This window comes from Sphingobacterium rhinopitheci (genome assembly GCF_022627575.1).
GTDB classification, from domain to species: Bacteria; Bacteroidota; Bacteroidia; order Sphingobacteriales; family Sphingobacteriaceae; genus Sphingobacterium; species Sphingobacterium rhinopitheci.
This window is the reverse complement of record NZ_JADEYQ010000002.1, coordinates 173,015-403,700: the sequence shown is the minus strand read 5'-3', so window position 1 is coordinate 403,700 and position 230,686 is coordinate 173,015. Positions and strand designations below refer to the sequence as shown.

Here is a 230,686-nt window from a genome sequence, read left to right as displayed (position 1 = left end):
TCGAATCTTTTGTCTCTTTATTATCCTTTTTATAATACTTTCTACTGATATTATGGCTTTGCGCATTGGCTAATGTTAAAGTATATATAAATAATAAAATTGTAATAGCGTATTTCATGATGGTGGTATATTAATGTTATCAGCAATTAATGGTTTCTCAATCCTTTGGTTGGTTTAGCCTTTTTTTGACTTTGGGTTAATTACTTCTATACTTGGATTTATAATGCTAAGGGCTGCCGCAAACTCTTCATTGTCCTCGGGGCTGATGTAAATCTCATCATATTTATTATAATAGATGATAATTCCATTTTTACTCGTAGCTGGTCTCATACCCACATATAAGGTTTTATAAAGTTCTATTTTATGAATTTTTGCTATTTCTACCTTTCCAAAAATAAAACCTGATCTATAGTGTAGATACGAGTCATCAACTGTATATCGAGTCGTGAAATAGAAGATAGATATCAATCCTAAGCAAAGCCCTATTGTACATAAGCTGGCATATAAGGCCTCTAACATGGGTTGCTGCCGCACATAGGATACCACAAAGATAATGAGGATAGCAGGGGATAGGTATAGACAGATGTCCAAAAAGGTTTTGTAATCTCTTTTAGCTTTAAAGATTTGCATAGCCTAAAATACAAAAAGCTTCTCGTTTAGAGAAGCTTTTTATAAGAGCGAAAGACGAGATTCGAACTCGCGACCCCAACCTTGGCAAGGTTGTGCTCTACCAACTGAGCTACTTTCGCTTGTCTTGTGTTACAAAAGTAAGACTTTTGTTGACTTATGTCAAGACTTAATTTAAAAAATTATGCTTTTATAATTGCATCAACACAATTGATACCATCGATGGCAGCAGAAACAATACCTCCAGCATAGCCCGCACCTTCAGCACAAGGGTATAAGCCCTTGATTTGTGGATGTTGAAGGCTCTCTTTGTCTCTCGGTATACGAACAGGTGAAGATGTACGTGATTCTACACCAACTAATATTGCTTCGTTGGTATAATATCCACGCATTTTCTTCCCAAATAATGGTAATGCTCCACGAAGGGATTGATGCACAAAATCTGGTAATACTTCCCTCAAATCTACCGAGCGTGTTCCCGGTTTGTAGGAGTTCAAGGGTAGATCTCTAGAAACTCTATTCTCTACGAAGTCAACCATGCGTTGTCCTGGCGCTACTAGGCTCCCTCCGCCTAAAATGAAGGCCTGTTGTTCGATCTGGCGTTGAAATTCTAATAAAGCAAAAGGATCTGTTGCTGCATTAGGGACATCTTCAACATTGATTTGTATAACCGTTCCCGAATTGGCATGCGGATTATTGCGCTTCGATGGTGACCATCCATTTACGACGATTTCATTGTGGTCTGTAGCACATGGCGCGATTATTCCGCCAGGACACATGCAGAACGAGAATACGCCACGACCATTTACCTGTTCTACTAAGGAATAGTATGCAGGAGGAAGGTTTTCATGTCTTGTACTGCAGTGGTATTGTGCATTATCGATGATTTCTTGAGGATGCTCGATACGTACACCTAGTGCAAATGATTTTGCTTCTAGTAACCATCCTTTTCTCTGGAATAGCTCGAATATATCACGTGCAGAGTGCCCTGTAGCTAATATAATATGATCGGCATTAAAAGATTTGCCATCGGCCGTTTTGACACCTTTTGCTTGGCCAAACTCCGCTATGATGTCTGTTACCTTGCTGTCAAAGTGTACTTCGCCACCGACTTCTAATATTCGGTTACGCATATCTGCAATGATATGTGGTAGTTTGTTGGTGCCTATATGTGGGCGTGCATCCACTAGGATATCTTCATCAGCACCATGTTCTACAAATATAGAAAGTACTTTATGTACGTCACCGCGCTTGTTGGAGCGGGTGTATAATTTACCATCAGAATAGGTTCCTGCACCTCCCTCACCATAGCAGTAATTGGATTCTGGATTAACAATACCCTCCCGGTTTATTTTTGCTAAGTCACGACGTCTATCTTGTACTGCTTTACCACGTTCTAAGACGATGGGTTTTAGCCCTAGTTCTATACAGCGATATGCTGCAAATAGTCCTGCTGGACCAGCACCTATGATAATAACAGGTTTTGCATCTTGTACAGGCTTGAGGTTAGAGACAAAAGTGTCTATGATGGGTTCTTCGTCGATAAAGAATACGACGCGTACTTTGTAGAGTACTTGTCTACTACGAGCATCTATGGAGCGCTTACGAATATGGATGCCTTTGATTCTTTTACGCTCTACTTTGAGCTTTTGTACGCCTTGAGTGATGATATATTCTTCATCATGGATGAAATCCGGGCTTATGCCCAATTCTATTTCTTTTTGCATAGTATTTTTATACTTGGGTTTTTATCCCAAAAGATGTAACAAAGTTACGGAATTACCGTCTAATGTTTAAAAAGGATATTACGCTGTTTACACGTCTATGACGTTATTATTAGAAAATATTTCTTATTTTTAAAAAAATTAGTTTGAAAAAATTACATATGAAAAGATTATTATTTGCAATCTTAGGTTTATTTACAGCCTTATCTTTTAGTTCTTGTGGTTATAATACAATGGTATCTCAAGATGAAAATGTAAAAGCTAAATGGGCACAGGTAGAGAATGTGTATCAACGTCGTGCAGATTTAATTCCAAATTTGGTGTCTACTGTAAAAGGAGCTGCTCAACATGAGCAAGGGACATTGACAGCTGTAGTAGAAGCACGTGCTAAGGCGACTTCTGTGAATGTAAATGCGGATGATCTATCGGAAGAATCAATTGCTGAATTTCAAAAAACGCAAGATGCTCTTTCTAAATCTATAGGTCGTCTATTGGTAAGTGTTGAAGCTTATCCAGATTTGAAAGCAAACTCTAATTTTCAAGAATTGCAAGCACAATTGGAAGGAACAGAGAATCGTATCTCTGTAGAAAGAAGATCTTATAATGATGCCGTGCAACAGTATAATACAACGGTTCGTAGTTTTCCGAACAATATCATGGCCGGTATTTTTGGGTTTAAAGCTAAGGGTACTTTCACTGCAGCAGAGGGTTCTGATAAAGCGCCTGCAGTTGCTTTTTAGCAGAATATTTTACTTATAATATTACTAAAAGGTGAATGATGGTGCGTTGAATGCCCCAATTGTTCACCTTTTTTAGCATAAATTTGATATGGGAATACTTAGTTCAGAAGAGCAAGAAAGAATAACACATGCTGTTAGTTTAGCGGAAAATCGTACATCTGGCGAAATACGTGTTGTCGTAGAAAATATCGTAGGAAAATGTACAGCCTTGGATAAAGCAGCAAAATATTTTGAGAAATTAGAAATGCATAAAACGGGATTGCGAAATGGGGTACTAATCTATCTTGCTGTTGCAGATCATCAATTTGCAATCATTGGTGACAAAGGTATTAATGCGAAAGTGGAAGCTGATTTCTGGGAATGTACAAAAGAAAAAATGTTACTTCATTTTCGTGAGGGAAATTATGCCAAGGGGTTAATAGAAGGAATACATCAAGCAGGAGAGAGACTACATGTTTTTTTTCCCCGACAAGAGGATGATGTAAACGAATTACCTAATGAAGTTCATTTTGGCAGTAACTAATTATTTAATATGATATTCGCTAAATACAATTTATTTGATCAATTAGGTGTAAAACATGGTGTTATTACTCTATGTTTTTTGCTGCTTTCCTTTATTGGTTCAGCGCAGGATCTCCCTGCACAACCAAAAGGGTTAGTTAGTGATTTTACCAATACATTGACTTCTACAGAAGTCAATGCCTTAGAGCGAAAGCTTCTTTCATTTGAAGATAGTACATCTATTCAGTTGGCTGTTGTTTTGGTAAATTCTACCGATGGATATGATATTGCTGATTATGCTGTACGTCTAGCTAAGAAATGGGGTGTAGGGCAACAGAAATATAACAATGGTATTATTGTCGTTGCGGCTATTGGAGATCGTGCAGTAACTATTCAGACCGGATATGGTATTGAGGGGGCACTGCCTGATGCTATTGTATATCGAATTATTGATAATGAAATAAAACCAGCCTTCAGAGATGCCAATTATTATGAAGGATTAAATGATGCTACAAATGCCATTATATCTTATACTAAAGGAGAATATAAGGCCGATTCCAAGGCTAAAAAATCTGATGCTGAAGGAGGTGGTCTTGGTGGAGTTATTGTCATTGTAATCATTTTTGTTGTTATTGCATTTATATCCAAAGGTGGGGGTGATAACCGTGGCGGTCGTGTTATCAATGGTAAAGGTGGTAACGATTTATTTTGGTGGATGCTTTTGAATGGTTTAGGCCGTGGTGGCGGCGGAAGCTCCGGTGGTGGATTTGGTGGTGGCGACAGTGGAGGCGGCTTCGGTGGCTTCGGCGGTGGTGATTTTGGTGGTGGCGGTGCCAGTGGACGTTGGTAGATTAAACGTTTTATATTTTAAATAGTCATATTAGAAACTTTGAATAATGAAAAAGAAAATATTATTAGCGGCAGCATTATTGCCGTCATTGTTATTTGCTCAAGAGGAATTTACGATAAAAGGGAAGATCGGTCAATTGAATACACCGGCAAAAGTATACCTACAATATGCAGAAGGAGGCCAGCGTAAGTTGGATTCTGCAGCTATCAATAATGGCTCTTTTGTGTTCAATGGTGTGGTTGCTGAACCATCTCAGGCATTTGTAATATTGTCTGCTGAAGGCAAGCCTTTGCGTCAATTGTCGAAACCCGATTTCCGTACTATTTACTTGAGTAAAGGTGTGGTCAATATTACTGGAGAGAACTTCAAAAATGCTAAAATTTCGGGTACGAAGGTTAACGATGATTTAGTAAATTACGAAATAGCGCGTGCTGAAGTTAAGGCTGCGATTGATGTTTTGATGCAAGAGTATCAAGGTGCTACCGATGAACAAAAAGCAGATGAAGCTTTCAATGCTCGAATAGAATCTAATTATGAGGCATTGATGGCGAAGCAAGGTCTTGTGGATATCGCTTTTATTAAAGCAAACCCTTCCAGTTTGATCTCTTTGAATATATTGTCAGACAAATTGGATGCTTCCAATGTTGGGGAGCTTCAAGGACTGTATGCTAGCTTGGACGCAAACCTAAAAAGCTCTAAAAAAGGAGTTGAGTTACAAGAAAAAGTAAATAATTTAAGCAAATTAGCAGTCGGACAAGTAGCGCCGGATATCAGCATGCCAGATGCAAATGGTAAAGAAATTGCTCTCTCGTCATTACGAGGTAAGTATGTATTGGTAGATTTTTGGGCTTCATGGTGTGGTCCTTGTCGCCAAGAGAATCCTAATGTAGTAGCTGCCTATGATAAATTTAAAGATAAAGGCTTTACTATTTATGGCGTATCATTAGACCGACCAGGAAAAAAGGATGATTGGGTTGCAGCTATTGAGCACGATAAATTGGGACAATGGACAAATGTTTCTGATCTGCAATTTTGGAATTCGCCTGTAGTAAAATTGTATTCTATTAGAGGCATTCCTCAAAATTTTCTCTTAGATAAAGAAGGACGTATCGTAGCTTCTAATCTTCGTGGTGAGGCTTTGGAAGAGAAATTGTCCGAACTATTAGATTAATAGCAATAGATATAAAAAGGGTCGTGTAAGTTTATTATGCGACCCTTTTTTGAAACTGTTCTTTATGCAGTTTTGTAATGATAAAATAATAAATTAGGGTCTTCAATGATTGGGAGGTAAAGTTTCCTTTTAGAACACACACAAAATTAGCCTCTTCTTAGGTGGTTATTTAATGTGTAACACTAATGATTTTTATTTTCCTGCTAATTTTATTACATCAACATCATCTATGGTCTAAGGCTTTATATTATTTCCTTCATTAATGTACGACACTATAAATAACAATTTTATCGAACATTAATGATCCTATAACTTAAATTCGTTATTTCACCAAACCCTTTAAATATTTTAATTTCTTGGGATGAATCTTTATCTCCAAACTGCGTTAAAGGAATATAGTGCACTTCCCCATTATCACCTTTATTAATAGCTACAGTTAATTGTAGGCCCGAGTTATCCCCATGTTTCAACACTTTTATATCTGCTATACGATTGCCTGCGCCCAAATCTTGAAATAATGAAACGTCTCCATTTGTACAATCTATTTTGTAGATGCTGTTTTCTGTAGCATAGTACGCATAGTCCCAGATATTAGAAGCCGCAAATGCAGACAAATTATTGAGCCCAATATTAGAGGATAATTCAAAGAATCTACCGCTGCTTACTGCAGATCGTGTGCTGAAAGGGAAATAATAGATATAATATGTATTGCTATTTCTATCCTTCATGATGGCATAGCTATTATTTGATTTGCCTTTGTCGGCAGCTATCATTTCTTTAGCAACATTATTTAATTCAAATTGCCCATTTATCATCGCTGTCGTTGGAAAGTCAAATGATCTAGACAAATATTCCACGGTTAGAAATTTTTCATATTTATTGTCATAGAAATATGTCGGTGATCCTGAGCTGGTGAATACAAAGGGAAACAAGTCGTGATCTCCTTCAAATTCAGTACTAAACGGTCCGTAATCTACCCCGTCGTCGCCCATAAATACCTGTCCTATAGCGGCATACAATTTACCTTCGTCGATGAGGTATTGATCGAGCAGAAATCCACTTATATCGTACGCTGGTTTATTGAAAAAATTCATTTCATCAAAGAAATAATTATTATTCTCTCCTGTTTGAATCATGCTATCCGAATGAAATATCATTAAGCCCTGTTGCGTAAAGTATAAAATTTGTTTGAATTGTCCAGAAAATTCCGAGCCTACAGCGCCAGAATAGGCCGCAATTAATTTGGACGGATAGCTCCGCTCATTGACATCCTCTAGTGTGTTATAAGACACCACGTCGTCTATCGTGCGGATGAATGATAATCTACCTCTGCCATCTACATTATTACCAACAATCCAGCCTTGTGAAAAGCCTCCCATAACTCTAATAGAGAATAATATACTAATAGCTTTAATTTTTGTGTCTTGGTCGATCACAGAATATTGTACACTATGTGTACCAATATTTAAAAAAATCTGTTCTTCGAGGTTACGATTTTCTGATAGTATACTAAATTTATCTTTAGCATACAATCGCCATTCATACGTGTATGTTTTATTGGGGTTTAGATTATTTAATTCTGGATAGATTTTCAACGAATCCAACTGCGTGACTTCGTATTTGGGTTGTATTGAGTTCGATGCTATTCGAAAATCATCAATTTCCTTTTGTGTTTCAATAAAGGTGTCTTTATTACAGCTGGATAGTAACAAAAGCATCATTAGAAGGCGAGCTATATTTTTTATAATCATCATTTTTTTATTTAGAATGTAATCCTGTTCCCAAATTCATCAATCAATGGTCCATTTGCCAATTCGTATTTCATCAACGCCGTACGGAGCCTCAACGGTAGATTACCGACCTCAGGTGTTGGCGACATATAGGTGATGCCTTCATATACAATAGGGAAAAATAAACCTTCAAAATTGTAGTCTTCACCGTACACACTGATAATAAATTGTAGCTTTGTTACACTAAAACTACCGATTTCAAATGCCAAATATCCCCACCAAATGGGTTCAGATAGATTGTCGTTAAAAATTATTTTGAAATAGGGGATACTCAAGGTATTGCCAATTTCTAGCCCTAGTGCACCTTCCATAAAGAAATTGTTAGGATCAATTTTTACATAGAGTCTCTTTGACTCTTCTCTAATGTTCGGACTTCTTAACAGCACAACGGGGTAAAGGATCTCTGTAGCCCCCGCAGGAAAGGTAATTTCCGACAAAATATAATCTCTATTTTCTACTGCTGTTGTTCCGTCTGTTGCAACAAGATTTATACGTCTGTCAACTGCTGTGGCTGCGCCTTGTATACGAACTCTCAATTTGACGGTGTCTTGAACTACTTCTGGTAACTTGGTCAAAAAGGAATAAATAACACTATCGGAGTCATACCTACCAATATATATGCTAATGGCATCAGGTCCTTCATAATACATGATTTTTTCCTTAGCACAACTTGACAGGAGGCATAGGATGGATATTGTATAAATAATTATTTTCATGGCGATTGATAATTAAGGTTAAATTCTTTTTCTAATTCTGGTGTTGGTAAAACATAAGCTGATTTGGAAAAGTTAGCTGGACTAAATTGAAATTGATTCATATCTTTTCGTTTATAGTACAAGAAGAGTTGTCCTTCGGCATAGAATTCCTTTTGATATTCCTTCGTAATTTCATCTTGAATAAAAATTCTATTCAGGGTGTTCGAATTTTTGGGTAAATCCACTAAGTGCCTTGCATTTCTTATTCTATTGAGATGATCTAAAGCTTCATCCTCCGTTGGTGCTGTCTCGGCGAGAATATAACACATTTCACTCATACGAATCACTGGAACCATCCTGTCTAACCTTAAACTATCAATTTCCGAAGTAGAAGTTTGCCAGAATTTGGAAGAAATAAGTACATTGCTACTGTTTTCAAATAAATTTGCGTACCGTAAATCATTAGTATTCCCTTCATATATAGCGGACAAATCAGCAAGTGGTCTTGTTAATGAAAACCTAGAATTGATCAGGATTGTAAAATATGAATTCACTGCCCAGGCTCCGATATTTCTATTGCGTAATGCGAAAACCAGTTCAGACATAAATAATCTATCCTTGGTGCCAGCAATAGTAGTATTGACAGATGAAGTTGCTACAAAAGGAAATTGTTGTGAATCGACTATTACTTTTGCAGCGTCATATGCTTGCTTTTCCTCTCCTTTATAGTGATATACCCTAGCTTGCAATCCTTTTATAGCGTAATAATTCATTTTGAATCGACGCTGCATGGTGTTGTCGAAAATAGGGTCTAGCTCTTTTAATAAAGTCTCTGCTATATCTAAATCTTCTAAGACATTATCTATGATTTCAGTAATGGATAGAGCTGCGGTCGGATTTTGATCAATAGTTTTCCTATAAGGGATGCCGATGCCATTTGTATTGCTTGCAAAAGATGGCGCAAATAAGCGTAATAAATCAAAATGCAATAATGCTCGAATAGCATAGGCTTCTCCAGTAATCTGCTGATAGGCACTCGTTGATAGCACATTGCGGTTTGACTCTGCAAATTTCAAGATATTATTTACTGAGGCTATTGTGTTGTAAGCAGAGGTCCAAATAGAAGATGCGTATCGCGTAAATTCTGTTGAGCTATAATTATACGCACGCGTATCAACAAATAAGCTGCCTAGTCCTGATGTTGCATAATTTTGTGCCAAAGCAGCAGTGAAGCCCATGGTCATATTGTCACCGTATAAACTCCGTGCGGCTAATGTTGCATAGACGCCAGATAAAGCTTGATCAAAGCCAAGCTCAGAGGCGAACATTTCATTCTCCGATAAACTAGATTTGGGCTCGACATCTAAATATTTGGTACAACTAACAGCTGTTATAGCAACAACTGCGTGTATTATTATTTGATAAATTTTCTTTTTCATAATTAAATTCGAAAAATGTTAAATGCCTAAACGAATGGAAAATGAATATGTCCTTGCGAATGGATTGGAGGTACCACGTTCAATTTCAATAGAACTCCACTGGTACAAGTCATTCGTTATGCCGGATATAGCCAAACTTTGTAATCCTACTCTTTTTAACCACTCGCTTCTGTAAAAATTATAACTAATGGACAAGGAGCTAATTGTAAGTAGGTTATTGTCTTGTACAAATCGAGAGGTAACTCGAGTAGGAATAGTATTTACGCCTATACGCGTAAATTGAGATATATCTCCAGGTGCAGTCCAGCCCAAGTCATATGCTCTACGATCCACATTGAAGTTTGGGTTGACAGATTCAACTTTATCAATCAATGTTTGATTGTATAGTTGGCCTCCGAACTGAAAATTCAACAGCAAGCCTAGCTCAAAACCTTTATACAAGAAATTACTTCCAAAATTTCCATTCCATTTAGGTATGCTTACTCCATATGCCACCTTATCTGCTGCATTCCATACAAAAGTTCGTAGCCCCTCCTTTGTTAGATAAATTTCTGAACCTGTAGCAGGATCAACGCCTAAAGATCTTACAACATAAATAGCATCCATTGATTCGCCCTCTTGAAATAAAATATTAGGATTTCTTTGTTCCTCATTATTCTCATTTAATAAATCATTGGAAGCTTTTAATTTATTGGATAATTCTTTTAGGGTATTTCTATTTGTAAAACCGTTTAGGTTTATCCCCCACATGATTCCATTTGCTTTGTTATCAATGATTTTATAACGTGTAGAAAATTCAAGCCCTCTGTTTTGAACTACGCCCAAATTTTCGGAGAAATTTGAGAATCCCGTTGAGGGCGCTAAAGTAATCCTCGTTAAAGAATTTTTTGTTATTTCCTGATAGACATCGAAGCGTAGGTCTAGCCGTTCTTTAAATAGGGTTAAATCCAGTCCGATATTTAATTTGTACACATTTTGCCAACTCAATGTAGGATTACCAAGATTTGTAATTATAGCGCCTAATTCTCCATAATAACTACTTGTCGATGAATAGCCATATCTCGTTTGGGAAGAATAAGCAGGAATATTTAAGGATCCTGTAGTACCATAACTGCTTCTTATTTTGAAGCGATTAACCATGTCATTCTTTAGAAAAAAATGTTCATTGTGTATGTTCCAACCTAGGCCAGTGGACCAAAATGTTCCAAATCGTTTCGCTGTTCCATACTGTGAAGAGCCATCGTTTCTAAGCGACAGATCAGCAAGAAATCTGTTGTCGTAAGAATAGTTTGAGCTGTATAAAAAACCAACTCTTCGCATTGTACTTTCATCACCCGCAGGCCTGCCATTCGTTTGATATTGGTAAGCAAACAGTAAATTGTCTAATCTATCATAAGGGAATCCTTCTGCTATGATTTGAGAAAACTTATTCGTACTATTTGCAAGATCAAAGGCTGCTGTCGTAAATAGCTGATGCTTGTTAGCAGAAAGATTATAGTTCAAAGTAGTGATGCTTTCATAAGAAGAACTCGCGGTGTTAAGATAGGTATATGTTCCTTTTTGGTTTGGATCAGTAATCGTTTCAAAACGACTATCAGAGGCGGAAAAAAATTGATCCGTGCCGCCTTCCTGGCGTGAGAGACTTAGGTTAGATTCAATATAAAGATTCTTCAAGATATTATATCGAATCTGAAAACTATTCGTGAAGCCTAAATATTTTGTTTGATTTAAAGAATTTAACTTGGCATCAAACAAAGGGTTGGTTCTTCTAAAACGAACATTGTTAATCAGGTATTCTTCTAAATACCGCTGTACAAGGCCCTCATTATCATAGGGAGACAAATACGGGTTTAACTGTAGGTAATCACTAAAGTTGCCATAGGGGGACTCATTGGATAAATTTTGAAAAACGCGAATTGAATTTTTGAATTGCAACTTATTCACCAGATAAGTTAAGTCAAATTGTCCGGAATAATTCTTACGATCTTGGCCCCGCATCACCCCTTGTTGCATGTCTGAAGCTGCCAATAGCCCATAACGTAAATGATTGTCTCCGCCCTGTAGATTTAATGAAGTCCTGTTGTTGTAGCCTACTTGCGTAGGGATTTCTTTCCAATTGGTGTTAATCCCTCTATGAATATTTTTAAGCCTTTCATTATAAAGCACATCATTGCGGTAATATTCTTCATCAGTTTTAGCATCATATACACCTGACCTTAGCTCAAAATCTAATTTTTCGACTGCATTTAAGTAATTATATACAGAAAGGTTTGGTCTAGACCATCTAAAATCATTGGTCAGAATAACTTGCACTTTACCAGGTTTAGGACTAATTGTGTTTATTACCATAATCCCGTTCGCTCCGCGGGAACCATAGATTGCTGTAGCTGAAGCATCTTTTAATAACGTAATACTTGCTATCATATTCATATCCAAGTCGATCACACGTTCTATTGTAACCTCAAATCCATCCAATACGAATAAAGGTTGATTAGGATTTGAAGACAATTCACTATTTATATTTGGAAATGAGTTTTGTCCTCTCAGTTGAATTTCGGGAATCTGATTAATGTTGCCTCCCAGTTGATTGTTTGGCAAAACCCTAAACGCGGGGTCGTATGCGGAAATAGCAGTAAATATGTTATTGCTGGTAATTTTTTTTAAATCACTTCCTGAAATCGTCATTGCGGCACCTGTAAAGCTCGATATATCACGATTGAAAATACCCGTAACCAAGACATCTTCTATGGCCTCAGGTTTTTCATGTAGTTCTATTCGATAATTAATTGACGGTGTAAGGGGCACAATTTTCTTGGTAAAGCCTACATTTGTAATGATGATGTGCTTTACATATTCAGGAATGTTAAACACAAATTTACCCTGGTTATCAGTTTGTGTGTGAATATTTCTTTCGGTAATGGCTATTGTAGCTCCCTGTATAGGCTGCTTCGTGTCTTCACTAACTAATTGGCCTTGTATTGTTCTATAATCAGCCTTGTCCTCATCTATAAACACAATAGTTTGGTGTTTTATGATGAATATTATTCCCGTTTTAATATTGAAGTATTCGTCTAATACCTGAATTAGGTCTACATCTTTAAAATTAGGGCTAATTTTTTTATTAAAATCTAGCTTCGAAGAGGTAAATACAAAATCATAACCCGTCTGTTTACGAATCTCTGATAAGAATTCATTCAATGTAATATTTTTCTTATCTATTGTAACCGTTTGCAATTGTGCAATAGCAGGCCCAATATATACAGATGCTAGGATTAACAGCATTGCAAGCGTGCGGCTAGTTTTTCTATGTGTCAAAGTAGTAGCGTTCATAATTTTGTTTAGTCCTTTATCAAATGATTTTATCTTTAGAGTAGGTTTTTATTAGTACATGTTGGGTACCATATATGTGTAGTGCTTATTCCATTACAATAATCTCTTTTCCTTTTACCTCAAAGCGTAAGTCATTTGTTTTAGTTAGAATTTTTAATATTTCTGATAAGTTTTTTTTTCTTGATATTTGTCCCCATATTTTTACAGGAGGGATTCCATCGTTGTAAACGATATCCACATCATAGCATCGACCAATTTCATGCATCACACTTTCTATTGGTTCATCAATAAAGTAGAACAGCTCATTTCTCCAAGCTAAATTCAAATCTAAATTGGCCGCCGATAATATGAGTTTACCATCTTTTAATAAGGTTTGTTGTAAAGGTTTTAGCTCCTGCAGTAGACTAGAAGTTCTAACTTTCACGGCGCCTTCTACTAAGGTTGTTATTATTCCATCTGTTGTGGAATACGCGTTAATGTTAAACTTCGTGCCATAGACCAGAATATCTTGTTGTTGTGTAGCTGTGATGACCTGAACTACAAATCTTCGTGCCGTATCAATAGCGATATCAAAATACCCTTCTCCTTCTAGACTGACCTGGCGTTCGGATTCGATAAAAAATGTTGGGAAGATCAGTTTGGATTCCGCATTAAGATCAACAATTGATCCATCAGATAGTGTCACGGCATAGCTACTACCCCGAGGAGTAACGAGCGTATTAATGGTATTAGTGCTTGTACTGTATTTTTTGTTGTGCTGAAAGGAAATAGTAGCCATTCCCGTTTTTTCTAATTGTGCATCACCAATATTTATACTTTTTCCTATAGCTAATTCATCAAGTTTATAAACTTCCCCACCGGAAGTTGTCAATAGCGCAATATCTATGGCAGTCGGTTCTTTTTCAATATTTACAGACCTCTGAATAGCCTCATTCTTTGCGCTACTGGGTTCTACTTTTCCAATTTCTTTCTTTAATTCCTGGATAGGCATCAGAATGACTAAAGGGGAGGCTAATAGTATAAATAACGCCGCTACGGAGGCCCATTGATGGTAAGGGGATTTTTTCTTTTTTATTTGATTATTTACAGGAAATGTATTGATAATACTGTCTATAATAGCTTTGCTACTTTTTTTAGGTAAATCTGTTAAAGGATTCTTTGTGTAAAAAGACTGTTCGACAATCTCTTCAAGAAGCGGATTACACTCTTCTAGAAGAAAATAGGTGCTTAGCTCTTCTCGCTCATCTACAGTTTCTGTCCCACTCAAGCACTGTTCAACTAAATATATAATACGTGATTTATTATTCATTTATATAATTTTTAACAGGTATGTTTAATAATCAAGAAATAAGCTTCTCTAGTATTGCATACATATTAAGGACAATCAACAGCTTGGCTTGGGGGTCTTGGCTTAAAAATATTTAGAGATACTGACCTATTATTATTCAAAATGAAAGACATTATATTTTGCTAATCGACCTTATATCATATCTGCTATGACGGATGGGCATTCCGTTTTTTTTTCGCAAAATGAAGCTAAACTCATCGCCTTAGCGTATTGGCAGTACGGAAGTACATCCTCCTCCTATTGCCAATCCGCTAAGGCGACATTTGAAGAGGATGTTCGGAAAGTATCTAATTGTAATTTATAGGTAGTTAAATGAATAGCTCTAAAAATATTTTGAAAAAAAATATAGTATAAAAATTACCGGCAACTCTTTAAGATGGCGTAAACAGAAGGCGCGAATACTTTTTATTGCTTTTTCAAGGTTTGATTTTATAGTTTCAGGCGATACATTTAATTCTTTTGCGGCTTCATTTCTTGTCAAATATTTTTCTTTCGATAAGATATATGCTTGTCTTTGTTTTTCAGGCAAACGTTTAATGGCTTGTTGAAGAATATCTTCAAATTCCTTTTCTTGTACGTTGAAATCTGTGTCAGAAAATACACGTAAAATAGCGTCTTTAGCGACTTCTTGTGCATATCGTTTATAGTGTTCATTCTTTTTGATAAGATTCAAGACTGAATTTTTGGCAATCACAAATACGTATTTTTCAATATTATCAATATGCATTATCTCATCACGGATGATCCAAATTTTCAAAAAAGTATCTTGCACGACATCTTCAGCAATAGCTACATCGTTGGATAATCTTAATGCCACAGTATATATCCTAGAACGGTAATAATCGTAAAAATCACGAAATATACGCTCGTCCTGTAAGGATATTCCTGAAAATAAATTATAGCACTTTTCTTCCACTCGTAATTGTACATTTAGGTTGCCTCTAAAAACATTCTATTTTTTAGTAAGCGATTTCTACTTTTTTTCTCTGTTGTTTGCTTTATACTGGTTATTAAGCGTCTTTTTAGTATATATTTTATTATGTGAGAATTTATCATCTTGCTTTTTGAAATGATTTTTTCCTTCACCCGTTTTGGTGCTTCCAGTTTAGAAGAGCTATTTCTATATGCTTGGTTTTAATGGTACTAGCGTTTATTGTGCATCATATAGAAATGCGTCAATGCGGTTTAAATTGCTGTCCAGTTTACGTTTTGGATCTTATTTGATTCCATTAACGAAAATATCTGCTGTTATTTTTTGTTCAGTGCTTATCGTTATCTTTCTGTGCCTTTAGTGGGGGCTATCCTCAAAATTTTTAGTTATACGATCCGCTTCATTCACTTTTGTTGTTCTCTCGTTAAATTCGCTGTTTAAAGTTTTATCAAAACGAATAGCTAGTCAGTTTTCTGCATCGACACCTAAATGTTTAGGGCTTTTATTGAATTTCCAAACCATTCTTACGGGCTAGAATACGGACGTTCGTGCTCGAGACCGCAAAAGCTATGAAGTGCATTCTATTATATATCAGGTTTTTGACCTGACCCTATGAAATGGATATTAGTGAAGATGCATCAATGTGTTAAGCATTAATGCATAATAACAAGATAGAGATTCCTTTCTACCTTATCATTAGCTGTGTAATTCTGGCTTCAGATGGTTACGAAATAGGGGAATAGCAGTATTGAGTTGCTATAAGTTGGGCTGCCAGACTACTGGGTTTACTCCGCTTGATATCTTAATTAAAATTTATATTATTCGATAATGGTTAATAAATCGTATTAATAAATATACTTAAAATTAAGTAAATAGTGCTGTTTTTTTTTGATAATATTTTTTCCTAAGAATTACTTTTGTGTTTATTTGAGATAATAATGACATAATTGATTCCACTAGAAAACGGCATCTCAGTTATAATTAATAATCATAGAAATTAGCAAAAGTTAAATAATTATTTACTTTTACTAATTCTATAAGCCATTTAAAGGTGTTGTCTTTTTTAATTTTTGTGTAGATATATTCTCCAGCATAAGCAGTTAAATGATCTGCATCATAGTATAAACGCATGTTATCTTCTTGAAACTTAGAATAGATCCCATTATGGGATAATAAATGATTGATATCCAGTATTTTTACATTCGGAATGTTTTCAAATATCTGCTGCAATAACCTCTGCTCCTAAGGGTCTATACGAAATAGGAAAGAGAAGAAAGTATCCTGTAAGCAAAGTAAATAGAATGATGGCAGTAAATAGTAGAAGTAAACGTTTGATTCTTTTGGTATAAAAATCGATATAAAAAATTGCTTATTTTCCATTTGGTCATATACAATTTTAGAAATGAGATTACCTGAAATTACAAAAAATATATCTACACCGATAAAACCTCTTGGGAATTAGGAGGTATTGATAGGGTAGATCAGCAGTTAATTACTATAAGGAAAAAGGAGCTCATTTATTTATGGTTTCAAATTTAAAAATCTGAAAGTAACGAATTTTTATCGCTTTATATGAGCTAGAGAAAAAATGACATATTTTTATCTAGCTCAAGTAAAGTTGCTTTATCGTAGATTATAATTTGGAAATTGCCTGTTCCCAATCGGCGATGATATCATCTATATGTTCGATACCTACAGAGATGCGTAGCATGCCACGGGTGATGCCTGAAGTTTCCTTCTGTTCTTTACTATGGTGTGATCCCCACATACTTGCTGGATGTACAACGAGCGATTCTACACCACCTAAGCTTGCAGCATTTACAAAAATGCGCAAGTTGCCTAATATCGTTTGCGCATTTTTAAATTCTTCCTCTTCATTATTACCTGCCACTTCTATACAAAGCATTCCTGTGAATCCTTTCATTTGCGACTTCGCTAATTCGTATTGCGCATGATTAGGTAATCCAACATAAATGACCTTTTTTATAGCTTTATGGCTATTCAAATATTGCGCTAAGGCGAGGGCATTTTTATTTATTTGATCTACGCGTAAGGCTAGGGTTTTTAAGCCTCTTAATAATAGCCATGAGTCAAAGGGGCTTAATGATGCGCCTAATACTAATGAACGACGCCATACCTTGTTGATATACTCTTTTGTGCCACATACTGCGCCTGCAGTAAGATCAGAGTGCCCTCCCAAATATTTTGTAGCGGAGTGTATCACTATATCTATACCAAAATCTTTAGGCGTTTGATTTATGGGGGACGCAAATGTGTTGTCTACCATGGTAGTGATTCCTTTGTCTTTTCCCAATTGACCAATAAAAGCCAAATCTGTAATATTAAGATTTGGATTGGACGGTGTTTCTATATATAGCAATTTGGTATTCTCCTGTATAGCGTTTAAGAATGCTTGATTGTTGCATTGATCTACACGGGTAATCGTAATACCATAGTCTGCTAAGAAATCGTTGAAGAATAATGTAGATCCGGAGTAATGTGCATTTTGAACAACAATGTGATCGCCTGATTTTACGATAGCCAATATAGCGGTGCTAATGGCAGCCATGCCTGTTGCTAAAACTAAAGCATCTTCTGTTTTTTCTAATTTGGCGAGTATTGCTGCTACCTGACTATTGGTAGGGTTGCCGTGGCGGTGATAAAATTCGGGATGCTTTGGCTCTGTTGCAGCATGTATATATGCTGCTAGGTCACCATCAGCAAGATAGGTTGATGTTTGATATATTGGTGTAACAACGGATTTTGTCGTGTTGAATTCTTTTCCAGTATGTATTAAATTAGTCTCTAATCTGCTCATTTCATGATAAGTTTAATCAAAGCTAAAAAATATCTATTAATATTGTAGAGTATGTGAAGAAGAAAAAAATATCTATATTGCATAGACCTAATTAATCGCATGAAAAAAATTATACTGTTAGCCAATTTTTTGGTTTTAATTGTAAGTGCTTTTGCACAAATAAAATCACCTGAAGAATATCTGGGTTATAAAATAGGAACCAAGATAACACCACATTGGAAGATGTTAGATTATTATCGCTACATAGCCACCCAGGCGCCCAATATGGTAAAATATGAGCAATATGGCGAATCTGTTGAAGGACGACCTTTATATGTATTTTACGTTTCTTCAGTCGCTAATATCGCACGGTTAGAAGATATTCGTTCCAACAATCTAAAGATAGCAGGTGAAATGGATGGGGCTGCTATATTAAGTAATATGCCTGCGATTTTATGGATGAGTAATAATGCTCATGGTAATGAAACTTCTTCTGGAGAGGCTGCTATGATGACTTTGTACCAATTGATAGATCCCAAAAATAACAAGACAAAAAAGGAATTAGAGAATACCTTGGTTGTAATTGATCCATGTCTAAATCCTGATGGTACGGAACGCTATAACAATTGGCAGAATGGTATACTTGGCACCAAATATAACCCTGAATTATATGCGCGCGAGCACAATGAACCTTGGCCATCTGGCAGATTGAATCATTATTATTTTGACCTAAATAGGGACTGGGCTTGGCAGACACAACAAGAGTCCGAACTTAGGGCTAAATTGTATAACAGTTGGTTGCCACATATTCATGTTGATTTTCATGAACAAGGAATCAATGCACCTTATTATTTCCCTCCCGCGGCAGAGCCTTTGCATGAGGTAATAACGCCTTGGCAGCAAGAGTTTCAAGGAACTATTGGTAAGCACAATGCCAATTATTTCGATAAGAAAGGTTGGCTTTATTTTACCAAAGAAAGATTTGATTTGTTTTATCCTTCATACGGGGATACATACCCTGTCTATTCAGGGGCTATAGGTATGACCTATGAAAAGGCGGGGAATGGTTCTGCTGGCCTTGGTGTTTATACAGCAGATAGAGATACATTGACATTGGAAGGCCGAGCTATTGAGCACCATGCCTCCGGGATGAATATGCTTGAAATAGTATCCCAAAATGCGGATCGTGTAGTTTCCGAATTTCAAAAATTCTATAAGCAAGCTAATGCAGGAGGTCTGTCTACATATCAAAGCTATGTGATCAAGTATGATCCAGCACGTGAATCAAGTATGCGTGCTTTAGCAGGTCTTTTAGATAAGAATAAGATACGTTATTATTCTTCCTCAGGTACATTTAAAGGGGTTGATTATAGTACCAAGAAGAATGAAACTTATACGGTAAAAGAAAAAGATTTAATTATTCCAGGCAATCAACCTAAAGGTGCTTTGGTACGTGTTTTATTTGAGCCAGAGGCTAAATTGAGGGATTCTGTAACTTATGATATTACAGCTTGGTCACTACCATATGTATATGGGCTGCAGGGAATGGCTAGTGCTACAAAAGTAACGCATACTAATCCTTATAGTTTTGCTAAAATAAATAATGCTATAGAAGCAGGATTTGGATATGCGTTCAAATGGGATGGCTTTGGTTCAGCACAGTTGTTGTCGGCATTATTGCAAAACAAAATTACAGTCAAATCTTCTGCATTTGCCTTTAAGATGAACGGTGTTGATTTTCCGCGTGGTTCTATTTTGGTGATGACAAATAACGCTAAGGCTGCTTCTAAGATTGCTGCGGTCAAAGCTTATGCAGATAAATACAATGTGCAGCTATATTCTGTTCTTTCGGGGATTTTAGAAGGTGGTAAAGATTTGGGGAGTGCTGATGTACAGACAATCAAAGCACCACACGTGATGATGTTGGCAGGACCACAGTTACGTGCTCTTAGTGTAGGAGAGATATGGCATTATTTTGATCGTCAATTGCAATATCCAATTACCATGGTCAATTCTGAGGATATTGGGCGCGTAAAATGGTCCGATGTAGACGTATTTATTATGGCTAAAGGTAATTATTCATTCTTGAAAGATAAAGTGCAGGCAGATGCTTTTGCTACTTGGTTGAAAGAAGGGGGGAAAGTTATCGCTTTAGAAAGTGCGGTAGAACAATTGTCAGCACAGCCTTGGAGTAATATAAAGGCTATAAAGCAAGATACAATAGCACAAGAGAAGCGTAGTCCATTGAGAAAGTATGCCGATAGAGAGCGTGAGTCTATGAAAGAGTACACTGGAGGTGCCATTTATAAAGTTAATTTTGACTCTACTCATCCCTTGATGTATGGTCAGAATGAATATTATACGCTCAAACAAAATGCTACGCTCTATCAGTATTTCAAAGATAATAAAGGATGGAATATTGGTTATATCAAAGATAATGCGTTGATGAGTGGTTTTGTAGGCCAACATTTGAAGGGTCAACTAAAGAATGGGCTGATTTTTGGAGCTCAAGATGTAGATAAAGGATCCGTTATTTATATCGCTGATGCGGTCTTATTTCGTAACTTTTGGGATAGTGGGAAGCTGATTATGGCAAATGCACTATTTCAAGTACAATAAAAGGAGGCGGATCATACGATTCGCCTTTTTCGTTATATGTTTTTGTTTGAGTTGCTTTTAGTGTAAATTTATATTTTAATTATAACTTCTTTATTATGAGATGTTTAGCATTGTTTTTTATGCTATTTAGTGCTGTTAAGATTAATTATTTTTCTTTTATATGAAAAAATAATTAAATTTTTTCTTTAAACTTAAAATATTATCATTATTTTTATGTTATTAAACTTAATTTATAATGAATAGTGTGTTAGTTTTTAGAATATTGCAAAACAAATATGTTAAAATAGGTCTTGTTCTATTGATACTAATAGCTATGTATAAATTTGGTGAGTTACTAGGTGGGTATGCGTTTTTTTTACTAACCTAATTTGTTCGTAATAATGCGAGTTGGATCGGCGTTGGTGCGTGCCAATTCAACTCGTATTTATTTATAGCATCTTTTTTAACAGATATAAAGCATAATCTATATTATTAACGTTGCTCAGCGCTAGTCGTAGTTGCCCTTTTACTTCTTTTAGATTACTGTTGCTCGGGTTAGCACCGACAAAAGCTAATACTTTACCAAATTGATCAGATTCAAAGTATGAAGATTTAGGGTTGTTAAGGAAAAATCCTTTCAACGTATCTTTCTTGTAAGATATTTTCTCAAAACCAATCTCTTTTCCTAACCATTGTAAGCGTAATGTATTGAATAGCTCAAATACAGGAGCAGGAATAGGCCCAAATCGGTCCTCTAGTTCTTTCTCAAAAGCTAAAAGTTGATTCTCATCTTCGAGCTTAGCAATTTCATTGTATAAATTGTAGCGTTCGCCAATATTAGTGACATACTCATCAGGAATCATTACTTCCAAGTCGGTATCTATTTGTGTAAAAGATATATATTTTCTATTCTGATCGTCCGCAAATAATTCGCCAAATTCATCATCTTTTAACTCTTGTACGGCTTCATCTAATATCTTGTTATACATTTCAAAGCCAATCTCAGCAATGAATCCGGATTGTTCACCTCCCAAAAGATTGCCCGATCCTCGAATATCCAAATCACGCATAGCGACATTAAAACCCGATCCTAGCTCAGAGAATTCCTCAATAGCAGATAAACGCTTGTATGCTTCAGGAGTAAGCGTTGACAGTGGCGGACTCAAAAGATAACAAAAAGCTTTTTTGTTCGAACGCCCAACGCGTCCGCGCATCTGATGTAGATCACTCAAACCAAACATATGAGCATGATTGATGATAATGGTATTTGCATTAGGGATATCAAGACCTGCTTCGATGATTGTAGTAGCTACTAAGACATCGAAATCATGGTTGATAAATTTTAACATTACATCTTCCAAATCATCGCCCTCTAATTGACCATGTGCGACACCGACACGGGCGCCTGGAACAAGCTTCTGTATCATAGCGCCAAGCTGCTTAAGATCGGCTACACGGTTGTGAATAAAGAACACCTGTCCACCGCGATCTATCTCATAGGCTATAGCCTCCTGAATTAGCGTTTCTCCAAATACATGAAGTTCGGTCTGCACGGGTTGCCTGTTTGGTGGTGGGGTAGAGATAATACTCAAGTCACGAGCACCCATCAATGAGAAATGAAGCGTACGTGGAATAGGTGTTGCGGTCAATGTAAGTGAATCTACATTGGCACGCATTACTTTGAGTTTTTCTTTTACGGTAACCCCAAATTTTTGCTCCTCATCAATAATCATCAGGCCTAAATCTTTAAACTTCACGTCTTTACTTACTAAGCGATGGGTGCCGATGATAATATCAACTTTCCCTTCTTCCAATCTTTTTAAAGTATCTTTAATCTGTTTGGGTGTCTTAAAGCGGTTGATATAATCAATGTTTGCAGGAAGTCCTTTTAGGCGTTCTGTGAAAGTACGATGATGTTGTGACGCTAATATTGTGGTAGGGACTAATATTGCGACTTGTTTGCTATCTGCTACTGCTTTGAATGCCGCACGAATAGCAACTTCCGTCTTCCCAAAACCAACATCTCCACATACCAAACGATCCATCGGGTGTGGGGATTCCATATCGCGCTTTACATCGGCAGTTGCTTTCTCTTGATCAGGTGTATCTTCGTATATAAAGGAAGCTTCAAGCTCATTTTGTAAATATGTATCCGGACTAAAAGCATTACCTGTTTGTGCTTTACGAACAGCATATAGCTTGATCAAGTCACGTGCAATATCTTTAACCTTTTTCTTTGTTGTTTTCTTTAATTTATCCCAGGTATCTGTTCCTAATTTATTCATTTTTGGAACTGTCCCCTCCTTACCAGAATATTTCGATATACGGTTTAAAGAATTTATATTGACATATAACAGGTCATTGTCAGCATAGATCAAGCGAATCATCTCTTGCGTTTTGCCGTTAACATCGACTTTTTCTAAGCCGGCGTATTTTCCTACACCATGATCAATATGTGTGATGTAATCACCTGGTTTTAGGTCGCGTAGCTCTTTTAGCGTGATGGCCTGAGAGCGTTCATATGCTTTGATACGTTTATATTTATAATATCTATCGAATATCTGATGATCGGTATAACAGGCTAGTTTTGTACTGTCATCACGAAATCCTTCGCGTAAAGCTTTATAAATAGGTGTAAAGGTAACCGATTTATCTAAATCGGTTAGGATAGCATAAATGCGTTCTACTTGTTTCGTAGAATCTGAAAATATAAGGTTCTCAATTTTCTTACTTTCATTTTCTTTGAAATTATGTATTAGTAAATTGAAATCTTTATTGAATGAAGGTTGTGGATGCGTATCAAATTGAATCGTTGCATCCGCTTTGAAAAAGAACTGCTTTCCAAATTCTACATTTGGAAAATCAAATAGCATAGCACCAAAATTCTTGTCATCCGTAAACGTAAATCGAGGATCGACCCATTCAGGGTTATTTTTGAGATCTGTTGCTGATAGCGCTTTCCATAGTTGGGATGATTTTTTATATCCTTCTAATATTACATCAAGTGTGAATTGAACATCTTTAATCCAGATGACAGAATCCCTATCAATATATTCTAATAAGGAAATATGATTGCTAGCAAGAAATTTCGCTTGTACATTGGGAACAATACTGACGGTATGAATCTTACTTACAGATAGCTGTGATTCAATATCAAAAGTACGGATACTTTCAATTTCGTCACCAAAAAATTCTATCCGATACGGTAGATCATTCGAGAAAGAAAAGATATCCACGATTCCACCACGAATAGCGAATTGTCCTGGTTCATAAACGAAGTCGACACGATCGAAATCATATTCATATAGAAATTCATTGATGAAATCAATACTCAATTTTGTGTTTTGAGTGATAGCTAATGTATTCTTCTCAAGATCTGTACGATTAATTACTTTTTCACTGATTGCCTCAGGATAAGTAACCACAATCTTTGGTAATTCTGAGGTATGATTTAAGGAACTTAAAGTTTCTGCACGTTGCAATACATTGGCGCTGTCCAGTTGAGTAAAATCAAAGGCTTTACGGTATGAAGCAGGGAAAAATAAAATCTGTTTGTCAAAAAGACTTTCCAAATCACTAAGGAAGTAAGAAGCGTCTTCGTGTGTAGGTAGGATAAATACATACGGGCGCTCTTGTAGCGAATAGGCGGCTGCTGCAACTAACGCATCAGAAGAGCCTATAAGACCTTTGAGGTGTACTTTAGGGGTTTTCCCTTGGATAGCTTTTACAAAAGATGTAACCTGTTCTGTTTGTCCGTATTGTAATAAGATCTCTTTTATATTCACGTAAAGTCAGTATTTATACAAAAATACAAAAAATCAATGAATGCTGTTTTATGCGATTATGTAAATCGTAATTGTACCGTTAATAAACAAGTGTATACACATATATTTCTGAGCAGAATACTATGAAAGCAAAGAATATATTAAGTTATAGGGAGGGATCTGTCAGCAAAGACAAATCATTTAATATAAATCATTTTCTGCCGCAAAGCCTGTGATGTAGTTATAGCTTTCTTGAAGATCAAATTGAAGGTCTTCGTGTAGCTTATCATATTTAGTAAGGGTAGCTTTTAAGCGGGCGATTACATATCTATGTAGCTTATCTGATATTGCGATATATGATTTCTCAAAAAGTATTGGATAGGTTTTGAAGGCATTTTCAAGAATCAACAATCGGAATTCTACCTCCGAAAATTTGTCTTTAGTTATTTTTTCATGCTCGTTTATTAATCCGCTTTGTTGGCGGATTAAAGAAGTAAGCCCTTTGTAGTTGCTGTATACAGCGCTATTTTTAATGTCAGAGCGATTTGGGTTACTCATTTCATTCAATTTTTCACGTAGTGATTCAATTCTTCGTGACAAGTCATCTTCATCTTCTAATAGTTGAAAATGAAGTTGTTTCATTAGCATTTTATCTTTACTAATAAGGCGAATCAATAATTTATCTTTTTCCCGGGGAGAAAGATTTAGGACAGCTTCTTTTAGTTCAGGATCTTTATGCAATGACATGGTGTAAAGATAATATTAAAGGAGATATTGGTCAAGATTATATTTGTTTGAAGTGATGGTTGTTTTTACTTATCTATAAAAAGTACCATTAAAAGATGGATTTGTACCATATATAGTGGTCAGTTAGCTTTATCTTTGTGTATGATTTCAAAAGTTCCTATTATCGAACAATGTACAGTTTCTAATAGTTTCCATAAGGAGATTATGGTAGAGGACTTAGCAGGTTATTTGGTTCGAAATAAGAATTTAGTATTTCCGCATAGGCATAATTTTTACCATTTCGTGCTGTTTACAAAAGGGAGTGGCTTTCATGTTATAGATTTTCAGCGGTTTGATGTGTGTCCAGGGCAGATTTATTTTATGATTCCAGGACAAATTCATAGCTGGGAATTTGAAGGCGAAATGGATGGGTATATCGTAAATTTTGATAAGGATTTATTTAAAAATCTCCTACTAAGACCGGATTATTTATCTAATTTTTCTTTCTTCTCGGGGCTAGTTCGTGATGAAGTTGTGCAAGTGGATTCTTCTAAACTTGAAGCTGTAATAGCAGTATTGGAAAGAATGCGACAACAGGTCGATGATCGCGATTTTAGTAGTATTTCTTTGTTGTATTTGTTCCATTTACTGGAGGGGAAAAGGGAAGGTAGTATTGCCAATGAGGCGAATGTATATAATCATACTTTGTTGCGTAATTTCTTAGCTCTTATTGAGTTGAATTACAAAAAGTTGCGTTTGCCAAAAGAGTATGCTTCTTTGCTTTATATTACTCCTAATCATCTCAATGCACTATGTAAAGAGCTTTTAGGAGAATCAGCAGGAGAGATTATAAGAAATAGGATTGTATTGGAAGCAAAAAGATTATTGGTAATAAGAGATTTTTCGATTGCCGAGATTGCTTATGAGTTGAACTTTAGTGATAATTCGTATTTCACGAAGTTCTTTAAAAAAATAGAGGGTGTTACGCCTGAGGAGTTTAGAAAATTATAGCATTTAAAATTATACCATTATATGGCTACTGAATATACTTTACCGAGTGAATGGAAAAGTGCGTTAGCGGGCAAATGTCCGCGTTGTCGCAAAGGAAATATGTTTAAAGCACCTTTATTGAGCTTACGGTCCAAGAAAATGTTGGACCACTGTCCGCATTGTGGTTTGAAGTTTGAAAAGGAACCCGGATACTTTTATGTAGCCATGTATGTTAGTTATGCTTTTGTGGTAGCCGAGCTGGTATCATCATGCGTCGCTACTTATGTATTGACGGGCAATTTGGAGTCTCCGTGGTTATATCTTTCTGTTGCATTAGGGATGTCGATACTTTTGTCACCATTCAATTATAGGTATTCTAGAATAGTATTGTTGTATTATTTGACACCACAATTTCAATTTAAGGAAGAGTACTACTTGGGCAAGTATAGAGATAATTAGCCATTAGCTATGGCGCAAAAAGCCCCCAATAGTATTTACTATTGGGGGCTTTTTAGTGTTTATGGCTTGAAAAATTAGCCAATTGGGTTTTCTTTCAAATATTTCTCCCATTTCCAGGAAGAGGCCATCATTTCATCAATGCCCAGTTCTGCTTTCCAGTTTAATTCTTTAGCTGATTTAGTAACATCGCCATATACTTTGATAACATCACCATCACGGCGTGGACCAAATTCATAATTTAATTTTTGTCCGGAAGCTTTTTCAAATGCTGTAATAGCTTCAATCACAGAGTTACCTTGGCCAGTTCCTATATTGAAAACATCATAATTGCCATTCGGATTTCCTTTTTCTAATAATTTAATCGCTGCAACGTGTGCCTTCGCTAAATCTACCACGTGGATATAATCACGAATACATGATCCATCAGGCGTATCATAATCATTTCCAAATACGGTTAATTTCTCACGCTTCCCAATTGCCGTTTGTGTAATAAATGGTAAAAGGTTTTGCGGAACACCATTAGGTAGCTCGCCCAATAAAGCTGTAGCATGTGCACCAACTGGATTGAAGTAACGTAAAGCGATGATATTATAATTGCCATAAGCAGAAGCTGTCTCTTGAAGGATTTCTTCCGCTATTTGTTTGGTATTACCATAAGGTGAAGTTGCTTTCTTTACAGGAGCAAATTCTGTTACAGGTAATGTATCAGGCTCTCCATATACTGTACAGCTAGAAGAGAACACAAAGTTTATAGGTGTTTCTCTATAGCCATTCAATAAGTTTATTAGGGAGAAGAAGTTGTTGTAATAATATTTTAATGGATCAGCAACAGATTCTCCAACTGCTTTGGATGCCGCAAAGTGAATAATACCACTGATGTCTGGATTGTTTAATATGAAGGCTTTGGTTTTTGATTCATCACAAAGGTCGAATTCATGAAACTCAGGCTTTATACCGATTATTTTTTCTATTTGATCCAATATTTGGATATTGGAATTCGATAGGTTATCAACGATTACTGGAGTATATCCAGCATTGAATAATTCTACTACGGTATGTGAACCTATATATCCTGTTCCTCCGGTTACTAATATTTTACTCATATATTTTTTGTTTCGTGATTTGAGCGTTTTCCTTGAATTAGAAAAGGTTTAATATCTTTGACGAATATAAGTAATATTTCACAATATGCGTTTCATTTACGATTTAGGAATATGGTTTTATGGTGCTATTTTGCACCTCATTTCACCGTTTCATACCAAAGCGAAGCTGTGGGTAGAAGGGCGAAAAAATATTTTGAGTCACATAGAGCAAACGGTTGAAAAAGGACATAAATACATATGGTTTCATTTTGCCTCTCTAGGAGAATTCGAGCAGGGAAGGTCCGTTTTGGAGGCACTAAAAAAAAGTTTTCCACATGAAAAAATTGTAATAACTTTTTTCTCCCCTTCGGGCTTTGAAATACGTAAGAATACCACTTTAGCTGATTATGTATTTTATCTTCCTCAAGATACCGCTTCCAATGCTAGACGTTTCATAGATATTATACAACCCAAGTTTGTTGTATTTACAAAATACGAATATTGGTATCATTACTTTAAAGAGTTACCCAAAAGAGATGTTCGTCTTTTGATGATCTCGGCTATATTTAGAGAAGATCAAATATTCTTTAGGCCTTATGGCGGTTTTTTTAAGGGTATTTTGAGGAATGTTTCTTATTTTTTTACACAGAATTCTGATTCTGTACATATGTTGAAGTGGATAGGTATTACAAATGCCGGCTTAGCAGGAGATACGCGCTTTGATAGAGTTGTGGAGCTTCCGATACAGCATCAAGCTATGCCAATGGTAGAGGTATTTGTAGAGCGACACAATGTATTAGTAGCTGGTAGTACATGGACACCGGACGAAGAATTGTTGTCTCCTTTGATGTCCGCTGACACTTCGTGGAAGCTTATTCTTGCCCCGCACGAAATTCATGCCTCTCATCTTTCGGATATAAAGAGATTATTTCCCAATGCTTTGTTGTATTCTCAATTGGCAACCTATGAACAGCAGCAGATTAGAGATGCGCAAATTTTGGTTATAGATAATATAGGCATGCTCTCAGCTTTGTATTATTATGCTGATGTCGCTTATATTGGTGGTGGATTTGGTGTCGGTATCCATAATACATTGGAAGCGGCTACATATGGTATCCCTGTTGTCTTTGGTCCCAAGTATGAAAAGTTTAAAGAAGCAGAAGATTTAGTGACTATTATGGCAGGATTTTCAATTAGCAATCAATATGAATTGAAGACTATTTTTGAAGAACTCAAAGATGAAGGTAAGAGAAAAGAATTTGGCCTCGCTGCCAAAAAGTATGTGCAACAAAATGCAGGTGCTACACAGATTATTATGAAGTATATTAAAACAGAAAAATTGTTGGGTTCTTAGTTTTTGATTTCTGTAGTTCCCTTAGTAAAAAGCCATCCCGAAGGATGGCTTTTTGTATTTAAAAAATGAAAACTTGGATTCTTTATTAATAGTAAACGTAACGGCGGACACCTGCGATATGGCGCGCTAAACGCATTACTTGGTGTGTATAACCGTATTCATTGTCATACCAAACGTATATATTTATGCTTTTTCCATCTGCTGATACTATTGTTGCAGGGGCATCCACAACTGCTGCTGCTGTCGTGCCGATGATATCCGAGGAAACAAGTTCATCATTGTTGGAATAGTGTATTTGTTCTATTAAATGTCCTTTTAAAGCTGATTCCTTCAATATGGTATTCACTTCTTCGACAGATGTAGCTGTATTCAGTTGAAGATTAAGTATCGCTAAGGAACCATTGGATACCGGTACACGAATAGCGTTAGATGTCAATTTGCCGGCCAATGCGGGTAGTACCTTTGCTACAGCGGATCCAGCACCTGTCTCTGTTATTACCATATTTAACCCTGCTGCACGCCCACGTCTAGATTTGCTATGCATATTGTCTACTAGATTTTGGTCATTTGTATAGGAGTGTATTGTTTCTATATGCCCCTGGTTGATACTGAATTTTTTATCTATTATTTCCAGTATTGGAGATATCGCGTTTGTAGTGCATGAGGCGGCCGAAAAAATAGATGTATATTCTAAATCTATCATATCATTGTTGACACCATATACAATATTTGGAATTCCTTTGGCTGGTGCTGTTAGTAGTACTTGGCTCGCTCCATTGGCTGTTAGATGTCTAGATAGTTCACGCTCATCTCTAAATGCTCCTGTATTATCAATGATCAATGCATTGTGGATGCCATATTCCGTATAATCGATGTCTTCCGGATTCTCGGTAGAAATTATTTTTACAGTGGTACCATTTATGATCAATGCTTGATGTTCTAGGTCGTAGTCTACTTCTCCCTTAAAATCTCCATGAATAGAATCGTTGCGTAGTAAAGTAGCTCTTTTGTATAATGTCTTTTCATCTACGGTATCGCGTGTTACAATAGCGCGAAGGCGCAATTGCTTGCCTGCTCCTGACTTACTAATCAACTCACGCGCTAATAGGCGTCCTATACGTCCAAATCCATATAAAACAACATCACGAGGTTCAAAATTCTTGTGATCTTGTGCAGACATCAATTCTTTCTTTATAAAATAAAGCAATTGGTCGTCCTCAATATTTTGATTACGTACTTCTAATGCTAATGTACCAATATCAATACGTGATGGTGACAACTGTAGGTGATGCATTGCTTGGGCTACGCGCAACGTTTCAAAGATGCTGACTGCAGGATCTGCCAATTCGTGCGATTGTTGGTGCAGATGTAATACTGTGTTTACAGGCCTGTCAAAAAGTTGCTTACGAAAAAATATTAATTCTATCGAACTGCCAAACCATAAGCTGTTTACGATTTGTATCAGCTTTACTGCAGCACTTTGCTTGTGTTGGTAACTTTTGATTTCGGTTTCAAAAGTTTGATTGTGTATCATAATGTTTTAGAAATGATTATGATGCAAAATTACTGTTAAGTTTCATCATGTAACAAATGGAATTTCATAATTGTTAAAAAACCAATAAATTCACTATTATTAATTTCATTAATTGAAATAAATGTTGTTTTTATTGATTAATTATTAAAATTGTTACCCCGTTTTTTGTTCAATCTAGTCATATTTTTTTAGTAGATATTCTATTTGTTAAGTGTTACAATGAAAAATCTATTATTTTTTGAATAATTTGAGGATGTTTTTTTTAGCATATTTTTGGGATATTTTATTTTGATACAATGCATTGTTGTAGCTATGGGAGAACTGTATAGTAGGTGCAGTTAAGAGCTCTTTTGTGTAGCGAATCAGTAATCTGCTATCGCCTAAATCTATCGTGATTATCTGATTTTTATTTTCTTGAATACCTTTCATAATGATTTGATACAAAAGCTCAAATTCCTCCGATGACTTTAAATAGATCTGTCCCCTATCAATTGCGTTAGATGTATCTGCACGAAAAGAAATTTTTATCCTGTTGTCTTTTACTGATCGGCTTTGATTTCGCCAATGGTATTATTATTTTGGGTGCTTATATTTTTGACAACTTCGTCGACAACTCTTATCTGTGCCGACAAGTAATTAGATAATAAAAGCAATGAAATGGAAATTATAATTATCTTCATGAAGATGTGTTTTTTTTGTAAGATAATTTATTTCTTTTTATTTTGCACTTTTTAATCTACTATAAATAATTCAGAGGCGATATGATCTGCCATTAGTTTACCTTTAGCTGTTAGTCGATATATATGGTCGTTGTGGTTTTCGATTTCTGCTGTATCTATATAGGTAACTACTTCTTTCTTGATATGCTGTATATAATCATATCCAAATGCCTGCTCTATTTTTTGTAGATCTATACCCCACATGGTACGCAGTGAAGTCATTACATACTCATTGAATTGGTCGTTTTTGCTTAATAGCTCCTCCTCTATAGTAGGTATGTTTTCTTGAATGCCTGTTATATATTTGGCATTGTTGGCGATGTTCCATGCTCTGGAATTGCCATTGAATGAATGCGCCGAGGGGCCAATACCTAAGTAATGCTTTCCTTTCCAGTAGTTGGTATTATGTTTGGCATAGAAGCCATCTTTGGCAAAATTAGATATCTCGTAATGCTCAAAACCATTGCCACGAAGGGTGTCAATAAGAAGAAGCATCTGCTCAGCTCCCTGTGCATCAGACATAGGCTTCGTGATTCCTTGTTTTACAAAATGTGCCAATGCGGTCTTGCTCTCTACTGTCATATTGTAAGACGAGATATGGGGGATTCCCATTTCTATCAGCTTGTTGATATTGGATTTCCATTTTTCATCCGTCAGCAATGGGTAGCCATAGATAAGGTCACAGGTGATATTCTCAAAACCAGCATCTTGCACGCGCTTAATAGAGCTGTCCGCTTCTTGTTGATTATGTGCTCTATTCATCCATATCAGGTCTTCTTCGAAGAAGGATTGGATACCTATCGAAAAACGATTGACATCGGTTCGGCGTAGCTCTTTTACTTTGGCAATGCTAAGGTCATCGGGATTGGCCTCTAACGTTATCTCTGCATCGGTATTGATATGGTAGAGCTTTCCTACTTTGTCAATGAGCTTCTGTATCTCGTCAGCCTCCAATATAGAGGGGGTGCCGCCACCAAAATATATCGATGTTATATTTTTGTCCTCCAAGTAATGGCTCCTTATTTCCAATTCTTTCAACATCGCCTGTAGCATTTCTTCTTTATATTTCAGTGAAGTACTAAAGTGAAAGTCACAATAGTGACATGCTTGCTTACAGAATGGAATGTGGAAATATATCATGGGTGCAAATATAAGTATAGATAAATTATGATAGAAATTAATAGGTTTTAAGATTAAAACTCTTATTTTCAGGAGTTTAATTTTGTTTTGCCTATGTTTTTCTATAACTTTATGTGAGGATTTATCGAAGTTTTGTTACTCACCTTGTTACTTCTATATTGCGAAAAATAACAAAAGTAACATATGATTAAAGTACGTTTTAAACCATTGAAATCAGGTATGTTCAGTACGTATCTTGATATTTACTACAAGACTTCAGATAATAAATCTAAGCGAAGTTATGAATTTTTAGGCATCCATGTTCATAAAGATTATTCAAGTCCAAGGGTACGGATAATGGAAAAAGATTCTGAAAACATGAAATTAGTACAAGCGATTAGAAATACGCGTGAAACTGATTTGAATTTTGCAAAGCATGGGTATGAGAAGCCAAATAAACCAGTTCTTGATTTATTGGATTATTTGGAAGAATGTATAAAAAAGAAGTTTAATTATAAATTGGAATGCTTAATCATTCACTTGCATAAATATTTAGGGAAGAAAAGCGTTCTAATTTCTGAATTAAATGAAGACTTTCTTGATGCTTTTCAAGATTATTTATTATTAGTTGTTTCTCAAAATACAACATTTGCATATATGTCAGTATTAAGGCAGTATTATAATAAGCTTTTAACTAGGGGAGTAATAGATTACAGTCCTTTTGAAACGTGGCAATCTGTTAAGGAAATTTATTTAGAAAGAGAAAGACTAACAATCGAGGAAGTTCGAATGTTAGCAAATACAAGTCCCGATTCAGGTAATAAGCAAATACGACAAGCATTCTTGTTTAGTTGTTTTACAGGATTGAGAATTTCTGATGTTAGAAGAATATCATATGAACAATTAGTAGATAGGTTTATCAAATTTCGTCCTTATAAAACTCCTGCAAAAATTATCACTGTTCCTATTGTAGCAGATGCTCAGGAAATTTTAAATGACATACCCAAACATCCAATTAGTAATAAGATATTTTGGGGTTTGCCATCAACATCAAGTGCTTTGAATCAACACTTAAAACTTTGGGCAAGACAGGCGGGAATTGATAAGAATATTCATTTCCATGTTTCTAGGCACACATTTGCGACGATAGGATTAACATTTGGAGTTGACTTATATACGATGAAAGAGTTATTAGGTCATTCTAAAATTGAGATGACACAAATTTATGCAAAGATTGTAGATACAAAGAAAGAAGAAGAAATATTAAAATTTCCTAGATTATGAAAGTGAAAAAATATATGAAGTGGGTGTTTCCCTTTTTTATCCCTATTATTATTTTACTAATAGGTAAGTATAATACAGATATACTAATAGGTATTTCAAGTTGTTTTTTATTTCTTGGTTTTATTCTGATGTTTAATCCAACCTGGATTATAAAGCCTAGTGCATCTGAATTACAGCTATTCAAGAAAAATCTAAAACAGAAATTTGAAGGTTATGAGAATGATATTGATGAAATACAACGACAATTACTTAGAGATTTTAGAATTTCTTATGTAAGCCATGCGGTTCTGGGATGTATCTTTTTAGGATTTATATATTATTGCATCTTATTATCAATAGACTCTAAGTTCTCTTATGGTTCGATAATAGGTTTAACAATTTTATTTCTTCTATTTTTTCTTTTTGAAAGTAATAGTTTGTTGAGATCGCTATTTTCAAGAAAAGAAAGATTTATTACTTCTTACTATTGTAATTTATTGAAAAATAAAAATTTTGTTGATAGCCTTACTCTTACAAACTCTGATAGGAAGAATGGCTCTACTAATTTCGATGAATATTGGCTAAACAAGAATATTAACATTCATGATCTTATTATGAGTATAAATCAAATTAGCAAGAGTTTTGAAAAAGAGAATGAGAAGTGGGTTTTATGTGATGGTCATAAAAGCTCTAGTAATCAATTAAATTTAGCAGGTTTTATTTCAGCATTAATCAACAAAGGATACATCAGTAAAACAATAACCATTAGTAAAGAAACGGCTATTGTGCTAAAAGAGATATTCTACATACCAGAGCAAAAATCAGGAAAGGAACTTCAAAAACTTTATGGAAAAGGATTCAAAGAATTTGATGTTGAGTACACTAAATATTTCGAAGAAATTTTACTAGAATTATAACTCTTATAACTCCAGCCCTAGAAGAGTCGATTTGATGATAGGTTTTAGTAAATATTTGTGTTCATCAAAGTTTTATATAGCATGAATACAATATCAAAAACTACAAGAATCATTGATCTTACCCTTGATCAATTAGATGTATTACTAGAGGAGAAGTTCTCTAAGTTTCAAAATTCTATTAATCCTAAAAACGACAGAGTTGGAGATTATGAATTAGCTTGTGAGATTACAGGCTATAGTAAGCAGCGACTATATCAATTAGTATCGGAAGAAATAATTCCCTTCGTCAAATTACCTAGTGGAGGTGTTCGATTTTTTGAAAAAGACTTGCTGGATTGGTTTAAGAAATATAAAAACAAATCTGAAAGTGAGGTCTCTGAAATAGCTGAAACTCTGCTGATGAAAAGAAAAATGAGAAGAAAAAACTAAAAGCAACCATTTCTGATTGCTTTCAAATTTCTTTTAAGAATTTCTTCTTTTTCCTGATAGAGCAAAGTTAAGGAATTCTTAATGAAATATTTCCATTCACATTAAGAATTTAATAATGACAAAACGAGATGATGCATCAAATATTCAAAAGGTCGTTGAGCACCTTGTTGAGCAATATGATTTTAGGCGGAATGCGCTAACCAATACTATTGAATACAAACTAAAGAATGACCGAACTTTTAGAGAGGTAAATGAAAATAATCTTTATTTGACATTACGAATAGATGTCGGATTACGTGCTTCTATTTCAGATATATTAGTATTCTTAGGATCTAATTATGTTGAAGATTATGATCCTTTACAAGAATATTTTAAGTCGATTAAAGAAAAGTACAGTCAAGAAATTCATGGAGATTATATTGAGAGATTCGCAAATCATATAATAACATCAGATCAAAAGCGATTTAATATACAATTCAAGAAATGGTTGTGTAGGACAGTTTTATGCGCGCTGAGAGAAGATTACTTCAATAAGCAGACAATAGTTCTTCAATCTGAAAAACAAAATATTGGTAAAACAAGTCTTTGTAGGTTTTTAGTACCGAAAGATTTAAACTCTTATTGTATTGAAAATATCGGATTAGATAAGGACTCGACGATAGCTTTATCGTCTAATTTTATTTGTATCCTGGATGAATTGGCATCCTTAACAAAATTTGAAATTAATGCCTTAAAAGCGATAATGTCTAAGCTTTATATCAATGTTCGTCACCCATATGAACGGAAAGCAAAGACGTCGCCAAGAAGAATAAGTTTTATAGGTTCGACAAACCAAACAGAGTTTTTAACTGATGACTCAAATGTTAGATGGCTTTGTTTTAGGATTGAAAACATTAATTGGGATTACAAAAAAGATATTGACATCGATTTAGTTTGGTCTCATGCTTATCATCTACTTCATTCTGGCTATAAATATGAAATGACTCGAGAAGAGATACAAGAAAATGAGCTTGCCAATGATTCATTCAAAGTAAACTCCATCGAGTTCGAAATTTTACAGAAATATTTATTACCAGGAACAGCAGAAAATTATCACAGGGAGCTATTGTCTTCTGAAATTATGCATGAATTGCAGATGAAGACTTATCCGAAATTTAATGCTAAAGAACTTCATAAAGCCTTGAAACGTCTAGGTTTTCAAAGTCATCAGAGACGTGGCTATATTGATGTTGCTGGTGAAAAGAAAGAACATCCAGTTAAAGTTTATTATGTTTTGGATAATCTTCCGACTACATAACTACAAATGGGTTAATAGGTAAATAATCAAATATTTATACTGTAGTCAGATGATTTTTTTATCTGACTACATCTAACTACATGACTACAACATGAACGCAAAGCAAATTAATAGTACACCAATAATAAATTATTTACGAAGTCTAAATATAGAACCATACAAACAGTTTTCAAGTTATGCTATGTACCTGTCTCCGTTACGAAATGAGATTTATCCATCATTTAAAGTGTCATTTAAGGAGAATTTATGGATAGACTATGGTATTTCTGAAAAAAATGGGGGTACGTTAATAGATCTAATACTTTGTATGAACCCTAATTTCTCAGTTTCAGATGCGATAAAAAGTGTATCTGATAATAAGAGTTTAAATTTTTCTTTTCAACAGCAAAAAATAGAGTACTATAATAATACAAGCCCTAATTTGGATATCATAGCAATACATCCTCTTACATATAATCTAAAATTATGCGAATATGTTCGTAGTAGAGGAATAGACTTTCATTTGGCTAACCAATATGTTAAATCAGTACAATATAGGAGGACTCCATGGACTTTTTGGGCTGTAGGGAATCGAAATGAGAAAGGATGGTCATTAAGGAGTGAAAAGTTTAAAGGTTGTACCAATCAATCTTATTCATTGTTTACTAATAATTCGAAGAAATTATGTGTTATGGAAGGAGTTTTTGATTTCCTTAGCTATATAACCCTTATTAATAGAGAGTATATACAAAACTCTGATTACCTCATATTAAATAGTACAACGAATTTAAAATCATCAATTTCAGCAATTGAAAAATATGATTATATAGAGCTATATCTTGATAGGGATTATAGTGGGGTTAGCTCATCAAAATATATCAAAGAATGCATTAGAGGTAGAGGTGAAGATAAGAGTTTTCTATATGATGGTTATAAAGATTTAAATGAATATTTAATCTCTAAAACCATTAAAAAGCCAAATTTCAAACATGCATTACGAAACCTATGATGGGTTTCTACAGCAAGTTTTCATTTGGCTTTGTGGTTTAGAATTAATGCCTTTTTATAGAGGCATTAATCCTAACCACGTCTAGATAGCGCCGATAATTCAAGAGGTGTGTTTGTGGGCACATTTTTTTTCAAAAATGCTTCTCAAACACCTCTTGGTTTGCTCCCGAAGGGTCGCAAACGTATCTCCATCCAAAAGGATGGAGATAATTTAAAACAAGTTTTAAATTATGAGTAAAACCCAAATTATAAAAATTCGTGTTTCACTTCTTGATAAAGAACTTATCAAGATAAACGCAAAAAAAGCTGAGCTTTCAGTTAGTCAATTTATGATTGACTGCGCTTTACGTAGAGTAATCCTTCCTCCACCAAGTGAGGAAAGGATTTCAGCTTATACTGAACTTTCAAAATTCCATAGAAACTTTACTTATATATCGAATCTAATCAAAAATAGAAATATGCATGAAGTTGAATTGGAGGTCTCAAAAGTTAGTCAACAATTGTTTGAACACTTAGAATTTATAAAAAATGGTAAGTAAAGCATCTTCAAGGCAAGGGAGTCGTCAGGCTATTGATTATATCTTGTCTGATAAAGTATTAGGTAAAGCAGTAGAATTAGATAGAAATGGGGTTATTGGTAGAAATGGTACGGAGATATTAAATGAAATGCGGTTTGTTCAATCCACTAATAAAAGATGTCTGAATAATACAATTTCTTTAATAATTAGTCCAAATCCTGATGTTGGCAAGAATTTGACAAACGGGCAGTTGAGAGAAATTTTACATAAACAATTAGAGTACTTAGGACTGAAAGAGCATCAGTATATTTCAACATCTCATAATTCGACTGGGAAGGTTCATATTCACGCTATAATTAACCGCATATGTAAAAAGAAGGCTTATAATGATAGCTGGATATCGAAAAGAGCACAAATTGGAGCAGAGAGTATAGCTCTAGCCTTGGGATGGAAAACAGCTTCTGCCATACAAAATGAAGTAAAACAAGAACGAGAAATAATAAAAAAATCTATTGGTGATCTATTGAAGGAGAATAAAGTTACTTCTTTCGATCAATTTTTAGAATTGCTTGATAAAAATGGTCTAGCCCCAAAGAAAGTATTTAGTAAGGTTACAGGAAAGTTAAGCGGTTATACGATTAAAGGTCATAAAGCATCGGAAATCGACCGAAAATTGACTGTCGGTAGAATAGAATCATTATTGCAGAATTCAGGACCGAACTTGAAAGAAGAAAAGCAAAATATTAACAGAAGTTATAAGTTTAAAAGATAGCAATATGTCAAATCAAAAGTCACTTACAAATCATCAATTAGGTGTTGCACTAGCATCGTTGATGGAAAACTTTGAAAAAAATCAAAAACAAACTTTACAAGAGCAAAAGAAAATTCTTCAGAGTATATACGAGCTTGAAAAACGTATCAATCATTCGATAGCTACTTCAAAACTAACTGTAGATTGTACAGAATTGAAAGGGTATAATGCTGTTATTAGTAAAACATCAGCTGATGCATCAGATCAATTAAATAAGGCTCTTAAAGGATTTTATTTGAATAAGTATTTGTTGATTTTCTTTGGGATGCTGTTTTTGACATCCTTTTTAATGCTATATTTAAGCATAAAATTACTACAATAATATATTTATTGTAATTGTTTAACGAAAAACAATGTTTAAGTATTATAAAATACCATCTGGTGATATTTTGGAAAAAATATTAGGAGAAAAAGCTACTATAAAATTTTCTTCAGCTTTTAATCTTAATGACACTTTTGAATTAAAATTTAATTTGGATATTGAGCCTGAATATGATGGTCATGAAAAAGCTTTCTATGATAGAAATCCTGATAGTACTAAGGAAGATTTTGAAAGGTGGAAAAGCCATGCTTTAAATCATCATGGATATACTTGGTATGCTGAACAGGCTATTCGAGATTCTTTAGCTCAAAATATTTCTCTATGCTCTTTTTCAAAAAATAATACGAGTAATCTTATGTGGTCTCATTACACGGACAATTATAAAGGTATTTGTATTGAATATAATGAAGAGCTTTTTGATTATTTACACTCATTAAAAAATCACATAGCAAGTGATATAATAACTTATTCAGAAACTCCCCCAATTCTAAAGGGGAGTGATCCGGTAGATATAATTGCTAAAAAACTAATGTTTAATAAGCAGATTGAGTGGCAATACGAAGAAGAATATAGGATAATTATTAGAAGTGATGAAAATACGGAATTTATACCAATTGACAGAAGTCTAATTAAAAGCTGTTTCTATAGGTTCTAGAGTTGGTAGAGAGATTGAACAAAGAATTTTATCCTTAGCTAATCAAGCAAATATTGAAGTCTTTATTGGAATTACTTTGGGAGATTCATATAAGGTTCAATTTAAGAAACCTAGGAATAATACTATTTATTCAAGATCATTCTGGCGATAATTTTCATTGATATTTTATAAAAGTATAAAAATTTTTAGATTACCATTCCTTTTAACCAAATGAAAAGGAATGGTAATCTAAAAATGTTAAATCTTACCTAGATAAATCTTTAAATGTTCTGCCCAAGCATTTGCTAATAAAGGAGGAACTGCATTGCCAACTTGTACATAATAATTCCTTTGAGTTTTAGAAATCAAATGGAAATCATCGGGAAAAGACTGAAATCTCAGACCTTCCCGAATTGTAATCATTCTATTTTCTTTGAAATGTATATTACATCCAATATTAGGACGATTAAAATGGGTGTTTAATGTATAATTAGGTTTATCTGGATCAAGTCTACCATATGTAGTAGTCCTTCCTCCAGTACTTTTAAAATACATAATTCTCTTTGTTGAAACCGAGTCTGGAATATCCATGTAATTACCTCCTGGTTTAACGTGACAAATAATTTCTTTATCAGTTGGGCTAGAATAAGGAATTATATGCAAAGTAGTTTTTTTAGCATTTTTACGCATTAAAGCCTGATATGTATTATTTGGATTGTGGTGATAACCTGTTTCTCCATTTTCTGTTGGAGAAGCTAAATCCGATATTGCTTCAAACGATGTAATCCACTTAGGTTTTCCTTCTTCATTTTCAAAATGGCTTTGAGAAGGAGCTGAAATATCAACACCTATTCTGTTGCCTATAATAAAAACTCTCTTCCTTTTTTGTGGAACACCGTAGTCAGCAGCATTAAGTGTATATATGTTTATATAATAACCGATATCCTCAAAAGCTTTTATTAAATTATCAATAACCTTTGAACCATCAGAGGCTTTGGATGATTTAATGCCCGTTACGTTCTCAAATAGGAATATTTTAGGTCGAACTTTGTTTACAACATTCAAATAAGAATAAACTAATGTCGATCTATTGTCATTAGGGTCTCGTTTGCCAATCCCAGAAAATCCTTGACAAGGGGGGCCTCCAATTATAATATCCGCATTAGGAATTAAATCTAAATCAATTTTTGTAATATCTTCATTTACTATATGGTCACCTATGTTCAATTTGTATGTATCACAAGCATCTTTTAAAATATCGTTTGCCCAAATTATTTCGTATCCCGCTTGCTTGAATCCTAAATCTAATCCCCCACATCCTGAAAATAATCCTACTACTTTAAACTTATTTTTTGTCATATTCTTCTATCTTCCACTAAATCGGCTAAAAACAACTCAAAATAGTCTGTCATTTCTGCAAAAGTACTAAATCCTAAATTATTTCTATTGAATATAATTTTACAAATAGCTTCATCTAGCAATCTTCTTGGAGTTCCTAAACCTTCGGCTCCACTTATAGATATATTAAGATTATTCAAATTTTCAAATTCTATAACTGCTGAATCAATTTCTGTCTTTGTTAATTGTCGCAAATCAGGTATTTTAAATTCGTTAATATGGAAACCTTCTAATTTTCTTAAGCCCTCTTGATTATTAGAATGAATTTCAAATTGAATTTGACCAAAACAAGAATTTAAGAAGGCTGTGATAAACTTAATCTGGCTTTCGTCTGAGATAAATGTATCCGAATTCCCATTTTGAAATCCAGAGAGATAAAAGAAATTAGTAGAAAGTACTACTGGTATCGAAAATGGATTGTAATAACAAGAGTGTTTCGTTCTTTCGGCTCTAGGAATAAGAATATCAAATGAAACCTTATTTCTGAATGCTGCATTTACAATTTGTTTCCACTTAGTAGAATTTGCTGTATTATTAGTTGAAAATATTGCATTGAGCGAAGCGTCTACTTGATGAGTAGCGGCTAATCCATTAGGAGAACTATCATCGTATTGAGTTGGAAAATGTATTGCAGGCTCTTCTTGCAAATCCGATTGCTCTAAGATTAAATTTCTAGCACTCCTACTGTTTTTAATGCCATACCCTTTATTTGAATTTATAATTCCTGAGTAAGGCGATTGGCTAAAATCAGGAAAGATTATTGCAGAACCACCACTATTTTCTGCTCCTCCACGTCTTTTGTTTACAAAAAAAGTATCTAATGGCTCTAAAAATAAAAGTGAATCCAATGTTTGAAATTTATCAGTAGGGTCATTGAAAAACATCTTCCAATTTGCTGATGGGTCAATATTCCTATCTGTAACTTTTAAAGTATAATTTGCATTTACAATGGTGTTATTTGTAGTGGTAAGTATTTCTTTTATTTCATAAGGACGAGACAGTAAATCAGAATTGATAATTCTAAAAAATTTTATCTGATTAGTTGGCTGTTTGCTTAAAACAGTAATTACAGTAGTTACTTTGAAGTCCTCAAAGTAATTTCTTGGGTACAAAATGATAGTCTCAACTTTATCTAAAATGAATTGCTTTAAATATACACCTTCCTCATTGTTTAGAAATTTAGCCATTAAAATCAAACCAGCTCTACCTTGATAGTTTAAGTAGTGCCAAGAATAATTTACGAAGTAAAAATATAAATTAGGCTGGGATGCAAGAGTAACGTAATTCGTTTGTCCATTATTGATTATTGCATTATTCATCAACGTCTTATCAGCAATAGTTATTGGTGCATCAGGATTGTCATTTCTTAAAAAGGGAGGATTCATCAATAGTACATCGTAGCCACCACGATTTGGAGTAGTAAAAGCATTTCCTGTTATAATATTCGCATTAGTTGAACTATTTACGCTAGAAAGATTTTTGGAAACCAGTCTGAACGTAGCTAATTGAGCTAAAAATGGATCAATTTCAATTCCAGTAATTTGATTTAGTAATTGATTGTGAGATTTGGTTATTCTATTGGAAAGACTTAAAATATTTAAATAGTCGTAAGCAGCATCTAATAAAGCTCCATCACCTGAACAAGGATCAATTACAGTTGAGTTTTCATTTTCAATTGTAACTGTTGCCAACAAAATGGATAACTCTGTATCAGACATTATTTTACCTTTCTTGTGAAGTGTATTTTTGTCATAAACTTTTGAAGTCAATAAGTCGAAAATATATTCAGGCAATGGGTTGTCAGAAACGGCTTGTGAACTATAGCTATTTAAAGTTTGAATGGTATTTTTAAAGTATTGTATGATGGATGAACTGAAATTCTCAGGAAATATTCTGTCTGTTGAATTTGGGTGATTTGAAAAAACTTGATTGAAATCTAACTGCAATACACGGTTGTAATTGTTGGTTAGTTTTGTAATGAATGTTTGAAGATTATCATTAGCTAGTGGAAAAGTTCGGAAATAACTTTGATTTGGGTTACTCGTTTGATTATAATAATCTTTTAAGTAAGCAAAAGCCAACAATCTGAAAAACTCATAAAGTGTAATTTCATCTGCCAATTCTTTATTTAGTTGTAAACTATTACTTACACTCTGATAATTTTGCACGAACGTGTCAATTATCGGCTGCCAATTATTATCCCAGTCAGGCTGAGTACGATTATAAATAATTGGTAAAATTTGTTCAAAAGTTTCCTGAAACTCAATGCTTGTTTGCGTTGCGTCTCGATTTTGAGGGTTAAAGGCAGTATGTGATTTTGGGTTTCCCTTTAGTATGCAAGTTGAAATAGGACCTTGCCTGTCTGCAAACAAGATCAATTCCTCAATATTTGTTAAACAAAAATACTTGGGATAATTTGGTTCCCAGTAAGGTGAAAAATCAGATACATATGACCTTGATTGATTTTGAAATCTTTGAGATGTAACGTCACGGGCAGTTTTTTTAACTTCAATAACAAAAATATATCTATTTGAAGATTTTAATTTAATAGCAAAGTCAGGTATGATTGTACTATTTGGAATAGCAGGATGATGCACTAATTCCATTACAGAGTCATAACCACAATTTATTATTGCGTTATTAATAGCACTTTCAACGACAGGATGAAATCCAGTTACTTCATCAGAGTTATACCAAAGGTTTATCATTTTAATTTAAGTATTCTTTTATTTCATTATTTAAATCATCAATTGTTAATGATGAAGCGTTATTTTTATTGTATTCTTCAATTAATACCAAATCGATTTGTTCTATTATCTGTTTTTGCCCATTTTCGTATCTTTTAACATTCATCAATTCTTTCCCTAGCAGTTCTAATTTTTTTATGCACTCTTCTGAAAGTTTATTTATGTCGATTACTTTTACAACTTTAAATTCATAAAGTTGTATTTTTCTCAAACCATTTCCCTGACTCCTCGAATTACATAATGTATTTAATCTCGTAAAAGATGAGTTTAAAATTGCAAAATTAGCTAACTCATTATCCTTGATATTAAGAATATAAAAGTTATCAGAAGATAAAAACTTGTTTGGATTATATATGAAATCAATATTGCTTCTTAAATAATAGTTGAAAATAAAATTACCTGTTGCTTTCAAATTGATTTTATACCAATCTCTTTTAGTTTCAATATCTCTTTTTACTGCTATAAACTTTTGCGCAGGCGTTTTTAATATTTCATTTTTCACTGATTCTAAATATTGTTTAGTTTCATTAGAAATTGATCCATTAACAGCAAGAATATAAGAGTTCTCTTGGTTTACAGAATAAGTTTTAATCTGTGATACATCTTTGATTATCGGTTTTAGCTCAGGGAGTACATTTTTTGAGAAAATAAAATGGCTATTTATTACTGCAGATGTTCCTCTTTGGATTGGTTGTGAAACAATTGTTTTAAGCTCTTTAAAGAGATTGGACTTGTAATTGATTTTACTTTGGTTGTTGAAGCTATAAGTCAATAACTCCTGTTGCTTTAATTTTGTACAATTTGCATTTAATCCATTGTAAGTTCTTAAATCGTTCAAATCATTCAATGGGTAATATGATATAGACTTGTTATGATTATTATCCTTTGCAAATTTTATTACGGTAGCACCTATTTCTACGTTATCGAAAGCACTTTTCCTGAAGTGATAAATACTTTCTAAACGTCCTAATTTAAGGAATAACTCTTTTAAAAATTTCCCAAAACTGCTGTAAAGCCAACTATCATATATCACAGCAACCATTATACCGCCTACTTTTAAATGCAGAATGGACTTTAATAAAAAGTAGATATATAAATTTGATTGTGATGGAACTGTTGATAAAAGAGAAGATACATTGTGTCTAATACGGTCTTTCGAATTTGCACCTTCAATTAATAGTTCTTGTCTTACATAGGGTGGGTTTTGGACAATTAGGTCAAACTTTTTTGTTATTGGTAAATCAAAGAAACTTCCTTTGATTAAAGTTCTTTTTGGACTTTCGTAAAACTTTTTAATTTCTTCTGTGATGAGATTAATATCAATTTCAATTCCTTTCAAATTACAATTTGAAAAGTCCTCATTCATAGCTTTAAAAAATGTGTTTGGTCCAATACACGGATCAAGTATAGAGGAGTTAGGTTTTAGGTGTTCTTTCAATAAACCAATCATAAACTTTGCTAGAATTGAGGACGTAAAAACTTGCCCTAAATTTTCATTATTATCAGGAATATTAGTTTCGATTTTGTTTAAAAAAGACAATTCCAATTGCTCTTCAAAAACATCCACATCCAAATCTTCTAAATTGTAATTTTTAAAAATCTTATTAACCATTTTTTCTACAACTCTACAACGAAATATAAAATTTCTTCTTCACTGAAAAGTGAAGAAAAGCTAATTTATTATACTTTTCAAAAATACTTATTTTCCATGAGTCTAACTTCATTTTTAAATTTAAGTCGTAGTCGTGTAGTCACGTAGTCGGATAGTTTCCAAACTTTAATATAAAATTTATAATCGAATTGTCAAAAAACATAGAAAATTCTATGTTTCCTATTTGTTACTTTAATATTGTATGTTTATGAAAATCAACACATTTAAACATTATGGGTGCCCGTTTTTGATAAGGCAAAGGTAAGGTTATTTAGCAAACCTATTTGTTATAATTTATACACATCAAACCCTCTAGACAATCAAATATCATATCCAATGATTAACCCAAATCTTTTACAGTAGAGACATTGTAGTTAAAAAATCATTCCTTTAAATCTGTGTTAAGTAAGTCTTAGCGTAAAAGCTCTAATACATAGGACTAATTAGCATCACTGTATTGCGTAAATCTTACTAATATACTCTCCTTGTTTATTACATTTTTTAAATGCATTTTCCTTATATATTTATTATCCTAATGCTACATCCAAAATCATCATAATCATAAAACCTCCAATAAATCCCATGGTTGAAAAATCTGTATTTCCTTTTTTTTGCGATTCGGGAATTACCTCATTGATAACTACATAAATCATTGCTCCAGCAGCAAAAGCTAGTGCATAAGGTAATATTGGAGTGAATGTTGTTACAGCGATCACGCCAAGAACGCCAGCAATTGGCTCAACTATAGCAGACAATTGTCCATAGAAAAAGCTTTTTCTTCTGCTCATTCCGATTCTGCGTAAAGGTATTGCAACTGCAATTCCTTCCGGGAAATTTTGCAATCCTATACCTATAGCGAGTGTTACAGCAGCGGCAATACTCGCTTCAGGAAGACCAATAGCTACACCACCAAAAAGAACACCTATTGCCAGTCCCTCAGGTATATTATGTAGTGTGATAGCTATAATCATTAAAGCAGTTTTTTGTTTTTGCGTTTTAATGCCATTTTTCTGCCTAAAACTCCCATGTAGCGTAGGTAGTAATTTGTCAATTAGAAATAAGCAACCTACCCCAATAATAAAACCAATAACGGTAGGAATAGTTTGAGTAAATCCATCTCCTTCACTCATGTTTATAGCAGGAATCAACAAACTCCAGACGCTTGCAGCAATCATCACTCCGCCCGTAAAACCCAATAAAGCATTGAAAATATTTGGATTACCTTTTTTTATAAAGAAAACAAAAGCTGCTCCTAATGCGGTAACAAACCAAGTAAAGCAGGTCGCATATAAAGCCCCTTGCATAGGGTTAATACTTTCAAAATATTTTATTATTTCACTATACATTATTTTAACAAATTTTTATTTCAATATTCTTTTTATACTTATCTACTCGTTAACCGTACCTATTGATACGGTAATAATATTAATTTATAATCTATAATACGTCAAATTGAATTGCCTTAAATTGAGATTATACTATATAATAGCTTTTATTATTATTGTTAGATAGTGTGTTTGAAAAATTACACTAATGCAAAACAATAAGTTAGACTAATCTAACAAATATTTTTGTAAATCTTTTACTTTTAGTTATACAAATGTTATTTTTGATAGATGATATCACCAACAGAAGAAAATTATTTAAAGGCTTTATTTGCTCTCAGTCAGAATAAAGATGGTGTTACAGCCAATGAATTGAGTAAGCATTTGGATATCAAGATGCCTACAGTAAATAGTATGATGAAGCGTTTGGCTGATAAGGGGCTGGTGAACTATGAAAGCTATAAGCCTTTTAGTCTTAGTGTGGAAGGTAAGAGGCGAGCGGCTCTTATTATTCGTAAGCATCGCTTAACAGAAATGTTCTTAGTACAGAAGATGGGCTTTGAGTGGGATGAGGTACATCCTATAGCGGAGCAGATTGAACACATTCAGTCTGATATATTTTTCGAAAAAATGGATTTTCTTTTGGGATATCCTCATACAGATCCACATGGCTCTCCTATTCCTAGCTTGGAAGGTGAGTTGCCTATTATTATTAATAAAAAATTGAGTGATTGTATAGTGGGGCAAGAAGTCACATTTAACGCTGTAAGTAATTCTTCTCCGGAATTTTTAAAATTTCTAAAAGATAAAAAGATGGCTCTGGGTTTATCATTTACCATCGTGAATATTGAAGATTATGATGGTTCTGTGGATATCAAGATACAAGATCTTCCTAAAGTAACGCTAAGCAAAATAGTATCTGACAAAATCCTAGTGGTTTAAAATCTCAATTTGTAGCAGCTATATCCGCGGATCAAAATTTTTTATAGTAAGGGGGAGGAGTATGGCTAGTTAAGGAATGTAAATGATTAGGTATTGCAAATAGATTAAAAATTTATGATTTATCATTGACTATTGTATTTGAAGATTGATGTTATGCTTTTCTGTTTACAAATGAGTATTTTTTTGAGATCGTATTCGAGTAACGTCATCAATTTCTGTTTGTTGAAATCTTTTCTCCTTGTGTATTTTAAATCATGCTTATTTTTAAAATATTGATATTTCTTTGCCGTAATTTTTGTTTATATCCTGTTCATTATTTGAGATAACTAGGTTTCGATTCGTTTTCTTTTATTGTATACCATACGCTCTATGATAGTATATAGGCAAGAGGAGAGCTTTCGGAAAAGATCATCCTCGCTGAAATACTTCTATATTTAGCTGTTAAACTATGCCTGATAATCTCAAGGTAGCTCAATAGCAGGATGTCTGTGCTGAACGGGTAATTGCTTACCTGTTGGTATTTTTTTAACCTTCCAATATTCTTTCGTTATTTGCTCTTAAGTTGATCAATCTAAATTGTTTTTTTGTAAAAATAGATTACTGATTATCAGTGGACTGAGTGGTTTGTTTCTCCTTTTATTTTCCTAAATCATAAGGAACAACGGGTTATATAAGATTTTATTTGTGTTTGTATTTTTAGTTTCTAAGTTGTAGACGGATTTTCTTTTAATTAATATATCGCATCGTTAGGAAATGTGTTTTTACTATATGGTATATTATTGTTCTATTAGCACTTTTTTACTGCTTTGTAATAAAATTTGTACTTTTAGATTGTGTGTTAAGTTATACATTATAGCCTTTATGGACTTTAAAATACTTCTTATGTATAAATAAATATAGAATAACTGATATGTTTGCGTTTGGTATACTATTCCTAATAGTATTATACTTTAATTTATAGTTAGGGTGGTGGGTTTGGTTTTAATTTGTAGCTTTTGTTCTACAAATTAAATTTTACATGACTATTAACCTCTTTTTCAGTATTGTCAATACAATTAATTTCGTTTTTTTGCAGGACATTCATAAAGAGTATATGGGGTACAGATGCGCTTTATGATAATTAATCTATCTAATATGAAAGTCTTAATTTTTAAAAAAATTAATTTATTTCTTTGTCTTTCCGTTGGGCTTTTGATCTTTATCTCAAGTTGTACAAAGAAAACCGAGTTATTGCCATCTGATGAAGATTTTTTGGGAGAATTACTAACGGCATCCTCTAGTTTTAACTGGAATACTTCTAAAACTATTGATGTTCGCATCGGTGTGGATGACTCATATGATGGTAAATATTTCTATAAACTAGAAATATTTGACCGCGAACCGCATTTGTCTGGGGCTGTGCTTTTAGGAGCTGGTGTGGCTAAAAAAGGACAAGATTTAATAACTAAGGTTACTATACCTACTAATTTGGCTCAATTATTTGTTCAAAAAACAACGCCTACTGGAGAAGTTTCTTATTCTATTTTAGAAGTTAAGGACCTAAATGGTATTGGTGCTTCTAAAATCGCGAGTGCCTCTAAATTAGCGTCATTAAATACAAGTGGATTGAAAAAAATGGCATCTACTTCTTTAGTAGTTCCATCTGTACCTAATGATGCATTAGAAATAACAGGTAGTGCTGATATTACGACTGTTCCTGCCTCTAAAGTTTATTTGATTAAATCTGGCGAATGGTTTTCAGGAAATATTCCTGCATTGGATCAGTCTGGAGTGAACGGTGTAGTGGTATATGTACAGGGTAAATGGCATCATACTAAACCAATTGAAATTGGTGAAAATAGTAAAATTGTTGTTTTGCCAGGCGGGGAGCTGAATGTTAGTGCACTTAATATGAATGATGGTACTGCCTCTTTTGAAAGCCATGGTGACGTATTATTAAATTCATTAAAGATTAATGCTAATAATAGCTTCGTTAATATAGGTACTTTAAAAATTGTCGGTGCTGTTTCAATGGTTGGTGCAGCAGAGTTTATAAACTATCAAAAAGAAGTTAAAGTAAAGGTTGGATCTTTGACTATGCGTGACAAGGATTGTGTCGTAACGAATGACGGTGAAATAGAGATCCTTACAGGAACTTTTAATAATGGTACTTTAAATGCGAATTGTTATACAACAGTTGGTAATATGTCTGAAAATAATGCAACCATTAATATTAGACAAGATGCTATGCTTGATGTTACCAATTTAATGGCATTGGGTGGGGTATTTAATCTTGACCTAGGTGCTGTGTTAGATGTTACGAGAGTTGCTAATTTTCAAAATGAAGCTAATAAGCCTGTAGTCATAAATAGTTTTTCTCCAGATGTTTTCAAAAAAGCATATGTAAGAATTAAATATGTACGTGTACCATCATCTGATGTTAATCATTTAACATATGCGGGTAATCTAATCGTCGTTACTGATGAGCATCCATTTAGATCAGAAAATAAGTTTACTATAGAAGCAAATTCTGCTGTCGAAATATTCTGGGACAGATATAATCATCCTCCTTATGTAGCACGTACGAATTGTAACAATGGAGGAATCGGGACCATCCCTACAACGCCTCCTGTTGATCAGACGCCTACAGCAATTAAATTAGGTGCTTATTCTTACTTTTTTGAGGATAATTGGCCAAATATTGGTGATTTTGATATGAATGATATAGTTCTTGATGTAGAGGTGGTAAGGTTTCAAAATCAAGAAAACAAAGTGGTAAAGGTTGTCTTGAAAAACAAAATCAGATCCGTTGGAGCATCTAAACGTTTAGCAGCAGCTATCCAATTGGATAATGTTTTGGCAAGTAATGTGAAATCTGTTGTTTATTCTAACACTAATGTGGTAGGAGTTACGCTCCCATTGAAATCTACAGGAGTTGAAGATGGACAGACTAATGCTGTTGTGACAGTTGTAGATGATGCGCATAAAGCATTTGGCTTGACTAATACATCTTATGTTTCTACGCAAAATACTAATGTACTTCCGTTTGAAACAGATATTACAATAGAGTTTAATACGCCTTTAGCTAGCTTTACACAAGATGATTTAAACCCTTTTATTGTAAGTATTTCTCAGATTTCGACTTCGACAAACCCTAATTTTATTTCAACTAGACCTGAGGTTCATTTAGTAGGGCGTAAGGGGACTGATAAGATAAATAGGAATATGATTATTAATGGTCAAACGGCTAACGGTCTTTTGTCTTCAATAGATCCATTTAAAACAAAAGAGAATTTACCTTTTGCCATCAGTGTTCCTACTTCTATCAAGTATTCTCGTGAAACAAGAAAGATAACAGTGTCTTATCCTAATTTTATCAACTGGGTAAATAGTGGTGGAACATCTTATCTAGATTGGTACACAAACTATGTTGAATAATCAATAACACACATAATAATTTTAGAACTCTCTTTTTAGCAATAGAAAGAGAGTTTTTTTATAGGATATTGATTGTATTATACTATAAATTCCATGGTAATTAGTGTAATCGATTAATCCTTAAGAGCAATAATCTATATTAGGTCAATGGTAGATATAAAGATTTAAGCAAATAGGTTTGTTTTATACTTCTTTAGAATTAAATGTAATTGATCCATTTTTGTCAAGATAAAAAGGCTTTTACTAAGATTGCTGTTCAAAAACAATCTGATATGTAATTTTTTTTGGCTGAATTCTAGGCCTGTCTGGATAAGAAAGATAGTAGGACAGGGTTATGTACTATCAGCTCCTCTGTATGCCCTAAAATAGATTGTTAATTTAGTGCTTCATAGGAAATAATATTTTTAAATATAAGTTTCATTCACAATGATTCAATATCTCAATTTGTTTGTGTTTGAAAAAAGTATAAACATGTTAAAAATAACTCAGGCCAAAGGATAACAGTTAAGGCTTATTTGCTTTAAAATCGTAAATGTATTCTATAAGGGTGTTATCATAAAATATTCAAAAGGTAGTAAATTCTCCAATAATTATCATGGCTGATTTTATAAAATTGCAATTATAGCTCTTTATTTATAGAGAAATAGTATGCTGTAGTTTTAAGCCCAAAATAAATGTTTGTGTTTGTAATAAATTGATATTTTAATTAGGTTATTATTTACAATAATATTTGTTTTTAACCAGATTATACTGTTTTTAATCAATGGTAGAGCATTGTCGCTATCTATTGTAGTTGAAGCTCTACAAAATATTATATTCTTATAGGTTTCAGTCTCTAGTGATTGAGAAGTAATGCCTAAACTGATATATTTGCAATACTGAATTGTAGCTTATATGGGGATTATACTATGTTACAATAATAAGTTTACATCTATCTATTAAATTATGAAATTAATGTTATTTAAACATCTTAACCCGTTGCTTTTAATTGCCTGTGGTTTTGTGTTTGCTACCTCAAGTTGTTCTAAAGTAGAAGACTTGTATGCTCCGACTCCGAGTGATGAGTCGTCAAAATTATTACCTAATGGTGTTATTTCTGATAGTTTTAATTGGTCTACAGCAAAAGCTGTTGATATCCATATTGCTGTCGATGATGACTTTGAAGGTAAATACTCTTATAAATTGGAAGTGTATGATAGTGAGCCTGATACAGAAGGTTCTATGTTGTTGGCTGCCGGTTTAGCAAAAAAAGGTAAAGATCTAGTGACTAAAGCGACTATCCCTAGTGTTTTAGAAAACGTGTTTGTAAAACAAACGTCGCCAACTGGGTTAGTATCTTATTTTATGGTAGGTGTCAATGGTAATACAGTTAGTACTGTAGGAGCTATTGAAAAAGCTGCCTCTGTAGGTTTTAAAGACTTGAACTTATTAGCTTCTACATCTAGCAGACCTACTAATGTTGTATCTGTTGTTGCTCCTGCTGCTATACCTGAAACTTCTATAGTGTATGACGGTAATGTTAATGCTTCTAATATAGTGCCTAATGGTGTTTATGTTATATTAGAGAATGCAACAGTGACTAATGCTAGTGGATTAACAGCAGGTAATAAGTTGTATGTGAAAGGAACTTGGGATCTTTCTGCAGGTAATGTTGTTATTCCAGCTGGAGTAGAAATTGTTATCATGCCAGGTGGTCAACTTAAAAATGCTGCAGGAAATAAAATTACGCTTTCTGCAGGTGCTAAACTTACTAATTTCGGTGGTGTAACTACTCAAAGTGTAAATACTTATGGATTAAAAATCGATGGTACTTTAGAGATTGTAGGTGGTACATTTACTAATAATGAAAAAGCAAAAATCAATAGTTTAGATGTTAAGAGTAATGGTATCGTTATCAATAACGATAGAATGACTATTGGTACTGCTTCGTTTGTAGATTCTAGACTTGATGTTTTCTGTAATATGACTGTTACGACTAAGCTGTTTGTCGATGGATCTGTTATATATGTAGCTAGAGGAGTTAATTTGACGGTACTAAATGCAAATGCAAAAGGTGCAACATTTGAATTAGACGAAGCTGCTGTTTTCCGTGCTGATGGTCATGTTGAATTTGAGCACTCTTCAAAAAGAGTTAATAGTGTAGTAGGTAAAGGTTCTTCAAAGAAAAAAGCATTAGCTTCCATGAAGAAAGTTACAGCGAAAAGTAAAAATGGAAAACGTGGTGTTGATTACCGTGGTAACTTAAATGTTGCTTGTGATGAACACGATACAAATGGTAGATATAATACAAATTACTATTGTGGACCACAAGTTAAAAAGCATGATCGTTGTGATGATTTCAAAATTATTGTTGAAGAGGGATGTAATGGTGGTGGTTCTGTGCCAAATGTTCCAAATCCTCCAGTTGAACCTCCTCCATTGACAATAGTGGAATTAAGTCCGTATACTTATTCTTTTGAGGATAACTGGCCTACGACCAAGCGTGATTATGATATGAATGACTTCGTAGTTGTAGTGCAGATCGTAAAATATCAAAATGCAGAAAACAAAGTTGAAAAAGTAGTTATCAAAAATAAAGTAATCTCTGTAGGAGCTTCGAAAAATTTAGCAGCTGCTATTCAATTAGAGAAAGTAGCGGTCAGCGATATTAAAGATGTAGATTATACTGATGGAAGCGTTGTAGGTGCTGTACTACCTTTGGGTTCTAGTGGTCTTGAACAAGGACAATCTAAACCAGTATTGACTATTGTTGATGATGCACATGCAGCGTTTGGTGTGTTAGCTCCTACTTTTGTAAGTACTAAAAACAATGCTTATCAACCATTTGAAACAGAGGTTGTAGTGGAATTTAATAGCCCAATATCAAACTTTTGTTATGATGATATAAATCCTTTCATCACTTATTATGATAATGTGAAACAAGGTAATAGATACGAAGTACACATGGTGGGATCTGCTGGTACGGATAAGATCAAATCACGTAGTAATCTTGAGCATCAAGGATTAGCAAGTGAATTGGATGCTACGGATATGTTTAAAACATTATTTAACGAGCCATTTGCAGTTCGTACACCAGGTGAATTTGTTTATCCTAATGAAACACAAAATATAAAGGTGGCTTATCCTAATTTTATTAATTGGGTAATTAGCGGTGGAACTACTCACCAAGATTGGTTTTTAAACTAAAGAAACTTTAATAACAATTTAAAATTTAATACTCCTATTTCTATTATTATGGATTAGGAGTATTATTTTTGCTCAAATAAATGTTTCTCGGCATAGCTTTTAGCCGAAAAACTCATTAGTATTCCTATGAAAAAAAAAGTTGTAATTATTGATGATAAACCTGCTATAGGTCAGCTATTATCCCTATATTTAAATTCTGAATACGATTTTCAGTGTTTTGATAATGCATTGACTGCCTATAATTGGTTAGGTGAGGGGAAACATGCGGATCTCCTTATATCAGATTATACTATGCCAGAGATCAATGGATATGATTTTTTATTAATGCTCAAACAAAATGAGCTCTTAAAAGATATACCAGTTATGTTTCTCTCTGGAGAAGATAAGTCGTCATTACGAATTCAACTTCTAGAAGCTGGAGCTGAAGATTTTGTCCTAAAACCTTTTAACCCATTAGAACTTAAACTTCGAATTAAGAAAATATTGAAATGACCTACGGATATTGTAACTACATTTATTTTGGTGACTGCCTAGTAACATTTGATTATTTTAGCCATCAATTACAAAATGTATTTAATAGATCTTTGCATCTTTGTATAGATTTTCAGGGACTAAGTAATCAACTAAATACAAATAGTGGTCAAAAAATGACTGTTGTATTTTATCAAAAAAGTGATGATACAGCAAAAGATTTAAAAACATTAAGTCTTTTGAATAAGTACACTAGCGATAAATTATACGTTTGTTTGGTTCATGATGGGCTAACAACACAAGAAAAATATGATTATCTTAAAGTAGGTGTTACAAATGCTATGTTGAAGCAACCTTCAGAAGAGGATTTTCGAATATTTAAAAGCAATTTAATTTTGTATTTGGAAGCCATAAGTCAAACCGTACCATTGAGTCAATCTAAACCTGAACGTAAATCAAGAGTTAAAATTCCAATTGCCAAACGTATTTTCGATATATTAGTATCTTCTTTTTTAATATTATGCTTTTCTCCTATTTTTATTTTAGTTTATATTTTTATAAAACTGGAGAGTAAAGGTGCCGCAATCTATAAATCAAAGCGTGTAGGTTCTCATTATAATATATTTGATTTCTATAAGTTTAGATCTATGTTCAGCGATGCTGATAAACGATTAAAAGATTATATGGCCCTGAATCAATATGCTAATAAGACAATAATTAAACCTGAAGTTAAAACATCTATAGTATCTAATTATGAAGTTGATTTACACGATCTCAATGATGATAACCTAAGAGATGTTTTAATCGATGATGATTTAATTACTCGCGAGACGGAATTTGAAAGAGAAAAGAGTGCTACTTTTTTTAAATTAGAAAAGGATCCTCGAGTTACCAAGGTAGGTCGATTTATTCGTAAATATAGTCTAGATGAATTACCACAACTGTTCAATGTATTAAAGGGAGACATGTCTATTGTAGGTAATAGGCCTTTACCATTATATGAAGCCGAAATGCTAACTACAGATGCTGGTATAGAGCGTTTTATAGCTCCTGCTGGTATAACAGGGTTATGGCAAGTAGAAAAACGAGGAGATAATGGTAGTATGTCGGACGAAGAACGTATTAGGTTGGATGTTACTTATGCTAAAAATTATAGTTTAAAAATGGATTTCAAAATCATGTTAAAGACTTTTACTGCATTTATTCAAAAAGCTGATGTATAATTTCACTAAATCATTAATTAAGCATTTTTTACTCGTTTACCTTATCCTAATCCCTGCTGTTTTATTGGCACAAGAAGATAGGAATGGAATTCCAGATTTAGGTGAAGTCCAGTTACCTCCCCTAGAAACACTATTTGAGAATGCTAAGAATAATCCTGGTGTAGAAATGTTGAAATCTAGGCTTGAATCTCAAGAGCTATTATTAACTACTGAACAGAGAAGTTGGTTGAAATATTTTAAAGTAGGAGGTTCTTATCAATATGGAAATATATCTTTAAATTCTGCTTTTACCAATGAATATACACCTTTGTTTTTTCAATCAACGGGTCAGGTTCAAAATACATGGTATGGTACAGCGGGTGTAAATATTCCACTTGACGATATTTTTGATCGAAAGAACAAGATTAAGCGAGTTAAATTGGAGGGTAAAATATCCGAACTTGAAATGAAAAATTTTCATGATCAGTTATGTATTAGTATTTCTGAATCTTATATGAAGGTTAAATTATTTACATCAACACTACATAAAAGAGTAGAAGAATATTCTATCGCTAATGGGAATTTTCAAATGGTAGAGGGACATTTTAAAATTGGTAGTAGTACTGTTTCGGAGCTTAATATAGCAAAGAAACAAGAGACAGAAGCCTTTGAACGTCTACGTGCAAATGAATTTGATATGTTGAATGAGTTATTCAAATTAGAAATCCTAAGTAGTACAAAAATTATCTCTAAATAAATATAATGAATATACTTCAGTTAATTATTCGTTGGTTTTTACGTCTTAAATGGTGGTTTATATTTCTTCCAGCTGGGATAGCTTTAATAGCTGTATTAATGACCCAAAATCTTAATCAGCGGTATAATTCTGATATAACCATATATACTGGGGTTATTTCTAATTATGATCCAGGGCAGTCTGCTGGAAAGCAAGATTGGAATATGCTTAATAATTCTATCCAAAATATTATTAATACTATTCAGTCTAAGGAGACATTGCGTAAGCTTGCTATCCGTCTGTATGCTCGCTTAATGATCCACGGTAGTCTCGATGAAAATAATACATATATTGAATCCAAACATTACAAAGAATTATTAGATATAACGCCAATTGAAGTACGTAAATTAATTGATAAGAAATCTGAGGATATTACTGTTGAGAATTTATTGAATTATGAAAAGCCAACTCGGGATAATTTTGTCTATGGACTGATGAACTGGAATCATCCCTATTTTAGTTATAGTTCGTTGAAAGATAATTTAAAGATTAAAAGATTAGACAATACCGATATTCTTGTAGTAAATTATGAAACTAATGATCCTGGTATAACATATCAAACTCTGGTGGTACTTAGCGAGATTTTTAGTGATGAATATCGTGATCTGCAATTCAGTAATACACATAATGTAATTAAATATTTTGAAAATGAGTTAGATAGGATTGGTAAAGAATTGCGATTGCAAGAAGATTCATTGACCCTTTATAACTTAGACAATAGAGTTATTAATTACGATAAACAAACAGAGGCTATTGCACTCTTAGATAAAGAGTTCTCTCTTCGTGCTCAAGAGGTGTTTTTTACCTATTATAATACACAGGCTGCTTTAACAGAACTGGAAGGACGATTGGATGGTAATTTGAAATCATTAAAAAATAATACTGATTTTCTTAATCGACTTAATCGTATTTCTGATGTAAATTATGATATATCAAAGGCCAAAACAAAAGGTGTAGATTCTGTAGGTATTAACAAAGAAAAATATTTGTCAAACCTAAATAAGGATCTTAAAAATTTTGAAGAAGATCTTAAAGGCTTTACAGATCAGTATATTGCAGAGAAGTATACAGCTCAGGGATATCCCAATAGTAGTTTTGTGATTCAATGGATTGATGAACTAGTAAAATTAAAAAGGGCTGAAGCTGACGTAAAAGTAATTCGAGATTTTGAAGCCGAATTGGATCAAAAATATATTAAATACTCCCCGATTGGCTCTGTTTTGAAGCGTAAAGAAAGGAGTATTAACTTTACAGAACAATCTTACCTATCTATTTTGTCGAGCTTAAATCAAGCACGATTAAGGTTGAAAAGTTTGGAGATGAATTCTGCGGTTTTAAAAGTGATAAATCCACCAAATTTTCCTTTAAATTCATTACCATCACATCGTAAGGTAATAGTATTAGGCTCTTATTTTGGTACAATATTATTGTTGTTTGGATTTTTCCTTTTGGTCGAACTTTTGGATCGTACATTAAGAGATAAACTGAGAACCGAGAGACTTACTAAATTGAGGGTTATTGGAGCTTTTCCAAATGCTAATGTTATTAAAAATAGAGATTTAGTTGAGCAGAAAATAATCCATGTTGTTGCCAACAATCTTTATAGTTTGATGCATATTAATCAATCTTGGAATCTTATAAATATAATTCCTTTAGTACCCATTAGAAGTGAAAATAATATCGTTAAATTATTGAGTAACTACTGGGCCAATCAGGGAATTAAAGTTAAGTCTATGTATGAAGGTACAGATTTTATATCTGGGTCGCGTGAATATCTAATTGGCCAAGAATGGAAGACACAATTGTTAGGAAATGATATAGCAATTGTACAACATGCTCCTTTATCAGAAACTCTAATTCCAACTTCATATTTGAATGAATCTATAGCAACCTTAGTACTATTGGATACGGACACACTATTTAATACAGAGGACGAAATATTATTGAATAGTTTGGTAGAAAGATTAGCTGAAAAACAAGTGTTTGTATGTCTTGTTGGTGCTAAAAAAGATGTTATTGAAGAGTTTACAGGATTATTGCCACCATATACATTTTTGCGTAAAATGGGCTATCGTTTATCTAATTTTGGATTGACATCTAGAAATTAATTATAGATAGGGCAGTGGATAATAAGGAATTATTAAAAAAAACAGGTTTAGTAGTTTTATTGGCTGGCTTAGCTTTGCTAAGCCTAATACTTTCAATTAGTAAGGGGGTTGGTATCGGCTTCTTATTATATTCAGTACCATTATTGATTGTTTTTTTTATAATTTGTCTTCAATCTCCTTTTATCACCTTTTTGGTATTGTATCTTGCATCGTTTGTAGTGTTAGGCGCTGTTCGTTATTCAGACCTTTTGGTCCCTCCGGGCCTTATCATAGATATTTTGCTGCTTTTTAATTTTGTAGTGATATTATTGCAACATTTATGGGGAAATACCAAAATCGGTCCTCTGTATTTTACACCAGTACTTTTATTATCTTTTGGCTGGATGGGGTATTGCCTAATACAGGTGATAAATCCGATGGCGACGTTTTCAAATTGGACAACTAGTGTTCGTAACATTGGCGTACATATAGTCGCATTTCAAATTCTTGTTTTTTTTGTTTTAAATGATTTAAAAAGAATAAATAAGTTTTTTATTTTTTGGGGTGTACTTGTAATTTTAGCAACTATAAAAGCATTTGGTCAAAAGTTATTTGGTTTTGATGCTGCAGAAATGGCCTGGTTAGATGCAGGAAGTGGGAGAACACATATTATCCATTCCGGAATTCGGTATTTTTCTTTTTATACAGACGCAGCGAATTACGGATGTAATATGGGGCTGTCGATGGTTATGTTCACTATTTTAGCCGTCAATGAGAAAAGTCTTGCTAAGCGAATATTTTTTGTTTTTGTTATTTTGTTTTCTATTTATGGATTTTTAATATCAGGAACTAGAGCAGCAATGGCGGTGCCTTTTATAGGTTTCGCTGTGTGGGTAGTATTAGTAAAGGAATGGAGGTTGATTATTTCAGGTTTCGTCATCTTAGCATTTGCGTTCACCTTTTTTAACTTTACAACTATTGGAAATAGTAATTCTGATATAAGACGTATGCGAACTGCTTTTAACTTAACCGAAGATGCTTCTTTTAATGTACGTCTTATTAATCAGCAGAAAATGCGCTCATTTATGCAATATTATCCCTTTGGAATCGGAATGGGATCAGCAAAAAATGCACAGGATGGGAACTTGATTTATGGGATAGCGACAGATTCTTCATTAGTATTTGTCTGGGTAGAAACGGGTATCGTAGGCCTGATATTTTATTTACTTATATTTTTTGTCGTGCTAGGCTATGGGGTTTATTATATTTGGTTTGTGTTGAAAAGCCCCGAGGTTCTTAGTATTACGGCATCTTGTACCGCAGGACTAGCAGGTATACTCGTGGCAGGCTATGCTAATGAAGTACTTCATCAAATGCCAACAGGACAAACGGTATATATATTAATTGGATTGATTATGATTAGTCCTCATCTTGACAAAAAAGTTTTAAATGCCTAAAGAACCCTATAAATTAGCCTTTGTAACTGTAAATTATAATGGTATAGCGGATACAAAAGATTTCCTTGCGAGTGTAGAGCGAGCACAGTTGAGTATGGAGTATGTTGTTGTCGTCATTGATAATGGCTCTAAACAAAACGAATGGGAAATTTTAAAGGCGGAATTTCCAACTATTGTTGGTTTACGCAGTGCTGATAATTTAGGTTTTGCAGGTGGTAATAATTTGGCTCTGCCACTTGTTGATGCTGAATATTTTTATTTTATTAATAATGATACGCTTTTACCTATTGATGCAGATCAACAATTAAAAGATATGTTATCTTTTTTGGATAATAATCCAACTGTTGGCGGATTGAGTCCTAAGTTGATGTATGTAGATGAGCCTAATTTAATACAATTTGCAGGATGTACTGACCTCAGTCCTATAACGATAAGAAATCGCCAGATTGGGTATCAAGAAGTTGATCAAGGTCAATACCAGGAGATCACTTCTGTTCCTTATTTACATGGAGCAGCTATGCTTATACCAAATCATGTAATCAAAGAAATAGGTCCTATGCCGGAGCTCTATTTTTTATATTATGAAGAATTAGATTGGTGCTATAGTATTACTCAAAAATATCATTTGTACTATTACCCCAATGCCTATATTCGACATAAAGAAAGTGCCTCAACAGGGATGAATTCGCCCTTTAAGACTTATTATTTGTCTCGTAACCGTTTGATTTATGCTTTTAGAAATCGACAAGGTTTTACGCGTATAGCATCTATAATTTACCTCATTTTTGTGACATTTATTCATTCCCTTTTACTGATGGTTAAAGGTTTGTGGCGCAATAGTAAAGCTATGTGTAAAGGTATGATAGATGCAACTTGTTGGATGTTTGCTCAAAGAAATGTATAGTATGATAGATTTGTTAGTATTTATTATTGAATTGATAATTTATATCCCCTTTGTTATATGGGTTATTTATTATTTTATTTATGCAGTTGGATATCGATTGCCTAATAAAAAAATAAAAGTAACTAATGAAAAGAACTATCGTTATTTAGTGATTTTTCCAGCATATCGAGAAGATGCTGTTATAGCGGGGAGTGTTAGAGGATTTTTAAAACAGGGATATCCAAATACACATTATAAAGTAGTCGTAGTGGCGGATACCTTAAAAGATAATACCTTATTGTCACTACATAATTTGCAAGCCGAAGTTTTGATCCCAAATTATACTAAGCGTTCTAAAGCTGCTGCCATCAAATTAGTAATGTCTCAAAGTTTTATCAATGATTACGATGCTGTAGTTGTTTTAGATGCTGATAATCATGTGGATGTTGACTTCTTGAGTCGTATCAATGAAGTTTATGCGGGTGGCAATAAAGTAATCCAAGTACGACGCGTAGCCAAAAATCAAAATTCTGATACGGCTTATTTAGATGGATTAAGTGAAGATATAAATAATTCAATATTTCGCCAAGGACATAATAATTTAGGCTTTCCAGCAGCTTTATCTGGTTCAGGGATGGCCTTCGAAAGAGAATGGTTTCAAAAGACAATCGCTAAGATTGACTCTGTAGGAGAAGATAAAGAATTAGAGTATTATCTGTTAAAAGATAAGGTATATACGACTTACCTAGATGATGTCTATGTATATGATGAAAAAGTTAATAAGAGTTCTGATTTATCCAATCAACGTAAACGTTGGATAGCAGCTCAAGTTGATATTTTTCTGAAATTAAGTAAAGAGTTTTTTCAATTAATGAAGGACCATAATTGGCCAATGCTTGGAAAGTTGATCCAGTGGTCTATGCCACCGCGCATATTACTACTAGCTTGGGGGCCTCTCTGTATTTTAATTTTTTGTATTGTTTTATCATGTAGCTTTGGCAAGTGGATTATTGTTTACAGCCTATTTTTGATAGCTCTTTTGCTAGCGCTACCTAATAAATATTATAGTAAACGAACTTTTGTTGTGTTATTTAAATTACCATCAATACTAATCGCTATTTTACGTAGTTTTATAGGTCTGAAATCTGCTAGAACTACCTTTATACATACAACACATGGAAATGAAGAAGACCATAGTAATTGAAGCACAACGGATATTCCGACGTAAGAAACATGGGATGGATTTTGTGGCTTTAGAGCTAATACGTGAGCTTCAAAAAATAGATACTCATAATAGCTATATAATAGCTGTTGGTCCTGGTGAGGACATTTGCCTGACGGAAACGGATAATTTTAAAATTGAAGTTTTAAGAAGTACAAATTATATGGTTTGGGAGCAGATTCTATTGCCAAGATTGTTGACCAAATACAAAGCAGATTTATTGCATTGTACTTCTAATACGGCTCCTATATTGATAAAAACTCCCCTCGTATTAACTCTTCATGATATTATATTTATGGAGGATAAAATGGGGAATAATGCCTCAACTTATCAAAAGTTAGGACGAATATATAGAAGGTTTGTTGTGCCATTTATCCTTAAGAAAGTACGTCAAATTATTACCGTTTCTAATTTTGAAAAAGTTAATATTTTAGCACGTTACCCTAATTTGGAGCATATTACACACGCCATATATAATGGTGTAGGAAAAGAATTTGTACCACCTTTGCCAGGAGCTAATGAAACATTTCAAGATTTATTAAAAGGCAGTTATTGGCTATTTTTAGGTAATACTGATCCAAAGAAAAATATGCGTAATACTTTGCTTGGTTTTGCGCAATATCTAGAGGTAAGTATGGTGAAAAGAAATTTACTCCTCTTAGATACTGATTTAAACGCTTTAGATAAGCTTTTGGAAGAATTAAATATTTCTTCTATCCGTCCTTATCTTACTATTACCGGCTATATAAGTCATGATCAACTACCACAATGCTACGCTAATGCTTTTGCTTTTTTATATACTTCGCTTCGTGAAAGTTTTGGCTTGCCATTAATCGAAGCAATGGCATGTGGGACACCTGTAATTGGGTCAAATACTTCTGCCATTCCTGAAGTAGCAGGTAAAAGTGTAATTTATGTCGACCCAAATAGTCCTCATAGTATAGCAGAGGCAATGATATTGTTAGAAAATGATTCTTTATTGTATAATGATTTGATCCAACAGGGATTAGTACATAGCAAAAATTATGCATGGAGAAATACAGCGACTCAAACATTGTTGATTTACAAATCAGTATTACTATAACCTTAGAATATCCTAACAAATTTAATTTTTACGATTAAAACTGTTTTTATCCGATGATATAATTGAAAATTGTTTGCTAGTTTAAATATGAATGTCCCTAAAGTAAGTGTGATAATGCCTGTTTATAATACGGAAAAGTATGTAGCAGAGGCGATCGAAAGTGTCCTTGTCCAAACATTAGTAGATTGGGAGTTAATCATAGTAAATGATGGCTCGACTGATAATAGTTTGCAGATTGTTGAAGTGTTTGCGAAGTTAGATAAGCGCATAACTATCGTAAGCCAAGAAAATGGGGGACTTTCTGAGGCTAGAAATACAGGCCTTAATTTAGCTAAAGGGGAGTATATTTATTTTTTGGATAGTGATGATGAAATTATTCCTAATGCATTAGCGCAATGCGTGGATCAATGTGACCATTTATTATTAGATTTTTTGTTTTTTGATGCCAAGACAAAATATGAAATGGGTGCAAATATCGCTAATTCTAATTTTGAGTATTTGCGTACAATTACTATACCTGATACGGTGAGTAATGGTTTATCTTCTATTTGTGATTTGCTAGCTAATAATGAATATTTTTCCTCAGCTTGTTTAATCTTTATTAGACATAGTTATATCAAAGAAAATAATTTTTCCTTCTTAAAAGGAATATTACATGAAGACGAATTGTTTACAACATCGCTTTTCTTATATGCCAATAAAGTTATGTATCTGCCCATGCAATTATTTATTCGTCGATTGAGAAGTAATTCTATTATGACATCATCAATAAGTAGGCGTAATGTAGATAGTTATTTTGTCGTAGCATCAAAACTAAAAAATCTTGTTCAGTATACTCCTACATTTAAACAGGCTGTAGATTTATACTTAACAAAAACACTCAATGCGGTGTTGTGGAAAGCGCATAGATTGTCACTAAAAGATCGTCTTTCAATATTCGGTATAGTACGTAAGGAGTGGTCTTCTTATATTGATTTAAAAACCTATATTATTCTTCTTGTAAAAAAATATCTACCTGCTTAATGAGTCTACGTAAACAATTAATTTCGGGTGTTTTTTTTACAGCAATATCCAAATATGCTAATGTTGTAGTAGGCTTAATAGTAACAGCAGTATTAGCTAGGTTGATGCCTCCGGCACAATTTGGTGTTGTGGCTATTGCATCAGTAGTTATATCTTTCTTTTCTATATTCGCAGATATTGGATTGACTACTACGATTATACAATATAAAGAGTTGAAGAAAAGTGAATTGAGTATATTGTTCTCTATGTCATTATATCTAGCAATTGGTTTGGCCTGTTTAATATTTTTTGGTGGCGGATATTTAGCAGCTTATTACAAAGAGCCTATATTAAAGCAAGTATGTCAGGCAATGTCAATTAATCTTTTTTTTACGACAGCAGCAGTTGTTCCCAATGCCATCTTTTATCGCGAAAAGATGTTTAAGCAAATAGCGATTAGGAGTTTCGCAGCTCAATTTTTAGGGGGTGTTGTAGCTGTTGTTTGGGCTTTTTATTATGGCGGGATCTATGCATTAATCGTAGGACCTATACTTTCTAGTATTTTGATTTTTGCAATCTCTTACAGCCGTTTTCCGTTGCCTTTTCAATATTTTTTTTCCTTGGATTCTATTGCGCATACATTCAAATATTCTCTTTTTCAATTCCTATTTAATATAATTAATTTTTTTAGTCGTAATATGGACACCTTAGTAATAGGTAAAGTATTAGGACCTTCGATGCTAGGTTATTATGATAAGGCTTATCGACTAATGTCGCTTCCCTTACAAAATATTACGCAGGTGATTACACCTGTACTTCATCCTTTGTTGAGTGCACATAAACAAGATTCAACTTATTTAATGAGGACGAATGAATCTATCACTAAGTTATTAGCTTTGATTGGTTTTCCAATGTCTATATGGTTATACTTTGTCGCTGATGAGCTTATATTTTTATTCTTTGGAAGTCAATGGAGTGCTGCAGTACCTGTATTTGAATTTCTGAGTCTTTCGGTTGGCCTTCAATTGGTATTGTCTTCTTCGGGTTCTTTTTTTCAAACTTCGGGTGATACGCGTAGTCTTTTTATATGTGGTGTGTTTTCTGCTATATTAAATGTATCTGCTATATTGATCGGAGTATATTATTTTGGAAGTATGAATGCCGTAGCTTTGGGTTTATTGGTGTCATTCTCTATTAATTTTATTCAAGCTTATTGGCTTCTCTATTATAAGGTTTTTAAATCTAGTTCGTTACGATTTTTTAAATTGATGATTAAACCGATACTTTTTAGTGCTTTTCTTGCTGTATTATATTATTTACTATTGGTATATATTCATGTAGATGATTATTTTATATCGCTAATATGGAAGTCTAGTATATATCTTATAGCGATGCTAATATTCATATTTTTGGGAGGTTATAAAAATGAAGTGTTACAGTTCTTAAAGAAAAAATAAACACCAACAAGATAGATATGAAGGTTCTTTTTTTAATGTTTCATGGCTTTAGTGATCATAGTGGTATAAGTAAAAAGATAAAAGGCCAAGTAAAAGGGTTAGTAGAGAATGGTGTTCAAGTAGATTTGGCTTATTACGATATTGATAAAAATGGAATGCGTAGCTGGGTTGTAGCAGATAGATCGGTAGCAATATTAGGGAATGGCCTAGTAGGTAAAATTCGTAAAAGATTTGACTTTGCTGCACTTTTAGACTTTATTGTCAGTCAGCAGTATGGTTTGGTATATATACGAAACTATCATAATGCTAATCCTTTTACAATAAAACTAGTGAATGGCATAAAAAATGGAGGTGCTAAAGTATTAATAGAAATACCGACCTTTCCATATGATCAAGAGTATCAAAGTTGGCGGATGAAGCCTAAATTATTTGTTGATAAGATTTTTAGAAAAAAGCTAATGCAATCTGTTGATGCAGTAGTTACTTTCTCTGCGGATAGTACCATTTTTGGTCAGCAAACTATTCAGATATCCAATGGTATTGATTTTGAAACTATTCCAATCCGTAAAGAGCATCCAATTTCATCACATGGAATACATATAGTGGGCGTCGCAGAAATTCATTTTTGGCATGGTTTCGATCGGTTTTTGAAAGGCTTGGGTGAATATTATAGGAGTAATCCATCAACGCAAGTGTATTTTCATTTGGTCGGAGAGTATAGTGGTACACGAGAGAAAAATGAAATAGAAAGTGCTATTAAAGACTATAATCTGAATGATTATGTTACTATCTATGGCGCTCTTTCTGGCAATAAGCTCAATGATGTATTTGATAAATGTGACTTTGCTATAGGAAGTTTAGGGCGTCATAGATCAGGAGTCGAAACGATGCGTAGTTTGAAAAATAGAGAGTATGCAGCTCGGGGTATTCCCTTTGCTTATGCAGAATCTGATCCTGATTTTGATAATCAACCCTATGTTGTAAAGTATTCACCGGATGAATCTACGATTGATATTAATTGTATTCTGAATTATTTGAATACTAAGCATATCTCTGCTACAGAAATAAGAGATAGTATTACTAAGTTGTCTTGGAAAAACCAAATGGGAATTGTATTGTCACAAATTATTAATTAATATATTAATTAATTCGTAAATACTCTATTCTAACTGCTTGATTTGTTTTATATTTGTAAAATTTTTAGGAGAAAGCCTGTGTTGGAGCATTCCCCTATTTTTCATATTTGACCTATTCACTACTTATGAATTATTTCGCCTTTTGGGCATGTTTTTTATTGGTGTTCTATACATACGTTGGCTACGCTTTGGTTATATATATACTTTCAAAGTATTGGCCCTATAAAAATCAATTAATAAATTCAAGTTCTGGCAATTTGCCAGTATTGACTTTGTGTATTGCTGCCTATAATGAAGAAGATATTATCCCAATAAAAATGGATAATTGCTTGAGTTTGAATTATCCTTCAGATAAATTACGAATATTATGGGTAATAGATGGAAGTAATGACAATAGCCATACTATACTTAAAGAATATTCTAATATTGATATTTTGTTTAAGCCGGAGCGATTAGGTAAAACTGCAGCTTTGAATCGTGCTATGGTACATATTGATACCGAATACGTGGTATTTACTGATGCCAATTGTTTACTTTCACAAGATGCTTTATTACTCATTGCTAATCAATTTGAAGCTAAATCTGTAGGCTGTGTATCTGGAGAAAAAAGAGTTGCCTTCTACGACGAAGACACAACATCTTCCAAGGGTGAAGGCTTCTATTGGAAGTATGAATCCTACCTAAAGAAATTAGATAATCAATATTATACTACAGTAGGTGCAGCAGGTGAGCTTTTTGCAATTCGTACAGCGCTATTTGAACCTGTGGAAGAAAATATCTTGTTGGATGATTTTGTAATATCTATGCGTATTGCCAGATCTGGATATCGTATTGCATATACCCCAGAAGCGTATGCGGTAGAGCGTGGATCTTTAAACATTGAAGAAGAAAAAAAACGTAAAGTTCGTATAGCAGCAGGAGGCTGGCAATCAGTGATACTGTTTAGTAATTTGTTAAATATTTTTAAGTTTGGAAAATTAAGCTTTCAATATATATCTCATCGCGTATTAAGGTGGACAATCACACCGTTTGCTTTATTTTTACTTTTACCAATAAATATAGTCTTGGTGGTTGAAAATCATGATGTTTCTATATTTTACATCTTCACATTGATAGCACAAATTTTGTTTTATTTGCTCGCTTTCATAGGGTATCTTAAAAGAGATGAAGAGAATATCAAAAAAGTATTCTTCATACCATTTTATTTTATGTTTATGAATGTTAATGTTATTGAGGGTCTTATTTATTTAAAAAATAAATCTACATCTGCCGTATGGGAAAAGTCGAAGAGGAAATTTTAGATAATGTCACTAAGGGGGCAGGTCTTCTTAGTGATAAAAATATTATTCAAAAAGTCTTACAAATTACCTCTGATACATTGATTGTATTAGATAATAATTATCGTTGTGTAGATCTGCTACTCAAGACTGATAATCCTATATTGAATGAAAGAAAGGATATTGTCGGGGAGGATTTTTTAAAAATTCTACCCTTGGAGACTGCGAAATTATTGAAGAGGGAATTGCAGTATACACGGGAGACTGGAGTGACTTCAAATGTCAATTATGACCTCCCTCTTGAAGATAAAATGTATTATTTCAAGATGATCATTCATAAATTTGATGATGATCATTTGTTATGTCAATATAGAGATATAACAAAGAGAAGTAACATGAAAGGACGACTTAAATCTTCTGCAAAAGCATTGTTAGAAGTTGGCAAAGTAGCCCAAATTGTACAGTGGTCTTATAATCTCGATGATCGTGAGTTGTTATATCCAGCATACTCTTCTTTGGAAGATTCTATCTCTTTAAACCCCGAAATATTCCCTTTGGCATTATACCTTGAAGCTATCTATGAAGAAGATCGCGTATTGGTTGAAAATTTCCTAAATACTAGAAGTAAGAATAGCGTAACGATAGAATATCGCGTAGGCCAAGTAGGAGCTCCTTTTCAGTATATGAGAAGTACAAAGTATGCGCAAGTAGATGATCATCTTATTAATGGGTTTACACAGAATGTTACTGATTTCATGAAACATAGACATGAATTAGAAATGTTAGTTTCTGTAATACGTAAAGCTCCATATAGTGTGATGGCAGCAAAAAATGATGGAGAGATAATATTTATCAATCAATCGGGGCTTCGCATGAGTGGGGTTCTAGCGCATCAAGAAATGGAATCACTTAATGTGATGAATTTGATAGAAGAGCTATCTACACCTGATAAATGGCTCACTTTTAAAGAAAACTTAAAATCATCAAATGGTGGATTTCATTTTCGTACAAAAAATTCTTTTGCAGGATTAGATAGTATCGAGATGGATTGTAGCTCAACACTTGAAAATTGGGGTGGGGAGGAAATTATATGGTTTTTTCAACATGATATTTCTGACCAAGTAAGATATCAAGAACAACTTCTAAAATCAAAGGAAGCTGCTGAAGAATCTGAAAAATTGAAAATAGCTTTTATATGTAATATGAATCATGAGATTCGTACACCATTAAGTGCTATTATAGGGTTGTCAATGTTGATAGCAGAGACTGAAGAGGCTGATTTAAGACATGAATATTCTAAGTTAATCACATCTAATAGTGATCAATTATTACGATTAATAACGGATTTATTAGAAATGTCAAAGTTGGATGCCGGCAGTATGAGTTTGGTTCCCGTGCGTGAATCTTTAAATAATATCTTGCAAGAGATAAATGTATGTTTTGCACATGTAGAACATGAAGCTAAGCTCCACGTTATTATCCCAGACAATGATACATATGCATGGATAGATAAAGGGCGAATGATGCAGTTGTTGACTAATATGATTAATAACAGTCGCAAATTTACACCACCATCAGGATTTATCGAGGTTGGTTATTTGATTGATGGGGATTCTATCGTGTGGACGGTTAAAGATAATGGAATAGGTATTCCTATTGAAAAGCAAAATGAAGTATTTAATAGATTCTTCAAAGTCAATTGTAATGATGTAGGCTCAGGTTTAGGATTGTCAATATGTAAAAGTATTGTTGATCAGATGGAAGGGCGTATAGAAGTGGATTCTGAAGAAGGGAAAGGAACAGAGTTTAGAATCTATACACCTTTAATTGTTGATGGAAGTCATTAATGAAGTCAAATGAATAGAAGACCGAAATATTGTTTTCTTCAACTCATACTGATTGTTATCGGTATTTTATCACTGGCATCTAGTTTAGCGTATGTCGTAGCGCCGTCGATAACTGTTATCTTTCAATGGATCGGTCTTATTATGCCGATATTAATGGTTTTGAATATCGGAGTTTTAATTATATGGTTTTTTAACAGAGAGCTTAATAAAATAATTCCAATATTGAGTGGTGTTAATATGATTTGTTTTCTTCCTTTGGTATTTCAATGGAATTTTAAGGAGTTAGTAGGAAGCCCAGATCTCAGAGTCGCCTCTTATAATGTTAGAAATATGCGATCTGAATATGGATTTTCCACTCTTCCAAATATTGCAGATTTTACTGAAAGTAATAATTTAGATGTATTATTCCTACAAGAAGTACCTAGTGAATATACAGAAACAGATTTTTTAAATGCTTTTGTAGAAATGAAATCTGTAGTTTTTAGCAATAGTATTAACCTTAGTGGTAAAAGACTTGCTATTTTAAGTAAATATCAATTATTAGATACGCTAGTGTTATCCACTGCTGAGCAATCGCAATATGCTTTATTTGCAACATTGGACTATCAAAATGAAAAAATAATACTCGCTAATTGTCATCTACACACAACGAATTGGAATCAATTAAAAGGATCAAAACAATCTTTTTTAATGGGTAATTATGAAGTAATTTCCGAAAATTTTAAAAGACGTGAAGTCCAGGTATCTGAAATTCGAGAATATATGGATCAACAGAAATTTCCTTTAATAGTAGCTGGAGATTTTAATGAACCTCCAGTATCTTATTCATATCGAACAATAGGAGCTAATTTGAAGGATTCCTTTAGGGAAGCAGGTAAAGGGTATAGCTATACATATAGATATTTAAATAAAATGTTTAGAATAGATTATATATTCTTTAATAGTGATAAATTTGAAGCTTATAATTATAGGACGGCAGATTTGCATTATAGCGATCATTTACCTGTATTGGTGGATTTGGTTTTGAGAAAATAATGAAATTAATGCTTTTATAATCTATTTTTACGATAAAAATCAATAAGTTAAAAAATATCAACATACCATAATGAATATTGAGTTGTCAAAATATAATGTACTAGTAGTAGAGGATTCGGAGATTAACCTTTACCTATTACAGCGAATTTTAGAAGAGGAATATGAAACTGTTTTTTTAGCGCCAGATGCTCGTATAGCATTAGAGATTCTAGAAAATAATAAAGTTGATTTGATCCTAATGGACGTAATGATGGGAGAGATGAACGGTTTTGAATTAACTCAGAAATTGAAATCTATGGAGCGGTATAGTGAGATTCCTATTCTATTTCTTACCAGTTTAGATTCTCCGGAAGATATTGTTAAAGGGTTTGATTTAGGGGGTGTTGATTATATTACGAAACCTTTCAATAGATTAGAACTATTGCGTCGTGTAAAGCATCAAATTCAGCTTGTTGATTCTTATAACACAATATTACGCCAAAAGGAAGAATTACAAGTAGCGATAGATAATAGAGACCGCTTGTATGCTATTATGGCGCATGATTTGAGAACACCAATATCTTCTCTCAAGATGATATTTAATATACTGTCGATGAAGGTAGACGATCCGACTAGTCGTCAGCAATATCTGGATGTCTTATATACAGGTAATGATGTAGCAGAGCAATTATTTTGTATGCTAGATAATTTCTTGAAATGGACAAAATCTAATTTGGGTTTACTGACAATGGCACCACAGGAGCTTAAACTAAATCAGACTATTGAGGGTATTGTGGAGACGGTAGCGCCTACCGCAAAATTAAGAAATATAACATTTGATCTTCAATTGGATCAGGATGTGGACATATTCTTTGATTTAGATGTTATGAATAGTATTCTCCGTAATTTATTAATAAATGCAGAAAAATTTAGTCGTCCTAACTCGAGTATTGTTGTCAAATTAAAAGATTCTTCAAATGAGATTACAGTCGAAGTGATTGATAGTGGTATAGGTATGACAAAAGATGTTCAAGAAAAATTAAGAAATCGTTTTACAGCTAAAGAAGATTTTGCATCAACGAGTATTGCAGGTAAAGGGCTTGGGCTTTGGATTGTATACTATTTTGTAAATCTAAATCATGGCTTATTCTTCTTTGAGTCTGAAGAGAATATCGGCTCTAAATTTGGATTCACAATACCAAAGAAATCACCATTAGGAAATTAAATTATAAAAGAATGAGCGTGCAACGCAAACGTATACTTGTAACCGGCGGTGCCGGTTTTATTGGATCACATTTATGTGAAAGACTATTAGTAGATGGTCATGAGGTTATTTGTATGGACAATTATTTCACAGGCTCAAAATCCAATGTGATACATTTATTAGATAACCCATATTTTGAATTAGTAAGGCATGATGTTACTGAACCCTATTATGCAGAGGTAGATCAGATATATAATTTGGCATGTCCAGCGAGTCCTATTCATTATCAATATAATGCTATAAAAACAATAAAAACCTCTGTGATGGGGGCTATTAATATGTTGGGCCTTGCCAAACGTGTAAAAGCGCGTATTCTTCAAGCATCTACTAGTGAGGTTTATGGTGATCCTATGGTACATCCACAATTTGAATCTTATTGGGGAAATGTAAATCCGATTGGCATACGATCGTGTTATGATGAAGGTAAACGTTGTGCAGAAACGTTATTTATGGATTATCATCGTCAGAATAATTTAGACGTTAAGATCATACGTATTTTTAATACCTATGGTCCTCGAATGAATAAACATGATGGGCGTGTGGTTTCTAATTTTATTGTGCAAGCATTAGAAGGAAAAGATATTACGATATATGGTGATGGTTCGCAGACACGTAGTTTTCAATATGTAGATGATCTTGTCGAAGGTATGATTCGTATGATGAATTCTGAAGAAGGTTTTGTAGGCCCTATCAATATCGGTAACCCTGGTGAATTCACCATGTTGCAGTTAGCACAGCAAATTTTAGAGATGACAGGTTCTTCTTCTAAAATTCAATACTTACCTCTTCCTACAGATGATCCAAAACAACGACAACCAAATATTGAGCTAGCTGAGAAAATGTTAGATTGGAGGCCTACCGTAGAACTTACGCAAGGTTTGTCAAATACAATTGAGTACTTTAAGAAAATAATATCTTAGTATACTATAAAAAAAGGGGTTGAAATATTTCAACCCCCTTTTTTTATGTCCCGTATGTATTATTTTACTTCATAATAATTGTTGCTGGATTCTATATCCGCGAGACGTTCTGTAGGATCAATCCATACTTTTACAGGTTTTTTACTTGTCGTAATTGTATAATTAGGATTTGTCCAGAACCAATCTTCTAAGACTGTTCTTTTGGCTCCTTCATATACTTTATAGTCTTCAGCTGGTTTTGTACCGCGCATTTCGCGCAATGGGATGTAGAATAATTCCTTGCTACCATCAGTATATTCTACCAATACGTCAATTGGCATTGGCAAGTTAGATTTGTTGACGATTAAAATCGAAGAATCATTTACATTTTCTATAGCATAATCAATTTGGCGTGTTGTATTGACAAATAAGTTGAAATACCATTTTAGATTGATGCCAGATACTTCTTCTGCTATTCTTTTGAAATCATTTGGCGTAGGATGTTTGAATTTCCAAACATCATAGAATGTCAAAAATGTTTTGGTTAGATTCTCTTTGCCGATAATATACCCCAATTGTTCGGCCATGACAGCTCCTTTATTATATGCTTGGTTCGAATAGCCATAATTTGTATTATAGTAGTCTGCCAATAAACTCATCGGTTCTTCTTTGCCCGAAAGAGCTAGTTTATAATAAGCACGGTAGGCATCAATCATTGGGTTTGAAGCATGTGCTCCTTTTTTGTGAAATATTTCTTGCATCCCTAGCTCTTCTACATAACTAGTAAATCCTTCGTCAAACCATTCGTCTACAGTTTCGTTAATACCAAATAGGTGTTGGTACCAAGAGTGTGCCGCTTCATGGAATATGACACCCACTAAGCTTTTAATATTTCGGCCTCCTGTAACCAGTGTGAAAGTGCCATATTCCATTCCACCATCTCCGCCTTGTGCAATCGTATATGTAGGCCAAGGGTAAGGGCCAAATTTAGTAGAACAGAAATCGAAAAATTCACCGGCATAATTTAATGATTGTTTCCAATTCGAGATAATTTCTTTATTAGTAGGTAGGTAAACCGCATAAATACTAACCCCTCCTTTGGTCTTTGTAGAATCTACGACAAATTTTGGATCTGCAGCCCAAGCAAAATCATGGATGTTATGCGCTTTGAAATGCCAAGTTGCTTTATTGTCTTTTCTCTTAATCTTTGGTTTAGCGGTATATCCTTTTACTTCATTAGGGTTTTGAAGTACGCCAGATGCACCTAATACATAATCTTTATTGATATGAATAGTTACATCGAAATCGCCAAATGGCGCTATAAATTCTCGTGCTACATATTCATCCAAATGCCATCCGAATTCATCAAAATGAGCCATTTTTGGATACCATTGTGCCATAGAAAGTGCTACTCCTTCTTTTGAGTTACGTCCATTGCGGCGTATTTGTTCGGGTACTTGCGCATCCCATGTTAGCGATATCGTTGCGGTGGTTCCGGGACTGATATTTTGTGGAAGGGATACTTCCAATAAAGTGCCATCTGTTTTAAAAGACGCATTTTGTCCATTTAATTTTACCGTTTCAATTTTTTGATAACCGATTTGATCTGCTGTTAATGTAGCAATACGACTTTGCCATTGTGGCTTTTCTTTTGTCCCCAGGTTAGTTGCCATACGTGCATCAGGATCTGATATATTACTCAGGCGGTAGTCCATCATACTACCTGGTTGAAAAGCATTGAAATATAAGTGAAAATAAACTTTGGATAGTGATTGGCCTGAATTGTTTGTGTATTTCAGGGTCATTTTTCCTTTGTATTGATAAGCTGTCTCGTTGACATCAATATCTATTTTATAATCAACCGCCTGTTGCCAATATCCTTTGCGCTGTGCCGAAGCGTAGTTTAAGCAGAATACAAGTGCTAAACTAAAAACCAAAACTTTTAATTTCATATTTCAAACTTACAAAATTTGAAGATATGTAGCTTATTTGTAACTTAAAACTTATAATATTCAATTGCACTCGCTGTAAATTCTTGTTGAAGTGCGATTTGGTCATCCTGCGATTGGAATAATTTATTCCTCCAATATCTAGCTGTAGATTTCTTTTTTCGGTATATCACATATAGTGTTCCTCCCGAGCGTGTTAAGGTGCGTATGTGGTCTATTTCTGCGATAGGATATACAATTGTTTTGTCCCCAAATTGGATAACTAATTCTTGATCATCCACAGACCAGTTAGAAGGCCTTTGGCTAGCTTTTACACTTATGTATAATATTAATGGAATCGTAAATAATACAAAAACTATTTTAACAATCTCTTCCGCTGGAATTAAGGAACTCAATCCTCCCATGGCAAAGAGTAATACAAAAAAACTGAGCATATATTTACCGCGGTGCAGTGTATTGATTGTGTAGCTTTTTTTCATAGCGCAAAGTTACTAAAAATGAAAGCATATTAGCTGTGCATAATAGCGTATCTATTTTATTTAATTCTGCTTATGTATAACATAAATGTTGCATTTTAATCGATATATCGCCCGTAACTTTAATTTTATTTATTCTATTTTTGGTTACCTAAACAAAATGTAAATCAAATGATTAAACGTCTAATAGTAGCTGTAGCCTTAATATTTTTTCAAACTATTACTTTTGCACAGCAAAAACCTAATATTGTTATTATTATTTCTGATGATCATGCCTACCAAACCATAGGTGCATATGGATCATCAATAGCACGTACACCGCATATTGATCGAATAGCCAAAGAAGGAGCAATATTTAATAAAGGATATGTCACCAACTCCATTTGTGGCCCTGCACGTGCTGTATTATTAACAGGTAAATATTCTCATAAGAATGGGTTCAAGGATAATGAAACCTCTAATTTTGACCATAGCCAGCAAACTTTTATTAAGGAATTGGTCAAAAATGGCTATAAAGCTACTTGGATAGGCAAAATTCATCTAGGTCATAAATTAGAAGGTTTTACGGATTATGATATTTTAGAAGGGCAGGGACATTATTATAATCCTGATTTTATATCCCTAGAAGGAAAGCATAGAGAAGAAGGCTATGTTTCCAATATCGTTACTGACAAAGCATTAACATGGATGGATCAGCACAAAAATGATCCTTTCTGTGTGATCATAGGACATAAAGCTACACATCGCACATGGATGCCTGATATTCAAGATTTTGGAAAATATGATACGGTAGATTTTGAAATTCCGGCTACGTTTTATGATGATTATGCTACACGTGAAGCGGCTAATCAACAAGAAATGTCCATCAGTAAAGATATGCATATGGGCTATGACTTGAAGATGTATCCTACTGTTGCAGATATGCGTAAAGAAGGGAACTATGCACGTATGAATGACCAACAATTTGATGCTTATGAAAAGTATTATCGACCGATATATGAAGATCTTAAAAATAAGCATCTTTCAGGTTCTGCTTTAGCAGAATGGAAGTATCGCCGCTATATGATAGATTATTTGAATACGGCAGAATCTATGGATAGAAATATTGGTCGGGTTCTAGAATATTTAGAGAAAAATGGTTTAGCAGAAAATACATTAGTGGTTTATTTGTCTGATCAAGGTTTTTATATGGGTGAGCACGGATGGTTTGATAAACGTTGGATGTATGAAGAGTCTTTCCGTACTCCTTTAGTAGCTAAATTTCCGGGGGTAATAAAACCGAATATTGAAATTAATAATCTGGTGAGTAATGTAGATTTAGCACCTACATTTTTAGAGATTGCAGGCGTAAAAATCCCTGCTGATTACCAAGGAACATCTCTATTGCCGTTATTGGAAGGGAATAAAAAGGATATTAGAAATAATGTTTATTACCATTATTATGAGAATGGTGAGCATGCCGTATCCCCGCATTTTGGAATTTCTGATGGTAACTATAAATTGATCCGCTATTATAAGCGTGTTGATGGGTGGGAATTTTTTGATCTTAATAACGATAATGCGGAATTACAAAATAAGTACAATGATCCTAAATATCAAAAGAGAATTCAGAAGATGAAAAAACTGTTGCTGAAAGAAGCAACAAAGATAGATGATAAAGATGCTTTAGCAATTTTAGCTAAATAGTTCATAAAATAAGAGTGGCATATATTCTAATATATGCCACTCTTATTTTGATGTTATAATGAAAAATATTTTTCAGGATTAATTTTTTTATCGTTTTTAAGGATCTCGTAATGTAGGTGTGGGCCTGTACTTCTTCCCGTGCTTCCTAATAATCCAACGGTGCCACCTGCTTCGATTTTTTCCCCTCTTTTGACTAGCGTACGTTTAAGGTGTGCATAACGTGTTTCGTAGCCATTGGAATGTTTGATTTTTACCACATTACCATATTGTCCATCATAGCCAGAAAAAATGACTATTCCGGAAGCGGTAGATTTGATCAAATCCCCAGTTCTGCCCTTCAGGTCTATTCCTGAATGCATCTCTCTACCACGATTCGTAAATGGATTGGAACGATAGCCAAACTTCGATGATATTGATCCTGGATGCGGTACCCCAAGTGGTATACTCGATAGTTTTTTATCTAATTCTTTGAGTGCATCTTCATAATAATCCGTTAGCAGTTCAATTTTTGATAAATCGTTTTCTTCGGGCCCACCTACATTAGGTAGCTTAATTGTTTTCAGCCCTCTTTTTTTCATTTTATTATTAATGCTCTCTAAAGTAGAGTCAATTTTTGTAAAAGACTTCTTTGCTTCTTCTACAGTTTTTTCGGTCTCACTATTAGAAATACTCAAACGGCGTTTTTCTTCATTCACTTTGTCCAAAGTAGCTTCATATTGTGAGCTTATGTCTTGTGCTTTTTTTTGCGTTGTTACGTACAACAAACTTCCAACCAAAACTACTACTAAGGATAATATAGCTACTAGGATATTCTTCCAATGCCTAAGAAAAAATGTAGGAATTTCTAACTTTTTGTCAGACTGTCCCTCTATACTTATTCGTACAGCAGATTTTTTGTTTAGCATATTTTTATTATAAATTTATTATATACAACGTGCAAAAATACGATTTATTTGATTGGTAGTCAACTTTCTATTCCTGTTTGTCAATAAGTTGCCGTTAAATATTGTTAAATATTCCGCATCTTTGTGCTATGTCTTTAGCACAAAAACTTATTGATTGGTATAGTGAGCATGGTCGTGATTTGCCCTGGCGCAATACCAATAATCCGTATATTATATGGCTATCAGAGATTATATTGCAACAGACGCGTGTAGAGCAAGGATTGCCCTATTTCTATCGTTTTGTAGATGCTTTTCCTACAGTCTCTTCTTTTGCTGCGGCACAAGAAGAAGAAATTTTAAGGCTATGGCAAGGCTTAGGGTACTACTCCAGAGCACGTAATATGCATAAAGCTGCCAAATTAGTGATGCAATTGTTCGATGGGGTTTTTCCTACTGCCTATGAGGATGTGATTAAGTTGCCTGGTGTAGGTGATTATACAGCTGCTGCGGTTTCTTCTTTTAGTGTGAATGAAAATAGAGCGGTCTTGGATGGTAATGTTTTTCGGGTGCTTTCACGGTATTATGGTATTGATGTGCCGATAAATACCGGACAAGGGAAGAAGATATTTCATGCTGTAGCACAAGATATTCTTCCCAAAGATCAAGCGGCAATATACAATCAAGCAATTATGGATTTTGGTGCTACCGTTTGCAAACCAAAAGCTGCTTTTTGTGAAGCATGTGTATTACGACTAGAATGCGTTGCCTCACGTGAGAATAGCGTATCGCTATTGCCTGTAAAAATCAAAGGTAAAGGAAGTAGAAATAGGTACTTCCATTATTTTGTGATTCAAGAAGGTGATTCTATAGTAATGAATAAAAGAGGAGAATCGGATGTATGGGCTAATCTGTATGAGTTTCCACTCATAGAAACGTCTACAGATAGTTCGCTTGAGGAATTAGTGATGTCTCCAGAATACCAACAATATTTCGGTTCTGTGCTATTAGAGCCTGTTGGTGAACAGGTCAAACATATACTTAGCCATCAAAATATACACGCTAAATTTTATCGAATTACTGAGCCTCACTTGATTATACAAAAAAAAGAGGGCTGGAATTATCATTTGTTAGAAAAATTGGATAAATTAGCTAAACATAAACTTATTTTTTCTTTTATCAACAAGTATATGTTAACTAATTAAATTCCTAAATTATATGTCGAGTATTAACAAAGTTATTTTAGTAGGTCACTTGGGTAAAGATCCTGAGTTGCGCTATTTAGAGGGAAACGTCAGCGTTGCAAGTTTTCCATTGGCAACTTCAGAAACATTTAATAAAGATGGTAGAAAGGTCGAACAAACAGAATGGCACAATATTGTCATGTGGAGAGGTTTGGCAGATGTTGCTGCAAAATACCTAACCAAGGGGAGGTTAGTGTATATAGAGGGAAAGCTTCGCACGAGATCCTATGAAGATAAAGAAGGGATAAGAAGGTATACAACGGAAATCGTAGCCGAAAGTTTCAATATATTAGGTAGACGATCCGATTTTGAAAACCCTAATGCCAATCAAGCATCTACAACATCTACAGCATCTGCAGCCAACCCAGTACAAGAACAATCAGTAGATTTTACAGAGAATAATGACGATTCGGATGGATTACCTTTTTAAGCACTAAAATTATTTTAGTAATCCTGTTCTATAAGTTTTATTTTTTTGCTGTATCTTTGAAATTATGTTGCAAGATAAGATAAAGCAGTATACAGAAGAAATTGAGCAATTTAGCCCAGCTTCAGCTGCTGATGTAGAAAATTTTAGGTTAAAATTCTTAGTTTCTAAGGGTATTATAAAAAGCTTATTCGAAGAGTTTAAAACTGTTCCTAACGAAGAGAAAAAAGGAATGGGTAAAGCGCTTAATGAATTCAAGCAATTAGCAGAATCAAAATTTGAAAATGCTCAATTGGAATTCACACAAGCTTCGGATGCGCCTAAACGTCAAGAAGGTGATTTGACATTGCCAGGTGAAGGTTTTCAATTAGGCTCTCGTCATCCCTTGTCATTGGTAAGAAAAGAAATTGTAGAGATATTCAAAAAACTTGGTTTTATCGTTTCTGAGGGGCCTGAGATTGAAGATGATTGGCACAATTTCTCTGCTTTAAATTTTCCGCCAGAGCATCCTGCACGCGATATGCAAGATACATTTTTCATTAAGAAACAAGATGGTAATGATATAGCGCTTCGTACGCATACATCATCTGTTCAGGTTAGAATGATGGAAGCTGGAAGACCTCCTTTTCGTGCAATCATGCCAGGGCGTGTATATAGAAATGAAGCTATCTCTGCGCGTGCGCACTGTTTCTTTCATCAAGTGGAAGGTTTGTATGTTGATGAAAACGTGTCTTTCGCTGACTTGAAGCAAACATTGTTTCATTTCGTACAAGAGTTATATGGTGAAGGAACAAGAGTTCGTTTCCGTCCGTCCTATTTTCCTTTTACAGAGCCTTCGGCAGAAATGGACATCTCTTGTACAATTTGTAAAGGTAATGGGTGTAACTTGTGTAAGGGCTCAGGTTGGGTTGAGATTTTAGGTTGCGGTATGGTAGATCCCAATGTGTTAGAAAACTGTAATATTGACAGTAAGAAATATTCCGGTTTTGCATTTGGTATGGGGATTGAACGAATCACCAATCTGAAATATGAAATTAAAGATTTACGCCTATTCTCTGAAAACGATAGCCGATTCTTGTCGCAGTTCGAAACAGAGATGATATAATGAAATTATTTGCTGGATATGTTGCATCTTTCTTTTTGCTTTTAGCATTGCTAGGTTGTGGAAAAGAGGGATGCAATATAATTCCGGATGCTAAGGTTAATATTTCAATTAGTCAAGGCTCAACTCTAAATTTAAGTGCTCACGGCAATTATGATTATTTCTTCGATCAAGGGTACGCCGGGGTAGTCTTAATAAATAATAATGGAAGGGTATATGCATTTGATCTTTGTAGTACTATCAATCCAACTAACAGAAATCCTGTTACGGTCGTGGACAATGCTTATTTCTTTGATCGTGAAAGTGGTGCCAAATGGTTGCTCGATGGTAGCCCTGCAGCAGTAGCTGAGTGTCCCCTGAAAGGATATGCAGTGACCACATCCAACAATGGATTCACTTATAATGTGCGATATTAATTAATATAGATGCAGCAAGATAAAATAGCACTATCGATAAAAAAAAATGCTCGAGATTTATTTCGTAAGTACGGCTACAACAAAACCAGTGTAAATGAATTAGCTAAGTCCTCGAGTATATCGAAAGCAACATTTTATAAGCATTTCGAATCCAAAGAGATTATCTTGCACGAAGTGTTAATGGATTATATTCGTGAAAATGTGGACGATATCTTGAAGAAAAATGTCCAAGAAGAAGATTTACCCACTTTTTTAGCTAATATTATTCTTAAAGTAAGTAGGGTGACCTATATCGTGTGCAATGAGTTTATAGGCTGGGAATTTATTCGGGAATCTACAAATGCTCAAGAATACCTAAAGATATTGTCCGAAGATTTGGAGTTTTTATTGTTAAGTTCTTTTATCAAGAATAATACTATAGGTAATACTATTCCTGAAGAGAAGCTCACTTTCTTGATAAAGACAAGTAAGAATGTTGTCTTTTCTTTTGCGTTTACCGCGGTTACAGATGCGGATGTGCGCAAAAATTTTATTTCCTTTCAAAAAGAGATTCTTCCTTATCTCGTTCAAGCGACTTTGAATTAGTTTTATTTGTTATCATTTTATCTTCCAATCATAAGGTTGCAATTTATTGCTTGTAAAAATGTATTTTTGCAAAATATATGGGAAGAAGAAGACCACAAGAGAAACAGACTATTAGTAATGTTGAGATTTTTGATATTGCTGAAGAAGGTAAAGGTGTAGGAAGACACGAGGATTTAGTGCTTTTTATTGATAAAGCTATTCCTGGTGATATTGTTGATGTAGAGCTACATCGTAAAAAGAAAAACTTCGCCGAAGGAAAGGTGACAGCAATTCAACAAGAATCTCCGTATCGTATCACACCATTTTGTCCTCACTTTGGTGTTTGTGGTGGGTGCAAGTGGCAGCATATGTCGTATGAAGGACAGTTGAAATTTAAGCAACAGTCTGTAGATAATGCTTTGGCTCGCATCGGTAAAGTAGATACTTCATCGATGGAAGACATTTTACCTTCGGTACAAACAGAATATTATCGTAATAAATTAGAATATACTTTCTCGAATAAGCGTTGGTTGACAAATGTTGATGAAGAGGTTTTGCCGGATTCAATGGACGCATTAGGGTTTCACGTGCCAGGACGCTTTGATAAGATTTTAGATATCGATCATTGCTACTTGCAACAAGATCCTTCCAATGATATTCGTAATGCTGTAGGTGCATTTGCTAAAGAAAATAACTTTTCTTTTTATGACTTAAGAGCTCATGAAGGTGCCTTGCGCAATCTAATTATACGAACTTCTTCTACAGGTGAGATCATGGTTATTGTAGTATTTGCTTATCCCGAAGAAGGACAAGTAGAACTGATGATGAATTATCTTGCAGGTAAGTTCCCAACAATTGATTCATTATTATATATAATCAATCAAAAACGTAACGATACTATCTTCGATCAGGAAGTTTTACTATACAAGGGCAAAGATTTTATATATGAAGAGATGGAAGGCCTGAAGTTTAAGGTTGGTCCTAAATCATTCTATCAAACAAATTCGCGTCAAGCGTATGAATTATATAAGATTACAAGAGAATTTGCCGATCTGAAAGGCCATGAATTGGTATACGATTTGTATACTGGAGCAGGTACGATCGCAAATTTTGTAGCCAAATCAGCTAGAGAGGTTGTGGGAGTAGAATATGTACCTACCGCTATTGAGGATGCTAAGGTAAATTCTGAAATCAATGGTGTGCACAATACTAAGTTCTACGCTGGTGATATGAAGGATGTGTTGACAGCCGAATTTGTGGCTATTCACGGTAAACCTGATGTGATTATTACGGATCCGCCACGTGCAGGTATGCATGCAGATGTAGTAGCACGTATATTGGAGATGGAAGCACCAAAGGTAGTTTATGTAAGTTGTAATGCCGCAACACAGGCACGTGACTTAGAAATGATGGCGGCTAAATATGATGTAGTACGCATCAAGCCGGTGGATATGTTTCCACAAACGCAACACGTGGAGAATGTAGTATTATTAAAATTAAAAGAAGTTATTTAATATGGAACTTTCAGATCTTTTAGGCGCTAATCAGGCGGAAGGTGATGGCGCCGAAGCAGCGTCAAAACCTAGCCCATTACAAAGTTTAAAATTTGATTTGGACTTTTACAGTGATTCTATTAAAGAGATCTCTACAGAGATGGTAACTGAAGGGTATACGTTATACCCAATTTTTATCGCTCACCAGCATGAAGTTAGTTTAGGAGAGCTTATCTTGGATAAAAATGAGCTAAATACTAAATGGTCGATAAATGCGAGTTCTGTTGAAGAGTTTGTAGATAGAGGAGTTATCAAAGAAGATCGAAAAGCTAGTTTTGAGAAGAATTTTAAAAGCGCCAAAGAATACATGTGTTTATTTGTCGTAGTACCGGAAGGCGCCAATTTTGTGTTTTATCCATACAAATAAATCTTTTCGAACATTAAAACTTTTTAACATTTTCAGGTCAAATAAATGTTTACTTTAGTATTAATGTTAAAGAATATATTTAAACTATTAATCGTTTTTCCTCTTTTGTTTTTAACAAGTCAGGAAACGTGGGCTCAAATGAGTACTATGCCACAGATATCGGGTCTTGTTTTAGAGAAAACAACAGGCAAACGATTAGCTGATGTGAATGTTATAAATCTACGTACAAATAGAAAATCCATTTCTAATAATTTTGGCGTTTTTTATATAGACGCAATGGTGGGTGATAGTTTGTCGTTGACCAAAGTCGGATACGGCTCTATAAAGACGACAATAAATACCTTAGAAGATATTCTTTTAGAGATGCAGCCAGGCATGCAAATTGAAGAAGTTGTCGTAGCCCGCAAAACCAAACAACAAGATATGGAGGATATCCTTCGTGATTTTGAAAAAAAAGGAATCTATAATGGGGGTAAGAACCGTGTAGGGACATATCTTAATAGTCCTGCAACGGCACTATATAACCTGTTTGGACGTGAGGCAAAGAACATGAAGCGCTTTGAGAAATTTATGAATCGTGAAGTCAATGAAATTGCTATCGATCGAATATTTACACAAAAAGTCGTTTCCGAAACAACAGATCTCGAAGGAGAGGAATTATTGAATTTTATGGAGTTATATCGTCCGCCATATGAATCGGTAATCAAGTGGGGGCAATATGATCTTTTAAATTATATCACTACTTCTTTCAAGAGTTGGGAAGCGCAAGGTAGACCAGCGCCGGTTAGGTTGCCGAAATTAGAAATACCAGAGCAAAATTAATAGTGTATTTATTTTACTGATGCAGTAGATTAATTTGTTTTCTCGGTTTTTGGCATCTGCTTTGTCTTACTATAATAATATTAGATAAATTAATATACAATTATGAAAATGAATAGAAAATTAGCGGTTATTGGTCTTTCAGTGGCTACTTCTGCAATGTTATTTGGAAGCTGTACAGCTGTGCAAAATGCTAGTAACTCAACTAAAGGAGCTGTTATAGGTACTACTGCTGGTGCGGGTGTGGGTGCTTTAATTGGTGGTAAAGCTGGTAACACTGCTATTGGTGCTATTGCTGGTGCTGCTATTGGTGGATTGGCGGGTACATTGATAGGTAAAAAAATGGACAAGCAAGCTAAAGAGATTGAAAACTCTGTTGCTGGTGCTGAAGTAGAACAAGTAGGAGAGGGTATATTAGTGAAATTTGATTCAGGTATTTTATTTGATACGGGTAAAGCTACTTTGAAGACTGCAGCAAAACAAAACATTGCTAAATTAGTAGAAACTTTAAATAAAGAGCCTAATACGGAAATTTTAGTTTTAGGACATACTGATAATACAGGTTCTTTGGCAGTAAATGAAAAATTATCTTTAGAGCGTGCTAATGCCGTTAAAGCATATGCTGTTTCTCAAGGGTTGGCTTCAAGTCGTATTGAGACTGAAGGTAAAAACTACTCTGAGCCTATCGCTTCTAATGATACTGAAGCAGGTCGTGCACAAAATCGCCGTGTTGAGATTGTTATCGTTGCAGGTAAAAAAATGCAAGAAGAAGCTAAAAAACAAGCTGCTCAATAGGTTGTCAATAAGTCATTATAGTAAGGGCGTTGGATGTAAATTCAACGCCCTTACTCTTTTTATAGGGATAGCGTAAAATTTTTGTAATGCTGACATTATGTCACAGAAATTGAGTTTTTATTCTTAACTTTGTGTTCTTTTATATTATGCAATGTTAGAGTTATCACATACCACGAAAACACACGATGAATCTCGTCAAGGAGAGGCTTTAGAGTTAATGCCAACAGGGAAATCGGATGGTCGTAAATTATATATTGAAAGTTATGGCTGTCAGATGAATTTTTCTGATAGTGAGATTGTTGCTTCTATCTTAATTGATAATGGTTTTGAAACAACAAAGGAATACAGAGAGGCAGATGTTATTTTTATAAATACTTGTTCTATTCGTGAGAATGCAGAACAAAGAGTACGCAAACGCTTAAAGGAATTTGGTGCTGTTAAAGCTAAAAATCCAGGCCTTATTGTCGGCGTTTTAGGTTGTATGGCCGAACGATTAAAAGCTAAATTTTTGGAAGAAGAAAAATTAGTTGATGTTGTTGTCGGGCCAGATGCTTATCGTGATCTTCCTAATTTGATCGACAAAGTAGAAGATGGTAATAAAGCGGTAAATGTTTTGCTTTCAAGAGAAGAAACCTATGCTGATATCAGCCCTGTTCGTTTGAATTCGAATGGTGTAGCGGCATTTATTTCTATCATGCGTGGGTGTGATAATATGTGTTCTTTCTGTGTTGTTCCGTTTACGCGTGGCCGCGAAAGAAGCCGTGATGTAGCATCTATTGTTAGAGAGGCTCAAGATCTATTTAATGCTGGTTACAAAGAGGTAACACTATTAGGACAGAATGTAGATTCTTATAAATATACACCTAAGGTGGAAGATGGTGAGGAGCCTCTTCCTACTGTTAATTTTGCGAATTTGTTGGCATTAGTTGCTGATGTAAGTCCAGAATTACGTGTTCGTTTTTCTACATCACACCCTAAAGACATTACCGATGAGGTATTGTATACAATGGCCAAATATGAAAATATATGCAACTATATCCATCTGCCAGTTCAATCGGGTAATTCACGTATATTAGATATCATGAATCGTACCTACGATCGTGAATGGTATATGGAGCGTGTGGATGCCATACGTCGTATTATTCCGGGTTGTGCTATCTCTACAGATGTGATTACAGGTTTCTGTACAGAAACAGAAGAGGAGCATCAAGATACATTATCAATGATGGATTATGTGAAGTATGATTTTGCTTATATGTTTGCTTATTCAGAACGTCCAGGTACATTGGCGGCAAAGCGTTTTGAAGATGATATACCTGAGGAAGTAAAGAAAAGACGTCTTACTGAAGTCGTTAATAAGCAACAAATACATAGTTTAGAGCGTGCTCAACAGCATGTTGGTAAAGTACATAAAGTATTGATTGAAGGTTTTTCAAAACGCTCTGATTTGGATTATTGTGGTCGTAATGATCAAAATACAATGGTGGTATTCCCGGTAGATCCGCGGTATAAAGTAGGGGATTATGTGCAAGTAGAAGGGATTAGTTGTACTTCAGCTACATTGATAGGGAAAATCGTAGATTAATTTTAAACTTGCTGCCATGATGGATATTCAAAATATTAAAAATAGATTTGGTATTATTGGGAATTCCCCCTTGCTTAATCGTGCAATTGATGTAGCTAAGCAGGTCGCGCCAACAGATATTTCGGTATTGATCCAAGGTGAAAGTGGTTCTGGTAAAGAAGTGTTTTCGCATATAATACATCAAATGAGTGCGCGCAAACATGGTTCTTTTATTGCAGTAAACTGCGGGGCCATTCCCGAAGGAACGATAGATTCAGAATTGTTTGGGCATGAGAAAGGATCTTTTACGGGAGCACATGAGGCCCGTAAGGGATATTTTGAGGTTGTAGATGGCGGTACCATATTTTTGGATGAAGTTGGTGAGCTTCCTTTAAATACACAAGCACGTTTGTTACGTGTTTTAGAATCTGGAGAATACATTCGTGTAGGATCTTCAAAAGTTCAAAAAACAAATGTTCGTGTCGTAGCAGCAACAAATGTAGACGTCTATGAAGCGGTTAAAAAAGGTAAGTTTAGAGAGGACTTATATTACAGGTTAAATACTGTTCCTTTGAAAGTACCACCGCTGCGCGAACGTAAAGAGGATATTTACTTGCTATTTCGTAAGTTCGTAGTTGACTTTACGGATAAATATAGGTCGCCTAATGTACAATTAACGTCAGATGCTCAAGAGTTATTAATGAGCTATTCTTGGCCTGGAAATGTTAGGCAGCTAAAAAATATCGCTGAGCAGATAGCTGTTTTAGAAAAAGAACGCGTAGTAGATGCTGTTATCTTACATCGTTATTTGCCCGAAGAGCATAAAACAAGTACACTACCGATGACTTTTAAAGAGCAAGGTAGAGAAGATTTCTCGGAGAGAGATATCTTATATAAGGTCCTTTTTGACATGAAAAAGGATATGGTTGATTTGAAAAAATTAGTTGTTGAATTGATTCAAAATGGTGTTGACAGCTCTTCTTTTGAGCAACATACTCCCTATATTAATCAACTTTATCAAGAGGTGAGTCCTGTACCTGCCCAATTATATAGTGAGGAGCAAAAAATCTCTACACCGACAATTATTCATAATCCTTCAGCTGTATCTGCTGTTAATGGTAATAGTAATTATGTTCCTTTGGATACACAAGAGGCCGAAGAAGTGGAAGAGTCGCTCTCATTAGTGGACAAAGAGTCCGACTTAATAAAAAAGGCATTAAAAAAACATAAAGGGAAACGCAAGGCAGCAGCTTATGAATTAGGTATTTCAGAGCGTACTTTATATAGAAAAATAAAAGACTTAAATTTAGAATAAGAACTTTTTATGTGCAAGGTATTAAAACATTTAAAATCAATCAGCCTTTTGTGTTTGATGGTTTTATTGGTGCAAAGTTGTGGTGTTAAATATAGCTTTACCGGTGGTTCTATTCCCAAAGGAATGAATACGTATACGGTGATGTATTTTGAAAATTTATCACCATTGGTTTATACACCCCTAAGTCAAAACTTTACCGAAGCATTAAAAGATAGAATTCGTACGCAATCTAGTCTTAGTCAGGTGAATAATGATGGAGATGCCATATTTGAAGGCGTGATCACAAGTTATGTTATTGGGCCTGCTGGGGTGATTTCGGGCACGACAGATAGAGCCGAGAGTAGTCGTCTGACCATTACTGTTAAAGTGAAATACACGAATAAATTGGATCCTACCGGAGAAAGCGATTTTGAAGATAGTTTTTCACAGTTTCAAGATTTCCCTGGCGCTGATATTACAGCGTATGAAGCAAAAATAAATACTGACATTATTAAAATGTTGACAGAGGATGTGTATAACAAAGCATTTGCTAATTGGTAGTAATTAACCTTTTATGAGAGAACTAAGTCATTCACAGCATACATTATATACACAGGCGCTCAAAGATCCTTCTCAGTTATCGGAGGAAGATTTGCTGCAGCTGATTGTACGTTATCCTTATTCACAGCCTTTGATATTTGCCTACGAGCGAAGAAAAGTACAATGTGAAGAAGGCTCACCGAATAAGTCATTAGCATTACTATATGCACAAAGTGCAGCATGGCTTTATGCTTTCGTGAATCAAATTGTTGTTGATGACAGCGAGGTTTTAGTAGAAGATGTTTCGAGTGAGCAATTTGAAAATATTTCTTCGGAATCAGATTTGTATGATGATACTGCGCCTACTTCTGTCAATCACCTTGAGGGCGTAGACGAGGTGGCAATAGTTGAATCTTTTGATGATAGCGTATTGTTAAGTGGGGATTTGCAAGAGCAATTGGATACTGTTGATATAGTGCAAGAATTAGTTCAAGAAGAAGCTTTAGACGACGATATCCTGATTAATAATGAAAGCCTTATGGAAGAGGCTAGCTCTTTAGATAAAGAGGACCAAAGAGAACAAGATGAGCTAGATCTTCTTGTAAACCAAGGTAGCGTTATGGTAGATTATCTGGTATTTGAAAGTAAGAAAGATAAAATAGAACAAGAGGAACTAGCTATCGACGATGTTCAAGATGCAGATAATGTAAGTCTTTATAATGACGATTTGATGCCGTATAGTTTTAGATGGTGGTTGCAAAAAACAAGACTTGAACATGCTAGTACTTATCAGCCATTTATTGTTTCTGCTGGTCAAAAATCTAATTCGTTCAATACTGTTATAGATTTTAATAAAATTGATGAGCATATACTTGATCAACAAATAAAAGAGAATTTCTTTCATTTTCAAGACCCTGAAGAGAAGCTTAGTGAGCAGGTAAGAAGTCGTCCTTTGCCAGTGACGGAGCCCAAAAAGACGGATATTATCATTGAACGTTTTATTCGTAAAGAACCTATCATTCAGGCTCCTTCAGCGGAAAATTTGAATACTGAAAATATGGCTAGGCAAAGTGCTGAAGATAATTATGTATTTGTAACTGAAACATTAGCAAACATTTACAAAGAGCAAGGTCTATTTCAGAAATCAATTGAGGTTTTGAATAAATTAATTTTGAAATATCCAGAAAAAAAATCGTATTTTGCGTCCCAAATTCAAGAATTAGAAAAGAACTTATAATTTTATAATATAAAAATGACAACATTATTTATTATCCTGATTATTTTGGTGAGTGTAATTTTAGCATTCTTCGTATTGATTCAAAACCCTAAAGGCGGTGGTTTATCATCAGGATTTGCAGGCGGAAGTAACTTGATGGGAGTGCAACGCACAGGTGATTTCTTAGAAAAAGGAACATGGACGATGGCGATCCTTCTAATTGTGCTTAGTATTGCACTTAATATAGTAGGCCCTGCTGCAAATGTTAGTACAGGAGGTAATTTGTCAAAAGATATTGAAGTGCCTATTCAAAGTGCTCCATTGAATTTGAATACTAATCCAGTGCAAAATCAAGCAGCTCCAACAACTGCCCCTGATTCTACTAAGTAATCAAATTATACAATATTGATAAGCTCTACCAATTTTTGGTAGGGCTTTTTTATTACATTATTTTGCTGTCAACGTGACAATTTGTCGACTAAACACTGTCAAAAAATTACTAATATTAGGAAAAAGTGACAAAAATTAATCTTTATGTCAATTGGCACAATTGGTGATATTGATTAAGTAACTTAAAGAAAAAACTATAACTATATAATTATGGCATTAAATATTAAACCTATTGGAGACAGAGTAGTAGTAGAAGCTGCTCCTGCAGAAGAAAAAACAGCATCTGGTATCTATATTCCTGATACAGCAAAAGAAAAACCATCACAAGGTACGATTGTAGCTGTAGGTACTGGAAAACCTGAAGAACCATTAACGGTTAAAGTTGGTGATAAAGTATTGTATGGTAAATATGCAGGTACAGAAATTACTTATGAAGGTAAAGAGTACTTAATTATGCGTGAATCTGATATCTACGCAGTTCTTTAATAATTGGTTTATAGCAAATAAGTAAAGTAGATACAAATTAGTAAAATTAATCACATTACTCAACTAAACAAAAAATGGCAAAACAAGTAAGATATAATGTTGAAGCGCGTGAAGCACTTAAAAAAGGTGTTGACACATTAGCAAATGCAGTAAAAGTAACTTTAGGTCCTAAAGGACGTAATGTAATCATTGAGAAAAAATTTGGTTCTCCAGCGATCACTAAAGATGGTGTTACTGTAGCCAAAGAAATTGAATTGAAAGATTCTATCGAGAACATGGGTGCTCAAATGGTAAAAGAGGTAGCTTCTAAAACTGCTGATCAAGCAGGTGATGGTACTACGACTGCTACTGTATTAGCACAAGCAATCGTTGCACCAGGTATTAAATCTGTAGCAGCAGGCGCTAACCCAATGGACCTTAAACGTGGTATTGATAAAGCTGTTTCGGCTGTTGTTGCTAACTTAAAAGCACAATCTCAAACAGTAGGTCAAGACAATAATAAAATCAAACAAGTAGCTTCTATCTCTGCAAATAATGACGAAGTAATCGGTTCATTAATTGCGGAAGCAATGGAAAAAGTGGGTAACGACGGTGTAATCACTGTAGAAGAAGCTAAAGGTACAGAAACTGAAGTAAGAACGGTAGAAGGTATGCAATTCGACCGTGGTTATTTATCTCCTTACTTTGTTACTAACCCAGACAAAATGGAAGCGGAATTAGAAAACCCTTACATCTTGATCTACGACAAGAAAATCAGTAACATGAAGGAATTATTACCTGTATTAGAGAAACAAGTACAAACAGGTAAGCCTTTAGTAATCATTGCTGAAGATTTAGACGGAGAAGCGTTAGCTACTTTAGTAGTAAACAAAATCCGTGGTTCATTGAAAGTGGCTGCTGTTAAAGCTCCAGGTTTTGGTGACCGTCGTAAAGCTATGTTAGAAGATATCGCTATCTTGACTGGTGGTACAGTAATCTCTGAAGAAAGAGGTTTCAAATTAGAGAATGCTGAATTGTCTTACTTAGGCCAAGCTGAAAAGGTAGTGATCGATAAAGATAATACTACAGTAATCAATGGTGCTGGTAATGCTGATGATATTAAAGCGCGTGTAGCTCAAATTCGTTCTCAAATCGAAACTACTACTTCTGATTACGATCGTGAAAAATTACAAGAGCGTTTAGCGAAGTTGTCTGGTGGTGTTGCTGTTCTTTATGTAGGTGCAACTACTGAAGTAGAGATGAAAGAGAAAAAAGACCGTGTTGATGATGCTTTACATGCAACTCGTGCAGCTGTAGAAGAAGGTATCGTAGCTGGTGGTGGTGTAGCTTTCATCCGTGCTTCTGAAGCGTTAAAAGATTTAAGAGGTGCTAACGAAGACGAAAATATCGGTATTGATATTATCAAGCGTGCGATCGAAGAGCCTTTACGTCAAATTTGTTTCAATGCGGGTATCGAAGGTGCTGTAATTGTACAAAAAGTTAAAGAAGGTACTGCAGATTACGGTTACAATGCGCGTACAGATAAATTTGAAAATTTAATTGGTGCAGGTGTTATTGACCCTACTAAAGTTTCACGTGTAGCGTTAGAGAATGCTGCTTCTGTAGCTTCAATGTTATTAACTACGGAGTGTGTATTGGCTGATGAACCAGAAGAAAATGCTGGTGCTGGTGCTCCTCCAATGGGTGGTGGCATGGGTGGAATGATGTAATATTATTCCAATGCATAAATAATAAAGGGGCAAATTTTTTAATTTGCCCCTTTATTATTTATGCATTGTTTATTGTAGTATTCAATTGGTCTAAACTGATTGGTTTTAATAAGTAATTAGTTACATAGTTAGTTAATTGCTCTTTATTGTCAATTTGAGTTACATTGGCAGAGCATATTATAATTTTTGGTACTGCTCTACCTTCTTTTTTACAATTGTCAACGATTATTTTCGTCGCTTCTATACCATTAATAAGAGGCATTTGAATATCCATTAAAATGACATCAAATGTTTTGTGTGCACAAATATCTACTGCTTCTTGACCATTATTCGCAAATTCATAAGTATGATTAAGCTTTTCAAGCATTTTTGCTAATACGATTTGATTTATTTTATGGTCTTCTGATATTAGTATATGTAATACTTTTTGTTCTTGCATTAGTTTATTATTTGTTTTTTCCGTGTTTTTATTCCGTGCTATTGCTTCTTGATTGATAGTGATATTAGGTATCGTAAATTTGAAGCAAGAACCCTTTTCAATTGTACTTTCAACTGTGATTTCTCCATCCATTAGTTCTATCAATTTTTTGGAAATCGCTAAACCCATTCCAATACCATTGTTTTCAATGCTATTTGTTGTATTCAACTGTGTGAATGGTGTGAATAATTTATTATGATGCTCATCAGCAATACCAATACCTGTATCTTCAACAGTAGTTGTTAATACTGATTTATTAGCATCATAGCTAATAGTACAATTAATATAACCTTGATTAGTGAATTTTATAGCATTACTTAGCAAGTTAATAAGAACTTGTTTGTATTTAACTCTATCTAATAGTATATAATTAGGTGTATTCTCTAATACAGCTGTATACAAATTTATGTTTTTATCCTTAATTTGCGTAATCATTAGATCATTAGTTTCTATCGCTGTCTGTCTAATATCGAATATTTCGTTGTTTAATGTTAATTTATTGGCTTCGATTTTCGATAGATCTAACAGGTCATTTATGAGATCCACCAATGTTTTACTACTAATATCTAAAGATTGAACGAGTTTTTTTTGTTCCTCATTAAGTACTTGTATTTTCAATAAATCTGCAATACCAACGATCCCATTTAAGGGCGTTCGTATTTCATGGCTGATATTCATGATAAAATTTGTCTTTGCAAGGGTTGCTTTTTCTGCATATTCTTTAGCGATAACAAGTTGGGTATAAGATTCTTGTAGTTTTTCTTTTTGTTTAATAATTTTTAGCTGTATGTCATCATTGATACTTGTGAAAGTAATTGTGATAATAAGTGTAATAGCTATGACTTGTAGAAAAGCTAGTTTCATATCAAATATCTGTGTTCTGACGGATGAATATGGGATAATGATGTCGTAATAGTAATTCTGTATCACTAAAACTAGAGCTGTTAAAAAAAGTATATATGCAATGAAATAATTACGATAATTGGGGGTTAAGCATAAGATGCTCGCTGTGAAATAAATAAAGAAAAACATCGGTATGGAGCCTAGTAATCCTCCGTTGAATATCCAGCCTATTGGTAGAAATGTAACTAGGATACCAAGGTACAAACATCTTTCTTTATCGGATATCAAATTCCTTATCGAATAATAAAAGGCGGAGGAATGTATTAACGTAATAATTATGACTACTATATTGGCTTCAAATGGTAAATCGATTGATATATTGACAATAATACTTATTAAAGAGGAGATAATTAGAGAGAAGCTAAATACAGCAAGAAGTCTATTTTTTATGGATATATTATTCCAATTTAGACGTTTAAAAATAATATGAGAAAAGCTCATTTAGGAGATGTGTAAGAATAATTCGTTAGTGCTAAATTGTGATATCTAATACATTAAATATACATCCCAAATATAAAAATATAATAAATGTTTTGCTGTTTTTTAATAAAATGTTTTTGTAATGAAGTGTATTTTTATATTATTAAATAGGAATTTAGACTATCTTATTCCAATTTTGCCCCCTGTGTTGGTTTTTAGGAAATCTTATCCCAAATTATGCCTGGAGTACGTTGGTTGAGGTAATAAATCAGTGTATTGTTCTTTTCTAATTGAAGATTAGGGTCTTCTTTGAAAATATCTATTACGGTTTGTCTTGCGCGTGCTAATATTTGTTGGTCTTTAGCTAAGTCAGCAATTTTCATGTCCAATATACCTGATTGTTGGGTACCTGATATGTCGCCAGGGCCACGTAATTGTAAATCTACCTCAGCAATTTCAAAACCATCGTTCGTTTGAACCATAGTTTCTATTCGTGTACGTCCTTCTTTACTCAGCTTATTACCTGACATTAATATACAAAAGGACTGCTCAGCACCTCGTCCTACACGACCTCTTAGTTGGTGTAATTGGGAAAGGCCAAATCGTTCAGCGTTCTCTATCACCATCACAGAGGCATTGGGTACATTTACTCCGACCTCTATTACCGTTGTAGCTACCATTATCTGTGTTTCCCCTTTGACGAATCGCTGCATTTCAAAATCTTTGTCTTTCACAGGCATTTTGCCGTGTACAATACTTATTTTAAAATCAGGTAGGGGGAACTCTTTTTGTAAACTTTCTAAGCCAGATTCGAGATTTAATAAATCTAGTTTCTCCGATTCTTTGATCAATGGATATACAATATAAACTTGTCTTCCTTTGGCAATTTCTTCGCGCATAAAACCAAATACGCGCAGTCTTTGATTTTCAAAGAAATGTACAGTTTTGATAGGTTTTCGACCGGCAGGTAGTTCATCAATAATAGAAATATCCAAATCTCCATACATTGTCATTGCTAATGTTCGAGGAATTGGTGTGGCCGTCATTACAAGCATGTGCGGAGGAATTGTATTTTTGCGCCATAATTTTGCGCGCTGTTCTACACCAAAACGATGCTGCTCATCAATAACAACAAAACCAATATTTTTGAATTTGACCTTATCTTCAATTAATGCATGGGTTCCAATCAAGATATCTAAGGTTCCTTCTTCTAATTCTTGATGTATAATGCGTCTTTCTTTTGTCCCTGTGGATCCTGTTAATAGTTTTACAGTACATATGCCATCGCCCAATAATTCCTTTAAGCCGTGATAATGTTGTGTTGCTAAGATCTCTGTAGGAGCCATCATGCATGCTTGATAGCCATTGTCTATAGCTAGTAGCATACTCATCAGTGCAACGACAGTTTTACCTGATCCTACATCCCCCTGTACAAGACGGTTCATCTGTGCGCCAGTATTGGTGTCTAAACGGATTTCCTTAACTACTCGTTTTTGTGCATTTGTTAATGGAAAGGGTAAACGATCATTGAAAAAAGTATTAAATTTTTCGCCTACTTGATTGAAAATATGTCCTTTGTATTTCTGCGTATTGAGTTGTTTATTTCGCAATAGACGTAATTGAATAAAGAATAATTCTTCAAATTTTAAACGTTGAATTGCGGCATTTAGATCATTTACATTTTGTGGAAAATGAATAGAAAGCATCGCTTTCTTATGATCTATAAGTTTATTCTTATCTAGAATATACTGCGGTAAATTTTCTGATATTGAATTGTATACGGTTTCAAGAGCTGTTTGCTGAAGCCTTTGTATTCCTTTAGTATCTAGATTAAATTTTTTTAGTTTTTCGGTAGATGAATAGACAGGTTGCATTGTCATATTACCTACTTTTTTCTCTGTAGAATTATATAACTCCATCTCCGGATGGGTGATAGAAATATGACCATTGAATTCTGTAGGCTTGCCGTATATAATATATACCGATCCTACTTTAAGTCCTTTTTTGAGCGATATGATGCTTTGAAACCAAACCAATTCCATACTTCCGGTTTCATCTCTAAATTGTCCTACTAATCTTTTCCCTTTCTTTTCTCCGACTTCTTTCAACGAAATTAATCTTCCTAATACTTGGGCTCCTATCAAGTCAGCATGTAGCTGTCTTATCTTGTGGAATTGGGTACGGTCCACATAGCGGAATGGATAATATTGTAATAAATCACCAATAGTGAATAGCTGTAGCTCCTTTTTGAGCACATCTGCTTTTTGAGGACCAACACCTTTGAGGTATTCTATGGGAGTGATATATGATAAATTAGCCATGTTGTATAAGGGCTAATTTACTAAAAACTTTACTAAACCCGATTTTGTAAATGTAAATTACTAATGGTCAATGTGCTGATGCAAGTCGTGCTGCTCTATATGTTACCTTTTAAAATAGCAAGATTTGAATTTCTCTGTTGTGTACGCTTTTGTTATTCATCTTTCATAGGTAATATAGCGGTGTTATAATCGCTAATTAAAAGAAAAAGCTACCTTTTAGAGTAGCTTTTAAAATTTGGTGTTATCCTTTCCAGGCGATAACGGATATCTCTACGTTTACATTTTTTGGTAATGTCTTTACGGCCACGCATTCACGTGCAGGTTGGTTTTCTGTAAAGTATTGTGCATACACTTCATTTACAGCTGCAAAATTGCCCATGTCACTCAAAAAGATTGAAGCTTTTACGACGTCATTGAAAGTATATCCTGCATTTTCTAAGATAGCATTTACATTTTTTAGAACTTGATGTGTCTCATCTATCACCCCAGTTTCTACCAGTTCCATTGTTTCCGGAATCAAGGGGATTTGACCTGATACATATAATGTTTTATCTGCTTTTACAGCTTGATTATAAGGTCCAATAGCCGCAGGAGCATTTTTTGTGTTTAAAATTTCTTTTTGTGCCATGTTTATTTGTCGATAAATATTTTGTATAAAATACCCAATATGAAGACAGTGATAGCAATACCGTTTATAATATGCATTGCACGTATACTTTCAGATTTAGGATTTTTCAATTTTTAGAGATTTAAATTTTATACTAAGGTACAAGGACTATTAAAATAAACAAAATGAATCTTGAAATGATTAAATTGCATTATGAATAAACCTATTGCTTTATACAATGGAACCATCTATACCAATTATGATGTTTTATTTGGTCAATCTATCTTAATTAAAGATGGATTAATCGAGGATATAGTTGATGCGAATACGATACCTGATCAATACGAAAAATATGATTTAAAAGGAGCTACTATCTGTCCAGGATTGATAGATTTACAGATTTATGGTACAGGATCGGATTTGTATTCTGCAGATTTGACTAGCGAATGCATCCAAAGGATAGAAAATAACTTATTGAAACAAGGTTGTACTACTTTTTACTTGACATTGGCCACTAATAGTATAGCATTGTTTAAGGAAGCTATATCAATATTTAAATCCTCTACGCGGAGATCGGCAGCAGGCTTACACCTTGAAGGTCCATTTCTTAATGAAAAGAAAAGAGGAGCACATCCTGCGGATCTAGTGATTCCTATCGCTGTTCCTGTCTTGGTAGATCTATTATCTGAGGCTGACGATGTGGTGAAGATTATGACTGTGGCTCCTGAACTTGCGAATATAGCATCATTGGATTACCTTAAAGAAAAGAATATACTAGTAAGTGCAGGACATAGTAATGCTACATTTGAACAAGCTACAGCGGCATTTGATGCTGGCATTCCTGCGGTTACACACCTTTGGAATGCCATGTCACCATTGCATCACCGTGATATGGGTGTGCCTGGTGCCACTTTCAACCACGATACGGTCTGTGCTTCTATCATCGTAGATGGTATTCATGTGGATTATGATGCCGTCAAGCTGAGTAAAAAAATGATGGGCGAGCGATTGTTTTTAATTACAGATGCTGTTGCTTCATGTAGTACTTCTGTGTATCAGCACATATTGAATGGCGATCATTATATTTTACCTGACGGCACGTTGTCTGGTTCTGCTTTGTCTTTATTGATGGCTATTGAAAATTGTGTGAAGAACGTTAATATGGATATAGGTGAAGCTATTCGTATGGCCACATTGTATCCAGCGCGATTGATGAAATTGCAAGATGTAGGTCAACTGAAAAAAGGTTTCCGTGCTAATATTACGGCTTTCGATCATGATTTTAATGTTAAGGCTGTATTTTTAGATGGAGAAAAAGTAGTTTAAGGTATTAACGGAATTGTAAAAAATTAAATACGTTTTCAATTGCAATCGTAATTAATCAAGCTAAATACAGTAGATTTGTCGTCTATGACAATTAAATTTATAAGATATTTTGTGCTTGTTGGCATTATGTCAACTCTTTTTATGGCGTGTAAGTCTAAAAAGACTAAAGTGTTAGAAAGCCCCGTACAAGCAAGTGCTGTAACGATTACTGTAGATACGTCTATTGTTATTAATGATAGAATTCCTAAAAAGGTTGTAAAAGAAGGTATTGTAGCAAAAACACCTGTAGCTGAAGAAAACTTGAAAGTTGAATTACCTAAAGTGCCTCGCGAATTTCGTGCTGCTTGGGTAGCGACAGTAGCTAATATTAATTGGCCTAGTAAGCGTAATCTTTCTACGGAGGATCAGAAAAAAGAAGCGATTGCATTATTGGATCTGCTAAAAGACAATAATTTTAATGCTGTAATATTTCAGGTTCGTCCATCGGCAGATGCTTTATATAATAGTAAACTAGAGCCTTGGTCCATCTTTTTAAATGGCGAAATTGGTAAAGCACCAACACCATATTATGATCCATTAGAGTTTTGGACAGCAGAGGCACATAAGCGCGGATTAGAGCTGCATGTTTGGTTGAATCCTTATCGTGCACACCATTCAAATGGTGGCCAAGTGACAAATGAATCTATGGTTCGTAAAGCATCAGATTATATCGTTCGTCTGAAGAACGGTATGTATTGGTTTGATCCTTCGGATCAGCGTACACAAGATCATGCTGCTGCTGTAGTTAATGATATTGTAAAACGTTATAATATCGATGGTGTGCATTTTGATGATTATTTTTATCCTTATGCGACTTATAATGGAGGGGCTGATTTTCCGGATGATAAAACATGGAAAGCTTATAAAACAAATGGTGGTACATTGTCAAGACCAGATTGGCGTAGAGATAATGTGAATCGTTTTATTGAACGTGTATATAAAGAAATTAAAGAAGAAAAAAATCATGTCAAATTTGGCTTAAGTCCATTTGGTATTTGGAAGCCTGGATATCCTGCTGGTATTACAGGTTCTTCACAATATGATGAGTTATATGCCGATGCCAAATTGTGGTGGAACCAAGGATGGGTAGATTATTTTACTCCTCAGTTGTATTGGCCTATTAATCCTCCAAAACAAAGCTTTACGGCTTTATTAAAATGGTGGCAGTCGGAGAATAAACACAATAGACACTTGTGGCCAGGATTGAATACCGTAGAAATAAGAGCTGCTGATAAACCTACAGAGATTGTTAATCAATTACAAGCAACACGTGAACTTGTCCCTAATAGCCCTGGTGCTGTACATTGGAGTATTGCAGGTTTGACAAAAAATCCAACAATGCTCAATAAGATTAAATCTTCAATGTATCAAGAGCAAGCGTTAGTTCCATTGACGCCATGGTTGAATGCTAATCCTTTGTTACAACCGACATTGTTGTTGACAACGGAGAAAGATGGTATTTATGCGAAGTGGTTACATAAGCAATCTGATGAGATAAGACAATGGATTTTGTATACAAGATATGGTGAGGTATGGACAACAGAAATTTTAGAACCTGGGCTTACAGGTAAATTGTTGCCAAAGAAGAAAGAGGGTAAAACATTATACGATGTCGCTGTGAAAGCGGTAGATCGTTTGGGTAATGAAAGCCCTTATATCGCTAAGCCAGTACAGGCAAAGTAGTAGGATATTATAGTGGTAACAAACGCCTTCAAAGTATACTAAACTTTGAAGGCGTTTTTGCTTGATAATACCTGATGATAGTTTTTCTTACCATTGGATACATATAATTCCAAACTCCAAAGGCTTTCTTGACGTCTAGTTTTTTATTTAACTACAAAGGGTACTATGTAATTGCTATTTGAAGCTGAGATGATTAATTGGACGTATATATCATCACAATCTTGCTGGATTTCGCATGGGAACCCCTATTGCATCGGTACGTTCTTTTGGTGTGTTGTAAGTAAATATTGTGTTTTTAGTTATAAAAAGGTCTGATGCGTATGTGTCAGTCCTTTTTTTATTTTTTGCCTTTTTGCAAATGCTTTCTTACTATTTTTAGGTAAGTTTCCTCTTTAACAGATGGGTTTATTGCGTTATATTGCAATATTTGAGACTTTCTGTCTTTATTTTTAGGGTTTAGATTGCATTTTTTTGCTTTTTTTTATAAAAAACCTATTGAAGGAAACATTTTTTTATTAGACTTGTATAATCTAAATATGATGTCTCTGAATATAATTTGGAGATTATGTTTTATAACCTAATTATTGATTATTCATGAAAAGAAGATTTCTTCTCACATTTTGCGGGGTGGCATTATTTGCATCTTGCTTGATGGCTCAGCAAAAATCTATTACCGGCAAAGTGGTATCCTCCTCTGGAGAAGCTTTGAGTAATGTAACCGTCGTTGTCAAAGGGACTAATCGGTCAGTGCAAACCAATTCAGATGGTACTTTTTCTATTCAAGCAGCACCAGGTGAAGTTTTACTTTTTAGATCTATTGGAGCAAATCAACTGGCCGAAACAGTAGGTTCATCTAATGTGTATAATGTAACACTTGCCAATGCTGATGAAGCTATTGATGAAGTGGTTGTTACCGCATTGGGTATCAAAAAAGAAAAAAGAGGATTAGGATATGCAGTTCAGGATATTAAAGCAGACGAATTAATGAAGAATAAAAATCCTAATATTATCAATTCATTGAATGGTAAAATTGCGGGTTTGAATATTACTAATTCTGGAGGAGCACCGGGAGCATCATCTTCCATCATTATTAGAGGAGGTACTTCATTGGAGCGTGACAATCAACCCTTGTTTGTTATCGATGGTATGCCCATGGATAACTCTACTGGTGTAGGCGATATGTCAGCAGTGAATGGGAGTACCAATATTTCAACGACAAATGGCAACAGAGCAATGGATATCAACCCAGAGGATATTGAGTCTATCTCTGTACTGAAGGGACCTACGGCTGCGGCACTATATGGTATTCGTGCTGCTGCTGGCGCAATTGTGATAACAACCAAAAAAGGTAAAGAAGGTGTTGTCTCGATTGGTGTAAATTCTAGAACGGGTGCCAATTGGGTAAACAAATTGCCAGAGCAGCAAGCAAAATACAAACAGGGATCCAATTATAATAACAAATACACAGAAGAAACCTATTGGTCTTGGGGTAATGAGTTTACGCCTGGGGAGCCTATCTATAATAACTTAAAAGATTTCTTTGATACTGGTTATTCATTTGATAATAGCTTTAATGTGACTGGTGGTAGTGCTACAGGGAATTTTTACCTTTCAGGATCTAACTTCAAACAGACGGGTATCGTCCCTACCACAGATTATGATCGTACTACATTTCGTTTGAATGGGGAGCAACGTTATGGTATTTTGACTTTTGGTGCCAATGCATCTTATTCTGTGTCAAATACACAAAAAACATTAACAGGCTCAGGTCTCTGGGGTGGAAGTGGCTCCGGATATATGGAATCTATTATTGCTTGGCCAAGAAATAGAAACATGAAAGATTGGCAATTGCCTAATGGGGATCAGAACTTGATGTTTCCATCTATTCTTTTAGAAAACAATATTGATAATCCGTATTGGATAGTGAATAAGAATCCACAGACAGATAAGACAGATCGTTTCTTAGGTACATTTTATGCTACAGCAAAATTAGCTAAAGGACTTGATTTTACGTATCGTTTAGGTATTGACCAATATACATCCAACTATAAGTCTGTAATTGCTAAAGGCTCTGCTGTAAAATTAGATTGGCAGAATGGTATGCTTTCAGAAACTATTAGACAATATAATTTTATAAATAACAACTTATTGTTAAATTATAATGTTGACATCAATCCAGATTGGAATTTGAATGTATTGGCCGGTTTGTCTACCGAAAATATTAACCTTAATACAACATCGAATAGAGCACAGAATTTTATATTACCTAATTTTCTATCTTTAAATAATGCGAAAGCGCAAGATAAATTCTCTTATTCAAATTTGAACCGTGTACGCCGTGTAGGTGTATTTGGTGATGCCAAAGTTGGGTATAAAAACTATGCCTTTTTAGGGGTAACCTTAAGAAATGACTGGTCTTCGACGCTACCTATTCAAAATCGCTCTTTTATGTATCCTTCCTACAGCGGAAGTTTAATCTTTACGGAGTTGTTTGAGAAAAATAGTATCCTGAGCTATGGTAAGTTGAGGGCATCATGGGCTGAGGTAGGTAAAGATGCTCCAGCATATCAGACAGCGACTTACCTGAAAGATGTACAAATGACTGTAGGTGGCGGTTTTAGAAATGAATGGACAATTGGTAATCCTAACCTAAAGCCTGAAAAAACACAGTCATTTGAAATTGGTACTGATTTGAAATTCTTCAATAACAAATTGGGCGTAGAATTCACCTATTATGATAATAAATCTGTGGATCAGATATTACAGCCTCGTGTAGATAATGCTACGGGATATATATTGAAGTATGTGAATGCTGGTACATTACAAAATAGAGGTTTAGAATTGACATTGAATTATTCACCTATCAAAAGACAAGATTTTGTATGGGATGTAGCCTTAAATATGTCAGGTAATAGAGGTACTGTAAAGGATCTGCCGGGTGATATTTCGATATTGTATGTTACAGATGTACAAGTAGCAGGTGGTAAAGCAGCTTCTTTTGAAAATGGTGCTTTTATGGGTATTTCTGGTGCTAAATGGAATAGAGATACGGACGGTAATGTTATTTTGGATTGGAATACAGGATTACCAACGGTATCGGCTTTAGAGACTAATTATTTAGCCAATAGAGAACCTCGATTTATCGGTGGTTTGAATAATAACTTTACCTATAAAAACTGGAATTTGTCTTTCTTGATAGATTTCCGTAAAGGTGGTGCTGTCTTGAATGGTACAGAGTATTTATTGACACAATATGGCTTGAGTGAACAAACAGCAAGTCGTGGAGACAAGATTACTTTGACAGGTGTTGCCAAAAATCCATCTACCGATGCTTATGAAGCGGTGTCTAAAGAGGTAGTAGCAGATCAAAAATTTTATCAAGATTATTTTGTTAAGGAGACGGCTAATTTCATCGAAGACGTCAATTGGGTGAGGTTGCGTTCTATAGTTTTAGGGTATGATTTGCCGAAGGAAGTCTTAGCAAAATCGAAAGTATTTAAAGGTGTTTCTTTTAATTTAACGGGGACTAACTTATTGTTGTTTACAAATTATACAGGGATGGATCCTGAATCTAGTGCTGCAGGTGCTGGTGTGGTAGGATCTGGTTCTGTTGGTATTGACTATGCTGGTGTTCCAAGTACAAGAGGGGTAACATTTGGTGTCAACTTAAAATTTTAGAAAATGAAAAAAATATTCTCAATATTAGCGATAGCTACATCTTTAGTAATGTCATCTTGTGAGAAGTGGTTAGATGTCAACGATAATCCTAATTCCGCAGATGAATCTGTACCTACTCCAGATTTACGTCTGCCTCCTGTTTTAGCACAATTTATGGATGGCTATGAAAGTGCTGGAACACGTACTTCTTTAATCATAGGCCAATTGGCAGCAACGGGTTCTAGTAGTAATAATTATAATCTGAGTAGATGGTATTCTACTGCAGCGAGTGTAGCATGGCCTTATCAAGCATGGTTTGTAAATTGTGCCTCCAATATTGCGCCAATGATACAAAAGGCTGAAGAGACAGAGTCTTACCACTATATAGGTGTAGGAAAGATAATGTATGCTTTAGGTTATTTGACCCTTGCTGATTTGTATGGAATGCTACCTTATGAGGAGGCTTTTGATGCTTCTATTATGAATCCCAAATATGATGATGGTTCATTGATTTATGAAAAAGCTTTAGCACTATTGGATGAAGGAATTTTGGAGCTTCAAAAAGCACAAGGGCCTGCTGCTATTTCACTTGCTAAAGGTGATTATTTATTTGCTGGTGATGTTTCGAAGTGGATTAAATTTGCTTATGGTATCAAGGCTAGACATTTGAACCATTTGTCTAAGACTACTGAGTATAACCCTGATGCTATCTTGGCGGCATTAAAACTAGGCCCTGCATCCAATGAGGAGAGTGCGATATATGCGTATCAAGACGAAGCTATCTCTGGTAATTCGGCTACAAACTCCTTACAATATCAAAACAATAGTGCAACACGTTTGACGAAGTTGTATCTTGATTATATTAATAATAACTATACTGGGGCACCCTCGGGTAATAATAATGTTCAGGATCCACGCTATAAATTATTAGCCGCGAGCTATGGTATATTGAAGTTGAATCCGAATGGTAATACACGATATATAGATACTGTATGGACAGAAGGAGTAAATATGGCAACGATTACGGGCGCTGGTATTGCAACTACTGAAACGCAATATATACAGTTGTTACGAAGTACTGTTCCTATGGATATAGCTAAAGATACCCTAGGTACTAAGAAGTTCTTAGGTACTTGGTATACACTAAAAGGGTCTAAAGGCTTGTTATTGACTTATGCAGAAATGAAATTTATTGAGGCAGAGGTACAATTCAAAAAAGGAAATCGTCAAGAGGCTTTAGCGGCTTATAAAGCGGGTATAAAGTCGCATATTGAAACTATGGGGCTTCATGCTGATGCTTACCTGAATAGTACTTCTGTAGTTCAGAGTGCTGGAGTATTAACATTGAGTCATATTATGATTCAGAAGTATATCGCACTATCTTATTCACCAGAATTGTTTTCTGATATGAGAAGAATGAATTTCTGTGCTGATGCTTCAAATCAATATAATGAAACTACGGGTATATACAAAGGGTACAATCGACCTGGTAATGTATACACGCAAGAATATCCACAAACGAATATGTGGCCACGTCGATTTGCTGTTGCATCCTATTCTATCAATTTTAATCTGGAACAGGTGTTAAAACAAGATCCTGAGGCCGGAAGTATTGGGTATTTAGCTAAACCTATTTTTTGGGATAAATAGACTATTAAAATAGTAAGTTAATCCGCTATGTAATTTACATAGCGGATTTTTTTTATCTAAGCGTTATGTAATGCAAATGTTACATAAATGTGTAGCTTTTACACTAACTGTTTATTATTTACTGCCATTTATTGGCGTTAAAATCACCCTAATAACTGATAATCAGTGTTTTATGAATTTCATCTAGTTGCATGGTTAACATTCGTGTTTGTGCGTTATTTAGATATTATTTTAGTTGAATGTCGCACGTTATTGATTTTTTATAGCTTATTTATGCGTTATTTGTTCTATTTTTAGCCAGAGTTCTAAAATTATGGACATATTTATGATTAATGCAACTAATTTTAAAATGGCTATGTCAAATTGTTTGACATTATTAGCCATTATTCTTTTTTCATCATGTAGCTCCTCTAAAAGTATTAGACTGGCTAGCGAGCAGCCGAGTTCTTCACCGGCTTTAATTATTCCTGCTGCAGATCAGTTGAATGCTTACTTGCCTTTATTAAAAGGTAAAAAAGTAGGATTGATGGGTAATCAGACTTCAATTGTTGGAACAGAGAAGGAACACCTTGTTGATGTATTATTGCGTGAGGGAGTAGACCTAAAGTTTGGATTTGCACCAGAGCACGGTTTTCGTGGCGATATAGAGCGCGGAGAGAAAGTGTCGAATGATAAAGATAGTAAGACAGGCCTACCTTTGTATACCTTATATGGAGGAAATGAAAAACAAGATTCTATTGTGCAATCGATTGATATCATGGTGTTCGATTTGCAAGATGTTGGAGCTCGTTTTTATACTTATATCACTTCTTTGCACCGTGTAATGGAATTGTGTGCTAAGCATAATAAAGAGCTTATCCTATTAGATCGTCCCAATCCTTGCGGTGATCAAGTAGATGGTCCTGTTCGCAAAGACGATAAATTCAAATCTAATGTGTCCTACCACAAGATAGCAATGGTACATGGCTTGACAATAGGTGAGTTAGCACATATGATCAATGGAGAAAAATGGTTAGAAGATGGACGCCAATGTAAAGTGACGGTTATACCTGTTTTGAATTGGGATCATGGTATGATGTATGATTTACCTGTTGTACCATCACCTAGTCTGCCCAATCATCTTTCTGTACGTTTATATTCTTCTTTATGTCTTTTTGAAGGAACAGAAATTTCTGTAGGAAGAGGTACAGATTGGCCTTTTCAAGTGGTAGGATATGATAATCCTGTTTATGGTTCATTTACGTATCAGCCTGGTGAGAAGTCCGGGATGGTGAAGCATGTTGAAGGCAAAGGACAGACGATGTACGGTATAGATTTACGCCAGTTAAATCCAGATGATCAAAAATTTACCTTAAAATACGTTTTAGAGTTTTATAATAATATGCCTGATAAGTCTAAATTCTTCACTAGAGCAGACTTTTTTGACAAGTTAGCAGGAACAGATGAGCTAAGAAAGCAAATCTTAGCAGGTAAAACAGAGGAAGAGATCAAAAATTCATGGAAACCTGAATTAGAAGAATACAAACAGATGCGTGAGAAATATCTATTGTATCCTGATTTTAAATAGAGATTACAAACCTAAGCAGGCTAATTATTGGATTAGTCTGAGTAATGATAACATAAAAAACGTTTATTTAATTAATTGCTACACATGAGAAATACTTTATTATTCTCTTTAGCTTTAGGATTAGCTGTAACAACCGAAGCTACGGCAGGTAAAGTTGCTACATTTGCTAATCTTTCTGCTGCAACGGCTTATTCTTCGGGGAGGCTAATACAAAATACTGTTCAAGGTACAGTGTCTGATAAAGACGGTCCTGTCGCAGATGTAACGGTGTCAATAGTAGGTGTTCCGGGGTCAGTACGTACTGATGCTAACGGTAATTTTAAAATTACAGCAGCATTAGGGTCGACATTAAGATTTTCTAGTATTGGTTATGTCGCTCAAGATATCAAAGTATCTTCAGGAACGATCAATGTAACATTAGCTTCAGAAGAGAATACCTTGGACGAGGTAGTTGTTGTAGGATATGGTACACAAAAGAAAGGTAATTTAACGGGTGCTGTTTCTTCAATAAATGTGAAAGAGACAATGGAAGGTCGTCCTATTGCTGATGCTGGACGTGCTATGCAGGGTACAACGCCTGGTTTGAGTATTACAATCCCTAGTGGTGAGGTTGGTTCTGATCCAACAATTAAAATTCGTGGGCAGATAGGTTCTATATCCGGAAATAGCAATCCACTAATCTTATTGGATAACGTAGAGATCCCGAGTATCAATATTGTTAATCCAGATGATATAGAGTCGATTACGGTGTTAAAAGATGCCGCAGCTTCTTCAATTTATGGTTCAAAAGCAGCTTTTGGGGTGATATTGATTACCTCCAAACAAGGTTCTAAAATAGAGTCTAATACAGTTAGTTATTCTAATAATTTCTCTTTTCAAAATCCATTCAAAAAATATGAAATGGGTACTGTTGACGCTTTGCGCTATTCTTTAGATGCAGCTCAACGTATAGGCCAATCAAATATTGGTACAATGATTAAAGTGGATGAGGAAAGCTATAAGAAGGCCGTAGAATGGCAAGAGAAATATGGTAATACAATTGGTGTAAATGACCCTACATTATTCGGTCGAGATTGGTATGCTAATGCTCTAGGACAGAAGTTTGGTGTACGTACTTACGATGGTTATGAATATATGATTCGTGAGTGGGCGCCTACACAACAACACAATGCTTCTTTGTCAGGTAGAACAGGGAAGACGTCTTACAACATTGGATTAGGTTTATTGGATCAAGCCGGTATGCTTAAAACGAATACAGATAAATTCGCAAGATACAATGCTTCTGTACGTGTTTCTTCGGATATCAATAAATACTTAACGGCACGTGCGGGTGCTATTTATTCGCGTACCAACAAACAATATCCTTATGCTACCAACTCATTAACAGCAGATCCATGGTTGTACTTATATCGTTGGTCTTCTGCATTGCCATTTGGTCAGGATGGCTATGGTAGAGATATGAGAGGTCCTCAAGCCGAGACTGCTAATGCTAATGTAGCAAGCTTAGCTAAAAATTACATGAATTTTAACGTAGGTGCTACCGTAAACATCAAATCAAATTGGAAGGTAGATTTCGATTATAACTTATCTAATCAAGAGCAGATCTGGAATAAACCAGGTACTCGTTTCTCTAATTTTGCGGATACATGGAGTAATGCCGTTGCTGATATGGATGCTGCTGGAAATCGTCTATATGTTGATGCTGAAGGTAATTATGTTGACGCTTCTGCACAAGGTGCAATTCCTGCTTATACATTTGCTCCATTTAATACGGCTAAAGGAGCAAATCCAGATCATTACCGTAAAGATAATGAAAACTTTATGCGTCATACGATCAATGCATTCACAACTTATAACATGAGTTTAGATGGTGGTCATGACTTTAAGTTTATGGCGGGTTTAAATAAGGTGGCTGAGCAAACGGAATCGAGTTGGTTACAAATCACGGAATTATTAGATATTTATAATCCACAGTTGGCCTTTGGTAATGGTACTATTACAGGTACAGGAGCTAAATCATGGCAATCACAAATGGGATTCTTTGGTCGTGTGAATTATGCATACCAAGATAAATATTTATTTGAAGCAAATTTACGTCGTGATGGTTCTTCAAAGTTTCCTACAGATCTACAATGGAGATGGTTCCCATCTTTCTCTGCAGGTTGGGTAGTTTCTCAAGAGCAATTTATGGATTGGTCTAAATCATTTATGAATCAATTGAAAGTACGTGGTTCTTGGGGTACTATTGGTGATCAGTCTGTGTCAAATAACTTGTATATCTCGACAATGAAAAATACACAGTCTACTTGGATTAATTCATCTGGTGCTCGTGACTGGTATATGTCTACTCCAACGGCAGTATCTGCAAATATTACTTGGCAAGATATTACGACGTTAAACTTAGGTGCAGATGCTAGATTCTTAAATAATCGCTTAGGTTTTGTATTTGATTGGTATCAACGTGATACACGTAATATGATTGTGCCTGCGGAAGGGGTAGCAGCTACGTATGGTACGGCTGCGCCAAGAGGTAATTATGGCGCACTAAGAACTCGTGGCTGGGAGTTTGCGGCTGATTTTAATCATAGATTTGAAAATGGTTTAGGTATCAACTTGAGAGCTAATATCTCTGATGCTAAGTCTGTAATCACAGAGTATGGATCTACACAGTTAGTAAATGGTTATTATTCGGGCAAAGTATTTGGTGAGATCTGGGGTTATGAAACAGATCGTCTCTACCAAACTTCTGATTTTAATTATGACGCTGCTGGTAACTATATAACTACTACCGTAAATGGTAAAGTAATGAATCAGTTGGCCGATCCTAATGCTGCTTATCAGTCATTTCTTCAAAATTCTGATACCTTTATTTTTGGTGCGGGTGACGTGAAATATAAAGATCTTAATGGTGATGGTGAAGTTAATAATGGTAAACAAACTATAACGGATCATGGTGACTTAAAGGTAATAGGTAACAGTACACCTCGTTACGAATATGGATTCCGTTTGGGCGCAGATTACAAAGGTTTTGATTTCTCTGCTTTCTTCCAAGGTGTAGGTTCTCGTCAGGTATGGGGTGATGGAGCTTTGGTTATACCAGGTTACAATGCGGCTGACGGTGCTATGGCTGCAGCTATTTCTTCAAATTATTGGACACCTAATAATACGAACGCATTTTATCCTGCTGCTTATAATATGTCTGTTGTTGCCGGTGGTAATTCACAACTTAATAATATGCATGTTCAATCACGTTACTTATTAGATATGTCGTATTTGCGTATCAAGAATATCACACTAGGATACACTATTCCTAAGGAGGTCTTAAGTAAGGTAGGTATTAGTAATTTGAGAGTATATACGGCTTTAGAGAATTTCTTTACTTGGGATAAATTGAATGGATTACCAGTTGATCCTGAAAATGTACCTGGTTCAACGATGTTTAATTCAACAGCTAATTATAATTCTGGCCGTACAGGGGTAGGTACACCTACATTTAAATCGGCTTCTTTTGGTGTTCAATTATCATTTTAATGATTCATATTATGAAATTAAAAAATAATCTTTTATATATATTATTAGGCTCCTCTATCGCTTTGACGAGCTGTGAGAAACTTTTGGATAGACCTCCTTTGGATGAGGTTGTAGATAAGGATGGTTCGTATTGGCGTAATGAAACGGATGTACGCTTGTTTGCATCTGGATTCTATACACAATATTTCAATGGTTATAATAGCTCTTGGTCTACAGATTATACACCTGTACGTGGATATACTATGACTGATGATATTACAACGATGGAAGGTCCACAAAATAGTTTTGAAAATACTGCTCCACCAGATCGTGCGAGTACTTCAGAACTTGCAGCATGGTTGTCGGAATATGCCGGACCATCATGGAACTTCTCATGGGTTAGAAAATCTAATATCTTTTTGAATAGATTAGAGAGCCTTGCTAAACCAAATTTGACGACTGAGCAGTATAATCATTGGTTGGCTGTAGCACGTTTCTTTAAAGGGTATGAATATTCACGTTTGGTATCTACATTTGGTGATGTGCCATATTTTGAAACAGAAGTTTCGGATACTGATTTTGCTACACAATACAAGGATCGTGACGATCGTGGCGTTGTGATGGACAAGGTGTATGATGACTTTTTGTTTGTATTAGACAATATCAGAACAACTGACGGTACGAATGTATTAGATAAAAATGTAGCAGCATCATATATATCTAAGCTAATGTTATTTGAAGGTTCTTGGCAGAAATATCATGGTTTGGATCAAGACCGTGCTAAAAAATATTTGGAGCTAGCTCAAAAGGCTGCTGAGGTGGTAATCAATTCTGGTAAATATGAATTTACGTCGGATTATAAATCTTTATTTTCTTCGCTTAGCTTAGCAAATAATAAAGAAGTAATCATGTACCGTGCTTATGACAATACCTTAAGTATTACGCATGCTATTGCTTCCTATCAAAATGGTAATCTAGACCAACAATCAGCGCCTAACTTAAATCTAGTTAAGGAATTTGTACTTGTAGATGGTAAACCTGCAACGAGTTCAACTGTCGCGGGTGCTACTGATTATTCTTTAGCAAATTTAGCGAAGACACGTGATCCACGATTTGAAGCTTCTTTTGATTCAGAAGCGAATCCTATTGCATCTTCTTTGATCTATGGTAATAAATTTGTATCAAGAGCAGCTTATAAAATGCCCGTATCTGACGCGAGCTATGCATCGTGGTCTAGTAATACGAATATTACCGATGCACCAGTTATCCGTTATGCTGAGGTGGTATTAAATTGGGTAGAAGCAAAACAAATTTTGGCTGAAAATTTCGGTGGTGCTCCTGTTACGCAGTCTGATATTGACAAATCTATTAATGCTATTCGAAAAAGACCTTTGGATGCGGTAGCTATCGCTAAAGGTGTTACGCAAACAGCTCCGTTATTAATTGGGAACATTGCCAATGATCCAGAGCGTGACGCCGATGTGTCTCCATTGATGTGGGAAATCCGTCGCGAACGTCGTATGGAATTTGTTTTTGAATTCGCTCGTTTAAATGACTTAAGACGCTGGAAAAAATTGCATTATATGGATTTTGCAGACAACTCAGATTATTTCTTAGGGCCATGGGTGAATTTAAAAACTGAAGCGCCTTCAATTTTAGAGGCTTATTCGCCTTCTAATATTCCTTCTGTACGTAAAGCTAATGGGACAATTGTTGCTTATAATGGTAATAACGCTGACGATATGATTGGTTATTATATTATTCCAAAAGCTAGAAACAGAAATAAAGTAGAAGACAAAAATTATTTAGCACCTGTTGGTACAGCGCAAATTGCTGACTACGCATCGCGTGGTTATAAGTTGACGCAGACTAAAGGTTGGTAGAAAAATATCCTACCTAAAATCAAAAGGCTTCAACAATGTTGAAGCCTTTTTTTATACTATAATTTGTTTTTTCATAAGTGGAATTTTTTTTGGTTTTATTAGACTAAAAAAGGTAGTTCGTTTTTGTGCGTTTTATTCCTATGGTAGACTTATTTCAAATTATTTCTTATTAGGTTTAAATAAAACATTTTAAATTACTATTTTATTAAAATAAATAATATATTGGATTCGTTTTTACGCACGTTTGTTGTGAAATGTAATGAAAGGCGCTAAATCTTGATTCATAAAAGAACATGTTATATTCCATTTTATAAATAAGCATTTTTGTACCACGATTTGGGGGGATGTACTAACTGAATAGTGTTGCTAATTGTAATTAATAAATCCCGTTTAAACCTATTTATATCCTGTATCTTTGGATGCCCTTTTAATATATCATATGAAAAGAAAATTATTAGCCCTAGCCTTATTATGTGGCGCTACGGTAGCCGCAGCACAAACTCCTTTTAAATTTGCACAGGTAACAGACACTCATCTTGGAGGTGCTACTGGTGCCGATGACTTGAGACGTACCGTTGCTGATTTGAACAATTCGCGCGATATAGATTTTGTAATCATCTCAGGAGACGTTACCGAATTTGGTTCTGATGCTGAATTAGCATTAGCGAAACAGATTTTAGATTCCTTGCAATTGCCGATGTATATCATTCCCGGTAATCACGATAGCAACTGGTCTGAGAGTGGTGCCAATTCCTTTCGTAAAGTATTTGGTTCCGAAGCGTTCTTTTTTAAGCATAAAGGATACCAGTTTGTAGGGACTACTTCAGGCCCTAATATGCGGATGAGCCCAGGGCAGATACCACGTGAAAATTTAGTATGGTTAGATTCTGTTTTCAATGCTAATCCAGATGCTGACGCTCCTTTGATATCTATTAACCACTATCCCTTAGATCCTTCCTTAAACAATTGGTATTCTTTGGTAGATAGGTTATATCAGCGTAATATACAATTGGCATTATGTGGTCATGGCCATAGTAACAAGTTATACGACTGGGATGGTATCCCCGGTGTGATGAGTAGATCTAATCTACGTGCTAAGGATGAAGTAGGTGGGTATAATATTATAACCTTGACAGGGGATTCGGCGTTTTTTCAGGTACGTAGGCCTTTGGTTAAAACAGAAGATTATTGGCTTAAGCTACCGCTGCAAAGATTGCAAAATAGAGATGGTTTTCAACGACCAGATTATACAGTCAATACGACCACTACAGCAAAGGTGCAGTGGGTATATGAAGACCATGGTGATATAGGTTCTGGGATGTCCACAGATGGTAAACTAATATTTGCGGCAAATACAGTAGGTGATATATATGCTTTAGATAGCAATACGGGTATGAAAAAATGGTCTTATCGTACAGGTGGTAAGGTATATGCTACACCTGCATATTACAAAGGTACGGTAGTAGTAGGTTCTTCGGATCATAATATCTATGGTCTTGACGCTAAGACCGGGAAGTTGAAATGGACGTTAAAAACCAATAAAGCGGTCTTAGGATCTGCAGCTATAAGCAAAGGGAATGCTTACGTAGGAGGCTCTGATGGTATATTTAGGTGTATCCGTGTGTCTGACGGAACGGTGCTATGGACATTTGATCAAGTGAAAAATTTTGTGTCTACGCTACCTACTTTGGCTGATGGAAAAGTAATTTTTGGTAGCTGGGGCAATGGTTTTTATGCGCTATCAATGGATACAGGGAAGTTGGTATGGGAATGGAACAATGGTCATGCTAATAGAATGTTTTCTGCAGCAGCATGCTATCCCGTAGTTGCCAATAATCGTGTCTTTATCGTAGCGCCAGATCGTTTTATGACTGCTTTGGACTTGAAAACAGGTGCTGTGATATGGCGAGAGAAGAAAGATGATATTCGTGTACGTGAATCTATGGGATTATCGAAAGATAAGAAATTGGCTTATGCAAAAACAATGGATGGAGAGTTGATAGGTGTTTCTACTGCTAAAGACAATATGAGTGTCGACTGGCAATCACAATTGAATCTAGGTTACGAATTGACCCCTTCAGCTATTTATAGCGATAAGAATGTGGTGTTTGTACCTAATAATTCTGGCTTATTGTCAGCCGTAGATGCTACAAATGGTGCTGTACTTTGGCAATATAAAATTAGCAATGCAATGGTAAACCCTCCTTTAGTATTGAATAATAAGGTGATCGTGAGTGCCATGGATGGCAAAATTGTTTCTTTAACGTATTAATTTATTATGATTAGAGTATTTTTACTATTCGTTTATTGCCTAAGTATCGTTGTTGCCTTGGGGCAAGAGCAATCTTGGATTAGAATCAATCAATTGGGGTATTTGCCTCAAAGTAAAAAAGTGGCAGTATGGGTAACTAAAGAAAGCCGTACGTTAAACAATTTTAAGGTTATAAATAGTGTTTCTAATCAACAGGTGTTAAAAGCTAAAGTAGGCAAAAAATTTGGTGCTTATGGACCATTTGCTCAAGGATATAGATTAGATTTTTCGGCACTGAATACTAATGGAACCTATTATATATTAACGGACGATGGTGTACGTTCGCCAAATTTTAGAATAAATGATGATGTCTACAAAGGGACAGCAGATTTTGTATTGCGTTATATGAGACAGCAACGTACACTATTCAATCCTTTTTTACAAGATAGCTGTCATACGCATGATGGTTTTACGATGTATGCTCAATCAGTGGGGTTGCCAGATAGTACACATATCGATGCAGGTGGTGGCTGGCATGACGCTTCCGATTACCTCCAATATTCTACGACTTCTGCCAATGCTACTTATCATTTGCTGGCTGCTTATCGTGATTTTCCGCAGGTATTTACAGACGTGAAGATAGCCAATGGCTTGGATGGTAAGAATGGTATACCTGATATAATGGACGAAGCTAAGTGGGGATTAGATTGGTTATTGAAAATGCATCCACAACCCAATATGATGTTTAACCAGATTGCAGATGATCGTGATCACGTTAATTTGCGCTTACCAGGTCAGGATTCATTATATGGGAGAGGGCATGAACGTCCTGTTTATTTTATTGATGGCAAGCCGCAGCAAAGGGGTAAGTTTATGAATAATACTACAGGTACTAGTTCTACTGCTGCTAAGTTTGTAGCAGCCTTTGGTTTGGGGCATACTTTGTTCAATGATAGCAAGCCCGATTATGCTAGGCTACTTAAAGATAAGGTAAAAACGGCCTATGAATATGCCTATATAAAACCTGGCGTGACGCAGACTGTCTCCGTAAAATCTCCGTATATATATGCTGAAGATAATTGGGTAGACGATATGGAGCTGGCAGAGATGACCATGTATTCGTTATTTAAAGATAAGCAATATCTGACTAAAGCGTTAGATTATGCGCAGCAAGAGAAAGTAACTCCTTGGATGATACGTGATACAGCTAACCATTATCAGTATTATCCCTTTATTAATCTAGGACATTACGAGCTAGGCAAAAATGTCGATACCAAAGAGGCGGCGGTTGCTTATTATAAAGAAGGAATCGATCAGGTATGGAATAGAGCTAAGGATAATGTGTTTTATCGTGGTGTACCTTTTATTTGGTGTAGCAACAATCTAACGACTTCTTTTGCAATTCAGTGCCAATGGTACAAAGAGCTTACCGAGGATGATCAATATGACGAATTGGCTCAAGCAAATATCGATTGGCTTTTTGGTGTCAATCCTTGGGGGACAAGTATGGTATATGGCTTACCTGCCAATGGTGATACCCCTGAAGACCCTCATTCTGCTTTTACGTATTTACATCAGTTTCCTATTGACGGTGGCTTAGTCGATGGACCTGTATATGCTAATACTTTTAATAATCTAATCGGTATTAAATTAAATAATCCGGATGAGTATGCTGATTTTCAGTCTGATTTGGTCGTCTATCATGATGATTATGGTGATTACAGTACCAATGAGCCGACAATGGATGGAACAGCTTCTTTGATCTATCTGCTAGCTGCAAATGAAGCTAAAGGTAAATACCGAACAACGGATAAGTATGGTGCAATCGTTAAAGGTGATACTACTTTACCAGAAATAGCGTTGGTATTTACGGGAGATGAGTTTAGTGATGGTTTGCCACATATAGCAAAAATACTGAAGAAAAATGATGTCAAAGGTGCTTTTTTCGTTACTGGAAGATTTTTAGAAGATACTAAATCGGCCAAGATAATTCGTCAACTGATCAAAGAAGGACATTATGTAGGGCCTCATTCTGACCAACATCTGCTATATGCTCCTTGGGATAAAAGAGATAGCTTGCTAATAAGTAAAGAGGAGTTCGTGGCTGATTTGAAGGCAAATGTTCTGAAATTACAGCAATTAGGGATGAAGGATATTAACATGTTTATCCCGCCCTATGAATGGTATAATAAACAAATTGTCGATTGGTCTGCTGAAATGGGGCTTGATGTCTATAATTATACGCCGGGAATTCGCACGCCAGCAGATTATACCTACCCACAGATGGATAGTAGATATATGTCTTCGGACAAGATTATAGCGCAGCTGCAGCACTTTGAAAGTGAAAATTCTTTAAATGGAGGTATTGTTCTTATTCATATCGGTACGGATCCCCGAAGAGAAGATAAATTGTATAATAAGTTAGCATATATTATTAAGGACTTACGAAGTAAAAAATATAAATTAGTTTCACTAAATAAAATGTAGTGCGTTTTTTTGCATGTTTTAGATAAAATTTGCATATTTACGAGGTATAAAAAAATTAAGTAGATTTTCGGAAGAATGATAAATACAACAGAGAAGGACTCTAATTACCAAGATCTAGACAAGATGTCTGTGCTGGAGTTATTAACGAACATAAATAAGGAAGATAGATCAGTACCTTTGGCTGTAGAGAAAGCTATACCCAATATAGAAGCTTTAGTAAATGTGACGGTGGAACGTATGAAAAAAGGTGGCCGCCTATTTTATATTGGAGCCGGGACTAGTGGCCGTTTAGGGATATTGGATGCTTCTGAATGTCCGCCTACCTATGGTGTTCCTTTTGATTGGGTTATTGGATTAATCGCGGGTGGTGATACTGCAATTCGTAAAGCAGTAGAATTTGCCGAAGATGATATCGAACAAGCGTGGAAAGACCTTGAAGAATATGATATTAATGAAAATGATGTTGTTGTAGGTATTGCTGCCTCAGGAACTACGCCTTACGTAATTGGGGGGCTTAATACAGCAAATGAAAAAGGTATTGCTACAGGTTGTATAGTTTGTAATGGTGGTTCTCCTATTGCGGCTATTGCTAAATATCCTGTTGAGTTGATCGTTGGGCCAGAATTTGTGACGGGTTCCACACGAATGAAATCAGGTACAGCGCAAAAGTTGGCCTTGAATATGCTTAGTACATCAGTAATGATACGCTTGGGACGTGTCAAAGGTAATAAAATGGTAGATATGCAACTGTCAAATCATAAATTGGTAGATAGAGGGGTTCGTATGGTGATGGCGGAGACAGGAGCAGATGAGGAGACAGCTTCACAACTTTTGGAAGAGTTTGGAAATGTTCGTCAAGCTATCGAATCATATAAAGCAAAACAAATCTAAACTAACTAAACAAAATGTCACCAATTATTTTATTGTCATTTTTAGTGATTTATTTCGCCGTACTGTTAGCTGTTGCTCACTTTACGTCTAAAGGATCATCTGACAACTCCACATTTTTTGTTGCTAACCGCAATTCCAAATGGTACATGGTTGCCTTTGGTATGATTGGAACAGCACTCTCTGGTGTTACTTTTATTTCTGTACCCGGAGCTGTAGGAGCGTCCAACTTCAGTTATTTCCAATTCGTATTGGGTAATGCTGTAGGTTTTATTATCATCGCTTACGTATTACTGCCTTTATACTATAGGATGAACCTTACTTCTATTTACACCTATTTAGAAGAACGCTTTGGTTTCCTTTCGTATAAGACTGGTGCAGCTATTTTCTTAGTTTCTAGGACTATTGGCTCGGCATTTCGTCTTTACTTGGTCGCTATTGTATTGCAACATTTTATCTTTGATGCCTGGAATGTGCCCTTTGCAATTACCGTAACGATATGTTTGGTGTTGATCTGGTTATATACCAATAAAGGCGGTTTGAAGACTATTATTGTTACCGATACATTGCAAACGACATTCTTAATCACGGCAGTTGTTTTATCTATTTACTTCATGGCTAAGGGATTAGATTATGGTGTGGTAGATACTTTTGAAGCAGTTAAAAATAGCTCTTACTCGAAGATTTTCTATTTTGAAGACTTTATAGGTAGTAAATCTAATTTCTGGAAACAATTCTTGGGTGGTATATTTATTACTATCGCCATGACGGGACTGGATCAAGATTTGATGCAGAAAAACCTTTCAATGGGAACCATTAAAGAAGCACAAAAAAATATGATAACCTTTACTTCGGTATTTGTGGTAATTAATATTTTCTTCTTAGCGGTAGGTGCTTTACTTTACATCTATGCTACCAAAAATGGTATCGATGTAGCAGCTCTCGCTACACGTGATTATTTATACCCAGAGATTGCATTGAACCATCTGGCAATTGTACCTGCGATCATATTTATGATGGGATTGACAGCTGCGACATTTGCAACGACTGACTCTGCATTGACGGCATTGACCACTTCTTATTGTGTGGATTTCTTAAACTTCAACAAGAAGACGAATCCTAATGATCCTGCTTTAGTAAGACAAAGAAATTATGTGCATGTTGGGTTTTCAGTGTTGATGTTAATTGTTATTATGATTTTCAAATTGATTAATAACGACTCTGTAGTTAATGCTATTTTTACAGCAGCTAGTTATACTTATGGTCCTTTATTAGGTTTGTTCGTCTTTGGTTTATTTACAAAGAAGGCTGTAAATGATAAGTTGGTTCCTTATTTGGCAGTTATAGCTCCTGTGGTATTATTCTTATTAAATACGTATGTAGTATCTGTGTACACAAGCTATGTAATCGGATTAGATTTAATTATTATCAACGGTTTTATCATGTTTTTGTTGTTGCTAGCGACTTCTCCAGGTACAGCTTCAGAAAAGCAATTGTCTAATAAATAGATACTTTGATGATTTGTGTGTGCAAAATAATTACACTAAGTTTGGGTAAATACTTTTGCACACATGTATCATTTAATAGACGACACCATCACTTCTATTCGCCGTAAAATAGGCGATTTTGTGCCAGAATTTGGTATTATATTAGGTACAGGTTTAGGGAAACTTGTAGATGACATAGAAGTAGAGCATCATTTGATGTATTCCAATATTCCTAATTTCCCTATTTCAACAGTTGAATTTCATACGGGCAAACTTATTTTTGGAACTTTAAAAGGTCGAAAAATAGTGGCTATGCAAGGAAGATTGCATTACTATGAAGGATATAGTATGCAAGAAATTACTTTTCCTGTTCGTATTATGAAAGCGCTAGGTATTCAAAAGCTTTTTGTATCCAATGCCGCAGGTTCTTTAAATCCCGCAATTAGAAAAGGTGATATCGGTATTCTTGATGATCATATCAATTTGCTGCCAGACAACCCTCTTCGTGGGCCTAATGATGCCAAATATGGGCATCGTTTTCCAGATATGAGTCAGGTTTATGATAAGATAATGCAACAGCAGGCGCTAAATATCGCAGATAGGCTTGGGTATACTACGCATAGCGTCGTGTATGTTGCCACAGTAGGACCTAATCTAGAAACGCGTGCAGAGTACAAATATATGCGGATCATAGGAGGCGATATCGTAGGGATGAGTACTGTACCTGAAGTGATCGTAGCACGTCATATGTTGTTGCCCGTTTTTGCCATTTCTATTATTACAGACGAAGGTTTTCAGGAAGATTTAAAACCTGTTTCTTTACCTGAAATTATGAAAGTAGCAACAGAAGCAGAACCAAAATTGACGTCTATTTTAAAAGAGTTAATTGCGATGCAATAAAGTGCTTTTTATACATTATTTTTGCAAAGTATTAAAAATAGATTCATGTATAGTGTGTTACGTATTTTCTTGGTAATTTTCTTGTTTTTGTCAGCTTGTTTGAAAGGGTTTTCACAAGTTGAGGAAGATGAATTTAGTAGTGCTTTAGATTCAGCACGTGCTTTGGAAGATAATAAACAAGATTCAGTTATATTTTCGGCTAAATATGTGCGCTATGCGACTTTGGCCATGTTGAAAAAAGCAATCTATACCAAGCAAATAGATACTTCACATCGTAATTTTCAATATTTTAACAAGCAAAACCTCCCTTGGAATCCAAGTATAAATTTAGGCTCCTATGGTTTAGCAACTCGAGATTTATTGTTTACACCGGATAAGAAAATTGGTTTCCAACCGGGCTTCCATGCCTTAGAGCGCTATCTTGTTACAGCAGATTCCGTAAATTATTATCGTGCGCGAGCCCGTTATTCGGAATTGTATGCTGTTGGATTCTTTTTTAATGATCAAGTATTTAGAGCTACAATAGCACAAAATATAAATCCACAATGGAATATTGGGGCAAATTATTATGCGACCAATACCGATGGTTATTATAATAACCAAGATTATTCTGATAGAAAGGGAGCTGTATTTACGTGGTATGAGTCCAAAAGTAGACGCTATAATTTATTGGCTAATGTTACTTTTAATACCTTGGATGCCACCGAAAATGGTTCTATTACGAATAATAATATTTTTACAGAACCGTTGCAGGGGTCTTTATATGGACAACAGGTACGACTGAGTGGCAAGCAAGCGAATCGCCCATTCTCCAAATGGAAGGACCAAGGTGTATTCCTTAGGCAGTCTTATTATATGGGAAGGTTGGATACCGTAAATGCGGGGCTACCTGATATGGAGATTCACCCGACCAACTCTATAGCACATAATACTTCATTACGCACGCGTAAATATATATTCTTCAAGAATGAGTCAGATGAATTTGGTGCATTCCCTTTCGGAAGTGCTATTTTGGTAGATGATACTACCCGTGTTACTACGCTGACCAATGAGGTTACTTATTCATTCTATTTACGTAATAAATCAGTACTGAAGAATGAAGCTAAATTAAATTTAGGCTTCCAAAATGATTTGATATGGTACGGTGATAGCTTGTCCAGTGAATTCTATCAAAATAGTATGATTAAAGGTGATATAGGCTATAAATTTAGTGATCGTGTTGATCTATCTGTCGCAGCCAATCAGATTGTTGTAGGTCGTAACTTTGGCGACTTTTTGTATGAGGCAAATGCAGATATTTTGATAGGACAGAATGCCGGAATAATTACCTTAGGCGCTTATTCCCAAAATAAATCCCCCGAGATGACCTTTGAGCGCATGAATTATACCTATCAGCAATGGGATAGAACCTTTAATAAAAGTAAAACCCAGAACCTGAGCTTCCAATATGCAAATCCAAAAATAGGATTTAAAGGTAAAGTAGAATATTTTTTGATGAATGATTATCTCTATTTTAAAGAAGTACCTAATCCTAATAATGACGAACGATTGGATAAAGTAATAGAACCAGCACAATTTGATAAGTTGAATCTCTTGAAAATATCAATTAATGAAAATATTAAGTTTGGGAAATTCAACTTTAATAATACTGTAGTATATCAAAAATCCGATCAAATGGAAATATTAGCTACGCCGGAGCTTTATACTTGGCACAGCTTGTTTTTTAGTGATAAGTGGTATAATGTGCTAGATTTTAGTATTGGTGTTGATGTACGTTTTAATACACCCTTCAAAACGCCATCGTATGCCATCAATGTAGGCCAATTTTATAATGATAATGTAGGAATCGAATTTTCTACTTATCCTATTGTTGATTTTTGGATTACGGCCAATATAAAACGCGTAAATCTATTTTTAAGTAATAATTTTACCAATCAATACTTGTATCCTAAAGGCTATTATTCGGTGCGTAGATACCCAATGAATCCTGCGAATTTCCGCTTTGGTGTTTCTTGGAAATTTTACGATTAAAATTATTCCCTTGTTTTAGAGTGTTTTGAGTGTTTTTACGAAAAAAAACTCTTAGAAATATTTTGAAAATAGAAATTTAGACCTATATTTGCACACGCAATCAGGATAACGATTGTGTGTTCTTAAAGATAAATGAATAACAAAATGGAGAATTAGCTCAGCTGGTTCAGAGCACCTGCCTTACAAGCAGGGGGTCACTGGTTCGAACCCAGTATTCTCCACCATATTCTAAAGGAGAATTAGCTCAGCTGGTTCAGAGCATCTGCCTTACAAGCAGAGGGTCACTGGTTCGAATCCAGTATTCTCCACTATCCTTACGGAGGCTTAGCTCAGCTGGTTCAGAGCATCTGCCTTACAAGCAGAGGGTCACTGGTTCGAATCCAGTAGCCTCCACATAAAGCATCAAGAAATTGGTGCTTTTTTTGTTTATTCCCTTTTTTATTATATTTCCTTCGGTTTTTCTCTCTTTTTTTGTTGTTTGTTCAACAAATTGGTTGTTTTGTTTTATAATATTTTTTTTATTTATATATTAGGCGCTGTAAATCAACCTAAATACCCTGATTAATTAGCCTATATAGTCAATTGGCGGTATTATTAATTAATAATATTAATATAAACCAATCATATGCTTAAAAATTACTATTTATCAAAAATGCGTATACCCATAGGTGTAACCGTATTTTCTGTTACTAGCTGTTTCTTAACAGTTTCACTCCCAGTTCAGGCTGCTCACTCATCGTATCTTTATAAACAAGAAAAAATAACAGGTAAAGTGGTTGATGCTAGTGGAAAAGCTATTGTTGGAGCGACTATATCCATTAAGAACGGACTATCTGTTGCTACGGACGATAACGGGAGATTTAGTTTGTCGGGTAAGGTTGGTGATGTTCTTTCAGTTAGTATTGTAGGTTATCAATCTCAAGAAATAACTGTTGATAATCTTTCGAATATCCAGATTGTTTTGACCGAAGATATGGATACCTTGGATGAGGTGGTGGTGGTTGGATATGGGCGCCAGCGTAAAGGGAATTTAACAGGTGCAATTTCTTCTGTCAATGCAGATCAACTTAAGAATATAGCACCATCAAATCTGTCCAATACATTGGCAGGACGTGCTCCAGGTGTTAATGTAACCAATACTTCAGGTATGGCGGGGGCTTCTTCTGCATTGCGGATTAGAGGTAGTTTTGCAGAGCCTCTTTATGTAATTGATGGTATTGTTAGAGATAAGGCTGCCTTTGATGCGTTAGAAGCAAATGAGGTGGATCAAATGAGCTTCTTGAAAGATGCGGCTTCGGCTGCTGTTTATGGTACCCGCGCAGGTAATGGGGTCGTGGTTGTTACTACAAGAAAAGGAAGTAACCAAGAGCCTGTTTTTAATGTGCAAAGTAACTATACTTTTGCACAGCCTACGCAAACATTATTAGCTGATATTACGACTGCAGCCGATGAGTTAACATATCAAAATCGCGTATCTCAATTTTTGTGGGAAAGAGGGAATCAATCATCACCATGGGTCGCTCCTAATGGTCAGGAGGAATATGATTATTTTAAAGATAAAGTATATAGTGTAAATGATATGATATGGCAAAATCCATCTAGCCATAGGCAATCAATATCGTTGACTGGTGGTGGGGATCGCATTACATATTATACCCTGTTGAGCTATCGTAAAGAGAATGGATCCTATAAATCATTGGATCATGAGAAGTTTAATTTGCGAAGTAATGTTAGCGCTAAAGTAACAGATGATTTTAGCATAGATGTTAATATCGCAGCTAATCAAACAAATTCAAAACGTTTCTATTGGCCATTTAGTACGTCTGCTGAAGATGATGATTTTGATGTGTCAGATTTTTATCGCGTTACCTTCAATTGGCCTAAGATGTATCCTTTTTATCTAAATGAAGATGGATCTCCTAGTAATACGCCAACAGAGTATCCGGTGCAGACGCCAATGGGGAGTTGGCAAGCATGGAATGTAATCGATCAAGTGATAGGTGACCGCTATATCGATAGAAAGGTCAGACAAGTGAACCCTATTATGACATTGAATTACAAATTGGATAAGTTCGTGAAGGGTTTATCTACTAAACTTGTTGGTAGTTATGTCGCTAATGATTATATGAGGAAGCGCTTCATGACATTTCAAAAAAACTATACATTTACTTCTTTAGATCCGAGTGGTAATAGATTTATTCCTGCAGCACCGACAGAAGATAAAATCAATATCTTTACGTTCAGTCAATCTCAGCCATTTTTAGATTATTCTCCTCAGCGAGAATGGCAATACCAATTGAACTGGTTTTTAAATTATAATCGAACATTCAACAAACATTCTATTGATGCCTTATTGGTATATGAACAATATAAGTTTGGAGCTACTTACGTAAACTCACGTGCCGAAAATCCTATCGTTAATCTAGATCAGATGTTTGTGTATCCAACGGATCGTAATTTTAGATCTACTTCTGCAAGTGAAGCTGTAGATGCTCGTAGAGGCATTATTGGGCGGGCTAATTATAATTATGCAGATAAGTATCTAGCTGAATTTTCTTTTAGATATGATGGATCTCCTTTATTTCCTGGTGATAAGCGATGGGGCTTTTTTCCATCAATGTCTGCAGGATGGCGTGTCTCGGAGGAAGGTTTTTTTGAGAATATAAAAAATACTATTAATGATTTAAAACTAAGAGCATCATACGGTACTACAGGAAATGATCTTAATGTAAATGCAGCTAAAATTGGACAGTTTTTATACCAAGAGAAGTATGCTCCTTCAGGTGGTTACATGTTTGGTGACCGTTATTATAATGGGGTTACTTATGGTGCTACCCCAACACAAAATCTTACTTGGACCACATCTAAGAGTTATAACTTGGGGTTAGATTTTGCCATGTTTTCTAATAGATTTACAGGTAATATTGATGTGTTTACAAGGAAAGAAACGGATATTTTGGGCGGTCGTAATCTAATTGTGCCAGATAATTATGGACGTACACTAGCCCCCGAAAATTATGCCGCTCGTAGTTATAAAGGAGGTGAATTTTTGTTAGGATGGAATGATAGAGTAGGTGAGGTTGGATATGGTATTAGTGCAAATATGGGATACGCTATAGATCGTTGGGATATATATGATGAGGAGCCATCTTATGCTACGGGAAGAGAGCAGAATTTTAAATCTAGAATTGGAAGGCCAGAAAATCGCATAGTAGGTTTAGAGGCTATTGATCTCGTAAGAACACAAGAGCAGCTGAATGATTTATTAAATAGTGGTTTCAAAACTTATGGTAGAGATCCTTATTTAGGCATGATTCTCTATAAAGATGTCAAAGGTGCTAATTTTTCTGACGGCGCTGATGGAAAGATAGATGATAATGATATGATGTTATTGTCTAAAAATAATACACCTCGTATCAACTATGGATTGGGATTGAATGCAAGTTGGAAAGGGTTTTCAGTTTCCGCTTTATTACAAGGTGTATTAGCATATGACCGTATTATTAGTAATCAAGAGGGGGCAGGGATGCGTCAACATGGGGGGTCATTCCGACCTTACTACCCTATATGGGCAGGTGATGTGTGGACAGCTGAGAATCCTCAAGCTGCTTATCCGAGAGTCGTAGGTTCTAACTGGCAAGAAGCAGGTACTGCTTCATCTACTTTTTGGATTAGAAATGGTGCTTATATGCGTTTGCGTGATTTAAATGTTTCTTATAGTTTGCCGCAATCTCTTGTTAATTCTATTAAGTTGAAGGGTATAAATGTGTTTTTTAATGGAACAAACTTATTTGTACTCTCTCCTATGACAGAATTTCATGACCCAGAACAAAAAATGTATGACTCATATCCTGTGATGAAAACATTTACTTTAGGCTTAGACATTAAATTTTAATCAAACGTAATCATGAAAAAAATATTCTATCCCATTATAGCTTTAATGTTAACAGTGACTTCTTGTAAAGATGTCTTAAATATTGAAGATCTTAATTCGCTAGATGAGTCAAAAGTTTGGAATGATCCAAATTTAGTAAACGCTTATTTAGCTAATTTATATCCTTTATTTGGTAACTGGTCCTCCGGCGCAGATAATAATTCGGACCAATTAATCGGTATTAACTTCGCCCTAGATGCTGTAACGGTTAATAATACAGCTTATAAAGCTTGGGATTATACGACTATCCGAAAAATAAATACCGCTATTCAAAAAGTATCTGAAAGTACTGGATTGACCACAGAACTCAAAAATAGTGTGCTAGGACAGGCTTTGTTTATGCGTGCATATGTGTATTTCAATATGGTGAAATACCACGGTGGTGTTCCTTATATTACGACGCCACAAGATTTGGAAAGTGATGATTTGGAAGTGCCTCGTAATAGTACCAAAGAGTGTTTTGAATTAATGGTTAAAGACTTAGATCAAGCGATCTCTTTGTTGCCACAAACAATAGCTAAGAGCTCTTCCGATTATGGAAAGATCGATGGTAATTTTGCAGTAGCATTCAAAGGAAAGGTATTATTATATAAAGCCTCACCTCAGTTTAATCCTACTAATCCTTATGGCAATACTTTTTGGAATGAAGCTCATGCTGCGAATAAGGCAGCGTATGATAGGTTGTTAGCTAATGGTTATAGCCTAACTCCTGATTATGCTAATATTGCACTCCAAGAAAAAGGTCCCGAATCGATATTCTCGGTTATAAATACTTACCCGAATAAGGTTGCCAATTATGATAATGGTGTACGACCAGGTTCTGAAAGTAGAGGTACAGCAGGTGCCGTTCCTGCTTGGGAATTTGTGAAGTCTTTTCCCATGAAAGATGGTAAATTGTACTCTGATGTATCTAGCCCATATTATAAAACTGAAGATCAATTTTTACAATCTTATTGGGAAAATAGGGATCCTAGGTTTGAAAAATCTATAGTTTGGAATGGTAAGATTTATGAAGTTTCTGGAAAGGCCGGCAAAAGGCAATATACTTCTGTTGGTATCGCTACAGCTTTAGATGATTTTGGGATCAATCCTAATGCTAGAACTCCTTCAGAAAATTTGAATAGATACAGCGGCTTTTTTATTCTTAAAAATTCTAAGCTTTCTTTAAAGCAAACAGAGGTGGAAACACAGTACGACGTAGACTACGTAGTAATGCGTTTGGCTGAAGTAATGCTTAATTATGCTGAGACGGCAAATGAAACAGGGGATATAAATACAGCGATAGATATCTTAACACAAATTCGTAAGCGTGCGGGAATTGAAGCTGGTTTAGATGGTAAATATGGTATTACAGCAGCTAGTCGTGAGGATATACGTGAAGCGATATTGCTAGAACGTAGTATTGAGTTTTGTTTTGAGGGACATCGTTTTTGGGATTTAAGACGTTTGCGTAAACTTGCTGTACTACACAATAAAACTAAGTTTGGGGTAGAAGCAATAGCAATCAACACTAACGGGACTGAAATGGATCTGGATGAAGCAGCTTCTTTAGCAAGAGCTTATCAACTCAAAGAAGATCATTTTAAGTATACTTTGTTACAAGTGCCAAGATCTGGTGCGCAAGTAAATTTAGTTCCTGATACCTATTATTTCTTCCCAATAGCACAGTCTGTGTTGGATAAGAATACAAAACTTCAACAAAATAAAGATTGGGGTGGTACTTTTGATCCTACAATACAATAGTAATTTTTAAATATAAAGAGCTGTCTAAAATGACAGCTCTTTGCATATAATTTAATATTTTGAATACGGCTAAATAAGAAAAATATATCCTTAGAATGCGATAATCTCTGCGATCTGTTCGTGAATAAATTTTAATGTATTGGGGTTATAAAAATCATTGTTTTCATCTAATTCGTCTTGGATAATTGGGATGTGAAGTTTTAACGGCAAGACGTGCATGCGCATATAGTTACATACGCCTGTGAAATGATCTATGCCACGGATATTGCCATATTTTCCACTCGAAATACCTACAAGAATAGCTTTTTTGTGGTGAAATGATGAAGGAAAAGTACAGGCATCAACGAAAGTTTTTAAAACGCCCGGATAACTGCCATTATACTCAGGGATTATAAAAATAATCTTTTTACTAGCTGAAATCTTTGCCTGAATAGGGGCGAAATTGGCTGATCTTTTGCCATATAGATCTGTGCATAAAATATCAGGTGGCAATTCTGTTAAAGAAAGTAAATCCCAATTTTCACCTTGTTTAACCAATTCCTGTTGATAATATTTAGCCACTTTCAAGGAGTTGCTACCCAGTCTATTGGTGCCTGATATAATTAAATTCATTGTGATTTTGAAACTTATAGTAAAGTAAATACGACTTTGTGAAAACCTAAGTCTATTTTTTGTATCTTAGCTTTCTGAATAATAGTGTCTAATAGTTCTCAAATTTAACAACATTTAAGCATTTTATAAGTAATGTAAATGTATTTTTGATAAACTTATTAGGCATCCATTAGAAAAAATAAATTGTAACGGTTCGGTATCTCATGGGAAAAATAATTGCTATAGCAAATCAAAAAGGCGGCGTAGGGAAAACAACAACTTCAATTAACCTTGCAGCGAGTTTAGCTGTATTGGAATATAAAACACTGTTGGTGGACGCTGACCCTCAGGCAAATTCTACATCTGGAATAGGTTTTGATCCACGAAATATTAAAGCTAGTGTATATGAATGCTTAGTAAATGATATGGATCCTTTGGAAGCTATACAAGCTACTGAGACACCATTCTTAGATTTGTTGCCTGCACATATTGATTTAGTAGGAGCAGAAATTGAGATGATAAATCTCAATGAGCGTGAGTATAAGATGAAAAAAATGTTGACAGCCATAAAAGATAAATATGACTTTATCATTATTGACTGTTCGCCTTCATTAGGTTTGATAACGATCAATGCTTTAACAGCGTCTGACTCTGTGATTATCCCCGTTCAGTGTGAATACTTTGCCTTAGAAGGATTAGGCAAGCTATTGAATACTATTAAAATAGTCCAAAATAGATTAAATACGGATTTGGAAATTGAAGGTATATTGTTGACGATGTATGACGTGCGTTTACGTCTTTCTAATCAAGTAGTAGAAGAGGTGAGAACACATTTCCATGATTTAGTATTTGACACGATTATACAACGAAATACGCGCTTGAGCGAAGCGCCAAGTTTTGGTATTTCTGTAATCATGCATGATGCATCATGCAAAGGGGCTATTAATTATTTGAATTTAGCACGTGAGATCTTACAAAAAAATAATTTAGTAGAACAAAATAAAGAACAAGCGATTGCAGAATAATGGCAGCATTACAACGTAAAACAGGATTAGGGAAAGGGCTTGGCGCACTTTTGCAAGATGATTTAAAAGTGACAACGAATAATACGCCAAGAGAAACTGCTGAAGTTAACGTTTCTTCTGCAGGGAGTATTAATTTTATCAAAATTGAAGATATTGCGGTAAATCCATTTCAGCCACGTACTGATTTTGATCAAAATGCTTTACTTGAATTATCGGAATCCATCAAGATACAAGGATTAATACAGCCAATCACTGTTCGTCAGATAGGAAAAGATCAATACCAATTAATTAGTGGTGAGCGTCGTCTACGTGCTTCCAAATTGGCCGGTATTAATGATATCCCCGCTTATGTGCGTACGGCCAATGACCAGCAGATGCTGGAAATGGCCCTTATTGAGAACATACAGCGTGAAAATTTAAATGCCATCGAGGTAGCATTGAGTTTTCAACGAATGATTGAAGAATGTAACTTGAAACAAGAAGAATTGGGTGATCGTGTCTCTAAAAATAGATCTACGGTTACTAACTATTTGCGCTTATTGAAGTTGCCACCAGTGATTCAGGCAGGTATTCGTGATGGACAGATTTCAATGGGACATGCACGTGCTTTGATCAATGTAGGTGAGGTCGATAAACAGTTATATGTCTTTCAGGAGATTATAGACAAGGGTCTTTCTGTTCGTATGGCAGAGATATTGGTCCGTAATATTCAGGAGCAAATAAAGCCTAAAAAAGGTAAAGGTGTTGGTCAACAATTAGATTTTCAGTACCAAAAGATTGAGGATGATTTAGCATCTCGATTCTCTACGCGTGTCAAATTGAATTTGAAAAATGCTAGAGGGAAAGGGGCTATTGAGATTCCTTTTGAGTCGGAAGATGATTTGAGCCGTATTTTAGAACTATTAGATTGGTAATGCCCAAATTAATAACACTTATATTATTAGTTTTTTTTGTATTTGTATCCAGAGCGCAAGTTGATTCTACCACAAAAAATGTAGAACTTGATAATGTAGCACTAGATACTACTGCAGTGCAGGATACCGTAAAGAAAGAAACAAAAGCAGAGCGCAAGGCTCGGCAAAAGGCGGAGAAAGAACGTGCAAAATTTTATTACAAAGATATCTTAAAGGATTCTGCTCGTCTTCATATAGAGCATGTGTCCGATATCGCTTGGAAAAGATCTGCTATGTTGCCCGGTTGGGGACAGATTACCAATGGTGGTAAATACCTGTGGATAAAATTACCTATTATTTATGGTGGTTTTATAACAGCTTATTTTGTATTCGATTATTGGAATTTTTATTATCAGAAATTCACGAAGGAAGCAGTCTATCGTATTGATAATAATGGCGATACTTCTGATCCTGATTTAGCGAATGGCTATACTACTTTGGATGGTTTGATTCGACAGAAAGATAATTTTAGGCGCTATCGTGATATGACCATATTGGTTACTGCAGTGTGGTGGGCAGGTAATATCATTGAAGCATATACCGATTCTATGTTGCGTAATCGTTATAATATTGGCGATGACTTGGGCTTTAAAATAAATCCTACCTTGCTTCCTACGAATACAAATGGATTAGCCTTTCAATCAAATTTTGCAAGCCTGCTGACCCCAGGTGTTAAATTAACATTTAATTTTTAAAGAAATATAACCTCAATTATGAAAATCGTTTTATTAGGCTATGGCAAAATGGGGCAACTAATTGAAAAGTTTGCGCTAAAAAGAGGGCATGAAGTAGTGCTCGTTGTAGATGCCAGTAATCGGGACAATATTAAGGTTGAAGACCTTCAAGGTGCTGATATAGCTATTGATTTTAGTACGCCAGATGCTGCCTTAGAAAATATATCTTTATGTTTTGAAGCTGATTTACCAATTGTAGTGGGAACTACAGGGTGGTATGAGCATCTCAATGAAGTAAAGGATATCTGTTTAGAAGCTAATCAATCTTTATTATATGGCTCTAATTTCAGTATAGGTGTGAATGTGTTTTTTCATATCAATCGTATGCTGGCTAAAGCAATGGATCCATACAAACAGTATGATGTCCAAGTAGAAGAAATTCACCATATTCATAAGCTTGATGCGCCTAGCGGTACAGCGATAACAATTGCTGAAGGTATATTGAATAATTCAACCACCAAGCAAACTTGGGTAAACGAGGTGGTAGGTACAACAGAGTCAGGCCTAATTAATAAACCTGATGAGTTGCTCATTGAAAGTCTTCGTATCGAAGAAGTGCCAGGTACGCACACCGTGTTGTATAGTTCCGAAGTAGATCAAATTGAGTTTAAACATACTGCACATAATAGAGATGGTTTTGCGCTTGGTGCAGTAGTAGCAGCAGAATGGTTGAACAAAAAGAAAGGTTTCTATCAAGTAACGGAAATATTTGATTTCAATACTTTGATTTAAGCTGTAACTATTTTGTATTTTAAACTACTAATATTTAAAAATCTTTAATATGTGGTATATTATTTTTGCAGTACTGACAATTGTATCGTTATATGGTCTTTTTTTACTTTTCAAAAAGGCTGGCAAACAAGGTTGGGAAGCAATCGTTCCTTTTTATAGAGAGTACGTAATGGCTCAATTAGTAGGACGTCCTACATGGTGGGTTATTTTGTTAATAGTTCCTATTGTTAACATTTTTGTATTCTACGGTTTTTATCTTGATTTTATAAAAGCTTTTGGTAAACGTAGATTTTGGGAAAATGCAGCAGCTGTGCTTGTTCCATTTATAGTTTTACCAATGTGGGCGTTGGATTCAACGGTAAAATATCTTGGTCAACCAAATACGGAAGAGTTTAAGAAGAAGTATCCGTACAAAAAATCTGTAGGAAGAGAATGGGCAGATGCTATCATATTTGCGACAGTAGCAGCTTCGTTGATTCGCGGCTTCTTGATTGAAGCATATATGATTCCCACGGGATCTATGGAAAGATCATTGCTCGTAGGAGATTTCTTGTTCGTGAGTAAATTAAATTACGGCCCTCGTATTCCTAATACGCCAATAGCTTTTCCGTTCGCTCATCATACCATGCCAATCACTGGTGGCAAAGCATATTCCGAATTAATAGAAATCCCTTACAAACGTTTGCCAGGATTTGAAAAGATAGAACGCAATGATGTTGTTGTTTTTAATTTTCCGATGGAAGCAGATGCTCCTTACAATAGACCCGTAGATAAAAGAGAAAATTATATCAAACGTGCAGTGGGTGCACCTGGTGATGTTGTAGAAATGCAAAATGGTAATTTAATCGTCAATGGACAGCCAGGATATGATTCCAATGATGTACAGAAGGCTTATATCGTATTTACGGACCAGAATGGTTTGAGTCCCCAAATATTGAAAGATAAACGCTTCGAATATAATCAGCAATACGATGAAAATGGCAATGTCGTTTACATACTATATGTAACAGAAGAAGAAATTAAAGAAGTAGAAAAATGGTCTAATGTACAGAAAGTAATAATGTCGGACAACCCTAATCCTGCTTTCCCTAAATCAGACCTATATAACTGGAATTTCCATAATTTTGGCCCTTTAAAAGTACCTGCTAAAGGTGATGTCGTTGAGTTAACAGATCTTTCTCTTCCTATATATGAGCGCTTGATTACGGTATACGAAGGAAATACCTTAGAGAAGCGTGATGATGGTATTTATGTAAATGGGGTAAAATCGGATAATTATACCATCAAAATGGATTATTACTGGATGATGGGTGATAATAGAGATAATTCCTTAGACTCTAGAGATTTTGGGTTCGTTCCGGAAGATCATATTGTAGGTAAAGCTTTATTTACTTGGTTAAGTTGGGATGCGGATGGTAGTTTCTTATCAAAAATACGTTGGAATAGATTTTTTAGAGGTATTCATTAATAGTATTATTTAATAACTTATAATAAAAGCCATTTTTGATTTCAAAAATGGCTTTTATCGTTTTATGCTTTTAACGCTGCTAAATAGCGTTTTATAGTTTCTTCTAATCCTAGATATAATGCGTCAGCTATCAGGGCATGTCCAATACTTACTTCTAATAGACCTGGTATATGTTGATTGAAATAGGCTAAGTTGTTTAAGTCTAAATCATGACCAGCATTCAATCCTAAACCAACTTCTCTAGCTTTCTGTGCTGCTTTGAAGTATGGTTTAATAGCTTTCTCTTTATTGAAGCCATATTCTGCAGCGTATGCTTCAGTATACAATTCTATACGATCTGTACCTGTCGTAGCGGCAGCTTCTACCATTTCTTCAATAGGGTCCACAAAAATGGATACTCTGATTCCTTCATTTTGAAATAAAGAAACCATTTCTTTAAGGTATGCTTGATGCTTGATGGTATCCCATCCATGGTTGGATGTTATTTGTCCTAATATATCAGGAACTAAGGTTACTTGTGTTGGTTTGTTAGCTAGTACTAAATCAATAAACTTTTGCTCTTGGCAATTTCCTTCGATATTGAATTCAGTAGTGATTTCAGCTTTTAAATCGTATACATCTTGATAACGTATATGTCGTTCATCAGGTCGTGGGTGCACAGTAATTCCTTCTGCTCCAAAACGTTCACATGATAATGCTGTAGATAAGACATTCGGAACATTACCTCCTCTAGAATTACGTAGAGTAGCTATTTTATTAATATTTACAGATAATTTTGTCATAATCCTTAGTGTTTAGCTAAGTTACAAATGTAACTAATAAAATTGATTCCCTATTGTATATCGTCATATGTGTTATATTATGTAAATGGGTGATTTAGTATGTATTTACAAAGAAAATGAAAGATAATTTTTTTAAATTGCATTCAATGGATGGATTTAGCTTTAATCTCTTAGAAGGGTTTAGATTATTAGATATCTTAGATATCCTTTTGGTTGCTGTAATTATATACTATGTATACAGTTTGATAAAGGGGACTATTGCCGTTAATATATTGATGGGAGTAGCCCTGTTTTATGGTATTTATCTTGCCGTGAAACAGCTGGAAATGCGCCTCTTGACGGAGATATTTGGCGGTTTTATATCTGTAGGTTCTATCGCATTGATTGTCGTTTTTCAACAGGAGATACGTCGTTTCCTATTGCATATAGGAAAAAATATCTCGATGCGTCGTAAAAAATTCTTCTTAAATTTTATAGGTGCTAAGAAAACGGCGCAAAAAGATCATACCGAGCAGATAAAACCTATAATAGATGCTTGTAAAAGCATGTCTAGATCCCGAACAGGTGCTTTACTGGTTTTTTCTAGGTATTTTGATGAAGAATATTATCAGTCTAGTGGCGAATATATTGATGCACCGGTGTCCAAAAGATTGCTCGAGAGTATATTTTTTAAAAATAGCCCCTTGCATGATGGTGCTGTCGTTATTGTTGATTTTAGGGTGATGACGGCAAGCTCTGTTTTGCCGCTTTCAGACTCTGAAGATTTACCTCCTCAATTTGGCCTTCGCCATCGTGCTGCAATTGGTGTAACGGAGGTGTCTGAAGCTGTTGCTGTTATTGTCTCTGAAGAGACTGGGGAGATTTCTTTTGCTAAAGATGGTAATGTAAATATGAATTTAAGCCCCGAAGAGCTAGAAGAATTGTTGAAAGAGGAATTGTAAGATTCTTGATTCTGTAATTGATATCGAATTATATTTCGACCATCACTCTTCTAAGTGTATTTTGTTCGATTATTTATGTATATTGTAGTGTAATTATTATTTAGTTATTACATTTACTTTGTTATAAACACTATAAACCTATTATGTATTTCGAAGAAAATAAACCATTGAACATCGTGTTGAATGACCTTTTTGAGCATTATAGAAAGAATGTTGTCGACGTTGATAAGATAACAAATGCTTTGCTACAAAATGGGGTTGTTCAGAAGCAAGAAGATATCGTAAATGATCATATTGCATTTCGTACTTTAGGGGTCCCTAATTTGGGAATAAAATCCTTTGAGAAAATATTTCTAGCCCTTGGCTATACAAAAAAGGATTATTTTAATTTTGAAGGTAAAAAATTAGATGCCTATTGGTTTGCGCCTCCAGAGCCACATTATCCACGGATTTTCGTGTCTGAGCTGCGTGTAGGAGATTTAAGCCAAAAGACACAAGATATCATCGCCAAATATACCGCTGCAATCGTTGTAGACCCGGTAGAGGCTATCGACCTTAATAATGGAAGGCAAATAGCTGAATTTTTGCAAAAACCATTATGGGATATTCCTACATCTGAAGAATATAAAGCTTTATTGGAAGAAAGTGAGTATGCTGGGTGGGTTATTTACAACCGTTATTACCTCAATCATTATACGATTAGTATTCATGAATTGAAGGATGGTTATAATACGCTAGAACAATTTAATGATTTTCTATTAAGTATTGGTGTTAAGCTGAATAATGCTGGTGGGGTTATCAAAACTAGTGCGGATGGACTGTTGCGCCAGAGTAGTACCGTATCGGCCTTGTATAACGCTACTTTTGCCGATGATAAAATAGTGCAGATAGCAGGTAGTTACGTTGAATTTGCGGAGCGTGCTGTGCTACCGCAATTTTCGCATCTCTCCAAAGAAGAGATTACGTCCGTACATCGTAGGGATGGTTTTGAAACCAATAATGCGGACAAAATCTTCGAAAGTACTTATACAACACAAATAAAAGGATCTTAAGAGTAACATATCCATCGTGGAAGGTAAATTACGTATATTAAAAGGACAATTAAAAGGTGAGCTATATTTCGATAACCTCATGCGTACCGTGTATGCTACCGATGCATCGGCATATCGTGAGATGCCTTTGGCTGTGGCTATACCTAAAGATGAAGATGATATTGCGCTGCTGATTAAATTTGCGATACGCAATAATACTTCTTTGATACCTCGTGCGGCAGGAACATCATTGGCGGGACAGGTCGTGGGTGCAGGAATAATTGTCGATGTATCTAAGTATTTTACCAATATAATAGAAGTTAATAAAGATGAAAATTGGGTACGTGTACAACCTGGTGTTATTCGTGACGAGCTCAATCTATATTTAAAAGATTATGGTTTGTATTTTGGTCCCGAAACATCTACTGCCAATAGAGCTATGCTCGGCGGTATGGTTGGCAATAATTCATGTGGTTCCAATTCTTTGATTTATGGTAGTGCCCGTGAACATACGCTTGAGGTAAAGGGTTTTTTGTCTGATGGCTCTTTTGTGCATTTTAAGGATCTTTCTTTTGATGAATTTATAGCCAAATGTCAGCTTGAAAGTTTGGAAGGTGCTATATATAAGCATATAAAAACGACACTTAGTGATTATAATATTCAAGAAGAAATCCGCAATAAATTTCCTAAATCAACAGTAAAGCGTCGTAATACAGGGTATGCAATAGATATGCTTTTGCATTCAAATCCTTTTACAGCTACAGATGTTCCCTTCAATTTTTGTAAGCTTATATGTGGATCTGAAGGTACCTTGGTATTTATTACGGAGATAAAGCTTCATGTTGATTCTTTGCCCAATAAATCATCGGGCTTACTATGTGCGCACTTTAATAGTATAGAAGATGCCTTAAAGGCAAATTTGATCGTTTTGAATCACCAACCATTAGTTTCTGAACTGATGGATAGTTATATTTTAGATTGTACTAAAAACAATATAGCGCAAAATGAAAATCGATTCTTTGTTGAAGGGGATCCTGCTGCTATTCTTATAGTCGAATATGATGGGGATGATGAGAAAGAGATATTAACTAAAATCGAAGCTGTCAAAACTGATCTGTTGAAGGATAATTTGGGATATTATTTTCCTGTTATATTTGGTGCTGACAAAAGAAAAGTATGGAATCTCCGAAAAGCAGGTTTAGGGCTATTAAGTAATACGCCGGGAGATGATAAACCCGTTGCTGTGATTGAAGATACAGCAGTTGATGTCAATGATTTGCCTGCATTTATTTCCGAATTCAATACTATATTAGCACGATATCAACTTTATTCTGTTCACTATGCACATGCCGCAACCGGTGAATTGCATCTAAGGCCTATTCTTAACTTAAAAACCAGTAATGGCAATAAATTGTTTCGTGAGATTGCTTTTGAAATAGCTAAGCTGGTCAAAAAATATAGAGGATCATTAAGTGGGGAGCATGGTGATGGTCGCTTGCGTGGTGAATTTATCCCTTTTATGATAGGGGAAAGAAACTATCAACTATTAAAGGATATTAAATATAAATGGGATCCTAAAGGATTGTTCAATCCCGGAAAAATAGTGGATACACCCGCTATGAATTCATTTCTCCGCTATGAACCTGACGCGCCACAAAAAGTGTTTAATACTGTATTCCGCTACAATGGACAAAATATATTGCAGCATGCAGAGCAATGTAATGGTTCGGGAGATTGCCGTAAAACGGAACTAGCAGGAGGTACGATGTGCCCTTCTTATATGGCAACACGTAATGAAAAAGATACCACCCGTGCTCGAGCAAATATATTGCGTGAATTTCTTACTAATTCTACCAAAGATAATCCCTTTAACCATCAGGAGATAAAAGAAGTGATGGATTTGTGCCTTAGTTGTAAAGGCTGTAAATCCGAGTGCCCCTCTAGTGTAGATATGGCTAAATTGAAAGCTGATTTTCTCCAATCTTATTATGACACAAATGGTATTCCATTGCGTGCGCGTATGCTAGGGCACATAGATAAAATAACAGCGTTGGCGGCTCATTTTCCTAAACTATACAATTGGACAATTTCTAATGCGACAACGAGCAAATGGCTTAAGCAAATGATAGGGTTCTCTGTTAATCGTACGCTGCCTAGTATTGCGGATAAATCTTTACGCCAATGGTTTAACAATAGGGAGATAAGTGTTGCCGATGCGAGGGATCAGCAATATGTATACTTTTTTTGTGATGAATTTACCAATTATAACGATGTCGAAATTGGTAAAAAGGCCATTCTCTTATTAGAAGCTTTAGGATATACCGTTTTGATGGTCAATCATCCTGCTAGTGGACGAGCATTGATATCTAAAGGTTTGCTTCGTGAAGCTAAGAAATTAGCTAATAAAAATGTACAGATTTTTTCCGCACTTATCCACGATAATATAGCATTGGTAGCTGTAGAACCATCTACTATTTTATCTTTTAGAGATGAATACATAGATTTGGTAGACGAACCATTGATAAATGATGCCAAGCGTATCGCCAAGCAGGCTATGGTATTAGAAGAGTTTATCTGGAAAGAGTTTGAACGTGGTAATATATCGTCTTCGAAGTTTCGAAATACTAATCTAGATCTTCTCTTACATGCACATTGTCAACAAAAGGCATGGAACTTACATCATTTTTCTGAAAAGGTGTTAACTATTCCTCGGGGCAATAAAGTAACGACAATAGCCTCAGGTTGCTGCGGTATGGCAGGTTCATTTGGTTATGAAAAAGAACATTATGATTTGTCAATGAAAATCGGGGAGTTAGTATTGTTACCTGCTGTGCGAGCGAAAAGGAAAGAAACGGTAATAGTGGCTCCAGGATCTAGTTGTAGACACCAGATAAAAGATGGGACAGCAGAAAATGCCATGCATCCTATAGAGATATTGTTTGAGGCCTTGCAATAGTTGAGCTAAAAAAAAAGAGCTGATTCAATTTTGAATCAGCTCTTTTCGGCTATAGATAGTATAGTTTATTTAGCCGCATTAAGTGCTTCAGTATTCAACTTTACGTATTCAGCATTGTTAGCTTCTTTTGCCATTGCAATACCTTCTTGAGCAGCCTTTTGAGCTCCTGCTTTATCGCCTGCTTTAGTCAGAATTCTTGCCTTCCAGTATTTTATATGTGCTGCTTTGGTATTTCCTTCATCAGCAGCTTTGATCCATTCTGCGGCTTTTTTACTATCCAGATTATTGTTGTAGTAATATTGTGCTGCTTGGAAATAGGGTTTTTTATCTGTCGTCATCGCTTGCTCGATGCTAGCCGATATCTCTTTAGATTGATCTGCAACTATTGTAAATCCTACTTTTGTCTTATCCCATGCTAGAGTAAGTTTTGTAGATTTCGTCGTCACATCTTCAAATTGCATAGTAAATGTCTCTACTTTATCATTTAGCTTGTGAGAAGGAACGGTAAATCTCAAGAAATCTTCTTCTTGCTTGTATTGGTAAGCTCCCCATTGGTTAACATTTTTACTCAAAATAATCGTCCAATTTGTAGCTGTGGGTATTGTGAATATACCATAAGTCCCCGCGGGAACTTTATTTCCTTCGATGGTTACCTCTTCTTGAAAAGTAATGCTCGGAATATTATTCGCTCCAGTTCGCCAAACTTCATTATAAGGAATTAAGCCGCCAAAAATTGTACGTCCATTTACATTAGGTCTTTGGTAAATCAAAGATATAGTCTTAATACCCAAACCCTGTGTTACCGATTGTGTACTACTAGCTTGAGGTAGTTTCACCTGTGCCGAGGTTGTTTCTGTCCCTAAGAAAAGAAGTCCAGCAGTAGCTATTGATAAAATAATTTTTTTCATTTTGTTGTATTTTAAAGTGAATTTAATGATTTTTTAAGACTTTTTACCTGAATTGGTATTAAATCTCGTTTAACTTCCTTGTTGCTAAATTTTTTGATATGACTTTCCAGGGTATTTAGTGAATCTGTGTTGTTTTCATATGCTTTACGTAATATTTTTATTTTTTCTATCTGTTGGATTCCATCAATCATATTCTCAAAGCGAATACTAGTTTCGTTGTCAGGATATACTAAATACGTATCTCCAGCGGAGAATGGACCAAATCGCGTATCTGTAAATGGTGATTTGTTCCAGTTATCAAATGACCATCGCAAATAACCATCAAATCCTCTTTCTACGGTATTTAACATCAGCCAAATTGGTTCGTAATAGCCACTACTAGTGAGGGTATTGGGAAATATCTCTGTACAGCAGGTGTACATTGTAGTTTTGTAGCCTTTTGCTTTTCTCGATGCTAGAATATCCGACGACATATCTGCATGGAAGGGTATAGAATAATCTATAATATCATCAGAAAGTTCGGGATGATAATATCCAGCTAATGATATGTTATAATCCTTGTCAGCCGCTTTAATAATGGAAGTGGCTGCTTGCATATCTTTCATTGGACGTTCGTCCATCGCGATGGTTGTTTTATTAAACCAGCCTTTCTCTTTTAGATGTTGTGCAAAATCCTTTAAGAATGGATGCCAATGGTTTTTATAAATATCTTCATTTGGACTTGCCTTTAATATCTCTGTTTTATTCGTCTCTTCGTCAAAATAATAGAAGGAAAGGTTCCATGGGATCATACTGTAACAATTGATATATTTATCTATACCGATATGATGCATGAATTCTACCCATTTGTCAAAATTCGTGTAATCATATTCCCAAGTGCCGTTTTTCTTTTTTGTCCATTGAATCATACTGCCGTATTTATCAAAAGTCTGGCTATTCCATGGGTCATGGATGATCGAAGCTGTAATGTTTTTTTGCCCTGCATGAGCAAGACGTAGCATATGAGGTTCAATAAGTTTGAAATGCTCCGCTGTAAAAGGAGTTACGTCATAATATCGTGCCGAAGAGTAAGGGTTTTGCCAAAGATCTAAGTGGAAGTCCCAATCCATAGCTAATGGAAGTGTTCTATTGGAAATAGTAACCGAATAAGGTAATGATAGTTCTTTTTTACCCTTCCCTTTACCGATTATAAGTTCTACCGTGCCCTTATATATTCCTGCCTTAATTGCGCTAGGGATTTTAATACTTAGCCACAATGGTCGCGTTTCATAAGCGGTATAAGTGAAGTTATTGGTGTTTTGTATGCGATCTGCTACCAAAGTTGAATCTAAAATAATACTGATGCCACAACCTGATTTTAAATTGGAAGGATCATCAGACAACACATATGATATAGGTGTAAATGTGATATTCTCTTTATGAAGGATTGATTTTCCAGATTTCAAATCGGATACTTTGAGCTGTATATCTTGACCATTATATGCAGGTAGGTTACTCCAGAAAGCTAGTTGTGTATGAATAGTTTCATTTTTCCATGCTTCACCTTGCCAAGTATCGGCGGTTTGGTTTGCAGCGGGATAATGGTGTTTGGAAAGGCTGTAATCTGCATCTACAAAAGAAAAATATAACGATTTCTTAATCTGATCCCAATGGGTATTGTCTTTCGGTTTTTTCGGATCAACAGGTTCTTTTATCGAAGCAGATGATGGTACGATAAACAGATAAAATAATAGGCTTAGAAGATATGGTTTCATTGATTATACAAATAATTTGAAAGCTGAAAATACAAAAAACAAACAGGCTAACAAAGTAAAAGGGCTGTTACTACAGCCCCTTTAGTTATTTGTATAAGATTCTAAATTTGATGGTATTATCAATCTCTTTTAGCTGCTTAATTAATTTTTTGTCGTAATTGCTGTCAATGTCGGTTACAGCGTATCCTATGTCGCCTCGTGTCATCAAAAATTGTGATAGGATATTGATGTTATTTTCGGCATATACATTATTGATACGTGCTAATATACCAGGTACATTCTTGTGGATGTGAAGTAGACGATGGCCTTTCATCTTTTTTGGTAACATCAAATTCGGAAAATTTCTACTTTGATCGGTATCGCCATTGTTGATAAAATCTGCCATACGACGTGGGATAAACTCTACATTGTGGACTTTATTTTTCTTATCATCAAATACGACAATTCCTTTTTCATTACAAATTGTCTTACTTATTTTTCCTTTGATATCACCCAAGTATCCGATAGTTTTTAATTTATCTGCTCTACTTAACTGTTCATCAGAAATCTCGATATCAGCACCTAATAATAACATACCTACATCTTCGGTATATTTCTCCTCAAAGGATTCCTTTACACGAATAGAGAAACCATCTCTTTTCAAAATATGAGCTGACATTTGTGGGACATCACCAATAATCAAACACAATATTCTATTCTTAGGGTAAGAGATAGCGCTAGGTAAATTATTTACATACAAAAACTCATCAAAGCTTGGCGTTACGTGATCTGCTTTTTCGGTAACACTTTTTCTAGAGATATTCTCTGTGAAAGCGAAAAATTTTGCTATTAATCCAGATTCTTTTAATTGGAAATCAGAATAACCATCACCTATGCCGTATATATTACCTTGTATATTTAATGCTTTCAATAGTTTTACCTTTCCTCCTTCATCAGAAAGTGGGTTTTCTTGGTCATAACCATTGATATAACCATTTTCGTCAAATGTAAACGTATTGGCATATATATTCTCCTCTTTGATGCCATAAAGAGATACTACAGGTGTAATAAACTCTTTAAACCCTCCAGATACAATCCATGCTGTATCTTCATTTTGTTTGAAGAACTCTCTGTTACGCTCAAAAGATTTGGAAACTTTCTTTTTTAGGTGTTTTACTAGTTTGGATAGGTGTTCTTTATTTGCCTTCAATAATGAAATACGTCCAGCTAGACTTTCTCGGAAAGAAATCTTTCCTTCCATCGCTAGGTTGGTGTAGTTCTCAATCTCTTTGTATACTTTTTCTTGATCAGGATGTCCTTCCAAAGAAATACGTGCCAATTCATCTAAAGCTTCTACTTGTGTAAAAGTACTATCGAAATCAATGATATAATAGTTTTTCACGGTGTTTAGTTTGTTGATTTATATGTTTTTTGTGTAAGTAAGTGCTATTTCTTTTAAGGTCTGATCTAGTGGCTTGAAGCGAAAGTCAATTGTATTTAAAAGTTTTACGTTCGTAAATTTTAATTTGCTTGCAGCTGCTCTAGATGATTCTTTTGTCAGTGTAGGTTGTTTTCCTGTAAATAAGGAAGCAACTTTTGCTAATCTCCACGCTATGCTTAATATAAATGGAGTAGCCTCAATCTTTGGCGCTTTTTTATTTAAAAGACCAGCTATTTTTTCTAGTAAGGCTTTATTACTTATATTTTCACTATTCAGGATAAAACGCTCACTGCGAATATCTTTGCGATTCATAAGGATGATCATTGCATCTGCCACATCTTCTACATCGACAATACCGATTGATCCCGGCGTATAAATCGGGAGGCCTTTATTTACTAAATCAAAGACTACACCAGATCCATTCTTGCCAGCGCTAGCACCCATTATCAAGGATGGATTAACGATGACAGCGTCTAATCCTTCTATTATACCGCGCCATACCTCGAGCTCTCCTTTATATTTGGAAGTAGAATAGTTGGATATTTTTTTATTATATTCCCACTTATCCGTTTCACTGACAGGTTTGTTTAGTTTATTGGTGCCTAATGCTGCAATAGAACTTACATATAACAAACGAGCATGATGCTCTATACAAAGATTTACTATATTTTTTGTACCCTCAATATTGATATTGTTCATTTGTGTAGCATTACCTTTTTGGTAAGATATCTGTGCTGCACAATGATATACTTCGGTGATATTATCAAATAAATCCGATAAAGTAAAGTAGTCTGTCACATCAGCATTTACCCATTTTATAAGAGCTGAATTTGTTAATTCTTCTGGAATGACAGAGGATTCTCTTTTAGTAGCAGTAACCACTACACCACTGTTGATTAATTTCTTAATTAAAGTTGAGCCTAAAAAACCTGTACCTCCAGTAACTAATATCACTTGTTTATTTTATTGTTGATAATATATACTTTCAAAGATAGAGTATTGAGGTGTGGTATGCAAATCATTTATATGGCTAAAATGAGCTGATTTAGTATTATTTGAAAGACCTATTGGTCCTTCTTAAGTATATGGATATATGGTAATAAAAATTAATATATGTATACGATTTTAATCAAATTATCTCCTGAAACTGGGAGATAGCTAAACGTTTGTATTCTTTGAGATCGTTATGCCTTCGTCATTTTCGCTAATTATAGCAGATATACTCGCTGTTTGTTTAGGTGATCGTGCTCTTTTTCCGGTAATAAAATCCAACGTTTTAGGCATTATTCGATTTAGAATATTGAATAATATAACACATATTATCACACATATAATAGGGCCGACAAAATAACTAATTATTTTACCTATGCCTGTAGAAAGTATGGAATACCGATGTATTGCTCCTTTAATCCAATTTATAATAAATATCTCATGTGCCACATAAATAAAAAACGACGTAGGTGCAAATTTAAATAGGAAACCTCTAATTTTTTGATTCTTAAATAGGTAGTTGAAAAGATTGAATAGTGTTATAATACCAGGAATAATAAATAAGCGGAATATGTATTCATGTGTAGGTTTTCCACTATTTAGGGTTGCTGTTAGTAATAAAATAACACTAACAATCGCCATCACTTTTTTGTGCTTATCGGCAATAGCTATAATGTCAATATTATTCAGCCCAATATAAGCGCCGATAGAAAAAAATAATACAGTAGTAATCTCAATAACATTAGAGTAATTGTTGTGAAATAATACATAGAATATATACAATGCTATTAAGCCATATATTTTGGTGTATTTGATGAAATAATATATTACAGGTGATAAAATAATAATGACGATTAAATTTCTTATATACCATAAAGGAAAATTTATTGGACCTCCCCAAAAAGAATCATACAAAGTAGGAAGTTCATTTTGTGGTCTCGCAAATAATAATGCTCCTATATAGTTTACAATACATATTGCTGCAATCATAATAGCATTCCATGAGATATAAGGAACGACTAAATAGCGTAATTTTTTAGATAATTTTTCCTTGTAACTACTTGGACTGAGCTTGTCTAAATTAAGGAAGAAAAAAAAGCCAGAAATAATGAAGAATAATCTTACTGGTATCTTAGCAAAATTATGTGAGATCATTTCTGATATAAATATATATATGTTTTCTATGGATAAGTTTGGTTCTATTTGGACATTTGTAAACGGTAACATATGTGCTATAACGACAAGAAAAGCTAGAGGAAACCTCATTGATTCTATAATTAGAAACAGTTTGTTTTTCGTATTCATAGTAGATTTATAATTAATACGCTGAAATGAGATAGATTGTTTTTATTAATCTACAAAAAATATAGGATAATAGATATGAGGTAAAGTAACTTGTTGTTAATAAATTATTATTTAGCCAATTTTTTAAAATTTAATTTCTTAATATGAAATATAGAGGTCTGCAGTAAATAGCTATTTTGTTAGAGAGCCAATTCATCTTATAAATTTAAATACTAGCCAAAATAATGCATATTTGTATTATACTTTTTTACCTTAGTAGATAAGGTTCAATGCATACAAAAATATCCATTAAAATATGTCTTTAGCAGATTTTTTTTCACCTATCCCTAATAGAGAAGAATACCTTAATTCGCAGTTAGGAAAAGTAATTGTGTCGTATGTTGATGAATTTCCTGATTTATATTTGGATACAAAAAAACCAGACCTCGTAATAATAGGAGTCGAGGAGGATCGTGCATCAGTAGGAAATAACGGCTGTGCTAAAGGCCCTAATGAAATCCGTAAACATTTCTATGAATTGTATCAAGGGGATTATGATATCAAAATCACGGATTTAGGAAATGTTAAACCTGGTGATACAATCAATGATACCTATGCTGCTATACGATTAATAATTGAAGATTTGCTCAAGCATGATATATTGCCTATAATAATCGGTGGGGGACATGATCTGACGTATGCACAATATTTAGCTTATGAACATTTAGATCAAAAAGTAGAGGTGGCAGTGATTGATGCTAAGTTTGATTTAGATCAAGCAAATGCTGAAGATAGCCCATTAAATTCACAAACCTATTTAAATAAAATTATTCTGCATCAGCCTGATTATTTGTTTAATCTAAGTAATGTAGCTTTTCAAACGTATTTAGTAAGTAAGGAATCTATCAATATGTACGATAAATTGTTTTTTACAATGCAGCGTTTGGGATCTATTTCTGGTAAATTGGACCATGCTGAACCGGTACTACGTGCTGCTGATATGGTTAGTTTTGATGTAACTGCAATCCGAGCGTCCGAAGCGATAGGTAATGCTAACGCTGTGCCTAATGGTCTTTATGGCAACGAGGCTTGTCAACTGGCGCGATATGCTGGGATGTCCGACAAGTGCTCTTCTGTAGGTTTTTATGAATTCAACCCTACCTTTGATCCACTAGGACATACTGCGATGTTAGTTTCGCAGATGATATGGTGTTTTGTAGATGGTTATTATAACCGAAAGCAAGATACGCCACTGTATCCAAAATCTTCTTATATCATCTATCGTACGCCTTTGGAAAACGAAGAGCATGAGGTGGTGTTTGTGAAGAGCAAAAAGTCTGATCGTTGGTGGATGCAGGTCCCTTATTTTGGGACAAGATCGGTCAACGAAAGATACTATTTAGTGCCTTGCCGTTATGAAGATTATCAGATGGCTGTAAATGGTGAAATGCCTGATTTGTGGTGGAGAACACATCAGAAATTACAATAATCAAATGGTCTTAAAAGACCATTTTTTGTTAAAAAAAATATGGAATATTTATTAATAGGAATCATCATCATTCTATTCGTTGTTTGTATCTTTTTGTTTTGGAAGAATGGACAGGCTATCCCTATGGATAGATTTAATCTATTGCAAAATGAAAAACAGCAACAAGAATTGTCTGTTGCCAAGTTGGAGCAACAAGTTCAAATTGTATCTAATGAAAATGCAACACTGAAAGTACTTTTGGAGAAGGAGCGTAATGAACGCTCTGCACTGGAGAGAACACTAGAAGGAACGAATGCTTATTTGCAAGCACAACAGGAGAAATTTCAAGATCAAAAGCAAGAAATTGTAGCTATTAAATCTCAATTTAACACTGAATTTCAAGTGCTCGCTAACAAAATATTAGACGAGAAAGCACAAAAATTTACAGCGCTTAATCAGCAGAATATGGGGCTAATATTGGACCCTTTGAAAGATAGGATTAAAAGCTTTGAGGATAAAGTGGAAAAGACTTATTCTCAAGAAGCCGCGGAGCGTAATGTGTTAAAAGGAGTGGTCGAACAACTAATGGCGCAGAGCGTAGAGATAAAAAATGAAGCTAATAATCTCTCAAAGGCGTTGAAAGGGGATTCTAAGAAACAAGGCAATTGGGGTGAGGTGATATTGGAACGTGTACTCGAGCGCTCGGGATTGACCAAAGACCAAGAATACCGCTTGCAGGTTTCTATGTTGGATGATCAAGGTCGTCGTTTGCAGCCTGATGCGATCATCGATCTGCCTGATGATAAGCAATTGATTGTTGATTCCAAAGTGTCTTTAGTCGCTTATGAGAAAGTCGTTAATTCTGACAATGAAGAGGAGCGTGCTTTATATTTGAAACAGCATATCCTATCTGTCGAAAATCACGTGAAGGAATTGTCTGCTAAAAATTATCAAAATCTCTATGGTATACATTCACCAGATTTTGTGTTGCTATTTATGCCTATTGAATCGGCATTAAGTCTGGCTGTAATGCAGAAACCTGATATTTTCTCTGATGCTTGGGACAGACGCGTAGTTATCGTCAGTCCATCGACATTATTGGCTACTTTGCGTACAATAGCGGCGATATGGAAACAAGAAAGACAAAACCGTAATGTATTGGAAATCGCTCGTGAAGCAGGAGCACTATATGATAAATTTGTTGGCTTTTTGCAAGATATGCAACATATTCAAACCCATCTAGACAAAGCTTCAGAGAAGCATGAAGATGCGATGCGTAAGTTGTCTACTGGTCCAGGTAATGTCGTTCGAAAGATTGAAGTACTAAAATCATTAGGAGCTAAAGCAAATAAGCAAATAGATGATAAGTATTTAGAATAGGGTATACCCTAATTAAAAAAGAGGCTGCCCTTTTTAAGACAGCCTCTTTTTTAGTTAACAGTATATTATACATCCACTTTTAATAACCAAATATTTGGTCAAGGGTTAATTTTTGAAATTCGCCAAGTTTTTCCATACTTTCTTTACGCAGATTTTCCTCATCTCCGACAATACAGTAAACATAAGGCTTTTGACTAAATTCTTTTTTATGAAAGTTCTTCAAATCATTAAATGTAAGATTCGGTATTTGTTCAAATGTATTTTTACGAATATCTGTTGTATTCCCTAAACGTTGTGCTACGATATAATTGTTTAGAATTCCTGTGTTAATAACACGTTCACTAGCAATTGATTTTAACAAGCTTTGTTTTGACGTTTCAAAGGAATTCGCAGATTCAGGTAAAGTATTCAAAAGCTCATTCATAGCTTGTGTAGCTTCATTAAATTTATCTGTCTGGGTACCTATATATGCACCAATAAAATATTTATTTTCCTTTTTTGTGGGTTGACTAAAATAGGCATAAGTAGAATACGCTAATGCTTTAGATTCACGTATTGTTTGGAAAACTATAGACCCCATTCCTCCACCAAAATAATTGTTAAATAGCGCTACCGTTGGCGTGATGGAGACATCATATGAACCTGAATTTTTTAACCAGAAAATCTCAACTTGTTGCATTTTATAGGGCGCAAAAAGTACTTTATTCTTGTGGGTTTCAATCTCTTTAAATTCAACGATTGATGATGTTTTCAGGTATGGCGTATTTTTTACTTTTAATGTTGGTAATGTCTTGGCAATTTTTTCTACTTTTTCAGGTCCGAAGTATAAAATAGTATATTCCATATTTGCCAAATTGTGCAATACTTGCACCAAATCTTGTGCCTTAAGGTTGTCTAATTCAGCATCTGTAAAGGTATAATTAAAAGGATTATTAGCACCATATCGTGCATATGAACGTAAGCCTTCCATTATTCTATCCTTATTTTCCTTCGCATTCTTACGCGATTTTTTTAAACGGTCGATATAGGCTTCAAATGCTTCTTCATCTACAATGCAATTGTTTACTAAATCATGTAATAATTTGACAGATGGCTTAAAATTAGAGCTTAAGCCAGAGATATTAATATTTGTTTCTTCATTTCCTGAGGAAATATTAAAATCAGTAGCGAGCTTATAAAAATCCTTGCTAAAGTCTTCGCTACTTTTGTTCTTAGTGCCCAGGTATTGCAGATAACTCGCGGCCAAGCCTAATTTTTTATCATTCCATTTGCCCGTATTAAAGCGATATATTAGGCTAAATAATTCGTTTTCTTTATTTTCTACAGCTAAGATATTCAGTCCTTTAAGTTTTGCTTTTTGAATATCCTCTGTATAGTTTACCCACATCGGTTCAATAGAGGCTTCAGGCATTTCATTGACCTGAGTAAGAAAATCCGACTCAGCATCAAAATTTACCGAAATTGGCGTTATTTCAGGTTTTTCAACTTTTACGACATTTTCATCCTGCCCTTGACGTTTGTAAACAGCGACATAGTTTTGATTATTAAGGTATTTGTTGGCAAATTCAACGATGTCTTTTTTCGTAATTGTTGCTAACCATTCCGTATTACTTAATTCATTTGCCCAATCTAGCTCTGAAGTAAATGCACTCATCAATTCATCCGCACGATATTTGTAATTGTCATTACGTATTATTTGCCCCTTGCGTTCATTATTTACAATTGAGGTGATTAAATCTTCCGAAAAATCACCCTTACGCAATTTTTCTAATTCCCCTAATAATAGATTCTTTACATCTGTCAATGTCTGTCCTTGGGAAGGCCTTCCTTGTAAGATAAGTATCGAATAATCCTTTAATACATAAGGGAAAGCACCTGCACCAAGTAACTTTTGTGATTTTACCAAATTTAAGTCTATTAAACCTGCGGAGCCATTGGTTAACATATTACCTAAGAGACTGAGCATTTTAGCGTCTTTATTTATTGCGCCAGGAAATCTAAATCCTAGGAATAAATACTCTGAGTCTTGACCTTTGACTTCCCTATTAATATGTGTAGTAATAGGCTTTTCTAAATCAAATGTATATGCAGGAATTGGTTTTGATTGCATGTATGAAAATGCAGCATCAATTTTTTTGATCACTACATTTGGATCAAAGTCTCCTGACATGATGATACCCATGTTATTGGGGACATAATAGGTGTTGTAATATTCGCGAATAGCTTTTAATGATGGATTTTTTAAATGCTCTATAGTGCCGATCACGGTTTGCTTTCCATAATTATTGTTTGGAAACATGGCCTCAAACATGGCTTCAATAGCTTTTCTATTATCATTATCCAAGCCGATGTTTTTCTCTTCATATACAGATTCTAGCTCGGTATGGAACAAACGTAAAATAGGATTTCTAAATCTTTCCGCTTGTACGGTTAAAAATTTGTCCAGTACATTATTAGGAATATCTTCAATATAAACGGTTTGTTCGAAGGATGTAAAGGCATTGCTACCTTCGCTACCCATATTCCCCATTACTTTGTCGTATTCGTTTGCTATCGCATATTTTGCAGCCTCTCCAGATACTTTATCTATTTCTTTGTATATAGATTTACGCTCTTTTTCATCATTGCTGGAATTATACTTGTCATACAAATTATCTATTTGATCCAATAATGGTTTTTCTTTCGCCCAGTCTAAAGTGCCTAACTTATCTGTACCTTTAAATAGCATATGCTCTAGATAGTGGGCTAAGCCTGTGTGATCTTTAGGGTCAGTTTTACTACCTGCTTTAGTTGCGATGTAAGTTTGTATACGTGGTTCTTTTTTATTCGGACTCAGAATCACGGTTAAGCCGTTCTTAAGGATATAAAAGCGGGAGTGAGTAGGGTCGTTGCTCACATATTGATAGCTATATCCAGATTCTGTGGCTTTTTCCCATTTATATGCTTTTTGTTGTGCGCAGACCTGTGATATAGGTAATAGTAGTAGCGCAATTAATGAAATTCTTTGAATAGTTTTTATCATTTCTTTAGTATTATAATAGAATTATAATAATTTTCATCGACTCCAAATCGACGATATGTTTCTAATAATAGCTAAGTTAGTTAATTTTGTATCTTTTTAGGATATTTTTTATCTCTTTTGTTTTATTTTGTAGTTGCTGCTATAGCTGTGGGTATTGCAAAATATAGAATGGCTGCATATATGTATCCATGAAAATAAGGCTGTATTTTACTAAATGGTATTGATAATTGATTGATAAGGTATTAATAAGCTTTATTATTCAGTTTACTGCTAAAGATAAAGCCAGATTTATAATTTATAAATCTGGCTTTATGATCGGTGGTTATACTGTTACCTAATAACCTTTGGCGGTGTCGTCACCACGGTGGTCAGCACCTGCTTGTAGTTTTCCATTTGGGAGAACCACAATATTTTCTACACGACCTATATTTCCTCTTTTACGGATTGTATAGCCGTCTTTTTCTAAACTTTTGCGTGTGTTTTCGTCTATAGCTTTGGCTTCTACGTCGATGCGGTCAGGTTTCCATTGATGGTGAAAACGGGATGCACTGACAGATTCTTGGGCTGTCATATCAAATTCTAATACGTTTAGTATCGTTTGAAATACAGAAGTAATAATAGTAGATCCTCCAGGGGTACCTACTACCATTTTTAAGTTGCCATCTTTTTCAATGATGGTAGGTGTCATGGCAGAAAGCATGCGCTTGTTTGGCTCAATAGCATTTGCTTTACCGCCTAATAGCCCGTACATATTTGGAGATCCTGGTTTAACCGAAAAATCATCCATCTCATTGTTTAATAAGAATCCTGCACCATCAACCCATACATATGAACCATATGATCCATTGATGGTTGTCGTTAATGAAACCGCATTGCCATCTTTGTCAACGATACTAAAATGTGTTGTTTCTTCGGATTCGTAGCCCGGAAATTTAGTCGCTTTCACGTCGTCACTATTTGTAGCTTTGGCAAGTGATACTTTAGACATTCTATCTTGGTTGAATTTAGCATCTATCAGCTGGTCTACAGGGACACGATAGAAGTCAGGATCGCCCATATGCGTAGCGCGATCTGCATAAATACGTCTTTCGGCTTCTACCATTGCTCTAATAGTGCTGTCAGATTGAAATCCCCATTTTTTTAAAGGATAATTTTCTACAGATTGTAATAATGCCATTAAAGCAATACCACCACTAGATGGAGGAGGCATAGAGATCACTTTGTAGCCTTTATAGTAACCGACAATAGGATTTCTCCAAATTGCTTTATAGTCTTCCAAATCTTTGTGTGTGATAATACCGTTGCCTTTTTTCATCTCTGCCACGATAAGGTCTGCTGTCGCTCCTTTATAGAAGCCATCTCTTCCTTTTGCAGCAATACGACGTAGGGTATTTGCTAGTTCTTCTTGTTTAAAAATATCTCCTTCATTCCATTTTTCATTACGAATAATAGCTGCGCCATTGGGATTGAATTTTTTGAAATCTGCTTGATATTCGTTGAATTCACCTGCTTGTTTTGCGGTTATAGCAAATCCTTTGGAAGCTAATTCGATAGCCGGCTGCACTAAAACATCCCATGGTAAAGTAGCATATTTTTTATATGCTTCTTCCATCCCCGCTACAGTTCCGGGAACTCCTGCTGCCAATTGACCATAAAGACTTAAGTCGGTAATAGGGTTGCCCTCTTTATCAAGATACATATCTTTAAAGGCTGCTTTTGGAGCTTTTTCACGAAAATCTAAGGAAGCAATTTCTCCAGATTTCCCTCTATATACTAGGAAACCTCCACCGCCAAGATTTCCTGCATTGGGATATACTACCGCTAAAGCAAATTTTACGGCTATAGCAGCATCAACGGCGTTGCCGCCTTTTTTTAGAATAGTAACGCCTACGTCAGAAGCTAAAGGGTGAGCTGTTACGACAGCACCATTTTTATATTCTTGTTGTTGGTTAGTTTGGTTGTTTTTGTGTGTTGCACAGCTGAAACTGATAAAAGCAATGATCAGTATAAACCAGTTTTTTTTCATATTAAGGGAAAGATTGTTTTTTTGACACTAAATATAGTTATATTCAGACAATAAATAATTCTATATGCGTTTTTTCATCTTACTTATCATTTTTTTTAATACTTATTTAGCCCAAGCACAGACGCTAAAAGTATTAACGTACAATATTCATCATGGTAATCCTCCTGCTCAAAAAGGGGTTATTGACTTGGAGGCTATTGCCAAAGTTATTATAGAGGCGGATGCGGATGTTGTTGGTATTCAAGAAGTGGATATCAATGTCTCGCGTTCGGGAAATATTAATCAAGCTAAGCGATTGGCAGAATTGACAAATATGGATTTCTTTTTCTCTAAAGGTATAAATTTGGAAAAGGGGTATTATGGTACTGTTATCCTTACCAAGCATAAGATAATAGGAAAGCGTAGGTATGATCTGCCCAATCCAGATCCTAGTGAAGTACGATCTTTAGCAATCGTTGATATTGAATTGCCCGACGGTAAGTCTTTTTCGGTAGCTAATACACACCTAGATCTAAAGCCTACGAATAGAATAGCGCAGGCAGAATTTATCAATGAGCTGGGCGATTTGTATAGCAGGCCTTTGATTTTAGTAGGTGATCTAAATGCTAAGCCGGATGCTGAAGCGATTAAAATTTTAGAAAATGTTTTTGACCGTAATACTAAAAATAATAGCCCTACATTTCCTAATACAAAACCAACTGAGGAGATCGATTATATTATGGTAACTAAAAATACTAAGTTTACTTGGCTGAAGTATCATGTGTTACCGAAAGCAAATACAGAATCCGATCACTTGCCGCTGTATGCTGAAATCAAGTTGAAATAGAATAATCTATTTCAACTTGTCGTTATTTTTGTGTCGTTCGGCGTCTCTAATATTTTTTTTCTCTAGGTTTTTCGCTAAAGCTTCAGTAAGGTCAATACCTGTTTGGTTGGCTAAGCATATCAGCACAAATAGTACATCTGCCATCTCGTCGGCTAGGTTTACTTCGGTATCTGATTTCTTAAAAGATTGCTCTCCATATTGTCTAGCCATTATACGTGCTACCTCTCCAACTTCTTCCATGAGCATAGCGGTATTGGTCAACTCATTGAAGTAACGAACTCCTGTCGTGGTGATCCATTTATCAACGATCTCTTGTGCTTCTTTAATTGTCATTGTATTTGAGAAATTTTGTTAATGCTTTTATAAACTTTCTAGGCTCTTCGTGATGAATAGTATGGTCTGATTTAGCAAACGTGTTGTATGTAATATTGTTATTTGTGCGTTTCAAATTTAGGTAATAGGATGTATTTGGGAAAGGATCATTTTTTGAAGATGCTTCTAATAGTAAAGTAGGGACTGTAGTCGTAGCAATAATATCATAATATGGAAATAACATCAATTCGTTGGCAAAGGGATTTGAGAATAATTTGCCTTTTGTTAAAAGTGATATATTTTCATAACTATCTAGTCCATATAGCTTATCGATGTCTTTATAGATAACATATTTGCCCTTGTTAAACCTTATAAAAGAAAAATTCTTATAGCGTTGATTTTTATTTGTTTCGCCGTAAGGCTCTAATGCACAATAAGCCTCTTCCTCGTGGTCATATTCCTCAAAAAGTTCTGCTGGACGATTTTGGATTTCTTCATCAACTTTTGTTTTTAACTGTTCAGATGATAATGTGGTGAAATGTTCTAAAAATGGACTTACTCCACCATCCTCAAGGATTAGAGCATCTACTTTTTGTGGGTACTTGTTATAAAACATAGTAGCTAAATAGGCACCTCTTGAAAATCCACCTACCGTACATGTTGGAATATGTAAGCTATCTAATAAGGTGTTGATATCCTGTAAAAGATCTGTAGCAGAAAATTTATCCGCAGGGATCTTCGTACTTCCATGACCATAATAATCAATAGCAATAATACGATACCCTAATTTGATGATATCTTTCGCAAAAGGCTCTATTTCGAAGGCATTGCTCAAGCTACCATGTAACCAAATCAGTGTTTTCTGGTTTGTACAGCCCCATTGCAGGTAATGTAAATGTGTATGCTTGGTTTTTACATGGCCGCCATGTACATCGATAAATTGGTTGAACTTGTTCTTACTTTTTTCTATTTCGTTTTGCTGGGAAAATCCTGAAAAGGAAACCAATAAAAGGAGGGAGAAGAACCATCTAGTCATCTTTGAAGTTCTAATAATTATCTTTGTCTTTGCTATTCATCATGATTGTTACGGGACCATCATTTAATAAGCTGATTTTCATGTCTGCTCCAAAAATACCTAATTGTACCTCTTTCTGTAGTAAATCACTTAATTGCTTAGCCATGGCTTCGTACATAGGTTTTGCAATAGGAGGTTTTGCGGCACGTATATAGGAAGGACGATTTCCTTTTTTCGTTTGTGCATACAACGTAAATTGAGATATTAATAGAATATTGCCATTTATATCCTGTATTGATTTATTCATTAATCCCTGCTCATCTGAAAAGATACGTAAGTTGACGAATTTCTGGGCCATCCATTCCATGTCTATGGTACTGTCATCCTCTTCGATACCTAATAGAATAAGTAATCCATTTTCTATCTGCCCTGTTATAACATCATCTACCGTACATGATGCCTGTGTTACTCTTTGTATTACTGCGCGCATAGCCTAAAAGTATAAAGTATCGTCTAGAAACACAAAAGTGAATGGTTAAAAATAAATATTTATAAGCATAGCAGTATCCTTTTGTACTTCTATTTTTTGTCCTTTCTTTTTTTTGTCTTTCTGACGAGAGGAAGAATCTAGAAGTTTACATTGGCTTTGTATTTCATCTATCTTTATTGGCACCTATTTTTTAGATGCTTCAACAGGTTTCAGCATGACAGGTCTTTCTATCTTTTTGTCTTTCTATCTTTTTGTCCTTCTGACGCAAGGAAGAATCTAGAAGTTTACATTAGGGTTGTGTATTCTCATGGCTTGGATGGCACCTATTTTTTAGATGCTTCAACAGGTTCAGTATGACAGGTCTTTCTTTTTTTTGTCCTTCTGACGCAAGGAAGAATCTTCAAGTTTACATTAGGGTTGTGTTTCATCTAGCTTTATTGATGCCTATTTTTAGATGCTTCAACAGGTTCAGCATGACATAGGGTTTATATTATATAGATGCTTCAACAGGTTTCAGCATGACAGGTCTTTCTTTTTTTTGTCCTTCTGACGCAAGGAAGAATCTAGAAGTTTACATTGGCTTTGTATGCCGTCTAGCTTTATTGGTACCTATTTTTTAGATGCTTCAACAGGTTTCAGCACGCCAGGTCTTTCTTTTTTTTGTCTTTCTGACGAGAGGAAGAATCTAGAAGTTGATATTGGGGTTGTGTTTCATCTAGCTTTATTGATGCCTATTTTTAGATGCTTCAACAGGTTCAGCATGACAAAGGGTTGATATTTTTTAGATGCTTCAACAGGTTTTAGTATGACATAGGGTTTATATTATATAGATGCTTCAACAAGTTTCAGCATGACAGGTCTTTCTTTTTTTGTCCTTCTGACGCAAGGAAGAATCTAGAAGTTTACATTGGCTTTGTATTTCATCTATCTTTATTAATGCCTATTTTTTAGATGCTTCAACAGGTTTCAGCATGACAGGTCTTTCTTTTTTTTGTCTTTCTGACGAGAGGAAGAATCTTCAAGTTTACATTGGCTTTGTATGCCGTCTAGCTTTATTAATGCCTGTTTTTTAGATGCTTCAACAGGTTTCAGCATGACAAAGGGTTGATATTATATCGATGCTTCAACAGGTTTCAGTGTGTCATAATGTTGATATTATATCGAGTTTAATTGAGGAAAGGTCAAAAGAATAGTTCAGTGACCCTTCCTCAAATTTAGTTTGCTATTATGAAGATTCTTTTTTAGAATCTTACGTTTAGTCCTAGTAAAAAGTTAGTAGTTGCCTGTGGATAGTAAGCATTGCCATATAATCTTAGCCCACTTGTAGCATCAATTCCGCCATAGGTATAGCCATTAGTTTCATATTTTTTATTGAAAATATTATTGATGGCTAGATTAGCATCCATGTTTTTGATACCAAATATGCTGAAATTGTATAGGAACCTCAGGTTACTTACAAAGAATGGATTTATACTTCTTTCTTTAGCTTCTGTATTATCTAAATATTGTCGAGAGACGTATTTGCTCGTTAGGCTTATGCGAAATGGATTATATAGTGCATACACAAATTCATTGGACAATACCGTAGATGGTGAAAAAGAAATCGTTGTCGAATTATATTCTTTTATTACTTGTGGCGCTCCGGTATCAGACCAGTTCTCATCCAATACACCTAAGTATTCTTTATAATTTTTGATTTTATTGCTGCTAAATGCTGCGGTAGCATTCCAGGTGAATTTATCGGATACTATCCAGCTACCATCAAATTCTATACCGATCCTATAGCTGTTCGGTACATTCTCACGAAGTACTGAACCTACATCATTTATTTCTCCTGTTAGTATTAGCTGATCTTTGTAAAACATACCATAAACATTAGTACCTATATTTAGATTTTCTTTACGAATTCGGTATCCTGCTTCTATATTATGCATCCGCTCTGCCGTAGGTCTCGCGTTGGCTGCAGACTCTACATAATCATTACGCACAGGTTCTTTACTAGCAAATGCATAGGAGGTATAGATTGATGAAGCCGTACTTAAGGAATAAGTTAGTCCTGCTTTGGGGTTGAAAAAGTGATGTTTCACATTGACATCTGTTAACTGTTTATTGTGGTCAAATCCTTCAAAAGTATAATCTACAAAACGGTATTGTAGATCTAAATACGTATATAACTTGCCAAAAGAACCATTCCATTTACCATAGATATTGGCGTCATTTTTTATAGCATCATTGCTATAGTATTTGTCGCCTAATGCACTGTTTGAAGCATATTGTGCCCATATCACTTCTCCAAAGTGATCTCCTTTGTATTGATTTGCAGCTCCACCAATAGTCAGCATTTGATTGCTGTTGAATTTGTGGTTTAAAGAGAATACAAAGCCATAGAATTTATTGTCTAACCATCGGCGACGTATCAGATCTGTTGTGTTGATTATAGAATCTTTAATATTGATGTCTGCAAAACCATATTTAGCAAATTTCTCCTTGGCTTTATATTCTTCATAATAGCCTGCACCTTTGGTATAATGTAATGCTAAATTGAAAGTTGTATTATCTGTAGCAAAATAATTGTAGTGTAAGTGATGGTGTGTCTGTGTATAATTATCCGTTTGATTTAAATACGTAAATACATTGTAGGTTCTGTCAGACTCCAGCTTATCTTCTGGTACACCATCCCATGCTTGGTACGTTTTCTCCTTGCCGGAGAATATAGTGGCTTTCAATTGATGCTTCTTGCCATAATATCCTGCATCGACATAAAAGGATTTTAAATTCGATGTGGCACGGTCAATATAGCCATCGGAGACAATTCTTGATAGGCGGGCATTAAAAGCGAATTTGTTGTTTAGAAGTCCTGATCCTATTTTGAATGTGTTTTTCCAGGTATTATAAGATCCATATGTATTGTTTAATTCCGCATATCCATCTGTTTCTAAGGCATCAGACTGTATGTTGATGGAACCACCAAAGGCAGCACCACCATTGGTAGAGGTACCTATTCCACGTTGTATTTGTATACTTTCTGTGCTCGAGGCGAAGTCGGGTAGATTGACAAAAAATGAACCCATGCTTTCGGCATCATTTAATGGAATACCATTCAATGTTACATTGATCCGTTGACCATTGGACCCTCGTATAGTCATGTTCGTGTAGCCTATTCCGGCACCAGCATCAGATCCTACAACGACACCTGGAGTTTGATCCAGTAAGTAAGGTATGTCTTGGCCTAAGTTATTTTTTTGAAGGTCTTCCTTTGTCAGGTTTTTGTAGGTAGTACCCGAATTTTCACCCGCTCTAGTAGCATAAACAAATACTTCGTCTGCTTGAATAGATGACTCTGTGAGCTGAACGGTGACTGCAGTTGTTGTTTTACCTAATAGGAAAGTCTTGGGATGGTATCCCATGTGCTTCACGCTTATTTCAGCATGTTCGGGATTGATCAATAAAAACGTCAATATGCCGAGTTGGTCACTCTGCATTGTTTTTCCATCTACTGTGATCGTCGCCCCAGGTATGGGGGACATTTTTTTGTTAATTACTTTAAGCGTAATTTTTTCTTGCGCATACAGAATTGTTGTAAGTAAACACATAATCCAGAGGATTAAGATTTGCTTTTTCATAAAAAATTAATTAATTTGAGTTAAATATACTACTGCAAGGGGTTACAATAGTTGTGCATTTAACCGCCCTTCCCTACGCTGGCATTACCCAGATCAGGTATGTTTTACAACTGTAAAACAGGGTATAATCTCAGCCTTGGTTTGTGTACTATGACAAGGCACCCCTAATCGATACACAAACATATTATTTTATTTTTAACTTTTTTAATTATTATATTTTTTATTCTTACCTTGTCGATAATAATTGTTCTGATTACTTTTTTTAGTTAATTGGATAAGAATTTATTTATTAGAGACACTATTAACTCTAATAACACACACACTAACAAGATTTTTTTAATGATGATGCGTTATTTTTCGGCTGAATATATTATTCCAGTCTCTTCGTACCCAATTAAAAACGGAGTGATTGCAATTGATGATGATGGAAGTATTTGTGGTGTATATGATGTTTTGTCTGCGCCGAAGGATGTGGAAATTGAAGTCTTAGATGGCGTGTTGATTCCTGGGTTTATCAATACACATTGTCATTTAGAACTTTCTCACATGAAAGGCCTTATAGCTAAAGAAACAGGCTTAGTAAATTTTATTGGTGAAGTACTTAATAATCGTACGCCTACAAATCCTGATGATGTTAACCAAGCAATGTTTGCAGCTGATACCTTGATGTTTAATAATGGTATTCAAGCGGTTGGTGATCATGTTAATTCTGCCGTTTCGGCAACTATTAAATCTGAAAGTAAAATTAAATACCACACTTTTGTAGAAATTATTGGTTTTAAGGATGAGGATGCTGTAGCAAAAATTGATAATGCTAAAGAAATAGAATTTTATTTTGATAGTCAACATTCATCTATTACACCTCACGCACCTTACTCGTGCTCTAAAGCAATATTTAAATATTTAAAAAAATCTACCACAGATAATAATATTATCTCTATTCACAATCAAGAAAGTGAAGAAGAGAATAAGTTCTTCCGTTATAAAACAGGTGATTTTATAGATTTCTACGATAGAATGGGGTTGAATTTAGACTTTTTTAAAGCACAAGCTAGAAATTCTATACAATCATACCTTTCGTATTTACCATTAAATAATAAATGTATTTTGGTGCATAATACATTTACGTCTCTTAAAGACTTGGATTTTATTAATCGAATGGGGAGAGATGTTGTAATGTGTCTTTGTCCAAAAGCAAATCTTTATATTGAGGGAACTCTTCCTAAAATAAATATATTATCAGAGCACTTAGACAATATAGCGATAGGTACGGATAGCTTTGCTTCCAATGATACCTTGAGTATACTTGATGAATTGAAAGTAATACATGCTCAATTCAAAGATCTTGATTTTATAACTACCATCAAATGGGCAACCCTTAATGGTGCTAAAGCTTTGGGCTTAGATGCTGAGTTAGGTTCCTTGGAAGTAGGCAAAAAACCGGGATTGGTATTGTTGAAAGGCATGACTATGTTGAAAATCAACGAAAATGTTGAAGTAGAACGTATTGTCTAAATGTAATTATTCCTTACATTTGTTTCAATGAATCATTGGAATATATTGGTACGAGGCAAAGTACAGAAGGTTTCGTTTAGAGCTACTACAAAGGCGGTAGCGGATCAACTTGGAGTGAAGGGGTTTGTGATAAACCAACCCGATGGCTCTCTTTATATGGAAGCCGAAGGCAATGATTTTGCTTTAGCATCCTTAGTCGAGTTTTGTGAGCAAGGACCTGATCGTGCTGAAGTCAGTGGCCTTGAGGTTCAGAAATCTAACGAAATGAAAAACTTTAAAAATTTTGAAGTTTTAAAACGACTAAAATAATTGCCTACGTGTCTAAAATTAAAAAATTAATCAGCGATACTATTATCTATGGTTTTACGACTGTAGTTACACGTATGATTGGGTTCGTAATGACCCCAATCTATACACGTAGTTTTACAAACACCTCTGTTTATGGTGTTTTCACTAATGTTTACTCGTATGCTGCACTGATCAATGCACTCCTAGCATTTGGTATGGAAACTACTTATTTTAGGTATTTAAATAAAGTAGATCCTCAGGATAAGAGCAAAGTCGCTAATAATAGTTTTGTCGTTACCCTGTTCACAACGATATTATTCCTGGTAACTGTATTTTTATTTTTAGATCCTATCGCATTATGGTTAGCGCAGGGGGAGGCTACTACTGATCTTTCTGAATATATTTCTTTTGTTAAGTATTTTGCTGTCATCTTATCGGCAGATGCTTTATCTGTCGTGCCTTTTGTGAAATTGAGGGCCGAAGGAAGGCCTATTCGGTATAGTTTTGTGAAGCTTGTTAATATCTTTGTACTTGTTTTTACAAATCTATTTTTATTGTTTTGGCTGCCATCCTTGATAGAGAGATACCAGTTTTGGTCACATTTCGCTGCGGGTTGGTTTCGTGAAGGTTGGTTAGGTAATGTGTTTATTGCCAATCTTATCGCTAGCTTGGTGACACTTATATTATTGGTACCCCAATTATTAAAATTTAGACTTTCTGTAGATAAGAAGCTGATGAAGGCAATGTTGGCTTATAGCTTGCCTATTTTTGTAGCCAATATATCTTTTATTATTAATGAGCATTTGGATAAAATGATGTTTCCACGATTGATCCCTGGCAAAGTAGGCGAAATGGAATTGGGAATATATGGTGCTGTAGCAAAGTTAGCTGTGTTTCTTAATCTTTTCGTTACGGCATTTCGTTTAGGCGTGGAGCCTTTCTTTTTTTCCAATGCTAAGGACAAAAATGCAGGGAAGACCTACGCGATGATAATGGATTATTTTATCATTATCATGGTTGTAGTGATGGTCGGGATAAGTGCTAATATAGATTGGTTGAAATATTTTATCGCTGGAAAAGGAGTTAATCAAGATGCTTATTGGGCTGGCTTGTATATTCTTCCTGTTTTATTGCTCAATAATGTCCTTTTGGGGATTTATATGAACTTAACAGTATGGTATAAGTTGTCTGATCAAACGCGTTATGCTTTGTATATCTCAGGAATAGGGGCCATCCTAACTATCATCTTCAATTTGTTGTTTATTCCTAGCTATTCTTACGTTGGTGCGGCACTTTCTACCACCGCAGCCTATCTAGTGATGGTATTATTGTCTTTTATATGGGGACAGAAGAATTATCCTATTCCATATCATGTAGCTAAGAATTTAAGTTATTTGTTTGTAGGAGTGATTATATCGGGATTGATATTTTATGTCTTTGATATGAATGCTTGGATTGGTAATGCTTTATTTATAGCATTTCTTGTCTTGGTGTTTTATAAAGAAAAGAATGAAGTGATGCGAATTTTGAAAAGACAATAGTCTAGATAATAAAAAATGCGACCCTCGAAAAGGTCGCATTTTTTATTAAGTTAATTCCTCCACGAAGGAGTGTTTTATATCTTCTAATACTTCGAGGATGTCTTCATAATTGTTTAATCCTACAAGCTTCATTCTATTTTCTTTGAAGTTGGGAATTCCTTTGAAGTAGTTGGCATAATGTCTGCGCATCTCAAAAACACCAGTTTTATCACCTTTCCATTCAATAGATTTGATAAGGTGTGTTTTACAAACATCTACACGCTCTGCTATTGTAGGTCCGGCGAGACGCTCTCCTGTGGCGAAAAAGTGTTTAATTTCTCTAAAAATCCAAGGGTAACCAATTGCTGCACGGCCAATCATGATGCCGTCTACTTGGTATTCTTGTCGCCATGCGGCAGCTTTATCGACAGAATCTACATCGCCATTTCCAAAAATAGGAATCTTGATACGTGGATTTTGCTTTACGTCGCGGATCATGCTCCAGTCAGCCTGACCTTTGTATAGTTGTGCTCTCGTACGTCCATGTATCGCAAGTGCTTTAATACCTGCGTCTTGTAAGCGTTCAGCTACTTCATATACATTCTTGGTATTATCATCCCATCCTAGTCTTGTTTTAACAGTAACCGGTAGGTTGGTCGCTTCTACGACCGCTTTAGTCATAGCAACCATCTTATCGATATCTTGTAGTAAGGAAGACCCGGCGCCTTTGCATACTACTTTTTTAACAGGACAGCCATAGTTGATATCTATTAAATCGGGTTTTGCGGCAGAGCATATTTCTGATGATTGACGCATACTCTCAATGTCACCACCGAATATTTGTATTCCGATGGGTCTTTCGTATTCGAAGATATCTAATTTTTGCAAGGACTTTGCTGCATCACGAATCAATCCCTCAGAAGAAATAAATTCTGTGTACATCAAATCAACTCCATTTTGCTTACATACATAACGGAATGGAGGATCAGATACATCTTCCATAGGAGCTAGTAATAAAGGGAACTCCCCTAAATCAATATTTTCACCAATTTTTACAGACATAATTACTGCAAAAGTACGGAAAATTTTTTTCATAGTTTTTATCTCTACAGGAGAATGAACAAAGCATTGCTGCGTGTTATACTAACGACATTGCTTAGAAATGGGTGAAATTAATGCTGTGTTAACTTTTTATTTGAATAGGTTAATTTATTTTCCCATATTTGTGCTTCGGTTTTGTAAAATTAACCTTTATGAATATAAATATCTTATAAATGTACATGTTGTCTATTTTGTTCATGTATATTTCTCGCTTTATCCTTTAAGGTGTTTTTATTTCACTTAAGTTTTGTTCATGCCATTTTGACTACACTAATTATATCATATATGAGAGAGAAAATAATTATACCTTTTATCATCTGCTTATGCATGTCCATGACTGTATTATATGCTCAGGTAGAAATTAAAGGTAAAGTTTATGATGCTAATGGACTTCCGTTATCTGGCGTAACGATTTCTATCAAAGGAACAAATATTAGACATATTTCGGAGCTAAATGGTTCTTTTTCTATTAATGCATCGATTGGAAATACGTTATTGTTTAAATCGGTAGGTTATATAGACAGTGAGCGAGTAATAGCATCCCCTGATTTATTGAATGTTTTTTTAAATCCTATACAGAGTGAAATTGATGAAGTGGTGGTTATGGGTATTGGCGCCCAAATAGATAAGAGAACTTTTACGGGGGCTACTTCTCGGGTAGAGATGAAAGATATTGAGTTAGGTGGATTGCCTGATCCTTCGCGGTCTTTAGAGGGGCGTGTCGCTGGGGTTACAGTGCAAAATCAATCCGGAACATTTGGTACGGCACCAAAAATAAGAATTCGTGGCGCAACATCAATATATGGAAATTCTAAGCCATTGTGGGTGATTGATGGGGTTATTATGGAGGATGTTGCAGATGTTTCATCTGATGCTTTATCCTCAGGTGATGCTTTGACATTAATTAGCTCGGCGGTTGCGGGTTTGAATGCGAATGATATTGAGTCGTTTACGGTTTTGAAGGATGGCTCTGCAACTTCCATTTATGGCGCTAGAGCCAATGGTGGTGTAATCGTGATAACGACGAAAAAAGGATACTCAGGGCGAAGTACAGCTAATTATGTAGGTGAATTTACGATGAGAGATATCCCTTCCTATTCCAATTTCAATATTATGAATTCTCAAGAGCAGATGGCTTTTTATCAAGTATTGGAGCAAAGGGGTTGGTTGACTATGGCTAATGTTGCTAATAGGTCAGAATCAGGTGTTTATGGTAAGATGTACGAGTTGATTAAAAACGGTACTTTGGAAAATTCTCCTGAAGCGAGAAATGTGTATTTACGTCAAGCTGAATATCGAAATACAGATTGGTTTGATCAATTGTTTAGCAGGACGGTAATGCAAAATCACTCTGTAAGTTTATCTTCAGGTACTGATCGTGCACAATATTACACTTCTATAAGTGGTGTATTTGACGATGGTTGGTCTAAAAAATCTGCTGTTAAAAGATATACAGGGAATTTTAATTCCTCTTTTAAATTATTTGATAACCTGACTTTGAATATGAGAACTAATGGCTCCTATCGTAATCAAGAAGCGCCAGGTACATTGACTCAAAGTGTAGATAGAGTACGCCAAGAAGTAAAACGTGATTTTGATATAAATCCGTATTCCTATGCCTTGAATAGCTCAAGGACATTAGATGCTACTGAATTTTATACACGCAATTATGCTCCGTTTAATATCTTCAAGGAGTTGGATAACAATTATATAAATTTAAATGTTGCAGAAATAAAATTTCAAGGTGAATTGAAATGGAAACCTATAAAGCCATTGGAATTAAGTCTTATGGGGGCATCTCGGTTTCAACAGTCTGGACAGCAACATTATATAAAGGATCAGTCTAATCAGGCTTTAGCCTATCGTGCGATGCCAACTACATTTGTACGGGATAGTAACCCATTGCTGTATAAAGATCCTTCCGATCAATATGCTGTACCTGGTACCATCCTACCTAGTGGAGGGATCTATAATCGTACAGATTATCAAATATTAACTAGGGATTTTCGTTTTACTGCAGCATTTGACAAAATATTCGCTGATGTTCATAAAATATATGCATTTACTGGAGCAGAGTTGAATGCTGTAGATCGCAATTATAATTGGTTTCGAGGCTGGGGTTTACAGTATGACTTGGGTGAGATTCCTTTTGTAGATTATCGTTTGTTTAAAAATAATCAAGAACAAGGGCTTCAATATTACGAGGTTAGTAATACAAGAAGTCGACAGGCTGCTTTTTATGGATTGGCCAATTATACCTACGATAATAGGTATACTGTTAATGGTACGGTGCGTTATGAGGGAACAAATCGTTTGGGGCGTTCACGATCTGCGCGTTGGCTACCTACATGGAATATAGCCGGATTGTGGACTGTAAGTCAAGAGGCCTTTTTTAAAAATTGGGAAACAGCAATTAGTAATCTAGCTTTTAAGTCCTCCTATAGTTTGACGGGGGATAGAGGGCCTTCCAGCATTACTAATTCCAAGATTATAATTAGAAGTTTTAATCCCTGGCGACCTAATACATTAGATAATGAAACAGGCTTGGGCATTTCTAATTTAGAAAACTCGGAGCTTACATTTGAGAAAAAACATGAATTCAATGTAGGGATGAATGTTGCTATCTTAAACAATAGGATATCTGTAGATGCCGATTTCTATTCTCGTAAGCAATCGGATCTTATCGGTAGTGTTAATACCCAAGGATTGGGGGGTGAGATCATTAAATTTGGTAATGTTGCTGCGATGACCTCTAGTGGTTTTGAACTTAGCCTAGCAGGTACAGTTCTTAAAAATGATAATTTTTCTTGGGTTTCTAATTTTATATATACGAAAGCAAAAAATAGAGTTACTATGATGATCAATAGGAGCCGTGTTAGTGATTTAATTACAGGTACTGGTTTTGCTTTAGAGGGCTATCCTGTACGGTCCTTATTTTCTATTCCGTTTAGTAGGATTAATGAAAATGGATTGCCTGTGTTTCGATACATAGGAGGAGAGGAAACAATAACGGGGGTTAATTTTCAAAGTAGAACGGATTTGGATTTCTTAACCTATGAAGGATCAACAGAACCTACTGATCAAGGTAGTTTTGGGAATATATTCTCTTATAAAAATTTTAAATTGAATGTTTTCATAACCTATTCATTTGGTAATGTAGTGCGCTTAGACCCTGCATTTAAGACAGGATATACCGATTTGGATGCTACTGCTCGTGAATTGACAGATTCGTGGAATTTACCTGGGGATGAAAATATAACGAACTTCCCCGTCATTTTAGATTCTCGATTTATCCGTAATGATAGTCAGTATAGGTATGCTTACAATGCTTTTAACTATTCAACGGAGCGGATTGCTAAAGGTGATTTTGTACGTCTTAAGGATATCTCTTTGACCTATGAAGTCCCTAATAATGTGGTGAAGAGAATGAAAATGGCTAACCTCGGGCTTAGGCTCAATGTTATTAATCCATGGTTGATATATGCTGATAAGAAGTTAAATGGCCAAGATCCTGAATTTGTAAATTCTGGTGGTGTGGCTCTACCGATCTCTCGACAGTATACATTAACGTTAAAAATAGGCTTTTAAATTAAACGATTATGAAAAGATTAATTATATATAGAGTACTATCCCTCATCATGCTACTAGGGTTACTGTCTTGTGAAAAATATTTAGAAGAGCTTCCTGATAATAGAGCAGAGTTAAATAGCAACGACAAAATAAAACGCATTTTAGTAAGTGCCTATCCCGCGAATTCCTACCTAATGGCTACAGAAATTTCTTCAGATAATGTAGATGATGTAGGCCCTTTTTATACTGATTATTCACGCTTTGTGGAAGAACTGTATAAATGGAACGACTCTAAGGATTCAAATAATGATGATGTCGGTCGTATATGGATTGGCTGTTATAGTGCAATTTCTAGTGCAAATACGGCATTGGAAGCGATCGAAGAGGCTGGTGATCCACTATCGCTATCAGCAGAGAAAGGTGAGGCTTTAGTGGCTCGCGCATATAGTCATTGGATTCTTGTGAATATTTTTGCCCATAATTATGCGGAAAAATATTCCTCTACAGATTTAGGAATTACCTATATGGATACTCGCGAAACAACGCTGAATCCAAAATATACACGTCATACTGTTGCGGAAGTTTACCGTTTAATCTTTAAGGATTTAGAAGAAGGATTGCCTCTGATTGATGATGCTTTATATGCCAATTCTAGTGTTAGTAAATATCATTTTAATAAGGAAGCAGCTTATACATTTGCATCTAGAGTTGCTTTATTTATGGAAAATTGGCCGAAAGTTATAGAATACGCAAATATTGCTTTGGGTGACAATCCCAATACTACTTTACGCGATTACACGACGATTGCTTCTTTTTCAGCTACTTATGCGAATTTGATACGTGAGTATAACGCTAGCACTATAAAAGCAAATTTTTTGATATCTACATCTACATCTATAAGTGGACGTGTATTTGGTGGCTATTCAGTGAGTAATCGTATTGCTCATGCTGGCGCAATTAGTAGGATGGAAACAGTTTTTGCAAGGCAGCCCTATGGGCAGACGACTTCTACTCGAGGTTATAGAATTAGAGCATCGACCTATGCAAGTACTACCATTAACAAAGTGCTATTGCCACGGGTTGGTTATATGTTTGCGACAACGGATGTCATAGCGGGAACAGGTTTAAGAAAAGCAATATATGCATCAATAACCTCCGAAGAAGCTTTATTGAATAGAGCAGAAGCTAATATTCATTTAAAAAATTATACGGCAGCATTAGTAGATATGAATATTCATGCTCAAAATAATACCCTCGTAAATCCAAGTGTAATGACGCTGGAGTCCGTAAATAATTGGGCCAATTCATTCGCTTATTTCGAGCCCATAAATCCAACGCCAAAGAAGCACTTGAACCCTGAATTTATTATTGAACAAGGAACGCAGGAGAATATGATTCATGCGATTTTATCCTTACGAAGAATCCAGTTTCTTTTCACAGGTATGCGTTGGTTTGATGTTAAACGGTATGGTATAGAGATTACGAGGCGTGAAGCACCAGCGACAGTTAGTAATTTGAATGCTGGGTATACCGTTACAGATAATACATTAGTAGTCCGCGATGCCCGTAGGGCTTTGCAGTTGCCTCAAGATGTGATAAGTGCTGGTTTAACTCCTAATCCTAGATAACATGAAAAAGTATATAAAAGCAGTAACGCTATTCGTATTTTTAGGGCTACTATTCCTTGCTTGTAGTAAAGAAGAAAAGCTAGCTAATAGTGTATTTTTAGATACGACTATTCCTAAGAATCCCTTAGATATTTATTTAGAAAACAATTATCTACAGCCCTATAATATAGAAGTGCTGTACAAATATGTAGATAGGGAATCTAACTTAGCCTATCGGCTAGTACCTGCTCCATATGAATCATCTGTCAGGCTTACAAAACTTATGTTGTACGCTGCAATGGAGCCTTATACAGAAGTTACAGGGAGTAAGCAGTTTTTACGAGATAATTTCCCAAAGATTATTGCTTACATAGGGTCGGTACCTGTCCAGCCTAATGGTACTATCGTCTTAGGTACAGCAGAGTCTGGGACAAAGGTGAATCTATATAATTTATTAGAATTGAATGAAACAAATGGTGCTGATCCCGTATTTCTAAATTTATATTTTTTTAAAACTATACACCATGAGTTTCAACATATATTAAATCAGAATAAACCTTATCCTAATAGTTTTAGAGCGATATCAGGACCCAATTACGTTGAAGACGAGTGGAGTGCTAAATATCGAAGCTCCCGTGAATCTGTGGTGGATGGTTTCATTTCTAGTTATTCAGCAAAATCTGATAAAGAGGATTTTGCTGAAGTATACTCTATTTATGTAACGAGTACTCCGGAGGAGTTTGAACGGCTGATTAACCAAGATGGACTGAATTCTTCTGGGAAAGCGCTTATTTTATCAAAGCTTGCTGTTATAAGGTCGTATATGAGCGCTGAATGGGGAGTTGATATTGATTTGTTAAGAACTTCAATATTAGCGAAGTACAGTACTTTGGCGGTGTTTGATCAAACAACATTAAATTAACATATTATGAAAGTGAATTTTTTTATTGTAATAGTATCTATTTTATCGATGTTAATCAGTTGTGATAAAAAAAGAGATAAGGTGTTTAGCGATAGTCCTACAGTACGTCTAAATTCGTCCGTGAACAATTCTTATGAAATATTGCAGGGCAATCAAGCGGGCTGGATGATAGCGTATTTTCCGAGCAATGATTTAGAGTTTGGAGGTTATACTATGTTTGCGAGATTTATTAATAATGTAGAGGTTGTTGTCGAAGGTGACTTCACAACAAAAGAGGCGCAAACAAGCACCTATATAGTGTCTCCTGGTGCAGGGCCGATATTAACATTTGATACTTTTAATTCTATTTTTCATTATTTTTCTTTACCTGGTTATTTTAATAGAAATGCCTCCTACCAACTACCTAATTTTTTTAGCGTAGGCATCGGATCCACTAATGAGGGAATGAAAGGTGAATATGATTTCCTTCTTTCCAAAGTATCCGTTGATTCAATTATTTTAAATGGTAGGAAGTCCTATAATAATCTGGTTATGACTCCTATTCTATCTAGTGAATCTGCGACTATTGTTGGATCTTATAGGGAGGCTGTCGCAAAGTTTCATCCTTTTGCTGGATATAATTTTGAAGTAGGTACAGAAACTATTCAAGCATCTTTTATTAATTCTTTATCAAAAAGAGCGCTAAGAGTTGCTGGTGCCAATGATATTTATGCTTACCGCTATACGCCGGCAGGATTGAGTTTTTATAAAGAGTATGATTTAAAAGGAGTTAAGTTCAAAGAGTTGAAATATATAGACCCTGTGGGTGCATATACAAAAGGATATTTTACGAATGATGCTGGTACGCTCAAATTAGTACCTACGACTTAGTCGTCTTTTGTTAGGTTAAAAGGGCTAATTTAATTACGTTAGCCCTTATGTAAATTTTTTAGGTGACTTCTTCTTGCTAAGCATTTATTAGGGCAACAAATTCTTTAATTGCTGTTGCAGGATCTGCTGTTTTCATAAAGTTTTCACCGATTAAGAAACTATCAAAGCCTTTGCTTTTTAAATCTTTTATTGTTTGTGGGTCAGAAATACCACTTTCGGACACTTTGATATAGCTGTTAGGGATTTTGTTTACGAGGTCATAAGAATGATCTAGCGAAACAGTGAAATCTTTCAAATTTCGGTTGTTTACACCTATGGCATCTATAGTGTCAAATATGTTCGCTACTAGTTCTTCTTCGTTATGTACCTCCAAGAGTACATTAAGCCCTAAAGATTTGGCATAGGAAGAAAATTCTTCTATTTCTTCTGGACTAAGGCATGCTGCGATAAGTAGGATGATATCTGCACCATATGCTTTTGCTTCCGCAATTTGGTACCTGTCGACAATAAATTCTTTGCGTAGTAAAGGTATTGTTAATACCTCACGTGCCGCTGTAATATCCGCTAATGATCCTTGGAAAAAGTCAGGATCTGTCAATACCGATATTGCTGATGCACCTGCATCTTGGTAGCCTTTGACAACATCTTGGACGGAAGACGTACCGTTTATCAACCCTTTTGAGGGTGAAGCTCTTTTAAATTCGGCTATGATACCTGTACGTTGTGGATGTAATATGGAATCTTTTAGTGAATAACAAGTTCTGTTAAACAAAGGATATTGCTCCAACTCCGTAAGTGAAACTTTAGTTTTAGCTTCTGCTACCTCAATTTTTTTCTTTTCTACTATTTTATCTAAGATCGTCATGTTACATTTTTCTTTTAGCTGGTTTTATTTTAACCAGTTGGCGATTAGTAATTTACCATTGTCGGTTAGCACGGATTCCGGATGAAATTGCATCGCTCTAACATCATATTCAGTATGTGCGATAGCCATTATTATTCCATTCTCATCTACGGCTGTTACTTTGATACATGTAGGTAAGCTGTCTGCTTCAACGGCCCACGAATGGTACCTTCCGATCTTGGAGTCTGCAGGGAATTCTTGGAACAATTTTTCTTTTTTGTCTGTTACGATGATACCCGAAGATACGCCATGCAATGGTTTTGGGAGGTTAAATAATTTACCGCCAAATACCTCTGCTATTGCTTGTTGCCCTAGGCAGATACCTAATATACTTTTTGTAGGTGCATATCTACGGATTACATCCATCAACAAGCCTGCTTCCTCAGGGATACCTGGACCTGGTGATAGGAGGATTTTATCAAATTTGTCGACGTAATCAATATCAAATTTATCATTGCGCACTACTTCATAGTCTTGTCCTAATTCTTGCAATAGATGTACAAGATTGTAGGTGAAAGAATCGTAGTTGTCAATCACTAATATCTTTGTGTTATTCATTTTTTTGTCTAATACACTGTCTTTGATAATAGTATCTATCTTTTCAAATGTTAAGCTTCTTTTTTCGTATTCCGCTTTTAATTTGTTTAATTCTTCAATGCGTTGATTCATAGTATCAAGGGATTGATCGAAGTGTAGTTTTTCGGTACAATATTCTAAAGGACGGATCATATTTCTTGCGCTAATTCTAAAGCTTTGCGTAAAGCTGCAATTTTGTTATTTACTTCTTGTAATTCTTTTTCTGGGTCTGAATCCAATACAATACCGGCGCCAGCTTGGTAGTGTAAAATATTTTTCTTGCTTAGGAATGAACGTATCATGATGGCATGGTTAAAATCCCCATTGAAGCCCATGTAACCTAATGCTCCAGAATAGAATGAGCGTTGTAGTCCTTCATATCTATCGATTAATGTCAATGCCATATGTTTTGGTGCACCAGATAATGTGCCTGCAGGATAGGTGTCTCCTACAACATCAAAAGGGTTAACATTGTCTTTTAGCTGTCCTGAAACTTTGGACACAAGATGTATGATATGCGAATAATACTGTGCTTCCTTATAGGATTTTACTTGTACATTGGTACAATGTCTACTTAAATCATTGCGTGCCAAATCAACTAACATCACATGCTCGGCTGATTCTTTAGGGTCATTTTTTAATTCTTCGGCAATTTTTTTGTCTTGCTCTATGTCTCCTGTGCGTTTGAATGTACCTGCAATCGGAAATATCGTAGCTTCATTTTTCTGAATCGTCAATTGTGCTTCTGGTGATGAACCAAATAGTTTGAAATCACCATAGTCGAAGTAGAATAAATAAGGTGAAGGGTTGATAGAACGAAGCGCTCTGTATACGTTGAATTCATCTCCTAAAAATGGTGTTGAAAAACCGCGTGAAGGGACGATCTGGAATACATCTCCTCTACGAATATGTACTTTCATCTTTTCAACCAGGCTTTTGAAGTCCTCATTAGTCATATTTGAGGACTCTTCTCCGTTTAGTTGAAAAGAATATTCAGGGAAGTTCTTGTTCTTGATGATGTATGCGAGCCTTTCGATATCGCTCTTTTCATTTTCTACTAAATTCTCAAATAAATATAGTTGATTGCGGAAGTGATCTATAGCAATAACATATTTGTATATATGGTATTGCATATGTGGAATTTGTCGCTCTTCATTTGTTGATGCAGTCAATTTGATATCCTCAAAATGCTCTACCGTATTGAAGGTGAAGTAACCAAATAAGCCATTTGATATTACATTAATATCGGCTAACTTTTGATCTTGGAAAGAATCTCTAAAATTTGCTACTTCTTCCTTTAAATTTATTTCGGAGGCTTTTTTTATTATTTTTTCAGTATTGGGGTATTGAATTGTTAGAACATCATCATTCAAGGTAATACCAGCTAACGGTTGACAACAGATGTAACTGATGTTATTGTCTCTGCTATGATATTCTGAACTTTCTAATAGTAGACTATTAGGGAAAATATCTCTTATTCTAAGGTAAATACTTACTGGTGTCGTTGTATCAGCAAGGATTTTTTTATAGTTCGTATTGAATGTATATAACATATTCGTATAAGATAGTTTACAATTATAACAAAAAAGCCCGACGTAAGAGTCGGGCTATGGTTTTCAGTTTTAGGTTGATTATTAAATATCTATTATTTATATCAATACGATTGCTGCCCGACGCTATTTGCTTCCGGCCACCACCATAATTGATATGTAGATTTCGTTATCATTATATTGCAAATTTATAATTAATTTTAAAAAATCAAAGTATTATTGAAAATTTATTAATATTTTTTTGATTTTCTTATCGAAACTGCTTCAGTCCTCTTATTTTTTCTCCTTTTGTTGTAGTATTGTCTCTACTTTTTTAGTTAATTTATTTAACTAAAACAACTATGTGTTGATTTATTCATACGTTTACTTTATAGTTTTATTAACCCCTAATTAGAATTATCCGCTAAACAATTAAATCAATTAATTTATGTTAAATAAAATTTTTTTAACCTTTGTTTTCATGTTTAGTTTGTGTATTGATATTTCAGCGCAGTCTATAGAGGTGAAAGGTAGAGTGAGTTCGAAGGAAGGGTCTTTGGGAAATGTGACCGTTACTCTTAAAGGTACCACCCAAGTGACTCAATCAAATGTACAGGGAGACTATGTAATAAATGCACCTAGTACGGGCGTACTGGTTTTTAGTTTTCTTGGGTATCAGATTAAAGAAGTTTCTGTTAATTCCAGACCAATTATTAATGTTATGCTAGACAAAGATGACACGCAGATTGAGGCGGTTACTGTTGTGGCTACTGGATACCAGAACCTTAATCCTAAGTTGTTTACTGGCTCAGCCGTATCGTTAAAAGGATCCGATGTAATTCAAGAAGGTGTTACAGATTTGAGTAGAGCGTTAGAAGGTAGGGTGGCAGGTGTTTCCATTCAAAATGTATCTGGTACATTTGGTGCCGCACCTAAAGTTCGAATTCGTGGTGCATCTTCTATTACAGGTGACAACAAACCCTTGTGGGTTATTGATGGTGTAATTTTGGAGGATGTCGTGAATGTGTCTAATGATGAATTAACTTCCGGTGATGCATCTACATTAATAGGTTCTTCCGTTGCAGGGTTGAATATGGATGATATTGAGGATATCAACATCTTGAAAGATGCAGCTGCTACAGCGCAATATGGCGCACGAGCAATGAATGGAGTAATTGTTATTCGTACTAAAAAAGGTAGAGTTGGTGCAACCCAAGTTAATTATACAGGAAATTTTTCTTTAAATCCTAAGCCTAGTTATAAGAATTATAATATAATGAATTCTGTAGATCAGATGTCGGTTAATGGACAATTGATGAATTATGGTTGGTTTAATCATGCCTCTGGTTCAAGGTCAGAAAATGGAGGGGTTTTTCGTAAGATGTATGATTTAATTTATGATTATGATCCTATAACAGGACAATTTGGTTTAGAAAATACACCTGAAGCTAGAGAGGCATTTTTGAAAAGATATGCGCTTGCAAATACAGATTGGTTTGATTTGTTGTTTAATAATTCATTTCAACAAGAACATTCTTTAAATTTTAATGGTGGTTCCGAAACTGTACAGACATATGTTTCTACTAGTTATTTGAAAGATAATGGTTGGGCCAAAGGAAATAATGTTGAGCGATGGACTATGAATTTGAATAATACATTTAAGCTTTCAGATAAGCTCTCTGTAAATATTATTACTACGGGATCTATAAGAGATCAATTGGCACCTGGTACATTAACACGTACAAGCAATCCCGTTGAGGGTAAGTATTCTCGTGATTTTGATATAAATCCATTCTCGTATGCATTAAATACAAGCAGGACAATGACTGCTTATGACGAAGAGGGCAACCTAGAGTTTTTCACTAGAAATTTCGCGCCATTTAATGTACTTCATGAATTAGAGAATAACAAGATGAGATTGAATATGTTGGATTTGAAGTTGCAAGGTGGTTTAACGTATAAAATTATACCCGGTTTAGATTTTAATACATTAGGATCGATGCGTTATGCAAAAACAGGACAAGAACATATGGTTACTGGTGATGCAAATATGGCGCAAGCATATAGAGCAGGCTTAGATGATTCAGATGTCCGGTCTAGGAACCGTTTTCTGTATAGAGATCCATCTAATCCTGCAGGAGAGTCAGTTACTGTATTGCCTGTAGGTGGGTTTTATAATACAAATGACGATATGTTGAAGTCATATACGTTTAGGACTTCATTGGATTATAATATGAAGGCCTCTGAAGATCATGAGTTTAATGCATTCTTGGCACAGGAGATTCGTGTAATTAAAAGACAAAATAAAACAAATATTGGATATGGTTATCAATATGATAAAGGAGGAGTGCCTTTTATTGATCCCTTAGCAATTGAGCAAAGTGTGGCAAATAATATCCCATACTATTCTATGCGGAATTTGCATGATCGCGCTTCAAATTTTTTAGCACGTGTTGCATATGCGTATACGGATCGCTACTCAATTAATGGTACTGTTCGTTATGATGGGTCAAACCAAATGGGTACTACAGCTACTGCGCGATGGTTGCCTACTTGGAATATTTCTGGTGCATGGCGGATGAGTAATGAGAATTTTTACCAAAATTCTAGTTTATCTGAAATTATGAATCGTGTTTCTGTGAGAGCGACATATGGTCTTGTGGCCAACATAAATGCAGCGACTAATGCAGCCCTTGTGCTAAGGAGTGGGTCTTCTCTACGTCCTTATAAATTCGAAAATGAAACGATAATGCGCATTCGAAATTTAGCAAATGATGATTTAACGTGGGAGAAGTCATATGAGACTAATTTGGGGTTAGATTTAGGGTTTTTTAAAGATCGATTAGCAGTTGCTTTTGATATTTATAATCGTAATAGTTTTGATTTGATTTATGAAATGCGCACCCCTGCGATTGGTGGTGAGTACAGGAGGTTTGTCAATTATGCTGACATGAATAACAAAGGGATAGAATTAAGTTTGGCATATCATGGACCTATTGGTTCAGTGAAGTGGAATAGTAATTTCAATTTTGGTTATTCTGTAAATAAGGTTACTAAAATGAATTCTAATCCTAATGTTTTTGAATTGGTAGGAACAAATGGTGGTCCTACTATAGATCATCCATATAGAGGGTTATATTCTATTCAGTTTTTGAAATTAGATGATTATTATGGTTTTCCAACATTTGTAGGTGAAGACGGTCCTACAAATTTTGTTGACCCCCAAAGTTTTAATACTTCTATTTTGAAATACGAAGGTCCTACAGAACCAAAGTTTGCCGGTGGATTCTCTAATACGTTTACATATAAGAATTTCTCGTTCTTTTCATTGTTTACTTTTGCCACAGGTAATGTAATTAGATTGAATCCATATTTTGATTCATCTTATTCGGACACGGACGCTTTGCCAAATGAGTATAAGTTACGATGGGTATTAGATGGTGATAGTGAGATTCCTGCTATTATCGACAGGAGTACTAATTTGCTGTTACAAGGAGAATTTCCATATAGTTCATATAATTATTCAACAGAGCGTGTGGCAAAAGGTGATTTTTTGAAGTTAAAATCACTTCGAGTTTCATATGCCTTGCCAGCAAATTGGTTGAGTAAATATAAAATCAGGAGCTCCTCTTTGAGTCTAGTGGCTAATAATTTTTGGTTAATATATGCAGATAAGAAGTTGAATGGTCAAGATCCTGAATTCTTTAATACTGGAGGCGTCGCTTTACCTGTAAATAGGATGTATACTTTGTCTGTTAAGTTAGGTTTTTAAAAATAAATAAGATGAAAAAAATTAGTGTATTTATATTGTCTTCCTTATTCTTATTTAGTTGTAATAAATTTTTAGATTATCAACCTGATGATCGTACAGAGCTAGATAATGTAGTTAAAATTACTGAATTAGTTGGATCTGCTTATCCCGATAGATTTTATGCTGCCTTTGCAGAGTCAATGTCAGATAATGCTGGTGATAAAGGTGTTACAAGTCGTGAGATGAAAAACTTTTATCCTTGGGAGTTTAGGGATCAAGTTAGTACTGCTAGTGATACGCCAAATGCTTATTGGCAGGCATGCTATAGAGCAATTGCTGCTGCAAATCAAGCATTGGCAGGGATAGCGAAGCTAGGTGATCCTGTGGAGGCGCGTGCGGCTAAAGGTGAAGCATTAGTTGCTAGAGCATATGCTCACTTTATGTTAGTGAACTATTTTGCCTTACCTTATGATTCCTCTATAGCAAATGATAGCCCCGGGATACCTTATCAGACTACACCAGAAACAGTTGCTGTTGGTGAATATAGTAGAGGTACTGTTCAAAGCGTTTATGATATGATAGAAAAGGATTTGTTGGACGGTATTCCTTTAATTGATAATAGTACTTATAAAGTACCTTCATTCCACTTTACTAAAAATGCGGCATATGCATTTGCTACAAGGTTTTATTTGTTTAAGAAGGAATATGAAAGGGTTATCTTTTACGCTGATTTGATATCAAATACTACTTCTATAGCTAATTTATTACGTCCTTGGAATACGGCTTATCAAAACTACAGTTATTTTGTGCTTCAAGATGCCTACTCAAGCTCTTCGGACCCTGCCAACATCTTGATGGCAGAGTCAGCGTCAGGTTATGGTGAAGATTATCCGAGGTACAATTATGGTTTGAATTCATCCTTGCTAGCAACAGTATTTGGTGGAGGTTCAAATCCATTGAATTTGCAGCTTTCATATCGATCTAAGGTTTTTGGTGGTAATGAGACAGTTTATAATATTCCAAAATTTAAAACCAACTTTATCAAAGAGGCTATTTCAGATAATTTTGGTATTCGTTATGTGGTTTATACTTTATTTTCCATGGAAGAAGTTTTGTTCAATAGAGCAGAGGCTTATGCTAATTTAGATAGAACTATAGATGCTTTGGCAGATTTGCAGGCTTTCTTGTCTAAACGCGTTACTAATTACAATGTGAATAATGCTAATCATAGAATCACATTGGCTAAATGTCAAGCATTTTACCCAGGATTAACTGACAAAGAAGCAGTTGTAGAGACGATTTTGAATTTTAAAAGGCAAGAATTTCTCTTTGAGGGTATGCGGTGGTTTGATATCATTCGTACAGGAAAGACTGTTATTCATCGCTCTGTCGCTGGTTCAAGAGATCAAATTGATTTAACGATAAGTCCTGATGATCCTAAGCGAGTTTTACAGTTACCTATAGAGGCTATTGAATATGGTTTGCAGGCTAATCCTAGAAATTAATGATATGAAAAAAATAATATTTAAATATACATTTATTGTGTTTGGAGTAATTCTATTCGCAATGACCTCTTGTGAAAAGAAAGAGGTTTTGGATGCCTCAGCGTTGAATTTAGGAGGTGACAATTGGGAGAAATCAAACGTTGATATTTGGATTTATGATAGTTTAACAAAGCCCTATAATATAGAAGTTAAGTATAAATGGGATAGGTCGGAATTGAATATGAATAAAACTTTAGTTCCGCCGCGTGAGAGTATTGTTATTCCTGTGATGACTGCAATGAAGCAAGTTTGGATTAAGCCATATGAATTCTTGAAAGGTCCAAATTTTATAAAGGAAATTGGTCAGAAACAATTCATTCTAGTTGGAAGTGTTGAATATAATTCTAATGGCACTATTGTGTTGGGTCAAGCTGATGGGGGAAGGAAAATTACTTTGTTTGAAATTAATAATTTCGATTTAACAAATAGGCAATTAATTAAGCGCATGCTTAAGACTATGCATCATGAATTTGCTCATATACTACATCAAAAGAAGATGTTTACGACCTTATACGCGCAAGTTACTCCAGGTGGATACGATCCTACATGGTTTAATTTTAGAGATGCTGAAGTGCTGCGATTAGGTTTTATTTCTGCCTATTCTAGGAATTCTGTAGAAGATGATTTTGTGGAGATGATTGCCATTATGTTGACAGAAGGGAAGGCAGCTTTTGATGCACTTGTAAATAGCGCTGGCGCTGGTGCTCCTGCCTTGAGACAAAAGGAATTGTATGTAAGGCAGTATATGTTAGAGACTTGGGATATCGATATGACGGCGTTGCAGAATCAAACGCAAGATGAAATTAATGCATTATAATTCGATTGTTATGAGAAGAATAAGAATATTAATAATAGCAATTGTGAGTTTACAATTGTTTTATGGATGTAATAAATTTCAAGATTTCCCTGACACCTCGGTTGATGAGCGCATTAATGAAAGAATGGAATTATATGCAGAATATTTGACAGATGCTCCATTTGGTTGGAAGGCCTATTTGTTAACAAAAAGTGGTTTGCAGAAAAATTTTACTTTTCGATTCAATAATGTAAATCGTGTTTTTACGATTTTAGAAGATGATGTTACAGAAATGGATGAAAGTTCATATCGGTTGAAATATTTGCAAAGACCCACTTTGATTTTTGATACGTACTCATTATTACATCTTTTGGCCGACCCTGATGATGGGGTGTATGGCGGCGTCGTGGCAGAAGGTATGCGCTCTGATTTTGAGTTTCATTTTTTAGAGGCTACAGCAGATAGAATTGAATTGAAAGGTATTTATAATGAAAGTAAGTTGATTTTAATTAAAGCAACTTCAGTTTTAGATGCGTCCAATACTTTTAATGATACAGACGCTTTATTATCTGAAGTTTCAAATCTTAGAACTTATTTTAAAAGAACGCTGATTGATGGGGTTGAGTATGAGGTAGATTTGAATACTGCAGATCGTAGGTTTGGACTCGTTCGTTATGAGGGTGGGATTGCAGTACGCAGTTCAAGTAGTTTTTATATCGTAGGTGATGAGATTAATTTTTATGAACCTATAGTGTTAGGTCTTGATACAATACATAAATTGACTGATGTTGTATTTGATCCAACAGGTTTTTTGTCTGCAAAATTAGGGTCTGTTAACTTGCGAATAACAGAGGCGATAGAACCATTATTTTATGATGTTACTGTTATTTCTAGGTTTTGGGCATCAGATCGACAATTGTTTTTTAGTTCTTGGACACGTGATGGAGTGAAGGATTATCTGAATGAATCGTCTGTAGCTACTCTTACGGGGTTTAATCAACAGATATTTTGGATGGGGTTTAATACTGGTTATGATTTATTAGGGTATGCTCAAAGTTTTTCGTTAGCTTATGGTGTAGCGATTGGTTATAATTTAGATTTTACAACAGGTATAATTAAATATAGTTATTTGGGTTTTTTGGGGTCTATGGCAGCAGGACCTAGGGCTATTACCCTTCAAGCAGCTCAAAATTTCACTGATCCGAATGGCTTGTATATCATCGAGAAAGGTGCGAGTGTGTATGATTTGGTTACGGTTACAGATGCTAGGAAATGGATTAGTATCACTCCAATATAATTAGGATAATTAATTTTCTAAAACACCCAAGGATATTAGTTTATTCTTGGGTGTTTTAGTATATGGATGATTAAAGAGCTAAGTAATCAACTGCTCTATTAATCATTCAATAAATCAGGTCTTCTTTCTTGTGTTCTTTGCAACTGCTGTTCATCGCGCCAAGCATTTATTTTGGCCTCATTGCCACTTAATAGTATATCAGGTACTTTGTGGCCACGCCATTCGGCAGGTCGCGTATATATGGGGGCATCCAATAGGCCATCTTGAAAAGAGTCGGATAGGGCAGAGGTTTCATCATTAAGCACGCCAGGGATTAATCGAACAATAGCATCTACCACGATAGCTGCAGGCAGTTCACCGCCAGACAATACATAATCACCTATAGAAATCTCTTTTGTAACGAAAATATCTCTGATCCGTTGATCTATACCTTTATAGTGTCCACAAAGAATAATGATATTCCCTTTGGTTGATAATTCGTTGGCTATATCTTGATTTAGTGTCACACCATCTGGAGTCATATAGATGATTTCATCATATGCCCTTTCACTTTGTAGTTGCTCTATACAGGCAGCAAAAGGCTCTATTTGCATCACCATTCCTGATCCTCCACCATAAGGGTAGTCATCTACAGATTTCTGCTTATTTTTGGCGTAATCACGTAGATTATGAACATGAATCTCTGCTATTCCTTTTTTCTGTGCACGCTGTAATATAGAATGTGCAAATGGACTTTCCAATAGAGATGGTAATACTGTAATGATATCAAATCGCATGTTACAAAGATAAGAAGTTTGTGTGCGATAATTTTATGGATATTTAATTTTAACTAATAATCGCTAAAATTCTTTGTTTAAGAGCTTCAATTGAATTTTATTCTGTCTTTTTCTATTCTGCTTTCTTTTATTTCACTGTTGTTATTAAGAAGTGACAATCATTTATTTTAACATTTTTTAATATATTTTTTTTCTTTATTTTATTATTGCATTAACAACTACTTTGCTTTACATTTGCTTCCCGTTCTTAATTAACTGCTTGTTATTAAGTACGATTTCACTACCCATATATACTTCTGAAGTATGAAAATGATTGATTTACATGTCAATTGTTTTGCATTCTGATCTGAAAACTGTTGTTGTCTCCAGAACACAATTGATTATTGTATTAAGTTAGTATTGCAACTATAATAATAATTAATATAAACAACATGAAACAAAAATTACTCAGCACAATGTTTGCGCTCGCATGTATAGCTACATCGTCATATGCGCAGGATCGTCAAGTGAGTGGTAAAGTGATTTCTACAGATGGTTCAGCGATTAGCGGTGCTTCTGTATCTATTGTCGGTACATCTACTGCTACGCAGACGGATGCTTCCGGTAATTTTACTTTACACGTGGCACCTGGAGCTACATTAAATGTATCTTATATCGGATATACTTCACAACGCGTTTCTATTGGTAACTCTTCTGTTTTATCGATTGCTTTAGTTCCTGAAGACAATGCATTAGAAGAAGTTGTAGTTACAGCGATGGGTATTTCTAAAGAGAAAAGATCTTTGAGTTATGCTACACAAGAAGTGAAAGCAGATAAATTGACGCAAGCTTCTAATAGTAATTTAGCAACAGCATTACAAGGTAAAGTTTCTGGTGTAGAGGTTACTCCTTCTTCGGGGATGCCTGGTGCTTCAGCAAAAATTACAATTCGTGGTGCCCGATCATTCTCTGGTGACAACTCTCCCTTGTATGTAGTGGATGGTTTGCCTATTACTTCAGGTAATGACATTTCAACAGGTAATTCTGTATCAGGTGCTGATTATGCTTCTAGAGGTTTGGATATCGATCCTAATGATATCGAAAGTATCAATATCTTAAAAGGTCAAGCGGCATCTGCATTATATGGTATGCGTGCATCAAATGGTGCGGTAATTATCACGACCAAAAAAGGTAAAGGAGCAAATAAAAAAGCACAGATCTCCTACAATTCAAATGTTTCTTTTGATAAAGTATCGGTATTGCCAGATTTTCAATCTACATATGCCCAAGGAAGTAACGGTTCGTATAGCCCTAACTCTTCCTTGTCTTGGGGACCAAAAATCTCAGATTTAGCAAATGATGCTAACTACGGCGGTAATACCTCCAATGATTATTCTGCAGCGGCACAAGCTAACGGTATCAATACGGAAGGTAAATATTATGTTGCTCAACGTGCTAAGGCAGGTTTAGACCCTTGGGCTACGCCACAAGCGTACAATAATGCAGCAGATTTCTTTAATGTTGGTAAAACATTCAATAATTCATTAAATGTGATCCAAGGTTTTGAAAAAGGAAATTACTCTTTTTCATTAGGAGCTACTAATGCTGAAGGTATTGTTCCTTCTACAGGCTTAGATCGTTATACGGCTAAGTTAGCTGCAGAAGCGAATTTGACGGACAAATGGACGACAGGTTTCTCTGCTAATTATGTAAACTCTAAGCTTACAAAACAAACAGGTGCTAATAATGGTATTGTAGCAACATTGTACGGTGCTCCAGCATCTTATGATTTAGCAGGTATTCCTTCGCATGTAGCGGGTGATCCATATACACAAAATACTTACCGTTCGACGAGTGGTTTTGATGCTACATATTGGGCTGTTGAAAATAACAAGTTTAGTGAAGACAATAAACGTTTCTTTGGTAATGGTTATGTTCAATATGCTACACCATTAGCGGATAACCAAAAATTAACGTTGAAATACCAAATTGGTGCTGATTCGTACACGACCAATTATACAGACAATTGGAGCTATGGACATGCTAACGGTAGAGGTTCTGTAGAAAACTACCACGTTTCATCGACAGAGATCAACTCTTTGGCGACAGCAGTATACAATTGGAAAATTAGTGATGACTTCTCTTTTGATGCATTAGTAGGTAATGAAATCAGAAATAGAAATCGTCGTCAAGATTATGCTTACGGTTCTAATTTCAATTTTGCAGGTTGGAATAATATGAATAATGCATCTAACTATACAGCGAGTCAAGATTTACGTAACTTCCGCTCGGTAGGTACATTTGGTAACTTGTCATTAGCATACAAAAATATGTTGTTCTTGAATGCTACAGGTAGAAATGATATTGTTTCTTCTATGCCAAGAAATAACAGATCATTCTTCTATCCTTCAGTTTCTGGAGGTTTCATCTTCACAGAATTAGATGCACTTAAAAATAATGTGTTGACATTTGGTAAGATTAGAGCTTCTTATGCTGAAGTAGGTCAAGCAGGTGATTATTTTGAGTCCTATTATTCAACACCTCTTTATGGTGGGGGTTTCTCTAGTGGGACACCTATTATCTATCCTATAGTAAATGGTAAAAATTCAGTTGTAGCATTTACACCGAGTTCTGTAATTTATGATCCTAACTTAAAGCCTCAAAATACACAGTCTTATGAATTAGGTACTGATTTGACGTTCTGGGGTGGTTTAATGAATTTGAACTATACGTTCTCTCGTCAAAATGTAAAAGATCAAATTTTTGAAGTGCCTTTAGCGGGTTCAACTGGTTATTCAGGCTTAGTAACTAACGGTGGTAGAATTCATACTAATGTACATGAAGCAACGGTAAATATTGCGCCATTCCGTCATACAGAGTTCAAATGGGATTTTACATTCAACTTTACAAAAATCGACAACTATGTGGATGAGTTGGCTGAAGGGGTAAACTCTATCTTCTTAGGTGGTTTTGTGGAGCCACAAATTCGTGCTAGTATCGGGGACAAATTTCCTGTTATCTACGGTGTTTCTTACTTAAGAAATGATGCTGGTCAAATCGTTGTTGATGCTGATGGTATGCCTCAAGTAGGTCCTGAAAAAGTAATCGGTACGGTGTCGCCTAAATTTTTGTTAGGTTTCAATACTTCTATGGAGTATAAGAAAGTAAGATTGTCTGCTGTTATTGATTGGAAAAATGGTGGTCAAATGTACCACGGTACTGCAGGTGTATTGGATTACTACGGTGTAACACAAAAATCAGCTGATTTCAGATCTGGCCAACCATTCTTATTTGAAGAAGATGCTGTAAAAGAAGTAGCGCCAGGGGTGTACGAGAAAAATGATATTTTGATCGACCCGTCTAATGCATATAACTATTTCAATACGAAAAATTCAATCTCTGAGTCTTCTGTATTTGGTACTTCTTTCGTTAAATTAAGAGAGATTGCTGTTGGTTACCCGGTGTACTCTTCATCAAAAATTAAAATTGATGTAAATGCTTTTGCACGTAATATCATCTTGTGGTCTGAGTTAAAAGGTTATGATCCGGAGGTTTCTCAAGGTAATACAAATATGTCTGGTGCATTCGAACGTTTCTCATTACCGGGAACTTCTTCTTATGGTTTTGGTGTGAATGTTAAATTCTAATAAAATGAAATTAAGATCTAATATAATTAAATTATTGGCCTTAGGCCTATTCGCTACGCCTATTGCATTTACATCTTGTTCGGAAGATGCAATGGATGCGGTCAATGTTAATCCTAATAACCCTACAGATGTTACCTCAAAATTTATCCTTGCGGATGTAATTACGAGTACGGCATTCAATAATGTAGGTAGTGATATCAATACATACTTAGCGGCTTATGTAGAGCATGAGGTAGGTACGTACAATCAACTGTGGGATGCGGAGCATAGAGTATCTCAGCCTGCACTTTCGTCTACGTTTAACAATCCTTGGGGTAGCATATATGAAGCTATTCGTAATGCTAAAATTGCGATCGCTAAATGTTCTGAAGGTGGTGTTGAAGCAGGTAATAACACCACATTGGGTGTTGCTCAAGTATTAAATGCCTATAATTTGGCTTTATTGACGGATATGTTTGGTGATGTTCCTTATTCGGAGGCATTCGATCCTTATGGTAATAAAAACCCTAAAATCGACAAACAAGAAGATTTGTACAAAGAGGTATTCTCTTTATTAGATCAAGCCATTGAAAATCTACCTAAAGGTGATAAAAGCCCGATTGGTGGTATCGGTACTAATGATTTATTGTACAACGGTAAAGCTGCTAATTGGTTGCAATTAGCTTACGGTCTTAAAGCGCGTTATGAAATGCGTCTTTTGAATGTGTCAACAGATAAAAATGCAGCTTTGAATAAAGTCATCGAATATGTAGACAAATCATTCCAAGCAGTATCTGATGAGGCAGCATTCAATGTGTATGACTCACAAAATTTAAATCCTTTATTTAACTTCCAATGGTCTCGTGATGGTTTGGCGGCTAGTAAAAGCATTGCTGAAAAATTAGTCGATAGAAATGACCCTCGTTTGAGACGTAATTTTACGAACCCGGATTGGGTACAGGTTGCTAATCTTGCGCCAAATAGTAAAGCGGATAGTTTGTTAGCACCTAATGGGGAGAATGAACAATTTCAGTACTATTACTTGACATCTACATTTGTATATGCTCAAACGGCATCTACAGAGTTATTGAGCTACCACGAATTGTTGTTCTTGAAAGCGGAGGCTATGCAGCGTTTAGGTGCTTCGGCTTCTGAAATCGAATCTGTATTGAAACAAGCGGTAAAAGCAGGGATACATAATTCTGAAAAATCTGTGGCTGCTGCTTTCGTAGCACCTACTGTGGTGGAATATGGTGGTATCACCGAAACTACAAAACCTATTACAGATGAGGAGATAGATACTTATTTTGATAAATCTGTGAAGCCATTATTACAAGCTAATGCTTTGAAAGAAATTGCTAATCAAAAATACTTAGCTTTCTTTGGTGCTTCGGGTGAATCTGTAGAAATGTATAATGATATCCGTCGTTGGAAAGCTGAAGGTAAGGATCTTATTGTGTTGAAAAACCCTAATAAATTCCCTTTACGTTTGCCTTATGGTAATTCAGAGACTTCAGCAAACCCTAATGTTCAGGCAGCATTTGGCAATGGACAATATGTATATACTGAAAATGTATGGTGGGCCGGTGGTTCACGTTAATAGTAATATTTAATAAAATAAATGTATTAAGGCCGTCTCCGTTGGAGGCGGCTTTTTTTATTTAATTCTGCCAAAGCCAATGTTTGTTCTGCTGAAATTATGTATTCTTATTGAAAAAAAAATTTAATTTTATCATTTGTTTAATTTTGGAATTTAATTTTGAATGTTAAGTGTTTGTTAAAATAAGTAAGAAAATTTGCCACTTTAAAAGATTTAATATTTTCCGGTAATTTTTGAGTTTTAATCAATAAATATCTGTTTTCTTTAAAATAGTTGTAACGAATACTTTTTATGCATATGTTTGCGATCCTATTGAATAGATAGGTGCGCTACTAATCCAATTTATACTCTTCAAATTATCTAAAGGTTATTTCTTTATGGCTATACGGTTATATACGACTGTTAGGCATAAGGTTGGATATCCGGTTGTTGTTACAACCTACTTATGAATTATACAAACACTTATAAATAAACATGAAACAAAAATTACTCAGTTCAATGTTTGCGCTTGCATGTATCGCTACATCGTCATATGCGCAAGATCGTCAAGTGAGTGGAAAAGTAACAGCTGCAGATGGTAAGCCTATTTCAGGTGCTTCTGTATCAGTAGTGGGTTCTTCTACTGCTACACAGACTGATGCAGCCGGAAATTTCACTTTAAATGTTAATCCTGGTGCTACGCTTAATGTCTCTTACTTAGGATTTACAGCACAACGTGTGCATGTAGGAAATGCATCTGTATTATCTATAAGCTTAAAGCCTGAAGATAATGCATTGGATGAGGTTGTAGTAACGGCTTACGGAACGCAAAAGAAAGAATCTATCGCGGGGTCTATTTCTACATTAAAAGCTAAAGATTTGGAACAAGTACAATCTGCTAACGTTGTTCAGTCATTGGCTGGTAAAGTTGGGGGTGTTCAGATTCGTTCTACTACTGGTCAACCAGGTTCGTCAGCAACAGTACGTTTTAGAGGATTGGGGTCAATTTCATCATCCAATGAGCCTTTGTACGTTGTAGATGGTGTTCCATTCAATGGAGATATCGCTTCTATTTCTTCCCAAGATATTGAAGAAATGTCCTTTTTAAAAGATGCCTCTGCCAATGCTTTGTATGGTAGTAGAGGAGCTAATGGTGTAATTATCATTACAACCAAAAAAGGTAAAAATAGAGATGGTGTAGATATTAATTTTGAAAATCGTACGGGTTTTAATTCAAGAGCCATTAAGGATTATGATTATATAACTGACCCTTCTGAATATTACCAATTGAGATGGAATAGGTTACGTTTAGGTGAAATTGTATCGGGTAAGTCAGATGCTGTAGCACGTCAATCTGCATCTGATGGATTAGTTAAAGATTTAGGAATTAATATCTTTAATGTGCCTAATGCTAATATTATTGATCCAGCTACTGGTTTGATTAATCCTGATGCTAAAGTAATGTATCACGACGATTGGAACAATTATTTGTTTGATAATAGCATCCGTCAAGAAAACTCATTAAATCTTGCTTATGCTAACGATAAAGTATCTACTTTTTTATCGGGTAGTTATTTGAACGACGAAGGTTATGTAATCAACTCTGGCTTTGATAGAATATCAACAAGAGCTAATATAGAATTTCGTCCTTATAGCTTTGTGAAGATCGGTTCAAATGTAAACTTTGCAAGTACGAAAGCAAAAGATCCTCAGGCTGGTAAAGATTCAGGTACATATTCGAATTTGTTTTCTTGGAGTAGAAATCTAGCGCCTATATATCCAATTTTTGCGAGAGATGAACAAGGTAATAGAATTACAAATTCTAACGGTTCTGATGTATATGATTGGGGTAAGGGAGAGACTATCAATCCGGATGGATCACCTTCTTCTAGACCGTATATTACAAATATGAACCCGTACGCGACTACATTGTTGAACGTACAAAATAATGATAATAAAAACGTAGGCTTAAGAGCATATGCTTCATTTGATTTCTTACAGTACTTTAATTTTACGTATAATATAGGCTATGATTACCAATCTAGTAATAGACTTCGCTATACAACTGGTGTAGGTGGTGATGGATTTGCATACGGTGGTACGATCACAAATGCAATTTCAAATACGCAGACATTGACTAACCAACAAATATTAAACTTCAATAAAGATTTTGGTAAGCATACTGTTGGTGTTATGGTTGGTCATGAGACAGCGGATTATTCTAATAAAATGTTGTCAGGATCTAAAACTAACATCGTGATTCCTGATGAAGTTTTCTTGTCCAATGCAAGTAAATTTAGCGCTTTGAATGGTTATGAAGATATCTATAAAGTAGAAGGATTCTTGTCTAAAGTAAATTACAACTATTCAAATAGATATTATTTTAATGCTTCTTTTAGAAGAGATGGGTCTTCTGTGTTTCATACGGATCATAGGTGGGGAAATTTCTATGGCTTAGGGGCAGCATGGAATGTATCTAACGAAGCTTTTATGTCTGATGTTGAGGCAATTTCTAAATTGAAGATCAAAGTAAGTTATGGGGAGCAAGGTAACGATAATTTATTCTACCCAGGTTACGTAAATATGGATCATAGATCTCACTTTGGATATGGACGTAACTATACGCCGTATATGGATCAATATGAGATAACAGCTGATGCTGATGGAAATCCTTCTATTCGTCAAGTATATACAGGTACAAAAGATTTGAAGTGGGAAGTTTCGAAGAATTTCAATACTGGTTTTGAATTAGGAATGTTTAATAATAGATTAAATGTAGATTTTGAATTCTTTACACGTAAAGTTTCGGATATGTTATTCAATTTCCCACAAGCACCTTCTTCAGGTATACCAGCGATATCTAAAAACATCGGTGATATGAAGAATACGGGTATTGAGATTGCTATTAGCGGTGATGTAATTAGAACGGAAGATTGGAATTTGAATTTGTGGGCTAATGCTACGCACTATAAGAACAAAATTACTCGATTACCTCAGCCATTTGTATCTGGTGTATTTAGATTTGTGGAAGGGCAAAGTGCATATACATACTATATGAGAGAATTTGCTGAAGTAGATAAAGCTACTGGTATGGGGTCTTGGTATGTAGGCGAAAAAGATGCTATCACAGGTATTTCTACGGGTGAAAAAACTACTACACAAACGCACTCTTCGGCTACGCAGTTCTTAAGCGATAAATCTGCAAACCCTGATGTGTATGGTGGTTTTGGATTTGATGTAGCTTACAAGAAAATATCATTTAATGCTGGATTTGCTTATCAATTAGGTGGTTATATTTATGATAATGTGTATCAAGGTCTTTTCTCTGAAGGTACAGGTATGGGTAATTCTGGTGCTAACTATCATAAAGATATTTACAATACTTGGACACCAGAAAATACAAGTGCTTCCATGCCTATGTTGTCTAGTGTAGATAAGACACAGTATGGTACTTCTGATATGTTTTTAATATCTGCTAACTACCTAAGTTTAGAGAATGTTGGGATAAACTACGATCTTTCAAATAGTACATTCGAAAGAATTGGTATTAAGAATGCACGTGTAAGTTTGATGGGTAATAATCTCTTTATGATTTCTAAACGTCAGGGTTTAGATCCTAGAATGATGCAACTGGGTGGCGCTTCTAATAACGGTTTGACATTAAATAGTTATTCATTATTGAGAAGTATTTCTTTAGGTCTAAGTATTAAATTCTAATAATAATGAAAAAAAATAAAATTATATATTCATTTCTTTTAGTAGGCGCTTTATTAAGCTCTTGTTCAAAAGATTACTTAAATGTAGATCCACAATCTACAATTAATTCTGAGCAATTAGGTTCATCTTCTGCAGCTACAATGGGAACATTGAAAGGTATTTTTGGAAGTTTGAGATCATATGGTATTACTGGTTATGCAGGGCATGAGGATTATGGTCATAAGTCTATCTTATCTGTGATGGACTTGATGGGTAACGATGTAATCATGGTAAACCTAAACTGGGGAGGTTTCAACTATAACTATACTGGTCGTGTGATGACGAATTCAAGAGCACATATGCCTTGGCTTACCTATTATACACAGATCAAAAATGCTAATATTATTATTAATAGTATTGCTGAGAATACAGATAATAGTGATTTGAAGGCTATTCGTGGTCAGGCTTTGGCATTAAGAGGTTACTTTCATTTTATGTTGGCGCGTATATATGGACCTACATACGTAGGTAATGAGTCAGCACTATCTGTCCCTATTAATGCAGCTGAATTGTCCAATAAAAGAAATACTGTTGCTGAAGTGTATGCTCAAGTACAAGCGGATCTAGAGGATGCAGTAATAGCGTTAGATGGTTATAATAGGGGTGCCAATCTGGAAATGATTGATAAAAGTGTAGCGCAAGGTTTCTTGGCTGATGTTTATTTAGAGATGGGTAAATATGAAGAAGCAGCTAAGTATGCTAATTTAGCACGTGCTAACTATGAATTATTGAATGCGGCCGCTTGGCAGAATGGTTTCTATGATATTAAGCAAAATGAAACTATGTGGGGAGCAGATTTGAATGCTGAATTAACAACTTTCGTAGCCAATTTCTATTCTCATTTTGATAATACAAATGTGGGTTATGCTGAAGGGGGAAATATTACTATTGATAAGCGTTTGTATGATGCGATGTCGCCTAAAGACATTCGTAAAAATATGTATGCTGGACCTGATAGTGTAGTTTATACTGTAGGTAATGAGTCTGTTAAGTATGGACCTTATGTGAGTTTCAAGTTTAGAGATTTGACAGTAGGTAGAACCGCGGGGGATTATATTTACTTAAGATCTGCTGCAATGTATTATATTGAAGCTGAAGCTTTAGCAAGATCTGGAAAAGAAGAGCAAGCTAAAGATGTATTGTATGAAATTACTAAAACTAGGGCTCAAGATTACGTACGGTCTTCAAAAACAGGTGCGGACTTGATTGATGAAATTATTCTTCAAAAACGAATCGAACTTTGGGCAGAAGGTTTCGCTTGGTTTGATTTGAAACGTCTTAAAAAAGGTGTAGTAAGAAATTATACAGGCTCAAACCACGCTACGTATGGTAAATTCGATATCCCAGCTGGGGACAATAGATTTTTATTTATGATTCCGCAAGCAGAGGTGGATGCGAATCCTGAAATATTACCAAATAATCCACAATAATAGTTTTATTGTATTATTATAGCTATCAACAGGCTGTCTCTTTTTTAGAGGCAGCCTTTTTTTGTAATTCTTTTATACTGTATGATGTTAATTTGGGTTGTTGTTGTTACAATTAGATTCTGTACGTTCAATTATGAATTAATTTAGAGTTTTGGATCAAGGTTTTTCTATATATTTCTTTGTGCTATACTAACGACCTTTATTAGGATGATTTTTATCATATTATCCTTTTTTGGTACAATAGAGTAATACTTAAGACTACTTGGGTCGTTCGCATTTTATTACAAATTATAACGTTTTCTCCTTCAGTTTTTCGAGGTAAAAAAAAACATAAAATAAAATTTTATGTTTTTTGTGTTAAAAAAATGTTAAAAACATTTTTTTTTCCTAGTATTGTAATTAAATAGCCTATAAATCCTATGAAAAGATGGCTACGAAATTCTAACTAAACATAGAACTTATGAAACAAAAGTTACTCACTACAATGCTTGCAGTGACTTGCTTGGCCAGCTCGTCATATGCTCAAACTCGTGATGTGGTTGGTAAAGTTACCTCTTCAGAAGGAACACCTATCGGTGGTGCTTCCATTTCTGTTGTCGGGTCAACTACTGCTACTCAAACAGATGCGTCTGGTAATTTCAAACTATCAGTACCTTCTGGTGCTACTCTCAATGTATCCTCCGTTGGTTATACTTCACAAAGAGTTTCTATTGGTAATTCGTCTGTTTTGACGGTAGTACTCTCACCAAGTGATAATGTCTTGGATCAGGTAGTTGTGACTGGTTATGGCTCTCAAAAGAAGAGAGAAATTACAGGATCCATAGCGTCGATTAAAGGTGATGATTTTACTAATGTATCAGCACCCTCTCTTGATAAAAGCTTACAAGGACTTGCTGCTGGTGTTCAAGCATCTACTACTTCAGGTATTTTGGGGCAACCAGCTAAGGTAAGGATTAGAGGTATTAGTTCAATTTCTAACTCTTCAGATCCTTTATATGTTGTTGACGGCGTGCCATTTATTTCTGGCGACCAAAGTGGTGTTTTCTACAATAATCCCCTTTCAAGCATAAACCCTAATGATATTCAAAGTGTCGAAGTATTGAAAGATGGTGCTGCGACAGCTATTTATGGTTCTAGAGCGGCAGGTGGTGTTATTTTAATAACTACTAAAAGTGGAAAAGTAGGTGCACCAACTGTTAATTATGATAATTGGTTTGCTTTTGCTAAAGCTTCTAAAAAGTATGATTTGTTAAACGCCGATCAATTTATTGAAATTGCTAATGAAAAATTGGCTGCAAGAGGATGGGATCCCGAAGCCTTTCCTACGTTGAATCCTGATACTCAAGTTCCTTACAATACAAATTGGCAAGATGTCGTATTAAGAACTGCTTTTCAACAGCATCATGGTTTATCTTTGAGTGGAGGCACAGAAAAAACATCGTATTACTTCTCTGGAAATTATACTGATCTTAATGGTATATCTGTGGGTAACAGTCAGAAAAAATATGGTATACGTGGTCGTGTAGAACAAAAAACATTGAATGATCGTGTGACTTTAGGATTAAATACTCAAGTGTCATATGTTGATGATCGAGGTTTTAATGATGGTGTAAATTCATTATCTGGAAATATAGCTAATGCATTAGTAGCTTTACCAAATGTACCAGTAAAATGGCCAGATGGCAGATATAATTTATCGGATGACGGTTCATCTTTAGGACGTGGTGCTAATTTGAGTGGAATTGATGGTAATTATACTAATATTGCATATTCTTTAGATCATAACATTTATAAATCCTCTGCCTTACACTTTAACGGTAGCTCTTTTGCTAATGTTAATATCTTAAAAGGTTTAGATTTAAAAACGCAGATCGCCGTTCAGTATATTGCTGGTGAAGATTATATGTTTTGGAATCCAGAACATGGTGATGGTAGGTCCGTAAATGGTAGAATATATCAGTATTACTTACCTTCTTTTAGATATAATTGGCAAAATACATTGAATTATAAAGTTGATTTTGGTTCAAGTAGACTAGATGTTATAGCAGGTTTGGAATACCAAAAGACTAAATCAAGAAACTTCTTTGCACATGGTTATGGTTTATCTTCTACATATTTTGCAGAGAATGAAAACATTATCTCTGGATCTCTAAATAATCAATTAATTGGAGGAGGAGCTAGTGAAAGAGCATTTTCTTCTGTTTTTGCACGAGCAAATTATGTGTTGTTAGATAGGTACTTTTTATCAGCAACATTAAGAAATGATAAAATATCATCATTGCCACATGGCAAGCAGAGTGCTCTACTTCCTGGTGCATCCATAGGTTGGGATATTCGAAAAGAGGAATTCTTCACAAGCTCTGTCATTAGTCAATTTAAAGTACGTGGGGGCTATGCTGAAGTAGGTAATACTGAAATTGGTAGTTATCCTTATGCAGGAATTTTCTCTGCACGTATATATGGTGACAATACAGGTATATTTTACTCACAAGCAGGTAATCCGAATTTAAAATTTGAAACAAGTAAAAAAATAAATTTTGGTGTTGATTTAGGGTTTTTCAATGATAGATTTAGTTTTGTAGCTGATTATTTCCGCAATAATATTGACAACATGATCTTAGCGGTACCAATTTCTCCATCGTTAGGGGTACCAGGTAATATGATTAATCAAAATGTGGGTTCCATGTATAATCAAGGTTTTGAATTTAGCCTTGGCGGCTTAGTTCTTGAGAAAGGAGATTTTAAATGGAATACAAACTTTAATGCCACTTTTGTAAAGAACAAAATTCAAAAGCTTGTAAATGGTAATGATATCACTTATACATTTCATGTAAATAGAGAAGGAGAGTCAATTGGAGCATTTTACGGGTATGAATACAAAGGTGTTAATTCAGAAAATGGTAATGCTATTTTTGCAAAAGCAGATGGTAGTTTAGTTCAAAATGTTGCTGGAACTACTTCTTATAGAGTTTATGACCCTAATAATTCTAAAGATATTTCTCAAGTATCTTCACTTGGAACTGCTGATAAGAAAATTTTGGGTAATTCAATGCCGACTTGGTATGGTGGTTTCAACAATGTATTTACATACAAAAATCTGGATTTAGTGCTTAATTTGACTTATTCTGGTGGTAATAAGGTGTATAATCAAACTAGACAAGAATCATTAAACAATATGGAGTTTCAGAATGGCGGTACTGAATTGTTGGATCGTTGGACTACACCAGGGCAAGTGACTGATGTGCCCAAATTAGTTTATGGGTATGGAGCATCTATTAATTTGGAAAATAGCACTAATAGTAGATTTTTAGAAAATGGCAATTTTTTACGTGTTAAAACAATTGGTCTAGGATATTCATTTAAGAATGCTGCATGGTTGAATAAATTATATTTAACTAACCTTAAAGTATTTGCTAATGTTGAAAATGCTTTAGTATTTACCAAGTATACTGGTATGGATCCGGAAATAGCTAATAGCTATACTACGAATAGTCAGAATGCGTTGGATAATGCAGGAAATCCTGTGCCTAGAACATTTACGTTTGGTATTAATGTCGGTTTTTAAATAGATAAATAATATGAAAATTTTGAATAGACAAAAAACATTTGCAGGGAGTATTGTCGCTTTAGCATTAATGTTTACTACTTATAGCTGTAAGGATTTTACGGAGTTGAACCCGTTATCATCGCTTTCAGAGACAACAGCATTTACTTCTCCACAAAACATTGAACTTGCAGTTTCTGGAATGTACTGGCAAGCGGCTGTGGGATCATATGATCCTTTAAATGGAACGGCTTTAGGACAAAGAGGGTATCCTTTTGGTGGCGCATCTATAGAGCAGGGTGATATGCGGGGTGAAGATTTAGTCAATTTACAAGCCTTTTTTCAGGTGACTTATCAAAATACGTATACCCCAAATACTCCTAATAATGTCAATATTTGGGAGCAATTGTATGCACTTATTAATCAATGTAATGTTATTATTGAAGGGGTAGATAATGCAATTGCGAGTGGAGTATTAGAGGCTAGTGTTGGAAATCCTTATAAAGGAGAAGCATTGTTTTTAAGAGCATTGGCGCACCATGAGTTATTGTTGAATTTTAGTAAACCATATTCTGATAATCCTACTACTAGTTTGGGTGTTCCTTATAGGGTTAAAGCTATTACAGGGGCTGAGTCTGCTGCCGAGCAAAATAATCTTACACGTGGTTCAGTAGCCAGTACATATGCTTTATTGCTGGCTGATTTGGATTTAGCTGAATCTATATTGCCGACGGTACGTGCAAATAAGGCAGCATCTATTTCTAGAGCAACTAAAGGTGCTGCTATTGCTTTGAAAACACGTGTCAAATTGCATATGAATGATATGGATGGTGTAATTGCTGAAGGTGCGAAATTAGGAACTTCAGCCACTACAGGTGCTTTTAATTCTACAATAGGTGGTTATGCGCTAGAGAATAGCCCCGAGACACCATTTATCAATTACTCAAATAATAGTGAGTCTATTTTTTCTGTTGCACAGAGTGTCGCTTCTAATGGAACTGTCAATGGTGCTGTAACTAGTATGTTTAGTCCTTCTGAGTTGAATGGTAGAGATTTAATTGGAGTTAGTCCTAATTTATATAATGCTAGCTTTTGGTTGGCTACTGACTTACGAAAAACTGAATTAACCTTTAAGCAGACGGTAGGGGATAGGCCATACGTATATGTTTATAAATATAGAAGTATTGGTGACAATTCTGATTGGTGCCCTATGATCAGGTATTCAGAGGTATTATTGAATGTATCTGAGGCATATGCGTATAAAAATAATGAAGCACAAGCATTGAAATTATTGAATGCTGTTCGTGATAGGTCTGCTGGGGTTGCAAACTCCTACGGTAATACAGCACCTAGTGATTTGAAAAAAGCTATATATGATGAAAGAAGAATTGAATTTTTTGGTGAGGGCAAACGCTGGGGAGATTTACACCGTTTAGCACAAACAGCATATGGCGCAAATGGTATACCTGCGAAATTATTACCGACTCAATTAAGTGCAGCATTGTATGATGGTAGTACTATTACGGTACCTTCACAAGCAGCTGTAGCTTATACTAATAAGGAATTTTTGTGGCCAATACCTCAGAGAGAATTGGATTCAAATCCTACATTAAGAGCAGAACAAAATAATGGTTGGTAATCATTATTAAAGGTAAATTAATAACAAAGAAAAGGTCAGGGAGCTATAGCTCCTTGACCTTTTCTTTGTTATTCGTTATTATAAACTATTTAGTCAAACTATTTATTACTATTGTTTGATGTTAGGGTAGTTAATAACTAATAATTGCTTATAGTATAGGAAATCAATAGTATATGTTGGGATATTCAACACCTATCTTTTAGCGATGTTATTATGGTTTTAGTATTATTTAAAAGATATAGTCCTTGTAGGAAGCATATCAATTGCTGTTCAAGATTTCTATATTTTAGACTATTTTAAATGTTAATGATTTAGTATATATATAATTAGATGTTCACTTTACTTATTCAGAATATTACAATTGGAATATTTAACGGCTATAAAAAGGGAGTTTCTAAAATATTGATAACATCAATAGAAAGGTGTATTCTAATACGCACAGGCATGTTTTGTTTTCTAAAAACTAATTTTCTTCCCTCAGAAACAGTATTGTAATACTATTAAATGTAGTTCCCTGATTACATTTTGAGTTAATAATTTAAACTACACGATTTGTGTACATATCTTTAAAGTTAATAGCATATTTACTTTGAATTAAGATAATATTAAACCTTATTAATTTATGAAACACAAATTACTCACAGCAATGCTTGCTACGGCCTGTTTAGTAAGCACGGCGTTTGCTCAATCCCGTGAAGTAAGTGGTCAAGTTACTTCTGCAGATGGGAAGCCAATTAGTGGTGCTTCCATAGCTGTAGTCGGATCTTCTACTGCTACACAAACGGATGCTTCTGGAAATTTTAAAATATCAGCCTCGGCTGGAGCTACTCTCAATGTCTCTTCTGTAGGTTATACTTCGCAGCGTGTAGCTATAAGTGACGCTATGGTATTGACTATCGCATTGGTACATAGTGATAATGTATTGGATCAAGTGGTGGTGACAGCTTATGGTTCACAGACTAAAGAATCTATTACTGGTTCAATTTCTACTTTGCAGGCTAAAGATTTACAACAAGTACAATCTGCAAATGTTGTTCAGTCATTGGCAGGAAAGATTGGAGGTGTACAGATTAGGTCTATGTCAGGGCAACCTGGTGAGGCTGCTACAGTTAGATTTAGAGGATTGGGCGCTATATCATCATCCAATGATCCGCTATATGTTGTGGATGGTGTGCCTTTTAATGGGGATATATCATCTATCTCTTCGCATGATATTGAGCAAATATCTTTTTTAAAGGATGCTTCAGCTAATGCTTTATATGGATCTCGGGGTGCTAATGGAGTTATTATTATTACTACAAAGAGTGGTAAAAGTATGGACGCGATTGTTATTAATTTTGATGCCCGTGCGGGCTATAATTCAAGAGCAATCAAAGATTATAATTATATAAAGGATCCATCGGAGTATTATGAATTGAGGTGGCAAAGATTAAGGTTGGGTGGTTTGGTGAACGAAGAGTCAGATGTAGATGCACGTCTCAATGCTTCAAATAGCTTAGTTAATGATCTTGGCTATAATATTTTTAATGTGCCAAATGATCAGATTATTGACCCTTTGACGGGTAAAATAAATCCAGCTGCTCGTGTAAACTATTATGATGATTGGGATAATTACTTGTTTGGAAGTAATCTGCGTCAGGAATATGCTTTGAATTTGACATATGCTAATGATAAGGTTTCTACTTTTTTATCTGGTAGTTATCTAAATGATGAAGGATATGTAATTAACTCTGGATTTGATAGAATTGGGGGCAGGGCTAATGTAGAGTTTCGGCCGTACAGCTTTGCAAAGTTAGGTGCAAATATAAATTTTGCCGCAACAAAAGCAAAAGATCCTCAGTTAGGTAAGTCTTCGGGTACATTTTCCAATTTATTTTCTTGGTCACGTAATATGGCTCCTATTTATCCAGTTTTTGCTCGAGATGCTAGTGGTAGTATTATTAAAAATGCCGATGGTAGTTCAAAATATGATTGGGGTAGAGGGGAGACGATTAATCCTGATGGTTCATCTTCATCAAGGATATATATCACTAATATGAATCCATATGCTAGCACTCTATTAGATGTGCAGTCTAATGAAAATAAAAATGTAAGTATTCGTACTTATGCTGCTTTTGATTTTTTAGACGGTTTTAATTTTACCTATAATTTGGGGTATGATTATCAATCTGGAAATCGATTTAGATATGGTAATAATTTAGGCGGAGACGCTTTTAGTTATGGAGGCTCAGTAACAAATGCGTTGACGAATAGTCAAACGGTGACAAATCAACAATTATTAAGCTATAACAAAATAATAGGATTACATACCATATCTTTAATGGTGGGACACGAAACAGCCAATTATTCAAATAAAATGATTGCTGGATCAAAAACTAATCTTGTGATTCCAGATAATAACTTTCTATCCAATGGTAGCAAATTCAGTTCCTTGAATGGTTATGAAGATTTGTATAAAATAGAAGGCTATTTATCTAAAGTGAATTATAATTATGCCAATAAATATTATTTTAATGGCTCTTTTAGGAGGGATGGTTCATCAGTATTTCATCCTGATTATCGCTGGGGTAATTTTTATGGTTTCGGTGCTGCATGGATAGCATCAAATGAAGAATTTTTGAAAGATGTAGAAATTATTTCCAATTTAAAAATAAAAGCTAGTTATGGGGAACAAGGTAATGATAATCTATTTTATCCTGGATATGTAACAATGGAGCATCGTTCTCATTTTGGCTTTAATCGTAATTATTTCCCTTATATTGACCAATATGAAATTACGCCAGATTCAGAAGGTAATGCTACAATTAGGCAAGTATATACCGGGACTAAAGAATTGAAATGGGAAGTCTCAAGAAATTTTAATGCAGGTTTTGAAATTGCTTTTTTTGAAAATAGGTTAAATATTGATTTCGAGTTGTTTAATAGGAAAGTGTCTGATATGTTATTTAATTTCCCTCAGGCCCCATCATCAGGAATTCCGGCTATTTCACGTAATATTGGTGATATGAAGAATACTGGATTTGAAGTAGCAATTAATGGTGATATTATCAGATCAACAGATTGGAAAATAAATCTATGGGCTAACTTAACACATTATAAAAATAAAATAACACGATTACCACAACCATTTGTTACGGGTGGTATATTTCGTTTTGTAGAAGGACAGAGTGCTTACACTTATTATTTGAGAGAGTTTGCTTCTGTAGATCCAGCAACAGGGTTTGGTAGTTGGTATCAAGGTGATAAAGATCCAATAACAGGTCTATCTACAGGAGAAAAGACACCCGTTTCGACGTATACGAGTGGTACACAGTTCTTAAGTAATAAGACAGCGAATCCTGATGTATATGGTGGATTTGGTTTTGATCTTTCTTATAAGAGAATTACTTTAAATGCAGGATTTGCGTATCAATTAGGCGGATTTATATACGACAATGTCTATCAGGGTCTATTTCCAGAAGGAATAGGTATGGGTAGTAGTGGGGCAAATTTTCATAAAGATGTTTATAATACATGGACTCCAGAAAATACAAATGCTTCCATGCCTATACTATCTAGTGTCGCGAGCACCCAATATAATACCTCTGATATGTTTCTTATTTCTGCAAACTATCTCAGTATGGAAAATTTTGGGGTAGCATATGATTTTTCTTCGGACAAATTAAATAAAATTGGTGTTAAGAATGCTAAATTAAGTTTAATTGGAAATAATTTATTCATGCTTTCTAAGCGTCAAGGACTTGATCCTAGGATGTCACAGTTGGGGGGTAATTCAAATAATGGACTGTCTATAAATAGCTACTCTTTGTTAAGAAGTGTTTCTTTAGGTTTAACAGCTAGATTTTAATGTTATGAAAAATATAATAATAATGAGCTTTATAATAGGGCTTTTAACGACTTCATGTTCAAAAAATTATTTAAGTTTAGAACCTCAATCAACCTTAAATTCCGAACAATTAAGTAGATCTTCTACTGCGACATTAGGGATTTTAAAGGGTGTATATTCGAGTTTGCGATCATATCCTTTATCCGGTTACGCTGGACATGAAGATTTTGGGCATAAAGCTATTCTGTCTTTTATTGATCTAATGGGAAATGATGTCATAATGTATAGTCTCAATTGGGGAGGATTTAACTATAATTATACAGCTCGTATAATGACCAATTCTAGAACTCATATGCCTTGGCTCGCTTATTATACGCAAATAAAGAATGTTAATACAATAATTAGTACTATTTCTATAGATACTGATGATGCTGATTTAAAAGCAATATTAGGACAGGCATATGCATTGAGAGGTTATTTTCATTTTATGTTAGCCCGTATTTATGGACCAACTTATATAGGTAATGAGGATAGATTGTCTGTGCCGATAAATGCTGCTGAGCGTTCAACAAAGCGAAATACTACACAAGAAGTCTATACGCAGATAGTAAGTGATTTAAATGAATCTTTGCTATTATTGACGGGCTATTCAAGAGGAGCGAATAGAGAGCTCTTAGATATATCGGTGGCGGAGACATTTTTGGCTGATGTTTATCTAGAAATGGGTAAGTATAGCGAAGCCGCTACCTTAGCAAGAAGTGCACGTACTAGTTATTCTTTATTATCCGCTAATGATTGGAGAAATGGTTTTTTTGATATTAATCAAAATGAAACTATGTGGGGAGCAGACATAAATGCTGAATTAACAACTTTTGTGGCGAGTTTTTTTTCTCACTTTGATAATTCAAATGCTGATGGTTATTCTAGTGGCGGTAATATAAATATTGATAGGAGGCTTTATGAAGCCATGACTGATATTGATATTCGTAAGGAAATGTTTGCTGGAGCGGATTCAGTAGAATTTACTGCAGGTTCTAATAGATATAAATATCGACCTTATACAAGTTTTAAATTTAGAGATCTTACTTCTGATCGTACACAAGGTGATTATATATATTTGAGGTCCTCATTACTTTATTTTATTGAAGCCGAAGCATTGGCACGTATTAATAGAGAAAATGAAGCTAAAGATGTTTTATTTGAAATTACTAGAGCAAGAGACATTTCATATGTCAGATCAATAAATTCGGGAAGTGATTTAATTGATGAAATAATTCTTCAAAAAAGAATTGAGTTGTGGGGTGAAGGATTTGCTTGGTTTGATCTTAAGAGATTGAAGAAAGAGGTAGTCAGAGATTATGTAGGAACTAATCATCCAACATATGGTAGATTTAATATCCCTGCAGACGATAATAGATTTATATTTATGATCCCTCAGGCTGAGGTTGATGCAAATCCAGAAATATTGCCCAATAATCCACAGTAGTTAATGAATTGACTTTATTGTTATTGAGTAATAAAAAGGTCAAGGAATATTTTTGCCTTGACCTTTTTAGGGTGTTATATGTACAATTGATTACTTATTCGCGAGTATGCTAACTTCTTGTGCTACTCTTCCAGCAATAGTAGAGAATGATTGTCCTACGACATCATCGGCATCCAATATTACGGGGAAGCCATTGTCTCCGGCGTCAGCTACCGCTTTGACAAGAGGAATTTCTCCCAAGAAAGGGACATTATTTTCTTCGGCAAGGCGTTTACCGCCATCTTTTCCGAAGATATAATATTTGTTGTCAGGCAATTCTGCTGGCGTAAAGTAGGACATATTTTCTATGATACCTACGATAGGCACATTGATGCCTTCCATCTTATACATAGCAATCCCTTTGATCGCATCTGCGAGAGCTACATTCTGTGGTGTAGTGACGATCACGGCACCTGATATAGGGTATGTTTGCGATACGGTGATATGAATATCGCCAGTGCCTGGAGGCATGTCCACGATCAAGTAGTCAAGTTCACCCCAGTCGGCATCATTAAATAGTTGTTTGATGGCAGATGTAGCCATTGGCCCTCTCCATGGAATAGGTTGGTTAGGGTCTGTAAAGAAGCCTATAGATAATAATTTCAAACCGAATTTTTCTATAGGTTCAATTTTTGTTTTGCCATCAGGCATCTGTGAAGCCATAGGCTTAGCGCCTTCTAATCCAAACATAATAGGCAGTGATGGCCCATAAATGTCGGCATCCAATAGCCCTGTCTTTGCACCTTTTTGTACTAATGCTAGTGCTAAATTGGCTGCTACTGTAGATTTACCTACACCACCTTTGCCCGAAGAAACAAGGATTATATTTTTAATCCCTTTTAGTTGATTTGTATCTACGCTAGTCACTTTTGCGGTCATATTAATATCTACTTTAATATTCTTATCCACAAAAAGTTTAATAGCATTTCTACAAGCATGTTCTATATGATCTTTTAGGGGGCATGCTGGCGTAGTCAATACGACATCAAATTTTATAGCATTTGGTAATATTTCAATATTTTGAATCATATGCAAAGTCACCAAGTCTTTTTTAAGATCTGGTTCTTCGACGTGACTTAAAGCATGTAATACTTGTTCTTTTGTTATCATCAGTTGAGCTTCTTAATTGTTACAAAAATAAGGAAAGATGAAGATAATCATGTCATTTGGATGTTTTTAAAAATTTTGTCCTATTTTTATTTTTTTAATGCTAAAGACGATTAGAAGTAGTATATGAAAATTTCTTCCAAACAGAAAAAATGGATAATTATTGGGCTTAGTGCATTATTCGTTTTATTGGGTTCTGCTTTTGCGATAGTGATGTCCAAAAGAGATGCTTACCTCGATAAAGCCGTTGCTAAGGTGAAGAAAAAGCTCCATGATGAACATAATATAGATTTTCAGGTAGCACATTACAAGTTTGATGGTCTATCGACTGTGGTATTTGATTCTGTCTTAGTGATTCCAGAGAGTAGAGACACTTTAGTAGACATGGATCAGCTGGGGATTACCGTTCGTATATGGCCACTATTATTTGGCGACATAAAAATTGGTGATTTAAACCTTGACAATGGCAAGGTATCTTTTATTAAAAGAGATTCTATAAGCAATTATGACTTTTTATTTAAGAAAAGGAAGGATGCTGTATCGATAGAAGAACCTAAAGAGCGCAATTTTGCGCTTATGGTGGAGAATCTTTCCAAGCAAATATTTTCTAAGATTCCTTCCAATATGACGATGCACAATTTTGAGGTCTCTTACAAAGATAGCTTGATCCATCAGTCTATAAAAGTACCGGAGGCGATAATTGATGGTGGTAATTTTGAAACGAGTTTGTTTTTAAATAATGATCAAGCAGAGTGGATATTCAAAGGCAATGTAGATTCTGATGATCAAACATTATACCTAGAGGTGTCGTCAAAGCAAAAGGATACTGAGCTACCTTTTTTGAAAGGGAAATATGGCCTGTCAGTAAGCTTTGATAAGCTTATTTTTGACCTGTCAAGTGTCAAACGTGTCAAACACAGTTTATTACAGCTAAATGGTAGTTTTGAATACGAGAATCTAATAGTTAATCATCGACGCCTGTCAGATGAGTCTATTGTTCTGCCGCATGCTATAGCAGAGGGAGGGATAGAAATCGCTGAAGATTTTATTGCTTTGAAAGAAGGTTCTAAGCTAAAAGTTAAAGATTTTGAATTAGCACCTACAGCCAAATTAACCCTAAAGCCTGAAAAGAAAATAGAACTTGGGATACATACGGGCATCTTTCGGGCACAAGATTTCTTTGATGCTCTTCCGAAAGGATTGTTTGAAAGCCTTGATGGCATTGAAGTAGATGGTAATGTCTCATTTGATTTGGATTTTGCGGCCAACCTTGATAATCCGGACGAGATTGTTTTTAGATCTACAGTAGATGACGTTGACCTAAAGGTAGTAAAATGGGGTAACGCAGATATTAATGCACTGAACTATCCTTTTGTTTATGATGCTTATGCCGATTCAACGGTGATACGTCAGATACAGGTAGGTCCTGAAAACCCTAATTTTGTACCTCTGGCTAAGATTCCACAAGCGTTGAAAGTAACAGTTAGAAATACGGAGGATCCATTCTTCTACAAGCACAATGGATTTGAAGAAGAGGCTTTTAAATTGTCTATTGCTACAAATTTGAAAGAGAAAAAGTTTAAAAGAGGAGCGAGTACCATCTCTATGCAGTTGATAAAAAATGTCTTCTTGAATAGAAAGAAAACCATGGATAGGAAGTTTGAAGAGATCCTATTGGTATGGTTGATGGAAGCTTCAGGTAATATATCTAAAGATAGATTGTTTGAAATATATCTCAATGTAATTGAATGGGGCAAAAATGTGTACGGCATTGAAGAAGCGGCACAGTATTACTTTAATAAGAAAGCAACAGAATTAGGGCTGGGGGAGAGTTTGTTTTTATCAAGTATTATTCCTCGCCCTAAGACAGGATTATCTTCTTTTGATCACAATGGGCAATTGAAGCCCTGGGTTCAAAGGCATTTTAATACCTATGGTTCTATAATGAATAAAATGGGTGATTTGAAGGGGATTGCAGTACCTGCAAATTATGGCTTTTATGAGGTTTCATTAAAGTCTGTTTTACGCCCCAAAGCACCTTTGATCATAGATTCGATAGGTTACGATTCTTTAGGAGTTGATATTGATATTATGGAAGAAATAGAAGTCGAAGAAAAGACTAAGAGATCTATTCTGGATAAATTATTTGGTAAAGATAATTAAGATACAAATGAGCAATATTGTTATTGGTGATTTAGAATTTGAGCCTTTTATAACATTTGAAGAGATTCAAGAAAAAATACGTATTATCGGCAAAGAAATTAGTATTCGTTATGCCGATAATAACCCTGTGTTTATAGGGGTTTTAAATGGATGTTTCATGTTTATGTCTGATTTGATGAAGGAAATAGACATCAGCTGTGAGTTGTCTTTTGTCAAGTTGGCGTCTTATCATGGTACGGAACAAGGACAGATTAGCCAATTGTTAGGTGTAGGTATAGATCTTACGGATAGACATGTGGTGATCGTGGAAGATATCGTCGATACGGGCAATTCGTTGAAATACACTTTGCAAGCGTTAGAAAATATTAATACCGCGAGTATCGCAGTCGCTAGTCTGCTTATCAAACCTACTTGTTTGCAACATACATTTGACAATATTGATTATGTAGGTTTTGAAATAGCACATGAATTTGTTGTAGGCTATGGCTTAGATTATGGCGGTAAAGGACGTAATCTATGTCATATATACAAGGTTTGTTCTTAACAAAATCTTATTTATAATCGCAACTTGTTAGGTGATCGTTGACCATTCCTACAGCTTGCATATAGGCATAACAGATAGTAGAACCAAAGAATTTGACGCCTCTCTTTTTAAGGTCTTTAGCGATGCTGTCGGATTCTTTGCTTGTTGCTTGTCCATCAGATAGGTCTTTTAATGAATTATTTATCGACTGTCCGTCGGGCATGAAGCTATACAGGTAGTTGTAGAAAGAACCATATTCGGACTGTATCTGTTTAAATATTTGTGCATTAGTAACGGTAGAAGCTATTTTGCCGCGGTGGCGAATGATCGCAGGATCTTGTACGATCCTATCTATATCGTCTTGTGTAAAATTGGCTACTTTATCGACATCAAAGTTTGCAAAAAGTCTACGATAGCCTTCTCTACGCTTCAAAATTGTGATCCAACTCAATCCTGCCTGTGCTGATTCCAATACCAAGAACTCGAATAAAGTCTTATCATCACGGACTTTCTTACCCCATTCATCATCATGATATTTTACATATATATCATCATTTCCGCACCATGGACAGCGATTCGTACTTTTACTCATTTTAGTGGTATTAAATCGTAAACAAAATCATAACTTTGGATAATTTATGTTCAGAATGAAGCAAATAAATCCGATAATCAAATGTAAACAATATTTAGTCTTGTTTATTGTTATTCTCTCGTCGCTTCAATTTCTTTGTGCTCAATCCACTATAGCTGTTGATAGTATTACTGTGTCACAGCAAGATTCGTTACTCCGTGTACAGAGGCTACGTGATTCTCTTAATATCCAATCCATTTCTATTGCTACAAAACCGGGCTCATTTTATGTTGATAGCTTAAAGGCTATTGTAATCGTTGATGACAACAATTTTATTGGATGGATGGATAATATGAAACAAATAGCAGCAAAGGATAAAGACTTTGTGCTCATGCAGGCTATAGCGAAGGTAAATCGACCAGCATGGATATTGGTGACTATTCTAGTGCTTTTCATAGCTATAGGTCTTGTACGCCTTTTTTTCTATATCAATTTTCATAATATTATCTATGGTTTTTATAATGATAGAGTATTAGCGCAGATTAACAAGGAAGATAGTATTATTACTTCTTGGCCTTATATTTTTCTATATTCTATATTTACGTTGTCACTTGGACTCTTTATTACCCTGTATCAATCGTATGTTTTGCATCAAGGTAAGGTTGAATTTGTGAGTTTTTTGAAAATTTCCCTAGGAATAGCGCTACTTTTTTTGTTAAAAATAATATTTGTGCGAATTATAGGCGTTCTCTTTGAAATAGAAAAATTAGTTCGTGAGTATGTGGTGTTTTTATACTTGTTTTATTTCAATAGTGTCCTTATATTGATGCCACTGCTACTTTTGGTCACTTTTATACCTTCGATATATTTTAATTTTGTGTTAATATTATTCGTTGTAATTACGGTTATTTTGTTTTTGTATAGGTTTTTAAAGACTATGATATCATTAATTGGAAGTTTTAGGTTTTCAATCTTTTATTTTATTCTTTATCTTTGCACATTGGAAATTGCACCGATTTTAATATTAGTGAAATCACTAAACAATTAATGAGAAATAATATGCAGATTGATGTTGTAAGGGCGAAAAAAGTAAAAAGCATATTGGTTACTTTGCCTAGACCAGAAAATGATAAATCACCTTATTTTGCATTAGCAGAAAAGTATAATTTGAAATTGGATTTTAGAGGGTTCATTCATGTTGAGGGTGTACCAGCAAAAGAAATTCGTAAAGAAAGAGTAAATTTTTCAGATTATTCTGCTGTGATTTTTACCAGTAAGAATGCTGTAGATCATTTTTTTAGGGTATGTGAGGAAATGCGCTTTGAAGTTTCTGCAGAGTTGAAATACTTTTGTATATCCGAAGCGATTGCTTTATACCTTCAGAAGTATATCCAATATAGAAAACGTAAGATTTTCTTTGGTAAGCAAACAGCAAAAGATTTAGAGGAAGTATTGAAGAAACATACTAAAGAGAAATTCCTCTTCCCGTGTTCTGATGTAACAAATGAAGAAACACAAAAGTGGCTTCAAGATAATGGTTACGATTTTACACCTGCTGTTCTTTTCCGAACCGTGATTAGTGATTTATCTGATTTAAAAGACGTTTTTTATGATATAATTGTATTCTTTAGCCCTTCTAGTGTAAATTCTTTATTTGAAAATTTCCCAGATTTCATCCAGAACAATACACGAATAGCTGCTTTTGGTACTAGTACACAACAAGCATTAACAGATAAAGGGTTAATTTTGGATATTCCAGCACCTACACCAGCGGCTCCTAGTATGACTATGGCGGTTGAGCAGTATATAAAATTAGCGAATAAATAAACCTTAATTTTATTCGTAAAATAAAAAAAGGAGAGCAATTATGCTCTCCTTTTTTTTGTTTTATTAGGAAATAATAAAAAATTATTATTCTGTAAATGATAAATTTTTTTGTTTTTGTTTAAAAAAGTGTTTTATTTGATAATAATATCTATTACTTTTACATAATCCTTAATGTATTTTACAAAAAGGTAGCTACTAACATTGCTCAATTGAAACTTATGAAGCTCTATATTAATAAGAGTGTTTGTGCTTTTTTATTAACATCTATTGTCATTTTGTTTTTGGGTTGTAAAGGCTCTAAGAACTCTAGAGGTGAATTAGTAGGTGTATATCTAGACAAACTTAGAGAAAATAAAACACCGTACGGAATGGTACTTATACCTGGAGGTACGTTTATTATGGGACAGTCAGATGAAGATATTACATTTTCGCAGACAGCGCAAAATAGGCAAGTAACAATTGCTCCTTTCTATATGGATGACACTGAAATATCTAATAGCGAATATCGTCAATTTGTATATTGGGTGCGAGATTCAATTCTAATCACTGATTATCTTGGCGATGATACCTATTTTTTACCCTCAGATAATTCTTCACAAAAATTTATTGATTGGTCCAAAGTGTATAAAAGATCCCCATGGAGGTCTTCCGATCAAGCTGCACAAGAAAAAATTTCTAACATGTATTATCAAGGAGAAGATCGCATCTTTGGACGAAATGAACTCAATGTCAGCCTGATGAAATACCAATACGAATGGTTTGACTTACAAGCAGCAGTGAAGGGCAGAAATGATGCTTCCAAAAAAAGAGCAGATTTTATTATGCGTGATACCATGTTGATTTACCCGGATACAACAGTTTGGTTAGCTGATTTTAGTTATGCTGCAAACGAACCTTTGGTAATAGGTTATTTTTCGCATCCTTCCTATGAGGAGTATCCTGTCGTAGGTGTTACCTGGAAGCAGGCGCAGGCATTTAATTCTTGGCGAACGCAGTTATTTAATAACAACGCCATAAAAGATAATAGACCGTCTAGATTGAACTACGAATTACCTACTGAAGCAGAGTGGGAATATGCAGCAAGAGGGGGTAGAATAGGAACTCAATTTCCTTGGGGTGGACCTACTGCGCGAAATGCCAGGGGCTGTCTAATGGCAAATTTTAAGCCTGGTAGAGGAAATTATACCGATGATGGCGGTGCATATACACTACCTGTATATTCATTTATACCGAATGACTATGGATTATATAATATGGCAGGAAATGTCGCCGAATGGACTAAATCTGCTTATAACGAATCCGCTTATTCTTTTGTGCACGATATGAATCCCACTTATACCTATAATGCTAAAGATTCGGATCATGAATCTATGAAACGCAAGGTTATTCGTGGAGGATCATGGAAGGATATAGGTTTTTTCTTGCAAAATGGAACACGACAATATGAATATCAAGATACTGCAAAATCTTATATAGGGTTTAGGTCCGTAACGCGATACTTGGGTGTTGAAAACAGATAAATGTTAATTATAACTAAGATTATGGCTAGAAATAGAAAAATTAGTTTCGGAATTAATACATTTATTAACTGGGGGGCTTCCGTAGTGATAATTGGATTAATGTTTAAAATTCTTCATTTTAAATATGGAGAATGGCTTATTGGTATAGGGCTAGCTGTAGAAGCTATCTTATTTTTTATCTTGGGATTTATATCTTCAGAAAAAGAGGTAGATTGGACGCGTGTCTATCCTGAATTAAACGATGACTTTAATGGTGAATTGAGTAATAGAGCAGTTCCCAATCCTGTTACTCAACCTGTTGCAATGGGAAATACTGCAGCATTAGATAAGCTATTACAAGATGCAAAAATTGATGAAAATCTAATTGGCAATTTGGGGGATGGATTACGCTCTTTCGGGGATAAGGTTGCCGGTATTGCTAAGGTAGCAGATACCGCAACAGCTACAAATCATTTTGCAGACAAATTAAATGCCGCATCTACAGGCGCATCCCAATTAAGTCATGCTTTTGAACGAGCAGCAGCAGATTTGCAGACCTTCAATGAGGCTTCAGTAGATATGCAACAATTTAAGGAGCAGGTAAATACTTTTAATAAAAATCTATCTTCATTGAATGCTATTTATGGGAATATGTTGTCTGCGATGGGATCTAATCGGTCATAATTTATGTTTATTATAAATCTATAAAAGCTATTAGGTTATGGCAGGAGGTAAAGAAACCCCAAGGCAGCGTATGATTGGTATTTTATATTTGGTACTACTGGGATTAGTAGCGCTAAATGTAAGTGATTCAATTTTAGATGCTTTTAAAAATTTAGGAAATAGCCTAAATACTTCTACACAGAATACACAGACAGGTATAGATAATATGTTTCTGTCTTTTCGAGAAACCAAAATGAAGGAAAGCCCTGAAAGGGCACAGCCTTTATTGACGAAAGCAGAACAAGCACAAGCACACATAAACAAACTAACATCTAAATTGGATGAATATAATAAACTATTGACGGCTGAAGGTGGTGGTATGAATGAAGAAACGGGAGATGTAACGTTTAGAAGTAGTACAGATATTGCTGCTCGAATGATGGTAAATGAAGGGCGAGCAAAAGAACTCCGTGAATTGATTAATAACACGTCTAATGAATTGAAAAATCTTACCAATAATGAAGTTAGCTTTTCCCTGGCTGCTGAAGATCCTGCCCCTCGTGCAGGTATAAAAAGAACTTGGGAAGAGGTGAATTTTGGTGATGGTATTCCGCTAACAGCAGCTATTACAGCATTAGAAAAAATTAATGCTGACGCTAAAAATACAGAGTCTGTTGTTATTAAGCATATTTTCGGCAAGATGGATATGGCCGTTGTCAATCTAGATAAATTTGCTGCCGTAGCGGTGGCACCTAGCTCTTATTTAATCGCAGGCCAACCTTATACCGCTAAAGTATTCCTGACAGCTTATGATTCCAAATCAAATCCTAAAATTACGGTAAATGGATCCTCTCTGCCTGTGGTCGATGGTCAAGGGATATATAATGTTAATCCTGGAGTCGGTACATATACATGGAAAGGTACTATTAGTGTACAACAAACTGATGGAACTATGAAGGTCTATGAAACAGAACCGATGACTTATCAAGTAGCCAAACCTTCTGCCGTAGTATCTCCGGACGCCATGAATGTTTTGTATATCGGCGTAGAAAATCCAGTATCAATATCTGCACCTGGTGTACCTACAGAAAGTTTAAAGCTTTCCGGATCTGCTGTGACATTGACTGAAAAAGGAGCTGGTAAGTATATGGCACGAGTTACTAATCCTGGGGAAGTATCCCTTCATGTGAATGCAACAATTGATGGTAAGTCTCAAAATTTGGGAACCACCAAATTTAGAGTAAAGAGAATACCAAAACCTACAGCACGTGTAGGTGGTAGGACCGGAGGACGTATTTCGGCCGCACAATTAAGAGGGCAGTCTGTGGTATCTGCAGCTTTAGATAATTTTGACTTTGATGCTAAATTTAATGTCACCAAATTCAATATGTATATCGCTAAGCCTCGAGTGGATCCTATAGGTCCATATACTGCTTCAGGCAATAGTTTTTCGCCGCAAATGAAGTCTGCATTAAGTGGATTAACAAGTGGTTCTATGGTTATGATATATGATATTGTTGGGGTCGGTCCAGACGGTATTGCACAAAATTTAGAACCGATTACTTTTCAAGTAACGAATTAATAGGGGTAACTATGAAAAAATTATTTTTAGCCATATTCGCGGTAGGATTGTCTTATACGTTATGGGCACAAGATATTAATCTTAATAATACGACTAAGCCTGTGCGGCGCGATTCTTCACAAAAACCAATGGATGGTTATTATAGAAATTCCGATATTGAAAATCGTAAAGTTATTGAATATGCTCCTTTGAGACAAGCTGACGTCGCTTACCGAAAACGTATTTGGCGTGAGATTGATCTCAGAGAAAAAATGAACCTGGTATTTACCTCTCCCAATGCTCGATTGATGGATATTATCGTGAATGCGATTCAAGATGGTTCATTAACGGCATACGATCCTACGCCTACAAAGGATAATCCCACAGGAGATAATTTTGAGTATATGGCAGAGCTACCTGTTGATCAGGTGATGGCACGATTGGGGGGGGATAGCGTATTAGTAGAAGAATTTAATGAAAATAATGAAGTCATTAGTTCTCGCTATGAAAATAGAGCATTTAGCGGTGAGAATGTGTTAAAATTTAGAATTAAAGAAGACTGGATTTTTGATAAACAACGTTCAATATTTGAACCTCGGATAATTGGAATTGCCCCTTTAATCACACCAAGTATTCCTGGGATGGAGCAAGTTAATAACGATGGAATAACTAATCAAGTGGCAGGAGGAGATCCATTTGATCCATTTTCCCCTCAAGAGAATAATTTGACGGATGAAAATATTATTAATGATATAGCACTAAACCAAGGTTTATCTATAAATACTTCAGTAGATGCGACACCTGCATTTTGGATTTACTTTCCTGAAGCAAGGCATGTGTTTGTTAATAAGGAAGTTAAGAATAGAAAAAATATAGCGACAGGATTAAGTTATGATGATGTTTTCATAAAGCGTATATTTACTAGCTATATTGTCAAACAAGATAATCCCGAAGATTTACGTATAAAGGATTATATTCGTGACGATATCAACAGATTGTACGAATCTGATCGAATTAAAAAGGTTATGATGGATTGGGAACAAGATTTATGGTCTTATTAACTTATCAGTGATGTACAACATTAGTATTTCTATAGTATGATTTTATTTAAAATTTAGAATTATTCTAAATAATTATGTAAATTACTATACTACTTGCAAATTGTAGAGGTATTTTTTTTATGTTTGTATATAAAGGATAAATTAAAAACGCTTGTGAAATTACAACCAGTTGATCGTATATCGGGAATTGCTCCAAAAGATTTTATTAAGGACTACCTTAATAAAAGTCAACCTGTTATTATAAAGGATTTTATAAGTAAAGATAGTACTTGTTGGTCCAAGTGGAGTTATGACTATTTCAAGCAAATTGCTGGAGATGAACAAATTAATGTTTATGGAAAGGAAGAGAATAGTCAGAATTATGCCGCTAGTCCTCCTGTCGGTAAGATGAGCTTTGGCCAATATCTAGATACCATAAGCAGTGGGCCCACGGAATTGCGTTTATTTTTATTCAACTTATTAAAAATTCGTCCTGAATTAAAAAAGGATTTGACTTTTAATGATGTTACGGGGGGTAAAGTAATCCAAAACCTACCATTTATGTTCTTTGGTGGTGAAGGGTCGGCGACGCGTAATCATTTCGATATTGATATGTCGCACGTTTTCATTTCTCAATTTCAAGGGTACAAGCGTATATGGTTGTTTCCTAATGATCAATCTGATTTGATGTATAAACTGCCATATAATTTTCATAGCATAGCCAATTTAAAAACGAGTAGTGAGGAAGAGTTTCCGGGATTAAAATTACTCCATGGTTATGAAGCATTGATTGGTCCTGGCGAAACGTGTTACATGCCTGCCGGATGGTGGCACTATATTCAATATGAAACGGAAGGATATTCGATCTCGGTTCGTGCATTATCAAATTCATTTAGTGAAAAAATAAAAGGGGCACGCAATCTCTTTATTACACGATTCTTTGATGATACCATGCGTAAGATTTTTAAAAATAAATGGTTAGATTATAAAATTAATACCGCTATAAAGAGGGCTAATAAGGCGATTAATCGTCTTGAAAAATAATAAAAGGGGATGTTTAACATCCCCTTTTTAGTTATTCAGCGTCATTACTATCACGCTCTTCTTTTATAGCATTTTTATAAAATAATAAATAAGGATCCGAAGGATAGGGTTTTGAATCTGGATTATGGCGGAAAGGAATTTCAGCATTAAAAATGTCCTCTAAAGTCTCTTTTAGGAAAGCAACAAAATTTTCTTTCTGCTCTGCTAGGAACTCTCCCTCCATCAGCGCACCATAACTACCCTTGAATAATGTACCTTCTTCGCGCATTTGGCGCGCTACATACAGATGTGGCTCTAAAAATTTGATACCTGTTACTTGTTCAAAAATATATGTATAGAAAAGTGTTTGTACTAATGCTTTATTGTCGGTATTGGTGCTAAATACTTTTTCAATAGTCGAGAATTTAACGACATCTCCTCCAGTTTTGTAATCTACGATCCTAGTTTTTACCTCTCCTAAATCAGTAATCACCTCATCTACACGATCTATTATCCCATAAAGGTTTATAAATTCTTCTTGCCCATTAATTTCAATTGGGAATTTGATTTTGTAATCGTTATCATTCTCTAATTCAATGATTCTAAAAGATTGATAATTGTCTATGTCATACTGCAGATACATTTTTACATATTCACTAGCTATCTTGTGCATGATACGCTGCAAGCTATTTAAATCATTAATCGATGTAAGATCAATTTTAAATTCATTTGCTATTTGCCTCGTCACATGGTCATCCACCGTGCTTAATAGATCGGCTAAAACTTTTGTTGATGTAAATTCTTTTTTGCCCTTAAATGGTTTCAACATAATTTCCATCACATCGTGAATAACTGTACCTAGTTTATTCATCTCAAATTCTTGTGTGATCGAAGGAGGTTCTTTTATTTCGGCTACATGTTTGAAGAAAAATTGTAATGGCGATTGCAGATAAGTAGTTAATGCTGTAGCAGAGATTTTTTTACCATCACGTATAAATGTATTATATAGTTTATTCCATATTTCTCCTGTTTTAGGGATAATTAATTCCTCACTCTTAGGCGGGAATTGAATGGATTGCTGCTGCTGTTGTTTGTGGAATTGGAACTTAGATTCAAAAGCGAGTTGACGAATGAATCTGCTTTCTTCACCCGTACTATTTTCATCTACTATGCCATTATAAAATAAATGTAAGCCTTCACTATATTGAAAGTGACGATAGAAGAGGTAGGCAGATAGTGCATCTTGATTTTCTAAGATCGGTAACCCGTACGCTCTACGTAGATTATTTGGTATAAAGGTATTGCCACTTGATGTTTTTGGTAGGATCCCTTCATTAGCACCTAATATATAGACGTTGTCAAAATTAAGACAACGGCTTTCTAATAGTCCCATTATTTGCAAACCGTCCAATGGATCTCCTTCTATTGCGGAGTTGATCGGTGTGATGGCTTTGCGTATTAGGCCTATTTGAAAAAGAATACTTAGTTGCGGTATTTTTGAGAAACCAAGGTGTAGTTGGTTTAAGACTTTTTTGGTTTCTATTAGGAGATTCGCATCTATTTGTTTTATCTGTGTATCCTTTCCCAAAGAAGTTAATAAATCGTCAAGAATTTCTATTAGTGTAGGTATTACATCTTTAGAGTTTGATAATGGGATAAAGAATTTTGGTATTACCGATGATTGGATATGGATATCTGCTAAGGAGATTTCAAATAATTGCTTTTCGGTAATAAATGTCTGGTTCTGTTTTTTCTCGTCGATACTTACGCGCGTAAGAGAGTTGTTCAAAAAAGTCTCTACGAATTGGTAAGAAATCTTTTTCTTGTTGTGATGAGAAATTTCCTGATGCAAGTTCATCCATAAATCTAAAATTCCAAATATGGGCGATTGTGTCAATGGGAATCCTGTCGTAATATTTACCTTTATATCCGGTAAACTTTGTAATAAGGGTACCAAGAGGGATTCATCAGCTAATAATATAGCGGAGGTTTTGTTGGGTTTTTCATTATCCGTCAGGATTTTATTTAACAATTTTGCCTGACTGACTTTTCCTGTGGAAGAATAAAGATGGATAATGTCTGTCCTTGAGCTAATGATATCACGGTTTTCGCCTAGCGCATTCAGTAATCCTGTTTGATAAATGTTGCGTCGCACAAATAAACCGGCCTCTTGTTGCGTATCATCTAAATAGTAGTTGTCTACGTCGAAATAAAAAATTGCTTTATCTTCTTCTTGCCATTTTTTGAATAACGTTGCCTCTACATTGTTTAAGGCGTTGAATCCTACAAAGGCTATTTTTTTGAATGGAGAGGTGAAATTGGGATTGTCAATCGTACCTTCCGCTAGATTGCGGTATATCGTAGGGTGATTACTTTGCTTATGCTCCGCTAATTTATTTTTAAACTTTTTGTACAGAATAGGAAGACGTTTCCATAATTTTAAAAAACGTTCTTGTATGCCTGTATGTCCCGATATACTGAATGATTGCCAAAATTGACGGATAAATTCTTGCTGTTCTTTAGTTAAATGTTGAAATTCGATGTCTATTAAACTCGTATCAAAGAGTTCCATAAAAATATCTTCTATATTCACCAAGTCATAGTCCAGTTGACTGAAGTCACTCAGGATGATTTCTGCAATTGGATAAAACTCCTCCAATGTTTCGGGAGCTGCTCCTTCCTGAATTAATAACTCATTGTGCAACTCGAATAGATAAAAGAATTGTGTTAGCTGACTTATCTGCTCCGTATTCGAGGACATTGCAAAAAAATCTTGTATTGTATAAAACTGTGGAGACCAAATAGCTTTACCATAGGTATCTGCCAAATGTTTCTTGAGGTACGTGATAGGGCGTTTATTGTTGAAAACAATAGCTAAGTCTGACAGATCATCACCAAAACGGTCTTGGATGTCTTCTGCTACTAATTTTAAAAATGGCTTATACATATTTATATCTTGTAATATTCAAAAATTAGAGGTTTTTATAGCATCTTATTTTTAAATTCCTGTTGTTTTATACTGCTGTTAATTCGTTTATTTTTGCATAATACAAGTAACCTTTTACATTCTTATAACCTAGATTTTGTAAGGCTTTCATGTATTGATCCACTTGTGTCTTGTGTTCGATATAATTATCTCCCGTGAATTTAAAGTCAAGGACAATAGTTTCTTCAGCATTGGTAAATACCTTGTCTGGACGCAGTGTACGACCATCTGCCGTGATGATGGCAGCCTCATTCCATATTTTGTAATGGCCTGTCAACCAGCTGTTGACCTGAGGGTGATTCCAGATCTGATAGATTTCTTTCAACAAAATATCCTTATTCTCCAGTGCTAAGATACCCTCTTCAATATAGCGCTCTACTATTTTTGCAATATCTTCTTCTTTAGCAGATTCTGACATTACTTCGTGCGCCAATATGCCGTATTGTGATGCTTTCTCGAGCATCAATATCAAATTAATGTCACGGCGACTTGTTTTCTCCAAGGCTTTTTCCATAGCTTCAGAGATGGGATACTCTATCAATGCTACAACATGCGAATCTGATGTTACTTCTTTTTCCTTCTTGGGAACAATCTGATCTATGGTTAACTTTCCTTCTTCCAAAGTGAATGGCGATGGGTTGGTCTCTAGAACTTGATATAAGACATCAGATATTAACTCATTTTTAATCTCATAGCCTGTTATTTGTCCTGTTTTTTTGTCTACATTCTCTTTAAATCCTGGGGCGGTGATATAGATATGTTCAATGGCACGCGTAGTTGCGACATATAGGGTGTTGAGGGCGTCCATATAGTTAAATAACATCTCATCATAATATTGCTTATAGAAGATGGATTTAGCAATATTTCCATTGTATTTAATTGGTATTTTCCCTAAATCACTAAATGGGGTATTCATAGTGTCAATCCAAAAATCACCATTCAATTTTCCATCAATACCCCATGAGCAAAATGGAATCATAACTACATCATAAGCTAATCCTTTGGATTTATGAATTGTCGTTACTTCTATAGCATTTATATTACCACTTGATGGCAGTGTTATCTTGTTGGCATCTTCATCCCAAAATTCTAAAAATTGATTGATACCACGCTCTCCATTGGCGGTGAAATTACCAATTACATCTTTAAGCGTCAAAATATAAGGTAGGTGGATATTATTTGCTGTGGCAAATCCATATATCTCTATTAATTTTTCAATCAAGTGTATTAAAGGAAGTTTTTGCCACAAGTCCCAATTAGATAGCAATTCCGTCGGTAATATGGATGCAAAGTCTTGGATATTATTTGATTTAAATTTTAGCCACTCCTCAGCATCAAAAGAACGCTGTTGCTGAATAGAGGTATAGAGATAGGCAATGCGGGCATGATAGATGACATGTTTGTCGGAGGTATATATAATTGCTTTTAGTGTTTCAATAAGTAATTGCACCGCTTCGTTAGTAGATAACGTAAGCGCATCTCCCGAAATAACATCAAATTCAATAGCTGTTGTATTTCTATATTCCATCAGTTTTTGAATTAGCACAGTTGCTTGAATATTACTACGCACAAGGATACCGATCTGTTTTGGTTCATATCTGCCTGTTGAGATCCATTCACCGATCTTTTTGCATAGATTTTCAATAGATTGATCTGATACGCGGTTTGCACGATATTGTCCAGAACTAACTGGAAAGAACTCAATCTCAATAGAACCTTGCTTTTCTAGATTATTGACTTTGACCGCTGGAATTGCTTGTGCGCTATTTTCGTAGGCACGTGTCAACATCGAGTCATTGCGTTGTTGTCGCCACCATTGCAGACCTTCGTTCGATAGGTTATTGTCTGCAATTTCATTTAATACTTTTTGAAGGTGGGCTGGTATTTTTTCATATAAGTAATTGTTAAATCGGATAATATTTGGTAACGATCTAAAATTAGTTTCTAAATTACCATTTTCAATAAATGTGCTTTTAGTAGCTTCGGTAAGATGAAAAGTACGACTTACCTGCTCTTCGACTTGTTGCAATAGAATTCGCCAGTCTCCATTGCGCCAGCGGTAGATACTTTGCTTGACATCACCCACAATGAGATGCTCATTCTGTTCTCCTGTACTATTACCTAACGCATTTAATAATAGTGGGCTATAGTTTTTCCACTGAATGCTCGAGGTATCCTGAAATTCATCAAACAGAAAATAATTATACCTATTACCGATTTTCTCCCAGATAAAGGTAGGGTCATTATTATTGTCCAAACCTAGTTTGTTCAATAGTATCTGTGAATCCGAAATTAGTTGAGCGCTATTTTCTTTACGCCAAGTACTCAATAGATCTGACATCTCCTTCAGTAGACGGAGGTAGTATAGATTTCCTTGAACAGCTTGGTAAGCAATAAACGTAGGGGTAAAGGCTTTTGTTGCTACAAATTGTTTTAATACAGGTGCAAAAGCTTGTATTAGATCATAACGTACATTCTTGTCACTTCCCATAAAATCGTCTTCGTTCTCTTGGAGCGATATGAATTTATCCATCAACTCTTCTAGTTTTGTGATAGATAGTTTTTGAATATTGGGAGATATTTTTGAAAGAGTAACCAGTTTATTCCTTGATTTGCCTTTCAATTCATCTGGTTGGATATGGAGTGATTTGTATGTTTCTTGAAAGATAACAATAGTCTCACTTACCACTTCTAGGTATGCTTTTGTCTTTTCTACAACTTCGCGATTCAGCAAATTGAAAACCTCATTTGTATCGGCACTGGCCAATGCGGCATTTAATACCTGAAAATTCTCCGTAAATATTAAGCTCGCCAAGTTGCTCAACTCGTTGCGGTAGTTCCAATTTTCATTATTGTTGATTTTCTTTTCGGCGTAGCCTATAATCCATTCTAATAAATCGGGGCGCTCATCCAACAATTGATTCAACATGACCGTTAGGTCTGCTTTGACCTTATTGGTGTTCATTTCGATTTTATAACCTGCATCAAGATTCAGCTCATATGTAAATGAACGTATTACTTTCTGTGAAAAACCATCTATTGTACTAATGGTAAAATGACTGTAATCATGGATTATACGACGATATACGCGATGTGCTTTTTGTTGAATTAAAGCGCTCGACCATTGTAGGTTTTGCTGTAATAATATCTGCCTGAAGGATTCAATACTCGATTTGTTATCGCCTAAAGCAAGTCCATGAAGTACAGATAGGATACGCTCCTTCATCTCAGCAGTAGCCTTATTCGTGAAAGTAACTGCTAATATTTCTTTATAACTGTTCTCGTTGTTCAACAACAAGGAGATATAATGAAGCGTCAAGCTAAATGTTTTGCCTGAACCTGCAGATGCTTTTAGAATTTTTAAAGGAGCAATTTGAGTCATACGTTGAATGTAAAAAGTAAATGGCAATTGGCCAAAAATGTTTTTATTTATGTATCTTTAATAGAATATAAAGTAAGTTATGAAAAATCTTCTTCTCTTGTTGCTATTTGCAATCACTCTTACGAGTTGTGAGAAGGATGATATTGGTGCTTTATATGATGATGGATTGATAAAGCGCATTGATAATCAAGGAAGTAATAGTCATTCAATAGGTGAAATCGTTATTAAATATGATGATTTAGATCGTGTGTACAGTATCAATGATACCTTATTTTATTATGATGAATATGATAAAGTCATTTATACTCGATATAATGAACATCTAGACAAAGATGGGTATAAATCGTATAAAATTATAAAAAAGTCTTATAGTTGGGATGCCCAAAATAGATTGTTGGCTATAAATGTGGATAGTAATTATCAATTGTTAACCGATATGCAGGGCATGCTTCAGGTGAATAGTGATAAGCCGTATACAGAAGCCTACTTCTATTATTCCGACAATAATACCATCCCCGATAGTATAGGTTATAATGATGATATTGGTAAAGACCTTTTGATATCCAAAAGATTGTATCATAGTAATGGTAACATTAATAAGAAAGAAGATATACAAAATATAGGGGCGCTAGATTCGGATGTAGGAAGTTCGGTTATTATGAAATCTATTTATCTTGATTATAGTGATCAAGATAATTATCTCTATCCCTTGTATAGAAAATTAGGTTTTCTACCCAAAAGCTTGGGGTATGTTACTTCACAAAAGCTGTTGTCCACATCTGAAATCGTTGAAACCATTGTGCTCGGAAACGTAAGTAGTAGCTTGCAAACAAAAAAAACTACAGTAAAAAATGTATTTTCTAGCAATAAAGGACCTAATGGCTATCCTACGCTTATCAATATTAATTCTATGATAGATTTTGATAATGGTATGGGGTATACCAATGTTGGTAGCTCTGATACGTATATATATTATTAATATTTATTGTAGGTCTTTGCAGCCTATTATTAGGTGTATATAAGCCTAGCATTATGCTATGTATAGAATTATTATTTTTATACATGCATAATGCTAGGCTTACCTATATAACACTGTTTATTAACTCGATTTCTTAAAATTTGAAGGAGAGATTCACTAAAAATTCAATTGGCTTTTGCGGTTTAGTTCCAAAGTCCCAATATTTCTCGTTTGTAATATTATTCAATTTAAGGCCAATTCTATATTTTGTCTGATCATAAAATGCTGTCGCATTGTATATCGTATTTGCCGGAATAAAGAAATCATTGGATCCTGAGAATGTAACTTGATCGACATGTTTCATCCCTGCACCTGCACCTATTCCTTTTAGATTGCCCTCGAGGAATTTGTAACTCACCCAAGCGTTGGCAGTATTTTTAGGGGTCCATATTGGGCGTTTGCCAATTAGGTTGTCGGCAGCGACGATATATTTACTATCATTATATAGATAACCAAGGGCGATATTTAATCCTCTCAACGGATTGCTAATCACCTCTAATTCCAGTCCTTTACTATTTGTTTTTCCATCTTGTATAGACATATTAGGTCCTAGTGGACGAACCGTATTGTCTACAGTAATATCAAAGTAGGAAATTGTCGCATTGATTTTCTTGTCCATGACTTCAAATTTTGCCCCTACCTCCCATTGGTTTGCTGTTTCGGGGGCAAATTTTATAATCTCTGGTGGTTTACCATCGTTAAAATCCTCAATAGTTACATAACCTAGTTGGCTTCTATTATTTCTAAAGCTATTTGCATAATTACCGTAAATGGAAACTTGGTTTTTAATAACTTGATAAACTAAGCCTATTTTTGGGGATATGTTTGTTTGCTTATACCCTGGTATTTCGCGATAGCTAGCAATTGGATTTGCTGGTGTGCCGGGGTTGAATATCTTGTTTGTTTTTTCATTATAATTATTCAAACGGGCGCTAATCATAAGGAATATGCGGTCGTAAAAATTCGTTACGTTAGACACATACCCACTAATAGAATAACCTTCAGATTCTGTATTGCTCGATCCTATGCTTTCCGCAGTACGATTGCGGTTTATCTCTCCCAAGGTCATCGGTGGCCAATAGGGAGTCCTGATATCAATGATGTCGTATGTCGTAAACCACGGTTCTTGTGCCATGAAACTATTATTGAATAGACTATATTCTGCTCCTATTAAAATCTGGTTATTAATAGCTCCTAGTTTGTACGAGCCATTAAAATTTTGTTGTAATGTGCTGTAGGTTATTATAAAGCTATCAAAGTTGAGATAAGTTCTGCTCATTTCATTATCGCTGATCACCGTAGGGACTAAAAATATCGAATTTTTGTCCCCACTTTGGTTAAATAGATAGGAAGTACGTGAGATCCAATTGTTGGATAACTTGTATTCTAATTCTGCATTGATACTCACATTGGAGCGTGCTGTAGTAATATCATTCGAATAAAAAGCCCTGTCATAGGGCAATGGAAGGTCTTTCATAGATTTGTATCCCTCATATCTACTCGCACTTCTAATGAATGAGCGTAGTGGCTTTTGACTATTAAGTACTTCCGCATCAAAGCGTACATTTGTGCGGTCATTTGCTTTAAATAGTATCGATGATGCAAGCCCTAAACTCGTAATTTTACCAGCATCTTGAAAGCCATTTTCGGTCGATCCCAATACATTTATTCTGGCTAAGGCTGTTCTATCTTTATTCATGGGGGTATTTATATCGGCAGTGATTCTATTTAGTCCCCACGATCCTGTGGTATAAGAGATGTCACCACGGTATGATTCAAAAGGTTTTTTGGTGACATTATTTACAACACCACCATAGCTTGATGCTTGGGAGCCAAATAGGGTAGCAGATGGTCCTTTCAGGATTTCTATTTTTTCTAAGTTGAAAATTTCTGTTTGGATACGTGTATCTATAGGTAAGCCATTTCTATTGAGGCGATATAACGGAAAACCACGTAAATAGATTGTATTACCATTATCATTAATTCCGGTTTGTGCAATTGTTCCTGCTGTTTGTGTAAGTGCGGTATTGTAAGTGATAGCTCCCAATTCTTGGAACAACTCTTTTGTAACCACCGAATAGGCTTGCGCATTTTGAAGATTCGCTAATGGCATCCGCGCAGGGCCCTCTGTTTCTTTGCGGGCAAATTTGTTCTTTTGGATATCCGAAACTATAACTTCTCGCAATGTGCGAGAATCTGATTGTATGATTATGGGATCTAATAAAAGTGCTAGCGTGTCTGATAGTACTATGGCTTGCTCATGCACTGTATAATTGGCATAGGTTACGATCAATATATATTCACCATTAGGTGCTCTTATACTGAATTTGCCCTGATTGTCAACACTAGAGGCATAATTTGTACTTTCTAGTTTTACTGTAGCAAATGCTAATGGCTTTTCATCAGTTGTTAGCACCATTCCCTGTATGTGGTTTGTAATAGACTGAGCAGAGCTAATTTTTACGGAAATTAAAATCAGTAATATGCAACTGAAAAATATTTTTCTTTTCATTTATTTTTATTTAGTTTTATTATAAATAACGACAATAAAGATATAATTTTTTAAATATTAAGAATAACCGATAAGGTATTATTATTAACCAATGAAGGATACAATAGCCGATTTAACTTGGAGTCAATTTTATAATGTAGAATCAATAAGTGATTTATTTAAGGGTAAAAATGTTAAAAGAAGGAATGGATTTCGACATGTAGAGATCAATAATGATTATGTATTTGGTGAGTTACTATATATAAACTTCGATGGAATTGTATGTTGTTATCAAGATTGGAATGTCTATAAGCCATTTAAGTTGGCTGTTAATTCGTTGCTCCCAACCATTAAAATTCAATTTGAAATGGAAGGAGGCGAATTTGAATATGATAACGAATTGGAGGCGTCTACGGAGTTATTATCCCTCAACTATCAATTTGTCGCTAAATATAAAACAAATAGTATCCTGCAATACCGAAAATCCAGAAAAGTCCTAGATATCTACATGACAGAAGCATTTTTGGTTCAATTGCTGCAATCGCAAGGGTATTGTTTTGCCTCCTTGTATGAAATTCTACAGGATTCAATTAATTTGTTCAAGGTGCCGGTTGCTATTACAGCCATTCAATATGATATGTTAACTTCTTTGATATATCATGACTATAATGATCAGTTCGCTATTGAATTTATTAAATGTAGAGTCAGGGAGCTTATTATTAGTGTGTTTAAAGGGGCAAGTAATCTTTTTCTAACGGAGAAATTTCGAATGGAAGATCAATTGATAATTAGTCAGATAAAAAAATATCTAGATATATATTTTAAAGAAGATTTTCGAATGAACGATTTGTCTAAACAGTTTTGTATCAATGAATACAAATTGAAATATTTATTTAAATGTAGGTATCAGGATACAATATTCAGTTATATTCGTAAATTAAGAATGAAATATGCCTATAACTTGTTGGTAAATAGCCCCAAGTGTATTAAAGAAATAGCTTATGAAACAGGCTTTAAATATGCCCATCATTTTACACGAAATTTTGTTAAACAGTATGGTGTTCTTCCAAAGGATGTGAGGCAATTGGCTGATAAATAGTTTTTTGATTTAGAAAATATTAGTATCTTTGCGTCCCCTCTTACATGAAGTACGGGGGATATGTTGAATACATAAAAAAATAAAAACATGGCAACTAAAATCAGATTGCAAAGACATGGTAAAAAAGGACGTCCTTTTTACCACCTAGTAGTAGCAGATGCACGTGCTCCACGTGATGGTAAATTCATCGACCGTATCGGTTCTTACAACCCAAACACTAATCCAGCGACTATCGTTTTGGATTTTGATAAAGCGTTGGATTGGATGAATAAAGGTGCACAACCTACTGACACAGCTCGTACTATCCTTTCGGATAAAGGTGTTTTATACAAAAAACACTTACAAGGTGGTGTTAAAAAAGGTGCTTTTGATGAAGCTGCTTTAGAGACAAAATTTGCTGCTTGGACTGAAGCTAATGCGGCTAAAGTTTCGGGCAAAAAAGACGGTTTAGCAAATGCTAAAGCTGAAGCTAAAAAAGCTGCTTTAGTAGCTGAGGCTGCTAAAAAAGATGCAAAAGCTGCAGCAATCGCTGCTAAAAATGCTCCTGTTGCTGAAGAAGCTCCTGCTGAAGAAGCTGCTGAAGAAACAACTGAAGAAACTGAAGGTTAATCTTTCATACAGTATTCATGAAGCCGATTCATTTTTGAATCGGCTTTTTTGTTTTAAAATTTTAGCTGTAAGCCAATACTCGTATATGGTTTATTGTTTACTTGTTGTGTGCTTGCTAAAGGTTCTAATCGATATATTTTCTTTTTATTGTCACGTGCTGTTAGGTAAAATGGGATACTGAATGTACTTATAATAACACCTGTACCAATAAAGGAGAAACCTGTAAGGAGTGAAAATACTTTTACATAAGGATTATTACTTGGAACAAGTAATAAAGCTGTACCTGCAGCTACGCTTGACCCTCCAATGATCAAAAATCTATTTCCCCTTTTTTTAGATAATTTATAATTTTCTAAATAGATATCATTTGTTTTGATGTTTTGGGCTAATACTGTCGAAGAGTACATCAGTATACAAATTAGAATTGTAATTTTCATTGTATTAATCTTTAAGGAAATTTATTTTCTTTAAAGATATACTTTATTTTAAAGTATCTTTTATTGACTGCAGTCACAACTCTTCTGTTTGTAGCTGATAATCTATTTTATTTCATATTTTTGCATTATGACAATCGAAGAAAGTTTTTATATCGGATATGTGAGTAAGACCAGAGGTCTAAAAGGTGAGGTTCAGTTATTTTTTGAGTTTGAGGATTATGCAGACTTGGATTTAGATGTAATATTTTTGGAAGTGAACAAAAAACTTGTTCCTTACTTTATTGATACAGTCAAATTACATAATAATAGTACGGCATATGTGACTTTCGAAGATGTAGATCATATTGATAAGGCTCAACCCCTAGTGCGTAAGAAGATGTATCTTCCTAATGATAAATTGCCTATACGTGATCCTGATGACTTTCGATGGACTGATTTAGTAGGGTTTGTTGTTATCGATGAACAACATGGTGAGTTGGGTGAGATTATAGACGTGACAGAAATGCCACAGCAATTTATCGCTACTGTAGAAATGGAAGATGGTAAGCAATTGATGTTTCCGCTCTCCGAAGATCTGATTCTAGGTATAGATGGCGAAGAAGAGATTTTAGAAGTGGATCTACCCGAAGGACTAGTAGATTTATATAAAGAATAGCAAAAAGGGAAAAGTTCAAAGCTTTTCCCTTTTTTTATTTATGGATAGTAATATGTATTGATTATTTGTTAATCTATATTAACTTTTAGCGCTTAAATAATCTGTAATTTTAGAGTATGAAAAACAATATCTGATTATTGTTCGACAGCAGTAGTAATATTTAAATATAGATAACTATGAAAACAGTTGAAAACGTTTTTTCGCCTAAAAAACCCCATTTTGTGGGGGATGGATTTAGAGTACATAATTTTATCCCTGGCTATCCAGATATGAGCCAAGAACGAATGGATCCATTTTTATTGTTAGATTATAATTCTAAATATGTGTTTCCTCCAAGTGAAATACCCAAAGGGGTAGGTGTACATCCACACAAAGGATTTGAAACAATAACTATTGCATATCAGGGTCGTGTAGAACATGGCGATAGCAGTGGCGGCGGCGGTATCATCGGTGAAGGTGATGTACAATGGATGACCGCAGGGAGTGGTGTCTTGCATAAAGAATTTCACGAAACAGAATGGAGTCGAGAAGGTGGACTTTTTCAGATGATCCAATTGTGGGTTAACCTTCCTGCAAAGGATAAATCTACTGCTCCAAAATATCAAGCTTTATCAAATGCAGCTATTGCACGTCATCTATTGGATGACAATAAAGGTTATGTGGAGGTTATAGCGGGTAGTTTTCAAGAAACAAATGGCGTAGCTAGCACATTTACACCCATAGAGATGTATAATCTAAAAGCGACGGCAGGAGCAGAAGTAGAGTTTACTATTCCAGCAGCCTATAATACGTTTGTTTTAGTGTTGGAAGGGCATATTACTATTAATCATAAAGATGCTGTAGCTGTGGATCATTTGGCTTTGATGGCAAATAATGGGAATGATTTTACGATTTCTGTCGATGAAGATGCAGTTGTATTTATAGCTGGAGGTCAGCCGATTCATGAATCTATTGTTCATTACGGACCATTTGTGATGAATACGGAGCAGGAAATTGAAGAAGCTATAGCAGAGTTTCAAACTGGAAAATATGGTCATCTTAATTAGTATAAAACGATGAAAGAAGAATTTCAAAGTATCGATCTTGTCAAGAATAATCATGCCCAAAGATTTGAATTGTCCGTAGACGGTTATACTGCTTTTATCGATTATAGAGAGCATCATACTATAATTTCGTTAATCCATACGGAAAGCCCTGAACAACTAGCTGGTAGAGGGGTTGCAACAGCGTTGATTGAAAAAACACTGCAATATTTGGATAGTAATAAACTTGTATTGATTCCTTTATGCCCATTGGTATTTGCGTATATTAAGCGTCATTTAGTTTGGTTACGAATCGTCCATGAAGATTATAAAGACAGGTTTATGTCCTAAAGAATAAGCATTGATAGGATTTATCAATGCTTATTTATATTGTAAGTATTTTATACTTCCTTTCCATTCCTGTAATATATGTTCAATTTCATTTTGACTTTATAAATCTAATCACGATATTAGCTATGCTTATAGAGAAAGGCAGAGGGAATAGACCCGCTGAAGCCTTAGCAACCTGACACTTGTCAAGGTGCTGCATTCTACCCAAATTTTGTACGGGAAAGATAAGCTCAGACACACTTATGCCGTGGTGCGTTTTCTCTAAGCCTAAATGAACAGAACATGAAAATTATTGATCATATTAAAAATGCTAAGGGTAAGACGTTATTCTCTTTTGAATTGCTACCACCGGCAAAAGGACAAGGAATTCAGAGTATCTTTAATACAATGGATGAATTGATGGAATTCAAACCTCCTTTTATTGATGTTACTTATCACCGTGAGGATTATTTATACAAACAACATGCTAATGGTTTATTAGAACGCGTTGCTTATCGCAAGCGTCCGGGAACGGTGGCTATTTGTGCCGCTATTATGAGTAAATACAAAGTAGACGCTGTTCCGCATTTGATTTGTGGTGGTTTTACCAAAGAGGAGACCGAGAATGCATTGATTGACTTAGATTTTTTAGGTATTGATAATGTATTAGTACTTCGTGGTGATGCACGTAAGGGCGATGGTGATTTTATTCCTACAGCGGGCGGACATGCTTATGCAACAGATCTTTTGGAGCAAGTTTCGGATATGAATCAGGGTAAATATTTGCACGAGGATATTGAAAGTAGCTCTAAAACTAATTTTTGTATCGGTGTAGCGGGATATCCGGAGAAGCATTTTGAAGCGCCAAATTTCAATACTGATTTCAAATGGTTGAAAAAGAAAGTAGAAATGGGAGCTGAATTTATTGTTACTCAGATGTTTTTTGATATCAATAAGTACAAAGATTTTGTGACCAAATGCCGTGAGCATGATATTCATGTACCTA

The 230,686-nt window shown here is 35.0% G+C and carries 166 protein-coding genes, 4 tRNA genes and 1 riboswitch (2 of these 171 cut by a window edge); of the genes, 117 read left to right on the top strand and 53 right to left on the bottom strand.

The features are described 5' to 3' along the window. The 4 genes from IP023_RS04375 to IP023_RS04360 all read right to left on the bottom strand — a co-directional run. On the bottom strand, positions 1–118 hold the beginning of the coding sequence (locus tag IP023_RS04375) for an energy transducer TonB (RefSeq protein ID WP_241789031.1). It extends 881 nt beyond the left edge of the window; 118 of the gene's 999 nt are visible here — the first part of the coding sequence; its start codon is at positions 116–118; its stop codon lies beyond the left edge, outside the window. Between the two features lie 56 nt (positions 119–174). Further along, the gene (locus tag IP023_RS04370) at positions 175–630 is read right to left on the bottom strand and encodes a PH domain-containing protein (RefSeq protein WP_241789030.1); all 456 of its coding nucleotides are present in this window, start codon (positions 628–630) and stop codon (positions 175–177) included. A gap of 46 nt (positions 631–676) precedes the next feature. Then, positions 677–749, bottom strand: a tRNA-Gly gene (locus IP023_RS04365). Between the two features lie 60 nt (positions 750–809). Next, positions 810–2,354 carry an NAD(P)/FAD-dependent oxidoreductase gene (locus IP023_RS04360; protein ID WP_241789029.1) on the bottom strand — a complete coding sequence of 515 codons (1,545 nt, stop codon included), beginning with the start codon at positions 2,352–2,354 and terminating at the stop codon, positions 810–812. A 158-nt stretch (positions 2,355–2,512) separates the two neighbouring features. Here IP023_RS04360 and IP023_RS04355 point away from each other — a divergent pair, with 158 nt between their 5' ends. From IP023_RS04355 to IP023_RS04340, 4 genes are all read left to right on the top strand, one after another. Beyond that, positions 2,513–3,091, top strand: coding sequence for a LemA family protein (locus tag IP023_RS04355; RefSeq protein ID WP_241789028.1), 579 nt, complete (start codon positions 2,513–2,515; stop codon positions 3,089–3,091). Positions 3,092–3,179: 88 nt separating this feature from the next. Then, positions 3,180–3,614 (top strand): TPM domain-containing protein, encoded by a 435-nt coding sequence (locus IP023_RS04350; RefSeq protein WP_241789027.1) that lies wholly within the window; start codon positions 3,180–3,182, stop codon positions 3,612–3,614. 9 nt (positions 3,615–3,623) lie between these two features. Continuing rightward, positions 3,624–4,442, top strand: a complete 819-nt coding sequence (locus tag IP023_RS04345; protein ID WP_241789026.1) for a TPM domain-containing protein — start codon at positions 3,624–3,626, stop codon at positions 4,440–4,442. Positions 4,443–4,488: 46 nt separating this feature from the next. Continuing rightward, on the top strand, positions 4,489–5,613 hold the full coding sequence (locus IP023_RS04340) for a TlpA disulfide reductase family protein (protein WP_241789025.1): 1,125 nt from the start codon (positions 4,489–4,491) through the stop codon (positions 5,611–5,613). 287 nt (positions 5,614–5,900) lie between these two features. Here IP023_RS04340 and IP023_RS04335 read toward each other — a convergent pair whose 3' ends face one another. From IP023_RS04335 to IP023_RS04300, 8 genes are all read right to left on the bottom strand, one after another. Then, on the bottom strand, positions 5,901–7,367 hold the full coding sequence (locus tag IP023_RS04335) for a PKD-like family lipoprotein (RefSeq protein WP_241789024.1): 1,467 nt from the start codon (positions 7,365–7,367) through the stop codon (positions 5,901–5,903). Positions 7,368–7,375: 8 nt separating this feature from the next. Further along, positions 7,376–8,053, bottom strand: coding sequence for a DUF4843 domain-containing protein (locus IP023_RS04330; RefSeq protein WP_241789023.1), 678 nt, complete (start codon positions 8,051–8,053; stop codon positions 7,376–7,378). Between the two features lie 62 nt (positions 8,054–8,115). After that, on the bottom strand, positions 8,116–9,537 hold the full coding sequence (locus tag IP023_RS04325) for a RagB/SusD family nutrient uptake outer membrane protein (RefSeq protein WP_241789022.1): 1,422 nt from the start codon (positions 9,535–9,537) through the stop codon (positions 8,116–8,118). A gap of 18 nt (positions 9,538–9,555) precedes the next feature. Further along, positions 9,556–12,867 carry a SusC/RagA family TonB-linked outer membrane protein gene (locus IP023_RS04320; protein ID WP_241789021.1) on the bottom strand — a complete coding sequence of 1,104 codons (3,312 nt, stop codon included), beginning with the start codon at positions 12,865–12,867 and terminating at the stop codon, positions 9,556–9,558. Between the two features lie 85 nt (positions 12,868–12,952). After that, positions 12,953–14,176 (bottom strand): FecR family protein, encoded by a 1,224-nt coding sequence (locus IP023_RS04315; RefSeq protein ID WP_241789020.1) that lies wholly within the window; start codon positions 14,174–14,176, stop codon positions 12,953–12,955. 361 nt (positions 14,177–14,537) lie between these two features. Beyond that, on the bottom strand, positions 14,538–15,131 hold the full coding sequence (locus IP023_RS04310; protein ID WP_317224528.1) for an RNA polymerase sigma factor: 594 nt from the start codon (positions 15,129–15,131) through the stop codon (positions 14,538–14,540). Positions 15,132–16,127: 996 nt separating this feature from the next. Beyond that, positions 16,128–16,376 carry a hypothetical protein gene (locus IP023_RS04305; protein WP_241789018.1) on the bottom strand — a complete coding sequence of 83 codons (249 nt, stop codon included), beginning with the start codon at positions 16,374–16,376 and terminating at the stop codon, positions 16,128–16,130. Positions 16,377–16,779: 403 nt separating this feature from the next. After that, positions 16,780–17,964, bottom strand: coding sequence for a trans-sulfuration enzyme family protein (locus tag IP023_RS04300; protein WP_241789017.1), 1,185 nt, complete (start codon positions 17,962–17,964; stop codon positions 16,780–16,782). Positions 17,965–18,063: 99 nt separating this feature from the next. Between IP023_RS04300 and IP023_RS04295 the strand changes: the two genes are divergently transcribed. Continuing rightward, a complete protein-coding gene (locus IP023_RS04295) occupies positions 18,064–20,562 on the top strand; it encodes a M14 metallopeptidase family protein (RefSeq protein ID WP_241789016.1) in 2,499 nt (832 codons plus the stop codon). A gap of 428 nt (positions 20,563–20,990) precedes the next feature. Here the strand turns inward: IP023_RS04295 and mfd are convergent, their stop codons facing one another. Together mfd and IP023_RS04285 are read right to left on the bottom strand one after the other, a co-directional pair. Then, positions 20,991–24,326: a transcription-repair coupling factor gene (gene mfd, locus IP023_RS04290; RefSeq protein ID WP_241789015.1), complete on the bottom strand. Its 3,336-nt coding sequence runs from the start codon at positions 24,324–24,326 to the stop codon at positions 20,991–20,993. Between the two features lie 180 nt (positions 24,327–24,506). Beyond that, positions 24,507–25,052: a hypothetical protein gene (locus IP023_RS04285; RefSeq protein ID WP_241789014.1), complete on the bottom strand. Its 546-nt coding sequence runs from the start codon at positions 25,050–25,052 to the stop codon at positions 24,507–24,509. Between the two features lie 141 nt (positions 25,053–25,193). Between IP023_RS04285 and IP023_RS04280 the strand changes: the two genes are divergently transcribed. Beyond that, positions 25,194–26,042 (top strand): helix-turn-helix domain-containing protein, encoded by an 849-nt coding sequence (locus IP023_RS04280; RefSeq protein WP_241789013.1) that lies wholly within the window; start codon positions 25,194–25,196, stop codon positions 26,040–26,042. A 21-nt stretch (positions 26,043–26,063) separates the two neighbouring features. After that, a complete protein-coding gene (locus tag IP023_RS04275) occupies positions 26,064–26,480 on the top strand; it encodes a DUF983 domain-containing protein (protein ID WP_241789012.1) in 417 nt (138 codons plus the stop codon). 74 nt (positions 26,481–26,554) lie between these two features. Here IP023_RS04275 and galE read toward each other — a convergent pair whose 3' ends face one another. Next, complete coding sequence (galE, locus tag IP023_RS04270) at positions 26,555–27,583, bottom strand: UDP-glucose 4-epimerase GalE (protein WP_241789011.1); 1,029 nt, start codon at positions 27,581–27,583, stop codon at positions 26,555–26,557. Between the two features lie 85 nt (positions 27,584–27,668). Between galE and IP023_RS04265 the strand changes: the two genes are divergently transcribed. Then, positions 27,669–28,916: a 3-deoxy-D-manno-octulosonic acid transferase gene (locus IP023_RS04265; protein ID WP_241789010.1), complete on the top strand. Its 1,248-nt coding sequence runs from the start codon at positions 27,669–27,671 to the stop codon at positions 28,914–28,916. An 85-nt stretch (positions 28,917–29,001) separates the two neighbouring features. On the opposite strand, the gene IP023_RS04260 is transcribed toward IP023_RS04265, so the two are convergent. The 3 genes from IP023_RS04260 to hemW form a co-directional block, all read right to left on the bottom strand. Next, on the bottom strand, positions 29,002–30,450 hold the full coding sequence (locus IP023_RS04260) for a glyceraldehyde-3-phosphate dehydrogenase (protein ID WP_241789009.1): 1,449 nt from the start codon (positions 30,448–30,450) through the stop codon (positions 29,002–29,004). A 539-nt stretch (positions 30,451–30,989) separates the two neighbouring features. After that, complete coding sequence (locus IP023_RS04255; RefSeq protein WP_241789008.1) at positions 30,990–31,130, bottom strand: hypothetical protein; 141 nt, start codon at positions 31,128–31,130, stop codon at positions 30,990–30,992. 51 nt (positions 31,131–31,181) lie between these two features. After that, complete coding sequence (hemW, locus tag IP023_RS04250; RefSeq protein ID WP_241789007.1) at positions 31,182–32,309, bottom strand: radical SAM family heme chaperone HemW; 1,128 nt, start codon at positions 32,307–32,309, stop codon at positions 31,182–31,184. 183 nt (positions 32,310–32,492) lie between these two features. On the opposite strand from hemW, the gene IP023_RS04245 reads away from it, so the two are divergent. The 9 genes from IP023_RS04245 (at position 32,493) to IP023_RS04205 (ending at position 39,487) form a co-directional block, all read left to right on the top strand. Further along, positions 32,493–33,572 carry a site-specific integrase gene (locus tag IP023_RS04245; protein ID WP_241789006.1) on the top strand — a complete coding sequence of 360 codons (1,080 nt, stop codon included), beginning with the start codon at positions 32,493–32,495 and terminating at the stop codon, positions 33,570–33,572. Further along, positions 33,569–34,468, top strand: a complete 900-nt coding sequence (locus tag IP023_RS04240; protein ID WP_241789005.1) for a hypothetical protein — start codon at positions 33,569–33,571, stop codon at positions 34,466–34,468. Before IP023_RS04245 ends, IP023_RS04240 begins: the two co-directional genes overlap by 4 nt. Positions 34,469–34,549: 81 nt before the next feature. Further along, positions 34,550–34,897: a helix-turn-helix transcriptional regulator gene (locus IP023_RS04235; RefSeq protein ID WP_241789004.1), complete on the top strand. Its 348-nt coding sequence runs from the start codon at positions 34,550–34,552 to the stop codon at positions 34,895–34,897. A 115-nt stretch (positions 34,898–35,012) separates the two neighbouring features. After that, on the top strand, positions 35,013–36,194 hold the full coding sequence (locus tag IP023_RS04230; protein WP_241789003.1) for a virulence-associated E family protein: 1,182 nt from the start codon (positions 35,013–35,015) through the stop codon (positions 36,192–36,194). 91 nt (positions 36,195–36,285) lie between these two features. After that, complete coding sequence (locus IP023_RS04225; protein ID WP_241789002.1) at positions 36,286–37,182, top strand: toprim domain-containing protein; 897 nt, start codon at positions 36,286–36,288, stop codon at positions 37,180–37,182. A gap of 229 nt (positions 37,183–37,411) precedes the next feature. Next, on the top strand, positions 37,412–37,720 hold the full coding sequence (locus IP023_RS04220; RefSeq protein WP_241789001.1) for a plasmid mobilization protein: 309 nt from the start codon (positions 37,412–37,414) through the stop codon (positions 37,718–37,720). Then, the gene (locus IP023_RS04215; protein ID WP_241789000.1) at positions 37,710–38,471 is read left to right on the top strand and encodes a relaxase/mobilization nuclease domain-containing protein; all 762 of its coding nucleotides are present in this window, start codon (positions 37,710–37,712) and stop codon (positions 38,469–38,471) included. Before IP023_RS04220 ends, IP023_RS04215 begins: the two co-directional genes overlap by 11 nt. Positions 38,472–38,475: 4 nt before the next feature. Further along, entirely contained in the window at positions 38,476–38,832 is a 357-nt protein-coding gene (locus tag IP023_RS04210; RefSeq protein ID WP_241788999.1) for a hypothetical protein, read from the top strand. Positions 38,833–38,863: 31 nt separating this feature from the next. Further along, on the top strand, positions 38,864–39,487 hold the full coding sequence (locus tag IP023_RS04205) for a DUF2971 domain-containing protein (protein ID WP_241788998.1): 624 nt from the start codon (positions 38,864–38,866) through the stop codon (positions 39,485–39,487). A 237-nt stretch (positions 39,488–39,724) separates the two neighbouring features. On the opposite strand, the gene IP023_RS04200 is transcribed toward IP023_RS04205, so the two are convergent. The 4 genes from IP023_RS04200 to IP023_RS04185 all read right to left on the bottom strand — a co-directional run bounded on the left by IP023_RS04200 (position 39,725) and on the right by IP023_RS04185 (position 46,608). Next, a complete protein-coding gene (locus IP023_RS04200) occupies positions 39,725–40,825 on the bottom strand; it encodes a DNA cytosine methyltransferase (protein WP_241788997.1) in 1,101 nt (366 codons plus the stop codon). After that, positions 40,822–43,572: a BpuSI family type II restriction endonuclease gene (locus IP023_RS04195; protein ID WP_241788996.1), complete on the bottom strand. Its 2,751-nt coding sequence runs from the start codon at positions 43,570–43,572 to the stop codon at positions 40,822–40,824. The genes IP023_RS04200 and IP023_RS04195 overlap by 4 nt, the downstream gene beginning before the upstream one ends. A 1-nt stretch (position 43,573) precedes the next feature. Continuing rightward, positions 43,574–45,223: an Eco57I restriction-modification methylase domain-containing protein gene (locus IP023_RS04190; RefSeq protein ID WP_241788995.1), complete on the bottom strand. Its 1,650-nt coding sequence runs from the start codon at positions 45,221–45,223 to the stop codon at positions 43,574–43,576. 566 nt (positions 45,224–45,789) lie between these two features. Next, on the bottom strand, positions 45,790–46,608 hold the full coding sequence (locus IP023_RS04185) for a ZIP family metal transporter (RefSeq protein WP_241788994.1): 819 nt from the start codon (positions 46,606–46,608) through the stop codon (positions 45,790–45,792). A 270-nt stretch (positions 46,609–46,878) separates the two neighbouring features. Between IP023_RS04185 and IP023_RS04180 the strand changes: the two genes are divergently transcribed. The 19 genes from IP023_RS04180 (at position 46,879) to IP023_RS04090 (ending at position 73,251) form a co-directional block, all read left to right on the top strand. Then, a complete protein-coding gene (locus IP023_RS04180) occupies positions 46,879–47,529 on the top strand; it encodes a metal-dependent transcriptional regulator (RefSeq protein ID WP_241788993.1) in 651 nt (216 codons plus the stop codon). Positions 47,530–48,663: 1,134 nt separating this feature from the next. After that, the gene (locus IP023_RS04175; protein ID WP_241788992.1) at positions 48,664–50,946 is read left to right on the top strand and encodes an LruC domain-containing protein; all 2,283 of its coding nucleotides are present in this window, start codon (positions 48,664–48,666) and stop codon (positions 50,944–50,946) included. A 945-nt stretch (positions 50,947–51,891) separates the two neighbouring features. Further along, on the top strand, positions 51,892–54,132 hold the full coding sequence (locus IP023_RS04170) for an LruC domain-containing protein (RefSeq protein ID WP_241788991.1): 2,241 nt from the start codon (positions 51,892–51,894) through the stop codon (positions 54,130–54,132). A 126-nt stretch (positions 54,133–54,258) separates the two neighbouring features. After that, the gene (locus IP023_RS04165) at positions 54,259–54,624 is read left to right on the top strand and encodes a response regulator (protein WP_241788990.1); all 366 of its coding nucleotides are present in this window, start codon (positions 54,259–54,261) and stop codon (positions 54,622–54,624) included. 155 nt (positions 54,625–54,779) lie between these two features. After that, on the top strand, positions 54,780–55,826 hold the full coding sequence (locus tag IP023_RS04160; RefSeq protein WP_394801843.1) for a sugar transferase: 1,047 nt from the start codon (positions 54,780–54,782) through the stop codon (positions 55,824–55,826). Next, positions 55,819–56,562 carry a TolC family protein gene (locus IP023_RS04155; protein WP_241788989.1) on the top strand — a complete coding sequence of 248 codons (744 nt, stop codon included), beginning with the start codon at positions 55,819–55,821 and terminating at the stop codon, positions 56,560–56,562. Before IP023_RS04160 ends, IP023_RS04155 begins: the two co-directional genes overlap by 8 nt. A gap of 5 nt (positions 56,563–56,567) precedes the next feature. Then, positions 56,568–58,709, top strand: coding sequence for a GumC domain-containing protein (locus IP023_RS04150; protein WP_241788988.1), 2,142 nt, complete (start codon positions 56,568–56,570; stop codon positions 58,707–58,709). Between the two features lie 14 nt (positions 58,710–58,723). After that, positions 58,724–60,145, top strand: a complete 1,422-nt coding sequence (locus IP023_RS15880; RefSeq protein ID WP_241788987.1) for an O-antigen ligase family protein — start codon at positions 58,724–58,726, stop codon at positions 60,143–60,145. Then, positions 60,138–61,049, top strand: a complete 912-nt coding sequence (locus IP023_RS04140) for a glycosyltransferase family 2 protein (protein ID WP_241788986.1) — start codon at positions 60,138–60,140, stop codon at positions 61,047–61,049. Before IP023_RS15880 ends, IP023_RS04140 begins: the two co-directional genes overlap by 8 nt. A gap of 1 nt (position 61,050) precedes the next feature. Next, positions 61,051–62,232 (top strand): glycosyltransferase family 2 protein, encoded by a 1,182-nt coding sequence (locus tag IP023_RS04135; protein ID WP_241788985.1) that lies wholly within the window; start codon positions 61,051–61,053, stop codon positions 62,230–62,232. Then, positions 62,210–63,334 carry a glycosyltransferase family 4 protein gene (locus IP023_RS04130; RefSeq protein WP_241788984.1) on the top strand — a complete coding sequence of 375 codons (1,125 nt, stop codon included), beginning with the start codon at positions 62,210–62,212 and terminating at the stop codon, positions 63,332–63,334. Before IP023_RS04135 ends, IP023_RS04130 begins: the two co-directional genes overlap by 23 nt. Positions 63,335–63,421: 87 nt before the next feature. Beyond that, on the top strand, positions 63,422–64,357 hold the full coding sequence (locus IP023_RS04125) for a glycosyltransferase family 2 protein (protein WP_241788983.1): 936 nt from the start codon (positions 63,422–63,424) through the stop codon (positions 64,355–64,357). Beyond that, positions 64,357–65,793: a lipopolysaccharide biosynthesis protein gene (locus IP023_RS04120; RefSeq protein ID WP_241788982.1), complete on the top strand. Its 1,437-nt coding sequence runs from the start codon at positions 64,357–64,359 to the stop codon at positions 65,791–65,793. The genes IP023_RS04125 and IP023_RS04120 overlap by 1 nt, the downstream gene beginning before the upstream one ends. Before the next feature lie 17 nt (positions 65,794–65,810). Then, entirely contained in the window at positions 65,811–66,929 is a 1,119-nt protein-coding gene (locus IP023_RS04115) for a glycosyltransferase family protein (protein ID WP_241788981.1), read from the top strand. 125 nt (positions 66,930–67,054) lie between these two features. Continuing rightward, positions 67,055–68,230 carry a glycosyltransferase family 2 protein gene (locus tag IP023_RS04110; RefSeq protein ID WP_241788980.1) on the top strand — a complete coding sequence of 392 codons (1,176 nt, stop codon included), beginning with the start codon at positions 67,055–67,057 and terminating at the stop codon, positions 68,228–68,230. Further along, positions 68,203–70,053 carry a PAS domain-containing sensor histidine kinase gene (locus IP023_RS04105; protein WP_241788979.1) on the top strand — a complete coding sequence of 617 codons (1,851 nt, stop codon included), beginning with the start codon at positions 68,203–68,205 and terminating at the stop codon, positions 70,051–70,053. The genes IP023_RS04110 and IP023_RS04105 overlap by 28 nt, the downstream gene beginning before the upstream one ends. Positions 70,054–70,062: 9 nt before the next feature. After that, on the top strand, positions 70,063–71,088 hold the full coding sequence (locus tag IP023_RS04100) for an endonuclease/exonuclease/phosphatase family protein (protein ID WP_241788978.1): 1,026 nt from the start codon (positions 70,063–70,065) through the stop codon (positions 71,086–71,088). A gap of 70 nt (positions 71,089–71,158) precedes the next feature. After that, positions 71,159–72,292, top strand: coding sequence for a hybrid sensor histidine kinase/response regulator (locus IP023_RS04095; RefSeq protein WP_241788977.1), 1,134 nt, complete (start codon positions 71,159–71,161; stop codon positions 72,290–72,292). 11 nt (positions 72,293–72,303) lie between these two features. Then, the gene (locus IP023_RS04090; protein ID WP_262914370.1) at positions 72,304–73,251 is read left to right on the top strand and encodes a UDP-glucuronic acid decarboxylase family protein; all 948 of its coding nucleotides are present in this window, start codon (positions 72,304–72,306) and stop codon (positions 73,249–73,251) included. A 59-nt stretch (positions 73,252–73,310) separates the two neighbouring features. On the opposite strand, the gene IP023_RS04085 is transcribed toward IP023_RS04090, so the two are convergent. Next, positions 73,311–75,182 (bottom strand): M1 family metallopeptidase, encoded by a 1,872-nt coding sequence (locus tag IP023_RS04085; protein ID WP_241788976.1) that lies wholly within the window; start codon positions 75,180–75,182, stop codon positions 73,311–73,313. A gap of 44 nt (positions 75,183–75,226) precedes the next feature. After that, positions 75,227–75,658 carry a hypothetical protein gene (locus IP023_RS04080; RefSeq protein WP_241788975.1) on the bottom strand — a complete coding sequence of 144 codons (432 nt, stop codon included), beginning with the start codon at positions 75,656–75,658 and terminating at the stop codon, positions 75,227–75,229. Between the two features lie 168 nt (positions 75,659–75,826). On the opposite strand from IP023_RS04080, the gene IP023_RS04075 reads away from it, so the two are divergent. Next, positions 75,827–77,341 (top strand): sulfatase family protein, encoded by a 1,515-nt coding sequence (locus IP023_RS04075; protein ID WP_241788974.1) that lies wholly within the window; start codon positions 75,827–75,829, stop codon positions 77,339–77,341. Positions 77,342–77,394: 53 nt separating this feature from the next. Here the strand turns inward: IP023_RS04075 and IP023_RS04070 are convergent, their stop codons facing one another. Then, on the bottom strand, positions 77,395–78,246 hold the full coding sequence (locus IP023_RS04070) for a M23 family metallopeptidase (protein ID WP_241788973.1): 852 nt from the start codon (positions 78,244–78,246) through the stop codon (positions 77,395–77,397). A gap of 128 nt (positions 78,247–78,374) precedes the next feature. Between IP023_RS04070 and mutY the strand changes: the two genes are divergently transcribed. From mutY to groL, 16 genes are all read left to right on the top strand, one after another. Continuing rightward, a complete protein-coding gene (mutY, locus tag IP023_RS04065) occupies positions 78,375–79,427 on the top strand; it encodes an A/G-specific adenine glycosylase (protein ID WP_241788972.1) in 1,053 nt (350 codons plus the stop codon). 13 nt (positions 79,428–79,440) lie between these two features. Then, positions 79,441–79,896, top strand: a complete 456-nt coding sequence (locus tag IP023_RS04060) for a single-stranded DNA-binding protein (RefSeq protein ID WP_241788971.1) — start codon at positions 79,441–79,443, stop codon at positions 79,894–79,896. Between the two features lie 64 nt (positions 79,897–79,960). After that, complete coding sequence (gene pheS, locus IP023_RS04055) at positions 79,961–80,998, top strand: phenylalanine--tRNA ligase subunit alpha (RefSeq protein ID WP_241788970.1); 1,038 nt, start codon at positions 79,961–79,963, stop codon at positions 80,996–80,998. A 35-nt stretch (positions 80,999–81,033) separates the two neighbouring features. After that, on the top strand, positions 81,034–81,411 hold the full coding sequence (locus tag IP023_RS04050) for a hypothetical protein (protein WP_241788969.1): 378 nt from the start codon (positions 81,034–81,036) through the stop codon (positions 81,409–81,411). A gap of 9 nt (positions 81,412–81,420) precedes the next feature. Next, positions 81,421–81,996 (top strand): TetR/AcrR family transcriptional regulator, encoded by a 576-nt coding sequence (locus IP023_RS04045; protein WP_241788968.1) that lies wholly within the window; start codon positions 81,421–81,423, stop codon positions 81,994–81,996. A 77-nt stretch (positions 81,997–82,073) separates the two neighbouring features. After that, positions 82,074–83,489 carry a 23S rRNA (uracil(1939)-C(5))-methyltransferase RlmD gene (gene rlmD / locus IP023_RS04040; protein ID WP_241788967.1) on the top strand — a complete coding sequence of 472 codons (1,416 nt, stop codon included), beginning with the start codon at positions 82,074–82,076 and terminating at the stop codon, positions 83,487–83,489. A gap of 1 nt (position 83,490) precedes the next feature. Further along, positions 83,491–83,895 (top strand): hypothetical protein, encoded by a 405-nt coding sequence (locus tag IP023_RS04035; RefSeq protein ID WP_241788966.1) that lies wholly within the window; start codon positions 83,491–83,493, stop codon positions 83,893–83,895. Positions 83,896–84,042: 147 nt separating this feature from the next. Next, positions 84,043–84,717: a hypothetical protein gene (locus IP023_RS04030; RefSeq protein ID WP_241788965.1), complete on the top strand. Its 675-nt coding sequence runs from the start codon at positions 84,043–84,045 to the stop codon at positions 84,715–84,717. A 108-nt stretch (positions 84,718–84,825) separates the two neighbouring features. After that, positions 84,826–85,509, top strand: a complete 684-nt coding sequence (locus tag IP023_RS04025; RefSeq protein ID WP_317224526.1) for an OmpA family protein — start codon at positions 84,826–84,828, stop codon at positions 85,507–85,509. A 151-nt stretch (positions 85,510–85,660) separates the two neighbouring features. After that, positions 85,661–87,094 (top strand): tRNA (N6-isopentenyl adenosine(37)-C2)-methylthiotransferase MiaB, encoded by a 1,434-nt coding sequence (gene miaB / locus IP023_RS04020; protein WP_241788963.1) that lies wholly within the window; start codon positions 85,661–85,663, stop codon positions 87,092–87,094. Positions 87,095–87,113: 19 nt separating this feature from the next. Further along, the gene (locus IP023_RS04015) at positions 87,114–88,388 is read left to right on the top strand and encodes a sigma 54-interacting transcriptional regulator (protein ID WP_241789131.1); all 1,275 of its coding nucleotides are present in this window, start codon (positions 87,114–87,116) and stop codon (positions 88,386–88,388) included. A gap of 9 nt (positions 88,389–88,397) precedes the next feature. Continuing rightward, complete coding sequence (locus IP023_RS04010; RefSeq protein WP_241788962.1) at positions 88,398–88,928, top strand: LptE family protein; 531 nt, start codon at positions 88,398–88,400, stop codon at positions 88,926–88,928. Positions 88,929–88,941: 13 nt separating this feature from the next. After that, positions 88,942–90,144, top strand: coding sequence for a hypothetical protein (locus tag IP023_RS04005; RefSeq protein ID WP_241788961.1), 1,203 nt, complete (start codon positions 88,942–88,944; stop codon positions 90,142–90,144). Between the two features lie 15 nt (positions 90,145–90,159). Then, positions 90,160–90,513, top strand: a complete 354-nt coding sequence (secG, locus tag IP023_RS04000) for a preprotein translocase subunit SecG (protein ID WP_241788960.1) — start codon at positions 90,160–90,162, stop codon at positions 90,511–90,513. A 210-nt stretch (positions 90,514–90,723) separates the two neighbouring features. Then, positions 90,724–90,999, top strand: coding sequence for a co-chaperone GroES (locus IP023_RS03995; protein ID WP_241788959.1), 276 nt, complete (start codon positions 90,724–90,726; stop codon positions 90,997–90,999). A gap of 74 nt (positions 91,000–91,073) precedes the next feature. Then, positions 91,074–92,708, top strand: coding sequence for a chaperonin GroEL (gene groL / locus IP023_RS03990; RefSeq protein ID WP_241788958.1), 1,635 nt, complete (start codon positions 91,074–91,076; stop codon positions 92,706–92,708). Between the two features lie 58 nt (positions 92,709–92,766). Here groL and IP023_RS03985 read toward each other — a convergent pair whose 3' ends face one another. From IP023_RS03985 to IP023_RS15875, 4 genes are all read right to left on the bottom strand, one after another. After that, on the bottom strand, positions 92,767–94,050 hold the full coding sequence (locus IP023_RS03985; protein ID WP_241788957.1) for an ATP-binding protein: 1,284 nt from the start codon (positions 94,048–94,050) through the stop codon (positions 92,767–92,769). A 674-nt stretch (positions 94,051–94,724) separates the two neighbouring features. Next, positions 94,725–96,830: an ATP-dependent DNA helicase RecG gene (gene recG / locus IP023_RS03980; RefSeq protein ID WP_241788956.1), complete on the bottom strand. Its 2,106-nt coding sequence runs from the start codon at positions 96,828–96,830 to the stop codon at positions 94,725–94,727. A 241-nt stretch (positions 96,831–97,071) separates the two neighbouring features. Continuing rightward, positions 97,072–97,458, bottom strand: coding sequence for a RidA family protein (locus tag IP023_RS03975; RefSeq protein WP_241788955.1), 387 nt, complete (start codon positions 97,456–97,458; stop codon positions 97,072–97,074). A 2-nt stretch (positions 97,459–97,460) separates the two neighbouring features. Further along, positions 97,461–97,568, bottom strand: coding sequence for a DUF6728 family protein (locus tag IP023_RS15875; protein WP_317224525.1), 108 nt, complete (start codon positions 97,566–97,568; stop codon positions 97,461–97,463). Positions 97,569–97,650: 82 nt separating this feature from the next. Between IP023_RS15875 and nagA the strand changes: the two genes are divergently transcribed. The 18 genes from nagA to IP023_RS03885 all read left to right on the top strand — a co-directional run bounded on the left by nagA (position 97,651) and on the right by IP023_RS03885 (position 128,473). Beyond that, positions 97,651–98,763 carry an N-acetylglucosamine-6-phosphate deacetylase gene (gene nagA / locus IP023_RS03970; protein ID WP_241788954.1) on the top strand — a complete coding sequence of 371 codons (1,113 nt, stop codon included), beginning with the start codon at positions 97,651–97,653 and terminating at the stop codon, positions 98,761–98,763. 126 nt (positions 98,764–98,889) lie between these two features. Further along, entirely contained in the window at positions 98,890–100,485 is a 1,596-nt protein-coding gene (locus tag IP023_RS03965; RefSeq protein ID WP_241788953.1) for a glycoside hydrolase family 10 protein, read from the top strand. Between the two features lie 594 nt (positions 100,486–101,079). After that, entirely contained in the window at positions 101,080–104,163 is a 3,084-nt protein-coding gene (locus IP023_RS03960; RefSeq protein ID WP_241788952.1) for a SusC/RagA family TonB-linked outer membrane protein, read from the top strand. A gap of 3 nt (positions 104,164–104,166) precedes the next feature. Further along, entirely contained in the window at positions 104,167–105,792 is a 1,626-nt protein-coding gene (locus IP023_RS03955; protein WP_241788951.1) for a SusD/RagB family nutrient-binding outer membrane lipoprotein, read from the top strand. Positions 105,793–106,105: 313 nt separating this feature from the next. After that, on the top strand, positions 106,106–107,359 hold the full coding sequence (locus IP023_RS03950; RefSeq protein ID WP_241788950.1) for an exo-beta-N-acetylmuramidase NamZ family protein: 1,254 nt from the start codon (positions 106,106–106,108) through the stop codon (positions 107,357–107,359). An 84-nt stretch (positions 107,360–107,443) separates the two neighbouring features. After that, entirely contained in the window at positions 107,444–110,890 is a 3,447-nt protein-coding gene (locus IP023_RS03945; RefSeq protein ID WP_241788949.1) for a SusC/RagA family TonB-linked outer membrane protein, read from the top strand. Between the two features lie 11 nt (positions 110,891–110,901). Further along, positions 110,902–112,752: a RagB/SusD family nutrient uptake outer membrane protein gene (locus IP023_RS03940; RefSeq protein WP_241788948.1), complete on the top strand. Its 1,851-nt coding sequence runs from the start codon at positions 110,902–110,904 to the stop codon at positions 112,750–112,752. Between the two features lie 439 nt (positions 112,753–113,191). Then, on the top strand, positions 113,192–115,024 hold the full coding sequence (locus tag IP023_RS03935; protein ID WP_241788947.1) for an outer membrane protein assembly factor BamB family protein: 1,833 nt from the start codon (positions 113,192–113,194) through the stop codon (positions 115,022–115,024). A 6-nt stretch (positions 115,025–115,030) separates the two neighbouring features. Next, entirely contained in the window at positions 115,031–117,490 is a 2,460-nt protein-coding gene (locus tag IP023_RS03930) for a glycoside hydrolase family 9 protein (RefSeq protein ID WP_241788946.1), read from the top strand. A 75-nt stretch (positions 117,491–117,565) separates the two neighbouring features. Then, positions 117,566–118,381: an N-acetylmuramic acid 6-phosphate etherase gene (gene murQ / locus IP023_RS03925; RefSeq protein WP_241788945.1), complete on the top strand. Its 816-nt coding sequence runs from the start codon at positions 117,566–117,568 to the stop codon at positions 118,379–118,381. Positions 118,382–118,395: 14 nt separating this feature from the next. Continuing rightward, complete coding sequence (locus tag IP023_RS03920) at positions 118,396–119,886, top strand: sodium:solute symporter (RefSeq protein ID WP_241788944.1); 1,491 nt, start codon at positions 118,396–118,398, stop codon at positions 119,884–119,886. Between the two features lie 63 nt (positions 119,887–119,949). Next, complete coding sequence (locus IP023_RS03915; protein ID WP_241788943.1) at positions 119,950–120,765, top strand: purine-nucleoside phosphorylase; 816 nt, start codon at positions 119,950–119,952, stop codon at positions 120,763–120,765. Positions 120,766–120,810: 45 nt separating this feature from the next. Next, positions 120,811–122,796 carry a putative porin gene (locus tag IP023_RS03910; RefSeq protein ID WP_241788942.1) on the top strand — a complete coding sequence of 662 codons (1,986 nt, stop codon included), beginning with the start codon at positions 120,811–120,813 and terminating at the stop codon, positions 122,794–122,796. Between the two features lie 146 nt (positions 122,797–122,942). Further along, a tRNA-Val gene (locus IP023_RS03905) sits at positions 122,943–123,020 on the top strand. A gap of 9 nt (positions 123,021–123,029) precedes the next feature. Continuing rightward, positions 123,030–123,104, top strand: a tRNA-Val gene (locus IP023_RS03900). Positions 123,105–123,114: 10 nt separating this feature from the next. Beyond that, positions 123,115–123,189, top strand: a tRNA-Val gene (locus tag IP023_RS03895). 232 nt (positions 123,190–123,421) lie between these two features. After that, on the top strand, positions 123,422–126,691 hold the full coding sequence (locus IP023_RS03890) for a SusC/RagA family TonB-linked outer membrane protein (protein WP_241788941.1): 3,270 nt from the start codon (positions 123,422–123,424) through the stop codon (positions 126,689–126,691). Between the two features lie 12 nt (positions 126,692–126,703). Next, positions 126,704–128,473, top strand: a complete 1,770-nt coding sequence (locus tag IP023_RS03885; protein ID WP_241788940.1) for a RagB/SusD family nutrient uptake outer membrane protein — start codon at positions 126,704–126,706, stop codon at positions 128,471–128,473. Positions 128,474–128,563: 90 nt separating this feature from the next. On the opposite strand, the gene IP023_RS03880 is transcribed toward IP023_RS03885, so the two are convergent. Then, a complete protein-coding gene (locus IP023_RS03880) occupies positions 128,564–129,085 on the bottom strand; it encodes an NADPH-dependent FMN reductase (RefSeq protein ID WP_241788939.1) in 522 nt (173 codons plus the stop codon). Between the two features lie 203 nt (positions 129,086–129,288). On the opposite strand from IP023_RS03880, the gene IP023_RS03875 reads away from it, so the two are divergent. The 5 genes from IP023_RS03875 to lepB are packed head-to-tail and all read left to right on the top strand — an operon-like array spanning position 129,289 to position 133,976. Next, positions 129,289–130,089, top strand: coding sequence for a ParA family protein (locus IP023_RS03875; protein ID WP_241788938.1), 801 nt, complete (start codon positions 129,289–129,291; stop codon positions 130,087–130,089). Continuing rightward, positions 130,089–131,003, top strand: a complete 915-nt coding sequence (locus IP023_RS03870) for a ParB/RepB/Spo0J family partition protein (protein WP_241788937.1) — start codon at positions 130,089–130,091, stop codon at positions 131,001–131,003. Before IP023_RS03875 ends, IP023_RS03870 begins: the two co-directional genes overlap by 1 nt. After that, a complete protein-coding gene (locus tag IP023_RS03865; protein ID WP_241788936.1) occupies positions 131,003–131,737 on the top strand; it encodes a DUF5683 domain-containing protein in 735 nt (244 codons plus the stop codon). Before IP023_RS03870 ends, IP023_RS03865 begins: the two co-directional genes overlap by 1 nt. 18 nt (positions 131,738–131,755) lie before the next feature. After that, complete coding sequence (dapB, locus tag IP023_RS03860; protein ID WP_241788935.1) at positions 131,756–132,508, top strand: 4-hydroxy-tetrahydrodipicolinate reductase; 753 nt, start codon at positions 131,756–131,758, stop codon at positions 132,506–132,508. Positions 132,509–132,557: 49 nt separating this feature from the next. After that, positions 132,558–133,976 (top strand): signal peptidase I, encoded by a 1,419-nt coding sequence (lepB, locus tag IP023_RS03855; RefSeq protein WP_241788934.1) that lies wholly within the window; start codon positions 132,558–132,560, stop codon positions 133,974–133,976. Positions 133,977–134,038: 62 nt separating this feature from the next. Here lepB and IP023_RS03850 read toward each other — a convergent pair whose 3' ends face one another. Continuing rightward, the gene (locus IP023_RS03850) at positions 134,039–134,758 is read right to left on the bottom strand and encodes a pyridoxine 5'-phosphate synthase (RefSeq protein WP_241788933.1); all 720 of its coding nucleotides are present in this window, start codon (positions 134,756–134,758) and stop codon (positions 134,039–134,041) included. Between the two features lie 146 nt (positions 134,759–134,904). Here IP023_RS03850 and cdaA point away from each other — a divergent pair, with 146 nt between their 5' ends. The 3 genes from cdaA (at position 134,905) to IP023_RS03835 (ending at position 139,686) form a co-directional block, all read left to right on the top strand. Beyond that, on the top strand, positions 134,905–135,699 hold the full coding sequence (cdaA, locus tag IP023_RS03845) for a diadenylate cyclase CdaA (RefSeq protein WP_241789130.1): 795 nt from the start codon (positions 134,905–134,907) through the stop codon (positions 135,697–135,699). Positions 135,700–135,842: 143 nt separating this feature from the next. Then, the gene (locus tag IP023_RS03840) at positions 135,843–136,751 is read left to right on the top strand and encodes a DUF1338 domain-containing protein (RefSeq protein ID WP_241788932.1); all 909 of its coding nucleotides are present in this window, start codon (positions 135,843–135,845) and stop codon (positions 136,749–136,751) included. A 16-nt stretch (positions 136,752–136,767) separates the two neighbouring features. Next, positions 136,768–139,686, top strand: coding sequence for an FAD-binding and (Fe-S)-binding domain-containing protein (locus tag IP023_RS03835; RefSeq protein WP_241788931.1), 2,919 nt, complete (start codon positions 136,768–136,770; stop codon positions 139,684–139,686). 65 nt (positions 139,687–139,751) lie between these two features. On the opposite strand, the gene IP023_RS03830 is transcribed toward IP023_RS03835, so the two are convergent. From IP023_RS03830 to IP023_RS03810, 5 genes are all read right to left on the bottom strand, one after another. Further along, positions 139,752–140,594 (bottom strand): DUF2911 domain-containing protein, encoded by an 843-nt coding sequence (locus tag IP023_RS03830; protein WP_241788930.1) that lies wholly within the window; start codon positions 140,592–140,594, stop codon positions 139,752–139,754. An 11-nt stretch (positions 140,595–140,605) separates the two neighbouring features. After that, positions 140,606–142,348, bottom strand: coding sequence for a DUF4091 domain-containing protein (locus tag IP023_RS03825; RefSeq protein WP_241788929.1), 1,743 nt, complete (start codon positions 142,346–142,348; stop codon positions 140,606–140,608). 85 nt (positions 142,349–142,433) lie between these two features. Then, on the bottom strand, positions 142,434–143,729 hold the full coding sequence (locus IP023_RS03820) for an HAD-IB family phosphatase (RefSeq protein WP_241788928.1): 1,296 nt from the start codon (positions 143,727–143,729) through the stop codon (positions 142,434–142,436). Between the two features lie 18 nt (positions 143,730–143,747). Continuing rightward, the gene (locus IP023_RS03815; protein WP_241788927.1) at positions 143,748–144,722 is read right to left on the bottom strand and encodes an NAD-dependent epimerase/dehydratase family protein; all 975 of its coding nucleotides are present in this window, start codon (positions 144,720–144,722) and stop codon (positions 143,748–143,750) included. 204 nt (positions 144,723–144,926) lie between these two features. Then, on the bottom strand, positions 144,927–146,024 hold the full coding sequence (locus IP023_RS03810; protein WP_262914369.1) for an acyltransferase family protein: 1,098 nt from the start codon (positions 146,022–146,024) through the stop codon (positions 144,927–144,929). 334 nt (positions 146,025–146,358) lie between these two features. Between IP023_RS03810 and IP023_RS03805 the strand changes: the two genes are divergently transcribed. Continuing rightward, positions 146,359–147,531 carry a formimidoylglutamase gene (locus IP023_RS03805; RefSeq protein WP_241788926.1) on the top strand — a complete coding sequence of 391 codons (1,173 nt, stop codon included), beginning with the start codon at positions 146,359–146,361 and terminating at the stop codon, positions 147,529–147,531. Positions 147,532–147,570: 39 nt separating this feature from the next. Next, a complete protein-coding gene (locus IP023_RS03800; protein WP_241788925.1) occupies positions 147,571–148,890 on the top strand; it encodes a DNA recombination protein RmuC in 1,320 nt (439 codons plus the stop codon). A 79-nt stretch (positions 148,891–148,969) separates the two neighbouring features. Here the strand turns inward: IP023_RS03800 and IP023_RS03795 are convergent, their stop codons facing one another. Together IP023_RS03795 and ggt are read right to left on the bottom strand one after the other, a co-directional pair. Beyond that, the gene (locus tag IP023_RS03795) at positions 148,970–151,912 is read right to left on the bottom strand and encodes a M16 family metallopeptidase (protein ID WP_241788924.1); all 2,943 of its coding nucleotides are present in this window, start codon (positions 151,910–151,912) and stop codon (positions 148,970–148,972) included. 334 nt (positions 151,913–152,246) lie between these two features. Further along, positions 152,247–153,938, bottom strand: coding sequence for a gamma-glutamyltransferase (gene ggt / locus IP023_RS03790; protein WP_241788923.1), 1,692 nt, complete (start codon positions 153,936–153,938; stop codon positions 152,247–152,249). Positions 153,939–154,002: 64 nt separating this feature from the next. On the opposite strand from ggt, the gene IP023_RS03785 reads away from it, so the two are divergent. Continuing rightward, positions 154,003–154,764, top strand: a complete 762-nt coding sequence (locus tag IP023_RS03785; protein WP_241788922.1) for an endonuclease/exonuclease/phosphatase family protein — start codon at positions 154,003–154,005, stop codon at positions 154,762–154,764. 6 nt (positions 154,765–154,770) lie between these two features. Here IP023_RS03785 and IP023_RS03780 read toward each other — a convergent pair whose 3' ends face one another. The 4 genes from IP023_RS03780 to IP023_RS03765 form a co-directional block, all read right to left on the bottom strand. Next, a complete protein-coding gene (locus tag IP023_RS03780) occupies positions 154,771–155,097 on the bottom strand; it encodes a nucleotide pyrophosphohydrolase (protein ID WP_241788921.1) in 327 nt (108 codons plus the stop codon). After that, a complete protein-coding gene (locus IP023_RS03775) occupies positions 155,087–156,112 on the bottom strand; it encodes an alpha/beta fold hydrolase (protein ID WP_241788920.1) in 1,026 nt (341 codons plus the stop codon). The genes IP023_RS03780 and IP023_RS03775 overlap by 11 nt, the downstream gene beginning before the upstream one ends. Positions 156,113–156,122: 10 nt before the next feature. Then, the gene (dtd, locus tag IP023_RS03770) at positions 156,123–156,581 is read right to left on the bottom strand and encodes a D-aminoacyl-tRNA deacylase (protein WP_241788919.1); all 459 of its coding nucleotides are present in this window, start codon (positions 156,579–156,581) and stop codon (positions 156,123–156,125) included. Between the two features lie 1,241 nt (positions 156,582–157,822). Further along, positions 157,823–160,204: a TonB-dependent receptor gene (locus tag IP023_RS03765; RefSeq protein ID WP_241788918.1), complete on the bottom strand. Its 2,382-nt coding sequence runs from the start codon at positions 160,202–160,204 to the stop codon at positions 157,823–157,825. Positions 160,205–160,543: 339 nt separating this feature from the next. Here IP023_RS03765 and IP023_RS03760 point away from each other — a divergent pair, with 339 nt between their 5' ends. From IP023_RS03760 to IP023_RS03750, 3 genes are read left to right on the top strand one after another with little or no spacing between them, the layout of a single operon-like run. Continuing rightward, positions 160,544–161,719 carry an amidohydrolase family protein gene (locus IP023_RS03760; protein WP_241788917.1) on the top strand — a complete coding sequence of 392 codons (1,176 nt, stop codon included), beginning with the start codon at positions 160,544–160,546 and terminating at the stop codon, positions 161,717–161,719. A gap of 27 nt (positions 161,720–161,746) precedes the next feature. Then, entirely contained in the window at positions 161,747–162,028 is a 282-nt protein-coding gene (locus IP023_RS03755) for an acylphosphatase (protein ID WP_241788916.1), read from the top strand. Between the two features lie 8 nt (positions 162,029–162,036). Further along, positions 162,037–163,548: a polysaccharide biosynthesis C-terminal domain-containing protein gene (locus tag IP023_RS03750; protein WP_241788915.1), complete on the top strand. Its 1,512-nt coding sequence runs from the start codon at positions 162,037–162,039 to the stop codon at positions 163,546–163,548. A 45-nt stretch (positions 163,549–163,593) separates the two neighbouring features. Here the strand turns inward: IP023_RS03750 and dusB are convergent, their stop codons facing one another. After that, on the bottom strand, positions 163,594–164,589 hold the full coding sequence (gene dusB, locus IP023_RS03745) for a tRNA dihydrouridine synthase DusB (RefSeq protein WP_241789128.1): 996 nt from the start codon (positions 164,587–164,589) through the stop codon (positions 163,594–163,596). 324 nt (positions 164,590–164,913) lie between these two features. Here dusB and IP023_RS03740 point away from each other — a divergent pair, with 324 nt between their 5' ends. The 4 genes from IP023_RS03740 to IP023_RS03725 are packed head-to-tail and all read left to right on the top strand — an operon-like array spanning position 164,914 to position 171,597. Then, complete coding sequence (locus IP023_RS03740) at positions 164,914–168,216, top strand: SusC/RagA family TonB-linked outer membrane protein (RefSeq protein WP_241788914.1); 3,303 nt, start codon at positions 164,914–164,916, stop codon at positions 168,214–168,216. 11 nt (positions 168,217–168,227) lie between these two features. Continuing rightward, complete coding sequence (locus IP023_RS03735) at positions 168,228–169,826, top strand: RagB/SusD family nutrient uptake outer membrane protein (protein WP_241788913.1); 1,599 nt, start codon at positions 168,228–168,230, stop codon at positions 169,824–169,826. 1 nt (position 169,827) lies between these two features. Next, positions 169,828–170,727, top strand: a complete 900-nt coding sequence (locus IP023_RS03730; protein WP_241788912.1) for a zinc-binding metallopeptidase — start codon at positions 169,828–169,830, stop codon at positions 170,725–170,727. 6 nt (positions 170,728–170,733) lie between these two features. Continuing rightward, positions 170,734–171,597: a DUF4302 domain-containing protein gene (locus tag IP023_RS03725; RefSeq protein WP_241788911.1), complete on the top strand. Its 864-nt coding sequence runs from the start codon at positions 170,734–170,736 to the stop codon at positions 171,595–171,597. A 76-nt stretch (positions 171,598–171,673) separates the two neighbouring features. Here IP023_RS03725 and trpC read toward each other — a convergent pair whose 3' ends face one another. The 3 genes from trpC to IP023_RS03710 all read right to left on the bottom strand — a co-directional run bounded on the left by trpC (position 171,674) and on the right by IP023_RS03710 (position 174,630). Then, positions 171,674–172,462, bottom strand: coding sequence for an indole-3-glycerol phosphate synthase TrpC (trpC, locus tag IP023_RS03720; protein ID WP_241788910.1), 789 nt, complete (start codon positions 172,460–172,462; stop codon positions 171,674–171,676). A 24-nt stretch (positions 172,463–172,486) separates the two neighbouring features. Further along, on the bottom strand, positions 172,487–173,059 hold the full coding sequence (locus IP023_RS03715; RefSeq protein WP_241789127.1) for an anthranilate synthase component II: 573 nt from the start codon (positions 173,057–173,059) through the stop codon (positions 172,487–172,489). Positions 173,060–173,226: 167 nt separating this feature from the next. Continuing rightward, on the bottom strand, positions 173,227–174,630 hold the full coding sequence (locus tag IP023_RS03710) for an anthranilate synthase component I family protein (RefSeq protein ID WP_241788909.1): 1,404 nt from the start codon (positions 174,628–174,630) through the stop codon (positions 173,227–173,229). A 457-nt stretch (positions 174,631–175,087) separates the two neighbouring features. Here IP023_RS03710 and IP023_RS03705 point away from each other — a divergent pair, with 457 nt between their 5' ends. From IP023_RS03705 to IP023_RS03690, 4 genes are read left to right on the top strand one after another with little or no spacing between them, the layout of a single operon-like run. Beyond that, entirely contained in the window at positions 175,088–178,378 is a 3,291-nt protein-coding gene (locus tag IP023_RS03705) for a SusC/RagA family TonB-linked outer membrane protein (RefSeq protein ID WP_241788908.1), read from the top strand. A gap of 11 nt (positions 178,379–178,389) precedes the next feature. Continuing rightward, positions 178,390–179,862 carry a RagB/SusD family nutrient uptake outer membrane protein gene (locus tag IP023_RS03700; protein WP_241788907.1) on the top strand — a complete coding sequence of 491 codons (1,473 nt, stop codon included), beginning with the start codon at positions 178,390–178,392 and terminating at the stop codon, positions 179,860–179,862. Positions 179,863–179,866: 4 nt separating this feature from the next. After that, complete coding sequence (locus IP023_RS03695; protein ID WP_241788906.1) at positions 179,867–180,718, top strand: zinc-binding metallopeptidase; 852 nt, start codon at positions 179,867–179,869, stop codon at positions 180,716–180,718. 10 nt (positions 180,719–180,728) lie between these two features. Continuing rightward, positions 180,729–181,994, top strand: coding sequence for a DUF4302 domain-containing protein (locus IP023_RS03690; protein WP_241788905.1), 1,266 nt, complete (start codon positions 180,729–180,731; stop codon positions 181,992–181,994). 98 nt (positions 181,995–182,092) lie between these two features. Here the strand turns inward: IP023_RS03690 and trmD are convergent, their stop codons facing one another. Further along, on the bottom strand, positions 182,093–182,770 hold the full coding sequence (gene trmD, locus IP023_RS03685) for a tRNA (guanosine(37)-N1)-methyltransferase TrmD (protein ID WP_241788904.1): 678 nt from the start codon (positions 182,768–182,770) through the stop codon (positions 182,093–182,095). Positions 182,771–183,201: 431 nt separating this feature from the next. Between trmD and IP023_RS03680 the strand changes: the two genes are divergently transcribed. The 8 genes from IP023_RS03680 (at position 183,202) to IP023_RS03645 (ending at position 203,635) form a co-directional block, all read left to right on the top strand. Further along, complete coding sequence (locus IP023_RS03680; protein WP_241788903.1) at positions 183,202–186,396, top strand: SusC/RagA family TonB-linked outer membrane protein; 3,195 nt, start codon at positions 183,202–183,204, stop codon at positions 186,394–186,396. A gap of 4 nt (positions 186,397–186,400) precedes the next feature. Beyond that, positions 186,401–187,975: a SusD/RagB family nutrient-binding outer membrane lipoprotein gene (locus IP023_RS03675; RefSeq protein WP_241788902.1), complete on the top strand. Its 1,575-nt coding sequence runs from the start codon at positions 186,401–186,403 to the stop codon at positions 187,973–187,975. 474 nt (positions 187,976–188,449) lie between these two features. Further along, positions 188,450–191,671, top strand: a complete 3,222-nt coding sequence (locus IP023_RS03670; protein WP_241788901.1) for a SusC/RagA family TonB-linked outer membrane protein — start codon at positions 188,450–188,452, stop codon at positions 191,669–191,671. 5 nt (positions 191,672–191,676) lie between these two features. After that, positions 191,677–193,140, top strand: coding sequence for a RagB/SusD family nutrient uptake outer membrane protein (locus IP023_RS03665; RefSeq protein ID WP_241788900.1), 1,464 nt, complete (start codon positions 191,677–191,679; stop codon positions 193,138–193,140). 460 nt (positions 193,141–193,600) lie between these two features. Then, positions 193,601–196,705, top strand: coding sequence for a SusC/RagA family TonB-linked outer membrane protein (locus IP023_RS03660; RefSeq protein ID WP_241788899.1), 3,105 nt, complete (start codon positions 193,601–193,603; stop codon positions 196,703–196,705). A gap of 13 nt (positions 196,706–196,718) precedes the next feature. Continuing rightward, positions 196,719–198,323, top strand: a complete 1,605-nt coding sequence (locus tag IP023_RS03655; RefSeq protein ID WP_241788898.1) for a RagB/SusD family nutrient uptake outer membrane protein — start codon at positions 196,719–196,721, stop codon at positions 198,321–198,323. Between the two features lie 622 nt (positions 198,324–198,945). After that, on the top strand, positions 198,946–202,170 hold the full coding sequence (locus IP023_RS03650) for a SusC/RagA family TonB-linked outer membrane protein (protein WP_241788897.1): 3,225 nt from the start codon (positions 198,946–198,948) through the stop codon (positions 202,168–202,170). Positions 202,171–202,192: 22 nt separating this feature from the next. Further along, positions 202,193–203,635: a RagB/SusD family nutrient uptake outer membrane protein gene (locus IP023_RS03645; RefSeq protein ID WP_241788896.1), complete on the top strand. Its 1,443-nt coding sequence runs from the start codon at positions 202,193–202,195 to the stop codon at positions 203,633–203,635. A 90-nt stretch (positions 203,636–203,725) separates the two neighbouring features. On the opposite strand, the gene IP023_RS03640 is transcribed toward IP023_RS03645, so the two are convergent. Continuing rightward, the gene (locus IP023_RS03640; RefSeq protein WP_241788895.1) at positions 203,726–204,784 is read right to left on the bottom strand and encodes an Mrp/NBP35 family ATP-binding protein; all 1,059 of its coding nucleotides are present in this window, start codon (positions 204,782–204,784) and stop codon (positions 203,726–203,728) included. Between the two features lie 123 nt (positions 204,785–204,907). On the opposite strand from IP023_RS03640, the gene IP023_RS03635 reads away from it, so the two are divergent. Both IP023_RS03635 and hpt read left to right on the top strand, forming a co-directional pair. Further along, positions 204,908–206,944 carry a transglycosylase domain-containing protein gene (locus IP023_RS03635; RefSeq protein WP_241788894.1) on the top strand — a complete coding sequence of 679 codons (2,037 nt, stop codon included), beginning with the start codon at positions 204,908–204,910 and terminating at the stop codon, positions 206,942–206,944. A 7-nt stretch (positions 206,945–206,951) separates the two neighbouring features. Next, positions 206,952–207,488 carry a hypoxanthine phosphoribosyltransferase gene (gene hpt, locus IP023_RS03630; RefSeq protein WP_241788893.1) on the top strand — a complete coding sequence of 179 codons (537 nt, stop codon included), beginning with the start codon at positions 206,952–206,954 and terminating at the stop codon, positions 207,486–207,488. Between the two features lie 7 nt (positions 207,489–207,495). Here the strand turns inward: hpt and IP023_RS03625 are convergent, their stop codons facing one another. Then, positions 207,496–208,059, bottom strand: a complete 564-nt coding sequence (locus tag IP023_RS03625) for a DNA-3-methyladenine glycosylase I (RefSeq protein WP_241788892.1) — start codon at positions 208,057–208,059, stop codon at positions 207,496–207,498. Positions 208,060–208,231: 172 nt separating this feature from the next. Between IP023_RS03625 and IP023_RS03620 the strand changes: the two genes are divergently transcribed. The 7 genes from IP023_RS03620 to IP023_RS03590 all read left to right on the top strand — a co-directional run bounded on the left by IP023_RS03620 (position 208,232) and on the right by IP023_RS03590 (position 215,672). After that, complete coding sequence (locus IP023_RS03620; RefSeq protein ID WP_241788891.1) at positions 208,232–209,086, top strand: DUF4271 domain-containing protein; 855 nt, start codon at positions 208,232–208,234, stop codon at positions 209,084–209,086. Next, entirely contained in the window at positions 209,086–209,865 is a 780-nt protein-coding gene (locus tag IP023_RS03615) for a uroporphyrinogen-III synthase (protein WP_241788890.1), read from the top strand. Before IP023_RS03620 ends, IP023_RS03615 begins: the two co-directional genes overlap by 1 nt. A gap of 218 nt (positions 209,866–210,083) precedes the next feature. Then, the gene (gene porK, locus IP023_RS03610; RefSeq protein WP_241788889.1) at positions 210,084–211,385 is read left to right on the top strand and encodes a T9SS ring complex lipoprotein PorK/GldK; all 1,302 of its coding nucleotides are present in this window, start codon (positions 210,084–210,086) and stop codon (positions 211,383–211,385) included. A gap of 21 nt (positions 211,386–211,406) precedes the next feature. Continuing rightward, positions 211,407–212,048 carry a type IX secretion system motor protein PorL/GldL gene (gene porL, locus IP023_RS03605; RefSeq protein ID WP_241788888.1) on the top strand — a complete coding sequence of 214 codons (642 nt, stop codon included), beginning with the start codon at positions 211,407–211,409 and terminating at the stop codon, positions 212,046–212,048. A 37-nt stretch (positions 212,049–212,085) separates the two neighbouring features. Beyond that, positions 212,086–213,609: a type IX secretion system motor protein PorM/GldM gene (porM, locus tag IP023_RS03600; protein WP_241788887.1), complete on the top strand. Its 1,524-nt coding sequence runs from the start codon at positions 212,086–212,088 to the stop codon at positions 213,607–213,609. 11 nt (positions 213,610–213,620) lie between these two features. Continuing rightward, entirely contained in the window at positions 213,621–214,649 is a 1,029-nt protein-coding gene (gene porN, locus IP023_RS03595) for a type IX secretion system ring subunit PorN/GldN (RefSeq protein ID WP_241788886.1), read from the top strand. A gap of 153 nt (positions 214,650–214,802) precedes the next feature. Further along, positions 214,803–215,672, top strand: a complete 870-nt coding sequence (locus IP023_RS03590; protein WP_241788885.1) for a cupin-like domain-containing protein — start codon at positions 214,803–214,805, stop codon at positions 215,670–215,672. 31 nt (positions 215,673–215,703) lie between these two features. Here the strand turns inward: IP023_RS03590 and IP023_RS03585 are convergent, their stop codons facing one another. Both IP023_RS03585 and IP023_RS03580 read right to left on the bottom strand, forming a co-directional pair. Then, positions 215,704–218,598 (bottom strand): PD-(D/E)XK nuclease family protein, encoded by a 2,895-nt coding sequence (locus IP023_RS03585; protein ID WP_241788884.1) that lies wholly within the window; start codon positions 218,596–218,598, stop codon positions 215,704–215,706. Positions 218,599–218,665: 67 nt separating this feature from the next. Further along, a complete protein-coding gene (locus IP023_RS03580) occupies positions 218,666–222,019 on the bottom strand; it encodes a UvrD-helicase domain-containing protein (protein ID WP_241788883.1) in 3,354 nt (1,117 codons plus the stop codon). A gap of 79 nt (positions 222,020–222,098) precedes the next feature. Between IP023_RS03580 and IP023_RS03575 the strand changes: the two genes are divergently transcribed. Beyond that, complete coding sequence (locus IP023_RS03575; protein ID WP_241788882.1) at positions 222,099–222,998, top strand: hypothetical protein; 900 nt, start codon at positions 222,099–222,101, stop codon at positions 222,996–222,998. Between the two features lie 133 nt (positions 222,999–223,131). Here IP023_RS03575 and IP023_RS03570 read toward each other — a convergent pair whose 3' ends face one another. Further along, a complete protein-coding gene (locus IP023_RS03570) occupies positions 223,132–225,549 on the bottom strand; it encodes a TonB-dependent receptor domain-containing protein (RefSeq protein WP_241788881.1) in 2,418 nt (805 codons plus the stop codon). A gap of 91 nt (positions 225,550–225,640) precedes the next feature. Between IP023_RS03570 and IP023_RS03565 the strand changes: the two genes are divergently transcribed. After that, on the top strand, positions 225,641–226,627 hold the full coding sequence (locus IP023_RS03565; RefSeq protein WP_241788880.1) for a helix-turn-helix domain-containing protein: 987 nt from the start codon (positions 225,641–225,643) through the stop codon (positions 226,625–226,627). 87 nt (positions 226,628–226,714) lie between these two features. Beyond that, positions 226,715–227,236: a 30S ribosomal protein S16 gene (locus IP023_RS03560; RefSeq protein WP_241788879.1), complete on the top strand. Its 522-nt coding sequence runs from the start codon at positions 226,715–226,717 to the stop codon at positions 227,234–227,236. Positions 227,237–227,289: 53 nt separating this feature from the next. Here IP023_RS03560 and IP023_RS03555 read toward each other — a convergent pair whose 3' ends face one another. Then, positions 227,290–227,673, bottom strand: coding sequence for a hypothetical protein (locus IP023_RS03555; RefSeq protein WP_241788878.1), 384 nt, complete (start codon positions 227,671–227,673; stop codon positions 227,290–227,292). A 127-nt stretch (positions 227,674–227,800) separates the two neighbouring features. On the opposite strand from IP023_RS03555, the gene rimM reads away from it, so the two are divergent. The 4 genes from rimM to IP023_RS03535 form a co-directional block, all read left to right on the top strand. Further along, positions 227,801–228,328: a ribosome maturation factor RimM gene (gene rimM, locus IP023_RS03550; RefSeq protein WP_241788877.1), complete on the top strand. Its 528-nt coding sequence runs from the start codon at positions 227,801–227,803 to the stop codon at positions 228,326–228,328. A 176-nt stretch (positions 228,329–228,504) separates the two neighbouring features. Then, positions 228,505–229,374 carry a pirin family protein gene (locus IP023_RS03545; protein WP_241788876.1) on the top strand — a complete coding sequence of 290 codons (870 nt, stop codon included), beginning with the start codon at positions 228,505–228,507 and terminating at the stop codon, positions 229,372–229,374. A 9-nt stretch (positions 229,375–229,383) separates the two neighbouring features. Beyond that, positions 229,384–229,701 (top strand): GNAT family N-acetyltransferase, encoded by a 318-nt coding sequence (locus IP023_RS03540; protein WP_241788875.1) that lies wholly within the window; start codon positions 229,384–229,386, stop codon positions 229,699–229,701. A 126-nt stretch (positions 229,702–229,827) separates the two neighbouring features. Then, positions 229,828–229,932: riboswitch (SAM riboswitch) on the top strand. A 51-nt stretch (positions 229,933–229,983) separates the two neighbouring features. Continuing rightward, positions 229,984–230,686, top strand: the 5' portion of a protein-coding gene (locus IP023_RS03535; protein WP_241788874.1) for a methylenetetrahydrofolate reductase. It continues 254 nt past the right edge of the window; the window shows 703 of its 957 coding nt (coding positions 1–703); the start codon lies at positions 229,984–229,986; the stop codon falls past the right edge of the window.

What these genes read in the sequence shown, in the direction of transcription:
- IP023_RS04370 (WP_241789030.1), bottom strand. Translation starts at nt 630, where the DNA reads ATGCAAATCTTTAAAGCTAAAAGAGATTACAAAACCTTTTTGGACATC.
- IP023_RS04360 (WP_241789029.1), bottom strand. Translation starts at nt 2,354, where the DNA reads ATGCAAAAAGAAATAGAATTGGGCATAAGCCCGGATTTCATCCATGAT.
- IP023_RS04355 (WP_241789028.1), top strand. Translation starts at nt 2,513, where the DNA reads ATGAAAAGATTATTATTTGCAATCTTAGGTTTATTTACAGCCTTATCT.
- IP023_RS04350 (WP_241789027.1), top strand. Translation starts at nt 3,180, where the DNA reads ATGGGAATACTTAGTTCAGAAGAGCAAGAAAGAATAACACATGCTGTT.
- IP023_RS04345 (WP_241789026.1), top strand. Translation starts at nt 3,624, where the DNA reads ATGATATTCGCTAAATACAATTTATTTGATCAATTAGGTGTAAAACAT.
- IP023_RS04340 (WP_241789025.1), top strand. Translation starts at nt 4,489, where the DNA reads ATGAAAAAGAAAATATTATTAGCGGCAGCATTATTGCCGTCATTGTTA.
- IP023_RS04335 (WP_241789024.1), bottom strand. Translation starts at nt 7,367, where the DNA reads ATGATGATTATAAAAAATATAGCTCGCCTTCTAATGATGCTTTTGTTA.
- IP023_RS04330 (WP_241789023.1), bottom strand. Translation starts at nt 8,053, where the DNA reads ATGTATTATGAAGGACCTGATGCCATTAGCATATATATTGGTAGGTAT.
- IP023_RS04325 (WP_241789022.1), bottom strand. Translation starts at nt 9,537, where the DNA reads ATGAAAAAGAAAATTTATCAAATAATAATACACGCAGTTGTTGCTATA.
- IP023_RS04320 (WP_241789021.1), bottom strand. Translation starts at nt 12,867, where the DNA reads ATGAACGCTACTACTTTGACACATAGAAAAACTAGCCGCACGCTTGCA.
- IP023_RS04315 (WP_241789020.1), bottom strand. Translation starts at nt 14,176, where the DNA reads ATGAATAATAAATCACGTATTATATATTTAGTTGAACAGTGCTTGAGT.
- IP023_RS04300 (WP_241789017.1), bottom strand. Translation starts at nt 17,964, where the DNA reads ATGAGCAGATTAGAGACTAATTTAATACATACTGGAAAAGAATTCAAC.
- IP023_RS04295 (WP_241789016.1), top strand. Translation starts at nt 18,064, where the DNA reads ATGAAAAAAATTATACTGTTAGCCAATTTTTTGGTTTTAATTGTAAGT.
- IP023_RS04285 (WP_241789014.1), bottom strand. Translation starts at nt 25,052, where the DNA reads ATGTCATTGCATAAAGATCCTGAACTAAAAGAAGCTGTCCTAAATCTT.
- IP023_RS04280 (WP_241789013.1), top strand. Translation starts at nt 25,194, where the DNA reads ATGATTTCAAAAGTTCCTATTATCGAACAATGTACAGTTTCTAATAGT.
- IP023_RS04275 (WP_241789012.1), top strand. Translation starts at nt 26,064, where the DNA reads ATGGCTACTGAATATACTTTACCGAGTGAATGGAAAAGTGCGTTAGCG.
- galE (WP_241789011.1), bottom strand. Translation starts at nt 27,583, where the DNA reads ATGAGTAAAATATTAGTAACCGGAGGAACAGGATATATAGGTTCACAT.
- IP023_RS04265 (WP_241789010.1), top strand. Translation starts at nt 27,669, where the DNA reads ATGCGTTTCATTTACGATTTAGGAATATGGTTTTATGGTGCTATTTTG.
- IP023_RS04260 (WP_241789009.1), bottom strand. Translation starts at nt 30,450, where the DNA reads ATGATACACAATCAAACTTTTGAAACCGAAATCAAAAGTTACCAACAC.
- IP023_RS04255 (WP_241789008.1), bottom strand. Translation starts at nt 31,130, where the DNA reads ATGAAGATAATTATAATTTCCATTTCATTGCTTTTATTATCTAATTAC.
- hemW (WP_241789007.1), bottom strand. Translation starts at nt 32,309, where the DNA reads ATGATATATTTCCACATTCCATTCTGTAAGCAAGCATGTCACTATTGT.
- IP023_RS04245 (WP_241789006.1), top strand. Translation starts at nt 32,493, where the DNA reads ATGATTAAAGTACGTTTTAAACCATTGAAATCAGGTATGTTCAGTACG.
- IP023_RS04240 (WP_241789005.1), top strand. Translation starts at nt 33,569, where the DNA reads ATGAAAGTGAAAAAATATATGAAGTGGGTGTTTCCCTTTTTTATCCCT.
- IP023_RS04235 (WP_241789004.1), top strand. Translation starts at nt 34,550, where the DNA reads ATGAATACAATATCAAAAACTACAAGAATCATTGATCTTACCCTTGAT.
- IP023_RS04230 (WP_241789003.1), top strand. Translation starts at nt 35,013, where the DNA reads ATGACAAAACGAGATGATGCATCAAATATTCAAAAGGTCGTTGAGCAC.
- IP023_RS04225 (WP_241789002.1), top strand. Translation starts at nt 36,286, where the DNA reads ATGAACGCAAAGCAAATTAATAGTACACCAATAATAAATTATTTACGA.
- IP023_RS04220 (WP_241789001.1), top strand. Translation starts at nt 37,412, where the DNA reads ATGAGTAAAACCCAAATTATAAAAATTCGTGTTTCACTTCTTGATAAA.
- IP023_RS04215 (WP_241789000.1), top strand. Translation starts at nt 37,710, where the DNA reads ATGGTAAGTAAAGCATCTTCAAGGCAAGGGAGTCGTCAGGCTATTGAT.
- IP023_RS04210 (WP_241788999.1), top strand. Translation starts at nt 38,476, where the DNA reads ATGTCAAATCAAAAGTCACTTACAAATCATCAATTAGGTGTTGCACTA.
- IP023_RS04205 (WP_241788998.1), top strand. Translation starts at nt 38,864, where the DNA reads ATGTTTAAGTATTATAAAATACCATCTGGTGATATTTTGGAAAAAATA.
- IP023_RS04200 (WP_241788997.1), bottom strand. Translation starts at nt 40,825, where the DNA reads ATGACAAAAAATAAGTTTAAAGTAGTAGGATTATTTTCAGGATGTGGG.
- IP023_RS04195 (WP_241788996.1), bottom strand. Translation starts at nt 43,572, where the DNA reads ATGATAAACCTTTGGTATAACTCTGATGAAGTAACTGGATTTCATCCT.
- IP023_RS04190 (WP_241788995.1), bottom strand. Translation starts at nt 45,223, where the DNA reads ATGGTTAATAAGATTTTTAAAAATTACAATTTAGAAGATTTGGATGTG.
- IP023_RS04185 (WP_241788994.1), bottom strand. Translation starts at nt 46,608, where the DNA reads ATGTATAGTGAAATAATAAAATATTTTGAAAGTATTAACCCTATGCAA.
- IP023_RS04180 (WP_241788993.1), top strand. Translation starts at nt 46,879, where the DNA reads ATGATATCACCAACAGAAGAAAATTATTTAAAGGCTTTATTTGCTCTC.
- IP023_RS04175 (WP_241788992.1), top strand. Translation starts at nt 48,664, where the DNA reads ATGAAAGTCTTAATTTTTAAAAAAATTAATTTATTTCTTTGTCTTTCC.
- IP023_RS04170 (WP_241788991.1), top strand. Translation starts at nt 51,892, where the DNA reads ATGAAATTAATGTTATTTAAACATCTTAACCCGTTGCTTTTAATTGCC.
- IP023_RS04165 (WP_241788990.1), top strand. Translation starts at nt 54,259, where the DNA reads ATGAAAAAAAAAGTTGTAATTATTGATGATAAACCTGCTATAGGTCAG.
- IP023_RS04160 (WP_394801843.1), top strand. Translation starts at nt 54,780, where the DNA reads ATGACTGTTGTATTTTATCAAAAAAGTGATGATACAGCAAAAGATTTA.
- IP023_RS04155 (WP_241788989.1), top strand. Translation starts at nt 55,819, where the DNA reads ATGTATAATTTCACTAAATCATTAATTAAGCATTTTTTACTCGTTTAC.
- IP023_RS04150 (WP_241788988.1), top strand. Translation starts at nt 56,568, where the DNA reads ATGAATATACTTCAGTTAATTATTCGTTGGTTTTTACGTCTTAAATGG.
- IP023_RS04140 (WP_241788986.1), top strand. Translation starts at nt 60,138, where the DNA reads ATGCCTAAAGAACCCTATAAATTAGCCTTTGTAACTGTAAATTATAAT.
- IP023_RS04135 (WP_241788985.1), top strand. Translation starts at nt 61,051, where the DNA reads ATGATAGATTTGTTAGTATTTATTATTGAATTGATAATTTATATCCCC.
- IP023_RS04130 (WP_241788984.1), top strand. Translation starts at nt 62,210, where the DNA reads ATGAAGAAGACCATAGTAATTGAAGCACAACGGATATTCCGACGTAAG.
- IP023_RS04125 (WP_241788983.1), top strand. Translation starts at nt 63,422, where the DNA reads ATGAATGTCCCTAAAGTAAGTGTGATAATGCCTGTTTATAATACGGAA.
- IP023_RS04120 (WP_241788982.1), top strand. Translation starts at nt 64,357, where the DNA reads ATGAGTCTACGTAAACAATTAATTTCGGGTGTTTTTTTTACAGCAATA.
- IP023_RS04115 (WP_241788981.1), top strand. Translation starts at nt 65,811, where the DNA reads ATGAAGGTTCTTTTTTTAATGTTTCATGGCTTTAGTGATCATAGTGGT.
- IP023_RS04110 (WP_241788980.1), top strand. Translation starts at nt 67,055, where the DNA reads ATGAATTATTTCGCCTTTTGGGCATGTTTTTTATTGGTGTTCTATACA.
- IP023_RS04105 (WP_241788979.1), top strand. Translation starts at nt 68,203, where the DNA reads ATGGGAAAAGTCGAAGAGGAAATTTTAGATAATGTCACTAAGGGGGCA.
- IP023_RS04100 (WP_241788978.1), top strand. Translation starts at nt 70,063, where the DNA reads ATGAATAGAAGACCGAAATATTGTTTTCTTCAACTCATACTGATTGTT.
- IP023_RS04095 (WP_241788977.1), top strand. Translation starts at nt 71,159, where the DNA reads ATGAATATTGAGTTGTCAAAATATAATGTACTAGTAGTAGAGGATTCG.
- IP023_RS04090 (WP_262914370.1), top strand. Translation starts at nt 72,304, where the DNA reads ATGAGCGTGCAACGCAAACGTATACTTGTAACCGGCGGTGCCGGTTTT.
- IP023_RS04085 (WP_241788976.1), bottom strand. Translation starts at nt 75,182, where the DNA reads ATGAAATTAAAAGTTTTGGTTTTTAGTTTAGCACTTGTATTCTGCTTA.
- IP023_RS04080 (WP_241788975.1), bottom strand. Translation starts at nt 75,658, where the DNA reads ATGAAAAAAAGCTACACAATCAATACACTGCACCGCGGTAAATATATG.
- IP023_RS04075 (WP_241788974.1), top strand. Translation starts at nt 75,827, where the DNA reads ATGATTAAACGTCTAATAGTAGCTGTAGCCTTAATATTTTTTCAAACT.
- IP023_RS04070 (WP_241788973.1), bottom strand. Translation starts at nt 78,246, where the DNA reads ATGCTAAACAAAAAATCTGCTGTACGAATAAGTATAGAGGGACAGTCT.
- mutY (WP_241788972.1), top strand. Translation starts at nt 78,375, where the DNA reads ATGTCTTTAGCACAAAAACTTATTGATTGGTATAGTGAGCATGGTCGT.
- IP023_RS04060 (WP_241788971.1), top strand. Translation starts at nt 79,441, where the DNA reads ATGTCGAGTATTAACAAAGTTATTTTAGTAGGTCACTTGGGTAAAGAT.
- pheS (WP_241788970.1), top strand. Translation starts at nt 79,961, where the DNA reads ATGTTGCAAGATAAGATAAAGCAGTATACAGAAGAAATTGAGCAATTT.
- IP023_RS04045 (WP_241788968.1), top strand. Translation starts at nt 81,421, where the DNA reads ATGCAGCAAGATAAAATAGCACTATCGATAAAAAAAAATGCTCGAGAT.
- rlmD (WP_241788967.1), top strand. Translation starts at nt 82,074, where the DNA reads ATGGGAAGAAGAAGACCACAAGAGAAACAGACTATTAGTAATGTTGAG.
- IP023_RS04035 (WP_241788966.1), top strand. Translation starts at nt 83,491, where the DNA reads ATGGAACTTTCAGATCTTTTAGGCGCTAATCAGGCGGAAGGTGATGGC.
- IP023_RS04030 (WP_241788965.1), top strand. Translation starts at nt 84,043, where the DNA reads ATGCCACAGATATCGGGTCTTGTTTTAGAGAAAACAACAGGCAAACGA.
- IP023_RS04025 (WP_317224526.1), top strand. Translation starts at nt 84,826, where the DNA reads ATGAATAGAAAATTAGCGGTTATTGGTCTTTCAGTGGCTACTTCTGCA.
- miaB (WP_241788963.1), top strand. Translation starts at nt 85,661, where the DNA reads ATGTTAGAGTTATCACATACCACGAAAACACACGATGAATCTCGTCAA.
- IP023_RS04015 (WP_241789131.1), top strand. Translation starts at nt 87,114, where the DNA reads ATGGATATTCAAAATATTAAAAATAGATTTGGTATTATTGGGAATTCC.
- IP023_RS04010 (WP_241788962.1), top strand. Translation starts at nt 88,398, where the DNA reads ATGTGCAAGGTATTAAAACATTTAAAATCAATCAGCCTTTTGTGTTTG.
- IP023_RS04005 (WP_241788961.1), top strand. Translation starts at nt 88,942, where the DNA reads ATGAGAGAACTAAGTCATTCACAGCATACATTATATACACAGGCGCTC.
- secG (WP_241788960.1), top strand. Translation starts at nt 90,160, where the DNA reads ATGACAACATTATTTATTATCCTGATTATTTTGGTGAGTGTAATTTTA.
- IP023_RS03995 (WP_241788959.1), top strand. Translation starts at nt 90,724, where the DNA reads ATGGCATTAAATATTAAACCTATTGGAGACAGAGTAGTAGTAGAAGCT.
- groL (WP_241788958.1), top strand. Translation starts at nt 91,074, where the DNA reads ATGGCAAAACAAGTAAGATATAATGTTGAAGCGCGTGAAGCACTTAAA.
- IP023_RS03985 (WP_241788957.1), bottom strand. Translation starts at nt 94,050, where the DNA reads ATGAAACTAGCTTTTCTACAAGTCATAGCTATTACACTTATTATCACA.
- recG (WP_241788956.1), bottom strand. Translation starts at nt 96,830, where the DNA reads ATGGCTAATTTATCATATATCACTCCCATAGAATACCTCAAAGGTGTT.
- IP023_RS03975 (WP_241788955.1), bottom strand. Translation starts at nt 97,458, where the DNA reads ATGGCACAAAAAGAAATTTTAAACACAAAAAATGCTCCTGCGGCTATT.
- nagA (WP_241788954.1), top strand. Translation starts at nt 97,651, where the DNA reads ATGAATAAACCTATTGCTTTATACAATGGAACCATCTATACCAATTAT.
- IP023_RS03965 (WP_241788953.1), top strand. Translation starts at nt 98,890, where the DNA reads ATGTCAACTCTTTTTATGGCGTGTAAGTCTAAAAAGACTAAAGTGTTA.
- IP023_RS03960 (WP_241788952.1), top strand. Translation starts at nt 101,080, where the DNA reads ATGAAAAGAAGATTTCTTCTCACATTTTGCGGGGTGGCATTATTTGCA.
- IP023_RS03955 (WP_241788951.1), top strand. Translation starts at nt 104,167, where the DNA reads ATGAAAAAAATATTCTCAATATTAGCGATAGCTACATCTTTAGTAATG.
- IP023_RS03950 (WP_241788950.1), top strand. Translation starts at nt 106,106, where the DNA reads ATGGACATATTTATGATTAATGCAACTAATTTTAAAATGGCTATGTCA.
- IP023_RS03945 (WP_241788949.1), top strand. Translation starts at nt 107,444, where the DNA reads ATGAGAAATACTTTATTATTCTCTTTAGCTTTAGGATTAGCTGTAACA.
- IP023_RS03940 (WP_241788948.1), top strand. Translation starts at nt 110,902, where the DNA reads ATGAAATTAAAAAATAATCTTTTATATATATTATTAGGCTCCTCTATC.
- IP023_RS03935 (WP_241788947.1), top strand. Translation starts at nt 113,192, where the DNA reads ATGAAAAGAAAATTATTAGCCCTAGCCTTATTATGTGGCGCTACGGTA.
- IP023_RS03930 (WP_241788946.1), top strand. Translation starts at nt 115,031, where the DNA reads ATGATTAGAGTATTTTTACTATTCGTTTATTGCCTAAGTATCGTTGTT.
- murQ (WP_241788945.1), top strand. Translation starts at nt 117,566, where the DNA reads ATGATAAATACAACAGAGAAGGACTCTAATTACCAAGATCTAGACAAG.
- IP023_RS03920 (WP_241788944.1), top strand. Translation starts at nt 118,396, where the DNA reads ATGTCACCAATTATTTTATTGTCATTTTTAGTGATTTATTTCGCCGTA.
- IP023_RS03915 (WP_241788943.1), top strand. Translation starts at nt 119,950, where the DNA reads ATGTATCATTTAATAGACGACACCATCACTTCTATTCGCCGTAAAATA.
- IP023_RS03910 (WP_241788942.1), top strand. Translation starts at nt 120,811, where the DNA reads ATGTATAGTGTGTTACGTATTTTCTTGGTAATTTTCTTGTTTTTGTCA.
- IP023_RS03890 (WP_241788941.1), top strand. Translation starts at nt 123,422, where the DNA reads ATGCTTAAAAATTACTATTTATCAAAAATGCGTATACCCATAGGTGTA.
- IP023_RS03885 (WP_241788940.1), top strand. Translation starts at nt 126,704, where the DNA reads ATGAAAAAAATATTCTATCCCATTATAGCTTTAATGTTAACAGTGACT.
- IP023_RS03880 (WP_241788939.1), bottom strand. Translation starts at nt 129,085, where the DNA reads ATGAATTTAATTATATCAGGCACCAATAGACTGGGTAGCAACTCCTTG.
- IP023_RS03875 (WP_241788938.1), top strand. Translation starts at nt 129,289, where the DNA reads ATGGGAAAAATAATTGCTATAGCAAATCAAAAAGGCGGCGTAGGGAAA.
- IP023_RS03870 (WP_241788937.1), top strand. Translation starts at nt 130,089, where the DNA reads ATGGCAGCATTACAACGTAAAACAGGATTAGGGAAAGGGCTTGGCGCA.
- IP023_RS03865 (WP_241788936.1), top strand. Translation starts at nt 131,003, where the DNA reads ATGCCCAAATTAATAACACTTATATTATTAGTTTTTTTTGTATTTGTA.
- dapB (WP_241788935.1), top strand. Translation starts at nt 131,756, where the DNA reads ATGAAAATCGTTTTATTAGGCTATGGCAAAATGGGGCAACTAATTGAA.
- lepB (WP_241788934.1), top strand. Translation starts at nt 132,558, where the DNA reads ATGTGGTATATTATTTTTGCAGTACTGACAATTGTATCGTTATATGGT.
- IP023_RS03850 (WP_241788933.1), bottom strand. Translation starts at nt 134,758, where the DNA reads ATGACAAAATTATCTGTAAATATTAATAAAATAGCTACTCTACGTAAT.
- cdaA (WP_241789130.1), top strand. Translation starts at nt 134,905, where the DNA reads ATGGATGGATTTAGCTTTAATCTCTTAGAAGGGTTTAGATTATTAGAT.
- IP023_RS03840 (WP_241788932.1), top strand. Translation starts at nt 135,843, where the DNA reads ATGTATTTCGAAGAAAATAAACCATTGAACATCGTGTTGAATGACCTT.
- IP023_RS03830 (WP_241788930.1), bottom strand. Translation starts at nt 140,594, where the DNA reads ATGAAAAAAATTATTTTATCAATAGCTACTGCTGGACTTCTTTTCTTA.
- IP023_RS03825 (WP_241788929.1), bottom strand. Translation starts at nt 142,348, where the DNA reads ATGAAACCATATCTTCTAAGCCTATTATTTTATCTGTTTATCGTACCA.
- IP023_RS03810 (WP_262914369.1), bottom strand. Translation starts at nt 146,024, where the DNA reads ATGAGGTTTCCTCTAGCTTTTCTTGTCGTTATAGCACATATGTTACCG.
- IP023_RS03805 (WP_241788926.1), top strand. Translation starts at nt 146,359, where the DNA reads ATGTCTTTAGCAGATTTTTTTTCACCTATCCCTAATAGAGAAGAATAC.
- IP023_RS03800 (WP_241788925.1), top strand. Translation starts at nt 147,571, where the DNA reads ATGGAATATTTATTAATAGGAATCATCATCATTCTATTCGTTGTTTGT.
- IP023_RS03795 (WP_241788924.1), bottom strand. Translation starts at nt 151,912, where the DNA reads ATGATAAAAACTATTCAAAGAATTTCATTAATTGCGCTACTACTATTA.
- ggt (WP_241788923.1), bottom strand. Translation starts at nt 153,938, where the DNA reads ATGAAAAAAAACTGGTTTATACTGATCATTGCTTTTATCAGTTTCAGC.
- IP023_RS03785 (WP_241788922.1), top strand. Translation starts at nt 154,003, where the DNA reads ATGCGTTTTTTCATCTTACTTATCATTTTTTTTAATACTTATTTAGCC.
- IP023_RS03780 (WP_241788921.1), bottom strand. Translation starts at nt 155,097, where the DNA reads ATGACAATTAAAGAAGCACAAGAGATCGTTGATAAATGGATCACCACG.
- IP023_RS03775 (WP_241788920.1), bottom strand. Translation starts at nt 156,112, where the DNA reads ATGACTAGATGGTTCTTCTCCCTCCTTTTATTGGTTTCCTTTTCAGGA.
- dtd (WP_241788919.1), bottom strand. Translation starts at nt 156,581, where the DNA reads ATGCGCGCAGTAATACAAAGAGTAACACAGGCATCATGTACGGTAGAT.
- IP023_RS03765 (WP_241788918.1), bottom strand. Translation starts at nt 160,204, where the DNA reads ATGAAAAAGCAAATCTTAATCCTCTGGATTATGTGTTTACTTACAACA.
- IP023_RS03760 (WP_241788917.1), top strand. Translation starts at nt 160,544, where the DNA reads ATGATGATGCGTTATTTTTCGGCTGAATATATTATTCCAGTCTCTTCG.
- IP023_RS03755 (WP_241788916.1), top strand. Translation starts at nt 161,747, where the DNA reads ATGAATCATTGGAATATATTGGTACGAGGCAAAGTACAGAAGGTTTCG.
- dusB (WP_241789128.1), bottom strand. Translation starts at nt 164,589, where the DNA reads ATGTCTGTAAAAATTGGTGAAAATATTGATTTAGGGGAGTTCCCTTTA.
- IP023_RS03740 (WP_241788914.1), top strand. Translation starts at nt 164,914, where the DNA reads ATGAGAGAGAAAATAATTATACCTTTTATCATCTGCTTATGCATGTCC.
- IP023_RS03735 (WP_241788913.1), top strand. Translation starts at nt 168,228, where the DNA reads ATGAAAAGATTAATTATATATAGAGTACTATCCCTCATCATGCTACTA.
- IP023_RS03730 (WP_241788912.1), top strand. Translation starts at nt 169,828, where the DNA reads ATGAAAAAGTATATAAAAGCAGTAACGCTATTCGTATTTTTAGGGCTA.
- IP023_RS03725 (WP_241788911.1), top strand. Translation starts at nt 170,734, where the DNA reads ATGAAAGTGAATTTTTTTATTGTAATAGTATCTATTTTATCGATGTTA.
- trpC (WP_241788910.1), bottom strand. Translation starts at nt 172,462, where the DNA reads ATGACGATCTTAGATAAAATAGTAGAAAAGAAAAAAATTGAGGTAGCA.
- IP023_RS03715 (WP_241789127.1), bottom strand. Translation starts at nt 173,059, where the DNA reads ATGAATAACACAAAGATATTAGTGATTGACAACTACGATTCTTTCACC.
- IP023_RS03710 (WP_241788909.1), bottom strand. Translation starts at nt 174,630, where the DNA reads ATGTTATATACATTCAATACGAACTATAAAAAAATCCTTGCTGATACA.
- IP023_RS03705 (WP_241788908.1), top strand. Translation starts at nt 175,088, where the DNA reads ATGTTTAGTTTGTGTATTGATATTTCAGCGCAGTCTATAGAGGTGAAA.
- IP023_RS03700 (WP_241788907.1), top strand. Translation starts at nt 178,390, where the DNA reads ATGAAAAAAATTAGTGTATTTATATTGTCTTCCTTATTCTTATTTAGT.
- IP023_RS03695 (WP_241788906.1), top strand. Translation starts at nt 179,867, where the DNA reads ATGAAAAAAATAATATTTAAATATACATTTATTGTGTTTGGAGTAATT.
- IP023_RS03690 (WP_241788905.1), top strand. Translation starts at nt 180,729, where the DNA reads ATGAGAAGAATAAGAATATTAATAATAGCAATTGTGAGTTTACAATTG.
- trmD (WP_241788904.1), bottom strand. Translation starts at nt 182,770, where the DNA reads ATGCGATTTGATATCATTACAGTATTACCATCTCTATTGGAAAGTCCA.
- IP023_RS03680 (WP_241788903.1), top strand. Translation starts at nt 183,202, where the DNA reads ATGAAACAAAAATTACTCAGCACAATGTTTGCGCTCGCATGTATAGCT.
- IP023_RS03675 (WP_241788902.1), top strand. Translation starts at nt 186,401, where the DNA reads ATGAAATTAAGATCTAATATAATTAAATTATTGGCCTTAGGCCTATTC.
- IP023_RS03670 (WP_241788901.1), top strand. Translation starts at nt 188,450, where the DNA reads ATGAAACAAAAATTACTCAGTTCAATGTTTGCGCTTGCATGTATCGCT.
- IP023_RS03665 (WP_241788900.1), top strand. Translation starts at nt 191,677, where the DNA reads ATGAAAAAAAATAAAATTATATATTCATTTCTTTTAGTAGGCGCTTTA.
- IP023_RS03660 (WP_241788899.1), top strand. Translation starts at nt 193,601, where the DNA reads ATGAAACAAAAGTTACTCACTACAATGCTTGCAGTGACTTGCTTGGCC.
- IP023_RS03655 (WP_241788898.1), top strand. Translation starts at nt 196,719, where the DNA reads ATGAAAATTTTGAATAGACAAAAAACATTTGCAGGGAGTATTGTCGCT.
- IP023_RS03650 (WP_241788897.1), top strand. Translation starts at nt 198,946, where the DNA reads ATGAAACACAAATTACTCACAGCAATGCTTGCTACGGCCTGTTTAGTA.
- IP023_RS03645 (WP_241788896.1), top strand. Translation starts at nt 202,193, where the DNA reads ATGAGCTTTATAATAGGGCTTTTAACGACTTCATGTTCAAAAAATTAT.
- IP023_RS03640 (WP_241788895.1), bottom strand. Translation starts at nt 204,784, where the DNA reads ATGATAACAAAAGAACAAGTATTACATGCTTTAAGTCACGTCGAAGAA.
- IP023_RS03635 (WP_241788894.1), top strand. Translation starts at nt 204,908, where the DNA reads ATGAAAATTTCTTCCAAACAGAAAAAATGGATAATTATTGGGCTTAGT.
- hpt (WP_241788893.1), top strand. Translation starts at nt 206,952, where the DNA reads ATGAGCAATATTGTTATTGGTGATTTAGAATTTGAGCCTTTTATAACA.
- IP023_RS03625 (WP_241788892.1), bottom strand. Translation starts at nt 208,059, where the DNA reads ATGAGTAAAAGTACGAATCGCTGTCCATGGTGCGGAAATGATGATATA.
- IP023_RS03615 (WP_241788890.1), top strand. Translation starts at nt 209,086, where the DNA reads ATGAGAAATAATATGCAGATTGATGTTGTAAGGGCGAAAAAAGTAAAA.
- porK (WP_241788889.1), top strand. Translation starts at nt 210,084, where the DNA reads ATGAAGCTCTATATTAATAAGAGTGTTTGTGCTTTTTTATTAACATCT.
- porL (WP_241788888.1), top strand. Translation starts at nt 211,407, where the DNA reads ATGGCTAGAAATAGAAAAATTAGTTTCGGAATTAATACATTTATTAAC.
- porM (WP_241788887.1), top strand. Translation starts at nt 212,086, where the DNA reads ATGGCAGGAGGTAAAGAAACCCCAAGGCAGCGTATGATTGGTATTTTA.
- porN (WP_241788886.1), top strand. Translation starts at nt 213,621, where the DNA reads ATGAAAAAATTATTTTTAGCCATATTCGCGGTAGGATTGTCTTATACG.
- IP023_RS03585 (WP_241788884.1), bottom strand. Translation starts at nt 218,598, where the DNA reads ATGTATAAGCCATTTTTAAAATTAGTAGCAGAAGACATCCAAGACCGT.
- IP023_RS03580 (WP_241788883.1), bottom strand. Translation starts at nt 222,019, where the DNA reads ATGACTCAAATTGCTCCTTTAAAAATTCTAAAAGCATCTGCAGGTTCA.
- IP023_RS03575 (WP_241788882.1), top strand. Translation starts at nt 222,099, where the DNA reads ATGAAAAATCTTCTTCTCTTGTTGCTATTTGCAATCACTCTTACGAGT.
- IP023_RS03570 (WP_241788881.1), bottom strand. Translation starts at nt 225,549, where the DNA reads ATGAAAAGAAAAATATTTTTCAGTTGCATATTACTGATTTTAATTTCC.
- IP023_RS03565 (WP_241788880.1), top strand. Translation starts at nt 225,641, where the DNA reads ATGAAGGATACAATAGCCGATTTAACTTGGAGTCAATTTTATAATGTA.
- IP023_RS03560 (WP_241788879.1), top strand. Translation starts at nt 226,715, where the DNA reads ATGGCAACTAAAATCAGATTGCAAAGACATGGTAAAAAAGGACGTCCT.
- IP023_RS03555 (WP_241788878.1), bottom strand. Translation starts at nt 227,673, where the DNA reads ATGAAAATTACAATTCTAATTTGTATACTGATGTACTCTTCGACAGTA.
- rimM (WP_241788877.1), top strand. Translation starts at nt 227,801, where the DNA reads ATGACAATCGAAGAAAGTTTTTATATCGGATATGTGAGTAAGACCAGA.
- IP023_RS03545 (WP_241788876.1), top strand. Translation starts at nt 228,505, where the DNA reads ATGAAAACAGTTGAAAACGTTTTTTCGCCTAAAAAACCCCATTTTGTG.
- IP023_RS03540 (WP_241788875.1), top strand. Translation starts at nt 229,384, where the DNA reads ATGAAAGAAGAATTTCAAAGTATCGATCTTGTCAAGAATAATCATGCC.